The organism is Moritella sp. Urea-trap-13 (assembly GCF_002836355.1).
Classification (GTDB): Bacteria; Pseudomonadota; Gammaproteobacteria; order Enterobacterales; family Moritellaceae; genus Moritella.
Genome location: NZ_PJCA01000037.1, coordinates 1 through 228,485, shown reverse-complemented (window position 1 = coordinate 228,485; position 228,485 = coordinate 1). Strand labels below are relative to the sequence as shown.

Genomic DNA, 228,485 nt, shown 5'->3' with positions numbered 1-228,485 from the left:
ATAAAAAAAGCCTGAATCTTATGATTCAGGCTTTTTTTATGCCTGAAATTCAGAGATACAAAAATAGATTGTGCGAAGTGGTAGTTCAGTTGTTGCTGAAAATGTTCCTTACATTTCTCTACACTTCCACCATCCATGGTGGTCGTAGACTATTTATAAAAAAGCGGCCTGTCACGCTGAGAGCCGCGAGTTGTGATTTATAAAAAGTCGTTCACTTTCTCTTTGCCAACAAACAAAAAAGCCTGAATCTTATGATTCAGGCTTTTTTGTGCCTAAAATTCAGAGATGCAAGTAAAACAGATTATGCGGAGGGGTATGTCTTATAGATAGTATTCAGTAGGGGGCTGAAAATGTTCCTTACATTTTTCTGCACTTCCACTATTCATGGTGGCCGTAGGCTCTTTATAAAATCTAGTTCTTTAGACTGTCGTCATGCTAATAAGTAATAACAATTAAAATTAGTTAATGTCTTCCGCTATTTTAAGATATGAGAAGTTATTTAAAATTGGGATTACGATCTCAAATAATGAGCTAGTTAACATTTTAATTACAACTGCACTGGAATGGGGTAAATCCAAGATTTACCGCACCATGATGGTGCTCTGTAGGAGCATATAAAATAAATTTAGCACTTAAGTTATTGAATTTATATGGTTTAAAATGTTGGCACGGAGATTGGATTAAGTTTAACTATATAGATATTCCATATACTCATGCAAGGAGCTCTTTATGAAGCTAATAAGCGCAATCATTAAACCATTTAAACTCGATGATGTTCGTGAAGCTGTAGCAGATTTCGGTGTTGAAGGATTAACAGTTACCGAAGTTAAAGGCTTTGGTCGTCAAAAAGGTCATACTGAATTATATCGTGGTGCGGAATATCAAGTTGATTTCTTGCCAAAAGTTAAGTTAGAAATTGCCACGCAGAGTGAAAATGTTGATCGTCTCATTGAAGCTATTAGCAGTGCTGCTTACACCGGAAAGATTGGTGACGGTAAGATTTTTGTTTACGATTTAAAACAAGTTGTGCGTATTCGTACGGGCGAAATGGATGCAGAAGCAATTTAAAGGAATAAATTATGCAAGAATTAACAACTACAGTTACTGAGCTGCGTTTTGCACTCGATACTTTTTACTTTTTAATGTCTGGCGTACTAGTGATGTGGATGGCTGCAGGTTTTGCAATGCTAGAAGCTGGTCTGGTTCGTTCTAAGAATACCACTGAAATTTTGACTAAGAACATCGTGTTATATGCAATCGCATGCATCATGTTCCTATTAGTCGGTTATAACATCATGTATGTTGATAACGCAGAAGGCGGTATTATCCCTTCATTTGGTTCTTTAATTGGCTCGCAATCTGAAGGCGCAGATCACTCATTAGAATCAGACTTCTTCTTCCAAGTCGTATTTGTCGCAACTGCAATGTCTATTGTATCTGGTGCGGTTGCTGAACGTATGAAATTATGGGCTTTCCTTGCTTTCACAGTCGTACTAACGGGTGTTATCTATCCGATTGAAGGCTACTGGACTTGGGGTGGTGGTTTCTTGTCTGAAGCAGGCTTCTCCGATTTCGCCGGTTCAGGTATTGTTCATATGGCCGGTGCATCTGCTGCATTAGCTGCGGTACTGCTACTGGGTGCTCGTAAAGGTAAATACGGTAAGAATGGTGAAGTTTATCCAATTCCTGGTTCAAATATGCCATTAGCTACACTGGGTGCATTCATTTTATGGATGGGTTGGTTTGGCTTTAACGGTGGTTCACAGCTAATGCTTTCAGATGCTGAAAACGCAACTGCAGTTGGTAAAATATTTTTAAACACTAACGCGGCTGCGGCTGGCGGTGCTCTATTTGCATTACTTGTTACTAAGCTCATGTGGGGTAAAGCAGACTTAACTATGGTGCTTAATGGTGCATTAGCTGGTCTCGTCACTATCACCGCTGACCCACTAAGCCCATCACCAGCATTTGCCACATTACTAGGCGCTTTAGGTGGTGTATTAGTTGTATTTAGTATCGTGGCATTGGATAAAGCGAAGATTGATGATCCCGTTGGTGCTATTTCGGTTCACGGTGTGTGTGGTTTATTTGGCTTAATGGTTGTGCCATTTAGCAATGCAGATGCGACATTTGGTGCTCAACTATACGGCGCTGCAGTTATCTTCGCTTGGGTATTTACGGCAAGTATCCTCGTTTGGGCTGTTCTGAAAGCAACAATGGGTATTCGTGTTACTGAAGAAGAAGAAGTTATGGGTATGGATATGGCCGACTGTGGTATCGATGCTTACCCTGAGTTTGTCTCAGTTAAATAAAGAGAATTAATAATCATTTATTAATTAAAGAGCTCAGCATTCGCTGGGCTTTTTCGTTTGTGGCTTTAAACGTAAATAATATTTAGCGGGTATAGGTCTATTACAAATACTCATTATTAGAAACCAATTTCTAGCTATGATATTATTCGCTCAGTTTCCTCATTATAATTTTAATATTCCATGTTACTTATTATCGATAATTACGATAGTTTCACGTTTAATTTATTCCAATATTTCTCTGAACTTGGACAAGACGTTGTCGTTAAACGCAATGACGAAATATCACTAGCGCAAATAGCGGCTTTATCTCCTGATTATCTGGTCATATCTCCTGGTCCGTGTACCCCCAATGACGCTGGTATTTCATTATCAGTTATAGAGCAGTTTGCTGGTTCAATCCCCATTTTAGGTGTGTGCCTGGGTCATCAGTCTATCGCGCAAGTTTTTGGTGCAAATGTCATTAAGGCCAAACAAGTAATGCATGGAAAAACCTCAAAGATAAAGCACAAAGGTAAGGGGGTTTTTACTGGATTAAAGAATCCGTTAACAGTCACTCGTTATCACTCTTTAATTGTCGAAACACTGACGCTCAGTGACGAATTTGAAATCACCGCTTGGACTGAAGATAATAATGGTGAATTTGATGAAATAATGGCGTTTAAGCATAAATACTTGGCTTTAGAAGGCGTACAGTTTCATCCTGAAAGCATTTTGACTGAGCAGGGAAAAGAGCTATTAAATAATTTTCTCCTAAGGCATTAATTGCATCTTAAGAGATTAATCAGTTTTCTGCTGTGTTATGACTCATTGGACTTGACCTTTGATTAAATATCTATATATAGTGAATATATATTCGCCATTAACTGGCGTTTAATTATTTAGACATTGATGTTTACTAAGAGGAAAGGAATATGACCAATAACGTAACAGGTGTGACTCGGGAAGATTTTGATAATGTCATGGTCCCAAACTACGCACCGGCAGCGATGATCCCTGTACTAGGTCAAGGTTCACGTGTTTGGGATCAAGATGACAATGAGTACATTGATTTTGCTGCAGGTATTGCCGTCAGTTGTTTAGGCCATTGTTACCCTCCTTTAGTTGAAACCCTACAAAAACAAAGTCAGCAATTGTGGCATGTGAGTAATTTGTTGACGAATGAACCCGCATTAAGGCTTGCCGCTAAGCTGACAAATTTGACGTTTGCAGATAAAGTTTTCTTTGCCAATTCCGGCGCTGAAGCTAATGAAGCGGCTTTAAAATTAGCTCGTCGTTATGCGCTGGATAAATTTGGTGCAGCTAAAGATCAAATAATCTCATTTAATCAAGGGTTTCATGGCAGAACTTTCTTCACCGTGACCGTCGGTGGTCAATCGTCTTATTCTGATGGTTTTGGTCCTAAGCCTGGTGCTATAGACCATGTTGATTTTAATGATCTTGCTGCCGTAGAAGCGTTAATGAGTGATAAAACCTGCGCGGTTATGATGGAACCTTTGCAAGGTGAAGGTGGTATAAATACTGCTAATCAGCAATTTTTGATTGGTGTTCGCGCGCTGTGTGATAAATATAATGCCTTACTTATATTTGATGAAGTACAAACGGGTGTTGGCCGTACGGGAACTTTTTATGCTTATCAACATACTGACATTAAACCTGATATTTTAACCTCAGCCAAAGGGCTTGGTGCTGGTTTTCCTATTGCCGCCATGCTAACGACAGATCGTATTGCTAAGAGCCTTAGTGTGGGAACGCATGGCAGCACTTATGGCGGTAATCCACTTGCTTGCAGCGTTGCGGAAGTGGTTGTTGATACGGTTAGTAATGATGCTTTTTTAGCTCAAGTTAAGGTGAAATCAACCACCTTTAAAGACGCCTTAGCGCAGCTTAATAACCAATATGCGATTTTCTCTGACATTCGTGGTGAAGGGTTATTATTAGGTGCTGAGTTAACGGAGCAATATCAAGGTCAGGCCATCGCGATCATGAATCAAGCGGCGCAAGAAGGATTATTAATATTAGTGGCAGGGGCTAATGTGTTGCGCTTTACACCAGCCCTTAATATACCTGAACATGACATTCATGCCGGGATGAAAAAACTGAGCTTAGCTATCGAAAAGTGGTTATCAGCTTAAGCGTAAATAACATTATAAATGACGTGTCATAAGGTAGGCGAGAAAATGAAAATAGCATTTATTGGTTTGGGTGCAATGGGTTATCCAATGGCTGGTCATTTGCAAAATGCAGGGCATGATGTCGTGGTATTTAATCGCACTGAAAGTAAAGCAGCCAGTTGGGTCGAAAAATATCGTGGAGAAAGAGCTTCAACACCGCACCTCGCTGCATCTAATGCTGATTTAGTGCTCATGTGTGTTGGTAATGATGATGACGTGCGTAGCGTTGTTTATGGCGCTGATGGCGTATTGTCGGCAATGACAGCGAACACAATACTGGTCGATCATACCACTACATCGGCATTATTAGCCGAAGAGTTATCTGCTGCTTGTCTAAAATCAAATGTTCATTTTCTTGATGCGCCAGTGTCGGGTGGGCAAGCGGGGGCTGAGAATGCCCTGCTTACTATTATGACGGGCGGTGAAGCCAGCATCTATGAGCGTGCTTTGCCTGTGTTAGATATTATGGCGAAGAAAGTTACTTTGGTTGGTGGCGTGGGCGCTGGGCAAAAATGTAAAATGGTTAATCAACTTTGCATCGCGGGTCTGGTACAAGGTTTAGCTGAAGGCGTTAATTTTGCCAAAAATGCAGGATTGGATGAACATGTGGTATTGGATGTATTACGCAATGGTGCTGCACAGTCTTGGCAACTAGAGAATCGTACATTAACCATGGCAGAAGGTAAGTTTGACTTTGGTTTCGCGATTGACTGGATGCGTAAAGACCTAGCGATTTGTTTTGAAGAAGCAGAGCGTAATGGCTCTTTAGTACCGATTGCGAAATTAGTCGATGGATTTTATGCAGAATTACAAGATGCAGGTGAGCAACGTAGTGATACCTCAGTATTAATTAAACGATTAGATAAGCGATAAAATTAACTAACGTATAAATAGCAGTTAATAAAAAAGGCGTCTGACTTGTGAGTAATATGTCAGACGCCTTTTTATTATCTTAATAAAATGATTGAATTAGCGAGTGCCAAATACCACAATCGTTTTACCATGAGCTGAAATAAGCTCTTGTTCTTCAAGCATCTTCAAGATACGACCAACAGTTTCACGCGAGCAACCAACGATCTGACCGATTTCTTGACGAGTAATTTTAATTTGCATACCGTCTGGGTGAGTCATTGCGTCAGGCTGTTTTGCTAAGCTTAGTAATGTCTGTGCAATACGACCTGTCACGTCTAGGAATGCTAGATCGCCCACTTTTTGGCTTGTTGTTTGTAAACGTTCAGCCATTTGTCCTGATAGACGCATTAGAATTTCAGGGTTAACTTGGATTAACTGACGGAATTTTTTATATGAAATCTCTGCTACTTCACATGGTGATTTAGCTCGGATCCATGCACTACGTACAGGTTCTTCAGTATCTTCAAATAGGCCTAATTCACCCATGAAGTCACCTTGGTTAAGGTAAGAGAGGATCATCTCTTTACCTTCTTCATCCTTGATTAGAACGGCCACAGAACCTTTAACGATAAAATATAAAGTTTCTGCTTTTTCTCCAGCATGGATTAGCGTACTTTTTGAAGGGTACTTGTGGATATGGCAGTGAGATAAGAACCATTCTAAAGTAGGGTCGGATTGTGGCTTGCCGATAACAACCATGGGTATTCCTCTGTAAGTTATTATAATCGCAAATTATGTCCGTATTGCGATATTTTAATTTTATTATTATTAATGACTTGATAGCATAAGAGACAATAACACTAATAAGCAAGAACTGAGTTGATTTCTGTTCATATCAACGTGAATATATCATTTTTTGAATATTGACTTACTGTTTATTTGTGACTTTAAACTATATTTGGGATATGAGACGGTACTTTACCACTTTAGTGGTGGGTTGTATTGTTTAGTGCCTTTGAATTGAATATTAACGAGGGGTTTTATGAAAGCTAATGTGAAGTGGATCCAAGAAATGCAATTAATGGGCACATCAGAAACGGGTCACGGTATTCTAATGGACGGTGATCGTAGTGGTATTGCAGCAAGTCCAATGGAAGTTGTGTTGATGGGTATGGGCGCATGTAGCTCTATCGACGTTGTGGATATTTTAAAAACGGGCCGCCAAAACATCCTCGGTTGTGAGGTTAATTTAACCAGTGAACGTGCACCTGAGCCACCGCGTGTATTCACTAAGATCAACGCCCACTTTATTGTTTCTGGCAGTGAGTTGAATGAGAAAAAAGTTAAGCGGGCCGTTGAACTATCAATGGAAAAATATTGCTCTGTTGCTAAAATGCTAGAGAAGGCAGCTGAGGTTACTTCGAGCTATGAGATTGTAGCTCAATAAGCCGCTTTGATCGTTAAATATTAACGATAGGTTGTTACTGTATACTTATCGTTAATTTCCCCGCTAAATTGATCACATTATTGCAATCTAATTACACTGAAAATATAAACAATGCGCTATTAGTTAAAATTCCATTTTAGTAAATCAATAATTAATAATTATTTTTGTCATTGTTTACAGTCGTTTATGTTTTTATATGATAGCATAATGAAAGATTGTTTTGTTATCTTGTAGAGGCTGTAATGTGCCGACGTTATTCTGTTACCAACCAAATTGCCTTGTGTATCGCATTCAGTTTTATGGTTTTAGTGTTTATTGCACTCGGTTATTTATCCATATTACGCGGAGAAATGCTGGCAGAAAGAAAGTCACGTTTAGTTAATATAATTGATAAAACGGAAGCTATTTTTCAGCACTATGAGCTGTATTACCAATCGGGAGTCCTCTCGCTTGAAGATGCACAGAAACACGCCTTAAAACGCCTTTCCTTACTCGATGATAATTATATTTTTGTGTTTGATGATAACTACACCTTGCTGGCTTCTTTAGGTGGTGTGGACTATGCGCATGAAAATGTAAAAATGCAAAAAGATTCTGGTGGGGATTTTACTTATCAAGAAATCCATCAACAGGCCAAAAAATTAATGGGTGGAACCTTTATTCGTTATTGTTTCCCATTATTTATTGGTGGTGAACCAGTACGTAAAATCTCTTACAGTAAGCGTTTTCCTGCATGGGGCTGGACGTATGGTGCGGGTGTTTATATTGATGATATTGATTCGATTATCGGTCATACGTTAACTTCATTTGACGAATCCGTCGTATAATAAAATGTCATTGGCCATCGTTTAATAAAACATTATTTGGATGTACTGGCGTTATCGCGATATAATTCAGCTTAAAACACTAGAACGCGCAGGATCTCCATCTAATTAGAGTTATTTATCTATTATGATGCGTTATATTCTACGCGATATTTATTTTAGGCTTAGCTATGCACTTAATTTCAAAAAAAACCTTGTTACTGACACTGGGCTACTTCGCTCTGTGGTGTGCAGGGCCGCTGCTATTAGCAGAGCAAGGTAATTGGTGGGGACTGCCTGTTTGGTTTTGGTTTTCTTGCCTATTTGCACCTTTACTGCTTATCTTCTTCCTTATTTTAATGATTAAATCTACTTATCATGACTAATCTCATCCCTATTTTTATTTATCTTATCGCTAGTTTACTGATTACCCGTTGGTGGAGTGCTCGCCAATCAAAACAAGCAGGGGAATTATATCAAGATAAAGCTAAACGTTTCTTTATCGGTGGTCGTTTTCTCAATGGTCCTTTATTAGCCCTGACACTAGTGGCTACCTATACCAGTGCAAGTTCGTTTATTGGTGGACCCGGCGCCGCGTATAAAATTGGTTTAGGTTGGGTGTGGTTGGCATTGATCCAAGTTCCCGTTGCGATGTTAACCTTAGGGGTTTTAGGCCCGAAATTATTAGCACAACGTAAAGCCGAACACGCCACCTTGATTGAATGGTTGGATGCGCGCTATCAAAACAGCTGGTTAACTAAATTGGCCTTGGTCAGCCTCGTTGTCGGTTTCATTGCGATGATATCGGTGCAGTTCATTGGTGGTGCCCGCTTATTCTCGGGGGTGAGCGGTATCAGTTATGAGCTCGGATTGGGGTTATTTGTTATCACGGTACTGGCGTATACGCTGACTGGTGGTTTTCGCGCTGTGGTGATCACTGATGCATTCCAAGGTATCTTGATGATTATTGGTGTATTAGTCATTTTTATCACCTTACTCTCGCAAGGTGGTTTAACCGCATTAATGACCGACGTGAGTAGCCAATCGCCAACGTTATTAAGTCCACAGGGCAACAATGGCCAACTTGGCTGGCCAATGATGCTGTCATTTTGGATGTTAATTTGTTTTGGCACCTTAGGGTTACCACATACCGTGGTGCGGTTACTGGCGGTTAAAGATACCAATGCATTAAAACGCGGGATGATTTGGGGCACGATAATTAGTTTCTTAATGACCCTTATTCCGCATTTAAGTGGGGTATTAGGCAGGGCTTTATATCCTAATTTGACCGTGCCAGATGAGATTATGCCAAGGTTAATTACTGGTCTTTTTGACCCGTTCTGGGCCGGGGTATTATTAGCAGCGCCGATTGCGGCGGTAATGTCATCGGTGGATTCAATGTTGCTGCAGTCAGCGGTAAGTTTGGTGCGCGATGGCGTTGTGCGTTGTTATCCATCATTAACGGCTAACTCACAAGTAAGTTTAACGCGTGTAGCTATGGTGTTGGTGACGGTAGTCGCGACTTATTTTGCAATCGAACCGCCGGAAATGATCGTATGGCTTAATCTTGCTGCGTTTGGTGCGCTACAAGCGGTATTCTTATGGCCTGTGCTTGCTGGGTTATATTGGCCGCAGATTGCGGGTAATGCGGCATTAGCGGCGATGGTAACTGGCCTAGTAAGTTATTTAGTGTTGCTATGGTTTAAACCAGCCATGTTTGGCATTCATCCCATTGTCCCTGCATTATGTATTTCGGCGATTTGCATGCTGGCGGTGCATAGATTTATGCCAATGCTGGTCACTCAAAGAGCATAAATAAATCAGCAGTTCAATACAGGCCTTCTATCTTCGGAAGGTCTGCAGACTTGTCGCTCTTCGATACGCTTAAACTGATTTATAATAGAGCAAAATATATCACTCATATTGAAAATTATAAGATGTTGATTTTAAATGTGAGCCGTTTCATATTTCTGCGGTAAATAGTTAAAGTTAGAATATATTTTAACTAACTCCAGCCTATACTGAGCTAATGTTTGATAACAATCAAAGGGCTAAGGGGTTATAATGAGATGTCTGATTGTTGAAGACAGTAAGGTGATAATACAAATTATTACGCAGTTAGTGCGTAACGTTTCATTTGAAAATCATGCTGATTATGACAGCGTTACTCATGCTGATAATGTCCCGCAGGCGCTTAATTTATTGTCAAAAAAACAATTTGATTATATTTTTTTGGACCTTAATTTACGCGAAGAACTTGATGGTTTACAGGTACTAGAGTATGTCCGTAAACAACAAAAAAACATCCCTGTATTTATTGTCACGGGTGATAATAATATCAATACTGTCAAGCAAGTGATCAAACTCCAGCCTACCGACTACCTCGTTAAACCCGTATCGAAAATGAAGATTACCCGTTGTTTAGAGAAAGCCAAAATGACACATAAATTAAATATCACAGTGTAAACTGATTAGATAATATCGACGCTTCCATCAATTAACGCATCAATCTCCAGTGCTTCAGTCACTATGTTGTGTTCAATACCTGTGACGGGATCAGTAAATTCAAGCTGTTGCGCTAATAACTGCAATGGTTGTTCAAAATTATCATCACACCGGTCTAACAGTGTTGGATATAAGCGGTCATTTACCAATGGCATACCTAAACTATCCATGTGTAAGCGCAGCTGATGGGTCTTGCCAGTAATTGGCGACAATTTAAATAATCCAAACTCCCCTTTAACTGCAATTAATGCGATGGTTGAATGACTATTAGCTTCACCCTCTGCGATCTGCATTGTGAACGTCGGATTGCCTTTCACGATTCTATTCTTTACTGTCCAGCAATGCGGTAGTGGCAAGTTATCTTCATCGTGCAGTTGTTTTAATTGCGGTGTTAATCGAGCGATAGCTTGGTAGTGCTTAGTGATATTGCCATGTTTGAATAAGTCATGGTAGATACTGCGTTGTTCAGGGATCTTACATAGCAGCATTAACCCAGCTGTGGCGCGATCAAGACGATGCGCTGTTACCAGTGTTTCGATACCGGTTTTTATCCTTAGGCGGTTAACCAAGCATTCATTAACGAATTGACCGCTAGGGCTCACCGCTAAAAAGTGGGGTTTGTAGGCCACAATAATGTTGTCATCTTGGTAAATAATTTTTTCCGCAAAAGGCACCTTCTTCTCTACTGCCACTTCACGGTAATAATACACGCGCTCACGTGGTACAAATGCACAATCTAGGGTAATTAAGCGACCATCACGCCAATGCACTTTGCCATCAATGATCCGTTGTTGCCATATCGCCGCGTCAATCTGTTGGAAATGACTGATAAGAAAGCTGAATACGGTAGGTTTATCGGTAACGCTTTCTGGTAATACAATATGGGAAGCATGAGTGGCACGGACTGTAGACATAGGGCTAATAAACTCTGTAAAAACGGCAATTGGTCAAGAGGTGCAAGAGTGTAGCTGAAATCCTCATTTAATTCACGGCCCTAATCACTCTGCAATACTGTGTTATTTCTATTCTGCTATATTATTTGGAGTAGAGGAGCACTTTATTCGCGGCAGTCACTAATACCAGGCTATCCGTAACGGCGATATTACTGATATGAGATGCATCAATTTTAATAAAATAGGTCTGCTCACCAGCCGGATTGAAAACAGCAAGACCACCAGTAGTGGCAAGCCAAAGGTTGTTATCGGAATCAAATGCTAAACCGTCAGCCATATCGCCAGCTCGTGCAAATTTTTCCGGCTTACCCAGACCAGAGGCTGATACAGAGAATTTATATACCCAACCATCTGCCGTATCAGCAACAAATAAACTGCCATCATTGAAAGAGATACCGTTTGGTAGCGTTAGGTCACCACTCATCAAGTCAAGATCTCCGTCTTTCCAACGATAGATACCTCTGACTGGTTGTGCTTCATTGGCTTTTTCTGGTCCATATCCCTGAATACCAAAAGGTGGATCTGTAAACCAAATAGCCCCATCACTTGCAACCGTTATATCATTGGGGCTATTCAATGGCGCACCATTAAAATTAGCGGCAACTACATCTACTTTTCCTGATGGCGTCATGCGGCTTAATTTGCGGTCATGGCGAGCACTCCATATGTTGCCATTGTTATCTACGGCATTACCATTTGAATAACCTGAATTATCAGTGATTTTGCTGAGCGTACCGTCCGCAGTCACCTGCCATAATGTGTGATTAGGGATATCACTAAATACAAAGCGATGCTGTTGATTGTCCCAAGCAGGCCCTTCGGTAAAACCAAATGATTCACCAACCACCACAGGTTCCGAAACTAAACTCTCAGCTTGTGAAGCACCCACGAAGGCCAGAGCCAAAAACGGTATTAACTTTTTCATTTATTTTTTCCTAATGATTAATCTGTATTTCAACGATAGAGCTAGTCTAATAGATTAATATTTTGAGATAAATACCAATAATTGATGTAGATTGTATCCTTTAGGGTTACTAATTGGTGAGGCTATATGGATCGATTAACAGCAATGCGCAGTTTTATTGAAGTAGCGAATACGGCTAGCTTTACCAAAGCTGCAGAGAACTTAGGACTGAGTCGTTTGCAAGTTTCACGGCATGTTCAGGAGGTTGAATCATGGCTGCAACAGCGATTGTTGCATCGAACCACACGTAAGGTGAGCTTAACGGTAGCAGGTGAAGAGACGTTAAGGCGTTGTGAGTGGATATTGCACGAGACTGCCGAATTAGAAGCCAGAGCCTTGTACCAATCCCAACATTTATCGGGAACCATTCGAATCTCATCACCAGTAGGTCTAGCGCAAGGATTACTGCTTGATGTCATTAATGATTTCACTAAGGTAAACCCAGATGTCACAATTGACATTTTAGCATCAGATAGCTTTTCCCAGCTCGTTGATGAGCGTATTGATATCGCTCTGCGCTATACGAGTCAACCGGATGAAAATTTGATCGCCAGAAAATTGATGGCGATTGACTCTGTAATATGTGCTTCTCCAACTTACTTGAAATCACATTCGACACCGAATGAGCCGAATGATCTGCGCGATCACAATTGTTTCATCCATATGGGGGGAGCAACGTGGGACTTTATTCGAGACAATCATCATTACTCGGTAGTCGTTAAAGGCAATATTAAAGCGAATAACTTGGTTACGCTTTCCCGATCTGCGATCCGTGGTACCGGCATTGTGCGTTTACCTTGTGATCTAGCTAATCCTTTGATCAGCAGTGGTCAGCTTATTCCTTTGTTAACCGAATATGCAATTCCAAATAGTTCTCTGTGGGCGGTTTATTTGTCGAGGAGTTACCAGCAGCCAGTCGTTCGCCAGTTCATTGATTATGTGGCGAAGTGCTGGGATAACGATATCAAGCTGATTAATTTGTAAGGGAAAATCACCGCTAAGGGAAGGTGGGACTGTTATTTAGGGCTGACATTCGAAGAATTAGCTGAGTCTGTCATATTAGTCTGGCCTTAGGTTCCTCCCCCCCATATTTATTCAACATTCGAATTATTCTGTAATTTAGGCTTACTCTTCCTGAGTTTTACTCGCGCTATTCAATCAAGTCTATTTCAGAATGACTATTCGCTTCACCGTCTGCAATTTTCATCGTGAAACTCGGTTCGCCTTTTACAATTCTATTTTTTACAGTCCAATGCAGTGGTAACGCGAGTTCACCTTGTTGCTGCCGTTGTCGTAACTCGGGTGTTAAGCGGGCAATGGCTTGATAATGCTTGGTGATATTGCCATGTTTAAATAAGTAATGGTACAGAGAACGCTAATCTGGCAGCTTTGATAGCAACATAAGCCCCGCTGTGGCACGATCAAGTCTATGTGCTGTTACCAGTATTTCTATTCCTATTTTTATTCTTAGACGGTTAACTAAGCACTCATTAACGAATTGACCACTAGGACTGACCGCTAAAAAAGGGGTTGTAGGCAACCATAATGCAGTCATCTTGGTAAATAACGTTTTCTGCAAAAGGTACTTTCTTCTCTACCGCCACCTCGCGATAATCATTCACCCTTCTAGTCACGCTGAGATACCGCATGATTTTATTTAGGGTGGTGTCGAATACACAAAATCATAAATTTACTATATTTAAAGCTAACTCATATGGCTTGAAACATTTCTATTCTCGCTTTCTTATCTTGGTCAAAATTCAGGAGTATGTGGTGTTATTTATTATTACACTGATTTTAATTGCCTGCCTTGGTTATTTAGCGCAAACAACAGGGTTATGTATGGTCAAAGGCGTTAATCAAGCAGCTAAAGGCAAACCGATGTTTTTAGCCGCTATTCTACTCAGTGGCACATTTGCCTGGTTGCCTTTATTGATCGCTAACGTGACCTTGGATCACAGCTCGTTAGCCTCACACCAAGCTACCTGGTTTTCGGCTATTGGTGGGTTATTATTTGGTTTTGGCGCGGCAGTAAATCAGGGTTGTGGTGTATCGACCGTTAGCCGCCTGACACGTGGAGATATGGCGATGATGGTGACAATTTTTGGCTGGTTAACAGGCTGGGTTTTGCTTGCCTCATTTATTGATAAAGTTGAAAGCGATGTTTATATCCTGCCGCCAAGTATGCATTTTATGGGAATGGCGTTATTGTCGATATTGTTAGTTGTCGCCTTGTTTCGTTTCAATAACGATAATAAAAAACTGTGGTTGTCGATGTTAAGTATTGGCATGATGGCGAGCATAGTATTTTTGTATGAGCCACACTGGACGCCAAGCGGGCTACTTAAAGATATTAGTTTGTTCGTGTGGTACGGAAATGAGCAACAATGGCCGTCAGCAGAGCGATTTTTATTGATACTTAGTTTGGTCATGGGAATGCTGATTGCCGCTATTTTTACTCGCTCATTTGTTTTCAAATGGATGACGATAAGACAAGTAGTTAAACATTTATCAGCAGGAATACTGATGGGTATGGGCGCAGTTCTGGCCAATGGTGGTAACGATACGCAGTTGTTGTTAGCTTTACCGGCATTTTCACCAGCTGGGCTAGTTGCTGTGCTTTGTATGCTTCTTGGTATTTATCTCGGTGGTGTCGTGTCTAACATGACTGTGTTGAAAGTTAATTAAGGTGGTTTAGGTAGGATTTTCATGAGTTGACTCGTATTTGATTAAATCAGTCATTTTACTTTCTTACAGACATAAAAAAACACCTGATGTTGCCATCAAGTGTTCTAAAATTTGGTGGGCCCTCCCAGACTTGAACTGGGGACCTGCCGATTATGAGTCGGATGCTCTAACCAACTGAGCTAAGGGCCCTGATCTTTCAAACGTTCTTACGACGCTTTAAGATGCAGAAAGTATATAAGCATAGTTTCTGCGTGTCTAGGTCATATTCAATAACTTAGACAAGTAACCAGCTAACTGCTCAATTATTCATCGAAGGTAGTAGGTGTTCTGTTGCGGTTGATAAATGGGCTGCTAATTATGAACCTTATTTCAGACATAAAAAAACACCTGATGTTGCCATCAGGTGTTTAAGAGTATCTAACTATTCAATTACTCGTCTAAGAAGCTACGTAGCTGTTCGCTGCGGCTAGGATGACGTAATTTACGTAATGCCTTCGCTTCAATCTGACGGATACGCTCACGCGTTACATCGAACTGTTTACCCACTTCTTCAAGTGTGTGATCGGTATTCATATCGATACCAAAACGCATACGCAGTACTTTCGCTTCACGGGCTGTTAGGCCTGCTAGAACGTCGTCTGTCGCGCCTTTAAGGCTATCTTTTGTAGCAGCGTCAACTGGTAAAGAAAGCGTTGTATCTTCAATGAAATCGCCTAAGTGAGAATCTTCATCATCACCGATAGGAGTTTCCATTGAGATTGGCTCTTTAGCAATCTTCAATACTTTACGAATACGATCTTCTGGCATCATCATGCGCTCAGCCAATTCTTCTGGCGTCGCTTCACGGCCCATCTCTTGCAACATTTGACGCGAGATACGATTCAGTTTATTGATTGTTTCAATCATATGCACTGGGATACGGATTGTACGTGCTTGGTCAGCAATAGAACGCGTGATTGCCTGACGGATCCACCATGTAGCGTAAGTTGAGAATTTGTAACCACGACGGTATTCAAACTTATCTACGGCTTTCATCAGACCGATGTTACCTTCCTGGATTAAATCTAGGAACTGTAGACCACGGTTAGTGTATTTTTTGGCAATCGAAATTACGAGACGTAAATTCGCTTCAACCATTTCTTTTTTCGCTCGGCGGGCTTTCGCTTCACCAATACTCATACGACGGTTGATGTTTTTAATCTGAGATATAGTCAGACCAGTCGTATTTTCTACTAACTTTAATTTGTTAATACAGCGACGTACGTCAAAATCGATACGTTGTAATGCTTGCGCATAAGGTGCTGTTGATTGTTGTGCTTTTTCAAACCAAGTGCCGTCAGTTTCGTTACCAGCAAATGCTTCAACGAACGCTGCTTTTGGCATTTTGCATTGTTCAACACACATCTTGATTACAAGACGTTCTTGCACACGTACGTGATCCATCATGTCACGCATGTTATTTACAATGCGATCAAACTGTTTTGGGATCAGACGGAAAGTACGGAATACTTCACCTAGCATTTCAACGTGTAGGCGAGTTTTCGGGTGTTCTAAACCGTCTTCTTTAATGCCTTTTAGTAATGCTGTGTGGAGTTTACGTAGTTCGGCAAATTTTTCAGCTGCTTCTTCAGGATCGGGGCCTTTGTTAACCTCTTCCTCATCTTCGTCATCATCAGCGTCGTCAGATTCAAGCTCTTTACTTGGTAGTTCAGAACCGATATGCGTTGCTGTGGGTGCTACATCGTCCGCGTTGGGATCGATGAAACCAGTGATGATGTCGCTTAAGCGTGCTTCTTCAGCAAGGAACTTGTCGTATTGCGCTAACAACGAGTTAATTGCTTCTGGATATTCAGCTACGGCAGTTTGTACCGCGTAGATACCTTCTTCAATACGTTTAGCAATTTTGATCTCGCCTTCACGAGTCAATAGCTCAACAGTACCCATCTCACGCATGTACATGCGTACTGGATCGGTAGTACGACCGATTTCAGATTCTACAGAAGCAAGCGCTGCGGCTGCGGCTTCTGCGGCATCGTCATCAGGTGCAGTGGTATTTTCTGCCATCAATAGGTCATCTGCATCAGGTGCTGTTTCTAGCACTTGAATACCCATGTCATTGATCATTTGAATAATATCTTCAACCTGATCTGAATCCACAATATCTTGTGGTAAATGATCATTTACTTCGGCATAGGTCAGGTAACCTTGTTCTTTACCTTTAGCTACAAGAAGTTTTAATTGTGATTGAGGGGATTCCATAGAATACTTCCACTCCGGTGACGTGGTTCAAAGATACAGACGCAAAAGCACTGCGCAAACAAAGCAGTATAGTGCTAAACGGTGCTTTTTTCTACTTATTGGTATAATTATTGTGGTCAAAATGCGCATAATTATAACGCTTATCACGTTATATTAGGCGAAAACTTTCAACTCAGCGTTCTGAACCGATTTAATTCGGCTCTTTTTGTTAGATCTTAAATGGGGCTTAATGAATCATATTTCAAGCCATTATGATGATTTTAATTCATCTAAAATGCTTTTATACTCCAAACGCTCAGATTTAGTCAGACCACCTTGCGCTATTTTTAATTGTAGCTCACCGAAACGTTGTTCGATGACTTGCGTCGAAAGAACAAATAAAGTATCGAAAAACTCAGCTTCAACCGCGTCATCTGCGCCATGATCCCAAACCGCCAGTTTTATCAGTGCTTTCTGCTCTGGGGTATCACGCCAATATTCTAATAATTGTGCTGTACTTATTTGATCGCTACTGTTTGTTTGTGCTAACAATTTTAATAAAATATTGATGCCAGGTAATTTTAATTGCGGTAAATCATCGAATATTGGTAGGTTAAAACCAATGTGCGGATTTTGCAATAATAAACCAATCGCACGACGTATCGGTGTTATTTGCATCGCTTTTTTAGTTGGTTTCGTCGTTGCTACGGTTGCAAACAGTTTATTTAGCTTGGTTTCGTCCCAGCCTAAGAAACGCGCCAGTTTTTTCAATACGATGCCACGGTAGAAACCATCAGGCATTTTTTCAATCAGCGGTTTGGCTTGGCTGGCTAATTTACTGCGTCCGGCATCAGTATGAGTTTCAATATCTTGACTTAAACGCGCAAATAGAAAATCGGGTAAGGTTTGCGCATCTTTAAACAGTTGCTCAAGTGCTTCTTTACCTTGGTTGCGGACCAGTGAATCAGGGTCTTCGCCATCGGGTAAAAATACAAAGTTGAGTTCTTTACCATCACGTAATTGCGGCAAGGCATTTTCCAGTGCGCGCCAAGCTGCATCACGACCGGCTTTATCGCCGTCGTAACAACAAATTACTTGATTGGTATTGCGGAACAAAGTCTGCATCTGATCGCCAGACGTTGAAGTACCTAGTGACGCTACAGCATAATCAATGCCGAACTGCGCCAATGCCACGACGTCCATATAACCTTCAACCACGACAATTTGTGGTATTTCTTTATATGCTTGGCGTACTTCGTATAAGCCATAAAGCTCTTTACCTTTATGGAAAATCGGTGTTTCCGGCGAGTTCAGGTATTTGGGTTTTTCATCGGTAAGTACTCGACCACCATAACCAATCACCCGGCCCCGCTTATCGCGGATCGGAAACATCACGCGTTCACGAAAACGATCGTAACGACGAGATTGATTTTCGTTCTCGGTCAATACACCTGTGGTGAGCAGCTGTTCTTCGGTATGTTTGTCACGGCCAAAGCGTTTTAAGACGTTATCCCAACCTGGGGCAGCGTAACCAATGCCGTATTTAGCAATCACTTCTGCAGTCAAACCACGTTGTTTTAGATAGTCGTTAACAACTTTTTTGTTTGGATGCTCTTTTAATTGATATTGATAAAAGCGCGTGACACTTTCGAGTAGTTCATAATAATCTTTACGCTCGGGTGCTGTCGGGCCGTTATTATTGCCACCTTCTTCTCTGGGAACAGTAACACCGTAAAAGCCCGCTAGATCTTCAATCGCTTCGACAAACTCAAGGTTGTCGTATTCCATTAAAAAACCAATGGCGTTACCGTGCGCACCACAACCAAAGCAATGATAGAACTGCTTATCTTGGCTGACGGTAAAAGAAGGGCTTTTCTCATTATGGAACGGGCAGCAAGCCTGGTAGTTTTTACCTGCTTTTTTAAGCTTTACGCGTTTTTCAACGATATCAACGATATCAGCGCGACCTATCAAGCCATCGATAAAGTCGCGAGGTATTCTACCGGCCATATGTACCTAATTAATGAGTGTGAGGATGATTAACTATTAACAATAGTAAGGACAATTACAGTAAATAAATGACTCTAGTGTGGGTAAATCAGTTATGTACTGGCATCGTTATACGATTAGGATTATCAGTTTTATGAGTCCTGAAAGCAAACAAGCCGTGACTCTAGGAGTTCACGGCTTGTTCATAGGCGTTATCTTCAGTAGATTAAGTCAGCGACTTGCTCAGTGGGATAAGCCTAAATGCATACAGTAGTTATACTAATCTGGGATTAGTATAAACGTACGCGACGTGCATTTTCACGAGACAGTTTCTTAGCTAGACGCTTAGATGCTGCTGCTTTAGCACGTTTACGAACTGTAGTAGGTTTTTCGTAATGCTCACGACGACGTACTTCAGATAAGATACCTGCTTTTTCGCAAGAGCGTTTGAAACGACGTAGAGCAACGTCAAACGGTTCGTTTTCACGTACTTTAATTACTGGCATGTTTGCTTCCAACCTATAGGTTAAATGGTTCCAAGTTATCTGGAACCTAAAAATATTTTTATAGTAATACTATAAAAATGGTGTCGAATTGTACTCTAAAACCCGATTACATGTAAAGACTAATAACTTGGTGTTAGGGAAATAAGCATCATTTGGCGCTGGAGAAAAAGACGTTGCACAGGTACTATTGTCGAGTCATGTTTAAGGTGAATGAATAAAATGCGCGTAATAGGAATAGAAACATCATGTGATGAGACCGGCATTGCAATTTATTGTGATGAACAAGGGCTAATGGCTCATCAACTTTATAGCCAAGTAAAACTGCATGCCGATTATGGCGGTGTAGTACCGGAATTAGCGTCACGTGATCATGTGCGTAAAATTATTCCACTGATTAAAGCCGCATTAGTAGAAGCGGGTTGTACGAAAGATGATATTGACGGAATTGCTTATACCACGGGCCCTGGTTTAGTCGGTGCGTTAATGGTGGGAGCAACGGTTGGTCGTAGTCTCGCTTATGCATGGGATGTTCCGGCATTAGGTATTAACCATATGGAAGGTCATATGTTAGCGCCGATGTTAGAGGAGGAAACGCCAGACTTTCCTTTCTTAGCAATGTTGGTATCGGGCGGTCACACGCAAATAGTTCGTGTTGATGGTCTTGGTCAATATACTTTGTTAGGCGAGTCAGTTGATGACGCGGCTGGTGAAGCATTTGATAAAACAGCGAAACTGCTGGGTTTAGATTACCCAGGTGGACCACGCTTATCGGCATTGGCTGATAATGGTGTAGCAGGGCGTTATAAGTTCCCGCGTCCAATGACAGATCGCCCTGGTTTAGATTTTAGTTTCTCAGGCTTAAAGACATTTGCAGCGAATACTATTGCTAAAGAAAGAAAACTAGCAGAAGACGCAGGTGCAGATGGTATTGATGAGCAAACTCGTGCCGATATCGCGTTTGCATTCCAAGACGCTGTGGTTGATACCATTTCCATTAAACTAAGACGAGCAATCAAAGAAACTGGCATTCGACGTCTGGTTGTTGCTGGTGGTGTGAGCGCGAATAAATACTTGCGCATCAAATTAGCGGAAATGATGGTGAAGCAAAACGGTGAAGTTTTCTATCCGCGTATTGAGTTCTGCACCGACAATGGCGCGATGATCGCTTATGCCGGTCTGCAGCGTTTACGTCACGGTGGTGATGACAGCTTAGAGATCAACGCGCGACCACGTTGGCCATTAGATCAAATGGATGCGATATAAGTCATAACTATTTGATTTTTTAGTTGTCATATCTACCAATATGGGTAAATGTGAACAACATAAACCAGACTATCGGTAGGTAGTCTGGTTTTTTTATAACTGCGATTAGGTGGCGCGAGCATATTTAGCAATATACTATTTTGAATTATAATACGATATATTATGTTAACACTTTTTAGGGATAGATTAATTATGAGAGTTGCAGCATTAAAAATGACCGTGGCAGCGGGTATAATGGCTTTATTATCAGCATGTTCGAGTCAAACTAACATTGATAGTGATCTGGACATTAGTGGCGCACCGGATTGGGTGAATATCGGTACGCAAACCGTTGATAACGATTCTGGGCGTTTATTACACGGTGTGGGCATGTCAAATGGCATCGCTGACCAATCCTTACAAAAATCTGTCGCTGATAATCGTGCTCGTGCTGAAGTTGCGCGTATCCTCGCAATCTCTGTTGATGCGATGCAGGCCGATTATACGGCGGCAGCAAATGGCGAAGTCAGTGCCAATGTTGAACGTGAAATTAAATCAAAAACCAAACTTGCGTTGAATGGCGTCAGAATTATTGGTCGTTGGAAAAATCCAGATAATGGCGATATCTATGCCTTTGCTGAATTAGACCTGTCTGATTTGGACGCTGCAATTAAACGTGCGACGGCGTTAACACCACAGCCGTGATCTTATTGAATAAGTATTTGTTAATTGTATTAAATTTAAGAAAGGAAATTATCAATGAATAAGTTGTTAAAATTAGTATTAGGTTCGGTTTTAGTCTCGACGTTATTAGCTGGTTGTAGTACTTCTGTTGAGCGTGTTGATGCTGGTCAAACGGTAGATTTAAGCGGCGCGTGGAACGACACTGACTCACAAATGGTAGCGCAAGAAATGATCAGTGATGTGTTAGCACGTCCTTGGTATAACAAGTTCACCGCAAAAACTGGTCAATCACCGTCCGTTATCGTCGGCACCGTGCGTAACTTAAGCCATGAACACATCAATACCAAAACCTTTGTGAATGAAATGGAACGCGAGCTAATTAATAGCGGCCAAGTTGAGTTTGTCGCATCAAGTGACGAGCGTTCGGAGATCCGTGAAGAGCGTATTGACCAAGACTTAAATGCCACTGAATCAACCCGTAATGCAGCAGGCCAAGAACAAGGCGCTGACTTTATTCTGAAAGGTCAGATCAATACCATTATTGATACTGCAGATAGCGAACAAGTACGTTATTACCAAGTTGATTTAAGCCTCATTAGCCTAGCGGATAATCGCAAGGTATGGGTAGGTCAGAAGAAACTGAAGAAATTAGTGTCTAACGGTAAACTACGTTATTAATAGGTTGTGATGAAAGCTGTATTAACATTTTTACGTTCGCGTCGTTATCTCGCTGTTATTGGGTTTAGTTTATTGCAAGGTTGTTCAATGCAGCAGCATCAACTCAATGATTTGGCCCAAACATTAGATAATGGCAATGCGAGTCAAGTATTGACCGAAGTTGCGCAACGGGAGTACCCGGAGCGCGATCTTGCCCAATATAAACTCACACTCGGTTTATTGCGTGCTGTGAATGGCGATTTTGCTGGTGGCATTAATGAATTGCAGGCCGCGAAAACGGAAATTAACCAACTGCAAGCGCTCAGTGTTAGTGAAAACATTGGTGCGGTAACAGTTAATGAAACCTTACGCAGTTATACCAGTACCGCCAGTGAACGGATGTTATTACAGCAACTATTGATTTTATCTTACTTGATGGAAGATGATCTTGATGGTGCGCGGGTTGAAGTATTGCAAATGCAAGAATTAGCCAAAAGCTTACCGGAAAGTGGCCTGTCAGGACTAGTATCAAGTAGTTATTACTTGGGTGGTTTGGTGTATGAGCTCGGTGATGAAACCGATAGCGCCATGATCAGTTATCGCCAAGCTTACCAAGTAATGCAAACCAGTGAAGCCTCGATACCGCGGGTATTGCAAGACAGCTTGTTGCTCGCGTCGAAGCAGTTAGGTCTCAGATCTGAACATGATAAATATGTTCAGAAATTTGGTCATGACGTCAAGCCGCTCGCTCGTAATAAAAGCCAGTTGGTTTTGGTGTACTGGGGCGGCGTTGTGTCGGCAAAGCAACAGCAATACATGAGCGTATATGCACCAAGTTTGGGTTACAACATTTCCTTGGCGCTACCTTACTATGCCAAGAATTATGTCAAACCGGTACCTTGGCGTTTTAGCGTATTAGGAAAAACTGCTGAAACTGAAATTTTTGATGATGTAAATTTATTAGCTCGTGCTGATCTCGAGGCCGAATCGGCAGCGATTTATGCCGCGGCATTAGCACGGGTTATCATCAAACAAACGGCATTACACGAAGTGCAAAAAAAGGACGAGGACGGATTGGCGACCTTGTTATTGAATATTACCAGTATGATCAGCGAAATGGCGGATGTACGTAGTTGGAATATGTTACCGGCCAGTATTCAAGTTCAACGTTTGACACTGGATGCGGGCACTTATTATTTACAGCAACCGAGCCTAACCCAAGGTTTATCTGTTACCGATGTTGCGCCGATAATTCCAGTATTAACGACACCTGAGTTAGTCGCGCCTGTGTTGATTAATGCCACGGCGAGTATCTCTGATGATATCGCAGATAGTGCTGACGAGTCTGACAACGGCTTAAGTTTACCGCCGTCGAATACGGCGTTAGCGGATGCTGCTACCAACTCAGATGCTATTAGCTCCAATACTAATAGTTCTGATCGTATCAACTCAGATACGATTAGCCCAGAGTCAGTCGCGATGACCAATATTGGCCATCTTCCAGCTGTTACTGTGGCGGCGGCGCCTTTGTTGTTAAAACCAGGGCAAACCGTTTTACTGTTTTATTCGAGTGCGGCTAAAAAAGCATATACCCCCTTATCACCTTAGTTATTCCTAAGCTGCTTGCCCAATGATTTAAATATGGGCGGGCGCTTAAGTCTCGGTTTGTTACAGGACACGACAACATGATCAATAAATTTTTTTCGACCAGTTTAATCTCTGCCGCTGCTATCTTGATGAGTGCATGTAGCAGTACCCCAGAACGACCTACTTGGTTAGATGGGGCTGATGTTAACTATCCTGAAAACGTTTATTTAACCGCTTCAGGACAAGCGAAAACCAGCAGTGTTGCCGATAACCGCGCATTAGCTAATTTAGCCAAGATATTCGAAGTATCGATTGCCGATGACAGTATTGATTTTAGCGAAGCCAGTATTAGTCAGAGCAATGCTAGTGGTACTACGGTTCGTCAGGTTGATAACAAGCAAACCTTATCACGCTTTGTAAATACCCAAGCTCAGCAAGTGCTACAAGGCACCAGTATTGTTGAGCGTTGGCAAGATCCAGAGACGGGTCAGCAGTCGAGTCTCGCAGTGATGAAGAAGGCGCCTGCCGCGGCATTATTCATGCAATCGATACGTGCTGCAGATGAGCAAACTAGCGCTGCAGTGAAGTATGCCGAGCAACAAGCACCAAACCCACTGATTGCCCTTAGTGCATTAGAAAGTGCGCGTGAGCGTCAAATTACGCGCTTAAATGATAATAATAACCTGCGTGTAGTGACTGGCAACGATGTCAATGTGGAGTATTCGGTTGAAACCTTAACTCGGATGATTAAAACGCGTTTAGCGGCATTATCTTTTGCTACGTCAGCAACCGATGAGCAAGCGTTACTGTCCCTGCAAAGCGGCGCTGCTGAAGTGGGCGTACAGCTTAAAGATGATAGCCAATACAAATTAGTCTTAACCTTAGATAAAGGCGCGGTAGAGCAACACCAAGCGTGGTATTGGTTACGTGGCAACATTGTCTTGAATGTCATGGATGGTAGTAAGAGTATCGCTAATCAACGCTGGCCATTTAAGATCTCGGCGCAAAGCGAACAATTATTAGAACAGCGACTTGCGGTTAAACTAAGCACGGAGCTGCCGGGTTATGTTTATCAAGTATTAACTCCAGAAATGTAAGTCAGTTTTACTTCTTACCTCTACCGCTTAGTCTGACTCGTTTTTAAGATATAAAAAAGCCAGCCCTGATAAATCAGGGCTGGCTTTTTATTACGTTACGTTAAGGCAATAACGCTTAGTTCATGCCGTAACGTTTTAGTTTCTTCCGAAGAGTACCACGGTTGATGCCCATCATCACAGCTGCACGGGTTTGGTTACCGCGCGTATACTGCATAATGATATCTAGCATTGGCGCTTCAACTTCTGCTAGTACCAAGTCATAAAGGTTTTCTACGTCTTGGCCGTTTAATTGTGCAAGGTAATTTCGTAGTGCTTGTTGGACAGAATCACGTAATGGTTTCTGTACAATTTGCTCAGCTTGTTGCACGGTTGCAGAAGTTGTTAAGGCACTAGGAGCCAGATTTTGTTCAAACATATATTGCTCTTCTCGTTAGCTTAAATCATCAAAATATTTCATTAATGCAAGGTGTTGTTCCACAGAACTGTCCAATGCATTAAAGCTTTTACGAAACTCAACACCATTAGTCTGGTGTTGTATGTACCAACCGACGTGTTTGCGCGCAAATCGAACGCCTTTAAACTCACCGTAGAACTGGTGTAGGTTTTCGACATGTTGCAAAATGACTCGGCGAACTTCATCAGCAGTTGGTACGGGTAATTTTTCACCTGTTTTAAGATAGTGATTTATTTCCCGAAAAATCCAAGGATTACCTTGAGCTGGACGTCCGATCATCAGACCGTCAACACCCGTGTACTCAAGTACCTGTTTAGCTTTTTCTGGGCTATCGATATCACCATTTGCGATCACAGGTATGCTAATGCTAGCTTTAATCGCTTTTATAGTGTCGTATTCTGCCATGCCCTTGTACAGGCAAGCGCGAGTACGACCATGAACCGCGAGGGCTTGAATTCCAGCTTGCTCGGCGATTTCAGCTATCTCTACACCGTTGCGATTTTCTGGATCCCAACCGGTACGTATTTTTAGTGTTACTGGTATATCGACCGCGTTTACTACCGCGTCCAAGATCCGTTTCACTTGTTCTGGGTGTTGCATCAATGCAGAACCGGCAAATTTCTTGTTCACTTTTTTCGCCGGACAACCCATGTTGATATCAATGATCTGCGCACCATTTTTTACATTGTGCTGCGCGGCCGCGGCCATCAACTCTGGATCTGCTCCTGCTATTTGCACGGAGCGGATCCCAGTTTCGCCAGCATGATCCATGCGCTGTTGCGATTTTTCTGAAGACCAAACTCGAGGGTTACTCGATAACATCTCTGACACAGCCATACCAACACCCAAATCACGACAAAGTTGACGGAAAGGACGATCGGTTACACCAGCCATTGGAGCCAAGAATAATTGGTTATCCAGAAGATAAGGACCTATTTTCATCTGTTGCGGCTCATTTGCTCTAAGGCGGCGTATGTTACGCATTTTTCACCCGAGTTAAAAGGTTAATAATTAGACTATTGAATATTTTTTTAGTTAAAATCATTAAATAGTCTAAAAAACACCTCTAAATCAAATTATAACCACAGATAATCTAGCTAAAATGCTTATTATGCAATTTTCATTGAGGTTAAATGAGAAATTGAGATAGCGTGTATTTTAGCCTGATTAATTACCGTTCGCACGTTTTTTACGTGTTTACTGTTTAATTAATCTACACAAGCCTGATTTTTGCATTTGCTTATGTAGATTAAACAGTATGGGTAATATTATTTGATTTGGCCGTTTAATCGCGCCCACTCATCAGACAGCGTTGGTTCATCCATGATGCAGTGTTGACGATAAATTTCGTTCAATTCTGCTGCTTGATGATCCAAAATACCAGATAATGCTAGTTTGCCACCTGGTTTTAAGAAGCTAACGATAAGCCCTGATAGCTCACGTAGCGGTGCTGCAAGGATATTTGCAACCACGACATCGGCTTTGATACCTTCAGGTTGATCTGCAGGTAAGTACAATTCGATTTTATCAGCAACACCATTACGTTCAGCGTTATCACGACTTGCTAAAATAGCTTGTGGGTCGATATCAACACCAATTACACGCTTGGCGCCTAATTTAAGTGCTGCGATTGCTAAGATGCCAGAACCACAACCGAAATCGACAACTGTTTTGCCTGTTAGGTCTTGGCCATCTAACCATTTAAGGCACAATGCTGTTGTTTGGTGAGTACCTGTACCAAATGCTAAACCGGGATCAAGCATCACGTTAACCGCATTTTCATCCGGCACTGGACGCCAGCTTGGGCAGATCCATAGGCGCTCGCCAAACTGCATTGGGTGGAAGTTTTCCATCCATTCGCGTTCCCAGTCTTTGTCTTCTAGGATTTCTAATTTGTGGCGGAAATCTGGACCTAATACCTTGGTTTTTGCTAAGAAGGCTAAGATTGGCTGCATATCTTTATCAGCGTCAAATAGACCTGTTACATCTGTATCACCCCAAAGCAGTGTTTCACCCGGAAGTGGTTCAAAGATAGGCGTATCTTGTGAGTCCATAAATGTGACCGCACTTGCTCCTGCGCCAGATAGCATATTACCTATCTTCTCAGCTGTTTCTTCGTTAGCATTAATTTTTAATTGGATCCAAGGCATCTATTTTCTCTCAGTTATTTCGTGGGCATAATTGTACGCATCTAAGCTATAAGACACCATCGGTTAATGGTAATTAAATGCAAATTTACAGTTTTTATTGTCTTACCCCTGTCTCGTACAGGCGTTCAATTGACCGTTTGTTAGCAAGCTGTTATTGAAATTAGTCTAATTCTGACGTAGTTCTCGATAAATTTATGCGTTATCATTTGGTTTTTGTTATGCATTGTCGTTCTTATTAGGCTATTTTTAGAGTATAAACTCTACTATCGGCTATTCAGATATAAAAATGACGGTGTGTACAGTTATTGACAATATTATCCATCGCTGTTTAATTATTTGATATTAATAGCTTAGTTCGTTATTCAATTAATGTTGATGGACTATTCCACAACGGCGTGATCTTAGGAATAAGTAATGAAAATAGTTTTTTATGGCGTTATTACGGCTATTGCGTTGAGTTGTAATGTGCAAGCCGCCGCTATCGATTTTTCTACCGCTTGGTATCAAGTGGCGCAGAAAAATGATGCCCTACAGGCAAAAAAAGAAGAAGTGAAATATTCGCAAGCATTACAAGATGCAGCCAAGTCGCTGTATTTACCGAACGTTGATATTACCGGTTCGTATACCCATTTTGATAAGCCTATTTCGGTAGATACACCACCTGTGGGAAATTTCATCCCTTCTTTTAATGTCCCGTTAACCAATCAGAACTTTGCTCATTCGTCATTGAATGCAGTGTTACCTGTGTACACCGGTGGCCGTATTACCGCTGCGCAAGACATACGTCAAGCGCAAGTGGATGAGGCGCAAAGTAACTATAACTTAGCCACACGCGCTACCTTTACCCAGTTGGTGCAGTATTACTTTGGCGTGGTGTTAGCAGAACAAGTTTATCAAGTGCGCCTCGATGCGGTAGATGCGTTAGCCGACCACCTAAATCATGCGGTGAAGTTTGAACAACAAGGCCAGATCGCTAAAGTCGAACGGTTAATGGCGCAAGTGTCATTGGATAAAGCCCAAATTGAAGCGCAAAAATCCCTGCGTGATTATGAAATTGCCAAGCTGGCGTTAACCAAAATGCTCAAGCAGCAAGACTCGGTATTGCCGACCACGCCGTTATTTGTCAATAACAGTGTTACCTCGGTGACGCCGTATTTAACTAAAACCTTAACCGACCATCCCGGTATTGCCATCTTAAATGCCAAACGTGAGCAAGCGAAAGGCATGGTGGACATGGCATCAGCCAAGCATTTACCTGAGGTCATGCTATATGGTAATTATAATTTATATAGCGATGATTCTGCGACCGGGGAGTTATTACCGGAATGGATGGTGGGTGTTGGCGTGCGCATTCCGATTATAGAGCGCTCGGGTACTTCACAAGAAGTGGTGGCAGCAAAAAGTTCGGTACGTCAGGTGAATTTATTACAAATGCAAATGCAGCAAGACTTATCGATTCTGGTGGAAAAAACCTATGCAGAAATGAGTCAGGCATTGGAAGAATATAATTCCTTGGCATCCAGCCAAGCATTATCAGAAGAGACCGTGGTACTGCGTCAAAAAGCGTTTAGCCAAGGTTTATCAACCTCACTGGAAGTGGCTGATTCACAACTATATGCCACCAGTATTCGGGTTCAGCGTCTGTCTGCAAGCTATAACTATGTCAAATCACTGGCACAATTATTATCTGTGAGTGGCGATATCGACCACTTCATGGACTATCTACAAATCAATGGTATCGAGGTTAAATAAATGAGTAACGTTAAAAAAGGCATCATTGCGGTAGTCGTATTAGTTGTTATTGGCTGGTTAGTATTTGAATTTAATAAGGCTTATGAGCCGAAAAATATTTTGTTACAAGGCCAGATTGAAGCCGAGCAATATAATGTATCTTCTAAGATCCCGGGACGCATTGCGTCAGTGGATGTGAAGAAAGGTGAGCAAGTGAGTCAAGGGCAATTAATTTTTTCGTTAGCGAGTCCTGAATTAGATGCCAAACTGGTGCAAGCAAAAGCCGGTCGTTCAGCGGCAACGGCGATGCGCGAACAAGCTGAAACGGGTGCCCGTGAGCAACAAATTATCGCCGCTAAAGATCAGTGGAAAAAAGCCCAAGCCGCAGCGCAGTTGATGGATAAAACCTATCAGCGTGTGGATAACCTCTATAATGACGGGGTATTGCCAGAACAAAAACGCGATGAAGTCTATACCAAATGGCAGGCGTCGAAGTATACCCAAAATGCGGCTTACCAAGGTTACCAAATGGCGAGAGAAGGCGCGCGCAAAGAAACCAAGCAAGCGGCGATAGAACAAGAGCGTATGGCCCAAGGTGTGGTGACGGAAGTCGAGTCATATACCAAAGATACTAAGCAATATGCTCTGCGTGATGGTGAAGTGGTGCAGATCTTATTGAAAGAAGGTGAATTAGCGCCAACGGGTTTCCCGGTAGTGAGTATTGTCGATATCAACGATAGCTGGGCAGTATTTAATATTCGTGAAGACTTATTACCACGATTGAAAAAAGGCACGTTATTAACCGCGCGTATCCCAGCATTGGGTCACGCGATGCATCAATATCAAGTTACACACATTGCGGTGATGGGTGATTATGCGACTTGGCGTTCGACCGATAATGCTAAAGGCTTTGATTTACGCACGTTTGAGATTGAAGCAAGACCGGTTAAGCCAATTGCGGATCTGCGTGTGGGTATGAGCGTCCTTGTTGAGCTGGCGCCGTCAGCCACTGCGCAGTAAGTTGGTTGATGATGAGTTCATTTATTACTCAGATTAAAGCCGTTTGGCAGCGTGAGAACAAGTTGATATTGGCATCGAAATGGCAATTATCACTGGTGACTTGGCTGCCATTAGCTTGCATGTTATTGATCTACGCTATTTTTTCGCAAGGCATTCCACGCGATCTGGCGGTGGCGGTTGTTGATCAAGACCATAGCCGACTATCGCGTAACTTGGTGCGCTATATTGACGCCAATCCAGCACTTGCCGTAACCAGTCAGTTGACCAATCTTGCTGAAGGTAAAGCCTTGATGCAACGTGGAGAGGTATATGCAGTTGTGCACATTCCACGTGACTTTGAGAAACACATCTATCTGGCGATGACGCCGGAAGTCAGTACTTTTTACAATGCCCAGTATGTATTAATTGGTAAATTAGTTTCGTCGAATATGGCGAAAACCTTTGGCACTTTTACGGCGCAAATTGATGCAGTAAAAACCTTAGCAACAGGGGGCAATCTGGCCTTGATTAAAGGGGCTGTTGCGCCTATTTCGACTCAGGTTAATCCACTTTATAACGTTTCAACTAACTACGTACCTTTTTTGGTGACGGCGGCGGTGCCAGCGTTATGGCAGATTTTTGTGCTGGTATCGGTATTGTTAGCGTTTGGCTCGGAATATAAAAACAATAGCCAAGGGAGTTGGTTCCAACGGGCTGATGGCTCAGTGATGAGTGCCGTGGTGGGTAAATTATTACCTTACACCTTGCTGTCTACCGTGCATGGTTTGTTGTTTTTAACCTTCTTCTACGGTTACTTGAGTATGCCGATGCATGGCAACTGGGGGTACTTATTGTTAATCCTAGTGATGGCGGTATTGGCTGGGCAGGCTATCGCCCTATTTATCTTCACGTTGACGATGAATCTAACCCAAGCCATTAGTATGGGGGCGGCTTATTCTGCGCCAGCGTTTGCCTTTATCGGGGTGACATTCCCTGCTGAAAGCATGCCGCAACTCGCTCAAATATGGCGAGCTCTATTACCCATCAGCCATTATATGCAGTTACAGATAGGTCAGGTAAATTATGGCCAGAGCTTTATGGTGTTGCTGCCGCAATTAATGGCCCTAGGGTTATTTACATTAACCTTCGTGGTGGCGATAGCGCGTATTAAGCGTCATCGTGATAATGCATTGTTAACTGAGCATAGTGCGATCTCAACGGGGCATGAAGATGAATAAATTATTGGCACTTGTGGTACTGGAAATTAAAAGTATTTTCGCCGACCGCAGTATTTTATTGACCATGTTTGGCGGTATTATCATGTACTCGATCTTGTACCCGTTACCGTATTCTCAGCAGGTATCAAGAGATGCCGAAATTGTGGTGATTGATTACGATCGCAGTTCGGTGAGTCGTGAGTTGATCCGCATGGTTAACGCCACACCGGATGCACATGTTACTGGTCAGGTGGATTCGGTACGCGATGCCGAAGCGTTAATTGAGCAAGGGGAAATTAAAGGTTTTTTGATTATTCCTCAACATTTTCGTCGTGATTTACTCATGGAAAAGGCGGTAACCTTATCGCTCGGTGGTGACGCCAGCTACTTTATGACTTACTCGACGATTGCCTCGGGTATTCTTAAAGCGGGGGGCACCTTGTCAGCGAAAATTAAAGTGGCGAGGCTAACGGTCGATACAGAAAATATGCTGTTAGCTAAGCAGCAATGGCAACCCGCCTCGTTAAACCTACAGCCGGTGTTTAATCAGGTAAACGGTTATTTAGATTATGTGGTGCCAGCGGTATTTATTTTGATCTTGCAGCAAACGCTATTAATCGTCAGCGGTATTTTATCCGGCAGTCAGAATGAACGCTCACGCGCCAAAGAACAGGGTTACTGGTTAACTGCCTCGCCGACATTATTATTATTGGCGCGTTGTCTGGTGTTTTTAAGCCTGTATTTGGTGTTTAGTTTGTATTATTTTGGTTTTGCATTGGATATGTATGGGGTTAATCGACTCGCTGCTGCGTTGGATATTCTCCAGCTATTAGTGCCGTTTCTATTGGCTGTGGTTTGTCTTGGCGTAGCGTTAGGGCAATTGTATAACCAAGCGGAAACGGCGACGCAGGTGATTTTATTCAGCTCAATGCCGGTATTGTTTAGTAGTGGTTTTGTGTGGCCGGTAAGTGAGATGCCAACTTGGCTGGTGGCTATTTCACAATTATTTCCCAGCACTGCAGCGATCCAAGGCTTGTTACAGTTAAATCAGATGGGTGCTGATTTTGAGATGGTTAGTCATTTTCAAACCCAGTTATTAATCCAAGCATTTGGTTATGCTTTGTTAGCGGTTATTTTAATAGGTTACAAACAGCGAAAATATCGCTTGAGTGCGGTTTAATATTATTGATTAAATAATAACGTGATTAACTCGCGTTGTAGCGATTTAGCTTCCATACTTTACTGGTAGAACAGCGTATTTCATGGAGGCTGAAATGAGTATGGCAACCAAAGTTGGCCAGTTCTTAGCTAGTCACAACATCGATTTTAGTTTAGTTAAACATCGTCACACCGCCAGTTCATTTAATTCTGCGCTATCGGCGCACGTCCCCAGTTCACAAGTCGCCAAAGCGGTGATTTTACGTGATATTGGTGGCGATTATTTAATGGCGGTGGTGCCGGCAAATAAGCATGTATTAATTGGTGAAATTAATCGGCAAACTGGTAAGCAATATTATTTACTGGCAGAGCATGAATTAGCGACACTGTTTCAAGATTGTGAACCAGGGGCAATACCCTCACTCGGGCAGATCTACGGTATGGATATGTTGGTGGACGATATGTTGTTCGAGCAAGAGCAGCTATTTATGGAATCGGGCGATCACATGAATCTGATTAATTTAGATAAACGCCAGTTTGGTAAAGCGATGGGCAGTTTACCACATAGTCATATAAGCGGTTATAGCTTTAAAGAAGGCCCTTTGTTCGAACGTCGTGATATTTAAATACTGTCGGGGATAGCAAAGTAGAACGTAATAAAAATGGGAGCCACATTCGGCTCCCATTTTTGCTTTATCACTTGTTCTTTATTATTAACAGTTAGCTTGCTGCTGGTGTTGGATTACCTTGTACATGCAAGTCTAATTGTGGATAAGGGATGGCGATGCCAGCTGCATCTAGCGCCAGTTTAAGCTCTTCTTGCATGCTGAAATAAGCACCCCAGTAATCGGCCGTTTTCACCCAAGGACGCACGGCGAAGTTAACTGATGAATCAGCCAACTCTAAAATACCCACTGTGTGTGCAGGATCTTCTAGGGTAAATTCATTGTTGTTGATTACTGCAGTTAAGATTGCTTTAGTCTGTTTAATGTCCGCGTCATACGATACGCCAACCACAAGATCTAAACGACGTTTACCCAATGCCGAATAGTTAGTAATTGTGCCATCCATGATTGCTGCATTGGGTGCAATAATCACTTTATTATCGGGTGTGATCAAACGTGTTGAGAAGATAGTGATTTCGTCAACTGTACCTGATACTCCAGCTGCTTCGATGTAATCACCGATACGACAAGGGCGGAAGATAACGATGAGTACACCAGCGGCAAAGTTTGATAATGAACCTTGTAAGGCTAAACCAATGGCTAAACCGGCGGCACCCACAACAGCAACCAGAGATGCAGTTTGCACACCGAACTGACTTAGTGTGGCGATGACCGTGAAGGCAAATACCACACCCCAGGCCATATTACTGATAAACGATGCGACGGTTTTATCAATATTACGTTTTATTAATAAGCTCGCAGTGATTTTTTTCATTACATTGGCAAGGTATTTACCAACCGTAAAGATAACCAATGCAAGCAATATTTTGGTACCGTAAATCGCAGCAAGCTCAGGCGCTTGCTCGAGTAGTTTTTGAAGATATTCCATGGATAAATTCCTATCATTTAGAGTGTTAAATATGCGTGAACTTGCATAGGGTCTTCTAGACCATATTAGTTGGTCTTTTTTGATATGTTACATTATTTCTAATGCATGACAAAGTGCAGCCTATTTAATGCGTTAAAGTCGTAATTTTGGTGCTTATATACACGATCATAATGACGTGACTGTTTATTCTCTACGCTTATCCCTGGTTACTGTGGACGCCTATAGTTAGTCCTTATGAGTGTTTATTGTTGGCGTGTTGCTTGCGCTTCAATCGTCACCGCATCATGGCGCCAATATTCCAGATCGCAATCCAATAATTGACCATGTTGATCATAGTTAACCCGTTCTATATACATGGCGACGCAGCCCGACGTCGCGCGTAATGGCGCCGCGGTATCAGCCACTAATGACGAAGAACGAATACGATAATGGGTCTGTTGATAAAGGGTGTCGTAATGTTGCTGGTAGATATCGGTTAACGATTTAGACAGATCGTGACTGAGTAAGTTAGGAAATCGATTTGGTAATACGTAATTGGTCACCAATACCACCGGCCGTTCATCTAAATAACGAATACGATGAATACGCAGTACGTCGGTTTGTGGTTCGACTTGCAATAGCTGTGCAATATGGTTATCGGCCGGTACTAGCGTGGCACTGATTAATTCTGTTTTCGGTGTGCGCTGCTGACTCAGTGCGAGATTATGAAAGTTAATGGTATTGGTCGGATCATAGCGTAGCGGTTCTGGAGAAATAAACCAGCCGCGGCGATCTTCTCGATAGATTTTACCTTCAGACTCTAATAAAGATAAAGCCTCGCGCAGGGTCACGCGGGTGGTATTGAAATCTTCTGCAAGTTTACGCTCTGACGTTAACTTCTGTCCTGAGGTAAGCTTTTGTCCTGAGGAAAATAGTGAACCCAATTCGATCTGCAGTAAAATTTCTTGTTTAATTTTTAAGTATTGCACTGTTGCCTCTGCTATTAGGAGATTAACCTGCTACTGGGTATGCCTTCTACTGTAGCTGGTCGATGCTTAATTTGAGGTATTACGCGATTATTTTTGGCGCCAAGCTTGGGTTCTTTTATTAATAAATGACGCGACAATTAAATGCGTTATTTTAGCTAATGCGGCGGTGACTAAGATCATCACGGCCATCGCTGCAGCGGCACCTGTTTGTCCAGCATCATCCATATTTAACACTGACACCGAGGCGGGAATGGTATCGGTTGCATATAAAAATACCACGGCAGAGGTGGTGGTTAAGGCATTAATAAACAAATAAGCCGCGATATCCATGATTGCTGGGGCGCAAATCGGCAGGGTAATGACAAAAAATGACTTGTACTGCGGCATTTTAATCGACGCGGAAATGGCTTCAATCTCGGCCGGTAATTGTTTTAATGCCGTTAATGCGGTCATGTGACCGACGGTGTAGTAATGCACCACAGTATTCACTACCAATAAAATCATGGTGGCATATAGGCCATTCAGCGGGTTGTTTATATCGTTGAAAAAGAAGATATAACCTAGACCTAAGACAATACCCGGTACGGCCATCGGAATAATGGTGATCATTTGTAGTAATTGGCGAATAGGGCCAAAGCCACGGCCTTTTTCGATAACGTAAGCACCAATAAAAATGATCACTGTACCGAATACCGCTACCCAGCTGGCTAAGGTCAGCGAATTAAAGTACGGCGTCCAGCCATAGGTACTTACTTCACTAAAGTTATAATTATTAAAGCTTAAAGTTAAATTCCATGGCCAGAATGTGACGAATGACGCGTATATGGCCATGCCAATAATAGTGATGATCGCAACCGCAATGACACTGCAAAATAACAAACAAAGGCCATCGCGTAATTTATGTGGCATTGGTATGTAAGCCACAGAGCGTGAATCAAACAGGTTTTGTTGTTTACGCTGCACATGGCGGTCAATGATAAAGGCCAATACCGCTGGTAATAGTAGTAATACACTGGTCACGGCGCCCATGGCGAAGTTTTGCTGGCCAACCACTTGTTTGAAGATGTCGGTGGCTAATACGTTATAGCTACCGCCGATAACCTTAGGCACACCAAAGTCACACACCACCAGGGTAAATATTAAAATTAAGGTACTAATGATGCCGTATTTTGCACCCGGTAAGGTCACCATGAAAAATGTTTTAACGGGATGATTTTTTAATACGGTAGCGGCTTCATATAAGCGCGCATCGGAGGTACGTAATGAGGTGGTTAAGATCATTAAGGCATGGGGGAAAGTCCAAAATGTCAGGCCAATAGTAATACCGACGATACCGTAAATAGAGGCGCCACCGAGTAATTCTTTGGCAATGCCTTGATTGCCAAATAAGTAAATTAAACTTAAGGCTGGTAGTAGTGATGGCGCTAAGATCGGCGCGGAACCAATAATCTGAAATAAAGTTTTAAATGGCATGCAACTGCGGGTAAGCGCATAGGCATAACTAAATGCCATCACGCCTACGATGACAGTGGTAATGAATCCTACTGTGGCGGTATTCGCGATCGACGCGATCATGGCGCTAGAAGCAAAGTACTCGGTGAAATTAGTTAAACCGATAAAATGACCATCAACGTCTTGGACACTTTTCGCCAGCATGGTGAACATCGGCGCCACAATGAAAAAGCCCATTAACACGGTTAGAATAATTAATATGCTGGCCAAGATCGCGCTATCGCGACTAAAGGAAAGCGTTAATCTTTGCAGGTAATTGGGTGTCGTTAAGTTTTTATTGATGCTTGTGTCCATGTCCATGTCCATGTTAACCCCCTACCGCGGGTGTATTTACTGCTATTGCTGCTGTACTGCCTTTACGTGGGAAGATGTGAGTGAAATCGTCGCTATAACTAATACGGCGGAACTCACCATTGGTTAAGCCTAATTTTCTGACTTCACGGATCGGCACGTCGACCTTGATCATAGGGGCATCCATATTGCCGGTTAATTGGCATTCGGTGCGTACGTAAGTGCCTTGGAATTCCATGGCTTTGATCTGTACTGGCAGGTCTTGGTGGTTATCGCTAAATTGGATATCTTCAGGACGCACGGCTAAATCAAACATGTCACCGCGGTTTAGCGCTTTTTTCGGTTTTGCTAGCAAGGTTTCGGCGATGCGAATTTGCTTATCGCAGATCACTGAACTGGCAATGAAATTCATGTTGCCAACAAACTCGGCAACAAAGCGCGATGCTGGTTTATCGTAAATTTCTTGTGGCGTGCCCACTTGTTCAATCACCCCGTGATTCATCACCACGATACGGTCGGCCATTGCCAATGCTTCTTCTTGGTCATGAGTCACCATAATGGTTGTAATACCCAGCTTACGCTGCAGGGTGCGGATCTCTTCTCTTAAGTGAGTACGTACTTGCGCATCTAGCGCTGATAGTGGTTCATCGAGTAATAATAATCCCGGTGATAACGCTAACGCTCTGGCCAGTGCCACACGTTGCTGCTGACCGCCAGAGAGTTGATTGGGGTATTTAGGCGCAGAGTCTGTTAAACCAATAATGCCTAACCAGTGATTAACTATATCAACAGTTTCTGCGACTGATTTACCTTGGTTGTGTAACCCGACACTAATATTTTCAGCCACGGTTAAGTTGGGAAACAAGGCATAAGATTGAAATACAATGCCGAAATCACGTTTCTCTGGTGGTAAGAAAGTGGTGTCTTTACCGTCTTGTAAAATAACGCCTGATGTGGCTAAGTCGAGACCCGCGATAGCGCGCAGCAGGGTGGTTTTACCACAGCCAGATGGGCCTAAAAAGCAGATGAACTCACCTTGATTGATCTGCAACGAAATATCATTTAATGCAGTGAAACTACCGAATTTTTTAACAAGATTATTGATGTTGAGATACGTGTTCATCTGACTACTCATAAGTTATTTGGACTATACCAGCATGGTAGGCAGGCTAAGTGACAGTTTGATGACAAGTGGTTATTTTTAAATGGGATTTACACTTGTCATGGCTAATTTAATCGTGTGTAGATAGGGGGGAGACTGATTAGTAATATGTTAGAAACGACTAAGCTAGGGGTTATTAATAACCCCTAGCTTAGTGAAATCTGGATGCTTAAATTGCGTGGTTAGCGCTTATTTCACTTCAGATTTTGAATCAAATTTTTCTGACCACGTATGTAATACTGCTTTACGGTCATCGGCCATTTTACTAAAGTCCATTGCGACCATCGCTTCTTGGACATTCGGATAGTTCGTCACTGCTTTACTTACGTCTTTATGACCAACAAGAGCATATGACTCATTATATAATTCGTTGGCTTGTTTTGAGATTGACCAATCAACAACGCGCTTAGCTGCTGCCGATGGTTTTACTAGCCCCACCGCTTCTGACTCCCAACCGATACCGCCGTCTGGCAAGATCACATCCAGTGGTGCGCCTTGGGTTTTTAATTTCGCCCCACGTAAGGCCATAGATACACCAATCGCCACTTCACCCATGCCTGCTTGTACGCAAGGCTTAGAACCTGAATGGGTGTAATGCGCAATGTTATTATTCAGCTTGGTCATATAGCTCCAGCCTTTATCTTCACCCATGGTTTGTAACCAGGCTGATACTTGCATATAACCCGTGCCTGATGAAGCTGGGTTCGGCATGGCGATGTGACCTTTGTAAATCGGTTTAAGCAGGTCATCCCACGATGTTGGCTTGGGTAAATTATATTGTTTAGCGACGTATTCGTTAAAGCAGATGGCATTGAACCAGGCGTCATTGCCATACCATGCTTTGTTTGCTTCAGGGTCGATCATGCTAGTGCGCAGATTCTCGACCCCTTTTGGTGAGTAAGGTTTTAAGATGCCAGCGTTTTTAAGTAATGCCATTGATGAACCAGCTAAACCCCAAACCACTTCTGCACGTGGGTTATTTTTTTCGGCTAATAATTTTGCTGTCATGATACCGGTGGAATCACGTACCCATTTGATATCAATATCAGGGTTTTCTTTTTCAAAGGCAACTTTGTATTTCGCTAATACATCTGTTTCAAAGGCGGTGTAAACCACCACAGCTTCTGCGGCAAATACTGGTGCAGTAAACAAAGCGCCTAGGGCTGCGATAGAACCTATCATCCAACGTTGTTTCATTCGTGTTACTCCAAAAATTATTAACGGTTGATACTGGTCTGTACCAGATTTGTTGGGAATGATAATAGAGTTGTTTTATGACAATAATATGACTGCTTAATGGCAGTTTTATTAATTAAATTATTTGATTTATTTTCATGAGTTAGATTTTTGCTCGAGGTGTTTTTCTTGCATGTTGGCGAATATGAAGCTTTTGTGAATTCTGCTGTGGACCTATTTACCAACCTAGCAATGCACTGCTAGAGTTCTCATCAACTGGTATAGTCCAAATGGAAGCAGAGATGAAAAACGAATATTTATTACTTACACCGGGTCCACTTTCTACTACAACAAGTGTACGAGAAGCCATGCTAAAGGATTGGTGTACTTGGGATGATGAATATAACAAAGACATTGTTGAAGTTATCCGCGCTAAGTTAGTTCAATTAGCAACCCCACAAGCGGGTTATACCAGTGTATTGATGCAAGGTAGCGGTACCGCATCAGTGGAAGCAACAATCGGTAGTGTTATTCCTGCTGATGGTAAACTACTGGTGGTTGATAACGGTGCATACGGTGCCCGTATTGCGCAAATCGCTGATTACTTAAATATTGCTTGTGACGTTATTGCCCCAGGTGAAACGGCGCAACCAAGTATTGCTGAAGTCGAAGCGAAATTAAGCGCCGATGACAGCATTACCCATGTCGCGATTGTGCATTGTGAAACCACAACGGGCATGTTAAATCCGATTGATGAGGTTATTCAGCTAGCGAAGCAACACGGTAAGATCGTTATTTTAGATGCGATGTCGAGTTTTGGTGGCATCCCGCTGGATGTGGCTGAATTAGGCGTTGATTTCTTGATCAGTTCAGCCAATAAATGCATTCAAGGTGTCCCCGGTTTTGGCTTTGTCATTGCCCGTCAAAGTGAACTGGAAAAATGTAAAGGGCTAGCGCGTTCATTAACGCTTGATCTGTATGACCAGTGGCATTGCATGGAAACCAATGGCGGCAAGTGGCGCTTTACTTCTCCTACTCACACAGTGCGTGCATTCTATCAAGCGTTATTAGAACTTGAAGAAGAAGGTGGCATTGCCGCTCGTCATCAACGCTATCAAGAAAATCAAACCACGTTAGTTGCTGGTATGGCGAAACTGGGTTTTGCTACGCTGCTTGATGCGTCATTACATTCACCAATCATCACCTCGTTCTACTCTCCGACACACAGTGATTATCAATTCAAAGAATTTTACGACCGCCTTAAAGAACAAGGCTTTGTTATCTACCCAGGTAAGGTCTCTAACGCTGATTGTTTCCGTATTGGTAATATCGGCGATGTGTATCCAAGCGATATCCAACGCCTGTTAGTAGCGATGGAAACAGCCAAGTATTGGCAAGTTAAATGTTAACTCAATTTTAAATTAATCTTTATATTTGGAAATATTATTATGTCTAACATCGCACCACATCAGTCAGTAAAATTGAATCATGTTCAGTCGGTTATTTTTGACTGGGCGGGCACCATAGTTGATTTCGGTTCATTTGCACCGACGACTATTTTTATTGCGGCTTTTAAGGCGCAATATGATTTTGATATTAGTTTAGCGGAAGCGCGTGTGCCTATGGGGCTGGGAAAATGGGATCACATTAAAGCGGTATCGGAATTACCGGCAGTCGCATCACGCTGGCAGGCACAGTTTGGCACAAGGATCAGCAAGGCTGATATTGATGCAATTTACGAAACATTCATGCCGCTACAAATAGCTAAAGTAGGTGAGCACGCAGACCCAATCCCTCATGCCCTCGATGTGGTGAATGGGCTAAAACAGCAAGGTGTTAAAATCGGTTCATGTTCTGGTTATCCACGCGTGGTAATGGACAAGCTAATCCCGATTGCGGCAGAAAAAGGCTATGTGCCAGATTGTGTGGTGGCGACTGATGATTTAGCTGCTGGTGGCCGTCCTGCACCATATATGGTACTTAAAAACGTCATTGATATGGCTGTCACGGATGTTGGCACTTGTATCAAGGTTGATGATTCCGTACCGGGTATTGAAGAAGGTCACAATGCTGGTATGTGGACTGTGGGTTTATTGTTATCGGGTAATGAAGCGGGTCTAACGCTAGCTGAATACCTAGCTGCAGACGAAGCCACATTACATCAAGCGCGTGAAAAAGCGCGCGACCGTTTTACGCCGTTTAATGCCCATTACCTGATTGATACTATCGCTGATCTACCACAAGTTGTTGCTTATATTGATGCCCGTTTAGCCGCTGGCGAACGTCCATAATAGTGCTGCGCTGACGTCCCTCGTTAGCGCATTTTTTATTTCTAGCGTATGTATCCTTGTTAACCCCCTCAATTTAAATAGAGTGCAGTCATGACGCAACAGCCCAAGTTCCAACCTTTTTGGTTTCAACAAGCGATGGATCTCGAAACTGACTACCGTAATAATGTACCGCCCCAATCACTAATGGCAGATACCGTCGCCGATGTGTGTATTGTCGGTGGTGGTTATACCGGATTATGGACGGCTATTCAGCTCAAGCAGCAGCAACCTAGCCTCGATGTGATGATCATAGAGAAAAGTCTCTGTGGTAGTGGCGCATCAGGGCGTAATGGAGGATGCATGTTAACGTGGTCGACGAAATACTTGTCGATGCAACGTTTATATGGCGAAGCGCAGGCGGTTGAATTAGTCAAAGCATCAGAGCAAGCGGTGGCTGAAATTGAAGCCTTTTGTTTACAGCATAATATTGATGCTGAACTACGTCGTGATGGCACCTTGTTTACCGCCACGAACGCCGCACAAACTGGTGGGTTAGACGCGACATTAGCGGCATTAGATAAACATGAATTAAACAGTTGGCAGGCGTGGCAAGCGCAGAAAGTACAGCGCCATGCTGGTTCTGAATTGCATCAAACAGGACATTTTTCGCCAGTTGCAGCGAGTGTGCAACCAGGTAAATTGGCTCGTGGTTTGAAGCGTGTTGCCGAGCAATTCGGGGTGCGGATTTATGAAAACACGCCGATGTTAGCTATTAAGGATAATTCGCTTAACTCGCTTAGCTTAAGAAATAGCACTAAGGACACCAAGCATAAGGTTGTGATTAATACCCCGCAAGGCACTATCTATGCGACTAAAGCGGTGATGGCATTGAATGCCTGGATGTTAGAGCAATTCCCAAAATTTAAAAATAAAATTGTGGTGGTATCGTCAGATATGGCGATCACTAAACCGATACCCGAAAAGTTAAAAAAGATGGGATTAGTTGATGGTAAAACGGTGCTCGATTCCCGCACCTTTGTACATTACTATCGCAGTACTCCGGATGGTCGCTTGATGTTAGGTAAGGGCGGTAATCACTTCTCTTATGCTAATGCCGTCAGACCTTTATTCAATCAACCAACACGTTATGGCAAGTTACTGCGTCAGTCTTTTGATAAATTATTTCCGACGCTAGTGGATGAAGAATTTGCGGTGACGTGGACTGGGCCTTCTGATCGCTCGGCGACGGGACTGCCATTTTTCGGTAAGATTGAAGAAACAGGTAATATTTATTATGGTTTTGGTTATTCCGGTAGTGGCGTTGGCCAAACTTGGATTGGCGGTAAGATCTTAGCCTCTATGCTACTGGGTAATAATGATAAGTGGAGTCATAACGGTTTAACCAAAGGGCCAAAAGGCAGCTTTCCACCTGAGCCAATTCGTTGGCTAGGCACTATGTTGGTACGTAATGCCATTCGTCGTAAAGAACGCTGTGAAGATAATGCCACGAGACCTTTTTGGTTAGACAAGCAGTTGGCTAAATTTGCCAATGCAGCCGGTAAAGCAGATAAATAATACGGTTATTTACATACAATAAAAATCCAGTCGGCCTATTAAGCGAATACTGGATTTTTATTTTAAGCGATTTATTTAGTTAATATGGCTTAGTTAGCCCGTTATTAACGCCAAACACCCCATTCGCCAGTAGTCCCAGGTTCTTCACCTTTAGTCCACCATTGCGCGGTCCAAGTTGTACCGTTATGAGTGACTTTATCATATTTGACATAGGTACTACCAACTTGCCAATCATCATCACTCACTGCATCACTGACAACAGTAATGGTGCGTTTATTGGTGATGGTTTGCTGATTATCTTGGCCGTAAGATAGGGTGTAAGTTAGCTCATATTCACCAACAACATTGTTATCTACTTCTCCTGTTACAGTGATATTCGCAGTAAGATCGCCTTGCGTTGGATGGCTGGCACTGACGCCTTGCATTGGATCAAACGGACTACCAATAACAATGCTAGTATCGGTGATACCAGCAAAGCTCGGTAATAGCTGGTATACCGTGACCTTACGCCCTTGATTTGCGGTTTCATCATCACTGCTGACGCTATAAGTTAATAAGTAGTCACCGACTTGATTGGTATTAACACTTCCCGAGACCGTGAGATCTGCTGTTATATCGTTACCTTGATAATCTTTGGCTGTGATCCCGATTAATGGATCAAAACTGTTGTTGAGCTCGACACGAGTATCGACAATCCCCGCCAAGGTTGGCGTCATATCTGTCACAGGTGGTAATTGATTATGAATATAATTGCCATAATCTTTAATGAATTGTTGATTGTAGCTGTTGTTGGCCGCGTCCGTCCCCATATCCCAGTTTACTGACCAAGTCATGACACCACGGAGTGGCTGGCCTTGGGCTTTTAAACGCTCAAAAGCGTTATATAAATCCTGTGGTTCTTTAATGTAGCCGGTCGCCGCCGCATCGATACTCGAAGGCAGGCCAAAGACTAATTTATCATGTGGGATCTTATGGTAGTTACGCGTGCCGTTAATCAGCGAGTCGGCAATGTAGTAAATAAACTCTTCTTTTAATTCGTCATTATCTTGTGCGATCCAGCCGAGCCCTTCAATCCACAGGCCATCGCCACCTTGGTTATAGAACTGCGGATTAATAAAATCATAATAACCATCAAGCTCAGTTAGGTATGGAGTGTAAGCACCATTGGCGGTTAAGTAAGGAAATTCCGGTGCCATGGTGATCATAAAATTATCACCGGTTTTACGGTAATGATCTTTCACCATTTTTAATGCTGCCGGAATAACAAACTGATTATCTTTCGCTGTGATGGCGGCTTGCTCTAAGTCGATATCGAGACCATCAAATCCATATAGGTCGGTCAGTCTAATAATTTCTGTTGCCAAGGCATCTTCATCACCACGGGTTAATTCGATATGAGCATCAGCGCCACCAAGGGCGATTAATACACTGCGACCTTGACTATTAAGGGTATTAATTTGGGCGATAAACTCTGCTTCACTGAGACCGATAGTTGGATCGAGTTTAAAGGTTGGAATGCTGCCGTCGGCAGTATCGTAAACTTTCATGAATGAAATATTGACGACGTTGTATTGCGGGTTTACTGCTTCAAGTTCAACGCAAGGGGCGTTGCCTCCTTGATAACCACGACCGTCACACCAGTTGTGCCAGTAACCAACTACCACGTTATTATCCTGTGAAGTGATTGTTCCTGCAACCGCTGCTGTTGAACATAAACCAGTAAGAATGGCTGCTGAAAGTATTGATTTTAGCTTCATAAATATCCCCTAAATTAAAGGTGTGACCCAATGACACATCCTATCTCATTGTTAATAATGCGATTAAACTACAATAAAATTTATAGTGATTAGGGGGTTGTTGTACATAGTACATTTTTTTATGTTCTAAAGAATAATGCCTACTGTAATATTATGAGCAGGATCCGGATAAATGGTCTAAGCAAAAGTAAGTTAAATCAATGGCGTTTATAAGTGTTTGTTTTTATATTGATTTTGTTTTTTTTATGGTTTTTTTTGATGATCTGCATTGGTAGTATTGGAGCATTTAAAAGCAGTAACGGTAATTTGGAATAGAGAATACAGAGAAATAGCATGGCGATTGCAGAGGTAATACCAGATATGATTATGGAGATAATAAAAAGAATTGGGCTAATGACAAGGATTGGCATAATAAAAAACCCAAGACGAGTAACTCGCTTGGGTTTTTTGCTATGCAATGAGCTTAATTCTTCTCTAGAACTGATTTAGTGCCTATTTCGAATTTTGCGCTTTCAGTGCTAATTTCTTCTCTAGATAATGGATGTTAGTGCCACCATTCTGGAAGTTTTCATCTTTCAAAATTTCAAGATGTAGTGGGATATTGGTTTTAATACCGTCAATTACCATTTCTTGTAATGCGTTACGCATTCTAGCAATTGCTACATCACGATTTTCACCGTAAGTGATTAACTTACCGATCATTGAATCGTAGTGTGGTGGTACTTTATAACCCGCATAGACATGCGATTCCCAACGTACACCAAAACCGCCAGCGGCATGGAAACGTTTGATCTGACCAGGACTTGGAATAAATGTCTCTGGATCTTCGGCATTAATACGGCACTCAATTGAATGACCAGTTAAGCGCACTTCATCTTGAGAAATCGTTAATGGCATGCCCGCAGCAACACGTAGTTGTGCTTTGATTAAATCAATGCCTGTAACCATTTCTGTGATGGTGTGTTCAACTTGAATACGGGTATTCATTTCGATGAAATAGAATTCGCCATTTTCATAAAGAAATTCGAACGTACCAGCGCCACGGTAGTTGATATCAACACAGGCACGGCTACAACGTTCACCAATGTGGCGACGTAGATCAGCGGTGATACCCGGTGCTGGAGCTTCTTCAACTACTTTTTGGTGACGACGTTGTAGTGAACAATCACGTTCGCCAAGGTGGATCGCGCTACCTTGACCATCAGCCAGTATTTGCACTTCGATGTGACGTGGGTTTTCTAGGAATTTCTCCATGTAAACCATGTCATTACCAAAGAATGAACCGGCTTCATTACGTGTTAACGCAATTGAATCAAGTAGGTCTGCTTCTTCATGAACCACACGCATACCACGACCACCACCACCACCGGCAGCTTTAATAATGATCGGGTAACCGATGCGCTTAGCAATTTTCTTATTACGTTGTGCGTCAGTATCAAGTGGACCATCAGAACCTGGTACACAAGGTACACCGGCTTTTTTCATTGCCGCAATCGCAGATACTTTATCGCCCATTAGACGAATAGTTTCAGCTTTAGGACCGATGAAAATAAAACCTGAGTGTTCAACCTGTTCAGCAAAATCAGCGTTTTCAGCTAAGAAACCATAACCCGGGTGAACGGCAACCGCGCCCGTGATCTCTGCTGCGCTTAAGATTGCTGGTACATTTAAATAACTGTCTACAGCCGCTGGTTTACCAATACAAACTGTCTCATCAGCTAACAATACGTGTTTTAATTCACGATCTGCTGTTGAGTGTACTGCAACCGTCTTAATGCCTAATTCTTTACAAGCACGAAGAATACGTAATGCAATTTCGCCGCGATTGGCGATAACAACTTTATCCAACATTGGAAACTCCGTAGTTATTCAATGATGAAAAGAGGTTCATCAAACTCAATAGCTTGACCGTCTGTTGCTAGGATAGCTTTCACTACACCGGCTTTATCTGATTCAATTTGGTTCATCATTTTCATTGCTTCTAAGATACATAGAGTATCGCCAACATTAACTGTTTGGCCGATTGCAACAAAAGGTGCAGCGCCTGGAGATACTGCATTATAGAATGTGCCAACCATAGGAGAACGAACTTGATGGCCCGCTACTTCTGCTGGTGCAGCTTCAACGGCAGCAACTGGTGCCGCTGCGATAGGTGCTGCAGCAACTGGTGCTGGTGCATACTGCATTTGAGCTGGTGCAGTGCTGCTAAAACGATTGATTCGTACTGACTCTTCGCCTTCTGAAATTTCTAATTCTGCAATGCCAGATTCTTCAACTAGTTCAATCAGTTTTTTAATTTTACGGATGTCCATAATGATCTCTTTTATTTGTTGTTAGTTTGCTTAAGCTGTTTGACAGCAGAAAGCAGTGCAAATTCATAACCATCAGCACCTAATCCACAAATAACGCCTTTGGCGACATCTGATAGATAAGAATGATGACGAAATTGTTCTCGTGCGTGTACATTAGAGAGATGTACTTCGATAAATGGGATTGAAACCCCTAATAATGCATCTCTAATCGCCACGCTGGTATGCGTATAGGCTGCTGGGTTGATAATGATAAAATCAGTATTACCCATAGCCGCATGAATATGATCAATGAGCTCGTGTTCTGCGTTAGATTGTTCATGGCGCAAATCAATAGCGTGCTCAGTTGCAACATCGGTTAAATGTTCTACAATGTCGCTAAGTGTTTGATAGCCGTAAGTCTCAGGTTCTCTTTTACCTAAAAGATTTAGATTCGGTCCGTTGAGTAACAATATTCTTGATTTGTTCGACATATTGCTTCCATTGTCTGGTAAAATGACACTAACTTCGTAAATAAAGCCTACATCGTTAGATTTTCTGAAGACTCCAATTATAGTTGTTTATAAAATACAATTGTTGCTAATTCTCTACACATTATATGATTTTCGGAGAATATAACAGCATTTGACTGGTCTTATCTGATATTTTATTAAAGTTTAGACTCTAAGTGAAACCTAGCGCACATTACCAGTTGACTGAATGTCGGCGAGTTTGTTGGAGGGATTTAAAACGAAAAAATCGATGTAACTAAGGCGAAAGTTACACCGATAAAAGGTTAATCAAACGATAGCGGACAATCGCCCACTAGCGTGTTTTATTTCAAGCTTCTTGCTTCTCGGCGATTAAGGTATCAACCACACTTGGGTCTGCCAGTGTTGAGGTATCACCTAACGAATCTGTGTCATCGGTAGCGACCTTACGTAGGATACGACGCATGATCTTACCTGAACGGGTTTTTGGTAACGCTTGGGTCCAGTGCAAGGTATCTGGTGTCGCAATCGCGCCAATCTCACTACGAACCCATTGTTTCACTTCTGCAAGTAGCGCTTCATCTGGTTCTTCACCGGCATTCAAGGTCACGTAGGCATAAATACCTTGGCCTTTAATATCGTGGGGAACGCCGACAACGGCTGCTTCGGCAATTTTACTGTGGGATACTAAGGCACTTTCAATCTCAGCTGTCCCCATACGGTGACCTGATACATTCAGTACATCATCGACACGCCCGGTGATCCAGTAATAACCGTCGGCATCACGTTTGGCGCCATCGCCAGTACAGTACATGTTCGGGAATGTTGAGAAATAGGCTTCTTCGAAACGGCTTTCATCACCGTAAATACCACGCATTTGTCCAGGCCAAGAATCTAGAATAACTAAGTTACCTTCATTCTCGCCATCTAATATTTTACCTTCATTATCAACCAGCGCCGGACTCACACCAAAGAATGGACGTGTTGCAGAGCCGGGTTTAAGGCTGGTCGCGCCAGGTAATGGGGTAATTAAGATGCCACCTGTTTCTGTCTGCCACCAAGTATCGACAATCGGTGTTGATGCATTGCCGATGGTATTGTAATACCACTGCCATGCTTCAGGGTTAATTGGTTCGCCCACTGAGCCCATTAAGCGCAATGAGGTACGTTTAGTACCTTTAATAGCATCGTCACCTTTGGCCATTAATGCGCGAATAGCTGTTGGTGCGGTATAGAGTGTTGTCACTTGATGCTTATCTACCACTTGGCTCATACGGGCAGTATCAGGGTAATTTGGCACACCTTCGAACAATACCGTTGTTGCGGCGTTGGCCAGTGGTCCATAAACTAAATAGCTGTGACCTGTGATCCAACCAACATCGGCAGTACACCAGAATACGTCAGTGTCTTGATGATCAAAGACATATTTAAAGGTCATCGTGGCATACACAAGGTAACCACCTGTAGTGTGTAATACACCTTTGGGTTTACCCGTTGAGCCTGAAGTATAGAGGATGAATAATGGGTCTTCGGCATTCATTGCTTCAGGAGCACATTCACGCGGTTGGTCTTTAACGACATCATGCCACCAAAGGTCACGGCCTTCATGCCAAGCGATGTCTGCTTTAGTACGGGCAAAGACAATGACATTGTTAACGCTGGTCACTTGTGGTTTAGCTAACGCGGTATCAACGCAATCTTTAAGACGGGTAATTCGGCCAGCACGTACACCTTCATCGGCAGTGATGACTAATTTAGCGCCACAGTTATCAATACGGTCAGCCAGTGCTTCAGCGGAGAAACCGGCAAATACAATTGTGTGAACTGCACCAATACGCGTACAAGCAAGCATAGCGATAGCCGCTTCTGGCACCATAGGCATATATAAGCAAACTACGTCGCCTTTTTTAATGCCTTGAGCTTTTAAAGCATTGGAAAATTGGCAGACTTGTTCATAAACGTCTTGATAAGTTAACTTTTCAGAATCTTCAGGGTTATCGCCTTCCCAAATAATAGCGGTTTTGTTGGCGTTATCTTTTAAGTGACGGTCAAGACAGTTGGCTGACACATTGAGTTTACCGTCTTGGAACCATTTAATGTCGACACTACCAGGTTGGAAACTGGTGCTTTTAACTTGGCTATAAGGTTTTATCCAATCAACGATGTGGCCTTGTTCACCCCAAAATGCTTCCGGATTGGAAATTGAATGCTTGTACATTGCTTGATAAGCACTGTCATTTAATAAACTGTTTTGCGCAAATTCTGCAGGTACCGGATATAGTTTAGTGTCGCTCATTATTCTTCCTTAATAGTATTTAATTCCTTGTCCACATCTGGATGTAAGCATGTTTAATCGAGAGTTATGTTTACATCTGCTGTGAATAAAAATGCCATGGTCGCTAATATCTAGCAATACGACTTTAGTATTAATGATAGTTTTTTGTGACGGTTTTGCTTTAATACGCAGTTTATTTTGATGAAACAGCGGCTAGGTCATCATAATATTTTATGGATAAATAGCGCATGTCTATTACTAAGTGCGTAGAATGTCGCTCATTATTGGACTGATATTTCATTATTTAGGGATTAAATATGGGCTTTGCACTGCCATCATCAATATGGATGGGATTTTATTATATTGGCTTCTTTGGTGTTTATGGGGTTTTGCTGCCGTTTTGGGCGCTATGGTTAAAAGGCGAGGGTACATCGACTGAAATGATCGGTACTATGCTGGCATTTGCTTTAGTTGCTCGTTCTGCTGGGGCGTTATTGTTAACCCGTAATTTGACCACCACAGTGTCATTATTACAGGCGATGCGACGTTTAACATTAACCAGTATGATCACCTTTGCCGGATTCTACTTGACCAGTAATGTGTATGTGGTTTTTTTACTGGTGGTGCTGACTAACTTTGTATTTTCACCGCTAATGGCGCTTGGTGAAGCGATGGCGGCTAAGCTGGTTCGTTATAATAATATGGACTACGGTAAGACCCGATTATGGGGATCGATCGGATTCATGTTAGCCAGTGCCGCGACTGGGCTATTAGTTGAATCGTTTGATCATAAAGTCATTTTATTAGCGATTATTATCGGCTTAGCGGGACTGCTGTTATTAACGGTGACCCCAGCGCGTAATATGCCGCAAGATACGATGGCAAGCAGTAAAATCAGTAGCGGATTTCTGACTATTTTAAGTCGCCCAAGCTTTTGGCCATTTTTGTTAATTACTGCGTTATTGCAAGGTGCCCATGCTGCTTATTATGGTTTTGGCGCTGTGTATTGGCAGGACATTGGTATTAGTGAAACCTATATCGGTTACTTCTGGAGTGTGGGGGTTGTCGGTGAGATTTTCTTTTTGGCAATTGGCCGACGATTATTTGCCAATACTAGCATGGCAACCATGTTTGTTATTGCTGCATTAGGCAGTATTTTACGTTGGTTAACGTTAAGTTATGCGACGGATGTGAGTGTGATTATGTTGTCGCAATTATTACACGGTGTGACGTTTGGTATCGCTCACTTAGCGGCAATGCGTTATATCGCCGAAAATGTAGCAGATGAAGATACCATGACGGTACAAGCAATTTATGCGGCGATCCCGTTTAGTTTAGCGATTGCGTTGCTGACATTTCTATCGGGGTTATTTTATCCTGAGCTAAAAGAAAATATTTTTATCTTGATGGCGATTGCGGTGGTACCGGTATTCGTGTTGGTGCGTAGTAAACATATCTAGGTTCTGCAACCCTGTATGAATGTCTCATTGATACAGGGTTGTGTTTGAGTAAATTAACTATTGGCTAATAAATGTTTTTGTCATTGGTGGATAACATAATCCTGCCACCGCGCAACCTTGATAATGAATAGTGACTTCACTCTTAGGTGCCAAATCTGCAATGGGTACTGACAACTGCAACTCGTACTGAAATATTTCGACATCGCCAAAATACTCATCATGATAGTCTTTACCTTTAGGCAAGCCTTGGATAGTGTATTCATTACCATTGATAGTGACACGCAATTTATTCTTATATAAATAATAACCATCGCTAATTTGCCAGAACACATTAAGCTGCTGGCCTTGCTGTAGTTGCGAAAATACAAACGCTGCTTCGACAGGCAAGAATGCTGGTGCGCTTTGTTGTTTATTGGCGAATAGACTAAAATTATTATTGGCTAATACGGGTATTGTGCTTTGCAGTACCAGGCTACTGGCTAATAATAGAATCGATTTTAGTTTCATTTTTTCCAACTTTATGGTGTTTTAGTTGTCTTAATTACACTGTCTGCCAGTTAGTATTATGGACTATTTATAAGGCGAGAGCTTGAAAATGGGGCTAATGCCCTTATGTTACTTTATATCATAACCGTTTTTTACGGATTTTTTTGACAATATTTTGAGAGGTTAATGTGTTAGGTCGTTTATTTTTCCTGTTTACTGCGATGACATTAATTGAAGTGTATGTACTAATGTCGATAGGCTCGTTATTAGGTGCAGAACTGACTATTGGTATTATTATTTTAACCGCGTTTGCTGGTTCGTATTTGGTGCGTAGCCAGGGCGTACAAACGGTGCAAAAATTACAAGCACGCTTAGCCGCAGGCGAAGCGCCGGGACAAGAAATTGTTGAAGGTATTATGCTACTTGTGTGTGGTGTATTACTGGTTACCCCTGGTTTTGTCACTGATGCGTTAGGTTTGTTAGTATTAACACCACAAATTCGTGGTCGTTTAGCTAAAGCGATTATCGCCCAATATAAAGATCGTATTATTCCACAGTCGACATTTACTGGTGGCGCGCAAGGCTTTAGCTATTCATCACAATCATCGACCCATACTTCACAGTCGTCACCATTTCAGCAACAGCCTGGTGCTGATAGTAAAGCTAAAAATGACGGTGCTATCGAAGGTGATTTTGTTGAAGTAAACCGAGATGATAACAAGCTTAATTAATAATCGATAAACAAATAACTACCAAAAGGCGCGGTCGAAAGATCGCGCCTTTTTTGATCTTGCTTCGCTTGGTATAACTTATACTACTCCGCTATTGGTAAGCTTTACCTAGCTATGGTATTTATTAGATATATAAAGCAGTGAGCAAAAGCACTATAAATAGTTGCTAGTCGTGATGGCTGGCGTAGTAGCTAAGGATATAGAATGACCGGACAAACAATACCAACAGCAGTAAATGAGCTACAGGCCGTAAGTCATACAGGGAAAGTGATTTTGGTAGGTTCGGGCCCTGGTGACCCAGACTTATTAACCGTTAAAGCATTACGCTTATTGCAGCAAGCTGAAGTGGTTGTACACGACCGCTTGGTGTCAGATGAGATTATCGCGTTAATCCATCCCGATGCGGAATGTTTTTTTGTCGGCAAGCAAGCGGGTTACCATTGTGTCCCACAAAGTGGGATTAACGATCTGCTGGTAAAATTAGCCTTGCAAGGTAAACAAGTGATCCGGCTTAAAGGCGGTGATCCATTTATCTTTGGTCGTGGTGGTGAAGAACTCGAAGCCTTATTACCGTTTAACATTCCTTTTGAAGTAGTACCGGGTATCACGGCCGCGTCAGGCTGTGCTGCATACGCAGGGATCCCGCTGACACATAGAGATTATACTCAAGGTGTGCAGTTTATTACCGGACATTTAAAAGATGATGCCCATCAGCTAGATTGGCCATTACTTGGTAAAGCCACGCATACACTGGTGTTTTATATGGGCTTAACCCAAAGCAGTGGTATTGCGAGCAATCTTATCGAACACGGTATGGATGCTGATATGCCAGTGGCCATTGTCGAGAAAGGCACCAGTAAACAGCAACGTACATTGCGAGGATCATTAAAAGATCTTAGCGATCTTGCCGCCCAAGCTGAAAGCCCGTCATTGATTATTATTGGTGGGGTAACGCAGTTGGCCAGTAAACTGGATTGGTTTAGTGCCACGCTTAATACGAGTGAATAGCGCTATATAAAGCTAGTAATCAGGGTTATGTTCAGCATAACCCTGATTACTTTGCTTTTTACTAAAAGTTTAAATTTAAACTTTAACCTTTAACCTTTAACCTAAACTTTGATAGCCACGTACAAATAGGCGCACAGAACGTTGTAAATAATGGTTAATTTCCTGCTCTGTTAACGACTCTTCAATATTAAATTCTAATCGTGTCCACTGCTCACCTTTGATGATCGCCAGTAATTGAATTGCCGCTTCACGGCAGTCTTCGATATCCAGTTCGCCGCGGCGATGATACTCGGCCAAACAATGGGCTAATTTGTCGATCACAAACAGCGGACCCGCTTCAAAAAATAACCGTGATAAATGCGGATGGGCAAGACATTCTGCAGCGCAAGTGCGATGTACCGCCATGGAATCTGTTGATGTGATCATGGTAAAAAAGCGCTGTGCGAATAACGTCAAGGTCGATTCAACCGGGCCTAAATTCTCGGGTAACAGTTCTGTTACGCCCAATTGTTCACACTTATAGCTGATCGCGGTAATAAATAATTCATCTTTATTACCAAAGTGGCTGTACACGGTTTGCTTAGAAACCCCAGCTAATTTAGCAATCAATTCCATGCTCGTTGCTGCGTACCCATGCTGAGTAAACTGCAGTGTTGCCGCATCCAGTATTTGATTACGCTTTACTTCACTCTTTGCTCTTGGTTTGTTCATATCACTTATACCGCTGGTAGTTTGAACATACAGCCTTGCTAATAAATGTTATATATGTGTTAATACAACTAAAGTAGACTGTACGGTCTAGTTTGATTTAACTGTTTTTGTAGCTAGACTAGTGAGTCTAGTTTATAAAAGGTCGAAACGGAAGGGTTGCGTTGGATAGCACGCAAGAAAGGAATATTCACTATGATTATAAAGAGTTACCTAATAGGTTCGTATGCTAAAGCAGCACAATGGTCAAGTGTAGTGCTAATGATGATCGGATTGCAAGCATGCAGTAAGGTTGTTGCGGATGAAACGCCGCAACCATCACATTATTTACAAGCAAGTAGTGAGCAATTAACTCAGCAAGATAGCTATCAGGTTGAAAATAAGTTTGTCGGCAAGGTGATTGCTCAACAAGATGCCAACTTGGGTTTTGAATTTGCGGGCATTATTAAAACCCTGCATGTGATTGAAGGCCAACAAGTTGAGAAAGGGCAATTACTGGCAGAGCTTAATACCCAGTTGTTATTAATCGAACGTAACCAGTTGGAAGCGCAATTACAGCAAGGCCAAGCCGAGTTTGATTTGATCCAAGCAAATTTAACCCGTTTAAGTTCGTTGAGTGAGCGTGGTTTTACCTCAGAACAAAAAATTGATGAGTTGTCGTCGCAAAAACGTGTTATTGCGGCCAATATTCGCAGTACCTTGTCGGCATTAGAAGCCAGTCAGTACCGTATTGATAAATCAAAACTATTAGCGCCGTTTGCTGGTATTGTTAGTAGTCGTCAAATTGCTCAAGGTGAAGTGATTGCCGCGGGTACTACGGCTTTTCGATTATTACAAACGGGCACATCAGAGGTTATCGTTGGTGTCCCTGCTAGTTTCATCAAACAGTTAAAGGGTAAGGCACATCAACTTCAGATCGCTGGTATTAACTATAACGCGACATTGCTGAGCATGGGTAATGAGGTTAACAGCGTTACACGTACCATTAGTTTACGTTTTTCAATCGCGGATAACAGCCCGGTTTATAATGGCCAATTGGCTTACCTTACCTTGTCTCAAGCGTATCAGCAGTCGGGTTATTGGGTACCGTTAAGCGCGATCACCGATGGTGTGCGCGGTATGTGGAATATCTATACCTTAGATCAAGACGTCGCCCAACGCGATCTTGATCCTCAACAATCCCCAGCGTTATTCCAACTGAAAAGCACCACGGTGACGGTATTGCATGCCACTGAGACTGCGGCATATGTACAAGGTGATCTGAAAAACAATCAAGCCTATGTCAATGCGGGCATTCATCGTTTTGTTCCGGGGCAGGTCGTCACTCTGAGTCATCAGCAAGCCTTTGCTAATAAAGCTGTGGATACAGCGACTGCGGAGCATAAAATATGATCAAGGCGTTTACAGAAAATAACCGGCTAATGGCACTGCTGATTATCCTGTTAATTGTGGCTGGTCTTGGTTCGTTGGCGACATTGCCACGCACGGAAGATCCAAGGATCACTAATCGGATCGCCAGCGTGTTAACGGTCTTGCCGGGCGCCAGTGCGGAACGTGTCGAAGCTTTAGTTACCGAGAAAATAGAACAGAAGTTACGTAAACTAGCTGATATTAAACGTATTACCTCTACGTCAAGACCGGGTATCTCCATCGTACAATTGAAGTTACACGATACTATTACAGATACTGTACCTGTGTGGTCACGGGTACGAGATCTACTTAATGATGTGACCAGCGAATTACCGCCAGCGGCTGTTGCACCGCGATTAGAGGATGACCGTGGTTATGCTTATACCCAGTTGATTGCAGTTAAATGGCAGGGTGATAGCAAGGTTGATTTAACCACGCTGGGTCGTTATGGCAAAGAATTACAAAACCAATTAAAGGTGATCGCCGGTACCGACATTGTCAGTTTATTTGGTCGTGGTGAAGAACAAATATTGGTGGAAATAGATAAACATTTAGCGGCGAATTTGTCGTTATCTACTCAAGCTATTTCCAACATTATTTTAGCCGCGGATGCCAAAGTGTCTGCAGGTAATATCATTAATGATTATAACCAAATGCAGATCGAAGTGGCTGGATCGTTTAACTCGGTAGATAGGATCCGTCAGATCCCGTTACTTAATGACAGTAACGGTGGTGTGGTGCGCTTAGGTGATATTGCCCAGATAAGTAAAAAACTACAGTGGCCAGCGCAAGAGATAGCGTTAGTTGATGGCCAATATGCAGTCGTGGTATCCACGCGTATGTTGCCTAATTTACGGATTGATAAGTGGAGTGCTGAAGTGGATGAAGTAGTTGCTGGCTTTAACCTGCAATTGCCTGCGTCATTAACCACCGAAGTATTGTTTGACCAATCTCAGTACACCGAAGACCGGCTGCAAGGATTGGTGGAAAACATCTTGATTGGCTTCTCGTTGATCGCAGTGGTGTTATTCGTGACCTTAGGTTGGCGCGCAGCATTAATCGTCACCTTATCCTTACCATTAACGGTATTGTTTACCTTAACCGTGATGAACTATTACGGCTTACCAATTCATCAAATGTCGGTAACGGGATTAGTGGTGGCATTGGGGATCATGGTGGATAACGCCATTGTGATGGCGGATACCATCCAAAAACGTCGCCAACAGGGATTCACTGCCAGCGTTGCGGTGCAAGGTGCGATCAAGCATTTATGGCTGCCGTTATTAGGCTCGACGCTAACCACTATATTGGCCTTTATGCCTATTGTGATGATGCCGGGTCCATCGGGTGAATTTGTTAGTGGTATTGCCTTAAGCGTTATCTTTGCATTAATTGGCTCATATTTAGTGTCGCATACTATCGTTGCCGGTCTGTCGGGACAATTTCTGACTGGTCATGCGGAAGGTGAATCAGCACGACCAATGACTTGGTATAACAATGGTATTGAATTAGCGGGTTTAGCCAAGGCTTTTCGCCAATCCTTGGTATTGGTATTAGCTAGACCTAAATTGAGTATTGCCTTGGTATTTATCTTACCTTTAAGCGGGTTTATGTTAGCCAAGCATTTGGATGAACAGTTCTTTCCGGCCTCGGATCGCGACATGTTTCATATCGAGTTATTCATGCCAGTGCAAACCAGTATTATCGCTACCGAAGCCATGACGAAAACCATCAGTGATTTACTGGCGCAGCAACAAGGGATCAGTAAAGTACGTTGGTTTATTGGTAACAATGCCCCGTCTTTTTACTATAACTTGATGCCGAGTAAAGATGGCGCCCAGTATTACGCCCAAGCTATGGTCACCGGTGATAGCTTTCAGCAAGTTAATGCGTTAGTTCCGTCATTACAAATCTTACTCGATAATGCGATCCCTGAAGCGCAGATATTAGTGCGTAAATTAGAGCAGGGACCTCCGTTTCGAGCACCTATTGAATTGCGTTTGTTTGGTCCTAATCTCGATACCTTGAAAACCTTAGGTGACGAGGCTAGGCGCATCTTAATTGGCACCGAAAATGTCATTCATACACGGGCTACTATCCAACCTGGGTTACCGAAAATATGGCTGAAGATTAACGAAGATGTCAGTCAATTGGCCGGTCTAACCCTGACGGATGTGGCGACTCAATTACAATCTACCTTACACGGTACGGTGAATGGTTCGATTATCGAAGCCACGGAATCAATTCCGGTTCGGGTACGTATTGCCAATGAACAGCGCAGTAGTTTGTCTGACTTAGCCGATATCAGCCTGAGTTCACCACAGTCACAAGGTAATATTCCGCTGGTGGCATTAACAGAGTTAGCTTTAAGCCCAAGTCGTGGTGCTATTCCGCATTGGAATGGGGTGCGGGTTAACACGGTTGAAGGTTATTTAGTCGCAGGGGTATTACCCTCTACGGTGTTGAATGATTTTTCTGCGCGCTTAGCCAGTGAAAACTTTGTATTGCCACCGGGTTATCGAATGGAATTTGGTGGTGAATCGGCGAAGCGTAATGACGCTGTGGGCAACTTGTTAGCCAGTGTTGGCGTGATCGTGATGTTATTGATTATTATCGTGGTGCTGTCATTCAATTCGTTCCGCTTGGGTGGGGTGATTGTATTATCAGCTATCCAATCTGTGGGTTTAGGATTACTTAGCGTTTACGTATTTAATTATCCATTTGGCTTTACCGTGATCATTGGCTTGTTAGGGCTGATGGGGTTAGCGATTAATGCCGCGATTGTTATTTTGGCTGAGTTAAAATCAGATCCAAAAGCCGTTGCCGGTGATAGCGATGCGATCATCAATGCCATTACCAGTTGTACACGGCATATCTCGTCAACGACTATTACTACGGTTGGTGGTTTCTTACCGTTAATCTTAGCGGGTGGTGGTTTCTGGCCGCCATTTGCCATTGCTATCGCTGGTGGCACGGTATTAACGACGTTATTATCGTTTTACTTTGTACCAGCAATTTTTGTGTTGATGAGTCGTAAAAGGGCATTTGCAGTGACGACTGTCGTGGCTTAGCTATAAAGCCGTTGAAGGCATAAAAAAATCCCCGTTACTGTTTATAGCAGTAACAGGGATTTTGTTTAAGCAGTTAACTTATGTCTTAACTTATGCCTTAGATATAAAAATATTAATTCGCTTTAATTAAACTGCTTTAGCGAAACGTTGTGCTGTGTATTTTGGATTCATTAAGTTTTCGATAGAGAAGATCTCGTCTAACTCTTCCGCAGACAATAAACCACGCTCTAGCACCACTTCACGTACATTCTTACCTGTTTCAGCACAGATTTTACCGATAACATCACCTTCATGATGACCAATAAATGGATTTAGATAAGTGATAATACCGATCGAGTTTAAGACAAAATCTTGGCATACCTTGCGATTAGCCGTAATGCCTTTAACACATTTATCTTGTAGCGTGAAACACGCATTTTCTAATAACGATAATGATTCAAATAGGCATTGACCAATCACAGGCTCCATTACATTCAATTGTAATTGTCCTGCTTCAGCAGCCATGGTGATGGTTAAATCGTTACCACATACTTTAAATGCCACTTGGTTCACTACTTCTGGGATCACCGGGTTCACTTTTGCTGGCATAATTGATGAACCAGCTTGCATTTCTGGTAGGTTAATTTCATTTAAACCAGTACGAGGACCAGAAGAAAGTAGGCGTAAATCGTTACAAATTTTAGATAGTTTTACTGCTAAGCGTTTTAATCCACTCGACAACATCACATAAGCACCACAGTCAGAGGTTGCTTCGACTAAATCTTCAGCAGGTACAAATGCATGACCAGTAATCTCAGCTAGCTTAGCAATCGCCAGTTCTGAATAACCGATAGGGGTATTTAAACCTGTGCCAATAGCGGTTGCGCCTAAGTTAACCTCAAGCAGTAATTCTTGGCAACGCTTGATGCTTTTTATTTCTTCTCTTAAGGTAATACCAAAAGCACGGAATTCTTGACCAAGAGTCATCGGTACCGCGTCTTGTAACTGGGTACGGCCCATTTTTAATACGTCGTTAAACTCGAGTGATTTAGTTAAGAACGTTTCGCTTAATGAGGTTAATGCTGTTAATACCGCATTGCTGCGTTCAAACAAAGCCACACGGAACCCGGTTGGGTAAGCATCGTTGGTACTTTGGCTTTTATTGACGTGATCATTGGGGTTGATGTGGCTATAAGCACCTTTAGCATGGCCCATTTTCTCTAAGGCGATATTGGCGATCACTTCATTAGTATTCATGTTTACCGATGTACCGGCACCACCTTGGAATGCATCAACCGGAAATTGATTGTAGAAATGGTCGGTAGCTAGCAGCGTGTCACAAGCGTTAACGATCGCGTCACTAATGTCTTCTGGAATAGTGCCTAAAATACCATTGGCTAATGCTGCTGCTTTTTTGGTTTTTACCATGCCACGTACAAATTCAGGACAGTCGCCGATCTTTTCATTACTGATGCGGAAGTTTTCCATCGCTCTTAATGTATGAATGCCGTAATACGCTTGTGTAGGAATTTTTTTAACACCTAATAAGTCAGTTTCTAAACGGGTTTCTTGAATGAAGTCGGTTGCTAATACAGTCATGAATACGCTCTGTTATTTGATCTATGCGAAAGGGGAAATACAAAATTTATGAGCGGATAATACGTGGTATTTTAGTGGATAAAACGTGCTTGGATCACCTTTGTAAACAAAGTTTTAAAAATACTAAATATATTTTTATTTGCCCTAAGAAACAGCAGGTTTGATGGATTATTAGTGCATATTAGTAGTGTAAATTTGGTATTTAGGGGGAGATCCATTAACACTGATGAATTGGCTGAATATGTAGACTGTTAGGCAGGCTTTTCGTTGGGAAATTGATTCTGCAGTTCGAGCTGTCATGGTTGGCAATAATGAATAACGATTAGAGCAACATAAGTCGTAAATGGGTAAGTTGGGCAAAAGAATTAAATAGCTTGGTGGCGTAATTTAATTGTTGAAAATAGGCCAATCACTGGACTGGTTTTATTTAAGCTTTTGATTTTAAGGTTTTTATTTATTTTTGGTGATTTTAAAGAAAGTTGTATTTGAGGTTGTTCTTATTCGTGAGTATAAATTACGCAGGTTGTGAATGAGTCATGATCTATGTCAATGTTTGTGATCGACTTAACATAAAATTATTATACCAAGATTGTTTTTATGTTAATTTCCACCTGACAGTTATTGACACTTGCTTACGATAATTGACGTTGAAATTACGCTAGTTTTTGGAGAAATGAACCCCTAATGAAAATGACTATTAAGATTAAATTAATCGCAACCGTGTGTGTTGCATTACTGGCGGTGAGCAGCTTCTTTATTATCAGTATGTTGAATATTGAAAAGTCAGTGCTTGCAGCAGAAAAGCAAAATGTCAGCACTCAAGTTGAAAGTGTAATCAAAAACAATCTGCGGGGGCAAGTTGACACCATCACATTATCGCTTGCCGACCTTTACGAGCAGTCTAAAGTTGAGAATATAAAAGCGGAGTTACGCACTGAGATCACGACGTTTAAGCAGACCATTACTAAGATGTATGAGGCGAGTAATTCACAGGAAGAAGCCAAGTTGGCTATTTTTGCCTTTATCAATAATTACCAATGGGGTAATGGTCGGTATATCTTTGCCTATGATGCCGATACCGTTATTAATATGGCTAACGGGGAAGACCGTAATATCATCGGTCGCAGCAGTTATGATGCCACTGATAATAAAGGTGTTTTCTACGCTAGACATATCGTGGAATCAGCAAGAAAAGGTGAAGTTGGTTTTAGCAGTTATTATTTTTCAAACCCAGTTACACGATCGGTGGAAGAGAAATTATCAGTATCATTTTACTTTAAACCGCTAAATATAGTAGTCGCCACCGGTGAATATATCAGTACCTTAAAACAGGATAATATTGATACAGCGCTTAAAAATATTGTTGCGGCTAAGTATGGTAAAAACGGATATTTTTGGATCCAAGATACTAAAGGTAAGATCCTTGCGCATACTAACAGCGCGCTAGTTGGTCAAACTGTGAAAAATACCCGAGATGCAATATCTGCTCTGTCCGGTAATTCAGACGCATTCTTTTTAGTGGAATTCGAAAATCCAGCAACCAATAAAACGGAGAATAAGATCACCTACGTACGCAAAATCATGCCTGAGTGGCGCTGGATTATTGGTACTGGGGCTTACGAAAGTGATGTTACTTCGATACAAGAAAGTTTAACTGATGCAACTAAAGCGATATTTGGTGCCGAAGTTTCTCGCAGTCTCGGCTTTGCAGCCGTGTTATTTGTGCTGTCGGTGTTGGCATCTATTTGGGTGGTGAACAAGATAGTTAAAGAATTAGTCGTGCTAAAAACACGTATCGATACCCTGTCTACTGGCGAAGCTGATTTAACTTCGCGCCTTGTGATCACGTCTGATGACGAAGTGGCTGATATCAGCCATTCGGTCAACACCTTTATCGGTTATTTGCAGTCTATGATGTTGGAAATTTCACAGGCTTCGGGACATATTACCGACGGTATTAAGCAGATTCATACACAATCAGAACGTAATAGTCTGGCACTAAACAACCATACCGCAGAAACCGAACTTGCTGTTACTGCCATTACAGAAATGAGTACGACGGCTGATATCGTGGCGCAAAATGCGGTACAGACAGCAGCGAATACTCAGAGTGCGACAGATGAGGGTATGGCCTCTAAGATAACCGTGACAGAAGCATCCAACAGCGTAATGGCACTGGTTACTGAGATGGAAACGGCCTCAGACAGTATTCACACTATGAATAATAATACTCAGCAAATCGCTACTGTGCTAGAAGTTATCGGCGGCATTGCCGATCAAACCAATCTGCTTGCGCTTAATGCGGCTATTGAAGCAGCGCGTGCTGGTGAGCAGGGACGTGGTTTTGCGGTCGTGGCGGATGAAGTGCGCTCCCTTGCCGCTCGTACGCAAGACAGCACTGCTCAAATTAATGACATGTTGACTACACTGCGTCGTGATGCTTCTATTGCTGTTGATGTGATGGACGAGACTAAGCAGAGCTGTGAGCAGGTTGCCGACAATGCCTCACGAGTTGCAGAGAGCTTAGATATTATGACCGAGTCAATTGTGGTTATTAATGATCTGAGTGTGCAAATTGCGACTGCATCAGAAGAGCAAAGCTCGGTCACCGAAGAGATCACTCGTAACATGCATACCATTCAGGGGATGGTGCAGGAGTTGACAGCAAATGGACAGGAAACTACAGAAAGTACCCAAAACTTGGCTGCGGCAAATGAACAGTTGGCTGCACTGGTCAATAAATTCAAACTGTCTTAATGGTTAACTTAGCCCTCTTTCGAGGGGGCTATTTAGTTAATTGTGTTTATTGGTCTTGAATCGTCATCTAGAGAGTAGATTATTTCCCTGTTGTCGGCACAGCCTTAGGATGTAAGTCATTACGCAATTCCTGTTGTAATTGCTGGGCGTAGTACAAGGCTAATAAACCAACTAATACGTTGGCACTGGCGATACCAAAGAAGATGCCTCTCTCACCATCATAATAACCGCCAATACTCGACAAGCTAATGATTAACAGTGAACGCAGCACGCTAAGACTCAGTGCTGACATAGGTCGATTAAAGCCGTTTAGGCTCGACGCGACGGCCATCATAATACCTTGCATCGCAAATGATGCTGGGATGATATATAGGTATAACGATAGGTGGCTGATCACAGCCACATCATCACTGAATAAAGTAGCGATATACGGGGCGGTTAAAGCAATCAGCAGATAAATAGCCAGTTGTGATATTAATGCATAACGGATCGCCAGCTTGATGGCTGTTAAACAACGTTGTGGCTTATTCGCTGACGAGTTTTGAGCAATAAAAGGCGAGAGCATCGAACTCACGGCGATCATGCCTATTAATAAAATCGCTTCTAGGCGAGTACCTGCACCATAAGCTGCCACTGCTGTGGTGCTAAATGCCGCCAATTGCCACATTACAAACGCATTGTTTACTGGGCTAAGCATATTGGTTAACGAGGCTGGCATACCGATCGCGGCAATCTTACGCCAATTTTTAAGCATGCTAGTCAGATTTGGTTTAGTTAATAGCAGCAGTTGTTCACGATAGCGTAATAAATAGATCGCCACCGCAAAGGTTATTAACCACGACAGACCAGACGCAATAGCAGCACCTTTGACGCCGAGTTCAGGGAACGGACCAAGTCCAAAAATTAATAACGGGTCGAGCAGGCCATTCATAAAACCAGCTATTATCATGACTCTGCTGGGAGTTTTGGTGTCACCGGTGGCGCGGATGGCGGCATTGCCTACCATAGGAATGACTAAAAAGGGGATCGCGAGGTACCAGTAGAACATATAATCTTGGATATAAACCATCAAGGTATCGCTGGCACCGAGCAGTCTAAATAACGGTTCTATGCTGTTAATGCCAATGAACGCGACCGTTAGTACTGTAGTGAGTGCTAACAATAAACCATCAGAGGTTAACCGCGCGGCATCTTGGTGCTGGCCTTGACCTAATAAACGCGCTAAACAAGCGGATAAACCTGTGCCTAAGCCCATGGCTAATGCTGAGACAAAGAAGGTAACCGGGAAGGTAAAACTGATCGCGGCTAATGCCTGTGTACCCAGTAAGCTGACAAAGTAAGTATCCACTAAGCTAAAGCCAAGCACGGCTAATAAACCGTAACCCATAGGCACGGCCATTTTTGTCATTACTTGAGAAACGGGAGCGGAGAGCAGGCCGTGTTTATCTTTCAATACTATTACCTAAAATTGCGTTTGTATTTGATGCAGCGTTCTGTACTTCATGTACTGTACTTTATTGTTTGCTGTATTCTATTATTTGCTAAATATAGCAAAATTTTATTCGGGCTATCTTACCCTTTTCTTCGTCAACCAAAAGCATTGAGCTGTACTTTTACCTGACATTTACACTTCTATTTACAGAAACAATCTAAAAACGCTAACTAAGACGTGAATTTCGGAACTATTTTTCAATTTTCCCTTGAGTTGGAAAGCACTTGCCCCGATATATTATCCCATAGTCATGGTGTCGGTAAATAATCGACCATTGATATTCGTAACACTATTCTTTAGGAGATCTTCAAATGACAATTCGTCCACTACACGATCGTGTGATCGTTCGTCGCCAAGAGCAAGAAACTAAATCAGCAGGCGGTATCGTACTTACTGGTGCATCAGCGTCATTATCTACTCGCGGTGAAGTTATTGCCGTTGGTAACGGTCGTTTAATTGATAGCGGTGAAGTACGTCCTTTAGCAGTTAGCGTTGGCGATACAGTTATTTTTAATGAAGGTTATGGCGTTAAAGCTGAAAAGATTGATGGCAAAGAAGTTTTAATCATGAGCGAAGCCGATATTTTAGCAGTAGTTGAATAAATCTTAGTATTTATAACTTATAGAGCTAACCAACAAATTAATAGATTTTAAAAAGGACAATTTAAGATGGCTAAAGACGTAAAATTCGGCTTAGACGCACGTGATAAAATGCTTAACGGCGTAAACATCCTAGCGAACGCAGTAAAAGTAACATTGGGTCCTAAAGGCCGTAACGTTGTTATCGATAAAAGCTTCGGCGCACCACTTATCACTAAAGATGGTGTTACTGTTGCGAAAGAAATCCAACTAGAAGACAAATTCGAAAACATGGGCGCACAAATGCTGAAGGAAGTTGCTTCTCAAGCAAATGACGCAGCTGGTGACGGTACAACAACTGCAACAGTACTTGCACAAGCAATTGTGAACGAAGGCCTGAAAGCGGTTGCTGCGGGCATGAACCCGATGGATCTGAAACGTGGTATTGACCAAGCGGTTAAAGCAGCTGTTGTAGAACTAAAAAAATTATCAGTACCTTGTTTAGATACCAAAGCGGTTGAACAAGTTGGTACTATCTCGGCAAACTCTGATGCAAGCGTAGGTAAAATCATTGCTGAAGCAATGGATCGCGTTGGTAAAGAAGGTGTTATTACGGTTGAAGATGGCCAAGCACTAGAAGACGAACTAGACGTTGTTGAAGGTATGCAGTTTGACCGTGGTTACCTATCTCCTTACTTCATCACTAACCAAGAAACGGGCAGTGTTGAATTAGAATCACCGTTTATCTTATTAGTAGATAAAAAAGTATCTAGCATCCGTGAATTATTGCCAGTACTTGAAGGCGTAGCGAAAGCATCTAAGCCACTATTAATCATTGCTGAAGATCTTGAAGGCGAAGCGCTAGCAACATTAGTTGTGAACAACATGCGTGGTATCGTTAAAGTTGCTGCTGTTAAAGCACCTGGTTTCGGTGACCGTCGTAAAGCAATGTTACAAGATATTGCGGTATTAACGGCTGGTACAGTTATCTCTGAAGAGATTGGTATGGAACTAGAGAAAGCAACAACTGCTGAACTAGGCCAAGCTAAACGTATCATCATTACTAAAGATGAAACGACTATCATTGACGGTATCGGTGACGATGCGACGATCAAAGGTCGTGTAGCGCAAATCCGTAAGCAAATCGAAGATTCATCTTCAGATTACGATAAAGAAAAACTACAAGAACGTGTAGCTAAACTTTCTGGTGGTGTTGCGGTAATTAAAGTTGGCGCAGCAACTGAAATCGAAATGAAAGAGAAAAAAGCCCGCGTTGATGATGCTCTGCACGCAACGCGCGCAGCAGTTGAAGAAGGCGTTGTTGCTGGTGGTGGTGTTGCACTTGTTCGTGCTGCTGCTGCAGTTCAAGGTCTTGAAGGCGCAAATCAAGATCAAACAGTCGGTATTAAAGTTGCACTAAAAGCAATGGAAGCACCACTTCGTCAAATCGTGCAAAATGCCGGTGATGAAGCATCTGTTGTTGCTAACAATGTACGTGCAGGCGAAGGTAGCTACGGTTACAACGCAGGTACTGGCGAATACGGCGACATGATTGAGATGGGTATTCTTGACCCAACTAAAGTAACACGTTCTGCACTACAATTTGCAGCATCGGTTGCTGGTCTTATGATCACAACTGAAGCGATGATTGCAGACGCACCTGTTGAAGGCGGCTCATCAGCTATGCCTGATATGGGCGGTATGGGTGGAATGGGCGGCATGATGTAAATTTAAATCCTCGTCTTAACTTAGGTTAAGCGTTGATTTAATTAGCATTTAAAGTTGACCATAAAACCTTCGAAGCATACTATGTATATTTTATGTTTTGAGGGTTTTTTTATGTCTACTGAAAATTCAGAAAAACTGCGTAATTATATAAAAACCATATCTAATGATACTAGCCTCTTAGACCCCTTTCTAAAGCTGATGAATAAGCAGTATAAAGAGAAGCCTATAACCTTATTTGATGGGCTTTCAGTATATAGACAGAGCAATACCAACAACTATTCATATCGAATTAATAATCCATTATGGGGAGTTATTAATGAACGCAAGAGTTGTAAAACACCTGATATTGAACAAGCTAAAATAATAGCGCTAGAAGCTTGGAGTCGTTACAAGGTGATGAATGAGTTCGATTTAATCTCTAAACAAGGTGAAACATTTATTCAGTTTGCTGAACGGATAGTAATACCACCACTCATCATTCATAAAGACCATTTAGATAAACAACATTCTCAAGAGGTAACATCTCAGATTAAGAAACAGATTAAACAGAAATTTAATGCTGTAAATAAACGTATTAACCATTTGAGAAAAAATTGTCATTTCCTACATAACAAACTAATAACAGAACTAAGGTTGAAAGACTTTGAAGATTTTGCAATTTTTACATTAAACAATGTGAATGCGTTATCAAAAGATACGTTTGATAACTACATGACGGTTGTTAGGGATGTTTTAAATGCAGCTGTATCTGAGGGTGTAATAACATCTAAACCAGACACCACACTTAATAAACGTGTGAAAGATATGTTTAATAAAAAGTCTGCAAGATTGGACTTATCATCACAAGACATAAACCTAATTTTCACTGAGCTAAAACAAGCTATACAACTCAATAAAGATAACCTTAGCGATTCTGCAACGTCTAAGTTTTCATTAGGTAAGCTCAAAAAACTAGAAAATTATCTATATTACTTAGAGTTTATACTAGCTACAGGTACACGAGCTGGTGACGAGTGTTTTACGATCAAATGGTGTGATTTCGATATTGTAGAAATGGATGTTAATAGCAAGTCGGTATTTGATTACTACTGCAATATAACAAGCGGGAAAATTGAGAATAAAAGTGGAGGGGGTAGAAAGATACTAATTTCTAAGGGTTCTGAAAAATCAAACATTTTTCAAGATTGTTTGTCACCATTAGCCAAGTTACACGGTTTTGATGGCATTAAATCAGCTATTCAATCTAAGTCAAATGGTTACATTTTTTCGGCAGATCTGAAAGACGTCCAAAGATACTTAAAAAAATGGAAAATATTCAGTGTTGAGTTTACCCCTTACCAATTTAGGCACACCTATATCACTAAGAAAATAATTGAAACCTCTGAACCTTTAGATCGCATAAGCAAGCAGTGTGGGAATTCAGTAAACGAGATTCAAAAGTCGTATAACCATGCAACTACGTTGCGATACAGAGCAGAAGAATTGTCTAAATAGATTTTTGGGTTCACTGTCGCTTTGCTTTGAGTTCACCCGTATTGTCTCAACTTTGTGCCTTGCACGTTTCAAGTGGGCGGTTTCCGCTGTTCCCACTTGAAATATATAAACTATAAGCAATCTGTTAAAACATAGTTATTGATTGATTAATTAATTGAATAAAATAAGTTACTTTCTTTATATAGAAGAAGTTATATTTTTATTTAATTAAACATTTAATTTAGTTGGTTTGTATTTGGGTTAGCATTGGCATTTTCCTCATTCTCAGCTATCATTTTTTTTGCTCTGATACTCATTATTACAGCATTTTTAACAAAACGAGAAAAGGACTCATTTCCTCTATATTGATCGATTAAATCCATTAGCCCTATTTTGAATCGAATATTCTTCTTTATTGATATAGCTATCATGATTTATTGTTCCTTGATTAAATTGTACATACAAAACGTAAAATATTAAATTGTACGTACAAAACGTATATGGTGACTTAACAAACCGATCATTTTAATAATGTAATTGCAAGCAATCACATTTTAAATCAGCTCTTTAGTCTTGTTTTAGTTATTAAAAATTACATTATTCTATATAAAAGAACATAGTTTAATTAGTCATTAAACTAATTTTGATAATGCGTCATCCACCTCTTTAGAGTCATGCATCCATTCTTTAATTGCCGCCCTTTCATAACGCTCACTATCAGTTACTACTTTCTCTTTTTTAACTTCCTTGTAAATTGAGATAACTAGATTGACTGGAATCCCTTCCTCAATAAAATCCTGTTTTAAATCTTTTATTCTTAAGTTTATATCTTTCTTTTCTAATTCAAGATCAGAAAATTTAGAAATGAATTCGTTAATGATGCCTTTAGTTTCTAGATTAGAGTCCATCGGTGCTGCATTGTTTTCTAAGTCTTCGCGTTCTTTATAATCTGTCATAATAATCATCCTAGTTTGTTTTATTTTTAGATTTATGTAATTGCATATGTTTTTGTATTGCATTTTATTTATAAAAGTTAGGAAAAATAGTTGATGCTAATTGAGGGATAATGGGTGGTTTTTTATAATAAAAGGTAATAAAGAATTTTGGTTTATAGCCTTTTGTTATATTGATTGGTTTGATGCTAATTGAGGGATAATGGTGGTTTTGAAAGTGGGGAGGGTGCTAATCCATTTAACACCATTAAAATTTAAGGATTAATGAAATTACTAATTAAGATGACAGGTTTAACTTAGCTTGTTTTTTCTGAATTTTAATTAATTTCTTTTTGTTTTTTGCTTCTTCATTTAAAAGAAACTTTTCTCTCTGTTTAGCACGTTTGTGTTCTTGCATCATTTCATCAACATTATAATTGTCATCTTTCAACAACTTCTCTTTTGCTGCTTCTTGAATCCAATCTGTGAACGATAGTGAATCATTCAATTGTTCTTCAACACCCTCAATAATTAAGTGTGGAAAACGAACCGATTTAAGTTGTGTTTTTTTAGTAATTGTTTTGCTCATGTTTACCACCTTTGGTATGTTGAATTGGTTGTATTACATATTTATACCAAAGGTGATTTAATGATAAAATATCATGTTTCTTATATAGAAGAATGTAAGTTTTTTAATCATAAAATCGATTTTTATCGTCTAAATCTAAAATTAGAAGAATAGAAGCATTCTCATTTAGAGGTCAGATTTGAGGCTGGTGGATTAACCTTCATTAAAAAAGAGTCCATTAACGTACATCCGACATTCCGCCCCCCTAAATAGAAATTATCACTGTTGATATAGAGAAAAATTAGTAAGATTACGTGTTAATAAATTGAGTATTATCAAGTCACTATGCTATAATAAGGTATTATATTTCATTGAACGTGTAGTAATCCTCTCGAGGGAATTACCAAGATCACCTTCTGGAATCTGTTAAACTGAATTTGACCACAGATATTATCTTTCATTGAACGTGTAGCAATCCTCTCGAAGGAATTGCCAAGATCACCTTCTGGAATCGGTTAGACTGAATTTGACCACAGATATTATTTTTCGATTTAAATTTTTCGATTTAAATTTTTCGATTTTTTTAATTTTAAATCGAAAAATAGAATGTAAAATGAAAGATTAGACCGAATAAGGTCGGTTAGACTGAATTTGACCACAGATATTGTTTTTCAAATAATTTCAGAAATTTTATTTTTTTAATTAATTAATTTTCAAATAATTTCAGAAATTTTATTTATTTATTTATTTAATTAATTAATTTTTCATGTGAAATTAGAAACCCTCCTCTAATAACAGAGTGTGTAATCACACCCAATATCCAATTATAGACATTCCATCAATATGATCATGTGGATGTATGATTAAAATCATAATAATAAAAATTATCATGTTTCTTATATAGAAGAATGTAAGTTTTTTAATCATAAAATCGATTTTTATCGTCTATTCATATCAATTTTTCATTCAAAAAGTGATTATTAACGTACATCAGTAAACGTCATTTATTCCAATGTCTCTTTATCGTAGCAATACCAATACTAAGTTTTTCAGCACTTTGTGATTGGGATAACCCTTCAAGTTTGCAGGCTTGAACATTTGTTGTAGTTGCTAATGAACCTTTAGGTCTACCGAGTTTTGTTCCTTCACTTTTAGCACGTTCCAAACCGTCTTTTGTCCTTTCTCTAATTCGGTTGCGTTCGAACTCGGCAAAAGCTGAGAACATTTGTAACATCAATTTACCCTCTGAACTTGATAGGTCTTTGATTGGTAGATCTAAACTTATAACCTTTATTCCTCGCTTTGTTAGCTTTTCGATAGTTTGCTGAACATCAATGTTGTCACGACCTAATCGATCTAATTTTAAAACGATAAGTTGATCATTAGCTTCTAATTTATGTTCCACTAACAACTTGAACTGTTCACGTTTAAAAGCTTGGATTGAGCCACTAATCGTTTCACTAATCACCCTGTCATCTGAGATTTCATATCCAGCATTTCTAATTGCTAGAATTTGATTAGCTGTAGTTTGCTCTGAAGTTGAGATCCTGCAATATGCAAATATGCGACCTGTCATTATTAATCCCTAACTAGTATCACTTAATGAGGTATCATTATATTATTGGTATCATTAATAGTAAAGCTATATTTTTGATACCAATAAGGGCGTGTTATTTTAGTATCAAAAATCGTTCGTTATTTGATACTACTATTAAAGGTGAATTATTCGCTAAGTGATTAAACAACCAGTTACTCACATCTTCATGATTAAAATAAAAAAGTTACATTCCTCTATATAGAAGAACATCACTTTTTTAACCTTATAATTTAGGGGTAAACCAAACTGACACACCAAATTTAAGAGTAAAGCTTTACCTCAATGTTGATTAGCTGACCATACTCATAAAATGATGATATATCTTAATCAGGTCTATTATTATCAGCGTCTTCATGAACGATTTTTCAGTTAGAGCAGTTAGAGCAGTTAGAGCAGTTAGAGCAGTTAGAGCAGTTAGAGCAGTATCAATAACGCCCTTTAAAGGGTAATTGTCAATTTTATTAACCTAAAACTATTCAGTTAGTGCCTATCCTTACATAACTTCAACATATGCATATACATTGGTTATAGAGTGCTGATATAAATCATACTCATATATAGCTAGGTTTTATTTCATATGAAAAATCAACATAACCATTGGTTTTTACTTTATTGTAAAGGCAGAGAAGAATTGAGAGCCGTGCACAATTTAGAAAATCAATATGTTGAAAGTTTTTTTGTTTCAGTTCCTGTAGAAAAAATAATTCGTGGTAAAAAAATTATAAAAGAAGAACCATTATTCCCTAATTATGTTTTTGTTAAGCTCGATACAGAAAAAAATAATTTTAATAGTATCAGGTCAACTCGAGGTGTAATTGATTTTGTGAAATGTGGTATCGAATATGTAAAAGTTCCCATTTCATTAATTGATAAATTAAAAATATATCACAAAGAAGAAAGTGAACTAGTATTTAAGAAGAATGATAAGTTATTCATAAATAGTGGCCCTTTTAAAGGGTTGAATGCTATATACAGATGCCCTGATGGGCTTAGCCGTTCTATTGTTCTAGTCAATATTTTACAAGGTCAGAGTCGAGTTAAAATACCAAATGAAAATATCAAGGTAATTAAACATGATGTGTTGTAAAAATAAAGAAATTGAAAAAATAAAAAGAAATTGGTTTCAAAAGTTTTTTTATAGCAGTATCTACAAATGTAAGAAGTGTAACCACGTTGTTAAGATAAAGCATGGTTAGCTTTTTGTGATAACAATGTAATTAGTTATTATATTAATTACATTGTTATCACGAATTACTCTAGAACCCCAAAAAATTTAAATTCCTATTATTAATTTGAAATTAAAATATGATCATAAAAAAATTAATTGAGAAGTCGCTACAGATATTTGAATCTAAAACAGAGGCTGTAATCGCGCTACAAGAGGATAATAAGTTTTTTTTAATCAAACATCACGATGATCTTGACTCTAAATGCTATTTTTCAAAACCATTTTTCTGTTTAATTCTGCAAGGCGTCAGAGAAGTAATTATGGGAGGGCGAATGTTTGAAGTGAGGAAGGGACAATCTTTCATTGGCACTCATAACTCCCCTATGATGTCGAGTATTACTAAAGCAAGTAGCGAGAAACCTTATATAGCTCTAGTTCTAAATATAGACTTTAACATCATTAGATCTCTTTATGAAAAACTTGAAGAGTTTTCTTTTACAATGATAGAAGAAACGTCAGGAGAGGTTAAAGATACTAACGAGGAGTTATTAGATTCATTATTCAGATTAATGCTCGTATCACAAAATAAAATTGATTCTTTGGTATTATGTCCTCAAATTTATAGAGAGGTCCATTACAGACTTCTGCAAGCACCTTATGGGCAAAAGATTAGAACTTTATTGAGAGTGGATAGCCATGCACGTCATATATCAAAGGCTATAGTAATTATACGAACAAAATATAATGAAACATTAATTATTGCTAATCTAGCAAAATCAGTTGGTATGAGTTCTTCATCCTTTCATAATCACTTTAAATCTATTACTAAATTGACACCATTACAGTATCAGAAAAACTTGAGACTGTTAAAAGCAAAAATGCTTATTAAAACAAAAGGCATAAGTGTAACAGCAGCAGCTTTTGAAGTTGGCTATAAAAGCAAAAATCAATTTAGCAGAGAGTACACTAGAAAGTTTAACGTAAGTCCCAGTTCAGATAGGTCATTATAAATAACCATAATACTATTAATTATAAGCTATTTTTAGAAAAAATATTTTTACATTACCCATGGAATTAGGGTCAAGGATGAAAAATGGAATGCTCAAGTGTAAATATTTCAGATGAATTATTACTAATTAAAGCAGCGAAGAACGGAAGTATTAATGCTGAAAATATGTTGTATTCCCTTCATAAAAAAAATCTAGAACGAGCACTATGTAAATATAAATTTTTACATATGATTTTGGATGACCTGCCCGACCATATCGAATTCGACTACCGAATTGCAATTCATAAGTACAGGATAGAATCAAATATAAGATTTATTAATTTTGCATCTTGGTTTATTAAGAATAACTTAGAACGTAGGTGCGCGAATATTATATAGGTAAGAGGTATACATGATTTTTTTAAAAGTTATATTTATTATATTTTTCTTGATTGTTATTTTTATGCTATGCAATAAAATTTTACGTGTCGATCCTGAAGGTGATTAATAATAATTCTAATACCATTAATGTTCCGGGACGATTTTATCTTCATTAGAATCCTATTTCTGTGTTTTTATACAGTATTATTCACTTTGACTTAAATTTAATAGTTTATTGATGATTAGCAGCTCAATTATAATGAGGTACATGTGCACTAAGATAATAAAAAATATTATAAACGGCTCTCTCCGCATCTTAAAACAGGATGTTTTAGTAAGTTTTCAATTCGAGAATAAATATGCGACACAGAAGTAATGGTTTTACACTAATCGAACTCGTTATCGTTATAGTAATATTGGGAATTCTTGCAGCTACTGCATCTTCAAAGATTTTTAACCTCAGTGCAGACGCTCGCATAGCAACCCTCGAATCTTTAGAGGGAGCAATCCTAAGTGCATCAAGCATGGTCAATTATAAAGCAGTTATTGAAAAAAAAACTGACTGTTCAACCGACCCTACGATTGAAATGCAAGGTGAAACCATTACTCTTCGCTGCGGCTACCCTTGTCCTCACCCTAATGGTATCGGTCATACGGTTGAAACTGGAGATGCCTTTTCTTGGGTAGGGGGGAATTGTGGAGGTGTTCTGGGTTATGTAGAGGTACAAGTCAAGGATGCTCCGACCCCAAGTACATGTAAAATCCGTTATTCCGCATCTGACGGTAGTCGCCCACCTATTATTTCACTCACTGATAGTGGTTGTTAATCGTTTTATGATTAGTTAATTGTTGGTGTTAAATAATCATAAAACAAGGAGTTTAAATTGAGCTAAAACAGTTGGTTCAGTTTCGCCATACTTTCAGTAAAACGAATAATGCCCTTTAAAGCTCAAGGATTAAGCCACTTTTGTCCATAAACAATTTAGAGATGCATGACAAACATCTCTGATTAGTTGACGAATACACAATTCATTGCTCAGCAACATAAACTGATTAGCCGATAAGTCATTCACTCACTAGCTATTGATGTATTGATTATTTAAAATAAAAACACTACTTCTTCTATATAAAGAAACATAACTTTTTTTATTAATTAAACTTAAAAGTTAATGACATTTGAGAGTGAAAATGAACATTCCCAAGTTGGTATAAACACCCCGTATGGAAATGTAATCGTACCAAGTGATTTTTATGGTAATGATTTAGTAAAATCCATAATGATCTAATTTAAAGACTTTTTGGATTAAGCTATCTAAGTGTAAATTCACGTATATCTTTGATTTTTTATGCAATCTGAAAAATTCAACGGTAAGGCTGTTTTATGTATTTGTATGTACGAGTTGAAGTTGGTTAAGCTACTGATTACAAATGTATTTGATAAGCGGTATGGGTGGAATGGGCGGCATGATGTAAGAATAGGGTTTAAACTCTATTTTTACACAGTTCTAATCATTTAAAATAAAGCCCGAATAGAAATATTCGGGCTTTTTTATTGATGGTGAATTAATATGTTAACAATATTTTCCTGTCTTAGTTATGCACTTTTACCTGAGTTAAACGCATAAGTCTGTCAATATTTAGGAAACTTGTTACAATGCTATTTTTTGATTTTAGGTAGACTATGAATAATAGTAATGATCCGCTACAAGGCGTTAAACTTGAACAGATTCTAACCGAGCTAGAGAAGAAAATTGGTTGGGAGAAGATGGGTGAGTTGCTTAATATTCGTTGTTTTACCAATAAAGCGCGTCTTAAATCAAGTTTGAAATTTCTGCGTACAACCCCTTGGGCACGCAGTAGAGTTGAAATTTTATACCTAAAAACATTTTGTAGTAAGCATAAAGAAACGGGGAAATTAATCAGGGCGATACTCGCTCAGAATACAGCAGTAGCAGAAACGACTTCCACCAAGCCCGCTCCCTTTGTTTGGCCAACATTGAAATAAAAATAGACTTATGTGACACTTAATACATAAATATTTCAAAATCTTGTATGCTTTTATCTACAGGCGGCATGATGTAATTCGCAAATTTTCGATTATATCTCTGCTGTTAGCGGTTAAACGCTAAACCCCAGACACAAAAAAGCCTTAATCTGATATTTTTTATCGTGATTAAGGCTTTTTTTGTGCCTATATTTTGTGGTTTTAGTTATATCAGTGTAATTCTGTGCAGCTTAGTCGTATCTGCCAGTCTACATATTGCGTGATATTTTATTATTGGTATAGTGCGGTTAACTTAGTTGGTGTTAGTTTTCATCACTTGAAGAATTTAATCTTAGTCTCTGACCGTAAAGGAATATCATGACGTTTTCAAAACCACTTACCGCACGCTTAACCGCTGTTTCAGTTGCGTTATTACTCGCGGGTTGCGCGCAAACTTCACAACAAGATGAAGTTTTTAACCTGACTGTTGCGCATATCAATGATACCCATTCTAACTTCGATCCGGTTAAATCTAGCTTCACTGCCAACGGCGATACTGTGTATAACGAATTCGGTGGTCATCCGCGGTTAAAAACTATGTCGGATGATTACAAGCAGCAAGCACTAGAAAATGATGACAGCTTTTTATTCTTACACGGTGGTGATGCGTGGCAGGGCAGTGCGTACTTTAAGTTGAACGAAGGTGCGATGAATGCAGATATCTTAAGCATGTTCGGTATCGATGCGATGGCATTGGGTAATCACGAATTTGATTTGAACAATACCAAGCTTAATCAATTTATTGGTGATGTTAACTTCCCGGTATTGGCAGCAAACATCGATGCCAGTGAAGATGCGGATTTAAAAGACCAAACCAATTTACGTCCTTTCATGGTTTACGCATTTGATGGTAATAACAAAACGGCTATTAGCGACTTAGATAACCTACCAACAGATAAAGACTTGGTAGCCGTATTTGGTTTAGCGTTGGATAACATGCCTAATATCGCGCCAAATACCGGTGATATCAAATTCTTAAACATGGTGACATCTGCGCAAGCAACGGTTGATATGTTGAAAGTCAAAGGTGTGAACAACATTATCGCATTAACGCATATCGGTAATGCTGTCGACGTTGATGTAGCCAGTAAAGTGAATGGTATTGACTTGATAGTTGGTGGTCACTCACATACGCTACTAGGTGACTTCACTAACCTTGGTTTACACAATAACGGCACGTATGCACAGATAGTGAAAAACCCAGATAACATGGGGCAAACTTGTGTTGTACAAGCTGGTGAGTACGCACAAGCTATCGGTCGTTTAGAAGTAAGCTTTAACCAACAAGGCGACATTGTTAACTGTAATGGACACAATGTATTACTGAGCAATGATGAGTTCTATTCACAGCCATCACGTCAAGACGATGAGAAGTTTGATAGCGCAGCTACGCAAGGCGTGGTTGAGTTTATTGACCAAGCAGAAAACATCACAATTACTGCTGAAGAAGCGGCAATGCGTCAACGTATTGATGTGAACTACAAGCCTGCTGTTGACCAAGCGTACGGTAAAACCATTGCCCAAGTGCCAGTAGAAATTAAACATGAACGTCGCCCTGGCGATCGCGGTAGTGACAAACACGGTTCTGATGTAGCGCCTATTTTAGCGGAAGGCCAATACTTCTGGGCTAATACAGCGGAAGTACAGAAAGTCACTGGTATGAATGTTGATTTTGCCTTAATCGGTGCTGGTGGCATTCGTACTAACATTGACGCGGGTGAATATCGCCAAGGTAACGTGTCGTTAGAAATGTTGCCATTTGCTAACTTTATGTCTGTTTTACCTGTTTCGGGTAAAGTGATTAAAACACTGATTAACGATACGGTAAGTGCAACATTAGCTGTAGGTTCACACGCAGGTAAATTCCCGTATGGTGGTCATATTCGTTATAGCTACACAGAAACAGTGGCGAACACAGCCGGTAAGGTTGATTTTGTGGAAGTGATGACGGGCACTGAAGATGCGCCTTCATGGACTGCGATTGAAGAGAGCAAAACTTACAACGTCGCGTTAAGCAATTACAATGCGACGGGTAATGATGGTTGGACGCCGTTGTATGAAGCACAAAAGAACAGCTCTGAACGTGTTGATTTAGCATTTGTGGATGGCAAGTTAACAGGCTTTAAAGTAAAGAATATTGCTAAAGTTGGCAAAAAGTACCAAGTAAATTACCAAGGCGATGCGCCAAACTGTAAAGCGGATAACACAGTATGTAATACCGATGCGCAAGCAGTGATGAATTACATTGATAGTGAACGTAATACGTTAACGCCATTAGGCTATGAAGTGGTGACGTTTAATCGCGCGCAGTAATTATTTTAGTTAATAGTTAATAGTTAATAGTTAATAGTTAATAGCTAGATGGTAATAGAAGCACTGAATGTTAAAATGTTCAGTGCTTTTTTTGTATCAAATTTTCAGTCTCTTTGCATATAAGAGCCACTTTATAACAGCAGGAAGATTTAAACCTCAAAAACAAAGAAGTAAGCATATGCGCTAATGATAGCTGGAATGGATGAATAAAGCGTGGCGGTTAACGCGGCTTTAGGAGCCATCGCAATCGCTGGGAATAGTGCATCACCATCATTACTTATGGCATTACCTAATTGTGTTGATAGCGGCACTGCACCTGATAGGTACAAGCTGGTGACTAATATCTGCGGCCCACAACCCGGAAATAAACCAATGATTACGCCCATGAGAGGTAACAACAGCAACCAATTTTGGAACAAGGACTCAAGGTTAATTCCCGTCCAGTGCATGGTTAATTCAAACAATAAAAAAGCGCCAATAACCCAACTGGTCACAAAGTTAGTATCTTGTCCTACGCGTTGCAGTAAATCACTGGCCTGGCTCTTTGGATCTTCTGATACCGCAGACTCATAGTTTGTTATTTCACGGCTCGTCGCCCATAACAACATGGAGAATGTCACGAGTATTGCACCGATGATATTTATGCTGTTCGGGGGTAAGAAAAAGACTGAATCAATATCAATTTGCAGTGACCCCATGATGGCAATGATACTGGCTGGCAAGAGCAACCATTGCCAAAAAATACCTTGTAATTTGAGCATTGGCTTGAGCTCTTCACTGGGTGACCGCCTTGGTGTTGTGACTGTCGGTCGTAGAAAGTCTACGCCGTGCAACGCATCAACAATGAGACCTGAAATAACCCCGATCACGGCTCCTACTGCGAGTAATAATAATCCGGTCGAAGGCTCTGCTGCGAGCAGTAAAAATGCAGCATCTCCCATGGTCGCGGTGAGCACCGCCACGACAGCACCGAAGCTTAATCTGCCGTTAACATATTGGGTGATAACCACAATCGCTCCGCCACAACCAGGCAATGCCCCCATCAATGCGGCGAATAGCACTTGTAACTGCCGATTGCGTTGTAGTAATTGACTAAACTGACCGTGTTTATTTAAGCGCGCAGAGATCAGGTGGTACAAGGTTAAAGTTGCAGCTACATAAGCCGCGACTTGCCAGAACGCATCTGCAAGCACATTAATCGTTAATGCACGGGTATCTGGAAGTAGTAGTAATACCAATAATGTCACAGGAAGCAATAAGCGTTTATTGTGAAGCTGCCAGCTATTTGAATTAGCGTGTTTTTTTAGTTGGGTTGATATTGCTTGTACCATAGCGTTTATTCCGTGTGTGAATGAATAAAATCGAATAGGGCAATATTAGCACATTAAATGCAATTGAGAATTATTATCATTTGGTTTTTTGATGTTGTAATCATAAGAGAGGGGGGAAGCAAAGTCAGTGGTAGAATATAGCCCGAATTAAGGTTGTAACTAATCCGGGCTATATTGTTTTCATTTAGTTTATTTTTGTAGATTAACCAGTACACGTCCGCGCACTTTACCAGCCATTAGATCATGCGCTGCTGCTACCGCGTCTTCTAAGCCGATCTCCGTGCCGATAGAATTAAAGTCATCAGCGGTTAGGATCTCTGCTAAACGAGCCCACGCCTCTTCTCTGTCTGCGATAGGACGCATTACACTGTCGATACCTGCTAAGGTAATACCACGTAAGATAAACGGCGCAACACTTGCTGGGAAATCCATACCTTGTGCTAGACCACAAGCAGTTACAACACCACCGTATTTAAGACCCGCACATACATTTGTTAGTGTGTGGCTACCCACAGAATCAATCGCTGCAGCCCAACGTTCTTTAACCATAGGACGACCTGGTTCAGATAAGGTATTACGATCAATGATCTCTGACGCGCCTAATGCTTTTAGATAATCAGCTTCTTCAGGACGACCTGTTGATGCGATAACGTTATAACCCAGTTTAGATAATAGTGTGATAGCAAAACTACCCACACCACCGTTAGCGCCTGTTACTAATACATCGCCTTTTTCAGGAGTGATGCCGTGACGTTCTAATGCAATAACCGATAACATCGCAGTGTAACCGGCAGTACCGATTGCCATTGCTTGTTTTGCTGTTAAACCAGTCGGTAGTTTGATTAACCAGTCACTGTTTAGGCGGGCTTTTTCTGCAAGGCCACCCCAATGCTTTTCACCCACACCGAAACCGTTTAATAATACTTGGTCGCCAGCTTGAAATTTATCGCTGTCGCTTTGTGTCACAGTACCAACTAAGTCAATACCTGGAACCATAGGGAAGCTGCGCACAACAGGGCCTTTACCTGTGATTGCTAAACCGTCTTTAAAGTTAAGCGTGCTGTAAGCAACATCAATGCTGACATCACCTGCAGGCAGTTGTGATTCATCAATTGATTGTACTGACGCTGTGTATTGATCGTCATTTTTTTCGATTAAAATACCTTTAAACATGCTTAACTCCAAATATAGACTGGTCGTCTATTAAAATGTAAAAAATTTTTAAATAATGCCTGCTCGTTATTTCTAGTTAGAAATCTAAAGAACAAGGCACCTATGATTATTTTAGCTGGTGGTGATACTGGCGATAAACATCGCGATATATAAATCCAGCGGTTGTACGGACTGAACGAGTCGCGCACGCATTACTGCACCTTCCCAACCGATCCAAAAGTATTCTGCTTGCTGTGCACAGTTGATATCCTGCTTGATAGCGCCTTGTTGCTGGGCAGTCTCTAAACAGACTTGCATCTTGCTTTGCCACACTGCAAAGATGTTTTGCAGAACTAGGCGGTAACTGTCGGGTAAAATAGCCACTTCTTGACCTAAATTACCGACTAAGCAACCGCGCTTAAACTCAAATCGCACTATGCCTTGCTTAGCGCCATCAGCGAATTTAACAATACGCTGTAGTGGTGCGATTGATTCATCCAGTAAGCATTTATCAAGCTTAGCAGCGAAATAGCTAGCGTAGTTATCAATGACCGCCTGACCAAAATCTTCCTTACTTTTAAAGTAATGATAGAAAGATCCTTTCGGTACACCGACCTTTTTCAAGATACCGTCGATACCAGCAGCGGCAAAGCCACTCTCTGTTAATACTTCCACACCACTGCGAATTAATAATGCGCGGGTATCGGTATTTTCACGGGCTACTTTTGGTGGCCTACCTCGGCGAGGTTTAGCTTTAATGTCTGTCATATTTTCCATAGTGCTGATTATAGACCGACCGTCTAATTAATTGCAATGCGTAGATGCAAGAAAGATCCTTAAACAGGATCTTTGTTGATTTGGATCAGAAAACAAAAAAGACAGCCGAGGCTGTCTTTTTAATGCAGAGATGAATTAAGCTTGAATTAGAAGCTGTAGTTCATTTGTGCTGAGTAGATGTACGCATCGCCACTTGAAGTGAATGTTCCTGTTGTTCCTGTAACAGGGATTGCTTCATCAAATGTGATTTCTTTACCCGCAACTAAGGCTGCAGCGAAATCAAATGATAGTGCAGGTGATGCTTTGTAAGTCATACCCGCTGTATACCAGTTACGATCTGTATCTGGTATGCTTAGCGTTGATTTACCCGCTTGTTCATCGAATGCATAACCAGCACGTATTGTTACCGCTTCAGAAAGGTAGTATTCACCACCTATAGCGTAACGACTTGAGTCGCTATAATCTTCTTCTTTTAATAAGCATTGGCCTTGGGCAATACCGTCATTACAATCTGCTGAATCTACACTTGTTGCGACAATATCGCCAAAATCAGACCAAGTGCTGTACTGCCAGCTATATGACACTGCAAATTTATCGCTTAGTTTGTGGTAACCAGAAACTTCTAAAATTGAAGGCAAGTTAACATCTAGTTCTCCATCCACAGTTTTAGTCACGCCAGCTAAGTGAAGTCGCGATGATGAAGTACCTGTATACTCACCTTCTAATTCTGTTTTAACTTTTGATTTGTAGCTAATACCGAAGCGGTTATTCTCATTAACTTCGTATAATGCGCCAAGGTTCCAACCGAAACCATAACCATCGCCTTCCATACTCGCAACGCTTGTAGTTGGTGTAACCGGACCCTTTGAAATGCCGGCGTTTCTATCTAATTCCGCTGAAGCATAGACAAGGCTTACACCTGCACCTAAGCTTAGTTGCTCATTGATACGGTAAGAGACATTCGGGTTGAAGTTAACACTCATAATACTTGTTGTGCCGGCTGCAGAACCTGCTATATAGTCATTCGAATATTCTGTACCAACACCATAATTAGAATAAATCGCTAAACCAGCAGCCCATTGATCGTTAATCGGTTGGATGTAATACATAGCAGGTACAACTTGAGCTGGAGCGACATCATCCGCATTACCCATTGTGCTTGTAACATCAATATCAGGCGATACATAAGAACCCACAACTGAAAGTTGCGCTTTATCAAAAGTTGCCATTAATGCAGGGTTACGTGCAAGTGATGCGGCGTTGTCGCCGATTGCTGCTTCACCAGCGAATGCGCGGCCTAGGCCTGACGCTGAGTGTTCACTAACTTGGAAACCAGCGGCCTGAACTTGGCTTGCTGCAAGTAATGCTGTAACTGCTAGAGCAACTTTATTAATTCTCATGTAAACCACCATATAAAATTTGAAATTATGAATGAATATGTCAGTTCAAATAAAATGAACTTTTTAAATATCCTTAAAACTTGTATTGAAATCTAAGCCTTTCGTATTAGATCGTAAAGGTATTTTTATCGTTATCTATGACACACTGTTGTTTTATCTAACACTTTGTACTATTAACAATAATTTAACTTAGCTTTATTTTTATTTACAGTTGTTATGTAAGTGTATGTTATTTATGATTAAAAATATTTAAAATCAAGATTAATAAATAACCAAATAAATCTCATCTGATCTGTTTGCAAATATGAAAAATATTACTATGGGAATGTGCAATTTGTAGAGCTAAGACTCTATAAAATAGCGCTTTTTTTACTCTTTATAACAAAAAGGTATATATTTAGAGGTATCTATAATGTTTTTTATGATTATTTTGAACTATATATTTTAATCATTGTATTTTTATTTGAGGGAATTATTAGCGAGCGATAGGATTTTGTTGGGCTGGGGGGAAAATGAATATGCCACTCAATAAGATAAGTGGCATTAAAATAGGATGTGGCTATTTAGCCATTCTATTTATCGGTACTCTTCATCGAGACTATTCACTACATTATTCACAACATTACTCACCGATATTGCTTGGGGTATTTCTCTTCTCTTTCAATTCCTCAGAGAATTGACCTAGTACTGTGTGCATTTGTTTTAATTTACCTAGGAATGCTGCGATCGCAACATCAAATCCGTCTTCATCTGTTTTTGGTAATGCTTGCTGATCTTCAACTAACTCTTCCATATAAGGTAGGAAGCGATTTGAATTTGCTTTAAAGCCACTGTCTTCTGCAAAGATCGCACTAAATTTACCTATTTTACGTTTGCTTAGTAACGTTAAAAAATCATCAGCTTCGATCGCTGGGTGGTAAAAGCCTTTTAGCTGTGCAGTTAACTGTTCATGAAGTTGTTGATTTGTCATAGCGCCGGTATTTTTATCGATAAATGGGTCGGTATTATAAGCATCTTGAAGTCGATTGGGTATTATATTTTTTGTTACGGGCCATCATTTCTGTTGTTTTAGGTTTAACCCAAAATGTGATCTAGCGCAATATAGCTAGATTTCCACCTAAAAATTATGCTTTAATGTTCGGTCAATGGAATGAATGACAAGATAAGCATCGCTTAGTTGTATCAGTTAACCGTAGTTGGAAATAACCAGTGTTATAGGGTTGCCCGAATACCGTTAACTGATATATCTATGAGGACTTAATAAGATGAAAAAAATTCTTGTGATCGGAGGCGGTGCTGGTGGCCTTGAGCTTGCTACGCAACTGGGTCGTAAATTGGGTAAAAAAGACAAAGCACGCATTACGTTGGTTGATCGTAACAAAACCCACCTGTGGAAACCGTTATTACATGAAGTAGCAACTGGTTCACTTGATACCGGCATTGACGCGTTAAGTTATGCGGCACATGCGAAGAATCAAGGGTTTGATTTTCAGCTCGGCAGTTTCTCTGGTTTAGACCGTGAAACAAAGACCGTGACTATTGCGCCTTTATATAATGACTGTGATGAATTACTGATTGCTGAGCGTACTTTACAATACGATTACTTGGTATTAGCGATTGGCAGTATGTGTAATGACTTTAATACTAAAGGTGTTAAAGACAACTGCATTTTCTTAGACAGCCCAGATCAAGCACATCGTTTCCACAAAGAATTGTTGAATGCATTCTTGTTGCATGGTGCTAACAAAGATAAAGATGCCAAAGTAAACATCGCTATCGTTGGTGCAGGTGCGACAGGTGTAGAGCTTTCTGCTGAATTACACAATACCGCATCACAGTTATCGGCTTACGGCTTTACTAATGTAAGCCAAGAGTCGTTAAACGTAACATTAGTGGAAGCCGGTAAGAGTATTTTACCGGCATTACCAGCGCGTATTTCTGCTGCGGCGCACCACGAGTTAACTAAAATTGGTGTTGATGTGCGTACCGAAACTATGGTGACGGAAGCGAATAGCCAAGGTCTAGTAACCAAAGATGGTGACGAAATTCCAGCATCGTTAATGGTATGGGCGGCGGGTATTAAAGCGCCTGATTTCATGAAAGACATTGCCGGACTAGAAACCAATCGTATTAACCAGATCGTGGTTAAAGACAGTTTACAAGCTAGCCGTGATGACAGTATCTTTGTGATTGGTGATTTAGCATCGTGTACTCAAGCCGATGGTTCATTTGTACCACCGCGTGCTCAAGCTGCACACCAAATGGCGACAGTGGCATTTAAAAATATCATGACGCTGATGCAAGGCGGCGCAACGCTAAAATCATTTGTTTATCATGACCACGGTTCATTGGTATCACTAAGTAGCTTTAGCACTGTTGGTAGCCTGATGGGTAACCTGACTAAAGGCAGCATGATGGTAGAAGGTCGTATTGCTAGAATGGTGTATATTTCATTGTACCGTATGCATCAAATTGCCTTGCACGGTTATGTTAAAACTGGTTTGATGATGTTGGTTGGTAGTTTAAACCGCGTATTACGCCCAACGCTTAAACTGCATTAATAACGGTTTGACTTGATTGAATGAAGCTAGTTTAATCGAGTTATAGCAACTTTATAGAAAGATAAAAGGAATGGCCTGGTGGTCATTCCTTTTTTATTGGCTGGCTTTTATCGGGTAAGCTGTTGTAGTTAAATTGTATTGGTCTAAATCGCAATAGGCGTTTTACTTTTCTCACCACCAATCTCTCGTACTAACTTCGGCACTAAAAAGCCCGGTAAACGTAATAATAATTCATTCATCAATGCCACGGCTTTTTCTTCTGGTACTTCAAAATGACTAGCGCCTTCGACCCTATCTAATACATGCAAATAATAAGGTTGAATACGATTATCAAACAGGCGCTCATGTAATGCCACTAAATCATCGGCATTATCATTAATGTCAGCTAATAATACGGCTTGGTTATATAAGTCGATCCCTGCTGCGGTGAGCTTCGCTAATGCAACGGGTAATTCTGCGGCTAACTCATTAGGATGATTAATATGTAATACCACGCTGCAACGCAAACTCGACTGTTTTAGCAGGGTCACGAATTCATCGGTCACCCGGCTCGGCATCACCACGGGTAAACGCGTATGGATGCGTAGACGCTTAAGGTGCGGGATCTGTTCTAGTTGTTCTACTAACCAGCCAAGTTGTTCGTCGTTGGCCATGAGTGGATCGCCACCACTAAATATAACCTCGATGACCTCGGGTTTAGAGCGAATATAGTCGATTGCTTGTTGCCATTCGTGCTTGTTATTACTATTTTCTTGATAAGGGAAATGACGGCGGAAACAATAACGACAGTTGATCGCACAACCACCACGGACAATAAATAATACCCGATTGGTGTATTTGTGTAATAACCCTGGCACCACAGATTCGTGTTCATCAAGCGGATCTTTAATGAATCCGGCCTTTTGGATGAACTCTTGCTGCTTGGGCATGACTTGCAGAAATAGTGGGTCTTTAGGGTTGCCTTTTTCCATACGGTCCACAAACGATTGCGGTACGCGCATAGGGAATAACTGCCTTGCCGCAAAATCGGATTGGAAAGTTGTCTCGGGAAGTTCTAGTATAAAAAGTAGCTTTCTAGGATCTGAAATGGCACTTGCTAAGTCTTTTTTCCAATTTTCCTGCATCTTTGCTCCATTTCGGGTTATCATTTGCGGCATTATTGAACTCTAATTATTGAAATCTATTTTTTCATGAGGATAACATGGCAACATACAAAACCAGTGATTTTAAAGGCGGTTTAAAATTCATGCTTGATAATGAGCCTTGCTCTATCATCGAACATGATCATGTAAAACCAGGTAAAGGCCAAGCATTTCATCGCGTTAAAGTTCGTCGTTTAGTTTCTGGTAAAATTCTAGAAAAAACATTTAAGTCTGGCGAAACTGTTGAAGCAGCAGACGTAATGGAAGTAGAATTAGCGTATCTATATAACGATGGCGAACACTTCCATTTTATGAACAATGACTCGTTTGAGCAAGTTGAAGCTGACGTAAAAGCGGTTGGCGATACGGCTAAATGGCTTGTTGAACAAGATATCTGCGTTATTACTACGTGGAACGATAACCCAATTGCTGTTACACCACCAAACTTTGTTGAATTGGAAGTAACAGAAACAGATCCTGGCCTAAAAGGCGATACGCAGGGTACGGGTGGTAAACCTGCAACATTAACTACAGGTGCCGTTGTGCGTGTACCTCTATTCATCCAAATCGGTGAAGTAGTGAAAGTTGATACACGTACTGGCGAATACGTTGGCCGTGTAAAATAAATTGATTATACGCTAACTTAATTAGCGTTAATGAATGATAAAATGCCAGTCTTTTGACTGGCATTTTAGTTTTTGAGAAACTGGTAAATAATTGTTCAAATAAACAGGCTTTATAGCATTAATTAAAGTAAGTCGGTGAGCCGGACGTCTTTAATTAATGCTATGTAGATTATGCATAGCGTTAACGTTTTAAGTTATGGCAACCGGAGTGGATATGAGTGAATTGAATTGGCAACCTAGTGCAAGTTTTACTGCGCTACGTGCTCGGGCTGAAGTATTAAATACTATTCGTGAGTTTTTTGCGAGGCGTGAGGTATTAGAAGTTGATACGCCAGCGCTGAGTCAAGCCGCTGTTACCGATGTACATTTAGATGCATTTAGCACGGTATTTGTTGGCCCTGGTTACAGCCAAGGTCTGTCCTTATATCTGCAAACCTCACCTGAATTCCACATGAAAAGGTTGCTAGCAGCAGGCAGTGGTTGCATTTATCAGATGAGTAAATCGTTTCGTAATGAAGAAGCGGGACGTCATCATAACCCTGAATTCACTATGCTGGAATGGTATCGGATTGGCTTTGATCATTTCCAATTGATGGATGAAATGTCTGAGCTACTCACCCTAGTATTAGGTTCTGGTAAAGAGCAGCGCTTCACTTATCAAAATGCATTTAAACAATTTTTACAGCTAGACCCTTTAACCGCAACGATGGATGAATTACGTCAAGCGGCAAAACCGTACGGGGTCTATGACGTATTAGAGAATGAACCTGATCGTGACACTATTTTACAGCTATTATTTTACGTTGGTGTCGAAAGTCAAATTGGCCAAGACGCACCCTGTTTTATTTATGATTTCCCCGCATCGCAAGCGGCATTAGCGCGCATTAGCCAGCAAGATACACGCGTGGCAGAGCGCTTTGAAGTGTATTTTAAAGGTATTGAATTAGCTAATGGCTTTCATGAGTTAGCTGATGCGAAAGAGCAGTTAAGACGGTTTAAAGCCGATAATGCTAAGCGTAAGACCATGGATTTATCCGAGCAACCTATCGATTATCATTTGATTGATGCGCTTACTGCTGGCTTTCCTGATTGCGCTGGCGTGGCGTTAGGTATTGATCGATTAGTGATGCTGACGGTGGGTGCAAATAGCCTTGATGAGGTTATTGCTTTTCCGACTCCTAGAGCCTAAAAGCAGTCAAAAAATAAAGGACGAGTAGGCTTAGTTATTGAAGCTAAGTCGTATTCATCCTTTCTATCTCTCTTTTTATTCCTATTGCTAGTTCTAGCTCAAGAGCAGCTTATCTTAAGCTGCCTTTCTTCATACTCATGATATGACTGCTATCACTGACTTTAAAACCATCTTTTACGCGTAGGTCGAGTTGCGGTAAGGCAATGCGGATATTATGCTCTTTAAAGACGTGGGTAATACGCGTATTAAGCTCATGGGTCATGGTTAAACGATGACCCATTTCTGATACGTAGCAACGTACTTCAAAGCGTAGTGCATGTGGGGCAAACTCAATAAAGAATACTTCCGGTCCCGGGTTATCAAGGCTTAAACTATTTTCTTCGGCACTTTCTAATAGCAGTTTTGTCACTAGCTCGATATCAGAATCAAATTCAACGCCAATATTAATGATCACACGGGTAATGGAATCGGACAGTGACCAGTTAATAAATTGCTCGGTAATAAATGCTTTATTCGGCACAATGATTTCTTTTCTATCCCAATCGACAATGGTCGTAGCACGGGTTTGAATTTTACTGATGCTGCCGGTTAAATCACGAATGGTCACGGTATCGCCAATACGGATCGGTTTTTCAAATAAGATAATTAAACCAGATACAAAATTCGCAAAAATCTCTTGTAAGCCGAAACCTAGACCGACGGTTAACGCGGCCACTAGCCACTGGGTTTTCGCCCAATCAACCCCTAAGAAGTTAAAGCCGATGACAAAGCCAATCGAGATTGTCATGTATTTGGCTAAGGTGGTGATCGCAAAGCCTGTACCCGGAGAGAGATCTAGATGTTGTAAAATCAACAGTTCGAGCGCACCGGATAAATTACGTATTAATACCAAGGTCAGCACAAAAATAGTGAGGGCTAACAGACAGCTTTTTAACGTGATAGGGTCGATATACTCAACCCCATTTAAGGTGCTGGAAGCATCCCACAAGGTGATGGTATCCAAGAAGATAAACGCACTTTGAATTTCTGACCAGAACAGCGCGTTTAAGGCCATAAATAATAGCGTTAACAAGGTACGCAGCAGACCGAGTGATTGCGCACTAATTTGATCTAAATCGATTTCAGGCTCTTCGATATCAAAATGACTTTCTTGACTCGAATTTTGCCCGCCTTTTTCAACTTCTTTAACACGTTGGGCGATAATGTCGATACGTTTCGCTTTGGCACGCTCAAAGGCAAGGCGACGTTTTTGTAAATGCATGCCACGACGGATCAAGTAATAACTTAATAAAAAGAACAGTCCCATTAACAGTGACGATTCCATCTGTTTTAACAACACTTGGGCGGTATACAAGTAACCCATGATCGCCATGATCGCAGACGCTATTGGTGCGAGAATAAATGCAGACCAAATGGTGTGATGGACAATGTGTGGCTTGTCATTATTCTTTTTCTGATAGGTTAACGGCAGCTTTTCACGATACAAACGGTAATAGAATTGCACCAATGCGCCACAGGTAATGACAAATGCCAGACGGCCGAGCGAACCGTCATAGGCTTGTTCTGGATATTGGTAACAAAGCACTTGGATGATGTATGACGGCCAAGAGATAAAAAACAGCACTTGGTAATAGCCCCAAATCTTAGCAATACGCTCTTTACTAATTTTCAAATGGATCTGTAGTAGGCCTTTATGGCGAGTCAGGTTGTGCATGAACAAATAGATAATTAATAAAAATAGCGAGTCTTGTAAAGCGTGGCCAATATTGACGGCAAACGGGTACTGCCATGCATTTATCAGTAACTCGGTAATGATAAATAGCGTGATAGGTAAGATCAGCGCATCAGCCAGTGAATAAGCTAGATTGCGTAGCGTATAAGCGAACTTATCTTGGGTGACCTTACCTACTTTTGGTGATGTTTCGGCAATATGCTTGGTGAAGTATTTGTTTAAGGGGGCGCGTAAATAAGTCAGTCCTAAAATTAATAATGTCGCTAAGCTTAGTGTTGCTAATGGTGTCGAGAATAAGGCCTGTGGAATGGTAATGCTGTTATCAATTGAGGTGAACCAAAGCATACTCGAAAAGAGCTCGGTAATACTTTGCGTGCCCAGTGAGGGAATACTCGGTACCCAAAATAAATGTTCATCCGCTTGCTGCTTAATTTGTACTAGCGTGTTATTCATCTTGCTATAGCTGACTTTTAGTTTTGCTTGTTCGTAGATATGGTTATCTAAGCTCGAGATCAGCTTGCTGAGTAGCAGGCGACGTAACTTAATAAAGCGTAACAAACTGGCTTGTTCTTCAGCCGTTAGCGCCTTTGTTGTTAATGGTAAACTGTCTAATTGAGTGAGCATTTTTTGATAGCGAAAACGCGCTAAGCGACTTTCGACAATGGCATTTTCTAGTTTTTCTAGTGGCGGTTCACTCGGTAAACTACTTACCTGTGCGCGTAAATTTTCACCAAACGCAGAACTGATTTTAAGCCATTCAACTTGCTCATTAAAGTTAATCAAGGTGTTGGTGAGTGCATCGACTTGTTGGCTAACAGCTTGCTGCTTGTCTTGCATCGTTTCGTTTTTGGCCGAGACAATTTCCAGTGCATTAGACAGTTCTTGGTTGATTTCCAGCTGTAACTGTAAAAAGGGTGAACTAATCAGTGATGAATCATTGATTTGTTTGCTACGGGCAATGGCATCTTCGGTTTCTTTACGTAATATGCTGTTTCGTAACTCGGTCAAAGTGGTGAGATAGAGGCTGACGTCTTTTTGTTCTAATAAGTTTAAACGACGATTGAGCTGGGCTAATTCGCTGCGGTTGCTGGCACTGAGCTGTTCAAGTTCCAGCATTTGGATCTGGTTTGATAGTGATGACTGTTTTATTTGCAGCGAAACCCGTAAGGCTTCTTGCGCATCGGTTAAGCTGATTTCATCGTTACTGTTAGCAACTAATTTATCGTGCTCTTTTTGGATGTTGGTTAATTGACCGCGTAAGTGTTCGATATCAGTCTGAAATGAACTGATCCGAATGCCTATCATGGTGAGTTCGCTACTGCGTGCTTGTTGTTGTTTTTTTAATGCCGTTTGACTGGAATTTTGTCTGGCTATCTCTTGCTCGACTTTATTGACTGGCCAGTTACTGGCGTCAGCAAAGGAGGCTGGTTTGTAGTTGTCTATCTGGGTTTTTAAAGTTTGCGATGTAACAGGATAGTCATCAATAATATTTTGATAATTTTCGGCTGTTTGGCGCGCATGGGTATCTTCGCTTAAATCTTTTAAGGCTTGTTGATAGTACTTGAGCTGTAATTTAATTGAGGGCGTTGGCTCGAGCTCTTCCAGCTGAAAAATGGTGTTATTAAGCTGGGCTTCACCATAACTAAGCTGTGCCTGAACTGGCGTAATAAATAATGAAAATAGAATAAGTAAAATTACATAATTTTTAGTCATCATAATATTTCATAAGTACGGCGCATAATGTCATTGATATTAGAGTCTGTATTATCAATTTACGTTATGGGTACTATTTTTTTCCTGCATGCCAAGTTTCAAAGAGGGCGGCTGAAACAACTAATACGCCTCCAGTGATGGTTGCGGCATTGGGAATTTCACCTAAAAAGGGGATCGCTAGCAAACTACCATAAAGCGGTTGTAAGCAGGCTATAAGCCCCACTGTTTTCGCTTTTAGGTGACGTAATGCTGTAACTAGCAGTGTGTGCGGCATTGCGGTAAAGCAAATTCCTAACACAACTAATAACGTCCAGTTGTCATTATTTATAGCGGCTAAGTTTACACTCAAAAATGGGGAAAGCATACACGCGGTTAATAAAGTTTGATAAAACATTGTGTGGGGGCCGCTGTATTGTGAGAGCTTACGCTTGTAGAGAATGTTTCTTAAGGTAAACAGAAATGCAGAGCTAATACCGCTGATAATACCCAGCGTCACCTCATTTTCTAAAGACAGTTCTGGTACTAATAAACTGATGCCGATTAATACTACAGTGGCCGAGATGATATCCTGACCTTGAATTTTTTCTCGATTAAACAGTGGCTCTAAAAATACCGTCATCACAGGATAAGTGTAGAAGGCAATAAGTCCAATCGCAATGGTCGACAATTGCATGCCTAAGAAAAATGTCACCCAATGCGCGCCCACCAATGCGGCTAATAAGACTGCCCAACCATAGTCACTTAACTTGTTTAATCGCAGCGGCTGTTTGGTTACTTTTAATAATAAACATAAGACGGTCGCGGCTATTACACAACGGATAATGGTGATATCAAGTGCACTTAGTGGAATGAGTTTGGAAAATAATGTGGTGCCACCCAGTAATAGCGTTGCCGAGTGAAGAGCCCATAGGCCTTGTTTACGTTGTTCCATTAATTGCTTACATCCTTGCAACTGCTAGCCAGATCAATTGGCATTATGAGTAATGGTTTTATAGTCGATATTGGTGTTTTGGTTATAGGAGAATTAATTGTCGAATGTTAGCGTGGTGTGGTGAATATAACCCGTTATAGCATGATGTATAACGGGTTAATCGAGCGAACTGACGCGCTTATTTAGCTTTGATTCGAGCGAATGCTTCACCCATCATCGTTGGTGCAGTTGGCTGTAGTTCATCAACAAATTCAATCGCGTCTTTAGCAAACACGGCAACGATAGTTGAACCAAGTTTAAAGCGGCCCATTTCAGCGCCTTTTTCGATAACGATTGGTGCTTGGTTTTCATACGTCCAACGCACGATCTCTTTATTTTTCGATGGTGCAACTGTGCCGTGCCAGATTGTTTCAATGGAAGCAACGATTGTTGCGCCAACTAAGACCATGGCAAACGGACCCACTTCGGTATCAAAGATAGCGATAGCACGTTCGTTACGAGCAAATAAATTCGGTACATTTTGCGCGGTCAGTGGGTTTACTGAAAACAGATCACCCGGCGCAAAAATCATTTCTTTTAACGTACCCGTAATTGGCATGTGAATACGGTGATAATCACGTGGCGATAGATATACCGTGGCAAAGTCACCATCTTCAAATTTGTTGGCTAGTTGACGATCGCCACCTAATAACTCGCAAACACTGTAGTCATGACCTTTAGCTTGGACAATACGACCTTGCGTAATTGGACCCGCTTGGCTTACTGCGCCGTCTACTGGTTGACATAACATGTTGTCGTCAGCATTGATTGGACGTACGCCTTCTTTTAATTCACGGGTAAAGAAGTCGTTAAATGTTTGGAAGTGTGCAGGGTCTGAATGTTTTGCTTCATCCATATTTACATTGTAACGCTTGATGAACCAAGTGATTACATTTGTTGTTACTTTACCGTGCGCGCCGGCTGCGAATAAACCAATAAGACGAGATAAACCGTGTTGAGGAAAGCAGTATTGGGCAATAACTTTAAGCTTGTCTAGCACCTGAGAGCCTCTTAAATAGTTGAATAAGGTAGAATTAACGCCATTGTAACAAGTTTGACTATTGTTGTCAGAATTAGCTGTTGTCAGAATTTACGTAATGAGTTTGAGCAGATAATCGTTACCTTGCTATTTGTAGCAGCAAGATAACCTTGATTATATTTTTTATTACGTCATGAGCGCGTGTTATTTACGCACTGGAACATGACGCGTTGGGCGATTATCTAACATGGTTTCTAATATACGCAGGTAGTTATCAAAGCGTACTTTTTTGATCTTACCTTGTTTTATCGCATCTTGTAGTGCACAACCTGGGTCGTTTTTATGCTTACAATCGCGGAAACGACATTCACCTAAGAAATCGCGGAACTCGATAAAGCCGTTCGCGATCTCTTCTGGTTTCATGTGCCACAACGAGAATTCACGTACCCCTGGTGAATCAATTAAATCACCACCTGATGGAAAGTGATATAAACGCGCAGTCGTTGTTGTGTGGGTACCCAGACCGGATTTTTCTGATACATCACCCACCTCGACATCTAGTTCAGGCATTAATGCATTCACTAGTGATGATTTACCTACGCCTGATTGACCAACAAAGATAGTGGTATTATCTTTTAATAGGTGTTGCAACTCAGATAAGCCTTTACCTTCGAGAGATGATACTTGCCATACTTCATAGCCGATATCACGGTAAGTTTGTAGTTGTCTGTTAATGGTAAATAATTCATCAGTGGTTAATAAATCAATTTTGTTTAATAAGATCACTGGACGAATTTTTACATCTTCAGCAGCAACGATATAGCGGTCGATAATATTAGTTGAGAATTCTGGCACTACAGAGGATACGATCACAATTTGATCAATATTGGCAGCGATAGGTTTAATACCATCGTAGAAATCAGGACGTGTTAACACGGTTCTGCGTTCGTGTACTGCTTCGATAATACCAGAAATTCCTTGCAGCTGTTCATTACCTAAGCGCCAAACAACACGGTCACCCGTTACTAAGCTCGCAATAGAACGACGTAGATTACAACGGTGAATGATACCATCCTCAGCTTCTACATCCGCATGTTGACCAAAGCGGCTAATGACCACACCTTCTTGCTTTTTGCCGAGAAGAGAGTCATCCCATTCTTTTGTATCTGGCTTTTCTAGACGTTTAGTCTGGTTGCTACGTACACGACGTATTTGACCTTGGGTTAGATGTTTCTTTTTAGCCACGGGTAATTTAATTCCTGAGTTGTAACAACACGTATTGTAGTACAGCTGTTGCTGAACATCGCATTTCGAGGTCGATAAGGTATAATAACCTTAAACATACGATTACACGACAACTATTAGGATTTCCTCTATGCAACTTGCCGACAATACCGCGCAATTTAATGAAAATAATTTAGTTTGGATTGACTTAGAAATGACAGGTCTTGATCCAGAAAAATGTCTGATCATTGAAATTGCCACTATCGTTACCGATAGTGAATTAAATATTCTTGCAGAAGGACCTGTATTAGCGATTCATCAAGATAAAACAGAACTTGATAAGATGGATGACTGGTGTACAACCCACCATACCAATTCAGGTCTGGTTAAACGCGTATTAGCGAGTGAAGTGACTGAAAAAGAGGCGGTTGCACAAACGCTAGCGTTCTTACATAAATGGGTACCTGCAGGTAAATCACCATTATGTGGTAATAGTATTGGTCAGGATCGACGCTTTTTGGTTAAGTACATGACGGATTTAGATGATTATTTCCATTACCGAAATGTTGATGTAAGCACGATTAAAGAATTAGGCCGTCGTTGGTGCCCTGAGGTTGTAGCGAGTTTTCACAAGCAAGGTTTGCATTTAGCATTGGATGATATTCGTGAATCAATCGGCGAATTACAGCATTATCGTCAACATATGTTTAAAATTTAAGCGCTGACACGACTGGTTAGATAATTTTACGACCTTATAGTTGAAACATTCGGCGATATAAGGCTTTTTTATAATAAAGCCTTGGTCTAGGCTTGCAAAAACCAGTCGGATCTATATAATTCGGCACCTAAGATACGAAGCGGTACTAGCTCAGTTGGTAGAGCGCAACCTTGCCAAGGTTGAGGTCAAGAGTTCGAGCCTCTTGTACCGCTCCAATCTTTTCTTAGAATAAAAAGTAGAATACCAAAGCGGTACTAGCTCAGTTGGTAGAGCGCAACCTTGCCAAGGTTGAGGTCAAGAGTTCGAGCCTCTTGTACCGCTCCAAATTCAGATTTGTTTGAATGTTAATTCACTCGAATGAATCGAATAGTTACTGAAACTTTAAATCAGACAGATGCGGTACTAGCTCAGTTGGTAGAGCGCAACCTTGCCAAGGTTGAGGTCAAGAGTTCGAGCCTCTTGTACCGCTCCAATCTTCTGATCACACCAATGATTAGGAGATAAGTTGAGAAACTATAAATCACAATGAAGCGGTACTAGCTCAGTTGGTAGAGCGCAACCTTGCCAAGGTTGAGGTCAAGAGTTCGAGCCTCTTGTACCGCTCCAATCTTCTTATCACACCAATGATTAGAAGATAAGTTGAGAAACTATAAATCACAATGAAGCGGTACTAGCTCAGTTGGTAGAGCGCAACCTTGCCAAGGTTGAGGTCAAGAGTTCGAGCCTCTTGTACCGCTCCAATTTCTTTCTTCATACCATGACGAAAGAGATACAGTTCCTGAAACTTTAAATCAGACAGAAGCGGTACTAGCTCAGTTGGTAGAGCGCAACCTTGCCAAGGTTGAGGTCAAGAGTTCGAGCCTCTTGTACCGCTCCAAATTCAGATTTGTTTGAATGTTAATTCATTCGAGTGAGTCGAATAGTTGCGAAACTTTAAATCAAAATGAAGCGGTACTAGCTCAGTTGGTAGAGCGCAACCTTGCCAAGGTTGAGGTCAAGAGTTCGAGCCTCTTGTACCGCTCCAAATTTATTAGTATTTGAAAATAAAATGTCTTTCTTCAGACCATGACGAAAGAGATACAGTTCCTGAAACTTTAAATCAGACAGAAGCGGTACTAGCTCAGTTGGTAGAGCGCAACCTTGCCAAGGTTGAGGTCAAGAGTTCGAGCCTCTTGTACCGCTCCAATTTTTCCCCTTATAATTTCTTCGTGTATAACATTTTTTACTATCTCTCCTTATTACCTTCATTATTATAAAATCCAAAATCCAAAATCCAAAATCCAAAATCCAAAATCCAAAATCCAAAATCCAAAATCCAAAATCCAAAACTTTATAGCCACTAATTTTTATCCTATGTCATTTAGACCAATTTCACTTATTTATTAAATGCTATAGTGCTTAGTCACTTACGGCTTTGATAAGCTAAGTATTTGTTTTGGAACCTACTATAATCTCAAGGATTGACATGAAAGCGGATAATAAACTCAGTAAAATCGTTAAGAAAGTAACGCTACTGCCAAAAGGTTGCCATGCACCGGCATTGTCTTTGGTGTTTGGTAAGGTGATTAAATTTGCCGGTACCTCAAAAGTACGTGTCGAAAAGTTAGATTTTTCCGGCTCTAAACTGAGCTTAAAAAATCGTAAACGCGTACAGAATCACATTGGTGGCGTGCATGCTGCGGCGATGGCATTATTGGGTGAGTCGGCAACTGGTTTTCTAATCGGTATGCATGTACCTGATAACCGTATTCCATTATTAAAAAATATGAATATTGATTATGTTCGCCGTGCTGCAGGTGATTTAACGGCGGTAGCGTCATTAACCGATGAGCAGATCAATCATATTCGTAATACCGAGAAAGGTGATATCTCTGTACCGGTTGTTATCACCGATAGTGAAGGCAATGAACCGATTAAAGCCGAATTTATTTGGGCTTGGGTACCGAAAAAACGTTAATTTACCATTTTTGTATACCGAAACGACTGTGACGTAAGCCTTGCGGTAACGCGCGAAAGATGACGTAAAATAAGTGGTTTCGGTATCACTCTATCATCACATTTCTTTGCTATCCTTATTTATTACCACGTCTTTTTTCCTGCCTGTCTTCAGCAAATGTAGTTACTTTTATAAAATTAAACGGTCGACATAAACGCTAATTTTTATATTAAATTGTGGTTATCAATTAAATTACGACGTTTTAATAAAAACCTTGTGACTACGGTTAACTATATAATAGTAGGTATGTTTTTAGATGTTGTTTGGATTAAATACTCTATTCATTGTTAGTTGCTAACCATATTACTGAAAGAACTTGATTTTTATAGTTAACAAGAACATTGTGTAGCTCGTAAAAATAATCTTCAATTAATCTAATCAAATTTACTTCAATCAGGGGTGTGGCATGTCGGTATACAGTACCTTATGTTTTCTCGCTGCAGTTGCCATTTTCATTGCGTTTATTAATAGCAAAATTGGCAAGATGCAAACAACAATTGCGATAACCGCGGGATCAATAATACTGTCTTTAGGTATTGTGATTGCAGGTCAAAGCGGTTGGTTTCATTTAGAAGCAATCGCCACAGAGCAATTAAATAGTATCAACTTTGAAAGCTTTTTATTAAAAGGCATCTTAGGCTTCTTATTATTTGCTGGCGGTTTAGGTATCAAGTTAGCGCACATGCGAGACCAGAAATGGGAAATCACTGTGTTAGCGCTGGTTGCGACGTTATTCTCAACCGCCTTTATCGGTGGGGTGTTATGGGGATTCTGTCAACTTGTTGGTATTCCCTTAGACTTCATTTATTGCCTACTGTTTGGTGCGCTTATTTCACCGACGGATCCGATCGCGGTACTGGCTATTGTCAAGAACCTCGATGCTCCACAGCGAATTTCAACGCAAATCGAAGGTGAATCATTGTTCAATGATGGCTTTGGTTTAGTGATTTTTATGACGCTGTTTACCGTCGCCTTTGGTAGTGAAGCGCCGACTGTTAGCAGTGTGACCCAGTTATTCTTGCATGAAGCGATTGGTGGCATCATCTATGGCCTTGCGCTTGGTTTAGTATTCCATTATTTAATCAGTTCGACTAACGATCACTCGATGGAGCTGTTGTTGACGATTGCTATTCCAACCGCGGGTTATGTATTTGCTGACGTGATCCATGTGTCTGGTCCATTAGCTATGGTTGTTGCCGGTATCATGATTGGTAACTGGACGCGTCAAAAAGGTTTTTCACCAGAAAGTGAGTACCACTTGGATCACTTCTGGGAACTGGTCGATGAATTCCTCAATGGTATTCTATTCTTACTGATTGGTATGGCGATGTTGTTATTTAGCTTCCATGAAGAAGATTGGATCTTGATGGTCTTTGCGATCCCTCTGGTATTAGTAGCGCGTTATTTAAGTGTCAGATTCTCTTATTTATTCTTTAACCGCTTTCGCAGTTACAACCCATTTGCAGTGCGGATCCTGACGTGGGGTGGTTTACGTGGCGGTTTAGCGCTGGCGATGGCGTTGGCTATTCCAGCTGGGGTATTTATTATTCCAGAGAAGAATATCGATGTACGAGAAATTATTCTGGTGATGACGTATTCGGTTGTGGTGTTCTCTATTTTGGTGCAAGGCTCAAGTATTACTGGCTTGATCCATAAAGCAAAAGCATGGGAAGCACAGCAGCTGGTTAATGCGACTACGGAAAGCAATGCTACTGTGGAAACTGTGGAAACTGCGGTTACTGAGAAAAGCCATGCTGTAGTGGAAAGTGCTGTAGCGGAAAGTACAGTGGTAGAAAAAACGGCTAGCGGTGCTGACGACAGTATTGATACTGGGGTTGATAAAACCGACAAGTAAGCGACAAAGCTATAAACGCTAAAGCGCGTAGGGGACTGTCCTCTACGCGCTTTTTGTTATCGTCTCATTAATGTTTATGCATCGCGTGGTAGGGCTTTTTCCACCATGCGAATTAATTTATCTTTGGTCTTATCTATTTGTAATACCGGAATAATACTACCTGCCTTGGTTTGCTGTTGTTGCAGTGCCCAAGTGATATGCTCTTGGACCATGGCGGTTGTTTCCCCAAACTTGGCTTCTAAAGCGGCGACGATCTCTGCTGAATAGGCCGCGTTACCCAAAGCCACAGAAATATTACGTAACCAACGCTCGTGGCCAATACGACGGATCGGCGAGCCTTCTGTTTGTTTTAAGAAGTAAGTTTCATTCCACGCATATAGGGTTAATAATGCTGGTGAGTGTAAGTTAGATCTAGGGTGAAAGTCTTTTTCGCCAGTAATCGCGGCAAATCGATTCCATGGGCAGATCAACTGACAATCATCACAACCATAGATTCGATTACCAATTAACGCTCTATATTGTTCCGGTATCGGGCCGAACAGTTCAATCGTAAGGTAAGAAATACAGCGATTTGCATCAACGCTATAAGGTGCGACAATCGCTTGGGTTGGACAAATCTGTAAACATGCGGTGCATTTACCACATTGATTTTCAATTGGTTTATCAACGGGTAATGGCAGGTTTATTAATATTTCACCAAGGAAAAACCACGAGCCAGCTTCTTTATTTAAAATTAATGAATGTTTACCTGTCCAACCTAAGCCGGCTTTTTCAGCTAAAGGACGTTCTAATAATGGTCCGGTATCGACAAAAGGTCTAGCATCAAGGGTTTCACAATGCTCGCTGATCTTGTCGCCTAAATGTTTCAGACGTTTACGCACAATTTTATGGTAATCACGACCAAGCGCGTAACGGCTAATGTAACCTTTATCTTTTTGCTTTAAGGTTGTCGCCATCAGTGCATCGGGTGGCAGGTAATCCATGCGCACAGAGATAACACGAATAGTGCCGGGATAAAGTTCTTCTGGATGTGTTCGCATGCTACCGTAACGTGACATATAATCCATGTCGGCGTGATAACCGTTATCCAACCAGGTTTGAAAATGGGGTTCGTAGGTGGATAAATCAGTATCAGCAATACCGACTTGTTGAAAACCAAGTTCTGCCCCCCAGGCTTTAATTTGCTGCGTAAGTTGTTGATAGTCTATAGGAGGCATGGTTTATTATCTGTCTATTAGTAAATTGAGGTAAAGTTTATCATATTGTGGTTTTCTTTGGGCTCGACAATTTGTAGAATCTACATACCCGTCCAGTTTTACAAGTGAATGTCTTCACGCTGAGATATTTGCTGTGCGGGGATGAGTGAGTGGTTAGCATAACTCGATATAGCGTTTTATTTTAATGTTTAAGGTAGTTAAATTAGATGACAAATACAGTAAAAGTTTTCCTAGCAGACGAATCTGAAACCGTTGCTTTTGGTGCGAGCCTTGCGCGTTTATGCGATAGTGCCACGACCATTTTTTTACACGGTGATTTAGGCGCGGGTAAAACGACACTCAGCCGTGGTTTTGTACAAGCACTGGGTCATCAAGGTAATGTGAAAAGCCCTACTTATACATTGGTTGAACCGTATGAATTAGCTGATTGGAATGTTTATCACTTTGACCTTTATCGTCTAGCTGATCCCGAAGAATTAGAATTCATGGGTATTCGTGACTATTTTACCGATAATTGCCTGTGTTTAGTTGAATGGCCACAACGTGGTGAAGGTTTCTTACCTGTCGAAGATTTGAAAATTACGCTTACTTATGTTGATGAACAACGCGAAGTCGTTGTTGAAGGCGTTAGTGAATTAGGTGCAACGCTGGTTAATAAACTCGCCAATATAAATGTAGGATAAGATGTTTAAACGGATTTTATTATTGAGCATGGTATTTCTGTGCTTTATGCCATTAAGTTATGCTGCCAATTCGGTTACGGCTATTCGGATTGTTGAGCATGCGGACAAAACACGGATTGTTTTTGATCTGGCCAAAAAACCGTTATTTAATCTTTATGACCGCCATAAAAAAACACAAATCGTGGTAGATTTAGCCGGTACGCGTAACCTTGCTAATATTAGTCGATTAGCTAAATTAAGCAGTAATATCACTCGAGTTGAGCAGGCTAAGTCGGCTAAATCCAGTGATTTACGGATTATTTTCCACTTGGCTAAACCGATTCATTACCGCTTTTTTGAATTAGCGGGCAGCAAAACGGCTAAAAACAGGATCGTGATTGACCTACCGGTTAAACCGACGAAATCAGCCAAACCAGTGGTAAAGCAAAGCAATCCTATCATCGTAAAAAAAACCATTAAAAAAGCCGTGGTTAAACACCCGCGCAGGGATGTGATTATTGCCATTGATGCCGGCCACGGGGGGAAAGACCCTGGTTCGATAGGGTTTAAAAAGTTTGTTGAAAAAGACATTAACTTGGCGATTGCTAAGAAGACCGTGGCGATTTTAAATAAGAAAAAAGGCATTAAAGCGGTATTGATCCGTAAAGATGACCGCTACATATCGCTGAATGAACGTTCGGCCATTGCGCGTAAGTACAAAGCTGAATTGTTAGTATCTGTGCATGCTGATGGTTTTACCTCATCACAACCATCAGGTGCGTCAACGCTGATCTTGTCGCAAGGTCGGGCGAATTATGAGTTTAAGAAAAATCTGCGTAATGATAATGTCGATGGTTTGTTAGGCGGCGTAGGTGATGCCATTAAAAATAGCGATGATGATGATGATTTGCAGTACATGTTCCTTGATCTTGGCCAGCAATATTCCCAAGGTGCAGGGTATAACGTCGCCTCATTGATCCATCATGAACTCGCTAAAGTGACGGGCATGCATAAATCTAAACCGTACGAGCAAAGTTTGGCGGTATTAAAATCGCTGGATATACCTTCACTCTTGGTGGAAGCAGGTTTTGTCACCAACTATCGAGAAGGTAAGAAGTTAACCACGAGCAGCCATCAGTATAAAATTGCTAACGCCATTGCTCAAGGGAGCTATTTGCATTTTCGTAATGCACCGCCAAAAGATACTTACTTAGCGTACATGAGAAATAGCACGCATATTGTGACCAAAGGCGAATCACTTTCTGTTATTGCTAGCAGTTATGGAACATCGGTGACACGTATTAAACAGTTAAATAATTTAACCAAGAATACCGTGTTTATTGGCCAGAAATTGAAAATACCAACGAGTTAGGTGTGTCATGAAAATTCAAATTTTACCGCCCCGATTAGCCAACCAAATCGCGGCTGGTGAGGTGGTAGAACGCCCTTCATCGGTCGTTAAAGAGCTTGTTGAGAACAGTATTGATGCTGGCGCAACGCGTATCGACATTAATATTGAAAAGGGGGGCGCCAAGCTGATCCGTATTCGTGATAATGGTTCAGGGGTAGATAAAGACCAACTGGGTTTGGCATTGAGTCGTCATGCCACCAGTAAGCTTGCAACCTTGGATGATCTTGAAGCGATTGATAGTCTTGGTTTTCGTGGTGAAGCGTTAGCGAGTATCAGTTCTGTTTCTCGGCTTACCTTTACCTCGCGCACTAAAGCCCAAACCGAAGCATGGCAAGCCTATGCTGAAGGCCGTGATATGCAAGTACAGGTGAAACCTGCTGCGCATCCGATTGGTACTACGGTTGAAGTGATTGATTTATTTTTTAATACGCCAGCCCGCCGTAAGTTTTTACGTACGGATAAGACCGAATTCAATCATATTGATGAATTGGTTAAACGAATTGCATTAAGCCGCTTTGACTTACAGGTCACCTTGAAGCACAACGGTAAAGTTATCCGCAGTTATCGACCTGCGAGTACTATCGAGCAACAAGAGCGCCGTGTCGCCAGTATTACCAGCAACAACTTCATGGCTAATTGCATGGCGTTGAATTGTGAGCACGATGATATTAAATTATGGGGCTGGGTAGGTTTACCCCATGATAATGCGCCGATGGATGTGCAATACAGCTATGTGAATGGCCGTATGATGCGCGATAAGCTGATTAACCATGCATTGCGTCAGGCTTATGAAGAAGCCACTGGTATCGCCGCGCCACCGGCTTATGTGTTGTTTATTGAAGTATCGGTGCGCGAAGTGGATGTTAATGTCCATCCGGCTAAACATGAAGTCCGTTTTCACCAAGCACGTTTGGTGCATGACTTTATTTTCCAAGGTGTGTTTAAAGCTATCTCAGAAGGCATTAGTCCATCAATGCCTGCGGCGGCGTTACCGGTTCAGGAAATGATAAGTTACCCTGGACAAGCTGAACCATCTGCCAATGCTCACGTTGTTGAGGATTCGGCTCAAATGGAGATTACTGACAGTGCGGACTATGGTGCTAATGCTAATGTAAGCACAAGTGCCTATGTCGGTACACCTGTTAGTGTTCCTGCTAGTACTATGCCGATGCAAAAACAGCATGGTTACGGTGTCACTGATGCTGGCAGTAGTAATGCCAAGTCATCGGGTTACGCACCGCCGCGCTATATGCATGATGGGCCTTCAGCAGGTGCTATCAAGCAATACAATCACTTGTTACAGCCGACTAAGGCCGAAGTTGCCCAATTGCAGCAAGCGTCTAGAAACAGCGCTGCAGAAAACAGTCATCAAGGGCGTCAAACGCGTGCGAATAGGCCATCGATTGAGCAGCCCGTTGCACGGGTGAAATTACTGAGCTTACTCAGCGATAATTACTTATTAGTGCAAGATGATGAAGCCTTGTTGCTGGCTGATGTACAGGCAATGTGGCAAGTAAACTGCAAAATGCAATTGCTAGCGACGTGGGAACAAGGGGTTATATCGCAACCACTGTTATTGCCCATATCGATTAAATTAGACAAAAACTTTGTTGAAACCGCAAAAAAGCAGCAAAATTTGCTTAATCGGCTAGGGTTGGAGTTGAATTATAGCAATTCCGCCACCATTATCGTTAGAAAGGTACCAGCACAATTACGCCAAGCGAACTTATCTGCTGTGTTACCTGAGTTATTGCAACAGATAGTCCATCTATCCGAACAGGCTACCGCCTCGGATGTTGCGCCCTTGTGTCATTGGCTTGCAATACAAGGTAGTCACGGATTGACCAAATTTAGTTGGGAACAAGCGACTCAAATATATAGCCAATTTATCGAACAGGATAACTGTGTACAACAGCAATATCGTTCTAAACTATTTGAGAAAATTGACTATATGTCGGTAATAGAGAGATTTAACCGTGACTCAACAGCAAACTAAACCATTACCAAAAGCAATTTTTTTAATGGGGCCAACAGCGTCAGGTAAAACTGATCTTGCTATTGAGTTAACAAAAAACCTGCCATGTGAAATTATCAGCGTAGATTCAGCGTTAATTTATAAAGGTATGGATATTGGTAGTGCGAAACCTACCGCGGCAGAACTTGCCGAGGCGCCGCATCACTTAATTGATATTATTGATCCTGTAATGAGTTATTCGGCAGCTGATTTTCGTGAAGATGCATTAAAACATATGCAAGCGATCACAGATGCAGGAAAAATACCGCTACTTGTTGGCGGCACTATGCTTTATTTTAAAGTACTGCTTGAAGGTTTATCTCCGGTACCAACATCTGTGCCAGAGATTAGACAGGCCATTGAAGCGGAAGCAAAATTACGTGGCTGGGAATCATTACATCAAGAATTAGCTTTGTATGATCCAGAATCAGCAGCACGTTTACATCATAATGATGCACAACGTGTTTGCCGTGCGGTTGAAGTTTATCGTTTAACGGGTAAGTCATTAACAGAGCTTACCCAACAAAAAGGCGAGTCATTGCCTTATGATGTCACTCAGTTTGCTATTGCACCAACTGACAAAGCTGTGCTGCATGAACGTATCGAACGTCGTTTTAAATTGATGATCGCAGCAGGTTTTGAAGACGAAGTTAAAGGCTTACATCAACGCGATGATTTACATCTTGATTTACCCTCAATGCGTTGTGTAGGTTATCGTCAGATGTGGGAATACCTTGATGGCAACATGGACCATGATGAAATGGTGTTCCGTGGCGTTGTGGCAACAAGACAACTGGCAAAGCGTCAAATGACGTGGTTAAAAAGTTGGAACGATCTAACCTGGTTAGACTCCAAAGCAGATGACAATTTAGAAAAAGTTTTATTATCAGTTGGCTAGAGCCTATTTTTAAGCTGTATACTGGTAATTATTGGTTATATTTTCATTATAATAAAAATCTAATTTTAAAAGGAAACTATTGATGGCTAAGGGACAATCATTACAGGACCCGTTTTTGAATGCATTACGTCGCGAACGGATTCCTGTGGCAATTTATTTAGTTAACGGTATTAAGTTGCAAGGGCAAATCGAGTCATTTGACCAATTTGTTATTTTGTTAAAAAATACAGTCAGTCAAATGGTATATAAACATGCCATTTCAACTGTTGTACCGGCGCGTCCACTGCAACACGGTCTCCAACCTGAAAGTGAAAGTGATAAATAAATTTTTGAAATTTAAACTAAAAAATCTTGTGGGTCATATACTCATAGGGAGTCGTGAAGTTGTTTGATCGCCATGAAGCTGGTGAACGTGCCATATTAGTACACGTTAACTTTAATGATGAAGATAACCGAGAAGATCTGCATGAATTAGAAATGCTGGTTTCTTCTGCTGGTGTTAATTCGTTATCTGTCGTAACTGGTGCACGTTCAAGACCACACCCTAAATATTTTGTTGGTTCAGGTAAAGCAGAAGAAATTGCAGAAGCTGTAAAGCTTTATAATGCAGATATTGTTATCTTTAATCACGCCTTAGCACCACGTCAAGAACGTAACTTAGAAGCGTTAATTGAATGTCGTGTGGTTGACCGTACTGGTTTGATTTTAGATATATTTTCTCAACGTGCCCGAACCCATGAAGGTAAATTACAAGTTGAATTAGCGCAACTGCGCCACATGTCGACCCGATTAATTCGTGGTTGGACGCATTTAGAACGCCAAAAAGGCGGTATCGGTATGCGTGGTCCTGGTGAAACTCAGCTGGAAACAGATCGCCGTTTATTACGCGTTCGTATGGACAGTATTTTACGTCGTTTAGGTAAAGTTGTAACCAAGCGTGACCAAGGCCGTCGTATGCGTAAGCGTCGTGAAATACCGACAATTTCGTTAGTGGGTTATACTAATGCTGGTAAATCAACGCTGTTTAATCGTTTAACTAATTCTGAAGTGTATGCGGCAGACCAATTGTTTGCGACGTTAGATCCAACACTACGCCGTATTGCGGTTGCTGATGTTGGTGAAGTGGTGTTAGCGGATACGGTTGGTTTTATTCGTCATCTACCGCATGATTTAGTTGCGGCTTTTAAGGCGACTTTAACGGAAACTCGAGAAGCAGATCTACTTTTACATGTAATTGATTGTGCAGATGAAAGTATGCGCGGTAATATCATTGAAGTAAATTCGGTATTAACAGAGATCGATGCGGGTGAAGTACCTGTATTGATGGTATATAACAAAGTTGATAAGCTTGACGATGGTCGTTGTCGTATTGATTATGATGATGAAGGTAAGCCTGTTAACGTATGGTTATCGGCAATGTCAGGCGAAGGTACTGAGTATTTATATCAAGCATTGTCGGAATTACTGGCGAGTACCATGAAAGTGGTTAAGTTACAGTTACCCGCAATGCAGGGTAATATTGTAAGTCATCTATATAATCTCGATTGTATTGAACATGAAGCGTTTGCTGAAAATGGTGACTGGCTACTCGACATTAGAATGACTATGATTGACTGGCAGCGTTTGAAAAAGCACAAATGTAATAACATTGAAGATTTCATCCTTCAGCATTAGGCTGATATAATTAATATTTTCCCGAAACTATCTGGTAATGGAGATGCAAATGGCTTGGAATGAGCCCGGAAATGGCGGTAATAAAGATCGCGACCCTTGGGGACAAAAAGGGAAAGAGCAGGGACCCCCTGATCTTGACGAAGTATTTAAAAAGCTAACCAGCAAGTTTGGTGGCGGCAAAGGCGGTAAGTTTTCAGGAGGTGCTAACTTTAATAAAGTAGGTGTTTCTCTAGTACTTGGTGTACTTGCGGTTATCTGGGTGGTCAGTGGTTTCTATACGATCAAAGAAGCTGAACGTGGCGTGGTATTACGTTTCGGTCAGTATTCTCAAACGGTTGAACCGGGTTTATCTTGGTTACCAACGTTTGTTGATCGCGTAATCCCTGTTGACATAAAGAGTATTCGCTCTATGCCTGCATCTGGTTCAATGTTAACTAAAGATGAAAACGTTGTTGATGTAAAAATGGATATTCAATATCTGGTTATCAACCCACGTAATTATTTATTTAGTGTAACAAATCCGGATGATAGCTTACATCAAGCTATCGATAGTGCATTACGTTTTGTTGTCGGTCATACGACAATGGATGACGTGATCACTACGGGTCGTGAAGTGGTACGCCAAAGTACTCGTGAAAACATTGAAACGATTATTGATGCTTACGACATGGGTATTCAGCTTGTTGACGTCAACTTCTTGTCTGCACGTCCACCGGAAGCAGTTAAAGATGCATTCGATGATGCGATTGCGGCACAAGAAGATGAACAACGTTATATTCGTGAAGCTGAAGCGTATGCACGTGCCATTGAACCATCAGCACGTGGTCAAGTGAAACGTATTGAGCAAGAAGCTGAAGCTTATCAACAACAAGTTTCGCTAAAAGCACAAGGTGAAGTGGCACGTTTCGAAAGTCTATTGCCACAGTATAACCTTGCGCCTGAAGTAACGCGTCAACGTTTATATCTAGAAACAATGGAAGAGGTTTATTCAAATACAACGAAAGTTGTGGTTGATACTAAAGGTACTGGCAACATGCTTTATCTACCATTAGATAAGATCATGAGTGCTAACGCTACTGAGACTAAACCGGTACGTTCGGAAAACTCAGTATCAGCACCGCAACAACCAGCGAAATCTAATAACCGTTATCAGTATCCAGATACGAATAATACTAATGTTCGTCCTGATCGTTATAACACAGGGAGAAACTAAGCTATGAATCAATTAAAAGCAGTTATTTTAGTACTTGTGCTATTACTTGGTTTTTCGTCTTTCTTTGTGGTGAACGAAGGTGAACGTGCGTTAGTTGTACGTTTTGGTAAAGTACTTAAAACGGGTGATACAGCGAAGGTTTACCTTCCAGGTCTAAACTTTAAAGTACCATTTATCGATTCAATTCGAGTGTTAAGCTCACGCTTACAAACGCTTGATGGCCTTGCTGACCGTTTCGTTACGTCTGAAAAGAAAGATTTAATTATCGATTCTTACGTGAAATGGCGTATTGGAGACTTTGAGAAGTTTTACCTTGCAACCAATGGCGGTAATTTCTTACAAGCTGAGTCTTTATTATCACGTAAAATTACCAATGGTCTACGTAATGAGATTGGTAATCGCACCATTAAAGATATCGTTTCTGGTGAACGTGGCGAAGTGATGGAAGATGCACTAAAACGTATGGCTCGTTCATCTGAGCTAGGTATTTTGGTTGAAGATGTACGTATCAAGCAGATCAATTTACCTGAGGAAGTAAGCAACAGTATCTTCCAACGTATGAGTGCAGAGCGTCATGCTGTAGCGAAAGAACACCGTGCGCAAGGTTATGAGCAAGCTGAAATCATCAAAGCATCTGTTGACGCTAAAGTAACAGTAATGCTAGCTGATGCTAACCGTCAAGCACGTCAACTACGTGGTGAAGGTGATGCACGCGCAGCGAAGATTTATGCTGATTCATATAACAAAGATGTTGAATTTTATAATTTCTTACGTAGCTTACAAGCTTACACTAAGAGTTTTAGTAACAAATCTGATGTATTAGTTATCTCTCCTGAGAGCGATTTCTTCGATTACATGAAAGGCGTTTCTTTAAAATAAGCATTACTTGTTAATGAATAACAAAAAGCCGCTGTAATCTTAGATTGCAGCGGCTTTTTTTACTTTTTATTTTATCTGCTTGTTGTGATGGGACACATTACGACGTTGGGTGTTATGCCTGCACATCACATATAATGTCCATCACTTATATTCGTTGTTATGAGTCGCGATGAGTTTTTATGGGTGTTATCAATAGTGCGCTGCAATTTCTTCCAGTACTTGTAATGTCCAAGTCGCGATGCGTTCATCAGTCTGGTCATACTGGCTGTCTTCATCTAGCGCGAGCCCGAAAAATTGGCTTTCATCTTCGGTTAATGCTTTTGAAGCGACAAATTCGTAACCTTGGTTGGGCCATTGACCAATAAAGTGAATGCCCTTGCCTTGCAGCTCGTCAAACAACATGCCCATCGCATCCAGATACCATTCGCTGTAGTTAACTTGGTCACCAAGACCAAATAGCGCCACCGTTTTACCTGCTAGGTTAATGCCTGCAATGTCAGACCAAAGATCACCCCAGTCTTCTTGAAGTTCACCGTAATCCCAAGTAGAGATACCAAATAGCACCACATCATAGGTTTCTATATCGGTAAAACCTGTGTCTTTTATGTCATGTAAGTCGACAAGTTCTGCACCGATCTCTGCTTGGATCTTTTCCGCAGCTATGGTGGTATAAAAAGTAGTGGAGCCGTAATATAAACCGATTTTCATTATCTACATCCAAAGACAGAGTTGCTAATTACACTATGTGTTAATCGTGGTTTGAGCGTCAGTTGCACATTTCTCGTGCATCATTTTTATATAGTAACATGAGATAATTGTACTATAATCCATGTTTATTTATACAGTGTTGTTATACTGATGAAATAGCACTGGCAATTGTCATTGCTATCGTAATAGTTATCGCAATAGTTATAGTAATAGCAGCATAGGGCAGAAGCTTGGAAAAGATTGAAATAATAGAACAGTTTTTAGATGTTATGTGGCATGAGCGCGGATTGTCAGACAATACCTTGATGTCTTACCGCAATGACTTAAACCAATATCACCACTGGCTAGAGCAACATAAGCAGCAATTATTAACTGTCGATCGTCTTGAGATCCAAGCGTTCATGGCCAGCCGTTTTGATTTAGGCTACAAAGCGACGAGTACAGCGCGTCAATTGAGTGCTATTCGTCGCCTCTATCAATATTTCTATCGTGAACAGTTACGTGATGATGACCCCACCGCATTGCTCATCAGTCCGAAATTGCCACAGCGCTTACCGGGTAATTTATCGGAAGCTGAAGTCGAGGCATTGCTCGCTGCTCCGGATTTAGCTGACCCTATCCAATTACGCGATAAAGCCATGATGGAACTTTTGTATGCCACTGGATTACGGGTATCTGAGTTAGTGGGTTTGAGCATGGAGTCGATGAGTTTACGCCAAGGCTTAGTTCGGGTAACGGGTAAAGGCGGTAAAGAGCGTTTGGTACCTATGGGTGAAGAAGCTGTTTATTGGACTGAGCGCTTTATTGATGAATCGCGTGCGACGTTACTGAAGGGGCTAACATCTGATGTGGTATTTCCATCACGACGTGGCAACTTTATGACTAGGCAAACCTTCTGGCATCGTCTTAAGCATTATTCACAAGTAGCAGGGATCACCACGCATTTATCCCCTCATACCTTACGTCATGCCTTTGCCACTCACTTGTTGAACTACGGCGCGGACTTACGCGTGGTACAGATGTTATTGGGCCACAGCGATTTATCCACTACACAAATTTATACTCATGTCGCCACGGCGCGATTAGAGCAACTGCATAGTGAGCATCATCCTCGCGCGTAACAGCGCTGATGACCAGCTATTAGCAAGGGTAAAGCAAGGATTAAGGCTAGTGATAAATAACGAATTCTGTTAATTTATCGACTATAGATATCCATTAAGGATAACAGCGGAGACAAATCACATGTTAAAGAAAGTATTAATTACAGCAATCGCTGCAGGCTTAGTAGGCAGTTTTGTATTGGGAATAAACAGTGCGCCGGAGCAAACTGCACCGACACCAGATGTCGCGCTGCAGACTGTTGCAGCTAAAGCTGTAGCCGAAAGTACCAGTACTGAATTATTATCTGCACTAGCACCTGAAGACCAAGATATTTCACGCTTACTCGCTGAAAAACTTAACTTTAAAGTATCGAGTGTTAGTGATAGTGCGATCCCGGGCTTATTTGAAGTGGTCACAGACCAAGGCATCTTCTATGTGAATGCCGATGCTTCTAATCTTATTCAAGGCACGCTTTACCAAGTGGGTGATGCTGGTGTTACCGATCTAACGGAACAGGCAATGGGTAAAGTTCGCCAACAAGCAATACAAGCACTTGCGGGTGAAACGATCGATTACCCTGCAGAAAACGAAAAATATAGCATTACTGTGTTTACCGATATTAACTGCGGTTATTGCCGTAAGTTACATAATGAAGTCGCGCAGCTTAATGAACTGGGAATTAGCGTTAAATATCTAGCCTTCCCACGTGGTGGCCTGAATTCACCGACGTATCAAGACATGGCCTCAATTTGGTGTGCTGAAGATAAAGCCCAAGCAATGAACAATGCTAAACGTGGCGGTAAAGTTGTGCCTGAAATGTGTACCAATACCGTGGCCCAGCAATATGAACTTGGCCGTCGCTTAGGCGTGACAGGAACGCCGGCGATTGTGTTTGATAATGGTCAAATGCAACCGGGTTATGTGCCAGCTGCGCAGCTATTAAATCTGCTAGAAAGTATGGATAAATCTTGAATAAGCACATTAAGCGTCGCGATAATTTAGATTGCGACGGTATATCAGCAGCAGTTCCGGCATTGCTACGTCAGATTTATGCAAGTCGTGGCGTTACCTCTGACCAAGAGCTGGATAAAGGCGCTAAAAACTTATTACGCCCTAATCAGCTTCAAGGTATTACTGCTGCGTGTGAACTATTGGTCGCGGCGTTAGAGCAAAATCAGCGCATCATAGTGGTGGGTGATTTTGATGCTGATGGCGCTACAAGTACCGCATTATCGATACTGGCATTTAAGATGCTGGGTTATCGTAATGTCGATTTCTTAGTACCTAACCGCTTTGAATTTGGTTATGGCCTGAGTCCTGAAATTGTCGATCTTGCTGCCGCTCATGGCGCGCAAGTGATCATGACCGTGGATAACGGTATTTCCAGTATCGCTGGGGTTGCCGCGGCGAAAGCGCTGGGCATTAAAGTGCTAGTGACCGATCACCATCTACCGGGTAATGAAATACCAGCTGCAGATGCTATTGTTAATCCCAATCAACATGGTTGTACTTTCCCGAGTAAAAATTTAGCCGGTGTTGGTGTGGCTTTCTATGTGATGTTAGCATTACGCAGTGCGCTGCGTGAACAGAATTGGTTTGCCAAGCAAGGTTTAGTTGAGCCTAATCTAGCCTGCTTGTTAGATATCGTGGCACTGGGTACCGTTGCTGACGTGGTGCCATTAGATGCCAATAACCGTATTTTGGTCCATCAAGGTTTACAACGTATACGCGCGGACAAATGTCGTCCGGGGATTAAAGCCTTAATCGAAATTGCTAATCGTAATCAAGCGCAGCTTTGCGCCAGTGATCTGGGATTTGCATTAGGCCCAAGGTTGAATGCAGCGGGGCGCTTAGATGACATGTCAGTCGGTGTAGCTACGTTATTGTGTGAAGATCTCAATAATGCCCGTCGCTTTGCCGGTGAACTTGATAGTCTCAATGAAGAACGTAAAGAAATTGAAAGCTCGATGCAGCAAGAAGCATTAGCGATCTTAAGCAGTGTTGATTTTGCTGCAGGACAAGTGCCTTACGGTATTTGTCTATTCCAAGATGATTGGCATCAAGGTGTCGTGGGTTTAGTCGCCTCGCGTATCAAAGAGCGCTTTCACCGTCCTGTTATTGCATTTGCTGATGCGGGTGAAGGTGAAATTAAAGGTTCTGCACGTTCAATACCGGGTTTACATTTACGCGATGTTTTAGAATTACTCGATACCCGAAATCCGGGGATGATTTTGAAATATGGTGGTCATGCTATGGCTGCGGGTTTGTCGTTACGTCTTGATTGCTATGACGAGTTTTCGAAACAGTTTAACGGCCTAGTACAGGAACTGTTAACTGAAGAACAGTTAACAGGCGTGGTATTAAGTGATGGTGAATTACCGAGTGAGCAACTTTCATTGCCAACTGCTGAGTTAATTAAAGAAGCGGCGCCCTGGGGACAAATGTTCCCTGAACCGATCTTTGACGGCATCTTTAAACTACGCGAACAACGCCTTGTGGGTAAAAAGCATTTAAAAATGATGCTAGAGCCTGAACTTGGTGGACCGCTGGTCGATGCGATTGCCTTTAATGTTGATTTGGATATATGGCCTGATGCCTCAGTGCAGAAGATCGAGCTAGCCTATAAACTCGATGTGAATGAGTTTCGTGGCAAGCGTAGCCTGCAGTTTATGGTTGAGCACTTACTGCCGTTACGTTCGTAGTTTTAGACTATTCATATATAGAATAGATATCGATAGTTAATGCCGATTAAACACTTAGTTTTAATCGTCTTTAGCTACCAAACGTTTGCCGTTATAGTTATTACCTCTTCTACAGCAATCCTGCTTTAAGATAAGGATATAGACCATGACTATGCAACGCGTAATGAATGAAATGAAAATTAATGCCCCAAGTATTCCATGTGGCATGTCACTGGTGGCTGTAGTTGAACTGTTTGCTAAACATCAGATTAACGCGGTACCTGTTGTTAACCCTGCAAATGAAGTGATTGGTTTCGTATCTGAATCTGATTGTATGCAAGCATTGATTAGCGGTAGTTACCATTGCGACAAACCGGCAATCGTTAATGACGTGATGAGTAAAAACGTCGTGAGTGTTTCACCACAAGACAGTATTGTTGATATAGCTATTCGCATGACTAAAGATAACTTTAGTGTCTACCCGGTTGTTGAAGCGAGCAAGTTGGTGGGTATTATTAGTCGCAGAGATATTCTGCAAGTGTTGGCTGAAAATAATAATCAGTGTAATAAACTGAGCTAGATTTTCACCACGGCTATTTCAAAACCATGCTGCCCTAGCATGGTTTTTTGTTATTTTATTTCTGCGTTTTAACCGACTTTCCGTTCAATTTTTATTTATCTGCATTTTTTTGCTCATATTATCGATTAATTTGCTATTTTCTTAATCTTCCCCTGTTTATCCGTTAGTGAATTCGGTAAAATTTGCTGTTGTGTAAAATCCCATAGTTAGAGCAATATACTTAGTTGCGTGTTGAATTCGATATTCATCACATAATGCTAGGTACACTATATTTAGCACCATGCTGAATACAACCAAAATAGAGCAAAATCATGTTTGAAGTAAATCCAGTATTGAATAAATTAAAGGAGCTAGGCGAACGCGCTGAGCTGCTTCGGGGGTATCTTTGACTATGATGCTAGTAAAGAGCGTCTAGAAGAGGTATCTGCGGAATTAGAGTCATCAGAAGTATGGAGTGACCCTAAAAGAGCACAAGAATTAGGTAAAGAACGCGCATCATTAGAATTGATCGTAAAAACGATTGATGATCTCGGTACGGGTTGTGATGATGTTGAAGGCTTAGTTGAACTGGCAGTTGAAGCTGAAGACGAAGAAACATTTGCAGAAGCAGAGCATGAAATTATCGGTTTAGAAGCACAGCTAGCTAAACTTGAGTTTCGTCGCATGTTCTCTGGCAAGCAAGACTCTAATGACTGTTATCTTGATATCCAATCTGGCTCAGGCGGTACTGAAGCGCAAGATTGGGCAAACATGTTATTACGTATGTTCTTACGATGGGGTGAGGCACACAAATTTAAAGTTGAGTTGATCGAAGTATCAGCTGGCGATGTAGCCGGAATCAAAGGCGCTACTATCCGTTTGGGTGGTGAGTATGCTTTTGGTTGGTTACGTACAGAAACCGGTGTACACCGTTTAGTGCGTAAATCACCATTTGATTCAAGTGGCCGTCGCCATACCTCATTTGCATCGGTATTTGTTTATCCTGAAATTGATGACAGTATCGAAATTGACTTAAATCCATCGGACTTACGTATCGATGTATACCGTGCTTCTGGCGCGGGTGGTCAGCACGTAAATACAACAGAATCAGCGGTACGTATTACTCACTTACCGACCAATCTTGTTGTACAATGCCAGAACGATCGCTCTCAGCATAAGAATAAAGATGCAGCGATGAAGCAAATGCGAGCGAAGTTGTTTGAGCATGAAATGCAAAAACAAAACGCTGAAAAACAAATCGCAGAAGACGCTAAATCAGATATCGGTTGGGGCAGCCAGATCCGTTCATACGTACTGGATGACTCACGCGTAAAAGATTTACGTACTGGTGTTGAAACACGCAACACACAATCCGTTTTAGACGGTGATTTAGACAAATTTATTGAAGCCAGCCTGAAATCAGGCCTGTAAAAAATAGGGTTAAAAAATGACTGAACAGTTACAAGATGAAAACAAACTGATTGCAGAACGTCGCGCGAAATTAGAACATATCCGCAAGAACTGTAAAGCAAATGGCCACCCTAACGACTTTCGTGTAAAAGATAAGTCAGCAGATTTACAGGCAGCATTTGGCGAGAAATCAAAAGAAGAATTAGTGGAAATGCAGCACGTGGTAAGCATCGCGGGTCGTATCATGGCTAAACGTGGTCCTTTCCTTGCTATCCAAGATACATCTGGTCGCATTCAAGCATACGCATCGAAAGATGTGCAAAAAGCACAAAAAGCGGATCTTGGTGGTCTAGACATCGGTGATATCGTTGGTATTACTGGCGCACTAAACAAATCAGGTAAAGGCGATCTTTACGTTGAAATGACAGAGTACGTGCTACTAACTAAAGCACTACGCCCGTTACCAGAAAAATTTCATGGTCTAACTGACCAAGAAATGCGTTACCGTCAGCGTTACGTTGACCTTATCGTAAATGCTGAATCGCGTAATGCATTCATCGTACGTTCTAAGTTAGTAACAGCTATCCGTAACTTCATGGTATCAAAAGATTACATGGAAGTTGAAACGCCGATGATGCACGTGATCCCTGGTGGCGCAACAGCGCGTCCATTTGTTACTCATCATAACGCGCTTGATCAAGCAATGTATCTGCGTGTAGCGCCGGAACTATACCTTAAGCGTTTAGTTGTTGGTGGTTTTGATCGTGTATTTGAAATCAACCGTAACTTCCGTAACGAAGGTCTATCTCCTCGTCACAACCCTGAATTCACTATGATGGAATTCTACCAAGCTTATGCTGACTACAACGATCTTATGGATTTCACTGAAGAAATGCTAAGCACGGTAGCGGTTGAAGTACTTGGTGCTACGTCTATGCCTTACGGTAATGAGACTGTTGAATTTGGTGGCAAATACACACGTATTAGCATGCTAGATGCAATCATACAGTACAACCCTGAGCACGAAGTTATTCAAGCACTGACTAATGAAGGTGTTCAAGATCGTGAGTTAATGGTTTCTATCGCGAAATCACTACACATGAATGTTGAGAAATTCTGGACTTGTGGTCAATTACTAGAAGAGATCTTTGGTGAAACAGCTGAACCACAACTGATTCAACCAACGTTCATCACTGGCTACCCAGCGGATATCTCGCCACTAGCACGTCGTAGCGATGACAATCCATTTTTCACTGACCGTTTCGAGTTCTTCATCGGTGGCCGTGAAGTTGCAAATGGTTTCTCTGAGCTTAACGATGCACAAGACCAAGACGAACGTTTCAAAGCGCAAGTTAACGCAAAAGATGCGGGTGATGATGAAGCGATGTACTACGATGCAGATTATATCACTGCACTAGAGCACGGTTTACCACCAACTGCTGGTCAAGGTATTGGTATCGACCGTTTAGCTATGTTGTTCACTAACACACATACTATCCGTGACGTGATCTTATTCCCAGCAATGCGTCCGCAAGCAAATAGCTAATTAGTTATTTAACTTAACGATAGTAAAAAGCCAGTCACGTTATGTGACTGGCTTTTTTATTTTCTGCATTTTATTTTATATGCTTGGGCACTGTGGTGCACAGAAATTAAGTGTTAATTAGTCTACTTCTACCAATGAATACGGTAATGGCATGAAGGCCAATGTTGATTCGTTATCAGTGATTTTAAACACGCTATCGGTTTCAAGGTTGTTTGGCAATACGCTCGAAATCAATTGCACGCCATCGCTATAACGGTAGCTTAAGTTCACCTTACCACTACTGCGCCAGTTTTCACCCAGTTGTAATTCAATGCTATCACCACTGTTAACTTCAGATGCAGTCACACCGCTTAAGATCGCCATTGCTCGTTTATTAGTACCGCGGTATTTCGCGCGGGCAACGGTTTCTTGGCCTGTGTAACAACCTTTGGTAAAGCTAACGCCATCATAGGCTTGTAAATTAAATGCTTGTGGGATCTGGACGCTGCTCATCGCTGCGCTAACAATCGGCGCTGCCGCGAGGATATCAAGCGCATCCCAGAATGAACCGTCATCGGTTGCTGCTTCGGCTAAGTGTTGGCTAATCTGTTGCAGTGATGCATCACTTTTTTGTAATAACACCAAGAAACGTGGTGTTTCGCCAATCAAGCGCATGACAAAACCATTTGGTAAATGAGTCACCGCTTCTTCACCTAGCGTAATGGCAAATGTCTTATTCAACCATTGTTCTGCTTGCTCGCCCGCGATACCGTAAAGGTTACAAAATGCGGAAGCATCGGTGAGTTCTACTTTTGAGAATACCGCGTATTTTTTGAGTTCAGGCAGGGTAACTGCCAATGCGTCTTTGCGCATGATGAAATAAAATGAACTGCCTTTTTTCGCGACTTGGAAGGTTGACCACAGTTTGCCTTTGGGATCGCAATGACCACCCCATGTCGTTTGTTGATCTTCTAAACCCACCAGATCACAAGTCAATTGACCTTGTAAATAACTTAAACGCTGCTCGCCTGTTGCAGTCATTAATCCCCAGTGTGATAGCTCGCTTACGATCACATTTGGTAATGCGTCTGTTGATGCTAGGGTCAGTTTATTAAATTGCGTCATTGTTTACTCTTCTCTGGCTGGTTTTCTCTATGGTAGAGTGAACGCAAGCATTTGTCTTTAGAAGATCTTGTTTATTTTTATGGTAGAATTAGGGCATGGACAATTAGATAAGGGAAAAAGATGACTAAGTTAGATTCGAAGGCACGTTTACGCTGGGCTTGTCGCCGTGGCATGCTGGAATTAGATGTATTATTTCGTCCGTTTGTGGATGAAGCTTATGATGATTTGTCAGATGAAGATAAATTACTTTTCCAACGCTTGTTAACAGGCGAAGATCCAGAGCTATTTGCTTGGGCAATGGGTCATGAAAAATGCGCTGATCCAGAGTTAGCCTATATGATGAATAAAATTGTCTCAAGAGTTAAAGTGTAACCTCAGGTTACGCCCGTCTAAATACTGGTTGTTGTTGTGTATTACGATACATAGCACGGTACTCGGTTTGTTATTAAGCTGGCTGACCCTTATCTCATTGCAACTGGTTTATAGCGTAGTCATTATTGCTTTGTGCTGTTATCAGTGCAGGCAGCATTGGCTACGTCGTCCCTCGTTGACGTATTTTACCAATGGCTATTTGCAGTTTGATACCGACAGCGAATTATGGCTGATAGACAAACGCTCTCGCAGCGCGGATCTGTTTATTCATTTAAGCTATACCCGTCTGGACCATACCCACCGAAAATCCTTGTATATAATGCGTGATGCCATCGACGATAATGATTATCGCCGTTTAGTGCGCACCATTAAAATATTAAGCTAATGCTAACGATATTAACGTCAATGCCTACACTTATACTTACGGTTTGGTTCACTCTTTGAATTTGAAAGCGTGTAAAGAATTGTTTAACTACTGGTAACTCTCTCCCTAGGCTGTCAATTTAATGGTGTTAGTTTAGTCTGCAACAACCTCATTTTGATTAAGAGCGAACAATGTCAATTTCTACAACCACCTCATTTTGATTAAGAGCGAACAATGTCAATTTCTACAACCACCACAACCAATACTGAATCATTACCCGTTGTTATTGCTGGGCCTATGCTACGTCATTGTGATGAACAGCATTTCACGTTGTGGTTTGTGAGTGCTAAGCCATTATCCGATTTGAGCTTAATCTTGCTGGGCGCTGATCTATCTCGAGCTTTAAACCACGATGAAGTGAATTGTATTAAGTTGGGCAGTCATGCTTATCAATATTTAATTAACGTGACTGCCGAAGCGTTATTACCCGCCGAAACGACGATTCATTATCAACTATATGATGCTGAGTTCGGCGACCTATTTACGACCGTGTCAGCGCTTGGCTATGGTGAATGCAATACACCTAATTTTATTATTAAACCGAATATCACTGATATTTTACATGGCTCTTGTCGTCAACCACATCATCACAGCGATGATGCGCTCGTCGCGGCCGATACTCGGTTACAAGGTTTCAATTCTGCAAGCGAACGCCCCTCATTATTGATGTTAAGCGGTGACCAAGTGTATGTGGATGATGTTGCTGGCCCCATGCTCTATGCGATTGGTCAGGTTATCCGTTTATTAGGTTTACCGAATGAAGTGTTTCGCGGGGCAAGTATGACCGCGAGTGAGGATATTAGCTATCAACCTGCAGACTTGTATCAGCGCCATCGTCAGCTATTACCTAAAACGCAATACCCAGCCAAAACAGCCTTGCATGATTGGTATGTGAATCACGCGATATTTACCTCATCATCGGCAGGCAACCACTTAGTCAGTGTCAGTGAAGTGCTTGCCTTGTATCTACTGACGTGGTCTCCAGAGTTGTGGCTGCAGATCACGATCCCGCGTGAAGTTGAAGGTTTAAGCGCTGAACATTTAATCCGCTGGCAACAAGAGTGGGATAGCTTATTGGTTTTCAAAGCGGGGTTAACGAAAGTCCGCCGTCTGATGGCGCATTTACCGACTTATATGATTTTTGACGACCATGATGTTACTGATGATTGGAACTTGACGGCAAAGTGGGAAGCCGTAGCTTATGGTAATGCATTTTCGAAACGTATTATTGGTAATGCGTTAATCGGTTATACCTTGTTCCAAGGACTGGGTAATGACCCGCAGCGTATGCTCGCTCATTTAGCGACTCCGTTGGCTAATTATTTCGAGCAACTATCAGCCAAGACTCAGGATGCGTTAATTGATACTTTGTTGAAATATGAACAATGGCATTATACCTTAGCGACATCCCCTAAATTAGTGGTATTAGATACCCGTACAAGGCGCTGGCGCAGTGAGTCTAATTTGGCTAAACCGTCAGGGTTAATGGATTGGGAAGCCATGATGGAATTTCAACATGAGCTAGTAGGACAAGATAAAGTCATTATCGTTTCGCCAGCCCCTATGTATGGCGTTAAGGTGATTGAAACCGTGCAACGTATCGCTACTATGTGTGGGGCCTCGTTATTGGTCGATGCAGAAAACTGGATGGCGCATCCAGGTACGGCTAATACCTTGCTGAGTATTTTTATGCATCGTAAAACCCCGCAGCAGTTTGTGATCTTATCGGGTGATGTGCATTACTCATTTGCCTATGAAATCGGTATTCGTTTTCGTCATGGTGGGCCGCAGATATATCAAATTACCTGTAGTGGTCTTAAAAATCAGTTTCCCGAAAAGTTGCTTTCTTACTTTGATAAACTTAATGCTTGGTTATACGGTTATTATTCACCACTGAATTTTTTCACTAAGCGTAAACGCATGACGGTCAGAGGGTGTAAACCCAATGGCGCCAAAGATAAACGTTTAATCAATCACAGTGGTATCGGCATGGTGAGTTTTGCTGATAACGGTGCTCCGAGTAAGATAGCTGTATTACACAGTGATATGACCGAAACCCTGTTTATCCCACCTAAGCATGATAAATTCATACTTAGCTAAAATAGCTAAAATAGCTAAAAAGGTCATTAGTTACCTACTTTACTGGTTGATACATGTTGTCAAAATGCGGAATGTTATTTTCCCATATTGGCACATCTTCACCGATGATAGATTTGAGCGTATCTATGAATAATTTCGTTTTGATTGGCGCGTCGCGATGCGGGTATACGGCATAGAAAGTACCGAAATCATCTAAATGAAGCTGGGTCATGATCGGGATGAGTTTACCTTCAAATATTTCATTCTCAATCATCTGTGCGGTGATGACCGCCAGCATCTGTCCTGCCATCGCAGTTTGAGTGATCATCTCGACCTCGTTGACTTTATAAGCGACATTTAATTGCAGTTGCTTACTCTCCTGGTTGCCATCGACGTAACTGAATTTATCGATTAATAATCCCGGAGCACAGTAAACTGCAGCGGGTAACGCTTCTAACTGTGCAACCGTGTTGATTTCGCCGTGTGTGCTGATGAACGCGGGGGATGCCACAATCAATAACCTATCGCGCGCAATTTTTCTGGTGATTAAGCTCGAATTTTTTGGCTTACCGATACGAAAGCCAATATCAAAGCCTTCACTGACGATATCTACAAATCTGTCGTCTAAGCGTAATTCAACCGAGACATCTGGATACTTCTGTTGAAATGCTAATACAGCTTGTTGAACATATTGGCGACCAAACAAGGCTGAACTGGTGATCCGTAATATACCGCGGGGTTCGGAATGATAATTTTGTGCCATCCTATGAGTATCATTTAAAAGTGTTCGCAATAGTTTGGCTTGGCTCACCATTTCATTACCAGCGGCAGTTAAAGAGAGCGAACGTGTTGTTCGATTGAGTAAACGGACACTTAATTCACTTTCTAATTTGTTTATGTGTTTTGAGATCACTGAGCGATCTACATTTCGTTGTTCGGACACCTTCGTAAATGACCCAAGTTCAGCCACTTCAAGTAGCACTAATAACCGACTCGCAAAATCCATATTTACCTTTGTTGCTTTTTTGGCACCAATAATATGTAAATTTAAGTATTTTTCTTATCTTATGTCAAGTCTATAGTTATACACATTGAAGGGCAGAGCTGATATCGCCCAGTTAAATAAACAGGAAAATACTATGAACAAGTTATCGATTACCCATAACGACGGTATTGCGACGGTGATGATTAACAACCCGCCAGTAAACGTGTTAACGATTGACCTTATAAACGAAGTGAATGCGTTGGTGTTATCCCTAAAGGATGACCGTGATACTAAGGTTGTGGTATTTAAGTCGTGTCATGAAGCCTTCTTTTTAGCCCATTTAGATCTGAATGTCATTAATGGTACGCAGGGCGGGCAGGCGGCATCGATTGAGTTTAATCATATGATCGCCAATATTAAAGCGATGAAGCAAATATCGGTTGCCGTTGTCGATGGTGTGGCACGTGGCGGCGGTAATGAATTTGTGATGGCTTGTGATTTAGCTTATGCCACTGAAAACGCAGCATTTGCACAGCCAGAAATACACGTGAATATTCCAACTGGTGGTCAAGGTGCGGTGCAATTTGCGAGAAGAATGGGTAAAAAAAAAGCGCTACAAGCATTATTGCTTGGCAATGATTTTACTGCTCAGCAAGCTGAAACGTTAAATATTATCACTCAGTTTGTACCTAAAGCAGAAATGGAGTCTTTTTTAACGCAAGTACTTGGCGTCATTAGCCAGTTAGAAATTCGCGATATCGTGATGTATAAAGAAATCATTGCTGCGTCAATCACAGATGAGCAAGCTGGTGCAGAATTGGAATTACGTTATTTCTTAGAAAGAGCGAAAGAAAATAAGACGCAAGCGATCATCGGGGCATTTTTAAAGCATGGTGGACAAACTGAGCGTGAAGCAAAAGATATGCCGGGTATCTTTGCTGATACCGCCACTGAACTTGGAAAATAATAGTCGGTTAAAATATAAAGCCGCAATCAGTTCATACTGATTGCGGCTTTATAGCAACTAAACCTTAGGTTGTAAGATGGTTGGTTCTGGTTCGTCAAACTGCTCTGGGTAATCGAGCGTGTAGTGCAAGCCGCGACTCTCTTTACGGTCGAGAGCACTGCGAATGATCAAGTCTGCGACTGTCACTAGGTTTCTCAATTCCAGCAAATTATTACTGACGCGGAAGTTACTGTAGTACTCATCAATTTCTTGTTGTAATAAATTTACTCGGCGTAGGGCGCGCTCTAGACGTTTAGTAGTGCGAACAATACCGACATAATCCCACATGAATAATCGTAGCTCGTGCCAGTTATGTTGGATAATCACTTCTTCATCTGAGTTCGTCACTTTACTCTCATCCCACGCTGGAATGCGGTAATCTTTACGCGTTTTATGTAATTTCGATAAAATATCGTCGGCCGCGGCATGGGCAAACACAATACATTCTAACAATGAATTACTGGCTAAACGATTGGCGCCGTGTAGACCGGTATAAGCCACTTCACCAATCGCGTATAAACCACGCATATCTGTTTGGCCAGTTAAGTCAGTCATTACCCCACCACAAGTATAATGTGCAGCTGGTACTGCTGGGATTGGATCTGTGGTGATATCGATGCCTAATTTTAAGCAACGTTCATAAATAGTTGGGAAGTGGCTAATAATAAATTCAGCCGGTTTATGGCTGATATCTAAATACACACAGTCACTGCCGAGACGCTTCATTTCAAAATCGATAGCGCGGGCGACGATATCACGCGGTGCTAATTCGGCGCGTTCATCGAAGTTGGGCATAAAGCGCGTACCGTCAGCGTGACGTAAATAAGCACCTTCACCGCGTAATGCTTCTGTTAGTAAGAAATTCTTGGCATCGGGGTGGAACAAACACGTTGGATGAAATTGATTAAACTCCATATTTGCTACACGACAACCTGCGCGCCATGCCATGGCAATACCATCACCACTCGATACATCGGGATTACTGGTATATTGATAAACTTTGCTGGCACCACCTGTGGCTAAAATAACGAAGCGCGCTTTAATGACTTCGACTTTTTCGGCTTCGCGGTTCCACACGTAAGCTCCGACAATGCGATTAGTTGCTTGATTCAGCTGCTTAGTAGAGATCAGATCAACTGCGTTAAAGCGTTCCATGAGGGTGATGTTTGGGTGTTGAGAGACATTATCGATTAATGTGGTTTGGACTACTTTACCTGTGGCGTCAGCTGCATGCAGGATACGACGATGGCTATGACCGCCTTCTTTGGTGAGATGGTAGTGTTGTTCACCATTATCATCAGCGACTTGATCAAACGGTGCGCCTTTATCTATTAACCAGTTCAAGCTGGTAGCTGCACTGCTGGCGGTAAAATTAACCGTATCTTCATCACATAAGCCAGCTCCTGCAACCAGGGTATCGGCTACATGGCCTTCAATACTGTCCGCTTCATCAAACACGGCGGCGATACCACCTTGTGCGTAAAGGGTTGAACCTTCGGTTAAGCCGCTTTTACTTAACACCGTCACTTTAGCGTGATCGGCGAGTTTTAGCGCCAGTGAGAGTCCTGCGGCACCACTGCCGATAATCAGTACATCGCTTTGGTATTCCGCATTTGTTCTCATAGTTTCCACTCGATTTGTAGTATGCTGTTAGGACTAACTCTAAGTAGGGCATTATAGGCTTTAAATCTCAGGCAATAAAAAGGTATTTTGATTTATTTAGTCTTATTTTGATTTAATTAGCCCAATGGGTCACTTTATTTGGTGTTAAAACGAACTTTTTTTATATAACGTAGTCTGAAAATTACGCATTAGTAATACTAGTGTCATCAGAATAATAAGAGGTTATGAGTTACTAATGAGTGCAAAAGAGACGGACTTGCAATTAGTTGAGCGGGTTCAAGGCGGTGACAAGGCCGCATTTAATTTATTGGTGACGAAATACCAACAAAAAGTGGCGAACCTGATCTCACGCTATGTGTCTGCTAGTGGTGACGTTGCCGATGTGACTCAGGAAGTATTTATTAAAGCCTACCGTGCCTTACCTAACTTTAGAGGTGATAGTGCGTTTTATACTTGGTTGTATCGTATTGCCAGTAATACCGCAAAAAACTATTTAATTGCACAAAGTAGACGACCACCTGCCAATGATATTGATGCCGCAGATGCGGAGTTCTACGACGGCAACGATGGCATGCGCGAGTCGTCAACACCAGAACGTATAATTCTAGCTGAAGAAATGAAAGCGGTTATTTTTTCAGTTATTGATGGGTTACCAGATGAATTACGTACCGCGATAACACTGCGTGAAATGGAAGGCATGAGTTATGACGATATCAGTATTGTCATGAGCTGCCCAGTGGGTACTGTTCGCTCACGTATTTTTAGAGCGCGTGAAGCGATTGAAGTGAAATTGAAACCCTTACTTCAACAGTAAATTAAACACAGATTACGGACGAGTAAATTTAGGTATTAATTATGATAGAAAAAGAACGTTTATCCTCCATTGTAGACAATGAACATATTGATGCAGCATTACTTGATGAGTTAGGTCAAGATGAAGCATTATCGTCAAGTTGGCAGCATTACCATTTGATTGGTGATGTGATGCGTGGTGAGACACCTACAGCGGTTAATTTAGATCTTACCCGTGCAATCTCCGCCGCTATTGCTGAAGAACCAGCACTGATAATGCCAAAAGAAAGTGCCAACGATAGCTCTTTCTATCAAAAAGTGATCCAGCCTTGGCTAAAAACGGGTGGCCAATTTGCTATTGCGGCGTCGGTTACATTAATGGTTATTACGGGGGTGCAATACAGTAATACTGAAGCACCGATAACAGGGCTTGAACCAGCGCTAAATGTCATGCCATTCGCCGGTATCGCATCACCTGTGAGCTTGAGTATTGAATCGCCTGATTCACGTCAAGTACAGCCTGAATTTACCGATGAAGAGAAGGTCGAGCAAGTACGTCGCATCAATGCATTTGTACTTGATCATCAATTACAAAAACGCATCCAGCAATAATAGTGAGCCAGTAATGTTCAAGAAAAGTGTTGGTTTGTGGATCTTATTGTCTTCACTCTTGACCCCTGTAGTGTGGAGTGAAGAGGCGTCAGTTAAGGTTGATAAGCGTGTTGCTGTTCAGCCACAATTATCTGCAGATGCCCTGTTAGACAATATGAAAACGGCATTTAAACAGCTTAATTATGATCTGTCTTATGTCGAGGTCGAGCGCGGCAGAATTACCCCTATGCGTTATAGCCACGGGGTTATTGATGGTGTGTCTGTCGGCCATTTATTGTCGTTAAATGGCAATCCTCGCGAATACTTACGTCGTGGTGAGATCACCAGTTTTTTTGAAGCGGAGCAACCCGGTTATTCATTAGCATCAACGGCTATACCGGGGTTATTATTCAATTTAATGGCGACGGAACTCACACTTGATGAGAGCTTATACCAAGCTGTTTATGTCGGTGGTAAATCTCGTGTTACAGGACGTTTAAGTCAAGTTGTGCGTGTAGTCCCGAATGATAAATACCGCTTTGGTTATTTGATTTGGGTTGATATCACCACTAATTTACCGTTGCGCATTGATATGATCAAAGACAGTGGCGAAGTGGTATTCCAAGTGATGGCTATTTCCTTGTATCAGTTTCCTGATGTGACGCCTTGGTTAGAACAGCTGAACTCAGTTAAACTACCACCGGTGTTATCCGCTGTACAAACACAAACCTTAATGCCGAAGCCGACTGAATCAGAATGGAAAGCAGCTTGGATGCCTGATGGATTTAAACTGATTGTGAGTAATAAACATCAGATTGTTGGCATAGGTCAAACAATTGATTACATGCAGTTTTCAGATGGCTTAGTCGATATCTCTATCTACATCAATTCCAATGCCAAAGCGGGTAGTTTAAGTCAAGGATTAGGTGTATCGGGACAAATTAGTTTACAATCTAAGATCACAGATGATATTGAGATTGTGGTGGTGGGTGAAGTGCCAAGCGCTACCGCTAAGAAAATTGCCGACTCTGTTGTGCGCAATCTTGATAACTAATTTATTCTAACAAGCGTGACTGAACTCAACGATATAGTACTTAACTATATAACACTCGCGTCGTTTGAGTCAGTCACGATTGCTTTAAGCTAAGGTATCCATCAGTATGATTATTGAAACAGCTGTCGTTAAAAGTGTAACGGGTGATCAAGTGTCGGTACAGTGCGAGAGCCAATCAGCTTGTAACCATTGTCATGCCAGTGATAACTGCGGTACCGGAACGGTTGCTAAAGCATTCCCACATCGAATCCACAATTTTACCGTCACTAAAACTGCAGATGTTGTTGCTGGAGATAAGATCGAAATTGGTTTACGTGAAAAGAATTTAGTCACCAGCGCCATGCTAGTTTATTTATTACCATTAGCCGCAATTTTACTGTCACTTGGTCTTGGCCAGTATTTATCACAAGTTTTCCAATTTGAAGGTGAAGGCTTGGTTATTCTCGCGGCTTTTGTTGGTGGTTATATTGGTTTCAGTGGCACTCTAAAATTAAGTGTTAAGTTTGACCAACACTTTGATTTAAAACCTAAAATGCTAGGTGTTGTGGCTCAATCGGAAGTGATAGGGCAATGGCGCGCTGATTAAAAGTAATTGAAAGATAGCAGTCATCCCTTAAATCCGTTAAAATCCGCCTCATTAAGTGTCATATCTACTAAGTATTGGATATTATCTAACTCATGAAACACATTCGTAATTTTTCAATTATTGCCCATATCGATCACGGTAAATCAACTTTATCAGATCGTTTAATTTCACATTGCGGTGGTTTATCTGACCGTGAAATGGAAGCTCAGGTTCTTGACTCAATGGATATTGAGCGCGAGCGTGGCATTACAATTAAAGCGCAAAGCGTAACGCTGGATTATAAAGCCAAAGATGGTGAAACATACCAACTTAACTTTATTGATACGCCAGGGCACGTGGACTTCAGCTATGAGGTTTCTCGCTCATTAGCAGCCTGTGAGGGTGCTTTACTTGTTGTCGACGCTGGTCAAGGCGTAGAAGCACAAACACTAGCGAACTGTTATACCGCGATGGAAATGGATCTGGAAGTTGTGCCAATCCTGAATAAAATCGATTTACCAGCTGCCGATCCTGATCGTGTTGCGGAAGAAATCGAAGACATCATCGGTATTGATGCAATGGAAGCGACACGTTGCTCTGCAAAAACTGGTTTAGGTATCGAAGACGTACTTGAAACAATTGTTAGAGAAATTCCGTGCCCATCAAAAGGTTCTGCAGAGGCGCCATTACAAGCGCTAATCATCGATTCATGGTTTGATAACTACCAAGGTGTTGTATCACTGGTACGTATTACCAACGGTGTATTAAACAAAGGTGACAAGATCACTGTGATGTCGACAGGTGAATCTCACCTTGTTGATAAAGTGGGTATCTTCACACCAAAACAAACGGATACTGGCCACTTAGGTTGTGGTGAAGTTGGTTTTGTTATTTGCGGTATTAAAGATATTTTAGGCGCACCAGTAGGTGATACGCTAACGAATACGCGTCGACCTGCTGATGCACCTGTACCTGGTTTTAGTAAAGTGAAGCCTCAGGTTTATGCGGGTCTGTTCCCAATTAGCTCTGATGATTATGAAGCGTTCCGTGATGCACTTGGTAAGCTAAGTCTAAACGATGCGTCTTTATTCTACGAACCAGAAAGTTCTTCGGCACTTGGTTTTGGTTTCCGTTGTGGTTTCTTAGGTTTACTCCACATGGAAATTATTCAAGAGCGTTTAGAACGTGAATACGATCTTGATTTGATCACCACTGCACCAACGGTTGTCTACGAAGTAGAAACTAAAAAAGGTGAAGTGATATACGTTGATAGCCCTGCTAAATTACCAGCATTGAATGATATCGAAGAGATTCGTGAACCAATCGCTGAATGTAATATTTTAGTACCACAAGAATACCTAGGTAACGTAATTACCTTGTGTATTGATAAGCGTGGTGTTCAAACTAAGATGGATTATCACGGCAAGCAAGTGGCATTGACTTACGAGATCCCAATGGGTGAAGTAGTAATGGACTTCTTTGACCGTTTGAAATCAACCAGCCGTGGTTATGCGTCTCTAGATTACTCTTTCATCCGCTTCACTGTTGCCGACATGGTACGTGTTGATGTATTAATTAATACTGACCGTGTTGATGCGTTAGCGATGATTACTCACCGTGACAACTCACTTAACCGTGGTCGTCTATTGGTTGAGAAAATGAAAGAACTGATCCCGCGTCAAATGTTCAACATTGCGATTCAAGCTGTAATCGGCTCGCAAGTGATTGCCCGTAGTACCGTTAAGCAAATGCGTAAAAACGTAATTGCAAAATGTTATGGTGGCGATATCAGTCGTAAGAAAAAACTGCTACAGAAGCAGAAAGACGGTAAGAAACGCATGAAGCAAGTTGGTAATGTTGAGGTCCCTCAAGAAGCCTTCTTAGCTGTGTTACATATCGGAAAGGACTAAATAAATGGCAACCTATTTTTCACTGATATTGGTATTGGTTACGTTTGTTAGCGGTATTATTTGGGCGTTAGATAAACTGATTTGGGAAAAAGCCCGTGCGGAAAAAGTCGCATTTGCTCAATCTCAAGCAGAATTACCAGCTGAAGCTATTGCAAAACTAGGACAAGAATCGTTTATTGTGGAAAACGCAAAATCGATGTTCCCGGTGATTGCAGCTGTGATGATACTACGTTCATTTTTATACGAACCATTTCAAATTCCATCAGGCTCGATGATGCCAACGTTATTAGTTGGTGACTTCATTCTGGTAGAGAAATTCAGTTATGGCGTTAAAGATCCAGTATTACGTTCTACACTTATCGAAACCGGTAAGCCTGAGCGTGGCGATGTGGCGGTATTTAAATATCCACCACAGCCGACAGTTGATTACATTAAACGTGTAGTCGGCTTGCCGGGTGATCGTATCGCTTATCGTGGAAAGCAGGTTTTCATTCAAAAATCATGCAGCGGAACAGACTGCAGTGGCTTTAAAAAGCTCGATCTAAGCTTAGTCGAAATCGGCAAGTTTAAAGATCAAATGGTTGAATTGCAGGAATATACAGAGCAACTAGGCGATGTAGCACATAACATCTTAATTAACCCTAGCCGCCCTGATTTAGCCAGTGATTTTTATCAGCAAGATAATCCGCCAACCCGACAGTACGAATGGGTTGTTCCGGACGGTCATTACTTTATGATGGGTGATAACCGTGATAATAGTGCTGATAGCCGTTTTTGGGGTTTTGTTCCCGAAGCAAATTTAGTTGGCAAGGCTGTGTTCATTTGGACTAGTTTCGAATTTGAACGTGACCAAGATTCTTTGTTACCTGGTTGGATCCCAACAGGTATACGCTTTAGTCGTATTGGCAAATTAAAATAATTATGACAATTTTATTAGAAAGATTACAAACTGTATTAGGTTACCAGTATCAAGATGCCGGTCTATTACAACAAGCGCTGACGCACCGTAGCGCTTATTTCAAGCATAACGAACGCCTTGAATTCCTTGGTGATTCAGTGCTTGGTTTTATTATTTCAGATGCATTGTTTTGCAAATTCCCTGAAGTACCAGAAGGTGATTTAAGCCGCATGCGTGCGACCTTAGTCAAAGGCTTAACGCTCGCTGAAATCGCCCGAGAGTTTGAACTAAGTGACTGTTTGATCTTAGGCCCTGGTGAATTAAAAAGCGGTGGTTTCCGTCGCGAATCTATCTTAGCAGATACTGTTGAAGCCCTTATTGGTGCTATGTATCTGGATAGTGATATCGAGAAAACACGTGAACGTGTATTGGCTTGGTATGCATCGCGTTTAGCTGCGATCAAACCAGGTATCGATCAGAAAGACGCAAAAACACAGTTACAAGAATGGTTGCAAGGACGTAAGCAAGCTCTTCCACTGTATCAAGTAGAAGAAGTTAAAGGTGAAGCTCATAATCAAGAGTTCACTATTCATTGCGTTATTGAAGGCCTAGAGCAACCTGTTACAGGTAAAGGTACTAGTCGTCGTAAAGCAGAACAAGAAGCAGCCCAAAAAGCATTGGAGCAATTACAATGAGTGATATGACTTATAGCGGCTTTGTTGCTATCGTTGGTCGTCCTAACGTTGGTAAATCAACGTTATTAAACCGCATCCTGGGACAAAAGGTAAGTATTACCTCGCGTAAGCCACAAACGACTCGTCACCGTATTCTAGGTATTGATACTGAAGAAAATCGTCAAACGGTATATGTAGATACTCCGGGTCTACATATCGATGAAAAACGTGCCATTAACCGTCTAATGAACCGTGCAGCAAGTAGCTCACTAAAAGACATTGATGTTGATGCCGTGATTTTTGTTGTTGATGGTACTCGTTGGACTGACGATGACGAAATGGTCTTAAACAAATTACGTGATATTAAATGCCCAATTTATTTGGCGATTAATAAAACTGATGCGATTAAAGACAAAGCTGAAGAATTAATGCCGCATCTGCAGGTATTAGCTGCGAAGTTTGATTTCGCGGAAATTATCCCTATTTCGGCAACGAAAGGTACCAATGTAGAAATGCTACGTGGTATTTGTTCTCAGCAGTTACAAGAAGGTGATTTTTACTTCCCTGAAGATTATGTAACCGATCGTTCTTCACGTTTCATGGCATCAGAAATCATTCGTGAAAAACTAATGCGTTTCACTGGTCAAGAATTGCCTTACTCAACTACGGTTGAAATCGAGCAGTTTAAAGTCAGTGAAAATGGTACGTTCCATATCAATGCGTTAATTTTAGTTGAGCGTGATACCCAAAAACGTATGGTTATTGGTAATAAAGGCTCGAAATTAAAGACCATTGGTTCTGAAGCTCGACGTGATATGGAAACTTTGTTTGATAATAAAGTTTTCCTAGAATGTTGGGTGAAAGTGAAGTCTGGTTGGGCTGATGATGAACGTGCACTTCGTAGCTTAGGTTACGGAGACGAAGTGTAAGTAGCTTTATTGCATGGACTTACAAAACGCCTTTGTACTGCACCGCCGTCCATTTAAGGAGTCGAGTTTATTAATCGACTTCTTTACCATTAACGATGGCAAAATTTCGTTAGTGGGACGTGCAGGGCGAGGGCGTAAAAACAGTCAAAGTGCAATTTTACAGCCATTTACCTTACTTAATATCGCCTATGCCGGCAAAGGTGGACTCAAGTCCATGCGTCAGGTCGAGGCGGTATCTAATTCATTACCGCTTGCCGGTAAGCACCTCTACGCTAGTTTTTACCTCAACGAATTACTCTATCGTTTACTCGCCAGTGAACAAGCTAATCCCGAACTATTCTCTCATTACCAAAATGCCTTATTAGCATTAGCTAAAAGTGAACCCCTTGAACCTTTATTGCGTGAATTCGAATTAAATTTAATGCAATGTTTAGGTAACATTGGTGCGTTAAGCTATTGCGCTGATACTATGGATACGGTATTTCCGGAGCGTATGTATAAATACGTCGCTCATGTTGGGGTAGTGCCATCTATTTATAAAGTCGCTGTGGGTAGCTCATTTTTAGGTAAAGATTTACTGGCATTTGAGCAACGACAATTTAATCCAGACAATTTAGCGGCTGCAAAGCGTTTTTGTCGGCAAATTTTGTTACCCTATCTGGGCAATAAGCCGCTGAAAAGCAGAGAACTGTTTATTAATAAACCGCTGAAAAATAGATAAAAGGGAATTAAACGTGAATAAGATCTTTTTAGGTGTCAACATTGACCACATCGCTACTTTACGCCAAGCACGCGGCACGACTTACCCTGATCCTGTACATGCTGCTGCCGTTGCGGAATTAAACGGCGCAGACGGTATTACGGTGCATCTACGTGAAGATCGCCGTCACATTGTCGATCGTGATGTTCGTGTATTGAAAGAAACGATTCAAACACGGATGAATCTGGAAATGGCTGTGACAGCTGAGATGCTGGATATTGCTTGTGAGATCAAACCTGAGTTTGTTTGCTTAGTACCAGAAAAGCGTGAAGAGCTGACGACTGAAGGTGGCTTGGATGTCCTTGGTCAGCAAGACAAGATCACCAAGGCTGTGACGCGTTTAAGCGCAGCGGGTATTCTTGTATCGTTATTTATTGATGCCGACAAAGAACAGATCGATGCCGCAGTTGCCAGTGGTGCGCCGTACATTGAAGTGCACACCGGTGCTTATGCCGATGCTGAGTCTGAGTCTGAACAACAAGCGGAATTGAAGAAGATTTCTGCAGGCGTAAGTTATGCACATAACGCCGGCTTGAAAGTAAATGCAGGTCACGGCTTACATTACCATAACGTCCAGCCTATCGCGGCTATCCCTGAAATTTATGAATTGAATATCGGCCATGCCATCATCGCCCGCGCGGCATTTGATGGTCTAGGTAAAGCAGTAAAAGACATGCAAGCTATCATGCAAGAAGCCCGTAATAACAGCTAGGTTATAACCGTCGCTATGCATGTGAAAAGACCAACGCTAAGGCGTTGGTCTAGATTTTAAAACTACTTATTTTGGTATTGTGCATGTTCCTGTACTACTGCTTTTTGAATTGGTAATAACTCAATATTGAAAGCAGGGTAAAGAATACTGGATCACTCCAACCGAAACCAACAAACAGTCCTTTTGCTCCCGCATACAAGGTGATCAAAACACCTAATAGATTGCTAATCAGCAGTGCCTGAAACAATTTTTTAGCGATGTGCCCAGGTTCGATCTCTCTCAGTAACAAACTGACCGCAGCTATCCCGCCTAAGAAAATACTGGTGTGTTGAGATAAGAAGTAAGCATATTTGTCGTTCAGCTCTATCCCGTACATGGGCCATATAACAGCAGGGATGAAAAACAAGGCTAAAGCAAAGATGCTATAAATAATGCCATGTGTAGTTAAAAAGGTTTTATTGTTCATTATTCTAGTACTCCTGTCATCGGCGCGTTATTAATACTTGATAGCGGTATGTTGATATCGAAAATATGCCCTCTGATCTCTGTTACTCCCATCGCTTTTAAGCGGGCTGAATGCATCTTCAAATAAGCCTGTGCATAGGCTTCATTCTCAAACAGATAAATACCACCACCTAATTGCGCGGTTTTATTTTCAGTCCAAATCTTCCACATCATACCCGGTTCGTGGTTTATCGATTCGGCTAGTCCAACCAACATCGCTGACATTTCATCACCAAATGGGCCGGTAAAATCGAAATCTACTTGTAATAATTTTTGCATTTTGTATATCCAGTTGTGTATTGATGCGCAGAGTAAAATAAAGAGTAAGCGGGATACTTTGCTTGTTCTTTGTTATAGGCACTATAATATCAATAAAAATTGAACGTTAAAGTTCATAAAACTGCGTATAACTGTGGAATAAATAGACCGATGAGATTGAAGACAACATTAGATCAGTGGCTGACCTTATCTGAAGTTGATAAGGCGGGAAGCATTCAAGCCGCCGCGACAGTATTGAATAAGAGCCATACCACCTTGATTTATGCAATTAAAAAGCTTGAAGACCAACTTGGCGTATCGGTTGTTCAAATTAAAGGACGGCGTGCGGTGTTGACTGATGATGGCAAGTCGTTATTACGCAGAGCCCAGTCGATGATTGAGCAAGCGCAAGCATTAGAGGAAATAAGTACCCAGCTGACCCAAGGTGTGGAATCTGAGATTGTGATTGCCATTGATCATCTTTGCGACCGACAATGGTTGTATGGGCCGTTGGCCACTTTCCTTGCGCAAAATAGTACGACGTCTATTCAAATCGTTGAAACGTCGTTATCAAAGACCACTAGTATGGTTGAAGAGCAACAAGCTGATATCTCTATTATTAACTTCCCAATCACTAACTATCCCTGTGAGTCATTTGGCACTGTGAGTATGTTGCCAGTGGTCATGAAGGGGCATCCATTAGCACATAAGGCTGAACTTTGTCTGGCTGATTTAACGGTTAATAGACAAATTGTCATTCGTGATTTAGGCGTGGTAGATAATATCGATGTCGGTTGGTTAAAGTCGAGTCAGCGTATTACGGTCGATAACTTCGATCACGCTTGGCAGGCGGTTAAGCAAGGTTTGGGTTATTGTCGTTTGCCGCAGCATATTGTTGAGCAGCATAAGGATACCAATGTGGTTGTGCTTAACGTCGAGTATTCAAATCGTTACCATGTGCCTTTACATCTCACCTTGCCAAAAGGGGCAAAGGCCGGACCTGCGGCGAAGGGGTTGTATCAGCTGTTATTAGCATCGGTAGATGAAAGATAACAACAGTACCCAGTATGCTTTTTTGTAGTCAGTAATAACCTCACGACCGTGTTGTACAACACTGTTGTGCAATACAGCCGTGAGTTTATAAGCCTAATTTGGTAAGTAAGGCTGGGCTTCTTTAATCACGGTTTCAATGGCTTCCTGTAATTCAAAAATCTCTGGCTCGACATCTTCAATTTCAGCACCTTTGCGTAATCCGCGTTCAATCTGATCGGCTAAATTCTGAATTGGTAATACCCCACAACAAGCTGCACCACCATGGAATTTATGAATGATCTTCTTAAATTCTGAGCGTGACAAGCTGCGTGCGAGTGCTTGTTCAAGGTGTTCGCTGATCTCTGGCAGGCTATTGATAAACATTTCTAACATGTCTACCGCAAGGTCCTCTTTACCCATTGAACGTTGCAAGGTCAGTGGCCAATTTAGAATATGATTCTTCACTGTGGTGTTATCGTGTGATGAACTGCTCCATTGTTGTAGCGTGCGCTTGAGAATTGACTCATCAATGGGTTTGGTGAGGTAGTCGTCCATGCCTTTACTCAGCAAGCGATCGCGTTCACCACTCATGGCCTGTGCGGTGACAGCAATGATGGGTGTTGACTGATTACGTGTGCCAGAGCGGATCGCTTTACAGGCGCTAATACCGTCCATGATTGGCATTTGAATATCCATAAAGATGATATCAAAGTCCATTTGATTGGCTTTCGCCACTGCTTCAGCACCATTGGAACAGGTTTCAATGGTGGTCACCGAATCGGCTAGCATAGCGCTAATTAATTTCAGATTCGCAGGATTATCGTCGACGGCCAAAATAGACAGGTCAATCTTGGCTTTGGGTTTCTCAATCTTCAGCTGTGCTATTGGCTGTTCATTAGGTTTATCTAAGTAAGCCAATGCATTAACTAATTTACGGTGGTTACACGGTTTAGTCAGGCAATGTTTTGCGCCCACTCGAATGATCTCTTCTTGTAAGCAAGGGTCAGAAGAATTAATTAATACCACGACCGCGGCATTAAGCTCATGGCATTGACTCATCTTGTCATACATAGGCGTTAACTTGCTTTCATCATTTTGGGCAATAACAACACAATAGTAAGGTTGATTAATATAGTGTTGCCATTCAGCATCATTGGCACAATGTAATACGTCTAGTTCCCAGCTATTAAGCAGCGATATTAACGAGCGCGCAGAATAGTTATCGACTTCATACAATAAGACCTGTTTACCTTTAAAATCATTCACCGGTAGCGGCTCTGATAATGAATTTGAGGTGACATTGAATTTCAGTGAGAATTTAAAATTAGAGCCTTGACCTAAGTCAGAGTCGAGCGAGATTTCACCACCCATAAATTCAACTAAGCGTTGGGTAATAACCAATCCTAAACCGGTACCGCCATAACGACGGGAAATACTGGTGTCAGCTTGATTAAAGGCTTGAAATAGTTGTGCTTGTTGTTGTTCTGAAATACCAATACCGGTATCGCGGATATTAGTTTGAATGGTGACACTATTACCGGTCCATTCCAGTAATTCGATATGGATATCAATATTACCGTTTTCAGTGAATTTGATCGCATTACCGAGTAAATTGGTGATCACTTGTTGGAAACGGAATGGGTCACCAATAATACCATCAGGTACATTCTTATCGACATGCAGTGATAATTCGAGACCTTTATCATGCACGGTTGGCGCTAATAATATCGCTGCTTCTTCAATGGTGTCACGCAGGTTAAAGGGTATCTGTTCTAACGTTAGCTTACCGGCTTCAAGCTTAGAGAAATCGAGAATATCATTAATAATATTGAGTAAGTTCTTGGCGGACTTTTCAATGGTCTGCAAGTAATCGGTTTGATTCGGGCTCAGTGATGTTTTTAATAACTGACGAGAGAAACCAATCACCCCGTTAAGCGGCGTCCTCAACTCATGACTCATGTTCGCCAAGAATTCAGATTTAACCCGTGCAGCAGCTTGCGCCCGTTTTTTTGCCATATCCAATTCAATGTTTTGGATCTCAATCTGCTCTAAGGTTTCCCTTAAATCTGAGGTTGCTTGATCAATATTTTGCTGCATCTCCTCATGATAAGCCGATAGTGATTTGGCCATCGAGTTAATACCATTCTTGAGCAGGGCTAACTCACCAGTGTGATCTCCGGTGACTCGGGCATCGAGTCGACCCTCTCTGATCCTATCGACCACAGTCACCATGTCAGTAATGGGTTGGGTGACGTTTTTAACTAATCGCCAAGAGAAGATAAGCGCAGTAAAGAAACCCAGTAACACAATAAACACCGAGACCGTGGTATCACGGTATTGCAGCAATATCGCTTTGTCACGGATCAGTTGGATGGATAAATAACCGAGGATCTGTTCCGGATTTTCTAAGCTTAGTGGGAAGTTATCATTGTCAATTTCGGCAATAATAGGAGAGCGCAAAATAATGTAATCATCGAGTACTTCGACTTGTGTTGTTTCTGGCAGTTTGCTGTTGTCGGGGTTCTTCAGCACAGAAAAATTACGGTGATAATTACTGGTTACAAAGAGTTTATTATTGGTATCAAAAATGGCGATACTTTTAATTGTGGGGGCAAACTTGCGATGGGTTAAACCGAGCAGCTTTTTCAGTGATTCACGGCTGTTTTGCAACATACCGTACTCACTTGCAATCGCCAGTGGTTCAATAATATTAACACCTTGCTCAATAAGCACCGTTTCTAATTGCTGATAACGGTTAAAGGTGAAATAGCTGGCTAATAACGTACCGATTAAAACAGTCGGTAAAATCGTCAGCGACATTACTTTGGCACGAAGCCCGTATTTAGTCATAAAGTCATCTTATTGGTGTCGGGTTTAATGCCATCTACGAAGTTATTTAAAGTATAAAGCGGGAAAGCAGGTTAGAATAATACCCTAATGATGACATAGGCAATAGTTGTATATCAATATGGCGCAAATTTATAAAGCAAAAAAAGTACAGAAAATTCCGAGTAAAGCGGTTGAGATCACTATTGAGAAGCTAGATCACCAAGGTCTAGGTTTGGGTCGTCTTGATGGCAAAGCAGTATTTGTTGCTGGTGGACTACCAGGTGAGCAAGTATCAGTAAATATTATTGAGCAAAAAAAGCAATATGCCAAAGCGACATTAAGAAAAGTATTGTCCCCATCTGCGCAAAGAATTGCACCTGCTTGCCCGCATTATGCAACGTGCGGTGGTTGTAGTTTACAAATACTCGATAGCCACGATCAGGCTGATTATAAGCAGACCGCCCTGTTTAGTTTGTTACAAAAATTCAGTAAGAGTGATGATATTGAATTTGCCGAACCGATTTTATCCCAGCCATGGGAATATCGCCGTACTGCCCGTTTAAGTGTGATGTTTGATCGTAAAGCCAAGCAATTGGTATTTGGCTTTCGTGAACGTAACAGTAAATCACTGGTGGCGATTGAGCAGTGTCCGGTATTAGTACCTGCTTTGTCTGCATTGATCCAACCACTGCGTAAATTACTTGCTACGCTTACAGTACGTCGTGATTTAGGTCATATCGAGTTGTTTGCGGTTGATTCAGGTATTATTTGTTTGCTGCGTATCTTGAAACCGTTAAATGATAAAGACCAAGGTTTACTGCAAGCTTTTGCCAGTGAACAGCAATTGAGTATTTATCTGCAACCTGAGACAGATTCAGTGGTTAAATTAACCCCTGATACGCCTGCTGCATGGTATCAATTGGCCGATGGTGAATTTAAGTTAAGCTTTACCCCTGGCAACTTTATTCAAGTGAATCCTGTGGTTAATAACCAAATGGTAGCGCAAGCACTCGATTGGCTCGATTTAAACCCTGAAGACAAGGTGTTAGATTTGTTCTGCGGTGGTGGTAACTTTAGTTTGCCCGTTGCGCGTTTATGTCATTCCGTTGTCGGTGTTGAAGGTATTGATGAGATGGTGCGTCAAGCACAAGTCAATGCGATCGCCAACAACGTCGATAATGCACAATTCTTTAAAGCGGACTTATCGGCTGATTTTTCTAAATTAGCCTGGGCAAGAAACAGTTTCGATAAAGTATTATTAGATCCTGCCCGCGCAGGTGCTGCTGAAACAGTGCAATATTTACATAAACTAAAAGCGCAGAAAATTGTCTATGTATCTTGCAATCCAGCAACATTAGCGCGAGACTCGAAGTTGTTGATGGCAAAGCATTATAAATTAACACGCCTTGGTATGATTGATATGTTCCCACAAACGGGGCATGTCGAGTCAATGGCGTTATTTGAACGCGTTTAACGCGTATTTTTAAATTTTATCTTGTTAGGAATTAAGACATGGTTGCGGTACGTGATTCTCATTTGACCAACCCGGAAGACTTTGATGCGAAGACTTGGACGTCTTCGTTAGCACTCACCTCGACAGAGCAAGATGAATTATTTGAGTTATATTCTCAATTAGCATTAAAAGAAGCAGCTGAATCCCTCGATGATGAAGCTGATTTCCGTTTCCCGTTGCTTGCTTACGGGGTGGAAATGATCGAGATATTAATGACGATGGATATGGACATGGAGACCTTAAAGGTCGCTTTGTTGTATCCATTTTTTAATGCCAAATTATATGATAATGAGCAAATTGAAAGCTTATTTGGTAGCAAATTATTACCGCTATTAGTGGCTGTTGTTGAAATGGATGCGATCCGCACCCTACAAGCAAAATCACAAAAACCATCAGAAACGCAAGTTGATAACCTGCGCCGTATGTTGATGGCGATTGTTGATGATGTGCGTGCCATTGTGATCAAGTTAGCGGAACGTATTTGTCATCTTCGCCAAGTTAAGAATGCTTCTGAAGAAGAACGCGTTCTGGCAGCAAAAGAAATTGCGGATATCTATTCCCCATTAGCCAACCGTTTAGGTATTGGTCAGTTGAAATGGGAACTGGAAGATCTTTCGTTCCGCTATTCTCATCCTGATACGTATAAGCAAATAGCTAAGTTGTTACTTGAACGTCGTATCGACCGTGAAGAGTTTATCGACAGCTTTGTATCACAAGTTAAAGAGGGTGTAGAAGCAGCTGGCGGCCGTGTTGAAGTGTATGGTCGTCCTAAGCATATCTATAGTATCTGGAAAAAGATGCAGAAGAAAAACTTGGATTTCACCGGCCTTTATGACGTGCGTGCGGTACGAGTGATCGCTGCTGAGTTACAAGATTGCTATGCGGCATTAGGTGTTATCCATAACTTATTCCGTCCTATTCCCAGTGAATTTGATGATTACGTGGCGAATCCGAAAGCCAATGGTTACCAGTCGATCCATACAGTTGTTACTGTTGGCGACGAGAATAAAGCGGTTGAAGTGCAGATCCGTACCAAACAAATGCATGATGATGCCGAGTTAGGTGTTGCTGCCCATTGGCGCTACAAAGAAGGCGCTGATACGACCAAAAAAGGCAGCTACGAAGAGAAGATTGCTTGGCTACGTAAGTTACTCGCATGGCAAGATGATATGGCTGAAAGCGGTAGCTTAGTTGATGAGTTACGCAGTCAGGTATTTGATGATCGTGTCTATGTGTTCACCCCAAAAGGCGATGTGGTTGATATGCCGCAAGGCTCAACACCGTTAGATTTTGCTTACTATGTACATAGTATGGTGGGTCATCGCTGTATTGGTGCCAAGATCAGTGGCCGTATTGTGCCGTTTACTTACGAGCTGCAAACTGGCGATCAGATTGACATTATCACGCAGAAAAATCCCAATCCCAGTCGCGATTGGTTATTACCAAACTTAGGGTATGTAAAGTCTGCGCGTGCTCGCGCTAAGATTAACACTTACTTTAAGCGTATGGACCGTGATAAGAATGTAGCCTCGGGTAAAGACATGCTAGAAGGCGAGTTACACAAACTTGGCTTGCAGTTGTCTGATGCGAACTGTGCGTTTGAACGTTTTAACTCCAACACTTTAGAAGATTTATTAGCCCAGGTCGGTAGTGGTGATGCACGCCTTAACCAAGTTATTAATCACATTAAAGTATTGTTGTTACAACCGAGCGCCGAGGAAGAAGATAAACTGGCGTTAGAGCTAGTTGATCAACAAGTACTAAAATCGCAAAATCAGCCGAAAAAGAAACGCAGCAAAGATCATATCGTTGTTGAAGGCATGGGTAATTTGATGACCCATATTGCCAATTGTTGTCAGCCGATCCCGGGCGATGACATTGTTGGGTATATCACCCAAGGTCGTGGTATTTCTATCCATCGCAATGGCTGCTTACAATATGCTGATTTAAGTAATCGCCAGCCAGAACGTATTATTGATGCGGTTTGGGGCGGTGACTTTAGTGGTGGTTACGGTGTGACCTTGGTGGTGCATGCTAGTGATCGCAGTGGATTATTGCGTGACTTAACCACTATTTTTGCCAACGACCGCATTCATGTTGTTGGTATGAACACCCGTACCGATGCCAAGCTGCAAACGGCGACACTGGAAATCAATATCGAGCTATTTAATATTGATACGCTCAGTCATTTGACTAACCGCATGAGTCAAGTGAAAGGGGTTATTTACGCTAAACGCTTAAAATAGTCGTTAGTGTAATAACCTCATGTAATGATAGTAAAAGCCAGTATTGTTAGCGCAATACTGGCTTTTTTACATTCTCATTTTAATGACTCGATAGTAAAGGTAGTATCGTTACGCCAGATTTTTATTTCTTTAAAATTCAATTATTTACTTCTATAAATAGAATTGTTGATAGATATAATTTCAACTATATTTAGTTTAGATAAACTATTTTAATAGTTTAATGTATTTTATAAAAGTATCAGTAATTGTATTTAGGGATGAACTACAATGAAACAGACTAAGTTTTCACTTCGCTTTACCGTGGGTGGGATGTTTTTACTTGCGACAATATTAACCACGATAGTTGCGGTATCGCTGCAGTATCATTTTAGTAAAAAAATCGCGACAGAACAGACCTTATCCATGCTTTCGATGTCCTCTGCAGAGCTAAGTGAGTATGTTCAAGACTTAGAGTCTGATGCGATGAATACTGCTAAGCTGCTAGCTTCTGTTAGCCGTACTGTTGATATGGCCACCGGTGAGATTGATATCCGTAATATATTAGCGGAATCAATGGTAGATAATCCGTTGTTTTATAGTATTTATATTGGTTCTGCTGATAATAATTTTTATCAAGTAATTAACTTAAATTCTTCCCCTTTAGTGCGAAAGAAACTGCTCACGGAAAAAAGTGACCGTTGGGTGGTTATTAAAATTACCGGCAGTAAAGAACAACGTATTCGTGAAACTTATTATTATGATGACGCATTTTTATTACGTGAGTTAAAGGCGACTAAAAGTAACTACTTCCCCACCGAAAGACCTTGGTATATAACATCAAACCTTGATGTGGTATCAAAAACTAAACCCTATTTATTTCAACATTTAAAGATCACTGGGCAAACTTACTCTTTGGCGTTTACATCGAAACAGGGGAATAAAGAAACCCATGTTCTGGGTATTGATATCGTCCTTTCATCTCTTGCAAAAAAGCTTTCTGTTAGTGCGCTTAACCTTGGCGAAAATAGTGATGTTGAATCATTTATTTACCTTAAGTCTGGTGATGTTATTGCCTCGAATCGTAAAAATAATGATGAGATAAAAATACCAGTCGCTAAGCCACTTGATTTAAGTCCAGCGCAAGAACGTATCTTGAGCTCGACCATGCCCATCAAAATGTCGAATCAAAATGATTGGGCTCCGATTGATTTTACCGCGTCTGGACAGCCCAAGGGCTATGCCATTGACGTCATGATGCTGATTGCAGATATGACCGGAATTGATTTTGAGTTTATTAATGGTTTTTCGTGGGCGGAGCTCGTTAATAAATATAAAGATGGTTCACTCGATGGCTTACATTCATTACAACATTCGAATGCAAGTAACATTGTTGGTATCTATTCTGAGCCTTTGTACGACTTACCCTTTTCATTCGTCACCAAAGACAATAGGTCAGACATACGTAGCTATGCCGAGCTGAAAGGGAAGAAAGTTGCGATATCATCAGGTTGGTCTATTGTGCCATTACTAAGACGTGACTTTCCTAGCGTTGAATTGATTGAATACCCAACGCTAAAAGCGGGCTTTGAATCTGTTGCTTTAGGCGAGACATATGCGTTACTTGATAGTCGAGCGGTACTCAATGCTGGGTTAACGCAGTACTTCTATCAAGATCTGCAATTACATCAAGAGGTAAAAACGTTAAATGCAGGTTACTCTTCAACGTTTCACATTGTGTTGAATCCTAAATACGATGCATTAATTCCTATTATTAACTTAGCAATCCGTAATATTAGCCAAGCGCAGCGTCAAGCGTTGAAAAGTAAATGGATGGATAATCTAGGTTTAATGACCGGGGATATTATGATCCCTTATCCTGAGTTATTAATATTGGCCAAGCAAAAAAATCTATATGGCAAGATTATCGAAAGACAGATTGATGGCCAAGCTCGATTTGTCTATATTAGCCCGATCGATGTTGATGCCAGCGAATTTTTCACCGTCATTATCCCCAAAGAAGTTATCTACAGTGACGTCACCAAGCGGGTAGCGGTATCGATTGGTATCACGATTAGTATTATGTTGTTGATATTGCCACTGGCATGGATATTTGGTGGGCCGATTGTTCGCCCTATCTATCAGTTACGTTTACAAGCTCAGAAAATAAAAAATCGCGAATATGATTCAGTCGAAATTGTCGATACTCGTATTAAAGAAATTTGGGAACTATCGAAGTCGTTCACTGAGATGTCATTGGTATTGAAAAAACATGAAGAAGCACAAGAAGAATTTTTAGAAGCCTTTATTAAGCTTATTGCTCAAGCCATTGATGATAAATCTCCGTATACCGCAGGCCATTGTAATCGCGTGCCTGAGCTTGGCATGATGCTGGCAGAAGCTGCTGAACAGTCTAATTCAAGGTTATTTAAAGACTTTAAATTTACCAATGTAGACGAGAAACGTGAGTTTAGGATCGCCGCTTGGTTACACGATTGTGGCAAGATCACCACACCTGAGTACATTGTTGATAAAGGCAGTAAATTAGAGACTAACTACAATCGTATTCACGAGATCAGAGCTCGATTTGAAATTTTGTGGCGTGATGCTGAAATAACAGCATTAAAACAGCAATTGACGACACCGGCAGATAAAGTGACGATAGATGCTGAACTGGTGTCAAAACAGCAGCAACTAACCGATGACTTTGAATTTATTGCCACTTCAAATGTTGGTGGTGAGTTCATGAGTAATGACAAGATCGCGCGCGTTAAAGCATTATCATCGCAAACTTGGTTACGTCATTTTGATGATCGTCTCGGACTCTCTCCAGTTGAAGAGTTAGCTAAGGTATCGGCCTCATCAATATTACCTGCTGTTGAACAGTTACTGTCTGATAAACCTGAGCATATTATCAAGCGTGAGCGTAACGTTGAGTTCGATCCTAAGCACGGCATTAAAATGGATGTACCTGAGCATCAATATAATTTGGGCGAGATTTATAATTTAACGATTAGTCGGGGTACATTAACACCGGAAGATAGATACAAGATTAACGAGCATATGATCAGCACAATCAAAATGTTAGAGAATCTACCGTTTCCACCAGAATTAAGTCGCGTCCCACGTTATGCGTCAACGCATCATGAAACGCTGAAAGGTACTGGCTATCCCCGTAAGCTAGCAGCAGAGGATCTTTCTATTCCAGAACGTATCTTGGTGATTGCGGATATTTTTGAAGCGTTAACGGCTTCAGACCGCCCTTATAAGAAAGCCAAACCTGTGAGCGTTGCCGTGGACATCATGTACAAAATGGCCTTAGATCAACATTTGGATATCGAGTTATTCAAGCTATTTCTACAAAGTGGTACACACGTTAAGTATGCACAAGAATACCTGAAACCTGAGCAATTAGATGAGGTCGATATAAATAAGTATCTGCAACCACAACAAATTGATGAAACTGATTTGAATAAAAAATTGACCGCTTAATTGCCACTCTCCCACGCGATAAGTCACCTGTAGGTAGCTTGTCGCGCGTTATATACCTCGCCTCGAAGATTTAATTACACCACTGCAAATATACGAATATCATTATATACTCCCTCATAAATCGTTTAGTCTCAGTTTATGACTTTATTTAAGCTAATGAGCCAAGCTCTCGAGATGTTACTGAAAAATTGCATTAATAGGATTTATTTTGAAAGAAAAGTACACGATCAATGATTTACGTAAAATGGTTGAGCAATTACGTAACCCAGATACAGGTTGCCCTTGGCATTTACAGCAGAATTTTGCTTCGATCACTAAGTTTACCCTCGAGGAAGCCTATGAAGTGGTTGATAGTATAGAAAATGATGATCTAAAAGGACTCGAAGGAGAGTTGGGTGATTTACTCTATCATGTGCTTTATTACGCTAAACTTGGTCAGGAACAAGCCTTATTTAACTTTGATGATGTTATTCAGCAGCTCGCTGCGAAATTAATACAGCGTCATCCACATGTTTTTGGTGAAATAAAACTACAGTCCGAATCTGAAATAGTTGCCGCATGGCAAAAACAGAAGTCTAAAGAACGTTTAGAAAGTCATAAAAATACCGTGCAGCACAGTGCATTAGACAATATACCGAACGCATTACCAGCCTTGGTCAGAGCAGCTAAAATACAGCAGCGAGCGGCCGACGTTAAGTTTGATTTTGAACATTATAAACAAGCATTATCAAAGGTTTACGAGGAGGTTGATGAGGTTGTTGAAGAAGCCGATGCCGCGGTCATTGATACTGATAAACTAGAAGAAGAATTAGGCGATCTGTTGTTCTCTGTAGTGAATGTCACTCGTCACTTAAAGCAAGACCCTGAGCAAGCACTCAGGAAGGCGAATGAAAAGTTTGAAAAAAGATTTAGACAGGTAGAAGTACTTGCATTACAGAATGGTAAGTCATTAAGTGACTGTTCTATAAGAGAAATGGAGTCATTTTGGCAGAAGGTGAAATAAAATTACAACATATGATCTACCGCACAGTTATGGAAAAACGGCAATGCTATACTTGTCAACATTGTGGGATGAGGGGGATTTGTTTATAATGTCGTCCCTTCTGGTATATATTCAATAATACTTATTTAATCCCTAACAACTTCAGGTTATGTATGACAACTAAGTACGTTTTTGTTACTGGTGGGGTAGTATCCTCATTAGGTAAAGGTATTGCGGCAGCATCATTAGCAGCTATTTTAGAAGCACGTGGCTTAAACGTCACAATGATGAAACTAGACCCTTACATTAACATTGACCCGGGCACAATGAGCCCGATTCAACATGGTGAAGTATTCGTAACGGACGATGGCGCTGAGACCGATCTAGATCTAGGTCACTATGAGCGTTTTATTCGTACTCACATGACTAAACGTAATAACTTTACAACAGGTAAAGTGTATTCATCAGTGCTTGCTAAAGAGCGTCGTGGTGATTACTTAGGTGCAACGATTCAGGTTATTCCACATATTACAAACGAGATCAAAGAACGCGTAATCGCGGGCAGTGAAGGCTTTGATATTGCAGTAGTAGAAGTGGGTGGCACGGTAGGTGATATCGAATCACAACCTTTCCTAGAAGCATTACGTCAAATGGGCGTGCAACTGGGTCGTGACAACACCATGTTTATGCATTTAACATTAGTACCTTATTTAGGTGCTGCTGGTGAAGTTAAAACAAAACCAACACAACACTCAGTGAAAGAGTTACGTTCAATTGGTATTCAGCCTGACATTCTAATTTGTCGTTCTGATCGTAATGTACCAGCGAACGAACGCGCTAAGATCTCGTTATTCTGTAACGTAGAAGAAAAAGCCGTTATCTCACTGAAAGATGTGGACAGTATTTATAAAATTCCTGCGCTATTAAAAGCACAAGGTTTAGATGAGCTCGTTGTTAAGCGTTTCGGTATAACAGCACCAGAAGCCGATCTAGCTGAGTGGGAGCAGGTAATTTTTGAAGAAGCTAACCCAACTGATGAACTTGTTATCGGTATGGTTGGTAAGTACATCGAACTACCAGATGCTTACAAATCAGTAAATGAAGCACTTAAACATGGTGGTTTGAAAAACCGTTTCAGCGTGAAAATCAAATATATTGATTCACAAGATCTTGAAGCGAAAGGTACAGACATACTTAAAACTGTTGATGGTATCTTGGTACCCGGTGGTTTCGGTGAACGTGGCGTTGAAGGTAAAATTCTTGCGGCAAAATTTGCACGTGAAAACAAGGTTCCTTACTTTGGTATCTGTTTAGGTATGCAAGTAGCGTTAATCGAATTCGCACGTAATGTTGCTGGCCTAGAAGGCGCTCATTCAACAGAATTTAACCCAGAAACTAAGTTCCCTGTAGTTGGCTTAATTACAGAGTGGATTGACGAATCAGGTAACGTTGAAGAACGTACTGGTAAATCTGATCTGGGTGGTACTATGCGTTTAGGTGCACAACTATGTCATCTTAAAGCGGGTAGTAAAGTAAGAGAAATGTACGGTAGTGCGACGATTAAAGAACGTCATCGTCACCGTTATGAAGTTAACAACAATCTTCTTCCTCAAATCGAGAAAGCAGGCCTAAAAGTAACAGGTTTATCTGCGGATAAGAAATTGGTAGAGATTGTTGAGAATCCGAATCATCCTTGGTTCGTTGCTGCGCAATTCCACCCGGAATTCACATCAACACCACGCGATGGTCATGCATTATTTGAAGGATTCATTAATGCTGCTGGTGAACATAAAAAATCATCAACTAGCTAATCAGAGATTTTAATATTAGTGTCGCGGTAACGCGGCATACTTAAATTTTTAATAGTTAAGGAAATCAAAATGTCTAAGATCGTTAAAGTTCTAGGTCGTGAAATCATGGATTCACGCGGTAACCCAACTGTAGAAGCTGAAGTTCATCTTGCTGACGGTTCTATCGGTATGGCTGCTGCTCCATCTGGCGCATCAACTGGTTCTCGTGAAGCACTTGAATTACGTGATGGCGATAAAGCGCGTTACTTAGGTAAAGGCGTACTTAAAGCTGTTGCTGCTGTAAATGGTCCAATCGCTGAAGCGCTAGCTGGTAAAGATGCACTAGCACAAGCTGAGCTTGATCAAATCATGATCGACCTAGATGGCACTGAAAACAAAGCTTTATTTGGCGCAAACGCGATCTTAGCTGTTTCTTTAGCTGCAGCTAAAGCTGCTGCAATCTCTAAGAAAGTACCTCTTTATGCTCACATTGCTGATCTAAACGGTACTCCAGGTGTTTACTCTATGCCTCTTCCAATGATGAACATCATCAACGGTGGCGAGCATGCTGATAACTCTGTAGATATCCAAGAATTCATGATCCAACCTGTTGGCGCTGCAAACTTCCGCGAAGGTCTACGTATGGGTGCAGAAGTATTCCATAGCCTTGCTAAAGTACTTAAAGCTGACGGTCACTCAACGGCTGTTGGTGATGAAGGTGGTTTTGCTCCTAACCTAGCTTCAAACGAAGCTGCACTTGCTGCAATTAAAGTTGCTGTTGCAAACGCTGGTTATGAACTAGGTAAAGACATCACTCTAGCGATGGATTGTGCTGCTTCTGAGTTCTACAACAAAGAAACTGGTAACTACGAGCTTACTGGTGAAGGTAAAACTTTCACTGCTGAAGAGTTCAACTTCTTCTTACAAGATCTTACTAAAAAATATCCAATCGTTTCTATCGAAGATGGTCTTGACGAGTCTGATTGGGTTGGTTTCAAACACCAAACTGAACTTCTTGGTGATAAAATCCAATTAGTTGGTGACGATTTATTCGTAACTAACACTAAGATCCTTAAGCGTGGTATTGATGAAGGTATTACTAACTCTATCTTAATCAAGTTTAACCAAATCGGTTCTTTAACTGAAACTTTAGCTGCAATCAAAATGGCTAAAGACGCTGGTTTCACAGTTGTTATCTCTCACCGTTCAGGTGAAACTGAAGATTCAACAATTGCTGACCTAGCTGTTGGTACTGCTGCAGGCCAAATCAAAACTGGTTCACTGAGCCGTTCTGATCGTGTTGCTAAGTACAACCAACTTCTACGTATCGAAGAAGCGCTAGGTTCAAAAGCACCATACAACGGTCTTAAAGAGGTTAAGGGTCAAGCTTAATTTGCTTAACTGTTAATTCTGAATGATTAAAAAACCCGCTTCTTAGCGGGTTTTTTTTATCTATACGCTAACCAATCTCTGCATTATATGTGACAATAACTGATTCATTTACGGGATGATTGTCATGCGCCTGCTTTATTTTGTATTAATCTTAATTCTCAGCTTATTGCTCTATCATTTTATTGCCGGTAATAACGGCGCGATGGACTACAAGCGAATCGAACGTGAAGTCGATATCCAGCACACCAATAATCAAGTTTTGATTGAACGTAATACCGCACTCAAAAACGAAATCTTAGATCTACGTAATGGCAACGATGCTATTGAAGAACGTACCCGTAATGAATTGGGTATGATTAAAGAAGGGGAAACCTTCTACCGCATTATTAATGACGATGATAAGAACTAGGCGATAGAGATGACTGAACTATTTATTGCGGTTGTCCCAGCCGCGGGTGTTGGCGCACGTATGGGCGCGAATATTCCCAAGCAATACTTAATGCTAGAAAATAAAACCGTTATTGAACATACGTTAACAGCGCTATTAAGCCACCCTAGTATTACTCAAGTTGTTGTCGCATTGGGGCCTGAAGATGGCTGGTTTGCCGATTTAGATATCGCCAACAACCCAGCCATTGTCCGTGTTGATGGTGGTAAAGAACGTGCTGATTCGGTATTAGCGGGATTACAGGCCTGTCAGTCCTATAATTGGGTACTGGTGCATGATGCCGCACGACCTTGTCTTACTCACGCTGATATTGATAATTTAATTATTGCTGCACTGGCATCCGATCACGGTGCTATTCTTGGTAGCCAGGTTCGCGATACGATGAAACGTACTGATACCCAAGGTAATATTATTGCCACCGTGGACAGAGAGCTATTATGGCATGCGTTAACGCCACAGATGTTTCCGGTTAAATTACTGACCGATGCGCTAACCACTGGTTTAGCAGGTCAGAGCAATATTACCGATGAAGCATCCGCGATTGAGTTATTAGGCTTAATGCCAAAAATGGTGATTGGTCGCGCAGATAATATTAAAATAACCCGCCCAGAAGACATGCCGTTAGCAACACTGTTTTTACAGCAACTAACGCAGAGTTAATAACTAAAAACAATCATTAAGAGTAATAACTAAAAACACGCGTGAAGCGTAAATAGGGAAGAGATACAATGTTTAGAATTGGCCATGGTTTTGACGTACATAAATTTGGTAATACAGGCCCGGTGATGATTAACGGTGTCGCCATTCCTTATGAACAAGGTTTTCTGGCCCATTCTGATGGTGATGTCGCTTTACATGCGATATGTGATGCCTTACTTGGCGCGCTCGCGCTTGGTGATATTGGCCATCATTTCCCTGATACATCGGCAGAATTTGAAAATATCGACAGCCGTATTTTATTACGCGATGTGTTTAGTAAAGTGAAGGAATTGGGTTATCGAATTGGCAACTTAGATGTCACTATTATTGCCCAAGCCCCGAAGATCGCCCCGCATATTCAAGCTATGCGCGCAGTATTAAGTGCTGATCTTGAAACCGACATATCAACAGTGAATGTGAAAGCTACTACCACCGAAAAACTCGGGTTCACTGGCCGTAAAGAAGGCGTGGCCTGCGAAGCTGTCGTGCTATTAATGAAAAACTCATAAACAATAAATGAAGAATATATAGACACTAAATGAAACATACATAAGCTATTAATGATAAAAAAATAGCATAATAAAAAATACATAATAAGTGAAAATCAATTAATGCAAACTGATCCTAATACGGAGATATCTATGCTTCCTGAATTTGAATATTTATACGGTAAACCTACCATCACGGGTTTTATTAAGCAGGAAGCTGCCGATTTTGTGGTTATTGAAGACCTCGGCTTTGAGTTAACTGGTGAAGGTGAACACATCTTTATCTCTATTCGTAAAGAGGGTGAAAACACCCAATATGTCGCGCGTGCATTAGCAAAAGCAGCGGGTGTTGCCGATAAGCATGTGAGTTATGCCGGGCTTAAAGATCGCCATGCCATTACCGAACAATGGTTTGGTATTCACATGCCGGGTAAAGAAACACCGGATTTTTCAGTTGTTGAAACTGACCAGATTAAAGTATTAAAAATTGTCCGTCATAACAAAAAGCTGCGCACTGGTGCACTTAAAGGTAACCAGTTCACCTTGAAATTGACTGATTTGAGCAGTACTGACGGTCTTGCGGAACGTTTAGAAAACATCAAAACAACCGGTGTGCCAAATTATTTTGGTGAGCAACGCTTTGGCCGTAATGGTAGTAATATCGTCTGTGCACAAGAGATGTTTGCAGGCAAAAAAATTAGAGACCGTAATAAGCGTAGTTTTTATATTTCTGCTGCACGTAGTTTGATCTTCAACAAAGTAGTGAGTGAACGCATTAGCCAAGCAAAATGGCAAACGCCAATGCCGGGTGATTGTTTAATTTTACAAGGCTCAAATTCATTCTTTACTGAAGAAACGCTAACTGACGATATCATTGAGCGTGTTGCCCAAGGTGCTTTACAATTGTCAGCACCGTTAGTCGGTAAGGGCAATAGCAGCGCCATGAATGAGGCGCTAGCATTTGAAGACGCTATCATCGCGCAATATCCAGAATTGCTTGAAGGTCTTGTTGCAGCGGGTCTGCGTCAAGAACGTAAAGCGTTAATATTACGCCCACAAAACTTTAACTATGAGTTAGCAGAAAATAGCTTAACCGTGAGTTTCTATCTACCATCGGGTTGTTTTGCGACCAGCGTAGTACGCGAGCTTATTGAAGAAAAATTCGTTGTTCGTCATTTTGACCAAGAAGTTAAATCAGGAACCGCATGATCCAACTGGGTAATACAGGCGTAGCGGGGCAGCGTATAAAATCGCTGCTTGAACAACAAGGGATCCGAGCCCAAAGTGTATTAACTGCAATACAGGATACGCCACGTGACTATTTTGTGGAAGAGGCGTTTGCCTTGCAGGCATGGGGCAATCAAGCACTGCCAATCGGGGCGGGGCAAACTATTTCTCAGCCTTATATCGTCGCGAGAATGACGGAACTGTTGATGCAAAGCAGTCCACAACGGGTGCTGGAGATTGGCACTGGTTCGGGTTACCAAACCGCTATTCTAGCGCAAGTGTTTCCACGGGTTTATTCGGTCGAACGGATCCAAGCATTACAATGGCAAGCTAAACGGCGGCTAAAGAATCTGGATCTGCACAACGTGATGATGAAATACGGCGATGGCTGGCAAGGTTGGCAAAGTAAAGCGCCGTTTGATGCGATAATAGTTACCGCTGCTCCAGCTGCCGTACCACAAGCGTTATTAACGCAGTTAGCTGATGGTGGGCAACTTATTTTGCCATTAGGTGTCGAATCTCAAGTATTACAAGTTATCACTCGTAATGGCGATAGCTATACTAGTCAGAATGTTGAAAATGTACGCTTTGTGCCTTTAGTGCAAGGTGAGCTCGCGTGAATGTACTGTCGGCATTAAATGCGAAGGAGATCGAATCAGGGAATCAGGTGCAGTGATGGTCAGCAACAGTCTATTAAGTAATGTACGCAGGTGCAACCAATGGCATCGTATCGCGTTTTATTTACTGTTAGTACAGTTAGTCGGTTGCGCTAGTGGCAACCATAGCCCTGCGCCTGTCACCAGTGTTCAAGGTTATAAAGTAGAGCTCAGATCGCATATTAAGACGCCGACTTATCGTGTTAACAAAGGTGAAACGCTGTACGCTATTGCATGGCGAAGTAATCAAGATTTTAAATTTTTAGCCGCCTTAAATCAGATCCCTGATCCTTATCAAATTTACCCTGGCCAAGTATTAAAACTGCAAGGGAAAATACCCGCGCCAGTTTATAAAAAACCGACACCGGTGAAAGTAGCTAAAACAACGAATAGTAATTCCAATAAAAATACGGCTAAAACCAGTATTAAAGCACCGTCAAAGCAACTCGTTACACCGGCGAAAACCAAAACGGTTATCGCGAAAGCCAGCCCTCCTGTGCAGCATAAAGCGCCGACTAAATATAAAGCGCCCGTGAAAGCTAAACCAGCTGTGAGGGTCGTGAAGCCAAAAGTAGTGGTCAGTAATAACAAGCTAAAATGGAGTTGGCCTGCGTCAGGCAAATTAATTAGTACTTATTCGACGAGTAAGTCTGGTAACCAAGGGGTCAACATTGCGGGTTCATTGGGACGCAATATCATTGCCGCTGAAAATGGTCGAGTGGTTTATTCTGGCAATGGTTTACGTGGTTACGGTAACCTTATTATTATTAAACATAACGATGATTACTTAAGCGCATATGCCTACAACCAGAAGCTATTAGTGAAAGAGCAACAATGGGTTAAGGCTGGTCAGAAGATCGCAACTATGGGTAACAATGGACCTAATTCAGGTGCCGAGTTGTATTTTGAGATCCGTTATCGTGGTAAACCGGTTAACCCAATGCGCTACTTGCCTAAGCGTTAAGCCCGGCTGAAAGTAGTTTATTAGACTAATCTTAATAAACTATTTACGGCAGTCAGGAGGCAATTCTTAATGAGCAAGATAACTGATGCAAATAAGTCAACCGTTGCGGATAATGAAGTATCTGATAACGCTAAAAAAGTACGACCAGGGATGGAAAAATTTGACGAAGAACACCTCATTCCTAACGATGCTAAAAGCTTAGATGCCACACAGCTTTATCTTGGGGAGATCGGTTTTTCACCGTTGCTAACCGCAGAAGAAGAAGTATTTTATGCGCGCCGTTCATTACGCGGCGATGCCAGTGCCAGAAAACGTATGATTGAAAGTAATTTGCGTTTAGTGGTTAAAATAGCCAGACGTTATAATAACCGTGGACTGGCCTTGTTAGACTTGATTGAAGAAGGTAATTTGGGTCTGATCCGGGCGGTAGAGAAGTTCGATCCCGAGCGTGGTTTTCGCTTTTCCACTTATGCGACATGGTGGATACGACAAACCATTGAACGCGCTATCATGAATCAAACTCGCACTATACGTTTACCCATCCATGTGGTTAAAGAGCTTAATGTTTACCTGCGCGCTGCGCGTGAACTATCCCACGAATTAGATCATGAACCTACCGCCGAAGACATTGCTGATAAATTAGATAAACCGGTAGCTGATGTCAGTAAAATGCTACGTTTGAATGAACGAATAAGTTCGGTTGATACCCCGATCGGTGGCGATTCTGAAAAAGCGTTATTAGACATTATATCGGATGATAAAGGTGATGGTCCGGAAAGCTGCACTCAAAATGATGATATTAAATTTAGTATTGTGCGCTGGCTTGAAGAGTTGAACCCGAAACAGCGAGAAGTGCTGGCAAGGCGTTTTGGGCTGTTAGGTTATGATGCTTCAACGCTTGAGGATGTAGGACGTGAAATTGGCTTAACCCGTGAGCGTGTCCGACAGATTCAAGTTGAAGCGTTACGACGATTACGAGAAGTGCTTGCCCAGCAAGGTTTATCGGTCGAAGCTTTATTTAGAATTTAGAATTTAGAATTTAGAATTTAGAATGATAGTAAGTATGGTTATTGAGTAGTTAGTCATTAAAATTAAGCTAGTCTTAATACTTAGTACTTCATTCAGTCTTTATACTGATTTTATTAAAACCAGTCATACTACTCATCCATTTCTAGTATTTTAGTAACCCTCTGCAAACATGGATTGTTTAAGGAAGGTTATGTTATTGACTCGTTATCTCATTAAGCTATTACTTACACTTAGCGTGACATTATTTATTACTGCATGCTCAACCCCCAGATTATTTATCAATAACGGCCTGCCGATTATTGCCAGTGACGCTAAATTTGTTCTATTACCTACAGATATACATGGTTTATCGGGTGTAAAAGTACAACGAGAAACGGTTTTTTATACATCCTTTAAAGTAGCCTTCGGTAAGCAAATAATTAATACGCCGCAACTATCATCACGTCTTAAGGACAATGGTTTTGCCGATGTATCCTGGCAAATGAGTCATGCCATGCATCGCCTTGTGACCGATAACGGCCGTTTTAGTTATAGCCAAGGGTATCAATTAGCTCTAGCTAATGGTGACGTGAACAGCAAGTTTAGAGCGCTAGACAGAGATGTTTATCAATTAAGCTATTGGCTACAACAAGCTTATCAACTGCCTGTGTTACCCGATTATATTGTTACTGCACACATAGATAGTATGGGGGTATCTCAAGCGGGGAGGTTGTTAAAATATCGGGTGATTGCGGGGATCTATTCTACCGAAAAAAAAGCGCTGGAGCGGGTTGTCAGTTATGTAGCAGAAAGCCCAAATCAACATAAAGCCATTTTACATGACTTGGATAATTTGGGCTTTTTAATTTACCGTGAACTGTTTGAGTTACATTAAATATAAGTAATTACATTGAATATAAATAGTTAGATTTAAAACCCCTACTTAAAGTTGTTCTTTTAAACGGTATAGCATCTCTAATGCTTCACGCGGTGTTAAGTTATCAACGTTTAACGCACTCAAGTCATCAATGACAGGATGAGTAACCGGCTGCGCTTCAACTTGTGGACGTTCGCCTGCCGCTACGGGATGTTGTGCATTTAGTTCTAGCTCATGTAGCTTGATTTTAGCCGCGTGGATAACCGTTTTTGGCACGCCAGCGAGAGCCGCCACTTGTAAGCCATAACTGCGATCTGCAGCCCCATCTTGTACGGCATGCATAAACACAATCGAGTCACCGTGTTCAACCGCATCTAAATGCACATTGACTAGGCTTGGATGCTGCTCTGCTAACGTGGTTAATTCAAAATAATGGGTCGCGAATAACGTATAGGCTTGGATCTTATTCGTGAGGTATTCTGCACAAGCCCAAGCAAGTGATAAACCATCATAGGTACTCGTACCGCGACCAATTTCATCCATCAATACTAAGCTGTTAGCCGTGGCATTATGCAAGATGTTCGCGGTTTCCGTCATTTCTACCATGAAGGTTGAACGACCGGATGCCAAATCATCGGATGCACCAATACGGGTAAAGATACGGTCGATTAACGATGTTGTTACTTGCTCTGCAGGTACAAAACTACCTATGTGTGCCATCAAGGTGATTAACGCTGTTTGACGCATGTATGTCGATTTACCACCCATGTTCGGACCGGTAATGATTAACATACGACGTTCAGGGTTAAGTTGCACAGGATTAGCAATGAAGGGTTCTGTCATTACTTGCTCAACCACAGGGTGACGACCATTGGTAATGTCGATACCGGGTTTTACGCTAATGGTTGGACGACAATAGTTTAAGGTTTCTGCGCGCTCGGCAAAGTTACACAGTACATCGAGTTCAGATAATGCCGCTGCACTGTCTTGTAATGCTGGAATGTAAGGTAATAACTTATCTAATAGTTGTTCGTATAGCTGTTTTTCTAGAGCCAGTGATTTGCCTTGGCTGCTCAGCACTTTATCTTCGTGTTCTTTCAGCTCAGGGATAATATAACGTTCAGTATTTTTCAGCGTTTGACGGCGAATATAATGTACTGGCACTTGGTCTGACTGCAGGCGACTGACTTCGATGAAATAGCCGTGTACGCGGTTATAACCGACTTTTAAGGTTGCAATACCGGTCTGTTGTTTTTCACGTTCTTCTAAAGCGTGTAAGTAATCAGTCGCACCGCGACTCAGTTCGCGCCATTCATCGAGTTCTTTATTATAACCAGGGGCTATCACGCCACCATCACGAATTAATACCGGAGGATTGTCGATAACTGCAAAACTTAATAACGTTTCCAGTTCACTGAATTCGCCAGCCAGTTGTTGTAATGAACTTAGGTGATCGGCATTGTGCTCTGTAAGTAACGTTTGCAGTTCTGGTAGTTGTTGGAATGCATTACGTAAACGTACCAAATCGCGTGGACGAGCAGAGCGCAGTGATAAACGCGCAATGATACGTTCGATATCACCAATAGTACGCAGTACCGGTTGAATGCTGTTTAGTGCACCCACATCCAATAACGATTGAATGCTTGATTGGCGTTGGTCTAATACCAAACTATCGCGAACCGGTTGATGTAACCAGCGTTTTAATAGACGGCTGCCCATCGGCGTCGAAGTATGATCGAGTATTTCTGCTAGGGTATTATCAGTGCCGCCAGACAAGTTCTGGGTCAGCTCTAAATTACGGCGTGTAGCTGCATCCATCACCACCATTTGTTCGGTTTGTTCAAGCTTAATTGCACGAATATGTGGTAGGGCAGTACGCTGGGTTTCTTTGACATATTGCATTAAGCAGCCTGCTGCACATAATGCGACAGGTGAGTTTTCTACACCAAAACCAACCAGATCCTTAGTACCAAACTGTTGGCATAAAACGGTGCGGCCAGTTTGTAAATCAAACTCCCACTCTGGGCGACGACGTAGGCCTTTAAGGTGTTTGATGTGCTGCATCGATTCAAACGATTCACAATACAATAACTCTGCGGGGTCGGTACGTTGCAGTTCGGCAAGTAAGGTTTCTTCAGTGTTGAATTGATTAATCAGAAAGCGACCACTTCCCATATCCAAAGTGGCATAACCAAAAGTACTACCATCATGAAATAAGGCGGCGAGTAGGTTGTCATTACGCTCGGTTAGTAAAGCTTCGTCACTGACTGTCCCTGGTGTAACAATACGGACTACTTTACGTTCAACTGGACCTTTTGAGGTCGCAGGATCGCCAATTTGTTCACAGATAGCCACCGATTCGCCACTACGTACTAGCTTTGCTAGGTAGCCTTCCAATGAATGATAAGGAATCCCCGCCATTGGAATAGGGTTACCATTTGACTTACCACGCTTGGTTAAAGATATTCCTAAAAGCTGTGACGCTTTTTTAGCATCATCATAAAATAACTCGTAAAAGTCACCCATACGATAAAACAGTAAGATATCGGGTTGTTCAGCTTTTAACTTAAAAAATTGCTGCATCATAGGCGTGTGATTAGGTAAGTCTTTAGGTGCAAGAAAGTCAGGTTGCATAGCGGCTCGGTTCTGAAAAAATAATTGCCGCTATAATAACAATGCTAAAGCATGGTGGCGACTGTATTTTTTTGTAGATAAATATGCGCTATGAATTATTTTTTAAAAAATATTATTTTATTGCTTGATACTGTATGAACGAACAGTATACTTAGGCTATAAAATTAAATACTCGATTATGCCTCAGGGGAATAAAATGGACGCGAATAAAGAAAAAGCCTTAGCTGCTGCACTTGGACAAATTGAAAAGCAATTTGGTAAAGGTTCTATTATGAAGCTAGGTGATAACCGTACCATGGACGTAGAAACAGTTTCTACTGGTTCACTTTCTCTTGATATCGCATTGGGTGCTGGTGGTTTACCTATGGGGCGTATTGTTGAAATTTACGGTCCTGAATCAAGTGGTAAAACAACCTTAACATTAGAAGTTATCGCATCTGCCCAACGTGAAGGTAAAATCTGTGCCTTTATCGATGCTGAGCATGCGCTTGATCCAATTTATGCAGGTAAACTGGGTTGTAATATTAATGAACTATTAGTCTCGCAACCAGATACCGGTGAGCAAGCATTAGAAATTTGTGACATGCTAGCACGCTCTGGTGCTGTTGATATTATCGTAATCGATTCTGTAGCGGCACTAACACCAAAAGCTGAAATTGAAGGCGACATGGGCGATAGCCACATGGGTCTGCAAGCTCGTATGTTATCGCAAGCAATGCGTAAGCTAACGGGTAACTTAAAAACGACGAACACTATGTGTATCTTCATTAACCAAATTCGTATGAAAATTGGTGTAATGTTTGGTTCACCTGAAACAACGACAGGTGGTAATGCACTTAAATTCTACGCGTCAGTACGTTTAGATATTCGTCGTATTGGTTCAGTGAAAGATGGCGACGAGATCACGGGTAATGAAACACGTGTTAAAGTTGTGAAAAACAAAATTGCTGCACCATTTAGACAAGCTGAATTCCAAATCCTATATGGTAAAGGTTTTAACCGTAACGGTGAATTAATTGACCTAGGTGTTAAAGAGAAGCTAATTGAAAAAGCTGGCGCTTGGTATTCATACAAGGGTGAGAAAATCGGTCAAGGTAAAGCGAAATCAACGCAATTCCTTATCGACAACCCTGCGATTGCTAGTGAGATTGATGGTTTGATCCGCGCTAATCTATTGGGTAAAAAAGACGAAGAAGTAGTAGCAGCTGTTAATACACCTGAAACTGAAAACGAATTTTAATTTTGTGTCAATTTACACCGCGCTATAACAGTAATCGTTGACGTTAATGGTTAGTTTTAATCGGCGAGTGTGAATGACAAAAATATGATTCATGAAAAAGGCTAGTATGCGAATACTAGCCTTTTTGCTATTTCTTGTTTAGGTTTAGGTCTATTTACTATTTAGGTCATAGCTTAGGTTACCGTTTGGGCTATTGCTTAGGGGCTTTTGCATTGATTTTATTCACCGACTTTCTGCATCGACTTTCTGACCATGACCACACCCGTTAATGCCATTAGTACCAATAATCCCAAACCGATATAGCCAAACCACTGATCAAATACCTTGTTGCCCGTCCAGCGTAGATAGTGAATATCATACATGGTGTTGAAGAATCGACTGTCTGCACCTTGTTGACGTAGGCTTAACCGAGACCAGTCAAACATCAGCTTTACCTTGGTATCGGTAAACGCGATCCCGTCTTGATAATTTAATACTGAGCCATAACGGTCAGGGTTATGCTTTACCGCATCTTGTAATAAGTTGATGATGCGTTTGTTATCTGGTTCAGGCTGAGTTTGGTTATCTAAAGGGTTAATATGCTGCCATTTTTGATCTATTTTGACGCGATAATGGCTGCCTAAAATGCTGCGGTTTATTGCAATTGCTTGCCACTCAGGCTGAGGCGTCAGCGGTAATGTTGAAGAGAGTGGATAGCTGATTACTTGTAATTGCTCGTAAGCATTTTTGTAACCGGGTTTGATCAAAAAGAATGCACCAGTAAGCGCCCAGAGAGTCACTGGTAATATTAAGGCATAACCAAGGTAGCGGTGGAGTTTGTAGGTGTTCATGAGCGTCTATCAAAGGAAATGTTGTAGGTATTTTACGACTTAATGCTGAAAAAATCAGTTTCAATAGTAATTAAGCTGTGAAGGTGAAAACTCATTATATGTTTATTGCCATGAGAACACTCAAGAGGCAGCTTCTAGGGGACCTCTTGAGTGCTTAAATCACTCGGTATAAGTAAATACGAAACTAAAACTTAGCCGATACTTGTAATACAAACCCGTCGATACCATAGGCAGCATCGTCTCCAGTGGTGCTTGCTGAGTTAAGACCGCCATCGTTTAATTCACCGTTTTGATAGACACTGTAAGCACCGTTTTTACTGACTGTTGCAGCAAGATCTATGTGAACTAAGTTCATTGGTGAAATACCAAAACCTAAGGTGTATAAATCTTTGCGGATATCATTTAAATCATGACGAACACCAGCGCGTAATTGTAATAAATCAAATAGGTTTGCTTCAATACCAGCGCGAGCATAACGAGACTCGCTGTTACTTTCAAAACCAATGGCATCGTTTAAATCCATTTCTGCAGTCAGTGTTGCGTAATTATGATGCAGTGCAAAACCTGCTGTGACTAATGGTGCGAGAGTAAATACCATTTTCTCGTCGGCTTGATTAATGCCTTTATACGCTGTTGTTTCGACTTCTAGATCCTTTTTCAGCATGTTGCGACCGCTTACTGCAACTCGGAAAGTATCATAAAAATCAATTGCCACACCTGCATCAAGGTTGAAATGACTTTGTTTATCTAACCCATCGAGGAAGCCATCTTCAAACTCAGAAAGACCATCGTCATTGATTGAAATATCATAACTGTAAGTATCGATGCGTTGATATTTTGGTGATACGCCAATAGAAACTGTGGCGATATCGGCATCCCAATTCATGGATAGCGCGAGGCCAAGGTCAGAGATGGATACGCCTGCCAAGTTAACTTTACTATCAAGATCATCCAAATTTTGGCTATTGGCTAAATCAATATCATTTTGACTGACTTTCGCTGTTGCGATGCTTGTCATGTAAGAGTTACCGAAGAAGGCCACTGATAAAGCCTTACTTGGTAATGCGATAGCAAAGCTGGTGCCTGCATTGACGCCCATGCGCTGGCCATCAAATTCACCCAGTGCATTCGCATAAGCTACTGCAGTAGATGCGTTAGTATTATTGTCATAGGCGTCTTGCGCTGTTTTGACATTGTCTAACGCCCCTAAAAATGCACTAGATGTGTCAGTTTGGATACCAAAAGAGGTCGGCGCATAACGTGCATGACCACCATCACTATATGGAACAGCAGGTAAGATCACACCAATGTAGTCCGTTTTTCCTTGGCCTAATAATGCAGGGTTGACAAACGCTGCAGTGACAAAATCGGAAGATGCAACACCGGTACCGCCCATTGCATCGTTACGTGCATCAAAATACAACTGTGCAGCAAAAGTGGTTGGTGCAATTGCACATGCGAGTGCTGAAATAATCACTATACGTTTCATATCAATCCCTGATTTTTATCATGTGCCGATTAATCCGTTAATCAACAGCGTTATCTTGTGGTAATAAACATAAGTGATGTTTATTACTTGATGAACCAATATTAGCATTGGATGAGGTGAACTTAAGTTTGATGTTAAGTACTAGTTTATGGGATGGAATTTGTGATCTTGATCTTTTCGTTTGAATTAACGTCGATTTCGTCAGATTGGTTTGGTCAGTCTTGTATCTCTTTAATATAGCGAGTATAAATAGCTGAACTCATCGTGAGATACTAAAATTTTTAATCCGAACATTGTATCCAGGCATGTATTGGACCGAGTTGAAGTAGCAAAGTATGAGGTAATGATTTCATACTTTCTTGTCCTTTTGTCGATATAGATGATAATCGAACTCGAGTAGGCATTCTCACTGCGACCTGTAAATAAATAGCTTAAGTTAATCGCTTTAAGTAAATGTCGCATTAAATTGAGAATGTTTAACTATTATTGAAAGAATGAAAACAATAAATTAAGAGGTTATTTCTGTGCTAGAAGCAAACTATGAACAGCAATTATTGAAATTATTACCTTGGCAGAAAGTGAGCTTTATTACGGCACTTGCTGAACGTAGCTTTCCAAACTACAAACTATTTTCTGAAGCCTGTGAAACTGGCGATGCACAGCAATTCCGTTCATCATTAGATTTGTTTTGGGAATCATTAACGGTTAAAAGTAGTAAAATTAATTTTGCTATTCAATTAGACCGATTCGAACCAATCATTCCAAATGTAGATAAATTTGATGTTTATGGTGTTTATCCGGCGCTTGATGCCTGCGTGATATTGAACAGTGCATTTAATAGTTTAGTCGGACCAGATCCAGATGTGAACGAAGCGATTAATGCTTCACGCGTGTCTATTGGTACTGTCGCGAGTTATTTGGAAGCGTTAGCAGGCGAAGAACTTGATGAAGACGACATGTTTGCTGATGAACTGATGAAAGAAGAGTTCCAATTTCAACAAGCAATTTTAGATCTATTAACCGTACAGAAATCACCTGATAGCATCAAAGCAGTACGTCAATTTGCCAAAAATGATGGTATTTCTAATATTGGTATTACCTTAGATTAATTGATTGAAATATCATTAAACAGCCGCCAGCACTGGTATTCAGGGCTGCCGTGGCAAATTGTCACTATAATTATAATGGCTTTTTTATGATGTTTTTTTGTACATAGAGTGGGATTAGTGTGAGCGTCACCTCATTTGTTGATTATTCTCTCAGCAATTGACCGAAATAAGGCGATAAATCCTTTGCGGTCAACGCTCTTTTTGCATAGAGTGTTTAACAGTTTAACGTTATTGAATAGTGGAAAGGACATTCTTATGAACAAAACTCAATTAATCGATGCAGTTGCAGCGAAAGCAGATCTAACTAAAGTACAAGCTAAAGCAGCACTAGAAGAGATCCTAAGTGCGATCACTGATAGCCTTAAAGAAAAAGAAGCTGTACAGCTAATTGGTTTCGGTACTTTTAAAGTAAGCGAACGTTCTGCACGTACTGGCCGTAACCCACAAACGGGTGAAGAAATTCAAATTTCTGCTGCTACAATTCCTGCATTCGTTGCTGGTAAAGCACTGAAAGACGCAGTTAAAAACGCAAACAAATAAATATTAACTTTTATTCATTTAAACGTTAATAAAAAAAAGCACCTAATTAGGTGCTTTTTTATTATCTACGATTTAGCTAATCGTGGTAATAACGCCTGTTAAGGCGCGGTGTTAGATTTACTTTTTTCGGCTGATTGCACTCGAACACGCTGGATAACATTATTTTCGATTGCTAAGACTTCCAATGGATGGCCTGCAATCTTGAGGCTGATATTCGATACTGGGATCTCTTCCAGGTATTCTAAAATCAACCCGTTTAAGGTTTTTGGACCGTCGGTAGGGAAGTGCCAGTTCATTTCTTTATTAATGTCACGTACGTTGGCTGTACCATCAATAATATAGCTGCCGTCAGGCTGCGCCTCAATCTCTTCGCTTGCAGAAGGAGCCATTGTGGTAGTGAAGTCACCGACAATCTCTTCTAAGATGTCTTCTAGCGTTACTAGGCCTTGAATATCGCCATACTCGTCGACGATTAAGCCTATACGTTCTTTTTTACGCTGGAATTTTAACAGCTGCACATTAAGTGGTGTTGATTCCGGAATGAAATACAGCTCTTTTACTGCCCGTAATAGCGTGGTTTTATCAAATTGTTCTTTTAATAGTAGGCGTAATGCGTCACGAGTATGGACAAAACCAACCGCATCATCGATGGTGTCACGGTATAGCAATACTTTGGTGTGGGAAATATTACGCAATTGACGTAACAGGATTTCCCAATCATCGTTAATATCAATGGCAATGATTTCGTTACGTGGCACCATGATGTCATCAACGGTTACTTTTTCAAGATCCAGAATACTGATAAGCATGTCTTGGTGGCGTTGTGGGATCATCGCACCGGCTTCATGTACTACTGTACGCAGCTCTTCGGAGCTTAAAGCGCCATTATCATCATGATCCACATTGACACGAAAAAGACGTAGCAGACCATTAGAAATGATATTCACCAGCCATACCAGCGGGTAAAATAGTGTTAATAACGGACGTAAGATAAATGAACTTGGGAATGCGACTTTTTCAGGATGCAGTGCTGCGAGTGTCTTCGGTGTAACTTCAGCAAAAATCAGGATAACAATCGTTAATAGACCGGTAGAAACAGCTAAACCTAGGGCTTCATTTTCGGCAAATAAACGCATGCCGATGATCGTTGCTATAGATGAGGCCAAGATGTTGACCAGGTTGTTACCAATTAGAATAAGACCAATCAAGCGATCAGGTCTGTTGAGGAGTTTTTCTACACGTTTCGCACCCGTATGGTTATTTTTAACCAGGTGCTTAAGCCTGTAACGATTGAGAGACATCATGCCGGTTTCTGAGCTAGAGAAATAAGCAGATATGATAATTAAGATTGTCAGGAGACCAAACAAGGTCCCCGTTGATATGTCGTCCAAGTGTTATCCTTTGATTACGCGAGTGTATGTAGAGTAATGAATGTATGACAGTTATTTAATAGGGTGAGTTATCAATTCAGCAGAACCTCTTTTACAAAACGAGATCCGAAATAAGCTAATGATAATAGTATAGAGCCGAACAAGGTACCAAATGCAATTTTATTGCTACGCCATCCTTGCTTAAAGTGTCCCCAGAGTAATACTGAATAGAACAGCCAAGCTAAGATTGATAATATGGTTTTATGTGCTTGTGTATGGGTAAATGCATCTTCAAAGAATATAAAGCTGGTCAGTATCGCTACCGATAATAATGCTAAGCCTATACTTAATAATCTAATTAACTGTTTTTCTATGGTCATTAGTGATGGCAGTGCAGGGTGCATTGCGATTGGACGCTTGTGTTTGAGTTGATAATCTAAATAAGCCATTTGCAGCGCCAGTAAGCTAGCCACAATGAAAGCAGCATAAGCAAATAAGATCACCACAATATGCACCACAAGTGGGGTATTATCACTTAAGTTGGAAATGTAAATCGTCGGGAGTAGGTAGCTTATCGCAATGACAATGATCGAAAAGCCATAGACAATAGGTAATAAAGGTAATATTTTAAATTTATTGATCGACAGTGTCATGATGATCGAAATCAGCAAGCTGATAAGCGCCGCTACATTAACAATGCTCAGATTAATCCCAGCTGTCGTGACAATATCAAACCCCATCCAGAATAGATGGCAAAGTGTTGCGGCTGCGCCTAAGGTGAAAATAGTACGTATACTCGTCTTTTGCTTTACAGTTAAGACTGTAATGCAATTATAAATAGCAGCTATATAAAAAATAATAGCGCCGAGAGCAAACAGTTCCATAGGGCTCACTTTAATGTTGATTTATATGTAATTATGTAGTCCAGTATACGCTTGCTCTACCTATAGAGCTATATTCAAATGCATTATTTGGAAAGGAAAATATTATTTTTTTATAAAACAATACCTAGGGATGCCTTGAGTGTGTGATTTTTGCCCTCAAATAAGGTTATAATCATCAGTAATTATTGCATTTAATCTAATTTATAACGGATAACGTCATGTTTGAGAATTTAACAGATCGCTTATCGGCAACACTGAAAAACGTCAGTGGCCGTGGTCGTTTGACTGAAGATAATGTCAAGGACACACTACGTGAAGTACGCATGGCGTTACTCGAAGCGGATGTTGCTTTACCTGTCGTGCGCGCATTTATTAAAAATGTGAAAGAAAAAGCTCTGGGCCAAGATGTTTCTAAGAGTCTTAATCCTGGTCAAGCCTTCATCAAGATCGTACAAAGCGAACTTGAATCGGCAATGGGTGAAGCCAACGAAACATTAAATCTTGCTGCGCAACCGCCAGCAGTATTAATGATGGCTGGTTTACAAGGTGCGGGTAAAACCACCTCGGTAGCCAAATTAGCGCTGTTTTTAAAGCAACGCGAGAAAAAATCAGTATTGGTTGTAAGTGCTGACGTTTACCGTCCAGCGGCAATCAAGCAGTTAGAAATGTTAGCAGTAGAAGTTGATGTTGAGTTCTTCCCAAGTAATATCGATCAGAAACCGGTTGATATTGCTAACGCGGCAATCGAGTACGCACGTAAGTCATTTATTGATGTCGTAATCGTCGATACCGCGGGTCGTTTACATGTTGATACTGACATGATGAACGAGATCCAAGAGCTACACGCTGCGATTAACCCAATTGAAACCTTATTCGTAGTTGATGCGATGACAGGTCAAGATGCGGCAAATACCGCGGCGGCATTTAATGAAAGCCTACCATTAACCGGTATCATCTTAACCAAAGCTGACGGTGATGCGCGTGGTGGTGCAGCATTATCTATTCGTCATATTACTGGTAAACCAATTAAGTTTATCGGTATGGGCGAAAAAATTGATGCGTTAGAACCTTTCCATCCTGAACGTATTGCGTCGCGTATTTTAGGTATGGGTGATGTTTTATCCCTTATCGAAGAAGTTGAACGTAACGTCGATAAAGATAAAGCTGAAAAACTGGCGAAAAAAGTTCAGAAAGGTAAAGGCTTTGATTTAGAAGATTTCCGTGATCAGCTAGTGCAAATGAAAAGCATGGGCGGCATGATGGGCATGATGGATAAGTTACCGGGCATGAACCAGGTACCTGATGCTGTTAAAGACCAAATGGATGACAAATTAACCAACCGTATGGAAGCGATCATTAATTCAATGACCCCAGCAGAGCGTCAACGTCCAGAAATTATCAAAGGCTCGCGTAAGCGCCGTATTGCGATGGGTTCTGGTGCGCAGATCCAAGATGTGAATAAACTACTTAAACAGTTTACTCAGATGCAAAAAATGATGAAAAAAATGTCGGGTAAAGGCGGCATGAAAAAAATGATGGGTAAAATGAAAGGTATGATGCCACCAGGAATGGGCGGTGGCATGGGTGGTATGGGCGGTGGTAAAGGACCGTTTGGTTAATACCCCGTTGTTAGAGTCCTTCTTTATATAGTGATTTTATCTAAAGCCTTGCTAATTGTAGCAGGGCTTTTTTATTTCAGCTTATTCTAGCTAACTTGTATTTGAACGACGTAATTACAACATAATGATTGTTTATAGTATAAATAGCGCTAACTAAAGTGTTCGTGTCACACAATAAGGTTGCTTTTAATTAAAATTAGAGTAAAATTGCGCGACTTCGAATCGTCTCATTCGTGAGTACTATTTGAACTAAATGGGACCTTGTCAGTGCAAGGTCGGAATACACACTTAATTTATAAAGAGGACGATATGGTAACTATTCGTTTATCTCGTGGTGGTTCTAAGAAATCACCTTTTTACACAGTTGTTGTTACAGACAGCCGTAACGCTCGTGATGGTAAATTCATCGAGAAGCTAGGTTTCTTTAACCCAATGGCTGCTGGTCAAGAAGAACGTGTTCGTCTTGACAACGTGAAAATTGAAGCTTGGGTTGCTAAAGGCGCTACAGTTTCTAACACAGTTTCTAAGTTAATCAAAGACGCTGCTAAAGCTGCTTAATTATCTTAAGGTAAGGAGATCTTGTGAGTTCAACTGACAAACCTATGGTAGTTGGCCGTCTTGGTGCTGTTTACGGCATTAAGGGCTGGATGAAAATCAACTCCTTTACCGATATTCCAGAAGGAATCTTTGACTATTCACCTTGGCTCATCGAGCAAAAAGGCGAATGGGTTGAAGTGGCGATTGAAGATTGCAAACGCCATGGCAAAGGTTTAGTTGCTAAGTTAGTTGGTGTTGATGTTCGTGAAGAAGCGCAGGCCCTTACGGGAACTGAAATTGCTATTAACGCTGATCAACTTCCAAAATTAGACGATGATTTTTACTGGCGTGATCTTATTGGCTGCTCTGTTGAGACAGACAAGGGTTATACGTTAGGCAAAGTTACGGATATGATGGAAACCGGTTCTAACGACGTATTAGTGATTAAAGCGAATGCAACAGATGCCTTCGGAAAAAAAGAGCGGTTAGTGCCGTTTCTTGATGGGACAGTGATTATCAGTGTTGATATTACTGCTCAAAAAATTATTGTTAATTGGGACCCGAGTTTTTAAGACTCATTGTCAGCGGAGGCTAGTATGTGGTTAGGGGTTATAAGCCTTTTTCCAGAGATGTTTAATGCCATCACTGAACAAGGAGTCATCGGTCGAGCAATAAAACGCGATCTGCTTAAGTTCCAAACTTGGAACCCAAGAGATTTTGCCCACGATAAACATAAGACGGTCGATGACCGACCTTATGGTGGTGGCCCTGGCATGTTGATGATGGTTCAACCATTACGAGATGCTATCCATGCAGCAAAACAGGCAGCAGGTGGTGAGGCGAAAGTTATTTATCTTTCACCGCAAGGACGTAAATTGGATCAAGCTGGCGTACTGGACTTGGCAACAAATGAAAAGATGATTTTTATTTGCGGTCGTTATGAAGGTATCGATGAACGTATCATCCAATCGGAAGTTGATGAAGAGTGGTCTATCGGTGACTTTGTGTTAACCGGTGGTGAACTTGCCGCAATGACGATGATTGATGCTGTTTCACGCATGATACCGGGTGTTTTAGGCACTCAGGCATCCGCGGAGCAAGATTCATTTGCAGATGGTCTTTTAGATTGTCCGCATTATACGCGTCCGGAAGTGTTAGATGGTATGGCTGTTCCTAAGGTTCTCCTTAGTGGCAACCATAATAAAATTAGCCAATATAGACAGAAACAGTCTTTAGCTCGAACGTTAGAACGACGACCTGATTTATTAAGTAACCTAGCTCTGACTGATCTGCAAGAAAAAATTCTTGTTGAGATCGTTCGCGAAAGTCGCGAGTTAAAGTAGAGTTTTTCAGTTTATTCTAGGGTATAGAAAATGAGCAACATTATTGCACAGATCGAACAAGATCAAATGAAAACAGATCTACCAGCTTTTGGCCCAGGTGCTACAGTTGTAGTTCAAGTTAAAGTTGTTGAAGGTGATAAATCACGTCTACAGGCTTTTGAAGGCGTAGTTATCGCTAAACGTAACCGTGGTCTGCATTCTGCATTCACAGTTCGTAAAATCACTTCAAACGGTGAAGGTGTGGAACGTGTATTCCAAACACATTCTCCAGTGGTAGCAAGCATCACTGTTAAGCGTCACGGCGATGTTCGTCAAGCTAAGCTATACTACCTACGTGGTCTTACTGGTAAAGCTGCACGTATTAAAGAAAAATTGGGCAAGCGTAAAAGCAAATAGTCCATTTTTCATGCAGTTAAGGTCCGTCATATGACGGACCTTTTTTTTGCCTAATTTTTAGAGAGGTATTAAATAACGACCTGTTTAATATTTTTAGATCAGATATTGAAGTGTTTTTTGAGTAACTGATGGGTAAATGCCTTTTTTAAATAAAACCCCCGTGGTCGCACTTGAATGATCTCTCCCTCGCTGCCATACGCCTTGGTCCGAACTTTATTGTTTGCTGCCTTAGGGCGCAGCTGTAAATACTTACCGTGACGTGCGGTGATCTGTTCTACCTGTCCAAGCGCTATCATATCCATTAACTCTTCCCAGTCTTCTTGCAATTGTGCATTTTCACGCTCGTCAGGTTGCCAGAGTAGTGGTGATCCGACAATACGCTCAGCCACAGGAATATCACGCTCACCAAGTACCGGTATCCACAATACTTGTTTTATTTTATTGGCAACGCTGCAGGTTTGCCAAGTAACACCGTGGTTGCCAGTTAATGGCGCGACACAAACAAAGGTTGTTTCCAGTGGTTTACCCTGTGTGTTGATCGGTATGGTTTTTAATTCAACCCCTAACGCTGGAAAGTCCTGAATCGGTTTACTACCGGCCGTAGCGCCAAGGTGCAACTCTAAAAGTTGACCAATCCAGCCTTTCTGTTTACGCAGATCATCAGGCACGTTAAGTTGGTGCAATGCCGCTATTTGTTGTAGGTTAAATCCGGCAATAGCCTGGGCACGAGTCATCAGCTCATTGATATCTTGGGGTTCATTTATAATTGCAGGCATTTCAAATAAGTCTTCTATTTCAAGGTTTCATTTAGCAGAATAACACTTTTAAATCTAGCTGTTAACGGTCGTTTTCCATACAAAGTGAGATGTTGATCTCACTTTTATGTTACATGAATGTACCTCATCGTAACCTGCCTTTAAGGTACTGTTTTTAATCATTTTTTATATGTTGTAAAGAAGGTGTGAATAATTCCATGCTAATTTTATTATGTTAAATTCCAATAATGTAAACGCTGCACAAGGTTACCCACAGAAAATGTGGATAACTTCCTGTTTGCAGCCCGATTTTTGTTAATAAATATCGACAGTAGCACTTGGTAGTACTATTTAACGCAGTTTTAATTACTTTTCCACACTCGTTATGTGTATAACTGTGATTATTGTGGATGAGCAGGGTAATTATTGAAAAACTGCTGTTTTATTGAGCGATGCACAAGATGTTAAAGGCAGCGTTATCGGCTTTATAATAAGAGATGTATTCGCGTAAGGTATAAAAACCAAGGTGAAACACCTTGGTTTTTGATGGTTTATAGGCGATATTAAAAACGACTTATTTAGATAACCTCTTCACCATTTTCGATGACAGTCTGACGTACTTTTTTGGTGAACTCGATTGCTTCAGTAATAATTTGTTTTTCATCAACGGTGAGCATATTACGATCTTGCATGATCACCTTACCGGCGACGATAGAGTGACGAACATTGCCTGCGTTAGCAGAGTACACAAGGACTGAGTATGGGTTGTACATAGGTACCATGTTTGGCGCTTTGGTATCAATAACGATAATGTCAGCCAATTTACCTACTTCTAAAGAACCAATTTTGTCTTCCATGTGCAATGCTCTTGCCGCACCCATGGTAGCCATGTCGATAACTTTAAGCGGTGGCATAGCGCCACGATCTTGGTTTACTAGTTTGTGAACTTTAGCTACTTGGTTAAATTCATCAATGGTGCTGAGTGTATTCCCTGACATTGGACCATCGGTACCTAAACCAATACGCACATCTTCGTCATACATCTTAAGTGCAGGTGATACCCCTTTAGCTGATTTGATATTGGCACTCATGTTATGTGCCACACCGGTACCGGCTTTTTTCACTAGCTCGATATCTGATTCGCTGACATTAATCATGTGCGCAGCCACTAAACGTTCGTCCAGTGAACCTATGCTATGCATATATTCTACCGGTGATTTACCATCTGCACGTGCTGCAATCTGTTCGTTTTCGCGTTCTGATTCAGCTAAGTGAATTAATACCGGTACGTTATGTTCTTTTGCTAACTTAGTGATCTGCTGTAGTACTTCAGTGGTATTGGTGTAAGGTGCATGGGGAGCAAATGCCGGGGTAATACGTGGGTGATCTTTGTATTCTTCGATAAAGTTAAGGGCGTACTGGATACCTTCTTGGGCATTCTGGGCATCGGCAACAGGGAACTTAATTACTGTTTCACCTAAGATTGCACGCATACCAATTGTATCAACGGTTTTTGCTACTTCATCTTCAAAGTAATACATGTCGCTGTAAGTTGTCACACCGCCTTTCACCATTTCGAGGTTACCTAGGTTAGCGCCAATACGCACCATGTCACGGCTGACTAGTTTCTTCTCTAGTGGGAAGATATAACGGTGTAAACGTCCTGGAACATCATCTGCTAATGAGCGAAATACCGTCATTGATGCATGAGTATGGGTATTGATTAAACCTGGCATCACGATGTCACCATCAACATCCATGATTTTATTTGCTTGGTATTGCTGTGCAAGTTTAGCATCACCAACCGCAATGATTTTGTTGCCTTTAATCACTACTGTACCGTTTTCGTAAATGGTTTTAGCACTGTTCATGGTTAATACAGTGGCATCCGTGATCATCAAATCTACTTTTTCTGCAGCATGCACAGATGTCGCGAAAATGATTGCAGTGGCAAGCAATGTTTTGTTTAAAAATTTATTACTAGCAAACATGTTTAAATCTCAATTTTAGATGAATAGGACAGCAAACACTCTGGAAAGTCGAATTAGACGATTTTCCAGAGCTTTATAAACGTATTCACCAGCAATGGCAATCAAATAGCTGCAAATGATCCCGTTAGGAGTAGCTGATTTCGATTTATGTATTATCAACCCGATTTTCTTAGTGATAGCTTATAACCTAGATTATTTTTTAGTGTTAACCATTTTCGAAAAATGACCCTGCACAAGGCATATTAACCTGTTAGTTTGTTGGAAATGACCGGTAATTTGTCTTTGTAAATGGATCTTTAACAAAACTGTTAGTGTAAGTTTGCCGCACATTGATTTATATGAAACAATCAAGTTAACTAAGTTCTACCCTTAAGGTGCTAATGTGATTGATAGCGATGGCTATCGTCTTAATGTAGGCATCCTAATTTGTAATCGTGAAGGTCAAGTTTTATGGGCTAAACGTTGTGGGCAACATTCTTGGCAATTTCCGCAAGGTGGTGTAGATGATGGAGAGTCTGCAGAGCAAGCAATGTATCGAGAACTATATGAAGAAGTTGGGCTAAAAGCGAAACATGTTTCGATTTTAGCAACCTCTAAAACATGGTTGAAATATAAATTACCAAAACGATTAGTCAGATGGGATAGTAAACCGGTCTGCATTGGACAAAAGCAAAAATGGTTTTTACTGTGTCTGGAAGCGGATGACAGTCAAATCGACTTTAAATGCACAGGACATCCTGAGTTTGATGATTGGCGTTGGGTCAGTTATTGGTATCCAGTACGTCAGGTGGTATCGTTTAAAAAAGACGTTTATCGTCGTGTAATGAAAGAGTTTGCCCCCGTGGCATTGCCTTTTTTACGCAAAGACATCAAACGTAAACGACGTTAATGCTAAATAATGCCTGCGTATTGAATTGGCTATTAGATTCAATACAAAGGCATTACTTATTCAGGCTTCCACAGAATTATTTTACGCCGCTATTTTAGAACCTCATTACCGACCTAATACTTTGGTTTTATTTACCTTATTTTACCGATTCTATTACGGCTGTTTCTTTGTTGTGACTAGTATTTGGTGTAAGGTGTGTTTTAACTTTATTGCCTTCGCCTAGGCGAGCACTTATTTTTATTCAGGAACTCAATGATGTCGCAGACATATCTACAATATCCAGAGATTGATCCTATTGCGATCAGCCTCGGTCCTATCAATGTTTATTGGTATGGATTGATGTATTTACTTGGTTTTTTATTTGCTAATTGGATGGGCAATCGTCAAGCAGCTAAACCGGGAAGTAATTGGAATAAAGAAGAAGTCGGTGATTTATTATTTTATGGTTTCCTAGGTGTGATCTTAGGTGGTCGTATCGGTTACGTGCTGTTTTATAATTTTGGTTTATTCCTTGATGATCCAATGTACTTATTCCGCATCACCGACGGTGGTATGTCATTCCACGGCGGTCTGATTGGTGTATTGCTCGCGTTTGCTTATTTTGGTCGTAAAACCCAGCGTTCATTTTTTGTTATTGCCGACTTTATCGCGCCTATGGTGCCATTTGGTCTAGCTGCTGGACGTATTGGTAACTTTATTAATGGCGAGCTGTGGGGACGTGTGACAGATGTGCCTTGGGCGATGATTTTCCCAACCGGTGGTGATTTACCGCGTCATCCAAGTCAGCTTTATCAGTTTGCAATGGAAGGTGTGCTGCTGTTCATCATCTTACAAGTATTTGCGCGTAAACCACGTCCTGTTGGTGCCATCTCAGGTCTGTTCTTGTTCGGTTACGGTATTTTCCGTTTTGTAGCAGAGTACTTCCGCCAACCAGATTCACAGCTAGGACTGTATTTTGATTTGATTAGTATGGGACAAATTTTATCAACACCGATGATCTTCCTTGGCGCGCTAATTATGTTTGTTGCTTATAAAAAACCAACTTTATTCACGGGTAAAACCAATAAATAATCGTGCTTGAAACAAACCAAGACACCAGTGCTATGCTAGTATTGGTTTCTTGGTGATATAATGAGCATCAGCGCACTCACATTGTTGGTTATAATTTAAGCAGTGGAATAAATTACTATGATAAACAACTAAGTACTATTGGGTTTGTTTCTAAAGCCTGATTTTATGTTGACTCTGTTACTTTCCTATCTAATGATACGCAATTAATAATAACCAGCGCATTCCACGGACGACATGCTGCTCGCTTAGCCATGGTAATACTGCAGTATGAATATTCTCTCTATTTGTTTAGTCGCGTTCGGGTTGATTTTTTTATCGGTCAGCTTAAAACCGGCAATTAAAATTTATAAACAAGAGCGCAGTGTAGGCTGGAAGTCGCTGTTATTACTTATTATTTTCTTCTTTTTTGGTTATTGTGCTTTTCTTTACTACCTCGCCCACATCCCTAACGTTTCTATTATCGAAATTTGCCTATCGAGTATTTTATTTGGTGGTAGTATCTTTGTCTTTATGGTGATTAATTTCAGCCTTCGTAGTATCGAGGAACTGCATCGTATTGCCCAACAAGAACGCCACAATGCCCTGCATGATTCATTAACAGGTTTACCTAACCGCTTACATTTTACGGAAACAGTGTCAGCGAAAGTGATTGCAGCCGCGCCTTTTTCTGTCTTTGTATTAGATTTAAATGATTTTAAGCAAATTAATGATGTGGTAGGGCATTATTATGGTGACCAACTGCTGATTAAGTTATCAAAAAGACTGTCAAGGGTGTTGCCCGAGGATTGTTTCTTTTCGCGTGTTGGTGGTGATGAGTTTGTCTTGCTGTTTGATGCGATTGAGCACGTAGAAATTGACGCGTTAATGGCAATTATCGATAAAGCATTAATTAAACCATTCAATATTAATAGCTATAATTTTAACGTGCGTATCAGTACTGGCGTCAGCTTGTTCCCCTATCATAGTAGTACGATTGCGCCGCTATTACAGAAAGCCGATACGGCAATGTATGAATCTAAAAAGCAGCAGGTACCTTATCGATTATACAGCCATATATTAGATCATGATGCTAAAGCCCGTCTGGCTATATCGAGTAAGTTACACCTTGCATTAGCTGAAAATCAATTTCAGCTGTATTACCAACCGTTAATAAAATTACAAAAGACCAAGGTGCATCATTTCGAAGCCTTGTTACGTTGGCCACAAGCGGATGGCAGTTTTATTCCACCGGATAAGTTTATCCCATTGGCGGAACAAAATGGTACGATCCGGCAAGTGACGCTGTGGGTTTTAGATAATATCACCCAGCACTTAGCGCACTTTGCTGAACAAGATATTGATGCGTGTGTCCACATTAATTTATCTGCACGTGATCTACAAGATGATGGTTTTTCAACGCGACTCGCAGGTTTGGTTCGCGAAGGGCTATTATCCCCAGCGCAATTGGTTTTAGAAGTCACTGAAACGGCCATCATGGCTGATGTAGCGAAAACCCGCGATATTCTTTCTCTGCTCTCTCGTCAGGGGTTTAAAATTAGTCTTGATGACTTTGGGACCGGCTTTTCGTCATTGTCTATTTTAAGAGAGTTGCCGATTAATCAAATTAAGATTGATCGTTCATTTGTGATGGCGATGCATAACGGTAATACCAATAATGCCATTGTCCGTTCAATCGTATTTTTAGCTCAAAATCTTGGCTGTAGTGTGGTTGCTGAAGGGGTCGAAAGCAAAGCTATCGCGGCAGAACTGGCGCTGCTGAGGTGCGATTATTTACAAGGTTATTATTACTGTAAACCGTTACCACTTGCGTTAGTGTTCCCTTATTGTGAACAGCAAGGCTGGAAAGTGGCATTGCAGTAACAAGCATCATGCTGTTATTAAAAACCGCTATTAAAAATGCAAAAGGGCGTTAACCGATAAAGTTAACGCCCTTTTTCTATTTGGGTCGAACTATACTACCGCAAACATTAAAGCTGATTTCAGGGAGAAATAGTCTCCATTTTAATTCATTCTTAGTTACTGAACACTCAAGTGGCAAATTGAGGTTAAATGATGAGCTGAGGTAGCAATTGTTTGTAACAAGCTCCATTACTGAATAATTTTTTGATAAGTATCAACTAACCCTAAAGGGGTGGGTGCGATACTTGCGCAATCATATAAAATCAATAATGAGCAATGTGACATGAACAATAAAATAAAAGCAATGTTAACGTCCACGCTGACACGGAGGGGGTTTATTAAATCTACCTCTGTAGCAGCCGGTCTCGCTGCTACTACAAGTGCAATTACTCTCCCATTCAAATCTAGTAACGTTCAGGCAAACGATACTATTCCCGCTGATGAAAAAGTGGTTTGGAGTGCTTGTACCGTAAATTGTGGTAGTCGCTGCCCGCTACGTATGCATGTGTCAGATGGCGAAATCAAGTGGGTTGATACGGATAATACCGGTACGGATAATTACGAGAACAAAGACGTTCAAGTCCGTGCCTGTTTACGTGGCCGTTCGATGCGACGTCGTGTCTACAATCCTGATCGGCTGAAATATCCAATGAAGCGCGTTGGTAAGCGTGGTGAAGGTAAATTTAAACGTATTTCTTGGGATGAAGCACTCGGGGAAATCGCGACAAGCTTAACCGATATTCGTAAAGAATACGGTGGCGAAGCTATCTACCTAAACTATGGTACAGGTACGCTTGGTGGCACGGTAACTCGTTCATGGCCTCCAGGTAAAACCTTGATTGCTCGTTTGATGAATCTAACGGGTGGTTACCTGAACCAGTATGGGGATTACTCAACAGCACAGATCTCTGAAGGTTTAAGCTATACCTATGGTGGTTGGGCGTACGGTAACTCTTTCTCAGATGTTGAGAACAGTAAGCTGATTGTTCAATTTGGTAATAATCCTGCTGAAACTCGGATGTCAGGCGGCGGTCTGATTCACCATCTGATTGAAAGTAAAGAGAAATCTAACGCGAAGATGATTGTTATCGATCCGCGTTACACCGATACTGCAGCGGGTCGTGAAGATCAGTGGGTGCCGATTAAGCCTGGTACTGATGCTGCGTTTGTTTCAGCAATGGCTTATGTGATGATTAACGAAAATTTGGTCGATCAACCATTCCTAGACACATACTGTGTTGGTTACGATGCAAAAACGTTGCCAATTTCCGCTCCTGCCAATAGCGATTACAAATCTCATATCTTAGGTAAAGGCGAAGATAAAACGCCAAAAACACCAGAGTGGGCATCAACTATTACTGGCATTCCTGTTGATATCATCGTCAAGATGGCACGCGAAATAGGGTCAACAAAACCTTGTGCGATTTATCAAGGTTGGGGTTTACAACGTTCAGAGAATGGTGAGCTAGCGTGTCGTGCTATCGCGATGTTATCTTTACTTACTGGTAACCTTGGTATTCATGGTGGTGGTTCTGGTGCGCGTGAATCAGACTACAGCATTCCGTTTGTTCGTTTCCCAACGCTAGAAAATCCAATCAAAACCGCTATTTCTATGTTCCTATGGACTGATGCTATTGTTCGTGGCCCTGAGATGACGGCAACACGCGATGGTGTTCGTGGGAAAGACAAGTTAGATGTGCCAATTAAGTTCATCTGGAACTATGCGGGTAATTGCTTAGTTAATCAACACTCCAACATCAACCGTACCCATGACATCCTTCAAGATGACACCGCGTGCGAAATGATCGTTGTGATTGATAATCATATGACCTCGTCCGCAAAATACGCGGATATCGTCCTTCCGGATTTAACTACCTCTGAGCAAGCTGATTTCTGTATGGATGGTAAAGCGGCAAATATGCCTTACTTTATTTTTGCTGATAAAGCGATTGAACCGCAATTTGAATCACGCAGTATCTATGATATTTGTTCAGGCCTTGCAAAACGTTTAGGTGTTGAAGCTGAATTTACCGAAGGACGCGATCAGGACGGGTGGTTGCGTCACCTATATGCACAAACGCGTGAACTGGATCCAACGTTACCGGATTTCGAGACCGTTCGTCAGCAAGGTATCGTTAAGCGCACAGATCCGAATGGCCATTACGTGGCTTACCAAGCGTTCCGTAAAGATCCTGTTAACAACCCATTAAGCACGCCATCAGGCAAGGTTGAGATTTACTCTGAAGCTTTAGCTACGATCGCCAAAGAATGGGAACTGCCGGAAGGAGATGTGATCCACCCACTACCGATCTATGCCGCTACGCATGAAGGCTGGGATTCGCCACTGCGTGCTACGTACTCACTTCAGTTGACGGGTTTCCACCATAAAGCACGTTGCCACTCTACCTACGGCAACGTTGATGTGCTTAAGCAAGCTGCCCAACAAGAAATGTGGATGAACCCAATAGATGCCGGTCAGCGCGATATTAAGAACGGCGATCGCATTCGTATTTTCAATGACCGTGGTGAAGTTCGTGTTAATGCCAAAGTGACACCAAGAATGATGCCCGGGGTTGTCGCTATGGGTGAAGGTGCTTGGTATGCACCGGACGGAAATAAAGTCGATCACAATGGCTCGATCAACGTGCTAACGACTCAAAGACCAAGCCCATTGGCAAAAGGTAATCCACAACACACAAACTTAGTTGAAGTTCAACTGGCAACAAAAGCATAAGGTCTAATTCATGAAACAATACGGTTTTTATATTGATTCGAGTAAGTGTACAGGTTGTAAAACGTGCCAGTTATCTTGCAAAGATTTTAAAGATTTGGGTGTCGATCGTAACTTTCGACGTGTCTATGAATACGCTGGTGGTAACTGGCTAGAAGAAAACGGTACCTATCGACAAGACGTTTTTGCTTACTATACCTCTATCGCGTGTAACCATTGTGATGAACCGGCATGTGCAAAAGTGTGTCCATCAGGTGCAATGCATAAACGTGAAGATGGGTTTGTTGTTGTCGATGAAGATGTTTGCATTGGCTGTAAACATTGTGCGAATGCTTGTCCGTACGGCGCTCCACAATACAACGAAGAAAAAGGTCACATGACCAAGTGTGATGGCTGTTATGAACGTGTAGCGGAAGGTTTACAGCCTATCTGTGTTGGTTCGTGTCCATTGCGTGCACTTGAATTTGGTCCAATTGCTGATCTGCGTGAAAAATACGGCACGAATGCCGATGTAGCGCCGTTGCCGTCGTCACTGATCACTAAACCAAACATTGTGATCAAGCCTAACCGTCATGCGCGACCAACTAATGACATTACTGGTCACCTAGCAAATCCTAAGGAGGTCTAATATGGCTTTTCATGAATGGCCTTTGGTCTTATTTACGGTCTTTGCTCAAACTGCGGTAGGCGCATTTTTAATCATGAGTCTAACAAACCTTGTGATCGATTCGCGAGTGGGGGTTAAGGACAAAATCACGCGTAATATGTTTTTTGTGTGGGTTTTGATGGGGCTTGGCTTCATGGCGTCGACGGCTCACCTTGGTAGCCCGATGCGTGCAATGAATGCGCTCAATCAAGTCGGTAGCAGTTGGCTTTCTAATGAAATCCTAACGGGATCATTGTTCTTCGCATTTGGTGGTTTCTACTGGCTACTTGATGTGTTGAAAAAAGGCCCCGAAGGACTACGCAAAGTATTGATGGTGTTGGGGATGATAGCAGGCGTTGCTTTCATGTATTCAATGGTCAATGTGTACTTAATTAATACGGTTCCTACATGGGATACGCCGTACACTTGGTGGTCATTCTTATTGACTATGTTGGTATCGGGTTCGTTGTTCGCGCTTATTCTGATTCACTCTGCTCAGTTTGATAATGCGAAATACAGCCGTGCTATTCAAGCCGTTGTTGTTGTGGGTGTGATTGCCATGATTGTGATGACGCTTGGTCAAATGGCTGCGCTAGCAGATATTAACTCTTCTGTGGTTGCTGCCAGTGATTTGGTTGTAAATATGGGTTGCCTACAAGGCATCCGTATCGTATTGATTATAGCTGGCTCCGCTATTGCATTGGCGTGCTTTAGACGTGAAAAATCAAACCTAGCAATCGCCCTAGTTGGCTTCGCTATGGTGTTCTTTGCAGAACTGCTTGGCCGTACGATTTTCTTCAACCTGCATATGACGGTTGGCATGTAATACTGCGCGGCTACACGGTGTCAGTTTAATGAGGGGAAGTACTTCCCCTCTGTTTTTTATCATTTTGAGTTTTCTTCTTTATGCAAAAATCTAATGTAAATCATCAAGGTCACAATGAAACATCGAATGAATTTCTGATTGATGACCTTAATACCATGAGTAAGATCTTTGGTTCATTGTTTTATTTTCCGCTGACACATGAAAATAATCGTGCGATCATTGATGCGATAAAAGGCAATGAGGATCTGACTGAAAATGGATTTGGCGACATAGTGAATGCGATTGAATCCGAAAATAGCGACGTAATTAACGATGACTTTTTCTTGCTGTTCGAAGGCGGCGAGATCATGGTTGCGCCCCCTTGGGGATCGGTTTATCTCGATAGAGAGCAGGTTATCTTTGGCGATTCCACACTTCGCTATCGTCGATTCTTGAAACAACATGATATCGAGCTCAATACTGGTATGCGAGAACCTGAGGACCAGTTTGGCCTGATGCTGTTTGCGGTTAGCCAAATCATAGAACAACATCAAGATCAGGCATTAGTGGAACAGCTATTTTCGCAGCATCTTTTACCTTGGTGTTTACACTACTTAGCGCTGGTTGCAAAGCACGCTAAAACGAGTAGTTATCGTAGTTTAGCCAATCTTGCCAAAGCGTTTTGCATGGACGTTCAAGAAGCGTGGCAGCTTACACCTGCAGAGTTGAAGGTGTACCGTTAAAATGAGAGCAAAGGACGAACGTTACTACAAAGCCTATTTGGAAAATAAAACCATTAGTCGCCGTGGTTTATTTCGTGCTTTTGTCTCGGGAACTAAAAATGAAGGTGGCAGACGTGCTGACACCACAAGCTCTGGCTGCACTGCATCGAACAATGCAGTGCAAGACACCAGTTTTGTGGCTGAATTACTTAGAGACAGTCAGGTCATCAAACAGGTTGCTCGCCCTCCTGGTGCAATTAACGAGAGTTTGTTTCAAAATATTTGCACCGGGTGTGGCGAATGTGAGTCTGCTTGTCCTGAGAAAGTCATCATCCTAAATGGAGCATTACCCGAACTGATACTCGATTATGGATATTGTAGCCAGTGTGGTGAGTGTCAACAATCGTGTCCTACGGGGGCGCTGCACGGTACTGAAAAGGATATTCAACTCAGACCTCAATTTGCTAAAAACTGTCAAAATAGCTTATTTGGTGAATGTGAACTTTGCGCTATTCAATGTCCACATCAAGCGATTTCGATAACTTCATTCAAGCAACCGCAACTTGATGTTCAATCGTGTGATGGATGCTCAAGGTGCAAGCAAGCTTGTCCATTTTCAGTTATTACCATGCAGTTAGATGTTTAGCTATTTCAACTAACCTTCAGCTCTGTCGAGTTATCTAGACTGAAATTCTATTCTTTATGACAGCTACAACGCTGAGTGTTGCCTGCTGGACCATAAAATGGCCAATGTACGTTATACACTGGCCTTAAATTTAAACTGAAAATGGATATTTAATCGCATCATGATGCTGGTAATCTGACACTTCAAAATCAGCCATAGTTACCCAGGTTTCTAAATCTTCCAATGTCTTAATTTTCGGATTGATGTGTAGCTTAGGCAGTGGTAATGGCTCACGTTTTAATTGCACGTCACGCATCAATTCCAGCTGATCTTCATAAATATGCGCATTGACAATCTTGTGGTATGCCTGACCGGCTTTATGGCCAGTAATCTGAGCGACAAGCGCCAGTAATACATGAACTTGCACCATATTGAAGTTTAGACCTAAAGGGACGTCACACGAACGTTGAGTGCTGTTTAGGTATAGCGTATCACCCAGCAATGAGAAGTGATGGCTGTACATGCATGGGCGTAAACAACCCAGTTCAAATGCGCCCGGATTGAAGAAGGTTAAGATCTCGCCACGGTTATCAATACCGTTCGTTAAGTCATCAATGATTTGACGTAGTAAATCGACAGTACCACCTTGTGGTTTCACCCAATTACGCGCACAGGCGCCATAGACATAACCCATGTCATCTTCACCTTTACGGTGTGGGCTTGCTAACCAAACAGGGTTGTCATTGGCATTAGCATCCCAGGTTTTGGTGCCTAATGCGCGAAAATCAGCGGCATTATCATAACCACGGATGTAACCAATAATCTCGGCAATGGCTGATTTCCAAAAGCTTTTACGGGTCGTCACTAACGGAAACTCATTGTTTGCTACGTCATAAGTGAGATCAGCATTGATTACGGTTAAACAGCGTTTTCCGGTACGTTCATTTTCAACCCAAACACCTTGTTCCACTATTCGTGTACATAAATCAAGATACTGCTTCATCGATTACTCACTTTTATTGTTATACATTAATTATTGTGCATTATTTGCATGGGCAGGATCTTTACATAGATCAGTAGATGTTACAAATAAGAATGTAGTAAATAGCAGCTATTATCGCTGAGTTACTCGCAGCGATAATAGTGTGTTAGCAGTGGCGACTAAGCGTGTTCGAGTTGCAGCGCTTGCGCGTTAAAACGCTTTTTATTCTTATCGGTAAATTGGCTCAGGTCTAATACGATCAAACCATCGATGCAATGATTGAAGCTTGGGTCAATATTGAAATCAAAAATCTGCACGCCACCGGGTTTACATAACTTGGTATATTGCTTAAACAAGGTCGGCACACTAAAACCCATATGATTAAGCTGGGCCTTTAAAATGACCATGCCTGATTCGGTGTCGGTATTAGCGAATAAGTCAGTCAAACGTAAGCAGGCTTGTTCTGATAAGCGAAATGGCATGGTCGCCGTGGCAACATTACTCGGATTACCGTAGAAGTGCTGATAGTAATATACCAGCAGCTCTTTTGCAGGTTGCGAATAGCTGTTACTGATACTCACCGTACCAAACAGGTAGCGACAACCACTGTGCTGAATAATATATTCCATGATCCCTTGCCACAAGTATTCCAGACAGCGCGTGCCCCAATATTTTGGCTGAATAAAACTACGGCCGAGTTCGATACCAGAGCTGAGATAAGGACTCATTGCTGCATGATAATCAAACAGGGTCGCGCTGTAGAGTTGTTGCTGTACGTTGGCCAAACCCACTTTGTTGGTTTCTAATAACCGATAAGCGCCGATTAATTCCAGTTCTTTATCATCCCACAATAAGATATGCACATAAGAGTTATCGTAGATATCCACGTCGCGGCGTTCGCCCGTGCCTTCACCGACTAAGCGGAATGACTCTTCTCGCAAACGACCTATTTCACGCATGATGGTGGAGTTGGCTTGATGGCGGTAGCAGTAAATTTGTTTGCCATCGCGGCTTTCACTTATCTTCTGGCAAGCGTGTATCTCACCGCGCAATAAGGCTTTGTTTTCAGGGTGAGCAATGGCTGACTGGGTGCTGAAAATAGACGGTTTATCTTTGGTTAATCGGTAGAGATGCTTACGAAATAGCCCGGTTTTGGTATTAATCGGTAAATCTAATGCTTGATAAGTATCGTAGTTAATTTGTTCACCAATGCGAATCGATACCGAGTTATGCGCGTGTTTAAACATTTCACGGATCAGCCACAAGGTTGATATGGGCTTAGATAACATCGATAAGCTGTAGAAAAAAAGTGAATTTTTAGCATTGATATAAATGGGAATAATCGGCGCTTGGATACTGCTGGCGATACGTAAAAAACCATTGCGCCATTTACCGTCTTTCACGCCTTGCGGGCTAATACGCGATACTTCACCCGCCGGAAACATGATTACCACACCTTCGTCCTTGAGGTGCGATTTGATTGCTTGTAAGCGTTCGCCTGCAGTACCGCCATTCATATTATCTACCGGTAATAAATAATCGCGCACCGGTTTGATGATCATGAGCATATCATTAGCGACTACCTTCACGTCTGGGCGTACCTTACTTACCATTTTAAGCAGCGCCATCCCATCAAGTGTGCCGATGGGATGGTTAGCGATTATCACGGCTTTACCGGTTGCTGGAATGCGTTCGATCTCATTCGGGCGTACTGAATAACTAAAACTAAAATGCTCGAATACTTGTTCGATAAACTCGATACCGGTGAGGTGAGCATAGGTTTCACCAAACTGGCGTAATTCGCGTTCATGAAACAGCAATCTGAGTGTCGCCAACATAGGTTTGGCGATAAGGCGGGTGGTTTTTTTATGCAAAAAATCGGGATAACGTTGGTTTATTTCCGCTTCTACGTTGAGCATAATCTTCATCCTTTAGATTATTGATGGCTTTATCATAGAAGTCGAAGATGACATTTTTAGTGGTTTTTTATGGCAATTGAATGACCTGTGACAGTCCTATTCTGTGAGCCAGTCTGCGATCTTCTGACAAACCCAGTTACCGTCATCGAGTGGTAAATCATGACCTGCGGTGGGATGATAATGGATTGGGCACTGCCATTTTTTGGCAATAGCGGTGCTGCAACGGACATCAACGAGCTGGTCTCGTGTGCTCGCCAGTAACAAAATAGACTCAATGGGAGCGTTTACGGGTTGACTAAAGCGGCTGGCCGCATACAGTTGGCGTAGGGCATTATTCCGGCTAACAGGTTGTTGCTGAGCATATTCACACCAACGCTGCGCTAACATTTGATGACTGTGTAATTGTCTGTGTTGGGTATGACTGGTCATGGTTAAAATGGCTTGTTCTTGTGCTAATGGCGAACTGCATAATATCTTGATAAGCGTAGTGATGTTATACGGTTTTAAACGCTGATAAAGAGGACTGAATTGTTTGAAACTGGTATTAATAAACACCATCCGCTGGATCTCATTGGGAAAATGTTTGGCCCATTCACTACAGATCATGCCTCCCATCGAAATACCCAATAATCGAATCGGATAACTCACGTGAGGATGTTGCTGTCTAAACGCATTCCGCAGTCGTCGCATGATGCCTGTGATTGAGATTGGTGTTGTCGCTTGCCATTGCAGGCCTGTACCAGCGATATCACAGCATAAAACTTGACTATTGAGTTGTAGGGCTAGTTGGGACGGAAACGCCTCCCAGTGTCGCTGTTGTCGATATAAGCCGCGGACTAATAACCACGTTGATTCTGTATTTATCGTTGTTGACGGATTATTCAGTGTACCAGAGCGAGGTTGCATCAGCATGGCTACGTTCCTTGTTGAGTTGTGGTAGCCAGTGGGTATAAGAGCTGGTTACCTTGATTAAAAATTCCATGAGAACATGGTGCTGCCGTAATACCCGTTTAATACGATGGGGCTCAATAGGGTGGAAAATACCACTGGATTGGAATACCTGCAGTGGGTTCTTTTTGATCCAAGTCCAAGACCCCATTTCTAATGTCAGTGGCAGAAACGTGGTATTGAGATTCAGTGATTTGTCGTATAAATAATCCCATAGGTCGCCGTGCGTCATGTAATTTCTAGCCTGTGGTTCGAACACATAATCTTGATGTGGATAGGTTTCGATAAGCATCTTGCGTAATTTAAATATCTCGGCAAGGTGCGGGATAGGTTGCTTAGATTTTGCATAAGGGAACCAGAGCTGATTATTAAAGCCAAAACCAGAGTGACAGTCGAGTGCAATACTAAATGGCGCGGTTAATAGCTGTTGGCTAATATGTTCAACCAATACCCGTGATTCATGTTCCATCACCTTACCTTTTTTACCCCGATACCAAGGTAAAATAGGGCTAATACGCTGTCCGCCGACTAGCCAAGGCACTCTGCCAACTGCATCAATAGGGGCGTTACGCATCAAGTCGATGCCATTACCATTGGCTCGACTATTGTTAAGCATACCGATGGGATTCATTAATGGCAGGAAGACTAATCGGACTTGGTTGAGTTCTTGGTGCAGGGATTGATCCCAGTTTAATCGTCGAATCAGGCTTTCAAATAAGGCCAAGATAACTTGAGTACCGATACGTTCTACACCGTGTATACCACCAATGAAAGCGACGACTGGGACATTCGGATCTTGTGATCCCATGCTGACAGAATAAAGCGGGTAGCTCGACTCCTGGTGAGATACGTGGGCTAAAATTTCGCTGTGCAGATGTTTACCACCTAATGCAATTAACCTTTCTAGTTGCACAAGTTCGGGCAATGTTTGCTGTTGTTGGGGTTTCAATGGCATTAATAATTACCTAAATAGGATGAGCAAAACAATTAATGCATACCAATATAGCGAATTTAATAAATTTAAAGGTTAAATCTTTGTGAACTTTCTATACTAAATTTATGTGGTTGATGCTTTTGATTATTTATTCAGTACAACTACCCAATAATAAGCAAGGAGGCTGAAGTGTATAAATCTTTAACACAATTCTTACGAACTGAGTCATCGGGAGGGGTACTCCTTATCATTGCAGCTATATTAGCGATGATCGTGGCTAACTCGCCATTTTCTGAATTATATTTGAATTTCTTACACACCGAGATCCAAGTGCGTGTGGCCAATATTGATATCAATAAATCATTCAGCCATTGGATTAATGACGGTCTGATGGCGGTATTTTTTTTGTTGATTGGTTTAGAAGTAAAACAAGAATTGGTTGAAGGTGCGCTCGCGAGTCGTAAAAAATCACTGTTTCCTATCATTGCAGCTGCTGGTGGTATGTTTGCACCAGCACTGGTGTATTTAAGTTTTAATGGCGTTAATCCCGAAGCCGTTAAAGGCTGGGCTATTCCTGCTGCAACAGATATCGCGTTTGCATTGGGGGTATTGTCATTGCTGGGTAAGCGCGTGCCGCTGAATCTGAAAGTATTTTTATTAGCGCTGGCGATTATCGATGATTTGGGGGTTATTATTATCATCGCCTTGTTTTATACCGCCGAAATGTCAGTATTATCTTTGAGTTTAGCGTGTGCCTGTATCAGCGTATTGTGGTTAATGCATCGTTACAATATCATGAGCTTAACGCCTTATTTAATTGTTGGCGCACTGCTCTGGGTGGCGGTATTAAAATCAGGTGTGCATGCGACACTGGCTGGCGTGGTGATTGGTTTTGCCATCCCTATGTACCGTCAAGATAATAAAGATGATGTCGAAAATCCTCATTCGCCAGCGAAAACACTGGCTCGTTGGTTACACCCTTGGACCAAATATTACATCTTACCGCTGTTCGCATTTGCCAATGCCGGCGTCTCGTTAACGAATATTCAATTCAGCGATATGACGTCAGCACTACCTATCGGTGTGGCATTAGGGTTATTCATTGGTAAACCCTTGGGGATCTTTAGCATCAGTTGGTTAGCGGTGAAGTTTAAAATCGCGACATTACCTGAAGGCATTAACTTTAAACAAATTTTTGCGGTATCTGTGCTGTGTGGTATTGGTTTTACGATGTCGATGTTTATTACGTCATTAGCCTTTACCGACCCGGTGATGGCTGATCTGGCTCGGTTGGGGATATTGATGGGGTCTACTTTGGCTGCGGTACTGGGATATTATCTACTTGCTTGTGCGACGACAACAAATGAGGTGGAAATTGAAGGCAAAGCGTCTGGATAGGGGAAGATTATAACTGATTACCGTGAAATATTATTTTTTAGATATAAAAAAACCAGCCAAAGCTGGTTTTTCATTATCGTATTAAAGCAATAATTAAAGTGCTTTGATCTTAGCAGAAAGACGGCTCTTAACACGAGCAGCTTTGTTTGCGTGGATCAGGCCTTTAGTAGCCATACGATCAAGAATCGGTTGTGCAGCAATAAATGCAGCAGTCGCTTCTTCTTTATTACCAGCAGCGATAGCTACGATAATTTTCTTAGTTAGTGTACGCATCATTGAACGGCGTGAAGTGTTGTGCTTACGGCGTTTTTCAGATTGAATTGCGCGTTTCTTAGCAGACTTGATATTAGCCAAGGTCCTACTCCTAAATGTCTAAAGACGTTAATTTTATAAAGGCGAGGAATATGCCCTGCCTAACGATATTTGTCAATATTTTTGTGTAAATAACAGGCAAAATATTGGCAACTAACTGCAATGACAGTTAAGATGTGGGACATATTTTAGCAGCAAATGCGGCCCACGAATAGGGCTTGATTGACATAAAAGGTATTTCTTGAGTAATAAATTAATAAAATCTGGTCTTATCGTCAGTTCGATGACCATGATCTCGCGTATTTTAGGACTGGTTCGAGATGTTATTGTTGCAAACTTGATGGGAGCGGGTGCCGCCGCCGATGTTTTCTTCTTCGCTAATAAAATCCCTAATTTTTTACGCCGACTATTTGCTGAAGGTGCATTTGCACAGGCTTTCGTGCCAGTTCTTACTGAATATCAACAAACTGGCGATAAACAAAAAGTGCAACAACTTATTGCCTCGGTATCTGGTACCTTAGGGGTATTAGTGACGATTGTTACCTTATTTGGGGTGATCGGCTCGCCATTAATCACTATTTTGTTTGGTGCTGGCTGGTTTGTCGATTGGCTGAATGATGGACCGGATGCACATAAATTTGAACTCGCTTCATTTATGTTAAAAATTACTTTCCCTTATTTATGGTTTATTACTTTTACAGCACTTTCTGGTGCAATTTTGAACACCTTGGGTAAGTTTGCTGTTGCGGCCTTTACGCCGGTATTTTTAAATATCGCCATTATTGGCGCTGCATTGTTCATTTCACCTCATTTAGAACAGCCTGAAATTGGTCTGGCTATTGGGGTATTTATCGGTGGCGCAATTCAGTTTTTATTCCAGATCCCATTTTTAGCAAAACAAAAGATGTTAGTGAAACCACGCTGGGGTTGGCGTGATCCTGGCGTGACTAAAATTAGAAAATTAATGATACCGGCGATGTTTGGGGTATCAGTAAGCCAAATTAATTTATTGTTTGATACATTCATCGCCTCATTTTTAATGACAGGTTCGATTAGTTGGCTGTACTACTCTGACCGTTTACTCGAATTTCCGCTTGGTTTGTTTGGTATTGCGATTGCGACGGTGATTTTACCGGCGCTGTCTCGAACCCATTCGGCACGGTCTGACACGCTGTTTAAGCAAACCATGGATTGGGGTGTGAGAGTGGTGCTATTACTCGGTACTCCGGCAATGATGGGAATGATAGTGCTCGCCGGTCCAATGCTTAAAGTATTGTTTATGCGTGGCGAATTTGGTGCGGATGATGTATCGATGGCGTCGATGAGCTTAATGGCTTATGGTTCTGGACTGCTTAGCTTCATGCTAATTAAAGTGCTTGCGCCGGGTTACTATGCGCGCCAAGACACCCGTACTCCAGTTAAGTTTGGCATCATCGCCATGGTCTGTAATATGGGCTTTAACATCATTTTAGCGATCCCTTTTGGTTATGTTGGTTTGGCACTGGCGACGGCGGGTTCAGCGACATTAAATGCCGGCTTACTCTATTGGGGACTGCATAAAGAGGGTGTGTATAAGGTCAATGCTGATACTGGTAAAGTGATTGCCAAGCTCTTCTTATCTGCTGGTTTCATGGCTGGCTTAATTCAATATGCCAACCCCGATATGCAGCAATGGTATGCCTGGGGATTATTAGATAGCAGTTTATGCTTGTTAGGCTTAATTGGATTGGCCGTAATAAGCTATTTTATGGCGTTATTACTGCTTGGTTTACGCCCGCGACATTTTAAAATTATTGACTGAGTACAAATTGTTGCTGACCCTGTGCGTTGACTAAGTTATAATTTGTCGTTTTAGTGGAATAGTTGGCAAAGACATGGAGCTGATTCGAGGCATTCACAATTTAAAACCACACCATCAAGGGTGTGTTTTAACTATCGGTAACTTTGATGGCGTTCATCTCGGGCACCAATCGGTATTGCGACAGTTAATCGAAAAAGCGCAGCAATTGAATTTGCCAGCAACGGTAATGACATTTGAACCGCAGCCACTAGAGATGATCATTGGCGATAAAGCGCCTGCGCGATTAACACGGTTACGTGACAAGTACGCAGCGCTAAAAGATCAAAATATTGACCAGTTATTATGTGTGAATTTTAATAAAAAATTCGCTGCACTGTCGGCGGATGAATTTATCACTCAGTTGTTAGTGAATAAATTAGGCGTTAAATATTTAGTCGTTGGTGATGATTTCCGTTTCGGCCATAAGCGTACGGGTGACTTTGCTATGTTGCAAGCTGCCGGTGCTAAACATGGCTTTGACGTGGTGAGCATGGATACGTTTAGCGTCGACCAAGCTCGCGTGAGCAGTACTATGATCCGCGACGCGTTAGCACTCGACAATCTTGATTTAGCCGCCGAATTATTAGGCCGACCATTCAGTATTTTTGGCAAGGTATCGCACGGCGCTAAATTAGGGCGAACTATCGGCTTTCCGACCGCTAATATACCGTTAAAACGCTGTGTAGACCCAATAAATGGCGTGTATGTAGTTGAAGTGTTAGGTATCAGTGATGATGCGATACAGGGCGTTGCCAATATTGGCAAACGTCCTACAGTTGGCGGCGTACGTACCCAACTGGAAGTGAATTTATTTAACTTTGATGACGACCTTTACGGCAAACAGCTCGAGGTTGTTCTGAAGAAGAGATTACGCGGCGAACAGAAATTTGCATCTTTTGATGTACTTCGTCAGCAAATAGAACGAGATGTCATTGCAGCCAAAACTTTTTTTGGCCTGTCAGTTTAATTTTTAATAATACCAATAACGGAAATTAGGATACATGAGCGAATATAAAAAAACGCTGAACCTGCCAAAAACTGGCTTCGCAATGCGCGCTAACTTAGCGAACCGTGAACCAAACATGTTGAAGCAGTGGACGACTGATGATTTATACGGAAAAATCCGTGCCGCTAAAGAAGGTAAAAAAACCTTTATTTTGCACGATGGACCTCCTTATGCGAATGGTAAAATTCACATTGGTCACTCAGTTAATAAGATCCTGAAAGACGTTATTATTAAAGCCAAAGGCTTGTCTGGATTTGATGCACCTTACATTCCAGGTTGGGATTGTCACGGTCTACCAATTGAATTAATGGTAGAAAAGAAAGTGGGCAAACCAGGCCGTAAAGTAACGGCTGCACAGTTCCGCGAAGAATGTCGTAAATATGCGACGAAACAAGTTAACGGTCAACGTGAAGACTTTATCCGTCTTGGCGTATTAGGCGATTGGCAGAATCCGTACTTAACAATGGATTTCAGCACTGAAGCAAACATTATCCGCGCTTTAGGTAAAGTCGTTGAAAACGGTCACTTACAAAAAGGTTCTAAACCTGTTCATTGGTGTACAGATTGTGGTTCAGCATTAGCTGAAGCAGAAGTTGAATACGAAGATAAAAAATCACCAGCTATCTACGTACGTTTCACCGCGCAAGATCAAGCGGCTGTGAAAGCGGTATTTAGCAGCGATGTTGAAGGCTTAGTATCAACGGTTATCTGGACTACAACGCCTTGGACATTGCCGGCTAACCGCGCAGTTGCATTAGCTGCACGTGTGGAATACTCGCTCGTTAACATGGTGACGGAATCAGGTTCACAACAGTTAATTTTAGCAACTGATTTAGTTGAATCTTGCATGGCTGTATTCGCACCAGAAAGCTTCACTACGTTAGGTACTTGTACTGGTGCTGCACTAGAGAACTTACGCTTTAATCACCCGTTTTATGATTTCGACGTACCAGCTATTTTAGCTGACCACGTAACGACTGAAGCGGGTACTGGTGTTGTTCATACTGCACCTGGCCACGGTCAAGAAGATTACGTAGCAGGTCAAAATTACGATCTTGAAGTAGCAAACCCAGTTGGTAACAACGGTGTTTACCTTGAAGATACGCCATTATTTGCTGGTCAACATGTGTTTAAAGCAAACGATAGCGTGATTGAAGTACTTAACGAAAAAGGTGCGTTACTAAACCACCAAGTAATTAAACACAGCTACCCACATTGCTGGCGCCATAAAACGCCAATCATTTTCCGTGCGACACCACAATGGTTTATCAGCATGGAACAAAATGGTTTGCGTAATGCGGCAATGAAAGAAATTAAAGACGTTAACTGGGTACCTGCTTGGGGTCGTGAGCGTATTGAAAGCATGGTAACAAACCGTCCTGACTGGTGTATTTCTCGTCAGCGTACTTGGGGTGTACCAATCTCTTTATTCGTGCATAACGAAACACAAGAACCACATCCGCGTTCTGCAGCATTGATGGAAGACGTTGCTAAGTTAGTTGAGCAAAAAGGCATTCAAGCTTGGTGGGATCTAGATCCGACAGACTTGTTGGGTGATGATGCGGTTAACTACACGAAAGCACCTGATACCGTTGACGTATGGTTCGATTCGGGCTCAACACACTTCGCTGTTGTTGATGCTCGTAAAGAATACGCTGGCGCAGAGATTGACCTTTATCTTGAAGGTTCTGATCAACATCGTGGTTGGTTCCAATCATCGTTAATGATTTCGACTGCGATTAAAGGTAAAGCACCTTACAAAGACGTATTAACACACGGTTTCGTGGTTGATGCCAAAGGCCGTAAGATGTCTAAATCTATCGGTAACGTAATGGCACCACAAGACGTAATGAGCCGTCTTGGCGGCGACGTATTGCGCTGGTGGGTTGCAAGTACTGATTACACCGGTGAAATGACAGTATCTGACGAGATCTTAGATCGCAGTGCTGACGCTTACCGCCGTATTCGTAATACAGCGCGTTTCCTACTGTCTAACCTTGAAGGTTTCAACCCAGAAACGGATATCGTTGCAGCAGAAGACATGGTGGCACTTGATCGTTGGGCTGTTGGTCGTGCACACGCACTACAAACTGAAATCCTAGCTGATTATGAAAATTATCAAATGCAGAATGTAACGCAAAAGCTAATGACATTCTGTTCAATTGAATTAGGTAGTTTCTACTTAGATATCATCAAAGATCGCCAGTACACGGCAAAATCTGACGGTATTGCGCGTCGTAGCTGTCAAACTGCGATGTTCCATATCTTAGAAGCGATGGTTCGTTGGACTGCGCCTATCTTAAGCTTTACATCGTTTGAAATCTGGAATGCAATGCCAGGTGAACGTGCTGAATATGTGTTTACTGAAGAATGGTACACAGGACTAGCACCACTTGCAGACGATGCTGAGCTAAACAACGCTTACTGGAGCAAGCTACAAGCTGTGCGTAGTGAAGTGAACAAAACTGTTGAAATGGCGCGTAACAATGCTGTTATTGGTGGTTCATTACAAGCTGACGTAACACTTTATGCAAACGCAGAATTAGCGGCTGACCTTGATAAGTTAGGTAACGAATTACGTTTCCTACTATTAACGTCAAATACTAACGTTGTGGCTGTAACTGAAGCACCTGCTGACGTTGAAGCAAGCGCTATCGATGGTTTATGGATTAGCGTTGCTAAGAGTGAAGCAGAGAAGTGTGAGCGTTGCTGGCACCATAACGAGACTGTTGGTCAGTCTGAAGTACATCCAACATTATGTGCGCGTTGTGAAGACAATATCGATGGTGAAGGCGAACAACGTCAATTTGCTTAATCGCTAGTGTGTTTATCACCTTTAGTGAGTAAAGAAAGGTAATAGCAATTAAGTTGTTATTATCGTTCACATAGAATGCCTACTGTGTATTGGTTATCTTAATCAGTGCAAATACAGTAGGCATTTTTTTATGGATTAATGCTTAACTCATGGCATTAAATGATATGATTGTTAACAATCTATTTCAAAATGCTGGATTGTTAGTGATAACAATTTAGCTGTAGCATGCTATTTATCGTCATCAGGTTGACGTATCAGAGGATAATAATGACCGTAGGTACAACAAAGAGAACGGGACTAATTTGGCTGTGGTTAGCCGTTATTGCATTTATTATTGATTTGGGCACCAAATCTTTTGTTGTTAGTCATTTTCAATTAGGCGAATCGGTAAATATATTACCTGTTTTCAACTTCACCTATGCACGCAACTATGGTGCCGCATTTAGTATGCTTGCTGATGCCGGAGGCTGGCAGCGTTGGTTCTTTGGATTGATTGCGGTATCAGTTTCTGGTCTATTGATTTACTGGTTAAAGCAGCAAGCAGCCAATAAATATTGGAGCAATATTGCTTATGCACTTATTTTAGGTGGTGCGTTAGGCAATCTATACGACCGTATTATGCATGGTTATGTAATTGACTTCTTACATGTATATTGGGAAAAAAGTCATTTCCCAATCTTTAATTTAGCAGACACTTGGATCTGTATTGGCGCCGCGATGTTAATCTTGGAAGCCATTATGGAAAGCAAGAATGACAAGGAATCATCAAATGACAGTTAACGTAGCAACAATCGGTAATGATAGCCAAGTACTGATGCATTTTACTATTACTTTAGCAGATGACTCTGTTGCCGATAGTACCGAGTTACAAGGTAAACCAGCTAAGTTAGTGATTGGCGATGGTAGCTTAACGCCTAATTTTGAACGTTGTTTATTAGGTTTAACTGTTGGTGATAAGAGTAAGTTTGAGCTGCAACCTGAAGATGCATTTGGCAAGTCGAACCCTGATAATATTTACTATTTAGACCGCGCTAAATTTACCGAAGTGAAAGCGGAGGTCGGTCTAATTGTTGGTTTTACCCAACCTGATGGCGCTGAATTACCGGGTATGATCCGTGAAGTGGTTGGCGACTCGGTTACTGTCGATTTTAATCATCCGTTGGCGGGACAAATCGTGACGTTTGAAGTTGAAATTTTAGAAATTAATGCAGAATAAATAAGGTTTATGATGGAAATTTTACTCGCTAATCCTCGAGGGTTCTGCGCTGGTGTTGACCGTGCAATTAGCATTGTTGAACGTGCGCTGGAATTATTTGAAACCCCTGTCTATGTACGCCATGAAGTTGTACATAACCGTTATGTGGTTGATAGCCTAAAAGAGAACGGTGCTGTTTTTGTCGAAGAACTTGATGAAGTGCCAGACGGTCGCGTGGTTATTTTTAGTGCCCACGGTGTATCAAAAGCCGTACAAGCGGAAGCTAAACGTCGTGATTTAAAAGTCTTTGATGCTACCTGCCCATTAGTAACAAAAGTGCATATGGAAGTAACACGTGCCAGTCGCCGTGGTATTGAATGTGTATTGATTGGTCATAAAGGCCACCCAGAAGTCGAAGGTACTATGGGTCAGTATGATAATGCTGACGGTGGTATGTATTTGGTCGAATCGATTGCTGATGTTGCCGCGCTCGAAGTTAAAGATGTAACGAATTTGACTTACAGTTCGCAAACTACCTTATCGGTTGATGATTGTGCTGAGATCATTGACGCATTACGTGAACGCTTCCCTGAGATCAATGGCCCACGTAAAGATGATATTTGTTATGCCACCCAGAATCGTCAAGACGCAGTCTCTAAACTGGCGAACATGGTTGATATTATGTATGTGGTTGGCTCGAAGAATTCATCGAACTCAAATCGTTTACGTGAAAAATCAGAGAACATCGGTGTTCCGTCTTACTTGATTGATAACGCTGATGATATTGATCCTGCACTATTAGCTGGTAAGTTGAAAGTTGGTGTGACTGCTGGCGCGTCGGCACCTAAGATATTAATTGATCAAGTTGTTGATAAACTACAAGAATATGGCGGTGAACTGGTGACTGAAGTTGAAGGTCGCGCAGAGAATACTATCTTTGAAGTACCTGCCGAGTTACGTATTAAGCAAGTAAACTAGATCTTTCGACCATTAAGCTCGTTTAGTCTTCGACTTGACGAGCTTTGCCCCTCAGATATCCCCAGATCCTATTCTAATGCCGTGCGTAACTTAGTTTATACATAATAATCTCTTGGTTTCTTTAGTATATTTAATTATCGACCAGATATAATCTTCGCCTTCATAGAATTAAGATTTATATTGTTTACATAAAACAAACGCTTGTGTAACATGTTTTGGTATAAATTATTAAAGTGAGTTAAGTATGCAATCTAGAAAGGATTCTGGATTCAGTCTCATTGAAGTGATGATCACATCATTGATATTTGCCGTTGGCCTACTTGGCATAGTGGCATTGCAAGGGATTGCGAAGAAATCATTAACAGATACAGATAAGCAAGTTCAAGCTTCTTTTCTGGCGCGCACTGCGTTGGAAGAATTACGCGCGGATACTTCTTGGATCAACCCCTCTTCAAGTTTTTCAGATACCCAAGACGAGATTATCACTGATATTCTCGCTAATGCAGTGCGTTCAGCTTCAATCAATAACATGGCATTATGCCGTAATATCACAGGCACAGGCTCAAAAATAGTCACCTTCGCAGTAAGTTGGCAGATTCAAAATACAGCAAACTCATCTGGAGTTGCTAATGGCGCAGCCTGCGGTATTAGAATCGATCCGGCAGTCAGTAACCGTCGGCAAGTGGTATTAACCAGCTTGATCTCGGAGGCGATATGACAATCAAACAAGCAGGTTTTAATTTAGTTGAACTCATGATAGCCCTCGTGGTTGGTATTGTGTTAATGACATCAATAACGACTATGTTTGTGGATACCAAGGTATCTGCAAACCGTTCTTCGACGATATCGAGTTTGCAGCAGCAGGCGCAATTAGCATTGCAGGTATTAGTGGATGATGTACGGAGTATTGGCAGTTGGGCTGAGTTTTCAGGAGAACTTTTGACTGACATTAAGACCCCTGAAACACTGACGTTGACCCCAGGTAGTTGTTCATTGTTTGTTAAGGCCACGAGCAGTACGACAGGCATATTTAGTTTACCTGAATGGGCTAATTGGGTTGAAATGGCGTCAGCTGGTACTTTTACCGAAGCCGATTGTATCAATGATGGTGATGATGCAGGCTACAGCATGGCTGCAAACAGTGATGTGCTGTCTTTAGCGCGTATACAGGGTAATACAGTCACTGTCGCTGGAATGAAGATAACTGATTATTATGTAGCTGTATCACCGCAACAAACTCAATTATTTAAAGCGTCTGCGCCCAACGGGGCAACGAATATCGATAATGCTGAATTCTATCCCTATTTACATCATACTTATTTTGTTGAAACCCATGCGACTGCAGGCCCGCGGTTAACGCGTTTTGCGCGTCAGGGCGATGAACTGACTAATGATTTGATCGTCGGTAATATTGAAGCGTTCCGCGTCGAATTCGGTGTGGATACAAGTACTCCTCACGATGGTAGCGCTGATATTTATTACCTCAGTACAGACCATGATTTCACTGCTGATATGTGGAGTAATAATCAATTAGTATCAGCACGTATCTACGTATTAGCCAGAGCAACCAGTCCTGACCTGACATTCAATAATGATGCAAATTATAATCTCAGGTTTACTCCTTTTACTCCCACGGCTAATGACAATTACAGGCGTTTCTTGCTCTCAACTACAGTCGTTATCCGTAATAACATAATGGCGGTGACACGATGAAAACCCAGCAAGGTATTACTCTTTTTATTGTCATTATTATTCTCGTTGTCGTGACGTCACTGGCTGCAGCGGTGATTACTGAAACACGGTTAGGGAAAAATGCGATTGGTTTAACGCAGGAGCGATTAGCCAATGAACAGGAGTTATTAGCGGGTGTCGAGCAGATCATTAATGATGCTGAACTGATCAATAACATAATGGCGATGACCGAAGAACAAGGTGTGAATATGAATGCTGGAGAGTTTAATACCAGCGCAAATATTCACTTACGTGGCGAGGCTTATTGTAAGCGCACTGCTAACGCGTCTAGTATTAATTTAATTAATTGTCGGTACGCAAGGATCGACTTTACTCAGGTAAACGCTCAACGTCGTGTGCAGGGAGGCAGTATGACCTCTGGGATAGAGCAACCATTTTTAGCTGCACAGAATAAATAAGGATAGGGCAATGAAAAGGATTTTCAAACAAGCCAGTGTCGCATTACTCGGATTAACAGTCTTTACTACAGGAGCCGATGAGGGTGAAATTTATGCGGTTAATCTGGAAGGGAAACCTCAGGTATTGATTATTCTCGATACATCAGCACATATGCGCGAAGAGGCTGATTATCCTTATCCTAAATACTATGATCCGCATATTGAGTATCCGCCGACACCAGATACAAATGCTGAGGATATTGTTTATCGGTGGTTCTATGGCGGTGAACAATTTTATTATAATAACAGCGCTACGGCCCAAGGACTTGAGCATAGTGAACTACGTAATATCGCCGCTAAAGCGGTTGATACTTTTACTGGTGGTACGGCATTAACGACTTCAGAACAAGAGACGTATGATGCTTTTGTTGCCACTATTCCGGCTCGAAATAGTAGTAATAAAATCGATTTTTCTAAAATGAATTGTTATTCAGCCGTTGAAGATTTTGAAGGTGATCTCGGGGCGTTTCAAGATTATGTCGCTCAATGGTTACCAGGTCCGGTGAAGTTATTAGATGGCGTAGTAGGGATACCTTATGAGTGGCGTACCATTGGCAGTAAAACGAGTATAGGTAGAAAATTTGTTGATTGTGACCAAGATATGGCCACGAATGAGAAACGTAACCCTGGTTATGAGCATAGCGGTTTAATTAAGCCTGAAGAGGTTGATGGGGAAGGTGAATCAGATGATGGCTCAGCTGATGGTTATGTCGAAAATCCAGACCGAGAAGGATTTCCATCTAGTGGTCCTGAATATTATTGGAACCCTTACAAAGATTCAGTGCAAGGGCGGTTTAATGGTAGTAGCAATAATAAAGCGTATTTATATTCGGATAACTTAGTTAAGTGGGCGGCATTAAAACCGAGTACTGGTGATAATATTAAATTATCGAATTTGCAGATAGCTAAAAAAGTGGTGTTAGACATGATGCTCGATACCACAGCGCTTAATACTGGCTTAGAAATTTTCAACCCGAATAATGCTATCACTAAACTGAATATTTTAGATAATAATGGTGGTCGGGTTATTTCTAAGATCAGCTCTTATGATCCTACGACCAATGATTATAAAAACAAAACAAGTCTGCTGAAAAGCCAAGTAGAAGATATCTTTACCACCAGTATGTCTAAATCCGCACTATGTGAAAGTTTGTACGAAGGTTATCGTTATCTTTATGGTGACAGTGTTTACTTTGGCGATGATGTACATAAAGCCGATCCCGCTAGAGATCTAACTGCAGAAAGCGGCGGTGTATATAACAGCCCAATGGATTGGGTTAATAGTTGTCAAACCGAAGCTTATATCATTATGGTGACAGCAGGTTACCATGACGTTAGCCCACGGGTTGGCGATATTGTACCTTGTGGTGGTATTTTTAATGATTTAATTCGTGTTGATGCTTTTGATCATGACAGTGATGCAAACTTGCTAATTGAACGGTTATCGGGGATGTCGGCACAGGATATCAAAGACAAATCGGTGCAGGTTAATCCTGCGGAGACCACTTGTGATAAAAATTTGTTGCCGGTACTGTCTGATTGGTTAGCTAACGCTGATATGAATAGCAGCACGAAGGATGTTAAAGAGCGGATCGTTACTTATACTGTTGGCATTGGCGAGTTGCCAGCCGGTAATCGTACGTTATTAGAAAAAACGGCGGAATACGGCGATGGTAAATTCTATAACGCCCTGAATGCCAATGAATTACGGAAAAAACTGGAGATGGCTTTTGCTGATATTATCGCTAGGCAAAAAGGCGTGGCAGCGGCTGTAGGCACCTCAATTAATAGCAGTAACTCAACCAAGAGTAATGAGTTTGTTTATTACACTATGTTTCAACCGAATCAGACCAGTAAATGGCAGGGGAATATCCGTAAGTTAAAAGTCAGTGATGATGGTCAGCTTAGTGCCTGGAGCCAATCTGCCAGCGCAGCCAGCTCTCTTACGTCGGTAACTTCTGCAGCGTTATCAACAAGTGATACAAGTTTTTTCAATGATAGTTTGTATTCAGCATGGAGTTCTGAAAAAGGGCTGAATGATGTTGAGTTAGGAGGTGTGGCTGAGGCGTTAAGAAACCGTAAGCTTGCCCGTAATATTTACATCACCAACGCCGATGACAGCGCTTTACTCCTTCTGACTAAAGACAATTTACTAAGGGCATTCGCAGTAGTAACTGATGCTGATCTTGCTAGTGCACTAGGTGTATCGGAAGATACCTTAACAGCAGCAATTGACTGGTTACAAGGCAAAGATGAAGCGGGCAATTTCCGTGATGATATCTTTGGCGACCCTATGCATGCGCAGCCGTTGGTAGTGGAATACCGAGATGATGAAACTAAAGGTATTGAAACCAAAGCGCGTATCTTTATCGGTACCAATGCCGGTTTCTTCCACGCCTTTAAAGACAACGGCCGCCAAGTGGAAGAAGAATGGGCATTTATTCCCAAAGAAAATCTAGCAACAGCGTTAAAGCTTAACTTACAGGTTACCAGAGCCGAAGAACGTATTTACGGTATTGATAGCAGTGCTGTTGATGCTGAATATCAGGGAGAAGACGATAACATCGAGCATATCATTACCTTTGGCTTACGGCGCGGTGGCAGTAAATATTTCTCGCTAAATGTGAATTTAGACCCACTGAAGGCGAATACCACTGAGCCGAAATTAAATTGGATTATTGATTCAGAAAAAACAGATTTCTCTGAACTTGCACAAACTTGGTCAACACCAGTTGTGAGTAAGGTATTCAGGGGAGATAGCAGCACCAATGATAAACCGGTATTAATATTTGGTGCTGGTTATGATGAGAAGAAAGATGATTGTGGTAGTAATAGTGCTGCAGTACCAGTTGAGCTTTGTGCTGATACTAGTGGACAGGCCGTTTATATTGTCGATGCAGATAGCGGCAGTTTAATAGCATCATTTGACACTGGTATTAGCGACAGTATTGCCAGTGAATTGGCGGTGATGGATAGCTACGGAGACGGTTATGCTGATCGTATCTATGCGGCTGATACCGGTGGAAATATTTATCGTGTGGATATGCCGAAAGTATTTGATGTTAAAACAAGCAAATTTACGATGGATACCAGTAAATGGCGTATATTCAAGTTGGCTAGTTTAGGTGGTACTGCTGCTGATGACAGACGTTTCTTTAGCGCGCCATCAATTGTTAGAGCACGAGAAGGTGTTAGCTCTTATGATGGTTTGTTAGTGGGCAGTGGTGATATCACCAGCCCTAATTCGAATATTATCGCGCAGAACTATTTCTTTAATATTAAAGATACCAATATTTACCCGCAAGTTTGGGGGAGTGCTAAGGGTGAACGTGAAGTACCTGCGACAATTGTGCTGAGTGACCTAGATAAAATAACCTATAGTAGTTCAACTGACAAAGATAAGTTGAAACCGAATCGTGACTCTGACGCCCTGTATGGCTGGCATTATACCCTTAATGAAGCAACGGTCATAAATGATAACGTAACAACTCTCGGTGGGGAAAAATCATTGGGTAACGCTGTGGTGATTAACGGTATTGTGCACTTTAATAGCTACTCACCCTTTGCCATTGACTATGTAATCAAAGACGGTCAATGTGTGGTGAATCAATCAGGTAATAGTCACTATTATCAGCTTAACTTGAATACTGGCGCTACAAAATATTACCAAAAACTACCTAATGTGATTGCCAAAGATCTTGCTGTGCACGCAGCCTCTAGTGGTAATGGATCGGTATTACGCTTGCTTGGTGCTGGTAAAGGCGATACCACGGATGGCAAAGGCAACCCAATAACACCAACGGGCACTATCGATACTGAAGTAACGCTGAGTCCACGCCCTATCTACCGTTACTTCAATGAGACGGTGCAATAATGACTAAGCAACAAACCGGTTTTACTCTAGTTGAGCTGATGATCGTGGTCGCAATTGTCGGTATTTTAACGGGTATTGGTTATCCTTCTTACAGTGCTTATATTATCGATAATAACCGTAATGATGCAAAAAAAATTTTGTATAAAGCACTGTTATTACAAGAACAATATTATGTAGATAATGGCCACTATGCGACGTCATTAGCCAGTGGCGCTGCAGATACGTTATCAGGCTGGAGTGATAACAGTGACTATTATACCTTTGCATTAGATCCGAGTAGCAGTACTAGCAGCTATACGGTCATCGCGACAGTCGCGGCGTCAAGTACTCAAGCCACAGATTCCGATTGTGCTTCATTCACCATAGATCATTTTGGTATGACAACCTCGCTGAATAGTGCTGATATCGTGACAGAAGATTGCTGGTAAAATGAAATAACATAATAAGTTTAGCTGTTTCATCGATTTAATTGCTCGTCTGATTGGCAATTGGGGTTTGCTTCGGTATGCTAATAACTATATTTAAGGGCTAACAGGGACTGAACATGAAAAAAATTGAAGCTATTATTAAACCGTTTAAACTCGATGATGTACGTGAAGCTCTTGCTGAGATCGGTATTACCGGTATGACAGTATCTGAAGTAAAAGGGTTTGGCCGTCAAAAAGGTCACACAGAACTTTACCGTGGCGCTGAGTACATGGTTGATTTCTTACCGAAAGTAAAACTCGATCTTATCGTTCAAGATGATGATGTTGACGCATGTATCGAGTCGATCGTGGAAACGGCGCACACAGGTAAAATCGGTGATGGTAAAATTTTCGTGACTGCTGTTGAACGTGTAGTCCGTATTCGTACCGGTGAAGAAAACGAAGACGCAATTTGATCACTATCAGCGAAATTAATCGCTAATATAGTCACTATTTCTAAAAGACACCGAGCATGTATGTTCGGTGTCTTTTTTTTAACTGCTCGGCGTTGATTATCGCGTTATAACCGTACATAAATAGTGCTTTAAGGCCTTCGCTGAATTAGCATTTTGACGCAGTTTGGGTATAATCACCTCATTAACAGATCCGTTTATATAATTTAATCTAAACAATCGCTCATAATTCAAGCACCCAGGACAATCCCATGACTATGTCTACAGCTGAGATCCGCAACGCGTTTCTTGATTATTTTGCCGAAAAAGGGCACAACAAAGGTACAAGTAGTTCACTTGTTCCTGCTAATGATCCAACTTTGTTATTTACAAATGCGGGCATGAACCAATTTAAAGATGTATTCCTTGGTGCAGAACAACGTTCATACACACGTGCGACTACGTCACAACGCTGTGTACGTGCTGGTGGTAAACACAATGACTTAGATAATGTAGGTTATACAGCGCGTCACCATACATTTTTTGAAATGTTAGGTAACTTCAGCTTCGGTGATTACTTTAAGCAAGATGCGATCTTATTTGCATGGGAATTCTTAACGGTTGTTCTGAAACTACCAAAAGAAAAATTACTGGTTACTGTTTACGAAAGCGATGATGAAGCATTTTCATTCTGGGCTGATAAAGTCGGCGTACCAGAAGACAAAATCATCCGCATTGGTGACAAATCACCAGAGAAGAAATTTGAATCAGACAACTTCTGGTCAATGGGTGATACGGGTCCATGTGGTCCATGTTCTGAAATCTTCTACGATCACGGCGAAGATATTTGGGGTGGTGTACCGGGCTCTCCAGAAGAAGATGGCGATCGTTTCATCGAGATCTGGAACTTAGTATTCATGCAGTTTAACCGTCAGTCTGACGGTACTATGCTGGAATTACCAAAACCATCAGTTGATACCGGTATGGGTCTTGAGCGTATTTCTGCAATTATGCAAAACGTGCATTCAAACTACGAAATCGATATCTTCCAAAGCTTAATCAAGCACGTTGCTGAGCTTATCGGTACGACAGATTTAGAAAACAAATCATTACGCGTAATTGCCGATCATATTCGTGCATGTAGCTTCCTGATCTCTGACGGTGTTATGCCATCAAATGAAGGTCGTGGTTATGTACTACGTCGTATTATTCGTCGTGCTGTACGTCACGGTAATAAATTAGGCGCTAAAGGCCCATTCTTCAACAAACTTGTTGCTAAAATGGTTGAGTTGATGGGCGATATTTCTGAAGATCTAGTAAAACAGCAAGCAATTGTTGAAAAAATCTTACTTATCGAAGAAGAACAATTTGGTAAAACGCTAGAACGTGGTCTGAACATTCTAGACAACGAACTGTCACAACTAGAAGGGACTGTTGTTCCTGGTGATGTGGTATTTAAACTGTATGACACTTACGGTTTCCCATCAGATTTAACGGCTGACATCGCGCGTGAACGTGAGTTAACGATTGATGAAGACGGCTTTAAAGTCGCGATGGAAGCGCAGCGTAATCGTGCTCGTCAAGGTTCAAACTTTGGCACAGATTACAACGACATGCTAAAAATTGATGCAAACACTGAATTCTTAGGTTATCAAACGCTGACATCTGATGCACAAATTGTAGCGTTAATCAGAGACAATGCTGAAGTTGAAATCTTAAATGACGGTCAAGCAGGCGCGATTGTTTTAAATAAAACGCCATTTTACGCAGAAGCGGGTGGCCAATCAGGTGACCAAGGTGTAATTAAACTGGGCGATGCTGTATTTACCGTAACCGATACTAAGAAAGCCGGTAACGCCGTTGTTCACTTTGGTACTGTTTCAGGTGTTATCGAAGTAAATAGCCAAGTTATTGCCGATGTTGATGTTAATCGCCGTAAAGCGATTGGCCTTAACCACTCTGTTACTCATCTCGCACACGCAGCACTACGTAAAGTTGTTGGTGAAAATGTCCAACAGAAAGGTTCACTAGTATTACCTGAACGTTTACGTTTCGATTTCTCACACTTTGAAGGCGTAACTGCAGCGCAACTGCTTGAAGTTGAACGTCTGGTGAATGCACAAATTCGAGCCAACCACGAAGTAGTGACTGAAGTGATGGACATTGACGCTGCGCGTGAAGCCGGTGCAATGGCATTATTTGGTGAGAAATACGATGACGAAGTACGCGTAGTACGCATGGGTGACTTCTCTATCGAATTATGTGGTGGTACGCATGTTAAACGTACCGGTGACATTGGTTTCTTCAAAATCCTATCTGAGAGCGGCATTGCAGCAGGCGTACGCCGTGTTGAAGCGGTAACTGGTGATTCTGCATTAGCGTATGTGCACGACCTTGTAGCTAAAATGCAAGAAACTGCAGGTTTAGTGAAAGCGGATCCAAATACATTGGCGGCGAAAGTTGGCCAAGTATTAGAGCGTAATCGTAGCCTAGAAAAAGAAGTTGAAAAGTTAAACGTACAAGTAGCCAGTGCTGCTAATGCTAACTTGATCGACCAGGTACAAATGATTAATGGTGTTAAAGTACTTGTAGCGAACCTAAAAGGTGCGGATCCTAAGTCATTACGTAGCTCGATGGATGAACTGAAGAACAAACTGCAAAGCGGTATCATTGTGCTTGGTATTCCAGGTGAGGGTAAAGTTAACTTGATTACCGGTGTTACTAAAGATTTAATCGGTAAAGTGAAAGCGGGTGAGCTAGTAAGCTTCCTTGCTCTTCAAGTTGGCGGTAAAGGCGGTGGTCGTCCAGATATGGCTCAGGCTGGTGGTTCAAACCCTGAAGCGCTTGCAGCTGCTCTTGAGTCTGTGACGCCTTGGTTAACTGAAAAACTATAAGTCAGTACTATTAATTAGTTAACAATGATTAGCGAGTCGTTAGTTAGTCATGGTTGTTAGCTAAGTTTAAATAAACAGTGTAATGGCAACGAGTAGGCAGTCCTGCTCGTTGTTGTGAGCACAGGCGGTGATAATTTAAAGGTTATTAAAGGAAGTTAGTTGTGGCGTTGTATGTACAAAAATATGGGGGTACTTCAGTTGGTTCAATCGAACGAATTGAAGCTGTTGCCCAGCGAGTGAAAAAATCTCGTGCACAGGGAAATCAAATAGTTGTGGTCGTGTCGGCAATGTCTGGTGAAACTAACCGTTTGCTGGGTATGGCGAAAGCGCTCGATGAGCACGCAGATCGCAGAGAAATGGATGTATTAGTTTCAACGGGTGAACAAGTGACTATCGCATTGTTAACCATCGCCTTGCAAAAAGCAGGTGTCGATGCAATTTCAATGACTGGTGATCAAGTTCAAATGAAAACCGATAGCAGCCATGGTAAGGCGCGTATCAAAACCGTTGAAACGGACAACTTACAACGTTATCTAGATGAAGGTAAGGTCGTCGTAGTTGCTGGTTTCCAAGGCCGTGATGAAGATAATAATATCACGACATTGGGCCGTGGCGGCTCAGACACCACCGCAGTAGCAATTGCTGCTGTATTGAAAGCTGATGAATGTCAGATTTATACTGACGTTAATGGCGTCTATACTACCGACCCTCGGGTTGAACCGCGCGCACGGAAATTGGATTGCATCACTTTTGAAGAGATGCTTGAAATGGCGAGCTTAGGTGCCAAAGTATTACAAATTCGTTCAGTCGAGTTTGCAGGGAAATACAATGTACCTTTACGTGTACTATCTTCATTTGAAGATGGTGAAGGGACCTTGATTACTTACGAGGACGTAAAAAAAATGGAATCAGCAATCATATCTGGCATTGCGTTTAATCGCGATGAAGCAAGTTTAACTATATCAGGAATTCCTGATGAACCTTTAGTCGCAGCAAGTATTTTAACGCCAATTGGCGATGCCGATATTGATGTCGATGTTATCGTCCAAAATCCACATGGTAAAGACGGCCTCGTTGATTTTACTTTCACTGTCCATCGCGATGATTATCACGCTGCGAAAGTGTTATTGGAAAAGACTTGTGAAGAATTATGTGGAAAAGATGTGCAAGGTAACGATCGTATTGCTAAAATTTCAATTGTAGGTGTCGGTATGTGGAATCATCCCGGCGTCGCTAAAACAATGTTTGAAGTGTTAGGGAACGAAGGGATCAACATGCAGTTAATTTCGACTTCTGAAATTAAGATATCTGTAATAGTTGACGAAAAATATTTAGAACTTGGTGTACGTGCATTGCACGCTGCATTCAACTTGGATGTCGCTTAAACTGAGTGAATAAACAACAAATTAAGGCTTATTTATTCTTTTCTTGTTTTATATTGAAGCTTTTAATAGAATAATAAGCGGCTATCAAAAATTTAATGAATTAGTTAAGGAATATATTAATGCTAATATTGACGCGCCGAGTTGGCGAAACACTTATGATTGGTGATGAAGTTACAGTTACCGTTCTAGGTGTTAAAGGAAATCAAGTTCGTATCGGTGTTAATGCGCCTAAAGAAGTATCTGTTCATCGTGAAGAGATCTACATGCGAATTCAAGCAGAAAAAGGCGAAAGCCCTGAAGGCAACTTCTAAATTAGAATAATGAATATTATTGCAGATTGGGTTTAGCGACGGCTAAGCCCTTTTTTTTATCTGTTTTTTGACTGTTTTGGGGTTTTCATCTCATTTTTGCTGCAATAGTAGTATTGTTGTTTGAAACTTAAACAGTTATTAAGGCGCCGATAATTAACGTTTGACTTATTTTCCAGTATCCGTATTATGAGCGCCAACAACACGGAGAGGTGGCCGAGTGGCCGAAGGCGCTCCCCTGCTAAGGGAGTATGGGCTTTAAATCCCATCGAGGGTTCGAATCCCTCCCTCTCCGCCATTGTTGTCCTGCTCCTATCACATATTGGAAAATGTGTTATAGTGTTTGGGTCGGCTTTTTGGACGTTGTAAGAAATAATTGTTATGCGGATGTAGCTCAGCTGGATAGAGTACCTGGCTACGAACCAGGCGGTCGGAGGTTCGAATCCTCCCATCCGCACCATTATTTCGATTAGAATTAATTCTAAGTAATTAGTAGAAGTTGAAAATACTTAATCTAGTTATAAAAAATTATAGGTTAGACCAAATATGTGCGGATGTAGCTCAGCTGGATAGAGTACCTGGCTACGAACCAGGCGGTCGGAGGTTCGAATCCTCCCATCCGCACCATTGGTTTTAATTGAAGAATAAGTAAGACAGAATAAATTATGTGCGGACGTAGCTCAGCTGGATAGAGTACCTGGCTACGAACCAGGCGGTCGAAGGTTCGACTCCTTCCGTCCGCACCATTTATTCAAATCACCTAGAGATTTCAAACTAGACGTTGTAGAACGATAAACTAATAGAACAAATTATGTGCGGATGTAGCTCAGCTGGATAGAGTACCTGGCTACGAACCAGGCGGTCGGAGGTTCGAATCCTCCCATCCGCACCATTTGTTCAAACCACAATTTGATTTTTATGGTTTAATTCGTTAAACGGTAAAATAAAACAAGTTCTTAAAATAGAATATGTGCGGATGTAGCTCAGCTGGATAGAGTACCTGGCTACGAACCAGGCGGTCGGAGGTTCGAATCCTCCCATCCGCACCATCTATTTTAAATATAGTTTTTTGTGCGGACGTAGCTCAGCTGGATAGAGTACTTGGCTACGAACCAGGCGGTCGAAGGTTCGAATCCTTCCGTCCGCACCATTTATTATATTATTACGAATTTTCCAATGTAAGTCTTTACATTGTCGAGGTTATTCGTAATAATAGGGTTTGTGTGGAGAGGTGGCCGAGTGGCCGAAGGCGCTCCCCTGCTAAGGGAGTATGGGCTTTAAATCCCATCGAGAGTTCGAATCTCTCCCTCTCCGCCATTAATTAAAGAAACCGCTTAATAGCGGTTTTTTTATGCCTGAAATTTAGTGAACCCTAATCTTCTATCACCTAAGCTATTTTCTTATGCCATCTTATTCTATTCTCTATTCTCTATTCTCTAGCATCTGCACTGCTTTACAGCGCCTGTGTAGTATCAATTACACTAACTCGTCAGATACATCATCAAGCTTAAAAAAGCGATGGTCACGCTGGTGCCACAGATAATGTAAATAAAACCTTTCTTACCTTGCTGTATTGTCCAGTTGTTGTATTGCAAAAAGCCAAACCACAAGATGCTAAGTATCAAAGGTAATAAAAAAAATTTAAACATAAACTCCCCAACGTAGCGATTAATCACTATTTATTGAATTATATAGTGGCTAAACTGTCCTACCACTTTAATTATACTCTGCATATTTATCATTTTGATAAATATGCTAATGTGTCGATAAGTACATTAAGCAATAATATTAGCATGCCTAACTTTGATTATACGTCTAACTTCAATATATAGTGTGACTTAATTCTCTTGCTAGACATACTGTGAGTAAATGAAATTAGAGGGTTAAATGGGTCTTTGGTTATTATTTTTAAGTAGTTTTACGTCTGCGACCATTTTACCTGGTAGTTCGGAAATATTATTAACCGCGATGCTGCTTGAAGGAGTGTGGTCACACTGGCAACTTTTCATCATGGCCACCAGTGGTAATGTATTAGGGTCTATCCTTACTTTCTACATGGGGTATTTCATCTATGCGAAGAAACCCATCGATTTTTCAGCTAATAAGCATTACCGCCGCGTACATGATGTGATCCAACGGTGGGGGTGGAGTAGCTTGTTATTGAGTTGGTTGCCTATTTTTGGTGATGTTTTTTGTTTATTAGCTGGTTGGTTACGTTTAAATCCGGTGCTTTCTTTTATCGCTATCATGCTTGGTAAATCAATGCGTTATGCAGTTTTAATCTGGTTTATGAGTTCAGTTGGCTGATGATTTTTATATTTAACTTTCATGTTTAAGAGCATGGACAAGGAATTTTTGATGCGTTTTAATGCTTTTTATAGTGCGGTAGTACTAGGCTCTTCAATGATATTACTGGGAGGCTGCTCATTATTAGATAAAAACAATGATGTTGTGGCATTGCCTGCAGGAATGACCCTAGTTGATAAACAACTGAAAGCCCCTGATAGCTTGTTAATCCCTTATGAAAAATATCAGTTAAGCAACGGCCTTACGGTGATCTTACATGAAGACGATTCCGATCCCTTGACCTATGTTGATATGACTTACCATGTTGGCTCTGCACGTGAAGAGCTGGGTAAATCAGGTTTCGCGCATTTCTTTGAACATATGATGTTCCAAGGCAGTAAACATGTCGGTGATCAGCAGCATTTTAAAATTGTGAATGAAGCTGGCGGATCAATGAATGGTAGTACCAATCAAGATAGAACCAACTATTATCAAACCGTACCGGCTAATCAATTAGAGAAAATGCTGTGGCTAGAAGCCGATCGCATGGGTTTTTTATTAGATGCAGTCGATCAGCGTAAGTTTGAGATCCAACGTGCGACGGTCAAAAATGAACGTTCACAGCGTGTCGACAACCGTCCTTATGGCTTACTTGGTGAACGTATTGGTGAAGCTTTATATCCACGAGACCATCCTTATTCTTGGCAGCCTATTGGTTATGTTGAAGATTTAGACCGTGTTGATGTAAATGATTTAAAACAGTTTTTCTTACGCTGGTATGGACCAAACAACGCAACATTAACGATTGCTGGTAAATTTGATAAAGCCGATACGTTAGCTTGGGTGAATCAGTATTTTGCTACTATCCCTAAAGGTCCTGAAGTAAAAGACGTCGAGCCTGCACCTGTGAGTCTGGATAAAGATCGTTATATTACCTTAGAAGACAATGTGCCTCAGCCAATGCTGTATATCAGCTATCCAACAGTGTACATGGGCCATAAAGACGAAGCGCCATTGGATTTGTTTGCCTATGCCTTGGGTGGTGGTAAGAACTCAGTGCTGTATAAAGATCTGGTAGAGACGGGTTATGCCACCAATGTTGCGGCTTATCATAGTTGCAGTGAACTCAGTTGTACCTTTGATATCTACACTCAACCGAATCCACAAAAAGGTATGGAGCTTGCTCCGCTACTGGATAAAATAAATGCGTCGATTAAAAAATTAGCAGCACAAGGTATCGCGGATTCTGAAGTGACACGTTTGCGCTCGATTATTGAAAGTTCAACGGTATTTGGTATGCAGAGCGTCGCAGGCAAAGCCAAAGAGCTGGCATTAGGGGAAACTTTAATGAATGATCCTAATTATATAACTAAAGGATTGTCTGTCTTTAATAATATTAGTGCAGAAGAAGGCATCGCGAGTTATACAAAGTACCTCGAAAACAAGCCTAAAGTGATCATGAGTGTGGTACCAAAAGGGAAATTACAATATATAGCCCACCAACCGACATTCAGCCCAGCACCACGTGGTATTGATAAACTCGATACGCCGCCAGCTAAAACACTTGCTGTGCGTACAACGCAAGACAGCTTTGATCGTTCAGTAATGCCAAGCGCGGGCAGTAACCCACAGCAAACATTACCGACATTGTGGCGCCAGTCATTAGCCAATGATATTCAAGTATTGGGTACTGTGTATGATGAAACGCCGACGGTCAGTATTCAAATTAATTTGAAAGGTGGGCGACGTGTTGAAAGTCTTAATAATCAAGGTGTAGCGAATTTAACTGCAGCGATGATGAATCAATCGACAACGCTACATAGTTCGGCACAACTCAATGATCAGCTACAATCATTAGGCAGTAGCATTCATTTCTCTGCGGGCCTATATGGGACTAGCATCAGTGTAAATAGCTTATCTAAAAACTTACCCGCAACACTGGCTATATTAGAAGAAAAATTATTTAAACCCGGTTTCGTTGATGCTGATTTCACTCGTATTAAAGCCCAATCAAGACAGGCTTCATTACAAAATCAACAACGTGTTGGTTGGTTGGGGCAATTAGCCACGCAACGTATTTTATATGGTGAAGACCGCGTCACTGGCAACCCCTCTTCTGGTACCTTAAAAAACCAAGCGAGCTTAACTGCTGACGATGTGCTTGGTTATTATCAGCAGTATTACAATGTGGCCGAAGCTAAAATTGTGGTGGTAGGGGATGTCAGTGAAGCGGCGATAACGAAATCGTTAGGTTTCTTACAACAAGGTGCGCGTTTACCAGCGGTGACTTATCCTACCCTGGCAAAAGCCCCATTATGGCAACCAAATACCTTATATATCGTCGATAAACCCGATGCGGTTCAATCTGTGGTTAAAGTGGTCTCGCCCGCAATCCCTTATGATGTGACGGGTGATTTCTTTAAAGCCAATCTGATGAACTTTAATTTAGGCGGTAACTTTAACAGCCGTTTAAATCAGAACTTGCGTGAAAACAAGGGTTATACCTATGGCGCGACTACAGGATTTTATGCGGATCGTGAATACGGCTACTTCTCTGCCTCTGCGGATGTGCGTGCTGAAGTCACTGGCGATGCAATAAAAGAAACATTAACAGAATTAAAAGGTTATGTTAAAGGTGGTATTACTGATTCTGAATTGGACTACATGAAGAGTGCGGTATCACAGCAAGAAGCACTGTCTTATGAAACACCAGCACAGAAGTCTAATTTCTTAATGCAGTTGCTGTTATTAGATTTATCACCTGACTTTGTCGATCAGCAAGCTAAAATTATCCAAGCGATGAATAAGTCTGAAATTCAAGCATTGGCAAAGACTTACTTATCGAGCGATCAATTTTCTGTTATTGTGGTGGGTGATCGTCATTTGATTGAAAAACAGGTACAGGATTTTGGCTTAGATATTCAAGTCTTTAACCTGTTAGATAAATAATAGACTTAAAATTAACTTTGAAGGTTGGCACATTGATAGTGCAACCTTTAAGGTGCTACTTTTATATAGTTCATTGGTGGATTTAATTTGAACGTAACATTTGAATCTCTGATTTCAAAATTATCAGAGCCAAGCAACATACAGTCCCTAAACGGTATTACTCGCGGCATTGAACGTGAGTGTTTACGCGTAAATGCAGCAGGGGATCTATCTAAAAACGACCATCCTGTAGCGTTTGGCTCGGCATTAACTCATCAGCACATTACCACAGACTATTCTGAAAGCTTACTCGAATTTATTACCCCTGTGAGTGACAGTGCTGCGATGGCACAACAGCAGTTGAGCGACATCCATCGTCAAGTAGCAAACAAACTCGATGGTGAATTATTCTGGCCTTCAAGTATGCCTTGTCAGGTTAATGATGAAAATGATATTCCATTAGCAAAATATGGTACGTCGAATACTGGGAAAATGAAGCACACATACCGTATAGGTCTAAAGCACCGTTATGGCAGTAGCATGCAAATTATTTCAGGGTTACATTATAACGTGTCATTGCCGGTTACATTCTGGCAAACGCTTTATGATTTAAAAGGTGAAACTGGCGAACTGCAAGATTTCATTTCTCACAGTTACATGGGACTGATCCGTAACTTTTACCGCTTTGGTTGGTTAGTACCGTATTTATTTGGTGCATCGCCAGCATTAAACCGTTCATTTTTACCCGCTGAAAAACATACGCCGTTTTCAACCTTGGGTGAAAATACCTTATACATGCCGTATGCAACGTCATTACGTATGAGTGATTTGGGTTATACCAATAATGCTCAAGATGATTTAGTTATTTGTCATAATACCCTAGATAACTATACTGATAGCTTGAAAAAAGCGATTAAAACTAAAGCGCCAGAATTTGCCAATATAGGTATTAAAGTCGATGGTGAATATCGTCAGCTTAATGACAACGTATTGCAAATTGAAAACGAGTTGTATGCACCAATTCGACCTAAGCGTGTTGCCAATTCAAATGAAAAACCATCTGAAGCATTGGCGGCGCGTGGTATCGAGTACATTGAGATCCGTTCTCTGGATGTGAATCCCTTTGTTGCGACTGGTATTACAACGGCACAAATGTCGGTATTAGACAGTCTGTTAGTGTGGATGGCTTTGCAACCTTCAGCACCGATGACGGCTGATGAAATGGGCGTATGTCGTGATAACAGTACCAAAGTGGTCATGGAAGGGCGTAAACCAGGTTTAAAATTAGAATTAGATGGTAAACCACAAATGCTTACTGACGTAGCGAGCAATATCCTTGCGGAAGTGCAGCAAGTTGCTCAGCTATTAGATGGCGCGCAATTAGCAACAAACACTGCAGCGAGCAACTTTGCTCAAGCGGTCGCTCAGCAGCAGGCATTACTGAGTGATCCTCAAGCGTTACTATCAGGGCAAGTACTGGCAGCAATGCAAGAGCAAGGTCTAGAGCACAATGATTTTATTTTAAACTTAGCCAATAAGTATAAAGCAGAATTGTTAGCCGCGGATTATGGCCATTGGGATGAGACTTACTTTGCCCAAATGCAGCAGCAGTCCGTTGCTCTGCAGCAGCAGATTGAAGCCGCTGATACGCTTGGTTTTGATGCGTTTTTAACTGAATATTTTGATGAAGCTAAAAAATAGCTAAAAAAAAGAGCCTTAATAAGGCTCCAAAAAATGAAAAAACAACTCTTGCACTTAATCTGACTACAGGATGTAGTTATGGTTCATAAATAATTGTAAAAGTTGAAAAATAGATAAAAAAAAGGAGCCTTAATAGGGCTCCCAAAAAATGAAAAAACAACTCTTGCACTTAATCTGACTACAGCATTAGGCAATGGTTCATAAAATTATTATTTGTTTATTAAATTATTTCAAAGGAGTGTTAATAATGCCATTACTAGATAGTTTTACGGTCGACCATACCATCATGAATGCCCCAGCAGTGCGTATTGCCAAAACGATGGCCACACCAAGCAAGGATACTATTACTGTCTTTGACCTGCGTTTCTGCGTACCAAATAAAGAAATCTTAAGTGAAAAAGGCATTCATACTTTAGAACATCTTTATGCTGGTTTTATGCGAGACCACCTTAATTCAGCAACGGTAGAGATTATTGACCTTTCACCAATGGGTTGTCGTACTGGTTTCTACATGAGCCTGATTGGCGCTCCGACTGAGCAACAAGTTGCGGATGCTTGGTTAGCGGCAATGAAAGATGTATTGACGGTTAAAGATCAGAATGCCATTCCTGAATTAAACGAATATCAATGCGGTACTTACCAGATGCATTCGTTAGACGAGGCCAAACAAATTGCGCAGGCGATTGTGACAGCAGGTATTGGCGTGAATAAAAATGATGATTTGCTGTTAGCAGATGAAATTCTAAATAAACTGTAATGATTAAGGCGACAATTGAGTCGCCTTTTTTATAATCGCAAGTATTGCATAACAAGGAGCACGTATGAAAGCACGACTGCAGGTTAACAAAAAAGCTTATTTGGTGGCACTGTTTAGTTTAGTTTTAACGGCATGCTCAACAGTAACAGTCAGTACCGATTACGATCAAAGCGCAGATTTTAGCGCACTGAAAGGTTTTGCTTGGTTACCTGAATCGGCAAAAGTTGAAAAAGAAAGCGCCTATTTGAATAATCGGATTATGGATGTACGTATTACCAAGGTGGTGAACCAACAACTTATCGCTCAAGGTTTTTCATTTTCCAGTGCGCCTGATTTTTATGTGAATTACAGTATTACCTCGGAAAAGAAAACCGATATTCGTAGCTATGATAATTATTCTGGCTACGGGCCAAGTTGGGGCTGGGGAGTCGGTTATGGACACCGTGGGATGTCACTGAATGCGCATACCGAAACACGTGTTGATGAGTATCAGCAAGGCAGCTTAATTATTGATGTGATTGATCCGAAGAGCTTAGAGTTAGTTTGGCGCGGTATTGGTAGTAAACGACTACCGGAATCGACAGATGCAGCTGAGATGGACAAGTTAGTGGCTAATATCGTTAAGAGTATCCTAGTAAAATTTCCGCCTAAAGCCGGAAAATAATATTAAGTAGTAATCACAATACTAGCCTGTCATTGCAGTCGTTCGTTTTTTATTGCACAAACAAAAATGAGCAACCTAGGTTGCTCATTTTTTATAACATCAATCGGCGTTATTAAAAGCTGTTATTAATGGCTTTTATTGACCGTTCTGCTCAATGTCTTATTTCTGGTTTTCACGGGCAATTGCACGATAGCCAATATCGGTACGGTAGAAAGCACCTTGCCAATTGATTTGCGCCGCTAGCTTGTAAGCATTTTCTTGCGCTTCAGTGACTGTGTTTCCTAGTGCTGTAGCACAAAGTACACGGCCGCCGTTCGTCACAATGTTATCACCTTGCAATGCAGTACCGGCGTGGAAAACTTTACTTTCTGTTGAGTCAGCTTTTGGTAGACCAGTAATGATATCGCCTTTAGCGTAATCAGCAGGGTAACCGCCAGCCGCAATAACCACACCAACCGCAGCACGTTCGTCATAATCAGCCGTTACTGTATCTAGTTTTCCGGCTACAGCAGCAAGACAAAGTTCAACAAGGTCTGATTTTAAACGCATCATGATAGGTTGTGTTTCTGGGTCACCAAAACGGCAGTTATATTCAAGTACTTTTGCAGTGCCATCAGGTGCAACCATCAGACCCGCATAAAGAAAACCTGTATAAGTATTGCCTTCTGCTTTCATACCATCAACAGTTGGGCGAATAACTTCATTCATTGCAAAGTCATGGACAGCTTGTGTCACTACAGGTGCTGGTGAGTAAGCACCCATACCACCGGTGTTTGGACCTTTATCACCATTATCACGGGCTTTGTGATCTTGGCTTGTCGCTAGTGCAAGAATATTTTCGCCATCAACCATGACAATGAAACTAGCTTCTTCACCAACTAAAAATTCTTCGACAACAACACGTGCACCAGCATCGCCAAATTTGTTACCTTCAAGCATGTCGTCAATTGCAGCAAATGCTTGTGCTTCAGTGTCAGCGATAATAACGCCTTTACCTGCCGCTAGGCCATCTGCTTTGATTACAATCGGGCAACCCATTTCGCTGATGTAAGCTTTTGCTGGTGCGACTTCAGTGAAATTTTGGTATGCCGCAGTTGGGATGTTATGACGGGCAAAGAAATCTTTCGAGAATGCTTTAGAGCCTTCTAATTGCGCTGCACCTTGGGTTGGACCAAAGATAGCTAAACCTTCAGCTTGGAATGCATCAACAACACCAAGTACTAATGGTACTTCAGGACCAACTATCGTTAGTTCAATCTTGTTCTCTTGTGCAAATGCAACGAGCGCTGGAATATCTTCAACTTGAATAGGTACATTTTTACATTTGTTTTCTAGTGAAGAACCAATATTACCGGGTGCGATAAATACTGTTTCAACATGTTTAGACTGAGCCGCTTTCCAACCTAGGGCGTGTTCACGACCACCGCCACCAATAATTAATACGTTCATAATGATGTTATTCCTTTTACTTTATGCGCTAATCTTGGCGGTACTCTACGATACTTAGCAAGATTTATAATTGAGTGAGAGCAGTACGATAAAGACGGAGTGTGTCGCCGTCCTTATCGTATTCTTAAGCTATGTGCTTTTTACTACAAGCTTAGTGACGGAAGTGACGCATGCCTGTAAAGATCATGGTCATACCGTGTTCGTTAGCCGCATCGATAATTTCATTATCACGGATTGAACCACCTGGTTGGATCACACATTTAATACCCGCAGCCGCTGCAGCATCAATGCCGTCACGGAATGGGAAGAATGCATCAGATGCCATTACAGAACCTTCAACAACGAGGCCTTCGTCAGCGGCTTTAATACCAGCAACTTTAGCACTGTAAACACGGCTCATTTGGCCTGCACCAACCCCAATCGTTACGCCATTTTTTGCGTAAACAATGGCATTTGATTTAACAAATTTAGCCACTTTCCAGCAGAATAATAGGTCAGTCAGTTCTTTTTCACTTGGTTGACGCTCTGATACTACCGTTAGGTCATCTAGGCCTACCATGCCACGATCACGATCTTGTACTAAGATACCGCCGTTAACACGTTTGATATCGAACTCACCGTTTTTAGCTGTCCATTCACCACATTCAAGTAAACGTACATTTTTCTTGCTGGCAACGATAGCGCTCGCTTCTGCACTTACTGATGGGGCAATGATCACTTCGGTGAATTGACGGTCAACGATTGCTTGTGCTGTTACTGCGTCAAGTTCACGGTTGAATGCAATTATGCCACCGAATGCTGATGTTGGGTCGGTTTTAAATGCGCTGTCGTAAGCGCTTAAAATGTCTTCACCAATCGCCACACCACATGGATTTGCGTGTTTAACAATAACGCATGCAGGTGCATCGAATTCTTTCACACATTCTAGTGCTGAGTCAGTATCTGCGATGTTGTTATAAGATAATGCTTTACCTTGCAGCTGTGTTGCTGTTGCAACAGAAGCTTCAGTCGTATGTTTTTCAACATAGAATGCGGCATCTTGGTGGCTGTTTTCACCGTAACGCATATCTTGTTTTTTGATGAACTGGCTGTTGAATGTGCGAGGGAATTTAGATGCTTCATCACCTTCAGTGTTGTCGCCATAGCTCGGAACCATAGTACCGAAATAGTTTGCGATCATACCGTCATAAGCAGCTGTATGTTCAAATGCTGCAATAGCAAGGTCGAAACGGGTTTTATGAGTCATTGAAGTATTGTTTGCAGCCATTTCACTTAATACGCGGTCATAATCGCTAGCATTAACGACGATAGTTACGTCTTTGTGGTTTTTAGCTGCAGAACGAACCATTGTTGGACCACCGATGTCGATATTCTCAACGGCGTCAGCAAGGCTGCAATCTGGATTGGCAACAGTGTTGGCAAATGGGTAAAGGTTAACAACTACAATATCAATCGGGTTGATACCGTGTTCTGACATTACATCAACATCAATATCACGACGGCCAAGAATGCCACCATGTACTTTTGGATGCAGTGTTTTAACACGACCATCCATCATTTCTGGATGACCTGTATAGTCAGAAACTTCTATTACTGGGATGTTATTTTCAGCTAATAACTTAGCTGTACCACCCGTAGATAATAATTCGACACCTTGTTCTACTAGGCCACGAGAAAATTCTACAATACCAGTTTTATCAGACACACTGATAAGTGCACGGCGAATAGGTCGAGCGTTGTCCATTTTACGATTACCTCAAAGTACATTTTATAGAAGGATGTTTTCGGAAAAGGTCGGTTTGACCTTTTACGGAAACATCCTGCACTATGTCCCTTTATACCGATTAACTTTACGCCGCAATTGGCTTACTAAAGTTTTTTAGGTATATAACGTACCGCTGATGGGGGGCATTCTAACTGAAAATTAATTAATTGTGTCGATTTTTTCATAAAAAATTAACGAACAGTATTTTTATACTTTGAATTTAACTACGTCAGTACAATCACGATATATTGTCAGTACAATCGAGGGATATTTATGAGTTATAATTTTATTATTATGATTTTTCACGCATTGATTACGGTGTTGTTATCTAGCGTTTTTTCTTTTTCTTCCAGATCTTCTCTTCCTCACCCCGGAATAGGCGCATGATATTGTCGTAGTGACGTAAAATAATAAGACAAGATAACATGGCGACGGGCAAGGTATATTGGGCTTTGAATATTAAGGTGTAAATAGGCGCGAAGAGGGCGGTGAAAATAGCTGCGGCGGAAGAATAACCGGTTACCGCTAAGGATAATAACCAGCTAGCGACAATGGACGCGCCTAAATCAAAGCCGATAGTTAAGAGCGCGCCAAATGCAGTTGCGACGCCTTTACCACCTTGAAAGTGAAAGAAAATGGGATAAATATGACCAAGACAAGCTGCGATGGCTGTAAGCCCAAGAAAAAATGGTGTGAGGTTTAAGTACCACGCTAGCCAAACTGGTAATGCGCCTTTGAGCATATCAAAAAACAATACTAAACCAGCTGCAAACTTATTGCCTGAACGTAATACGTTAGTCGCACCAGGATTTTGTGAACCGTATTTCCGTGGATCAGGTAGGCGAAATAGGCGGCAAATTAGAATTGCTGAAGAGATGGAACCTAGCAGATAGGCGAAAATGATAAAGATTAAGCTCAATAGGGTCATTACTGATTAATTCTTCTCTAGGTTTGCTGTATTATTACATTATTATATAGATTAATAAATTGCGTGTTGCCACAAGGCTGATAATTACGCTGTTTATTATGGATATAAATAATAATTGAGAAACCTATCATACGCGTTTTCTATTCGCGAGGGTATCCGACCTCTATCAAGTTTATTACGGACGAGCTCATGGACATTGTATTTATTGAAAAATTGGAAGTTTTTACCACGATCGGTGTATACGATTGGGAGAAGGAGATAATTCAGCGCTTAGTCTTTGATTTGCAGATGGCACATGATAACCGCCCTTCAGCATTGACCGATGATATAACCAAAGCATTGGATTATTCAGCAGTCGCGAAAGTAGTGACTGATTTTGCGCAAGGTAATATATTTGAATTGGTTGAAACAATGGCTGAGCAAGTGGCTGAACTATTAATGACAACCTTTGGTATTCCTTGGATCAGTTTAAAATTAAGCAAACCAGGTGCAGTTGCGAATGCAGCAACCGTTGGTGTTTATATTGAACGTGGTCAACGTGATGGATCGTTAGCGTAATGGCTTTAGTGCATATCGGCATCGGTAGTAACATTGATAAAGAAATCAATGTAGCGAACGCACTGCGAGATCTCGATAACATGTTTGATAATTGTCGTGTGTCACCTATTTTCGAAAGTGCAGCGGTTAATTGCACGGGTGATAACTATTATAATTTAGTGGTGGAATTTACCACATCGTTATCGATTACTGCCTTAATGCAGTGTTTAAAAGATCTTGAGATGACACATGGACGTAAAGCGACAGATCGTCGTTATGCACCTCGAACCTTAGATCTGGATTTATTGTTATTTGATAACGTTATCCAATCTGAATCCCCTGTTTTACCTCGGCCTGAAATTGTTTATCACGCGTTTGTGTTATGGCCGCTTGCTGAATTGGCACCGGATTTATGTCATCCGGTATCAGGTATTTCCATGGCTGAGTTATGGCGTGATTTTGATAAATCAACACAGGAATTGATGCTAGCACAGTGGCAATGGCCGAAAATAGCTGAGTTAGTTTAAACGATACAATAGCAACAGCAGTAAGGTTAATCTGACCTAGCGTTAGCATTAACCTTACTGCTGTTCGCATTATTTATTTTTAACGATGACAATCATATAACAATAAAGGAAACATGAATGAGTACTTTGGAAGTGATCGTACTGGCGTTGATTCAGGGATTAACTGAATTCTTACCGGTATCAAGTTCTGCCCACCTTATCTTACCGTCACAATTATTAGGCTGGGAAGACCAAGGTCTTGCTTTTGATGTTGCTGTACATATAGGTACATTATTAGCGGTACTTATTTATTTCCGTGAAGAAGTTGGCACCATGGCAGTTGCTTGGGTACGTTCTCTATTTAAACAACAACACAGTAAAGACAGTCAGTTGGCGTGGTGTATTTTATTGGCGACGATACCAGCTGCCTTGTTTGGTTTCTTTGGTAAAGACTTAATTGAGTTATACCTGCGCAGTACCACTGTGATTGCCACAACGACCATTATTTTTGGTTTGTTATTATGGTGGGCGGATGCCAATGCGACACAAATTAAAGACGAGTACAAAACCGGTTGGAAAGGTGCATTAATCATTGGCTTTGCCCAAATGCTGGCGCTAATTCCGGGTACATCGCGTTCCGGCGTGACCATTACGGCTGGTTTAATGTTAGGACTGAGCCGCAGTGCCGCAGCACGTTTCTCATTCTTAATGTCAATTCCGATTATTGCCATGGCGGGTGGTTATTTAACGCTTAAATTAGTGTTACATGGCGATGTGGTTGAAGCTCTGCAAGCGGGTGAAATTATTACCTTGGTGCGTCCGGTTGATTGGTTTGCGATGGGGCTAGGCGTGATCGTGTCTTTCTTCAGTGCTGTTGCTTGTATTCATGTATTTTTACAAGTACTAGAAAAACTAGGCATGTTTCCGTTTGTTATTTACCGTCTATTGTTAGGCGCGGGTCTGTTCTATTTAATCTATACCCAAGCACTTTAATCTAGCCTTAACGCTAGCTATGCTCGTGAATGCCAAATGAACTTGAATGGGCGCTAAGTGTAAGAATCAATAAAAAGGCTGTTACCCGTGGTAACAGCCTTTTTTGATCTAGCCATTAATTGCGATAATTTATTGAGCGCGTAATGCCGTTAATGCCGTAATACGTTGCGCTGTTAATTGTTGTTTGATCTCGGGTCCACGAAAACCTGCTGCGATAATCGGTTGCACGGCGATGTCACACGCCACACTTAGCATCTTGGTTAGATACTCGGTTGGTGGATATTCGTCGACCAACAACTTGGCTTGACTGCTCGAACAGGTCAGTAATATCTGCTGAAAACGTTCGGGTTTACGCCATGCATCGGTCTGATCGAAGATCGCGATAATATCAGCTGGCGTTAAAGAAATAGCGTTGTGAATATTGCTTTGTTGTGCGCTAACTTGCAGGGCTAAATCACGGTGTTCGTTCGGCACTTTACAGCGTTTAGCGAGGGCTTTAATACTGACTTGGTGATTATTCAGCTGCTGCATTAATGCTGCAAAACGAATGGCTAAGTCAGGCGATAACGAGGCTGAACGCTTTAATTGTATGAGCGCTTGTTGGCCGAGACTGTTTTTTTCAGGCGTAGACTCTGGTTCAAGATCAGTTTCATTTCCGCTATTAATATTTTTGTTTAGGTTAAAGAGGCTGTCGAGTTCAGGCAGGATAATCGCCAATGCGCCAATCTCTTTCAGCACGTTAAAAAATACCTCAGGGTTAGCAGCAGATAAAGTTTTTTCTACTTCTTGCCACACTCGCTCTGGGGTTAATTCGGCAAGATCACCAGCTTGGGTCATTGCCTGCATCAACATCAGTGTTTCATCGGCAATAGTAAAACCAAGCTGATGAAAACGCGCAGCAAAACGAGCTACACGTAATACGCGCAGCGGATCTTCACTGAAGCTAGCCGATATATGACGGAGTAGTCGATTATCTAAATCTGCCCGGGCATTGAGCGGATCAATCACTTGGCCACTCTGGTCTTCAACTATGGCATTTATGGTTAGGTCTCGACGTACAAGGTCTTGTTCAAGAGTGACATCGGGCGCGGCATAGCAGGTGAAACCAGTATAACCTGAGCCACTCTTACGTTCAGTGCGTGCTAGGGCGTATTCTTGTTTAGTGCGCGGATGTAAGAATACCGGAAAATCTTTACCCACTTGCTGGTAACCTTGCGCGAGCATTTCTGCCGGCGTGGCACCGACAACAACAAAATCTTTGTCTTTTACTGGTAGAGATAATAGCTTGTCACGCACCGCGCCGCCGACTAAATATATTTGCACTAAACAACCCCTGTTACTTTACTTTAATAATGGCTTCAAGATAATTACATGATATTGGTTAATTATACCCTAACGGCTTAGAAACTCGATCTTTGCTGTCGATAGTGATGGTTAACTTACTCTGATTCAGCATAAGTTGATGATTAATCACCATCTAACGACTTATTCATGAATAAAACTGTATTTTTATCGTCTATTTTTGACATTTTGTTGTCTAGCTATTAACGTGAAGGATCAATCATAGGATGATAATCATAGATGTATACTGAGTTTTTTCATTTAAAAGAAGTGCCTTTCTCTATCGCGCCAGATCCTCGATTCTTTTTTTTGAGTGATAGGCATAAAGAAGCACTGACGCACCTAACTTATGGTTTGCAAGGTGCTGGCGGTTTTGTCATGTTGACGGGGGAAGTTGGTACCGGTAAAACCACTGTGTCGCGAGCCTTAATACAAAAGTTGAGCAAAACGACGGTGGTGGGTTATATCCATAATCCTGCGGTCAGTGAATTAGAGTTGTTAGCGACCTTATGTGATGAATTTAAACTTGATTATGATAAGCATAACTTGAGTTTAAAAATGCTGTTTGACCTCTTACATCATTACTTATTGGCGAATTGTCAGCAAGGTAAAGCCTGTGTGGTTATCATTGATGAGGCGCAGTTACTATCAACGGCGGCCTTAGAGCAATTACGCTTGTTAACCAATCTCGATGTTGACCATAAAAAGCTATTACATATCGTCCTTATTGGTCAGCCTGAATTACAGCAAAAATTAAAACAACCTGAGTTACGTCAACTCGCGCAGCGTATTACCGCGCGTTATCATTTATTGCCGCTGACTGAAATCGAATTGGCGAGTTACGTCGCTTACCGTCTGAGTATTGCATCGGGCAATCCGGGGTTATTTAGTCGTAAGATATTAAAACGTATTCACCAACATACTTTAGGTGTACCCCGTTTAGTGAACCTTATTTGTGATAAATCGCTCTATTATGCGTTCAAAAATAGGGATGATAAAATTACTCTACAGCATATTAAAGCTGCGGTAATCGCCGTTGCTATCGACACCCCTGTCACATCAAAAAAAGCCGCGCCGAGTTTAGCTGGGTTAACCGTCATATTATGCCTAGGATTGGTGTTCACAGCTTTTCAGTTCGGGGTGTTTAATCTTGCTGACGATAACGCTACTGTAACCCGCTCTAATGAAACTGTTATTGCGACGATTAATAGCGATAGCGCCGCAACGTATTTAGATGACGAAAGCAGCGGGCTAAATGTGGATACTGTGGCTAAACCTGCGTTGGTTAGCAGTGAAGTAATGTCTGAAAAAGCCTTATTCTCCGAGGTTAAATCAGCACGAGATAGCAACAGCGCCACCCAATTCTTATATAAAGAATGGGGTTATGATATCGCCTTGCAGGATGCAACCTGTCGTAATGCACAACATGCTAACTTACGTTGTCTGCAGCGCCAAGGTAACTATGCCCAGTTAGTGCAGTATAATTTACCTGTAGTCGCACGACTGTTAGATAATTTAGGTGAAGAGTATTACGCAACAGTATTAAGTATTACGGCATTAGGTGTGGAACTGCAATTAAGTAATAGTCACCTACTCGTGAGCCAAGCTTGGTTTGAAAAAAACTGGAGTGGTGATTTTACATTATTCTGGACCGCTCCAAGTCGGTTTAAAAATAGCTTAAAGAAAAACGATAAAGGTCAATTGGTTAGTTGGCTAGATCGAAATGTCAGTGCCGCATTGGGTGAGGACGCGGTATCTGGAACGCGGTTTGATTGGCCATTAATGCAAAAAGTAATGCGCTTTCAACAGCAATCGGGCTTAACGGCAGATGGTATTGTTGGTCCTCAGACTATGATGACGGTAGTGCATTATGCTGATAGCACTGTGCCTAAATTGAATGTGGCAACACATCTTGCGGAGAAAAAATGAATCTTTTAGTCGGTAAAGTATTAACTGTATTCAGTACTAGCTTAGTCGTGAGTGTATTATTGAGTCCGAACTTACTCGCAAATACCAATATATCAATGGGCGTTGAGCAAACCGACCCTCTGACTATGCTAAAGTTAGCTGATATTGAGTTTGAGCATCCTCTGTCTGTGGTTGATATACCGGAACCCGTGACATCGATCACCGCTCCTGCCTATTCGGCAAATAATACCGCTGCCGTGATTCCAATGACTAAGCCAGAAATACCGCTTGATAGTGGTTCTGAGCAACTAAGTATGAATGATGAATTATCCAATGAGCATGTCTCAGCGGATCTACTGGCCAAATTTAATCGTGCACTCACAGCGACAAGTGATGCGGATAGCATACCAGTTAAGGAAGTCGCAGAAAGTTATAACGCTGTGCCTATTGCCGATTTACCACAGCACTTACGCGAACAAATACCAGACATCAGTTATAGCTCGCATATATATTCGTCTAAAATTAACAACCGCAGTGTACGTCTTAACAATCGCGATCTACGCGAGGGTAGTTGGTTAACAGATAATATTGAAGTACTCGAGATATTACAAAATGAAGTGATTATGCGTGTCGGTGCACAGAGCTTTAGTTTGAATGCATTATCTGACTGGTCGGCGTAAAAAAAATAGCGCCAAGGGATGTCCCTTCGCGCTATATATCAGGGCGTTCTGCTCTTACTGTTTTGCTAATCTAGTTATCACTGCATCGGCTTCAACCATAATACGGTCGACAATCACTGCCACACTCGGTACATCGTTGATCAAACCTTGCGATTGACCAATAAATTGCACGCCTGTTGTCAGATCACCTGCAATCGTAGCCGCTTCTAGTTTCTCTGTCGCCGCGCCAAAATAAGACAATTGCTTGATCTTGTCGAATTGCACAAACACACCAGCAACCAATTTCCAAAATGGTAAATCAACCATTTTAGCTGCCTTCAGCGATTTAAATAATGCCAGTGCGAAATTCATTGGCTTTTTCGTTGCTTTAATAGAGGCGGGCGTTTTTAGGACGCGGGCATAAAGACCATCAAAGTTTTTCGAATAGATAGTATCGTTTTCTGATTTTCCAGTGATCACGTGTTTAACGTCATTATGCAGTGCGCTTTCTTGGCTGGTGGCAAAGCGAGAACCCATTGCCACGCCTTCAGCGCCAAGCGCTAAGGCTGCAGCTAGGCCGCGACCATCGGCAAAACCACCGGTTGCGATCACGGGAATATCAACAGCACTGGCAATCGCAGGTACAAGTACTAATGACGTTACGTCACCACCGTGTGCCGCGGCTTCATGGCCTGTGACCATCAAAGCATCTGCCCCAATCGACTGTGCTGACTTAGCGTGTTTTTCATTTACCACGGTGGCGATGACTTTACCGCCATATGCGTGTACCTGCTCGACAATCCAAGCACCTTTGCCTAATGAAAAGTTAATCACTGGGACTTGCTCTTCAATACCGACTTTGGCATTTTCTTTGGCACCTGGCATTAGCAGCGTCGCGCCAATCCCAAAGGGTTTATCGGTGAGTTCACGGATCTTTCTAATTGCAGCGCGGGTTTCTTCTTGGCTCAATGGCCCTGTCGCAAGAATACCGAGTCCGCCAGCATTGGAAACCGCTGCTACAAGCTCTGGTTTTGAGATCCAACTCATTCCAGGCAAGACGATAGGGTGCTCAATGCCTAATAATTCTGTAATCCGTGTTTTCATCACTTTATCCCAAAGATGCAAAAGGTTAGAAAAATAAACTAGCATAAATACACTAATACATACAGATGTTAATGGTATGTTTATTTTTAACAAAATTATTTATCGTAAAATTTTAACTATTACAACTTTAGTTTGGGTATGTTCTGTGTATTTTCTATCTACCATATTATCTACTGTACATGCCTATTTGGGCATGTAAGACATTGACTATGTAAGTGTCGGGATATAGTCGTTAGATCACTGTGTTTATCTCGATGTCGAACCTAGTCTTACACTCTTTAAACACATGTATACTGTTAAATATCAATTGGTTATATTTTAATAGGGTTTATCTCTTGTAAATAAATGTAATTTAATCGTTTTACTGTGGTTGTTGCAGGGCGTTAATCACGTATATTTATAGGCACAAGGACGAGACGGGAACATCTTCAGGACGAAGAGAAAGGATTAAGTTGCAGGATGCGACACAAGGAACATCTTCAGGAAGAAGACAAAGGATTAAGTTGCAGGATGCGACACAAGGAACATCTTCAGGAAGAAGACAAAGGATTAAGTTGCAGGATGCGACACAAGGAACATCTTCAGGACGAAGACTAAAGGATTAAGT

The 228,485-nt window shown here is 41.5% G+C and carries 194 protein-coding genes, 17 tRNA genes and 1 pseudogene; 147 read left to right on the top strand and 65 right to left on the bottom strand.

Annotated features, from left to right (window positions below):
- The 6 genes from CXF93_RS22320 to CXF93_RS17945 all read left to right on the top strand — a co-directional run.
- Positions 1-203 (top strand): hypothetical protein (locus tag CXF93_RS22320; RefSeq protein ID WP_232784252.1); only part of this gene is annotated, 203 nt, incomplete at its 5' end.
- A 526-nt stretch (positions 204-729) separates the two neighbouring features.
- The gene (locus CXF93_RS17965; protein WP_101063892.1) at positions 730-1,068 is read left to right on the top strand and encodes a P-II family nitrogen regulator; all 339 of its coding nucleotides are present in this window, start codon (positions 730-732) and stop codon (positions 1,066-1,068) included.
- Positions 1,069-1,079: 11 nt separating this feature from the next.
- Positions 1,080-2,312 carry an ammonium transporter gene (locus tag CXF93_RS17960; RefSeq protein WP_101063891.1) on the top strand — a complete coding sequence of 411 codons (1,233 nt, stop codon included), beginning with the start codon at positions 1,080-1,082 and terminating at the stop codon, positions 2,310-2,312.
- 180 nt (positions 2,313-2,492) lie between these two features.
- Positions 2,493-3,074, top strand: a complete 582-nt coding sequence (locus CXF93_RS17955; RefSeq protein WP_101063890.1) for an aminodeoxychorismate/anthranilate synthase component II — start codon at positions 2,493-2,495, stop codon at positions 3,072-3,074.
- Between the two features lie 149 nt (positions 3,075-3,223).
- Positions 3,224-4,444, top strand: coding sequence for an aspartate aminotransferase family protein (locus CXF93_RS17950; protein ID WP_101063889.1), 1,221 nt, complete (start codon positions 3,224-3,226; stop codon positions 4,442-4,444).
- A 45-nt stretch (positions 4,445-4,489) separates the two neighbouring features.
- Positions 4,490-5,356, top strand: coding sequence for an NAD(P)-dependent oxidoreductase (locus CXF93_RS17945; protein WP_101063888.1), 867 nt, complete (start codon positions 4,490-4,492; stop codon positions 5,354-5,356).
- A gap of 96 nt (positions 5,357-5,452) precedes the next feature.
- Here CXF93_RS17945 and crp read toward each other — a convergent pair whose 3' ends face one another.
- Complete coding sequence (gene crp / locus CXF93_RS17940) at positions 5,453-6,094, bottom strand: cAMP-activated global transcriptional regulator CRP (RefSeq protein ID WP_017223190.1); 642 nt, start codon at positions 6,092-6,094, stop codon at positions 5,453-5,455.
- 283 nt (positions 6,095-6,377) lie between these two features.
- On the opposite strand from crp, the gene CXF93_RS17935 reads away from it, so the two are divergent.
- From CXF93_RS17935 to CXF93_RS17915, 5 genes are all read left to right on the top strand, one after another.
- Entirely contained in the window at positions 6,378-6,782 is a 405-nt protein-coding gene (locus CXF93_RS17935) for an OsmC family protein (protein ID WP_101063887.1), read from the top strand.
- 242 nt (positions 6,783-7,024) lie between these two features.
- Positions 7,025-7,609 (top strand): cache domain-containing protein, encoded by a 585-nt coding sequence (locus CXF93_RS17930; RefSeq protein ID WP_101063886.1) that lies wholly within the window; start codon positions 7,025-7,027, stop codon positions 7,607-7,609.
- A gap of 167 nt (positions 7,610-7,776) precedes the next feature.
- Positions 7,777-7,971, top strand: a complete 195-nt coding sequence (locus CXF93_RS17925) for a DUF997 family protein (RefSeq protein WP_101063885.1) — start codon at positions 7,777-7,779, stop codon at positions 7,969-7,971.
- The gene (gene panF / locus CXF93_RS17920; RefSeq protein ID WP_101063884.1) at positions 7,964-9,400 is read left to right on the top strand and encodes a sodium/pantothenate symporter; all 1,437 of its coding nucleotides are present in this window, start codon (positions 7,964-7,966) and stop codon (positions 9,398-9,400) included. Before CXF93_RS17925 ends, panF begins: the two co-directional genes overlap by 8 nt.
- A 249-nt stretch (positions 9,401-9,649) precedes the next feature.
- Positions 9,650-10,051 (top strand): response regulator, encoded by a 402-nt coding sequence (locus tag CXF93_RS17915; RefSeq protein ID WP_101063883.1) that lies wholly within the window; start codon positions 9,650-9,652, stop codon positions 10,049-10,051.
- A 5-nt stretch (positions 10,052-10,056) separates the two neighbouring features.
- Here the strand turns inward: CXF93_RS17915 and CXF93_RS17910 are convergent, their stop codons facing one another.
- Positions 10,057-11,004: a pseudouridine synthase gene (locus tag CXF93_RS17910; protein WP_101063882.1), complete on the bottom strand. Its 948-nt coding sequence runs from the start codon at positions 11,002-11,004 to the stop codon at positions 10,057-10,059.
- A gap of 121 nt (positions 11,005-11,125) precedes the next feature.
- Positions 11,126-11,968: an SMP-30/gluconolactonase/LRE family protein gene (locus CXF93_RS17905; RefSeq protein ID WP_101063881.1), complete on the bottom strand. Its 843-nt coding sequence runs from the start codon at positions 11,966-11,968 to the stop codon at positions 11,126-11,128.
- A 126-nt stretch (positions 11,969-12,094) separates the two neighbouring features.
- On the opposite strand from CXF93_RS17905, the gene CXF93_RS17900 reads away from it, so the two are divergent.
- Positions 12,095-12,991, top strand: a complete 897-nt coding sequence (locus CXF93_RS17900; protein ID WP_101063880.1) for a LysR family transcriptional regulator — start codon at positions 12,095-12,097, stop codon at positions 12,989-12,991.
- 169 nt (positions 12,992-13,160) lie between these two features.
- Here the strand turns inward: CXF93_RS17900 and CXF93_RS22315 are convergent.
- Positions 13,161-13,632 (bottom strand): annotated as a pseudogene (locus CXF93_RS22315) (pseudouridine synthase); the annotation flags it as partial.
- A 148-nt stretch (positions 13,633-13,780) separates the two neighbouring features.
- Here CXF93_RS22315 and CXF93_RS17890 point away from each other — a divergent pair.
- A complete protein-coding gene (locus CXF93_RS17890; protein ID WP_101063879.1) occupies positions 13,781-14,695 on the top strand; it encodes a YeeE/YedE thiosulfate transporter family protein in 915 nt (304 codons plus the stop codon).
- Positions 14,696-14,807: 112 nt separating this feature from the next.
- Here CXF93_RS17890 and CXF93_RS17885 read toward each other — a convergent pair.
- The 4 genes from CXF93_RS17885 to rpsU form a co-directional block, all read right to left on the bottom strand.
- Positions 14,808-14,884: transfer RNA gene (locus CXF93_RS17885), tRNA-Ile, on the bottom strand.
- Positions 14,885-15,124: 240 nt separating this feature from the next.
- Complete coding sequence (rpoD, locus tag CXF93_RS17880; RefSeq protein ID WP_101063878.1) at positions 15,125-16,954, bottom strand: RNA polymerase sigma factor RpoD; 1,830 nt, start codon at positions 16,952-16,954, stop codon at positions 15,125-15,127.
- A gap of 249 nt (positions 16,955-17,203) precedes the next feature.
- The gene (gene dnaG, locus CXF93_RS17875) at positions 17,204-18,943 is read right to left on the bottom strand and encodes a DNA primase (RefSeq protein ID WP_101063877.1); all 1,740 of its coding nucleotides are present in this window, start codon (positions 18,941-18,943) and stop codon (positions 17,204-17,206) included.
- A gap of 269 nt (positions 18,944-19,212) precedes the next feature.
- Positions 19,213-19,428 (bottom strand): 30S ribosomal protein S21, encoded by a 216-nt coding sequence (gene rpsU, locus CXF93_RS17870; RefSeq protein ID WP_006032380.1) that lies wholly within the window; start codon positions 19,426-19,428, stop codon positions 19,213-19,215.
- Between the two features lie 219 nt (positions 19,429-19,647).
- Here rpsU and tsaD point away from each other — a divergent pair, with 219 nt between their 5' ends.
- The 5 genes from tsaD to CXF93_RS17845 all read left to right on the top strand — a co-directional run bounded on the left by tsaD (position 19,648) and on the right by CXF93_RS17845 (position 24,695).
- Positions 19,648-20,691, top strand: coding sequence for a tRNA (adenosine(37)-N6)-threonylcarbamoyltransferase complex transferase subunit TsaD (gene tsaD, locus CXF93_RS17865; protein WP_101063876.1), 1,044 nt, complete (start codon positions 19,648-19,650; stop codon positions 20,689-20,691).
- A 192-nt stretch (positions 20,692-20,883) separates the two neighbouring features.
- Positions 20,884-21,375, top strand: a complete 492-nt coding sequence (locus CXF93_RS17860; protein WP_101063875.1) for an LPP20 family lipoprotein — start codon at positions 20,884-20,886, stop codon at positions 21,373-21,375.
- A gap of 54 nt (positions 21,376-21,429) precedes the next feature.
- Entirely contained in the window at positions 21,430-22,032 is a 603-nt protein-coding gene (locus tag CXF93_RS17855; RefSeq protein WP_101063874.1) for a penicillin-binding protein activator LpoB, read from the top strand.
- Between the two features lie 9 nt (positions 22,033-22,041).
- Positions 22,042-23,619 (top strand): hypothetical protein, encoded by a 1,578-nt coding sequence (locus CXF93_RS17850; protein WP_101063873.1) that lies wholly within the window; start codon positions 22,042-22,044, stop codon positions 23,617-23,619.
- A gap of 77 nt (positions 23,620-23,696) precedes the next feature.
- Positions 23,697-24,695 (top strand): LPP20 family lipoprotein, encoded by a 999-nt coding sequence (locus CXF93_RS17845; RefSeq protein WP_101063872.1) that lies wholly within the window; start codon positions 23,697-23,699, stop codon positions 24,693-24,695.
- A gap of 115 nt (positions 24,696-24,810) precedes the next feature.
- Here CXF93_RS17845 and fis read toward each other — a convergent pair whose 3' ends face one another.
- The 3 genes from fis to prmA form a co-directional block, all read right to left on the bottom strand.
- Entirely contained in the window at positions 24,811-25,110 is a 300-nt protein-coding gene (fis, locus tag CXF93_RS17840) for a DNA-binding transcriptional regulator Fis (RefSeq protein ID WP_006032374.1), read from the bottom strand.
- Between the two features lie 15 nt (positions 25,111-25,125).
- A complete protein-coding gene (gene dusB / locus CXF93_RS17835) occupies positions 25,126-26,091 on the bottom strand; it encodes a tRNA dihydrouridine synthase DusB (protein WP_157824465.1) in 966 nt (321 codons plus the stop codon).
- A gap of 326 nt (positions 26,092-26,417) precedes the next feature.
- Entirely contained in the window at positions 26,418-27,299 is an 882-nt protein-coding gene (gene prmA, locus CXF93_RS17830; RefSeq protein WP_101063870.1) for a 50S ribosomal protein L11 methyltransferase, read from the bottom strand.
- Between the two features lie 414 nt (positions 27,300-27,713).
- Between prmA and CXF93_RS17825 the strand changes: the two genes are divergently transcribed.
- From CXF93_RS17825 to CXF93_RS17805, 5 genes are all read left to right on the top strand, one after another.
- Positions 27,714-29,051, top strand: coding sequence for a TolC family protein (locus tag CXF93_RS17825; protein WP_101063869.1), 1,338 nt, complete (start codon positions 27,714-27,716; stop codon positions 29,049-29,051).
- Positions 29,052-30,050 carry an HlyD family secretion protein gene (locus tag CXF93_RS17820; RefSeq protein WP_101063868.1) on the top strand — a complete coding sequence of 333 codons (999 nt, stop codon included), beginning with the start codon at positions 29,052-29,054 and terminating at the stop codon, positions 30,048-30,050. It abuts the gene before it with no gap.
- An 8-nt stretch (positions 30,051-30,058) separates the two neighbouring features.
- On the top strand, positions 30,059-31,267 hold the full coding sequence (locus tag CXF93_RS17815; RefSeq protein WP_232784251.1) for an ABC transporter permease: 1,209 nt from the start codon (positions 30,059-30,061) through the stop codon (positions 31,265-31,267).
- A complete protein-coding gene (locus tag CXF93_RS17810; RefSeq protein ID WP_101063866.1) occupies positions 31,260-32,426 on the top strand; it encodes an ABC transporter permease in 1,167 nt (388 codons plus the stop codon). The genes CXF93_RS17815 and CXF93_RS17810 overlap by 8 nt, the downstream gene beginning before the upstream one ends.
- A 94-nt stretch (positions 32,427-32,520) precedes the next feature.
- A complete protein-coding gene (locus CXF93_RS17805; RefSeq protein WP_101063865.1) occupies positions 32,521-33,030 on the top strand; it encodes an aminoacyl-tRNA deacylase in 510 nt (169 codons plus the stop codon).
- Positions 33,031-33,124: 94 nt separating this feature from the next.
- On the opposite strand, the gene CXF93_RS17800 is transcribed toward CXF93_RS17805, so the two are convergent.
- The 5 genes from CXF93_RS17800 to CXF93_RS17780 form a co-directional block, all read right to left on the bottom strand.
- Entirely contained in the window at positions 33,125-33,958 is an 834-nt protein-coding gene (locus CXF93_RS17800) for a mechanosensitive ion channel family protein (RefSeq protein ID WP_101063864.1), read from the bottom strand.
- A gap of 242 nt (positions 33,959-34,200) precedes the next feature.
- Positions 34,201-34,926, bottom strand: a complete 726-nt coding sequence (gene phnR, locus CXF93_RS17795) for a phosphonate utilization transcriptional regulator PhnR (protein WP_101063863.1) — start codon at positions 34,924-34,926, stop codon at positions 34,201-34,203.
- Between the two features lie 87 nt (positions 34,927-35,013).
- Complete coding sequence (locus CXF93_RS17790; RefSeq protein ID WP_101063895.1) at positions 35,014-36,732, bottom strand: putative 2-aminoethylphosphonate ABC transporter permease subunit; 1,719 nt, start codon at positions 36,730-36,732, stop codon at positions 35,014-35,016.
- Between the two features lie 13 nt (positions 36,733-36,745).
- Complete coding sequence (locus CXF93_RS17785; protein ID WP_101063862.1) at positions 36,746-37,852, bottom strand: putative 2-aminoethylphosphonate ABC transporter ATP-binding protein; 1,107 nt, start codon at positions 37,850-37,852, stop codon at positions 36,746-36,748.
- A gap of 228 nt (positions 37,853-38,080) precedes the next feature.
- Positions 38,081-39,088 carry a putative 2-aminoethylphosphonate ABC transporter substrate-binding protein gene (locus CXF93_RS17780; RefSeq protein WP_101063861.1) on the bottom strand — a complete coding sequence of 336 codons (1,008 nt, stop codon included), beginning with the start codon at positions 39,086-39,088 and terminating at the stop codon, positions 38,081-38,083.
- Positions 39,089-39,369: 281 nt separating this feature from the next.
- Here CXF93_RS17780 and phnW point away from each other — a divergent pair, with 281 nt between their 5' ends.
- From phnW to CXF93_RS17765, 3 genes are all read left to right on the top strand, one after another.
- Positions 39,370-40,476, top strand: a complete 1,107-nt coding sequence (gene phnW / locus CXF93_RS17775) for a 2-aminoethylphosphonate--pyruvate transaminase (RefSeq protein WP_157824464.1) — start codon at positions 39,370-39,372, stop codon at positions 40,474-40,476.
- A gap of 39 nt (positions 40,477-40,515) precedes the next feature.
- Complete coding sequence (gene phnX / locus CXF93_RS17770) at positions 40,516-41,358, top strand: phosphonoacetaldehyde hydrolase (RefSeq protein ID WP_101063859.1); 843 nt, start codon at positions 40,516-40,518, stop codon at positions 41,356-41,358.
- A 90-nt stretch (positions 41,359-41,448) separates the two neighbouring features.
- Positions 41,449-42,912 carry an FAD-dependent oxidoreductase gene (locus CXF93_RS17765; RefSeq protein WP_101063858.1) on the top strand — a complete coding sequence of 488 codons (1,464 nt, stop codon included), beginning with the start codon at positions 41,449-41,451 and terminating at the stop codon, positions 42,910-42,912.
- A gap of 104 nt (positions 42,913-43,016) precedes the next feature.
- Here the strand turns inward: CXF93_RS17765 and CXF93_RS22435 are convergent, their stop codons facing one another.
- The 5 genes from CXF93_RS22435 to acs all read right to left on the bottom strand — a co-directional run bounded on the left by CXF93_RS22435 (position 43,017) and on the right by acs (position 49,744).
- Positions 43,017-44,669, bottom strand: a complete 1,653-nt coding sequence (locus tag CXF93_RS22435; protein WP_101063857.1) for an immunoglobulin-like domain-containing protein — start codon at positions 44,667-44,669, stop codon at positions 43,017-43,019.
- Between the two features lie 492 nt (positions 44,670-45,161).
- Positions 45,162-46,520 (bottom strand): acetyl-CoA carboxylase biotin carboxylase subunit, encoded by a 1,359-nt coding sequence (accC, locus tag CXF93_RS17755; RefSeq protein ID WP_101063856.1) that lies wholly within the window; start codon positions 46,518-46,520, stop codon positions 45,162-45,164.
- Positions 46,521-46,534: 14 nt separating this feature from the next.
- Positions 46,535-46,981, bottom strand: a complete 447-nt coding sequence (gene accB / locus CXF93_RS17750; protein ID WP_017223158.1) for an acetyl-CoA carboxylase biotin carboxyl carrier protein — start codon at positions 46,979-46,981, stop codon at positions 46,535-46,537.
- 11 nt (positions 46,982-46,992) lie between these two features.
- On the bottom strand, positions 46,993-47,451 hold the full coding sequence (gene aroQ, locus CXF93_RS17745; RefSeq protein WP_101063855.1) for a type II 3-dehydroquinate dehydratase: 459 nt from the start codon (positions 47,449-47,451) through the stop codon (positions 46,993-46,995).
- A gap of 346 nt (positions 47,452-47,797) precedes the next feature.
- Positions 47,798-49,744: an acetate--CoA ligase gene (gene acs / locus CXF93_RS17740; protein WP_101063854.1), complete on the bottom strand. Its 1,947-nt coding sequence runs from the start codon at positions 49,742-49,744 to the stop codon at positions 47,798-47,800.
- 296 nt (positions 49,745-50,040) lie between these two features.
- Between acs and CXF93_RS17735 the strand changes: the two genes are divergently transcribed.
- A complete protein-coding gene (locus CXF93_RS17735; RefSeq protein ID WP_101063853.1) occupies positions 50,041-51,183 on the top strand; it encodes a 3-phenylpropionate MFS transporter in 1,143 nt (380 codons plus the stop codon).
- 57 nt (positions 51,184-51,240) lie between these two features.
- On the opposite strand, the gene CXF93_RS17730 is transcribed toward CXF93_RS17735, so the two are convergent.
- Positions 51,241-51,690 carry a protein-disulfide reductase DsbD domain-containing protein gene (locus tag CXF93_RS17730; RefSeq protein ID WP_101063852.1) on the bottom strand — a complete coding sequence of 150 codons (450 nt, stop codon included), beginning with the start codon at positions 51,688-51,690 and terminating at the stop codon, positions 51,241-51,243.
- A gap of 167 nt (positions 51,691-51,857) precedes the next feature.
- On the opposite strand from CXF93_RS17730, the gene CXF93_RS17725 reads away from it, so the two are divergent.
- Complete coding sequence (locus CXF93_RS17725; protein ID WP_101063851.1) at positions 51,858-52,400, top strand: FxsA family protein; 543 nt, start codon at positions 51,858-51,860, stop codon at positions 52,398-52,400.
- Between the two features lie 204 nt (positions 52,401-52,604).
- Entirely contained in the window at positions 52,605-53,408 is an 804-nt protein-coding gene (gene cobA / locus CXF93_RS17720) for a uroporphyrinogen-III C-methyltransferase (protein ID WP_101063850.1), read from the top strand.
- A gap of 96 nt (positions 53,409-53,504) precedes the next feature.
- On the opposite strand, the gene CXF93_RS17715 is transcribed toward cobA, so the two are convergent.
- Entirely contained in the window at positions 53,505-54,119 is a 615-nt protein-coding gene (locus CXF93_RS17715; RefSeq protein ID WP_101063849.1) for a TetR/AcrR family transcriptional regulator, read from the bottom strand.
- 192 nt (positions 54,120-54,311) lie between these two features.
- Here CXF93_RS17715 and CXF93_RS17710 point away from each other — a divergent pair, with 192 nt between their 5' ends.
- Together CXF93_RS17710 and CXF93_RS17705 are read left to right on the top strand one after the other, a co-directional pair.
- Positions 54,312-55,508, top strand: a complete 1,197-nt coding sequence (locus CXF93_RS17710) for an efflux RND transporter periplasmic adaptor subunit (RefSeq protein WP_101063848.1) — start codon at positions 54,312-54,314, stop codon at positions 55,506-55,508.
- The gene (locus CXF93_RS17705) at positions 55,505-58,597 is read left to right on the top strand and encodes an efflux RND transporter permease subunit (RefSeq protein WP_101063847.1); all 3,093 of its coding nucleotides are present in this window, start codon (positions 55,505-55,507) and stop codon (positions 58,595-58,597) included. Before CXF93_RS17710 ends, CXF93_RS17705 begins: the two co-directional genes overlap by 4 nt.
- Positions 58,598-58,723: 126 nt before the next feature.
- Here CXF93_RS17705 and aspA read toward each other — a convergent pair whose 3' ends face one another.
- Complete coding sequence (gene aspA / locus CXF93_RS17700; protein ID WP_101063846.1) at positions 58,724-60,175, bottom strand: aspartate ammonia-lyase; 1,452 nt, start codon at positions 60,173-60,175, stop codon at positions 58,724-58,726.
- 684 nt (positions 60,176-60,859) lie between these two features.
- Here aspA and CXF93_RS17695 point away from each other — a divergent pair.
- Entirely contained in the window at positions 60,860-62,932 is a 2,073-nt protein-coding gene (locus CXF93_RS17695; RefSeq protein WP_101063845.1) for a methyl-accepting chemotaxis protein, read from the top strand.
- A 79-nt stretch (positions 62,933-63,011) separates the two neighbouring features.
- Here CXF93_RS17695 and CXF93_RS17690 read toward each other — a convergent pair whose 3' ends face one another.
- On the bottom strand, positions 63,012-64,385 hold the full coding sequence (locus CXF93_RS17690; protein WP_232784250.1) for an MATE family efflux transporter: 1,374 nt from the start codon (positions 64,383-64,385) through the stop codon (positions 63,012-63,014).
- Positions 64,386-64,735: 350 nt separating this feature from the next.
- On the opposite strand from CXF93_RS17690, the gene CXF93_RS17685 reads away from it, so the two are divergent.
- From CXF93_RS17685 to CXF93_RS17675, 3 genes are all read left to right on the top strand, one after another.
- A complete protein-coding gene (locus tag CXF93_RS17685; protein ID WP_101063843.1) occupies positions 64,736-65,026 on the top strand; it encodes a co-chaperone GroES in 291 nt (96 codons plus the stop codon).
- 66 nt (positions 65,027-65,092) lie between these two features.
- The gene (gene groL / locus CXF93_RS17680; RefSeq protein WP_101063842.1) at positions 65,093-66,730 is read left to right on the top strand and encodes a chaperonin GroEL; all 1,638 of its coding nucleotides are present in this window, start codon (positions 65,093-65,095) and stop codon (positions 66,728-66,730) included.
- Positions 66,731-66,841: 111 nt separating this feature from the next.
- Positions 66,842-68,224 (top strand): phage integrase SAM-like domain-containing protein, encoded by a 1,383-nt coding sequence (locus CXF93_RS17675; RefSeq protein WP_101063841.1) that lies wholly within the window; start codon positions 66,842-66,844, stop codon positions 68,222-68,224.
- A gap of 215 nt (positions 68,225-68,439) precedes the next feature.
- On the opposite strand, the gene CXF93_RS17670 is transcribed toward CXF93_RS17675, so the two are convergent.
- The 4 genes from CXF93_RS17670 to CXF93_RS17655 all read right to left on the bottom strand — a co-directional run bounded on the left by CXF93_RS17670 (position 68,440) and on the right by CXF93_RS17655 (position 71,279).
- Positions 68,440-68,634: a hypothetical protein gene (locus CXF93_RS17670; protein ID WP_101063840.1), complete on the bottom strand. Its 195-nt coding sequence runs from the start codon at positions 68,632-68,634 to the stop codon at positions 68,440-68,442.
- A gap of 201 nt (positions 68,635-68,835) precedes the next feature.
- The gene (locus CXF93_RS17665) at positions 68,836-69,159 is read right to left on the bottom strand and encodes a hypothetical protein (protein WP_101063839.1); all 324 of its coding nucleotides are present in this window, start codon (positions 69,157-69,159) and stop codon (positions 68,836-68,838) included.
- Between the two features lie 274 nt (positions 69,160-69,433).
- Positions 69,434-69,724 carry a hypothetical protein gene (locus CXF93_RS17660; protein WP_101063838.1) on the bottom strand — a complete coding sequence of 97 codons (291 nt, stop codon included), beginning with the start codon at positions 69,722-69,724 and terminating at the stop codon, positions 69,434-69,436.
- Between the two features lie 979 nt (positions 69,725-70,703).
- Positions 70,704-71,279, bottom strand: coding sequence for a recombinase family protein (locus CXF93_RS17655; protein ID WP_101063837.1), 576 nt, complete (start codon positions 71,277-71,279; stop codon positions 70,704-70,706).
- 598 nt (positions 71,280-71,877) lie between these two features.
- On the opposite strand from CXF93_RS17655, the gene rfaH reads away from it, so the two are divergent.
- The 5 genes from rfaH (at position 71,878) to CXF93_RS17625 (ending at position 78,194) form a co-directional block, all read left to right on the top strand.
- On the top strand, positions 71,878-72,387 hold the full coding sequence (gene rfaH / locus CXF93_RS17650) for a transcription/translation regulatory transformer protein RfaH (protein ID WP_101063836.1): 510 nt from the start codon (positions 71,878-71,880) through the stop codon (positions 72,385-72,387).
- Positions 72,388-72,605: 218 nt separating this feature from the next.
- On the top strand, positions 72,606-73,478 hold the full coding sequence (locus CXF93_RS17645; protein ID WP_101063835.1) for an AraC family transcriptional regulator: 873 nt from the start codon (positions 72,606-72,608) through the stop codon (positions 73,476-73,478).
- A gap of 718 nt (positions 73,479-74,196) precedes the next feature.
- Positions 74,197-74,664, top strand: a complete 468-nt coding sequence (locus CXF93_RS22385; protein WP_101063833.1) for a type II secretion system protein — start codon at positions 74,197-74,199, stop codon at positions 74,662-74,664.
- Positions 74,665-75,518: 854 nt separating this feature from the next.
- Positions 75,519-75,842, top strand: a complete 324-nt coding sequence (locus CXF93_RS17630; protein ID WP_101063832.1) for a VF530 family DNA-binding protein — start codon at positions 75,519-75,521, stop codon at positions 75,840-75,842.
- Between the two features lie 357 nt (positions 75,843-76,199).
- Entirely contained in the window at positions 76,200-78,194 is a 1,995-nt protein-coding gene (locus CXF93_RS17625; protein WP_101063831.1) for a bifunctional UDP-sugar hydrolase/5'-nucleotidase, read from the top strand.
- A gap of 149 nt (positions 78,195-78,343) precedes the next feature.
- On the opposite strand, the gene CXF93_RS17620 is transcribed toward CXF93_RS17625, so the two are convergent.
- The 5 genes from CXF93_RS17620 to CXF93_RS17600 all read right to left on the bottom strand — a co-directional run bounded on the left by CXF93_RS17620 (position 78,344) and on the right by CXF93_RS17600 (position 83,824).
- A complete protein-coding gene (locus tag CXF93_RS17620) occupies positions 78,344-79,525 on the bottom strand; it encodes a putative manganese transporter (protein ID WP_101063830.1) in 1,182 nt (393 codons plus the stop codon).
- Positions 79,526-79,714: 189 nt separating this feature from the next.
- Positions 79,715-80,698, bottom strand: coding sequence for an MDR family oxidoreductase (locus CXF93_RS17615; RefSeq protein WP_101063829.1), 984 nt, complete (start codon positions 80,696-80,698; stop codon positions 79,715-79,717).
- 111 nt (positions 80,699-80,809) lie between these two features.
- The gene (locus tag CXF93_RS17610) at positions 80,810-81,445 is read right to left on the bottom strand and encodes a TetR/AcrR family transcriptional regulator (RefSeq protein WP_101063828.1); all 636 of its coding nucleotides are present in this window, start codon (positions 81,443-81,445) and stop codon (positions 80,810-80,812) included.
- A gap of 155 nt (positions 81,446-81,600) precedes the next feature.
- Positions 81,601-82,854, bottom strand: a complete 1,254-nt coding sequence (locus CXF93_RS17605) for an OmpP1/FadL family transporter (RefSeq protein ID WP_101063827.1) — start codon at positions 82,852-82,854, stop codon at positions 81,601-81,603.
- Positions 82,855-83,476: 622 nt separating this feature from the next.
- Positions 83,477-83,824, bottom strand: coding sequence for a hypothetical protein (locus CXF93_RS17600; RefSeq protein WP_101063826.1), 348 nt, complete (start codon positions 83,822-83,824; stop codon positions 83,477-83,479).
- A gap of 295 nt (positions 83,825-84,119) precedes the next feature.
- On the opposite strand from CXF93_RS17600, the gene CXF93_RS17595 reads away from it, so the two are divergent.
- The gene (locus CXF93_RS17595) at positions 84,120-85,415 is read left to right on the top strand and encodes an NAD(P)/FAD-dependent oxidoreductase (protein ID WP_101063825.1); all 1,296 of its coding nucleotides are present in this window, start codon (positions 84,120-84,122) and stop codon (positions 85,413-85,415) included.
- Between the two features lie 143 nt (positions 85,416-85,558).
- Here CXF93_RS17595 and epmB read toward each other — a convergent pair whose 3' ends face one another.
- Positions 85,559-86,539 (bottom strand): EF-P beta-lysylation protein EpmB, encoded by a 981-nt coding sequence (gene epmB, locus CXF93_RS17590; protein ID WP_101063824.1) that lies wholly within the window; start codon positions 86,537-86,539, stop codon positions 85,559-85,561.
- A gap of 77 nt (positions 86,540-86,616) precedes the next feature.
- Between epmB and efp the strand changes: the two genes are divergently transcribed.
- Positions 86,617-87,183, top strand: a complete 567-nt coding sequence (efp, locus tag CXF93_RS17585; RefSeq protein ID WP_101063823.1) for an elongation factor P — start codon at positions 86,617-86,619, stop codon at positions 87,181-87,183.
- A 214-nt stretch (positions 87,184-87,397) separates the two neighbouring features.
- A complete protein-coding gene (gene epmA / locus CXF93_RS17580) occupies positions 87,398-88,372 on the top strand; it encodes an elongation factor P--(R)-beta-lysine ligase (protein ID WP_101063822.1) in 975 nt (324 codons plus the stop codon).
- Positions 88,373-88,481: 109 nt separating this feature from the next.
- On the opposite strand, the gene mscM is transcribed toward epmA, so the two are convergent.
- The 4 genes from mscM to rsgA all read right to left on the bottom strand — a co-directional run bounded on the left by mscM (position 88,482) and on the right by rsgA (position 95,011).
- Positions 88,482-91,820, bottom strand: a complete 3,339-nt coding sequence (gene mscM, locus CXF93_RS17575) for a miniconductance mechanosensitive channel MscM (protein WP_101063821.1) — start codon at positions 91,818-91,820, stop codon at positions 88,482-88,484.
- Between the two features lie 70 nt (positions 91,821-91,890).
- Positions 91,891-92,748: a DMT family transporter gene (locus CXF93_RS17570; RefSeq protein WP_101063820.1), complete on the bottom strand. Its 858-nt coding sequence runs from the start codon at positions 92,746-92,748 to the stop codon at positions 91,891-91,893.
- 178 nt (positions 92,749-92,926) lie between these two features.
- The gene (gene asd, locus CXF93_RS17565) at positions 92,927-93,787 is read right to left on the bottom strand and encodes an archaetidylserine decarboxylase (protein ID WP_101063819.1); all 861 of its coding nucleotides are present in this window, start codon (positions 93,785-93,787) and stop codon (positions 92,927-92,929) included.
- 183 nt (positions 93,788-93,970) lie between these two features.
- Complete coding sequence (gene rsgA / locus CXF93_RS17560; RefSeq protein WP_017221834.1) at positions 93,971-95,011, bottom strand: small ribosomal subunit biogenesis GTPase RsgA; 1,041 nt, start codon at positions 95,009-95,011, stop codon at positions 93,971-93,973.
- Between the two features lie 130 nt (positions 95,012-95,141).
- On the opposite strand from rsgA, the gene orn reads away from it, so the two are divergent.
- The 11 genes from orn (at position 95,142) to CXF93_RS17500 (ending at position 99,559) form a co-directional block, all read left to right on the top strand.
- Complete coding sequence (gene orn / locus CXF93_RS17555) at positions 95,142-95,708, top strand: oligoribonuclease (RefSeq protein ID WP_101063818.1); 567 nt, start codon at positions 95,142-95,144, stop codon at positions 95,706-95,708.
- A 139-nt stretch (positions 95,709-95,847) separates the two neighbouring features.
- Positions 95,848-95,923, top strand: a tRNA-Gly gene (locus CXF93_RS17550).
- A 33-nt stretch (positions 95,924-95,956) separates the two neighbouring features.
- A tRNA-Gly gene (locus tag CXF93_RS17545) sits at positions 95,957-96,032 on the top strand.
- Positions 96,033-96,104: 72 nt separating this feature from the next.
- A tRNA-Gly gene (locus CXF93_RS17540) sits at positions 96,105-96,180 on the top strand.
- Positions 96,181-96,238: 58 nt separating this feature from the next.
- A tRNA-Gly gene (locus CXF93_RS17535) sits at positions 96,239-96,314 on the top strand.
- Between the two features lie 58 nt (positions 96,315-96,372).
- Positions 96,373-96,448, top strand: a tRNA-Gly gene (locus CXF93_RS17530).
- 61 nt (positions 96,449-96,509) lie between these two features.
- Positions 96,510-96,585, top strand: a tRNA-Gly gene (locus CXF93_RS17525).
- Positions 96,586-96,656: 71 nt separating this feature from the next.
- Positions 96,657-96,732: transfer RNA gene (locus CXF93_RS17520), tRNA-Gly, on the top strand.
- A gap of 85 nt (positions 96,733-96,817) precedes the next feature.
- A tRNA-Gly gene (locus tag CXF93_RS17515) sits at positions 96,818-96,893 on the top strand.
- 280 nt (positions 96,894-97,173) lie between these two features.
- Complete coding sequence (locus CXF93_RS17505) at positions 97,174-97,665, top strand: DUF4442 domain-containing protein (RefSeq protein ID WP_101063816.1); 492 nt, start codon at positions 97,174-97,176, stop codon at positions 97,663-97,665.
- Between the two features lie 445 nt (positions 97,666-98,110).
- A complete protein-coding gene (locus CXF93_RS17500) occupies positions 98,111-99,559 on the top strand; it encodes a sodium:proton antiporter (protein WP_232784249.1) in 1,449 nt (482 codons plus the stop codon).
- Positions 99,560-99,633: 74 nt separating this feature from the next.
- On the opposite strand, the gene queG is transcribed toward CXF93_RS17500, so the two are convergent.
- Entirely contained in the window at positions 99,634-100,776 is a 1,143-nt protein-coding gene (gene queG / locus CXF93_RS17495) for a tRNA epoxyqueuosine(34) reductase QueG (RefSeq protein ID WP_101063815.1), read from the bottom strand.
- 206 nt (positions 100,777-100,982) lie between these two features.
- Between queG and tsaE the strand changes: the two genes are divergently transcribed.
- The 8 genes from tsaE to hflC all read left to right on the top strand — a co-directional run bounded on the left by tsaE (position 100,983) and on the right by hflC (position 109,527).
- The gene (gene tsaE / locus CXF93_RS17490) at positions 100,983-101,459 is read left to right on the top strand and encodes a tRNA (adenosine(37)-N6)-threonylcarbamoyltransferase complex ATPase subunit type 1 TsaE (RefSeq protein ID WP_101063814.1); all 477 of its coding nucleotides are present in this window, start codon (positions 100,983-100,985) and stop codon (positions 101,457-101,459) included.
- Between the two features lies 1 nt (position 101,460).
- Positions 101,461-102,810: an N-acetylmuramoyl-L-alanine amidase gene (locus CXF93_RS17485; protein ID WP_101063813.1), complete on the top strand. Its 1,350-nt coding sequence runs from the start codon at positions 101,461-101,463 to the stop codon at positions 102,808-102,810.
- Between the two features lie 7 nt (positions 102,811-102,817).
- Positions 102,818-104,845 carry a DNA mismatch repair endonuclease MutL gene (mutL, locus tag CXF93_RS17480; RefSeq protein ID WP_101063812.1) on the top strand — a complete coding sequence of 676 codons (2,028 nt, stop codon included), beginning with the start codon at positions 102,818-102,820 and terminating at the stop codon, positions 104,843-104,845.
- 25 nt (positions 104,846-104,870) lie between these two features.
- Positions 104,871-105,761 (top strand): tRNA (adenosine(37)-N6)-dimethylallyltransferase MiaA, encoded by an 891-nt coding sequence (miaA, locus tag CXF93_RS17475; RefSeq protein ID WP_232784253.1) that lies wholly within the window; start codon positions 104,871-104,873, stop codon positions 105,759-105,761.
- A gap of 82 nt (positions 105,762-105,843) precedes the next feature.
- Positions 105,844-106,086, top strand: a complete 243-nt coding sequence (hfq, locus tag CXF93_RS17470) for an RNA chaperone Hfq (protein ID WP_017221843.1) — start codon at positions 105,844-105,846, stop codon at positions 106,084-106,086.
- Between the two features lie 59 nt (positions 106,087-106,145).
- Positions 106,146-107,435, top strand: coding sequence for a ribosome rescue GTPase HflX (gene hflX / locus CXF93_RS17465; RefSeq protein WP_101063894.1), 1,290 nt, complete (start codon positions 106,146-106,148; stop codon positions 107,433-107,435).
- A 49-nt stretch (positions 107,436-107,484) separates the two neighbouring features.
- The gene (hflK, locus tag CXF93_RS17460) at positions 107,485-108,648 is read left to right on the top strand and encodes an FtsH protease activity modulator HflK (RefSeq protein ID WP_101063810.1); all 1,164 of its coding nucleotides are present in this window, start codon (positions 107,485-107,487) and stop codon (positions 108,646-108,648) included.
- Between the two features lie 3 nt (positions 108,649-108,651).
- Entirely contained in the window at positions 108,652-109,527 is an 876-nt protein-coding gene (gene hflC / locus CXF93_RS17455; RefSeq protein ID WP_101063809.1) for a protease modulator HflC, read from the top strand.
- 189 nt (positions 109,528-109,716) lie between these two features.
- On the opposite strand, the gene fldB is transcribed toward hflC, so the two are convergent.
- Positions 109,717-110,235 carry a flavodoxin FldB gene (gene fldB / locus CXF93_RS17450; RefSeq protein WP_101063808.1) on the bottom strand — a complete coding sequence of 173 codons (519 nt, stop codon included), beginning with the start codon at positions 110,233-110,235 and terminating at the stop codon, positions 109,717-109,719.
- A 230-nt stretch (positions 110,236-110,465) separates the two neighbouring features.
- Between fldB and xerD the strand changes: the two genes are divergently transcribed.
- From xerD to lysS, 6 genes are all read left to right on the top strand, one after another.
- On the top strand, positions 110,466-111,356 hold the full coding sequence (gene xerD, locus CXF93_RS17445) for a site-specific tyrosine recombinase XerD (RefSeq protein WP_101063807.1): 891 nt from the start codon (positions 110,466-110,468) through the stop codon (positions 111,354-111,356).
- A gap of 121 nt (positions 111,357-111,477) precedes the next feature.
- Positions 111,478-112,308, top strand: coding sequence for a bifunctional protein-disulfide isomerase/oxidoreductase DsbC (dsbC, locus tag CXF93_RS17440; RefSeq protein WP_101063806.1), 831 nt, complete (start codon positions 111,478-111,480; stop codon positions 112,306-112,308).
- The gene (gene recJ / locus CXF93_RS17435; RefSeq protein ID WP_101063804.1) at positions 112,305-114,038 is read left to right on the top strand and encodes a single-stranded-DNA-specific exonuclease RecJ; all 1,734 of its coding nucleotides are present in this window, start codon (positions 112,305-112,307) and stop codon (positions 114,036-114,038) included. Before dsbC ends, recJ begins: the two co-directional genes overlap by 4 nt.
- A gap of 145 nt (positions 114,039-114,183) precedes the next feature.
- Complete coding sequence (locus CXF93_RS17430; RefSeq protein WP_101063802.1) at positions 114,184-114,597, top strand: CBS domain-containing protein; 414 nt, start codon at positions 114,184-114,186, stop codon at positions 114,595-114,597.
- Between the two features lie 311 nt (positions 114,598-114,908).
- Positions 114,909-116,007, top strand: a protein-coding gene (gene prfB / locus CXF93_RS17425; protein ID WP_198551702.1) for a peptide chain release factor 2 whose coding sequence is annotated in 2 segments (ribosomal slippage) — positions 114,909-114,983 and positions 114,985-116,007 — 1,098 coding nt in all. Because the reading frame shifts where the segments join, the coding sequence is not laid out codon by codon here.
- A gap of 16 nt (positions 116,008-116,023) precedes the next feature.
- Positions 116,024-117,532, top strand: a complete 1,509-nt coding sequence (gene lysS / locus CXF93_RS17420) for a lysine--tRNA ligase (RefSeq protein WP_101063798.1) — start codon at positions 116,024-116,026, stop codon at positions 117,530-117,532.
- Between the two features lie 117 nt (positions 117,533-117,649).
- On the opposite strand, the gene ygfZ is transcribed toward lysS, so the two are convergent.
- Entirely contained in the window at positions 117,650-118,636 is a 987-nt protein-coding gene (gene ygfZ, locus CXF93_RS17415; RefSeq protein ID WP_101063796.1) for a tRNA-modifying protein YgfZ, read from the bottom strand.
- Between the two features lie 120 nt (positions 118,637-118,756).
- On the opposite strand from ygfZ, the gene CXF93_RS17410 reads away from it, so the two are divergent.
- The 3 genes from CXF93_RS17410 to CXF93_RS17400 all read left to right on the top strand — a co-directional run bounded on the left by CXF93_RS17410 (position 118,757) and on the right by CXF93_RS17400 (position 121,532).
- A complete protein-coding gene (locus tag CXF93_RS17410; RefSeq protein ID WP_017221855.1) occupies positions 118,757-119,008 on the top strand; it encodes a succinate dehydrogenase assembly factor 2 in 252 nt (83 codons plus the stop codon).
- Positions 118,986-119,393 carry a protein YgfX gene (locus tag CXF93_RS17405; protein WP_101063795.1) on the top strand — a complete coding sequence of 136 codons (408 nt, stop codon included), beginning with the start codon at positions 118,986-118,988 and terminating at the stop codon, positions 119,391-119,393. The genes CXF93_RS17410 and CXF93_RS17405 overlap by 23 nt, the downstream gene beginning before the upstream one ends.
- Before the next feature lie 213 nt (positions 119,394-119,606).
- On the top strand, positions 119,607-121,532 hold the full coding sequence (locus tag CXF93_RS17400; RefSeq protein WP_101063793.1) for an alkaline phosphatase D family protein: 1,926 nt from the start codon (positions 119,607-119,609) through the stop codon (positions 121,530-121,532).
- A gap of 34 nt (positions 121,533-121,566) precedes the next feature.
- On the opposite strand, the gene CXF93_RS17395 is transcribed toward CXF93_RS17400, so the two are convergent.
- Positions 121,567-122,517, bottom strand: coding sequence for a LysR family transcriptional regulator (locus CXF93_RS17395; protein ID WP_101063792.1), 951 nt, complete (start codon positions 122,515-122,517; stop codon positions 121,567-121,569).
- Positions 122,518-122,650: 133 nt separating this feature from the next.
- On the opposite strand from CXF93_RS17395, the gene CXF93_RS17390 reads away from it, so the two are divergent.
- Positions 122,651-123,463 carry an enoyl-CoA hydratase/isomerase family protein gene (locus CXF93_RS17390; RefSeq protein ID WP_101063790.1) on the top strand — a complete coding sequence of 271 codons (813 nt, stop codon included), beginning with the start codon at positions 122,651-122,653 and terminating at the stop codon, positions 123,461-123,463.
- Positions 123,464-123,520: 57 nt separating this feature from the next.
- On the opposite strand, the gene nadB is transcribed toward CXF93_RS17390, so the two are convergent.
- Entirely contained in the window at positions 123,521-125,125 is a 1,605-nt protein-coding gene (nadB, locus tag CXF93_RS17385) for an L-aspartate oxidase (RefSeq protein ID WP_101063788.1), read from the bottom strand.
- A gap of 235 nt (positions 125,126-125,360) precedes the next feature.
- On the opposite strand from nadB, the gene rpoE reads away from it, so the two are divergent.
- The 10 genes from rpoE to pdxJ all read left to right on the top strand — a co-directional run bounded on the left by rpoE (position 125,361) and on the right by pdxJ (position 134,010).
- Positions 125,361-125,939, top strand: coding sequence for an RNA polymerase sigma factor RpoE (gene rpoE, locus CXF93_RS17380; protein ID WP_006032498.1), 579 nt, complete (start codon positions 125,361-125,363; stop codon positions 125,937-125,939).
- Between the two features lie 41 nt (positions 125,940-125,980).
- Entirely contained in the window at positions 125,981-126,529 is a 549-nt protein-coding gene (locus CXF93_RS17375) for a sigma-E factor negative regulatory protein (protein WP_101063787.1), read from the top strand.
- Between the two features lie 13 nt (positions 126,530-126,542).
- Positions 126,543-127,562, top strand: a complete 1,020-nt coding sequence (locus tag CXF93_RS17370; protein ID WP_101063786.1) for a MucB/RseB C-terminal domain-containing protein — start codon at positions 126,543-126,545, stop codon at positions 127,560-127,562.
- A 106-nt stretch (positions 127,563-127,668) separates the two neighbouring features.
- On the top strand, positions 127,669-128,148 hold the full coding sequence (locus CXF93_RS17365; RefSeq protein ID WP_101063784.1) for a SoxR reducing system RseC family protein: 480 nt from the start codon (positions 127,669-127,671) through the stop codon (positions 128,146-128,148).
- A 92-nt stretch (positions 128,149-128,240) separates the two neighbouring features.
- Positions 128,241-130,037 carry a translation elongation factor 4 gene (gene lepA / locus CXF93_RS17360; RefSeq protein WP_101063782.1) on the top strand — a complete coding sequence of 599 codons (1,797 nt, stop codon included), beginning with the start codon at positions 128,241-128,243 and terminating at the stop codon, positions 130,035-130,037.
- A 4-nt stretch (positions 130,038-130,041) separates the two neighbouring features.
- Positions 130,042-130,956, top strand: a complete 915-nt coding sequence (lepB, locus tag CXF93_RS17355; protein ID WP_101063781.1) for a signal peptidase I — start codon at positions 130,042-130,044, stop codon at positions 130,954-130,956.
- Positions 130,957-130,958: 2 nt separating this feature from the next.
- On the top strand, positions 130,959-131,630 hold the full coding sequence (gene rnc, locus CXF93_RS17350) for a ribonuclease III (RefSeq protein ID WP_101063779.1): 672 nt from the start codon (positions 130,959-130,961) through the stop codon (positions 131,628-131,630).
- On the top strand, positions 131,627-132,538 hold the full coding sequence (gene era, locus CXF93_RS17345) for a GTPase Era (RefSeq protein ID WP_101063778.1): 912 nt from the start codon (positions 131,627-131,629) through the stop codon (positions 132,536-132,538). Before rnc ends, era begins: the two co-directional genes overlap by 4 nt.
- Positions 132,539-132,551: 13 nt before the next feature.
- Entirely contained in the window at positions 132,552-133,259 is a 708-nt protein-coding gene (gene recO / locus CXF93_RS17340) for a DNA repair protein RecO (RefSeq protein WP_101063777.1), read from the top strand.
- A 13-nt stretch (positions 133,260-133,272) separates the two neighbouring features.
- The gene (gene pdxJ / locus CXF93_RS17335; protein ID WP_101063776.1) at positions 133,273-134,010 is read left to right on the top strand and encodes a pyridoxine 5'-phosphate synthase; all 738 of its coding nucleotides are present in this window, start codon (positions 133,273-133,275) and stop codon (positions 134,008-134,010) included.
- A 94-nt stretch (positions 134,011-134,104) separates the two neighbouring features.
- On the opposite strand, the gene CXF93_RS17330 is transcribed toward pdxJ, so the two are convergent.
- Positions 134,105-134,476, bottom strand: coding sequence for a hypothetical protein (locus tag CXF93_RS17330; protein ID WP_101063775.1), 372 nt, complete (start codon positions 134,474-134,476; stop codon positions 134,105-134,107).
- The gene (locus CXF93_RS17325) at positions 134,476-134,793 is read right to left on the bottom strand and encodes a monooxygenase (protein WP_101063774.1); all 318 of its coding nucleotides are present in this window, start codon (positions 134,791-134,793) and stop codon (positions 134,476-134,478) included. Before CXF93_RS17325 ends, CXF93_RS17330 begins: the two co-directional genes overlap by 1 nt.
- A gap of 150 nt (positions 134,794-134,943) precedes the next feature.
- Between CXF93_RS17325 and CXF93_RS17320 the strand changes: the two genes are divergently transcribed.
- Positions 134,944-135,825, top strand: coding sequence for a LysR family transcriptional regulator (locus CXF93_RS17320; RefSeq protein WP_101063773.1), 882 nt, complete (start codon positions 134,944-134,946; stop codon positions 135,823-135,825).
- A gap of 93 nt (positions 135,826-135,918) precedes the next feature.
- On the opposite strand, the gene barA is transcribed toward CXF93_RS17320, so the two are convergent.
- Entirely contained in the window at positions 135,919-138,654 is a 2,736-nt protein-coding gene (gene barA, locus CXF93_RS17315) for a two-component sensor histidine kinase BarA (protein ID WP_101063772.1), read from the bottom strand.
- 118 nt (positions 138,655-138,772) lie between these two features.
- Here barA and rlmD point away from each other — a divergent pair, with 118 nt between their 5' ends.
- From rlmD to CXF93_RS17245, 14 genes are all read left to right on the top strand, one after another.
- Positions 138,773-140,107, top strand: a complete 1,335-nt coding sequence (rlmD, locus tag CXF93_RS17310) for a 23S rRNA (uracil(1939)-C(5))-methyltransferase RlmD (protein WP_101063771.1) — start codon at positions 138,773-138,775, stop codon at positions 140,105-140,107.
- A gap of 38 nt (positions 140,108-140,145) precedes the next feature.
- Positions 140,146-142,392, top strand: a complete 2,247-nt coding sequence (gene relA, locus CXF93_RS17305) for a GTP diphosphokinase (RefSeq protein WP_101063770.1) — start codon at positions 140,146-140,148, stop codon at positions 142,390-142,392.
- A gap of 267 nt (positions 142,393-142,659) precedes the next feature.
- Entirely contained in the window at positions 142,660-145,860 is a 3,201-nt protein-coding gene (locus CXF93_RS17300; RefSeq protein WP_101063769.1) for an HD domain-containing phosphohydrolase, read from the top strand.
- 208 nt (positions 145,861-146,068) lie between these two features.
- Positions 146,069-146,863 carry a nucleoside triphosphate pyrophosphohydrolase gene (mazG, locus tag CXF93_RS17295; RefSeq protein WP_101063768.1) on the top strand — a complete coding sequence of 265 codons (795 nt, stop codon included), beginning with the start codon at positions 146,069-146,071 and terminating at the stop codon, positions 146,861-146,863.
- Positions 146,864-147,015: 152 nt separating this feature from the next.
- Positions 147,016-148,653: a CTP synthase gene (locus CXF93_RS17290; protein WP_101063767.1), complete on the top strand. Its 1,638-nt coding sequence runs from the start codon at positions 147,016-147,018 to the stop codon at positions 148,651-148,653.
- Positions 148,654-148,722: 69 nt separating this feature from the next.
- A complete protein-coding gene (gene eno / locus CXF93_RS17285) occupies positions 148,723-150,024 on the top strand; it encodes a phosphopyruvate hydratase (protein ID WP_101063766.1) in 1,302 nt (433 codons plus the stop codon).
- Positions 150,025-150,148: 124 nt separating this feature from the next.
- Positions 150,149-150,433, top strand: coding sequence for a cell division protein FtsB (gene ftsB, locus CXF93_RS17280; RefSeq protein WP_101063765.1), 285 nt, complete (start codon positions 150,149-150,151; stop codon positions 150,431-150,433).
- 9 nt (positions 150,434-150,442) lie between these two features.
- Positions 150,443-151,132 (top strand): 2-C-methyl-D-erythritol 4-phosphate cytidylyltransferase, encoded by a 690-nt coding sequence (gene ispD, locus CXF93_RS17275; protein WP_101063764.1) that lies wholly within the window; start codon positions 150,443-150,445, stop codon positions 151,130-151,132.
- Positions 151,133-151,200: 68 nt separating this feature from the next.
- Entirely contained in the window at positions 151,201-151,680 is a 480-nt protein-coding gene (ispF, locus tag CXF93_RS17270) for a 2-C-methyl-D-erythritol 2,4-cyclodiphosphate synthase (RefSeq protein ID WP_101063763.1), read from the top strand.
- Positions 151,681-151,812: 132 nt separating this feature from the next.
- Positions 151,813-152,868, top strand: a complete 1,056-nt coding sequence (gene truD, locus CXF93_RS17265; RefSeq protein ID WP_101063762.1) for a tRNA pseudouridine(13) synthase TruD — start codon at positions 151,813-151,815, stop codon at positions 152,866-152,868.
- Positions 152,865-153,506, top strand: a complete 642-nt coding sequence (locus CXF93_RS17260) for a protein-L-isoaspartate(D-aspartate) O-methyltransferase (RefSeq protein ID WP_101063761.1) — start codon at positions 152,865-152,867, stop codon at positions 153,504-153,506. Before truD ends, CXF93_RS17260 begins: the two co-directional genes overlap by 4 nt.
- 55 nt (positions 153,507-153,561) lie before the next feature.
- Positions 153,562-154,506 carry a peptidoglycan DD-metalloendopeptidase family protein gene (locus CXF93_RS17255; RefSeq protein WP_101063760.1) on the top strand — a complete coding sequence of 315 codons (945 nt, stop codon included), beginning with the start codon at positions 153,562-153,564 and terminating at the stop codon, positions 154,504-154,506.
- Between the two features lie 69 nt (positions 154,507-154,575).
- The gene (gene rpoS / locus CXF93_RS17250) at positions 154,576-155,535 is read left to right on the top strand and encodes an RNA polymerase sigma factor RpoS (protein ID WP_101063759.1); all 960 of its coding nucleotides are present in this window, start codon (positions 154,576-154,578) and stop codon (positions 155,533-155,535) included.
- 190 nt (positions 155,536-155,725) lie between these two features.
- Positions 155,726-156,409, top strand: a complete 684-nt coding sequence (locus CXF93_RS17245; RefSeq protein ID WP_101063758.1) for an RNA polymerase subunit sigma — start codon at positions 155,726-155,728, stop codon at positions 156,407-156,409.
- A 48-nt stretch (positions 156,410-156,457) separates the two neighbouring features.
- On the opposite strand, the gene mutS is transcribed toward CXF93_RS17245, so the two are convergent.
- Positions 156,458-159,025 (bottom strand): DNA mismatch repair protein MutS, encoded by a 2,568-nt coding sequence (gene mutS / locus CXF93_RS17240; RefSeq protein WP_101063757.1) that lies wholly within the window; start codon positions 159,023-159,025, stop codon positions 156,458-156,460.
- Positions 159,026-159,203: 178 nt separating this feature from the next.
- Here mutS and recA point away from each other — a divergent pair, with 178 nt between their 5' ends.
- Complete coding sequence (gene recA, locus CXF93_RS17235; RefSeq protein ID WP_198551701.1) at positions 159,204-160,265, top strand: recombinase RecA; 1,062 nt, start codon at positions 159,204-159,206, stop codon at positions 160,263-160,265.
- A 218-nt stretch (positions 160,266-160,483) separates the two neighbouring features.
- Here recA and CXF93_RS17230 read toward each other — a convergent pair whose 3' ends face one another.
- Together CXF93_RS17230 and traF are read right to left on the bottom strand one after the other, a co-directional pair.
- A complete protein-coding gene (locus CXF93_RS17230; RefSeq protein ID WP_101063755.1) occupies positions 160,484-161,095 on the bottom strand; it encodes a PepSY domain-containing protein in 612 nt (203 codons plus the stop codon).
- Positions 161,096-161,279: 184 nt separating this feature from the next.
- Positions 161,280-162,584, bottom strand: coding sequence for a conjugal transfer protein TraF (gene traF / locus CXF93_RS17225; protein WP_101063754.1), 1,305 nt, complete (start codon positions 162,582-162,584; stop codon positions 161,280-161,282).
- Positions 162,585-163,108: 524 nt separating this feature from the next.
- On the opposite strand from traF, the gene CXF93_RS17220 reads away from it, so the two are divergent.
- A complete protein-coding gene (locus CXF93_RS17220; protein ID WP_101063753.1) occupies positions 163,109-163,693 on the top strand; it encodes a YjaG family protein in 585 nt (194 codons plus the stop codon).
- A gap of 255 nt (positions 163,694-163,948) precedes the next feature.
- Positions 163,949-164,233: an HU family DNA-binding protein gene (locus tag CXF93_RS17215; protein WP_017221893.1), complete on the top strand. Its 285-nt coding sequence runs from the start codon at positions 163,949-163,951 to the stop codon at positions 164,231-164,233.
- A 98-nt stretch (positions 164,234-164,331) separates the two neighbouring features.
- Here the strand turns inward: CXF93_RS17215 and CXF93_RS17210 are convergent, their stop codons facing one another.
- Positions 164,332-165,624 (bottom strand): HlyC/CorC family transporter, encoded by a 1,293-nt coding sequence (locus CXF93_RS17210; protein ID WP_101063752.1) that lies wholly within the window; start codon positions 165,622-165,624, stop codon positions 164,332-164,334.
- Positions 165,625-165,695: 71 nt separating this feature from the next.
- Entirely contained in the window at positions 165,696-166,487 is a 792-nt protein-coding gene (locus CXF93_RS17205) for an inner membrane protein YpjD (protein WP_101063751.1), read from the bottom strand.
- A gap of 218 nt (positions 166,488-166,705) precedes the next feature.
- Here CXF93_RS17205 and ffh point away from each other — a divergent pair, with 218 nt between their 5' ends.
- From ffh to rplS, 5 genes are all read left to right on the top strand, one after another.
- Positions 166,706-168,106, top strand: a complete 1,401-nt coding sequence (gene ffh, locus CXF93_RS17200) for a signal recognition particle protein (RefSeq protein WP_101063750.1) — start codon at positions 166,706-166,708, stop codon at positions 168,104-168,106.
- A 309-nt stretch (positions 168,107-168,415) separates the two neighbouring features.
- Positions 168,416-168,664 (top strand): 30S ribosomal protein S16, encoded by a 249-nt coding sequence (gene rpsP, locus CXF93_RS17195; protein WP_101063749.1) that lies wholly within the window; start codon positions 168,416-168,418, stop codon positions 168,662-168,664.
- A gap of 23 nt (positions 168,665-168,687) precedes the next feature.
- The gene (rimM, locus tag CXF93_RS17190; protein WP_101063748.1) at positions 168,688-169,215 is read left to right on the top strand and encodes a ribosome maturation factor RimM; all 528 of its coding nucleotides are present in this window, start codon (positions 168,688-168,690) and stop codon (positions 169,213-169,215) included.
- A gap of 24 nt (positions 169,216-169,239) precedes the next feature.
- Positions 169,240-169,986, top strand: coding sequence for a tRNA (guanosine(37)-N1)-methyltransferase TrmD (trmD, locus tag CXF93_RS17185; RefSeq protein WP_101063747.1), 747 nt, complete (start codon positions 169,240-169,242; stop codon positions 169,984-169,986).
- 30 nt (positions 169,987-170,016) lie between these two features.
- A complete protein-coding gene (rplS, locus tag CXF93_RS17180) occupies positions 170,017-170,382 on the top strand; it encodes a 50S ribosomal protein L19 (protein WP_101063746.1) in 366 nt (121 codons plus the stop codon).
- A gap of 98 nt (positions 170,383-170,480) precedes the next feature.
- On the opposite strand, the gene mutH is transcribed toward rplS, so the two are convergent.
- Together mutH and CXF93_RS17170 are read right to left on the bottom strand one after the other, a co-directional pair.
- Positions 170,481-171,158, bottom strand: coding sequence for a DNA mismatch repair endonuclease MutH (gene mutH, locus CXF93_RS17175; RefSeq protein ID WP_101063745.1), 678 nt, complete (start codon positions 171,156-171,158; stop codon positions 170,481-170,483).
- A 557-nt stretch (positions 171,159-171,715) separates the two neighbouring features.
- Complete coding sequence (locus tag CXF93_RS17170) at positions 171,716-173,128, bottom strand: amidohydrolase (RefSeq protein ID WP_101063744.1); 1,413 nt, start codon at positions 173,126-173,128, stop codon at positions 171,716-171,718.
- A gap of 382 nt (positions 173,129-173,510) precedes the next feature.
- On the opposite strand from CXF93_RS17170, the gene rppH reads away from it, so the two are divergent.
- The 8 genes from rppH to CXF93_RS17130 all read left to right on the top strand — a co-directional run bounded on the left by rppH (position 173,511) and on the right by CXF93_RS17130 (position 182,537).
- A complete protein-coding gene (gene rppH, locus CXF93_RS17165; RefSeq protein ID WP_101063743.1) occupies positions 173,511-174,017 on the top strand; it encodes an RNA pyrophosphohydrolase in 507 nt (168 codons plus the stop codon).
- A gap of 255 nt (positions 174,018-174,272) precedes the next feature.
- Positions 174,273-175,088, top strand: coding sequence for a prolipoprotein diacylglyceryl transferase (gene lgt / locus CXF93_RS17160; RefSeq protein WP_101063742.1), 816 nt, complete (start codon positions 174,273-174,275; stop codon positions 175,086-175,088).
- Positions 175,089-175,355: 267 nt separating this feature from the next.
- On the top strand, positions 175,356-176,948 hold the full coding sequence (locus tag CXF93_RS17155) for a bifunctional diguanylate cyclase/phosphodiesterase (protein ID WP_101063741.1): 1,593 nt from the start codon (positions 175,356-175,358) through the stop codon (positions 176,946-176,948).
- 322 nt (positions 176,949-177,270) lie between these two features.
- On the top strand, positions 177,271-179,721 hold the full coding sequence (locus CXF93_RS17150; RefSeq protein ID WP_101063740.1) for a DmsA/YnfE/YnfF family dimethyl sulfoxide reductase: 2,451 nt from the start codon (positions 177,271-177,273) through the stop codon (positions 179,719-179,721).
- A gap of 10 nt (positions 179,722-179,731) precedes the next feature.
- On the top strand, positions 179,732-180,346 hold the full coding sequence (locus tag CXF93_RS17145) for a DMSO/selenate family reductase complex B subunit (protein ID WP_101063739.1): 615 nt from the start codon (positions 179,732-179,734) through the stop codon (positions 180,344-180,346).
- A 1-nt stretch (position 180,347) separates the two neighbouring features.
- Positions 180,348-181,190, top strand: a complete 843-nt coding sequence (locus CXF93_RS17140; RefSeq protein ID WP_101063738.1) for a dimethyl sulfoxide reductase anchor subunit family protein — start codon at positions 180,348-180,350, stop codon at positions 181,188-181,190.
- 80 nt (positions 181,191-181,270) lie between these two features.
- Positions 181,271-181,912 carry a molecular chaperone TorD family protein gene (locus CXF93_RS17135; protein WP_198551700.1) on the top strand — a complete coding sequence of 214 codons (642 nt, stop codon included), beginning with the start codon at positions 181,271-181,273 and terminating at the stop codon, positions 181,910-181,912.
- 1 nt (position 181,913) lies between these two features.
- On the top strand, positions 181,914-182,537 hold the full coding sequence (locus CXF93_RS17130; protein WP_101063737.1) for a ferredoxin-type protein NapF: 624 nt from the start codon (positions 181,914-181,916) through the stop codon (positions 182,535-182,537).
- 130 nt (positions 182,538-182,667) lie between these two features.
- Here CXF93_RS17130 and CXF93_RS17125 read toward each other — a convergent pair whose 3' ends face one another.
- The 4 genes from CXF93_RS17125 to CXF93_RS17110 form a co-directional block, all read right to left on the bottom strand.
- The gene (locus tag CXF93_RS17125; protein WP_101063736.1) at positions 182,668-183,519 is read right to left on the bottom strand and encodes a thymidylate synthase; all 852 of its coding nucleotides are present in this window, start codon (positions 183,517-183,519) and stop codon (positions 182,668-182,670) included.
- A 158-nt stretch (positions 183,520-183,677) separates the two neighbouring features.
- Positions 183,678-185,417, bottom strand: coding sequence for a GNAT family N-acyltransferase (locus tag CXF93_RS17120; RefSeq protein WP_101063735.1), 1,740 nt, complete (start codon positions 185,415-185,417; stop codon positions 183,678-183,680).
- Positions 185,418-185,513: 96 nt separating this feature from the next.
- A complete protein-coding gene (locus CXF93_RS17115) occupies positions 185,514-186,329 on the bottom strand; it encodes an alpha/beta fold hydrolase (RefSeq protein ID WP_101063734.1) in 816 nt (271 codons plus the stop codon).
- Positions 186,295-187,320 carry a M14 family zinc carboxypeptidase gene (locus CXF93_RS17110; protein ID WP_101063733.1) on the bottom strand — a complete coding sequence of 342 codons (1,026 nt, stop codon included), beginning with the start codon at positions 187,318-187,320 and terminating at the stop codon, positions 186,295-186,297. Before CXF93_RS17110 ends, CXF93_RS17115 begins: the two co-directional genes overlap by 35 nt.
- Before the next feature lie 168 nt (positions 187,321-187,488).
- On the opposite strand from CXF93_RS17110, the gene nhaA reads away from it, so the two are divergent.
- Complete coding sequence (nhaA, locus tag CXF93_RS17105; protein WP_101063732.1) at positions 187,489-188,697, top strand: Na+/H+ antiporter NhaA; 1,209 nt, start codon at positions 187,489-187,491, stop codon at positions 188,695-188,697.
- A gap of 93 nt (positions 188,698-188,790) precedes the next feature.
- Here the strand turns inward: nhaA and rpsT are convergent, their stop codons facing one another.
- On the bottom strand, positions 188,791-189,051 hold the full coding sequence (gene rpsT / locus CXF93_RS17100) for a 30S ribosomal protein S20 (RefSeq protein WP_101063731.1): 261 nt from the start codon (positions 189,049-189,051) through the stop codon (positions 188,791-188,793).
- Positions 189,052-189,250: 199 nt separating this feature from the next.
- Here rpsT and murJ point away from each other — a divergent pair, with 199 nt between their 5' ends.
- The 23 genes from murJ (at position 189,251) to CXF93_RS16985 (ending at position 209,669) form a co-directional block, all read left to right on the top strand.
- Positions 189,251-190,810: a murein biosynthesis integral membrane protein MurJ gene (gene murJ / locus CXF93_RS17095; RefSeq protein ID WP_101063730.1), complete on the top strand. Its 1,560-nt coding sequence runs from the start codon at positions 189,251-189,253 to the stop codon at positions 190,808-190,810.
- Positions 190,811-190,883: 73 nt separating this feature from the next.
- Complete coding sequence (gene ribF / locus CXF93_RS17090) at positions 190,884-191,816, top strand: bifunctional riboflavin kinase/FAD synthetase (protein WP_101063729.1); 933 nt, start codon at positions 190,884-190,886, stop codon at positions 191,814-191,816.
- Between the two features lie 34 nt (positions 191,817-191,850).
- Positions 191,851-194,670, top strand: coding sequence for an isoleucine--tRNA ligase (gene ileS, locus CXF93_RS17085; RefSeq protein WP_101063728.1), 2,820 nt, complete (start codon positions 191,851-191,853; stop codon positions 194,668-194,670).
- Between the two features lie 267 nt (positions 194,671-194,937).
- A complete protein-coding gene (gene lspA, locus CXF93_RS17080) occupies positions 194,938-195,450 on the top strand; it encodes a signal peptidase II (protein WP_101063727.1) in 513 nt (170 codons plus the stop codon).
- Positions 195,440-195,886, top strand: coding sequence for an FKBP-type peptidyl-prolyl cis-trans isomerase (gene fkpB / locus CXF93_RS17075; RefSeq protein WP_101063726.1), 447 nt, complete (start codon positions 195,440-195,442; stop codon positions 195,884-195,886). Before lspA ends, fkpB begins: the two co-directional genes overlap by 11 nt.
- Positions 195,887-195,898: 12 nt before the next feature.
- Positions 195,899-196,843, top strand: coding sequence for a 4-hydroxy-3-methylbut-2-enyl diphosphate reductase (ispH, locus tag CXF93_RS17070; RefSeq protein WP_101063725.1), 945 nt, complete (start codon positions 195,899-195,901; stop codon positions 196,841-196,843).
- Between the two features lie 244 nt (positions 196,844-197,087).
- Positions 197,088-197,561: a prepilin-type N-terminal cleavage/methylation domain-containing protein gene (locus CXF93_RS17065; protein ID WP_101063724.1), complete on the top strand. Its 474-nt coding sequence runs from the start codon at positions 197,088-197,090 to the stop codon at positions 197,559-197,561.
- Entirely contained in the window at positions 197,558-198,556 is a 999-nt protein-coding gene (locus CXF93_RS17060) for a PilW family protein (protein WP_101063723.1), read from the top strand. Before CXF93_RS17065 ends, CXF93_RS17060 begins: the two co-directional genes overlap by 4 nt.
- Positions 198,553-198,993, top strand: a complete 441-nt coding sequence (locus CXF93_RS17055; protein WP_101063722.1) for a hypothetical protein — start codon at positions 198,553-198,555, stop codon at positions 198,991-198,993. The genes CXF93_RS17060 and CXF93_RS17055 overlap by 4 nt, the downstream gene beginning before the upstream one ends.
- Positions 198,994-199,003: 10 nt before the next feature.
- Positions 199,004-202,906, top strand: coding sequence for a pilus assembly protein (locus tag CXF93_RS17050; RefSeq protein WP_101063721.1), 3,903 nt, complete (start codon positions 199,004-199,006; stop codon positions 202,904-202,906).
- A complete protein-coding gene (locus CXF93_RS17045) occupies positions 202,906-203,334 on the top strand; it encodes a type IV pilin protein (RefSeq protein ID WP_101063720.1) in 429 nt (142 codons plus the stop codon). The genes CXF93_RS17050 and CXF93_RS17045 overlap by 1 nt, the downstream gene beginning before the upstream one ends.
- Before the next feature lie 116 nt (positions 203,335-203,450).
- Positions 203,451-203,789: a nitrogen regulatory protein P-II gene (gene glnB / locus CXF93_RS17040; protein WP_101063719.1), complete on the top strand. Its 339-nt coding sequence runs from the start codon at positions 203,451-203,453 to the stop codon at positions 203,787-203,789.
- A gap of 248 nt (positions 203,790-204,037) precedes the next feature.
- Positions 204,038-206,659, top strand: coding sequence for an alanine--tRNA ligase (gene alaS / locus CXF93_RS17035; protein ID WP_101063718.1), 2,622 nt, complete (start codon positions 204,038-204,040; stop codon positions 206,657-206,659).
- A gap of 161 nt (positions 206,660-206,820) precedes the next feature.
- Positions 206,821-208,044, top strand: coding sequence for an aspartate kinase (locus CXF93_RS17030; protein ID WP_101063717.1), 1,224 nt, complete (start codon positions 206,821-206,823; stop codon positions 208,042-208,044).
- Between the two features lie 119 nt (positions 208,045-208,163).
- Positions 208,164-208,355, top strand: a complete 192-nt coding sequence (gene csrA, locus CXF93_RS17025) for a carbon storage regulator CsrA (RefSeq protein ID WP_006033372.1) — start codon at positions 208,164-208,166, stop codon at positions 208,353-208,355.
- Between the two features lie 203 nt (positions 208,356-208,558).
- Positions 208,559-208,650 (top strand) — tRNA-Ser (locus CXF93_RS17020).
- Positions 208,651-208,735: 85 nt separating this feature from the next.
- Positions 208,736-208,812 (top strand) — tRNA-Arg (locus tag CXF93_RS17015).
- A 90-nt stretch (positions 208,813-208,902) separates the two neighbouring features.
- Positions 208,903-208,979, top strand: a tRNA-Arg gene (locus tag CXF93_RS17010).
- A 42-nt stretch (positions 208,980-209,021) separates the two neighbouring features.
- Positions 209,022-209,098: transfer RNA gene (locus tag CXF93_RS17005), tRNA-Arg, on the top strand.
- Positions 209,099-209,167: 69 nt separating this feature from the next.
- Positions 209,168-209,244: transfer RNA gene (locus CXF93_RS17000), tRNA-Arg, on the top strand.
- 80 nt (positions 209,245-209,324) lie between these two features.
- A tRNA-Arg gene (locus CXF93_RS16995) sits at positions 209,325-209,401 on the top strand.
- 24 nt (positions 209,402-209,425) lie between these two features.
- Positions 209,426-209,502 (top strand) — tRNA-Arg (locus CXF93_RS16990).
- A 75-nt stretch (positions 209,503-209,577) separates the two neighbouring features.
- Positions 209,578-209,669, top strand: a tRNA-Ser gene (locus CXF93_RS16985).
- A 164-nt stretch (positions 209,670-209,833) separates the two neighbouring features.
- Here the strand turns inward: CXF93_RS16985 and CXF93_RS22145 are convergent.
- On the bottom strand, positions 209,834-210,001 hold the full coding sequence (locus tag CXF93_RS22145; RefSeq protein WP_198551699.1) for a hypothetical protein: 168 nt from the start codon (positions 209,999-210,001) through the stop codon (positions 209,834-209,836).
- Positions 210,002-210,239: 238 nt separating this feature from the next.
- Here CXF93_RS22145 and CXF93_RS16980 point away from each other — a divergent pair, with 238 nt between their 5' ends.
- The 5 genes from CXF93_RS16980 to CXF93_RS16960 all read left to right on the top strand — a co-directional run bounded on the left by CXF93_RS16980 (position 210,240) and on the right by CXF93_RS16960 (position 216,688).
- Positions 210,240-210,659 (top strand): YqaA family protein, encoded by a 420-nt coding sequence (locus CXF93_RS16980; RefSeq protein ID WP_101063716.1) that lies wholly within the window; start codon positions 210,240-210,242, stop codon positions 210,657-210,659.
- A gap of 51 nt (positions 210,660-210,710) precedes the next feature.
- A complete protein-coding gene (locus tag CXF93_RS16975) occupies positions 210,711-213,587 on the top strand; it encodes a pitrilysin family protein (protein ID WP_101063715.1) in 2,877 nt (958 codons plus the stop codon).
- An 87-nt stretch (positions 213,588-213,674) separates the two neighbouring features.
- Positions 213,675-215,267 (top strand): glutamate--cysteine ligase, encoded by a 1,593-nt coding sequence (gene gshA, locus CXF93_RS16970; protein ID WP_101063714.1) that lies wholly within the window; start codon positions 213,675-213,677, stop codon positions 215,265-215,267.
- 247 nt (positions 215,268-215,514) lie between these two features.
- The gene (luxS, locus tag CXF93_RS16965; protein ID WP_101063713.1) at positions 215,515-216,024 is read left to right on the top strand and encodes an S-ribosylhomocysteine lyase; all 510 of its coding nucleotides are present in this window, start codon (positions 215,515-215,517) and stop codon (positions 216,022-216,024) included.
- Between the two features lie 64 nt (positions 216,025-216,088).
- Positions 216,089-216,688, top strand: a complete 600-nt coding sequence (locus CXF93_RS16960; RefSeq protein WP_101063712.1) for a DUF4136 domain-containing protein — start codon at positions 216,089-216,091, stop codon at positions 216,686-216,688.
- Between the two features lie 159 nt (positions 216,689-216,847).
- Here CXF93_RS16960 and purD read toward each other — a convergent pair whose 3' ends face one another.
- The 3 genes from purD to plsY form a co-directional block, all read right to left on the bottom strand.
- Positions 216,848-218,137, bottom strand: a complete 1,290-nt coding sequence (gene purD, locus CXF93_RS16955; protein ID WP_101063711.1) for a phosphoribosylamine--glycine ligase — start codon at positions 218,135-218,137, stop codon at positions 216,848-216,850.
- A 151-nt stretch (positions 218,138-218,288) separates the two neighbouring features.
- The gene (purH, locus tag CXF93_RS16950; RefSeq protein ID WP_101063710.1) at positions 218,289-219,881 is read right to left on the bottom strand and encodes a bifunctional phosphoribosylaminoimidazolecarboxamide formyltransferase/IMP cyclohydrolase; all 1,593 of its coding nucleotides are present in this window, start codon (positions 219,879-219,881) and stop codon (positions 218,289-218,291) included.
- Positions 219,882-220,230: 349 nt separating this feature from the next.
- A complete protein-coding gene (gene plsY / locus CXF93_RS16945) occupies positions 220,231-220,830 on the bottom strand; it encodes a glycerol-3-phosphate 1-O-acyltransferase PlsY (RefSeq protein ID WP_101063709.1) in 600 nt (199 codons plus the stop codon).
- Positions 220,831-221,019: 189 nt separating this feature from the next.
- Between plsY and folB the strand changes: the two genes are divergently transcribed.
- From folB to CXF93_RS16930, 3 genes are all read left to right on the top strand, one after another.
- Complete coding sequence (folB, locus tag CXF93_RS16940) at positions 221,020-221,388, top strand: dihydroneopterin aldolase (protein WP_101063708.1); 369 nt, start codon at positions 221,020-221,022, stop codon at positions 221,386-221,388.
- The gene (gene folK / locus CXF93_RS16935; protein ID WP_101063707.1) at positions 221,388-221,894 is read left to right on the top strand and encodes a 2-amino-4-hydroxy-6-hydroxymethyldihydropteridine diphosphokinase; all 507 of its coding nucleotides are present in this window, start codon (positions 221,388-221,390) and stop codon (positions 221,892-221,894) included. The genes folB and folK overlap by 1 nt, the downstream gene beginning before the upstream one ends.
- A 117-nt stretch (positions 221,895-222,011) precedes the next feature.
- A complete protein-coding gene (locus tag CXF93_RS16930; RefSeq protein ID WP_101063706.1) occupies positions 222,012-222,866 on the top strand; it encodes an undecaprenyl-diphosphate phosphatase in 855 nt (284 codons plus the stop codon).
- Between the two features lie 129 nt (positions 222,867-222,995).
- On the opposite strand, the gene CXF93_RS16925 is transcribed toward CXF93_RS16930, so the two are convergent.
- On the bottom strand, positions 222,996-224,189 hold the full coding sequence (locus CXF93_RS16925; protein WP_101063705.1) for a multifunctional CCA addition/repair protein: 1,194 nt from the start codon (positions 224,187-224,189) through the stop codon (positions 222,996-222,998).
- Positions 224,190-224,447: 258 nt separating this feature from the next.
- Here CXF93_RS16925 and CXF93_RS16920 point away from each other — a divergent pair, with 258 nt between their 5' ends.
- Both CXF93_RS16920 and CXF93_RS16915 read left to right on the top strand, forming a co-directional pair.
- Positions 224,448-226,136, top strand: coding sequence for an ExeA family protein (locus CXF93_RS16920; protein ID WP_101063704.1), 1,689 nt, complete (start codon positions 224,448-224,450; stop codon positions 226,134-226,136).
- Positions 226,133-226,795 carry a general secretion pathway protein GspB gene (locus CXF93_RS16915; protein ID WP_101063703.1) on the top strand — a complete coding sequence of 221 codons (663 nt, stop codon included), beginning with the start codon at positions 226,133-226,135 and terminating at the stop codon, positions 226,793-226,795. The genes CXF93_RS16920 and CXF93_RS16915 overlap by 4 nt, the downstream gene beginning before the upstream one ends.
- 54 nt (positions 226,796-226,849) lie before the next feature.
- Here the strand turns inward: CXF93_RS16915 and CXF93_RS16910 are convergent, their stop codons facing one another.
- Positions 226,850-227,878 carry a nitronate monooxygenase family protein gene (locus tag CXF93_RS16910; protein WP_101063702.1) on the bottom strand — a complete coding sequence of 343 codons (1,029 nt, stop codon included), beginning with the start codon at positions 227,876-227,878 and terminating at the stop codon, positions 226,850-226,852.
- Positions 227,879-228,485: the final 607 nt, after the last annotated feature.

Coding starts and splice junctions, on each gene's coding strand:
- CXF93_RS17965 (WP_101063892.1), top strand. CDS start 730: ATGAAGCTAATAAGCGCAATCATTAAACCATTTAAACTCGATGATGTT.
- CXF93_RS17960 (WP_101063891.1), top strand. CDS start 1,080: ATGCAAGAATTAACAACTACAGTTACTGAGCTGCGTTTTGCACTCGAT.
- CXF93_RS17955 (WP_101063890.1), top strand. CDS start 2,493: ATGTTACTTATTATCGATAATTACGATAGTTTCACGTTTAATTTATTC.
- CXF93_RS17950 (WP_101063889.1), top strand. CDS start 3,224: ATGACCAATAACGTAACAGGTGTGACTCGGGAAGATTTTGATAATGTC.
- CXF93_RS17945 (WP_101063888.1), top strand. CDS start 4,490: ATGAAAATAGCATTTATTGGTTTGGGTGCAATGGGTTATCCAATGGCT.
- crp (WP_017223190.1), bottom strand. CDS start 6,094: ATGGTTGTTATCGGCAAGCCACAATCCGACCCTACTTTAGAATGGTTC.
- CXF93_RS17935 (WP_101063887.1), top strand. CDS start 6,378: ATGAAAGCTAATGTGAAGTGGATCCAAGAAATGCAATTAATGGGCACA.
- CXF93_RS17930 (WP_101063886.1), top strand. CDS start 7,025: ATGTGCCGACGTTATTCTGTTACCAACCAAATTGCCTTGTGTATCGCA.
- CXF93_RS17925 (WP_101063885.1), top strand. CDS start 7,777: ATGCACTTAATTTCAAAAAAAACCTTGTTACTGACACTGGGCTACTTC.
- panF (WP_101063884.1), top strand. CDS start 7,964: ATGACTAATCTCATCCCTATTTTTATTTATCTTATCGCTAGTTTACTG.
- CXF93_RS17915 (WP_101063883.1), top strand. CDS start 9,650: ATGAGATGTCTGATTGTTGAAGACAGTAAGGTGATAATACAAATTATT.
- CXF93_RS17910 (WP_101063882.1), bottom strand. CDS start 11,004: ATGTCTACAGTCCGTGCCACTCATGCTTCCCATATTGTATTACCAGAA.
- CXF93_RS17905 (WP_101063881.1), bottom strand. CDS start 11,968: ATGAAAAAGTTAATACCGTTTTTGGCTCTGGCCTTCGTGGGTGCTTCA.
- CXF93_RS17900 (WP_101063880.1), top strand. CDS start 12,095: ATGGATCGATTAACAGCAATGCGCAGTTTTATTGAAGTAGCGAATACG.
- rpoD (WP_101063878.1), bottom strand. CDS start 16,954: ATGGAATCCCCTCAATCACAATTAAAACTTCTTGTAGCTAAAGGTAAA.
- dnaG (WP_101063877.1), bottom strand. CDS start 18,943: ATGGCCGGTAGAATACCTCGCGACTTTATCGATGGCTTGATAGGTCGC.
- rpsU (WP_006032380.1), bottom strand. CDS start 19,428: ATGCCAGTAATTAAAGTACGTGAAAACGAACCGTTTGACGTTGCTCTA.
- tsaD (WP_101063876.1), top strand. CDS start 19,648: ATGCGCGTAATAGGAATAGAAACATCATGTGATGAGACCGGCATTGCA.
- CXF93_RS17860 (WP_101063875.1), top strand. CDS start 20,884: ATGAGAGTTGCAGCATTAAAAATGACCGTGGCAGCGGGTATAATGGCT.
- CXF93_RS17855 (WP_101063874.1), top strand. CDS start 21,430: ATGAATAAGTTGTTAAAATTAGTATTAGGTTCGGTTTTAGTCTCGACG.
- CXF93_RS17850 (WP_101063873.1), top strand. CDS start 22,042: ATGAAAGCTGTATTAACATTTTTACGTTCGCGTCGTTATCTCGCTGTT.
- CXF93_RS17845 (WP_101063872.1), top strand. CDS start 23,697: ATGATCAATAAATTTTTTTCGACCAGTTTAATCTCTGCCGCTGCTATC.
- fis (WP_006032374.1), bottom strand. CDS start 25,110: ATGTTTGAACAAAATCTGGCTCCTAGTGCCTTAACAACTTCTGCAACC.
- dusB (WP_157824465.1), bottom strand. CDS start 26,091: ATGAAAATAGGTCCTTATCTTCTGGATAACCAATTATTCTTGGCTCCA.
- prmA (WP_101063870.1), bottom strand. CDS start 27,299: ATGCCTTGGATCCAATTAAAAATTAATGCTAACGAAGAAACAGCTGAG.
- CXF93_RS17825 (WP_101063869.1), top strand. CDS start 27,714: ATGAAAATAGTTTTTTATGGCGTTATTACGGCTATTGCGTTGAGTTGT.
- CXF93_RS17820 (WP_101063868.1), top strand. CDS start 29,052: ATGAGTAACGTTAAAAAAGGCATCATTGCGGTAGTCGTATTAGTTGTT.
- CXF93_RS17815 (WP_232784251.1), top strand. CDS start 30,059: ATGATGAGTTCATTTATTACTCAGATTAAAGCCGTTTGGCAGCGTGAG.
- CXF93_RS17810 (WP_101063866.1), top strand. CDS start 31,260: ATGAATAAATTATTGGCACTTGTGGTACTGGAAATTAAAAGTATTTTC.
- CXF93_RS17805 (WP_101063865.1), top strand. CDS start 32,521: ATGAGTATGGCAACCAAAGTTGGCCAGTTCTTAGCTAGTCACAACATC.
- CXF93_RS17800 (WP_101063864.1), bottom strand. CDS start 33,958: ATGGAATATCTTCAAAAACTACTCGAGCAAGCGCCTGAGCTTGCTGCG.
- CXF93_RS17790 (WP_101063895.1), bottom strand. CDS start 36,732: ATGGACACAAGCATCAATAAAAACTTAACGACACCCAATTACCTGCAA.
- CXF93_RS17785 (WP_101063862.1), bottom strand. CDS start 37,852: ATGAACACGTATCTCAACATCAATAATCTTGTTAAAAAATTCGGTAGT.
- CXF93_RS17780 (WP_101063861.1), bottom strand. CDS start 39,088: ATGAAACAACGTTGGATGATAGGTTCTATCGCAGCCCTAGGCGCTTTG.
- phnW (WP_157824464.1), top strand. CDS start 39,370: ATGAAAAACGAATATTTATTACTTACACCGGGTCCACTTTCTACTACA.
- phnX (WP_101063859.1), top strand. CDS start 40,516: ATGTCTAACATCGCACCACATCAGTCAGTAAAATTGAATCATGTTCAG.
- CXF93_RS17765 (WP_101063858.1), top strand. CDS start 41,449: ATGACGCAACAGCCCAAGTTCCAACCTTTTTGGTTTCAACAAGCGATG.
- CXF93_RS22435 (WP_101063857.1), bottom strand. CDS start 44,669: ATGAAGCTAAAATCAATACTTTCAGCAGCCATTCTTACTGGTTTATGT.
- accC (WP_101063856.1), bottom strand. CDS start 46,520: ATGTTGGATAAAGTTGTTATCGCCAATCGCGGCGAAATTGCATTACGT.
- accB (WP_017223158.1), bottom strand. CDS start 46,981: ATGGACATCCGTAAAATTAAAAAACTGATTGAACTAGTTGAAGAATCT.
- aroQ (WP_101063855.1), bottom strand. CDS start 47,451: ATGTCGAACAAATCAAGAATATTGTTACTCAACGGACCGAATCTAAAT.
- acs (WP_101063854.1), bottom strand. CDS start 49,744: ATGAGCGACACTAAACTATATCCGGTACCTGCAGAATTTGCGCAAAAC.
- CXF93_RS17735 (WP_101063853.1), top strand. CDS start 50,041: ATGGGCTTTGCACTGCCATCATCAATATGGATGGGATTTTATTATATT.
- CXF93_RS17730 (WP_101063852.1), bottom strand. CDS start 51,690: ATGAAACTAAAATCGATTCTATTATTAGCCAGTAGCCTGGTACTGCAA.
- cobA (WP_101063850.1), top strand. CDS start 52,605: ATGACCGGACAAACAATACCAACAGCAGTAAATGAGCTACAGGCCGTA.
- CXF93_RS17715 (WP_101063849.1), bottom strand. CDS start 54,119: ATGAACAAACCAAGAGCAAAGAGTGAAGTAAAGCGTAATCAAATACTG.
- CXF93_RS17710 (WP_101063848.1), top strand. CDS start 54,312: ATGATTATAAAGAGTTACCTAATAGGTTCGTATGCTAAAGCAGCACAA.
- CXF93_RS17705 (WP_101063847.1), top strand. CDS start 55,505: ATGATCAAGGCGTTTACAGAAAATAACCGGCTAATGGCACTGCTGATT.
- aspA (WP_101063846.1), bottom strand. CDS start 60,175: ATGACTGTATTAGCAACCGACTTCATTCAAGAAACCCGTTTAGAAACT.
- CXF93_RS17695 (WP_101063845.1), top strand. CDS start 60,860: ATGAAAATGACTATTAAGATTAAATTAATCGCAACCGTGTGTGTTGCA.
- CXF93_RS17685 (WP_101063843.1), top strand. CDS start 64,736: ATGACAATTCGTCCACTACACGATCGTGTGATCGTTCGTCGCCAAGAG.
- groL (WP_101063842.1), top strand. CDS start 65,093: ATGGCTAAAGACGTAAAATTCGGCTTAGACGCACGTGATAAAATGCTT.
- CXF93_RS17675 (WP_101063841.1), top strand. CDS start 66,842: ATGTCTACTGAAAATTCAGAAAAACTGCGTAATTATATAAAAACCATA.
- CXF93_RS17670 (WP_101063840.1), bottom strand. CDS start 68,634: ATGATAGCTATATCAATAAAGAAGAATATTCGATTCAAAATAGGGCTA.
- CXF93_RS17665 (WP_101063839.1), bottom strand. CDS start 69,159: ATGACAGATTATAAAGAACGCGAAGACTTAGAAAACAATGCAGCACCG.
- CXF93_RS17660 (WP_101063838.1), bottom strand. CDS start 69,724: ATGAGCAAAACAATTACTAAAAAAACACAACTTAAATCGGTTCGTTTT.
- CXF93_RS17655 (WP_101063837.1), bottom strand. CDS start 71,279: ATGACAGGTCGCATATTTGCATATTGCAGGATCTCAACTTCAGAGCAA.
- rfaH (WP_101063836.1), top strand. CDS start 71,878: ATGAAAAATCAACATAACCATTGGTTTTTACTTTATTGTAAAGGCAGA.
- CXF93_RS17645 (WP_101063835.1), top strand. CDS start 72,606: ATGATCATAAAAAAATTAATTGAGAAGTCGCTACAGATATTTGAATCT.
- CXF93_RS22385 (WP_101063833.1), top strand. CDS start 74,197: ATGCGACACAGAAGTAATGGTTTTACACTAATCGAACTCGTTATCGTT.
- CXF93_RS17630 (WP_101063832.1), top strand. CDS start 75,519: ATGAATAATAGTAATGATCCGCTACAAGGCGTTAAACTTGAACAGATT.
- CXF93_RS17625 (WP_101063831.1), top strand. CDS start 76,200: ATGACGTTTTCAAAACCACTTACCGCACGCTTAACCGCTGTTTCAGTT.
- CXF93_RS17620 (WP_101063830.1), bottom strand. CDS start 79,525: ATGGTACAAGCAATATCAACCCAACTAAAAAAACACGCTAATTCAAAT.
- CXF93_RS17615 (WP_101063829.1), bottom strand. CDS start 80,698: ATGTTTAAAGGTATTTTAATCGAAAAAAATGACGATCAATACACAGCG.
- CXF93_RS17610 (WP_101063828.1), bottom strand. CDS start 81,445: ATGACAGACATTAAAGCTAAACCTCGCCGAGGTAGGCCACCAAAAGTA.
- CXF93_RS17605 (WP_101063827.1), bottom strand. CDS start 82,854: ATGAGAATTAATAAAGTTGCTCTAGCAGTTACAGCATTACTTGCAGCA.
- CXF93_RS17600 (WP_101063826.1), bottom strand. CDS start 83,824: ATGACAAATCAACAACTTCATGAACAGTTAACTGCACAGCTAAAAGGC.
- CXF93_RS17595 (WP_101063825.1), top strand. CDS start 84,120: ATGAAAAAAATTCTTGTGATCGGAGGCGGTGCTGGTGGCCTTGAGCTT.
- epmB (WP_101063824.1), bottom strand. CDS start 86,539: ATGCAGGAAAATTGGAAAAAAGACTTAGCAAGTGCCATTTCAGATCCT.
- efp (WP_101063823.1), top strand. CDS start 86,617: ATGGCAACATACAAAACCAGTGATTTTAAAGGCGGTTTAAAATTCATG.
- epmA (WP_101063822.1), top strand. CDS start 87,398: ATGAGTGAATTGAATTGGCAACCTAGTGCAAGTTTTACTGCGCTACGT.
- mscM (WP_101063821.1), bottom strand. CDS start 91,820: ATGATGACTAAAAATTATGTAATTTTACTTATTCTATTTTCATTATTT.
- CXF93_RS17570 (WP_101063820.1), bottom strand. CDS start 92,748: ATGGAACAACGTAAACAAGGCCTATGGGCTCTTCACTCGGCAACGCTA.
- orn (WP_101063818.1), top strand. CDS start 95,142: ATGCAACTTGCCGACAATACCGCGCAATTTAATGAAAATAATTTAGTT.
- CXF93_RS17505 (WP_101063816.1), top strand. CDS start 97,174: ATGAAAGCGGATAATAAACTCAGTAAAATCGTTAAGAAAGTAACGCTA.
- CXF93_RS17500 (WP_232784249.1), top strand. CDS start 98,111: ATGTCGGTATACAGTACCTTATGTTTTCTCGCTGCAGTTGCCATTTTC.
- queG (WP_101063815.1), bottom strand. CDS start 100,776: ATGCCTCCTATAGACTATCAACAACTTACGCAGCAAATTAAAGCCTGG.
- tsaE (WP_101063814.1), top strand. CDS start 100,983: ATGACAAATACAGTAAAAGTTTTCCTAGCAGACGAATCTGAAACCGTT.
- CXF93_RS17485 (WP_101063813.1), top strand. CDS start 101,461: ATGTTTAAACGGATTTTATTATTGAGCATGGTATTTCTGTGCTTTATG.
- mutL (WP_101063812.1), top strand. CDS start 102,818: ATGAAAATTCAAATTTTACCGCCCCGATTAGCCAACCAAATCGCGGCT.
- miaA (WP_232784253.1), top strand. CDS start 104,871: ATGGGGCCAACAGCGTCAGGTAAAACTGATCTTGCTATTGAGTTAACA.
- hfq (WP_017221843.1), top strand. CDS start 105,844: ATGGCTAAGGGACAATCATTACAGGACCCGTTTTTGAATGCATTACGT.
- hflK (WP_101063810.1), top strand. CDS start 107,485: ATGGCTTGGAATGAGCCCGGAAATGGCGGTAATAAAGATCGCGACCCT.
- hflC (WP_101063809.1), top strand. CDS start 108,652: ATGAATCAATTAAAAGCAGTTATTTTAGTACTTGTGCTATTACTTGGT.
- fldB (WP_101063808.1), bottom strand. CDS start 110,235: ATGAAAATCGGTTTATATTACGGCTCCACTACTTTTTATACCACCATA.
- dsbC (WP_101063806.1), top strand. CDS start 111,478: ATGTTAAAGAAAGTATTAATTACAGCAATCGCTGCAGGCTTAGTAGGC.
- CXF93_RS17430 (WP_101063802.1), top strand. CDS start 114,184: ATGACTATGCAACGCGTAATGAATGAAATGAAAATTAATGCCCCAAGT.
- lysS (WP_101063798.1), top strand. CDS start 116,024: ATGACTGAACAGTTACAAGATGAAAACAAACTGATTGCAGAACGTCGC.
- ygfZ (WP_101063796.1), bottom strand. CDS start 118,636: ATGACGCAATTTAATAAACTGACCCTAGCATCAACAGACGCATTACCA.
- CXF93_RS17410 (WP_017221855.1), top strand. CDS start 118,757: ATGACTAAGTTAGATTCGAAGGCACGTTTACGCTGGGCTTGTCGCCGT.
- CXF93_RS17400 (WP_101063793.1), top strand. CDS start 119,607: ATGTCAATTTCTACAACCACCACAACCAATACTGAATCATTACCCGTT.
- CXF93_RS17395 (WP_101063792.1), bottom strand. CDS start 122,517: ATGGATTTTGCGAGTCGGTTATTAGTGCTACTTGAAGTGGCTGAACTT.
- CXF93_RS17390 (WP_101063790.1), top strand. CDS start 122,651: ATGAACAAGTTATCGATTACCCATAACGACGGTATTGCGACGGTGATG.
- nadB (WP_101063788.1), bottom strand. CDS start 125,125: ATGAGAACAAATGCGGAATACCAAAGCGATGTACTGATTATCGGCAGT.
- rpoE (WP_006032498.1), top strand. CDS start 125,361: ATGAGTGCAAAAGAGACGGACTTGCAATTAGTTGAGCGGGTTCAAGGC.
- CXF93_RS17375 (WP_101063787.1), top strand. CDS start 125,981: ATGATAGAAAAAGAACGTTTATCCTCCATTGTAGACAATGAACATATT.
- CXF93_RS17370 (WP_101063786.1), top strand. CDS start 126,543: ATGTTCAAGAAAAGTGTTGGTTTGTGGATCTTATTGTCTTCACTCTTG.
- CXF93_RS17365 (WP_101063784.1), top strand. CDS start 127,669: ATGATTATTGAAACAGCTGTCGTTAAAAGTGTAACGGGTGATCAAGTG.
- lepA (WP_101063782.1), top strand. CDS start 128,241: ATGAAACACATTCGTAATTTTTCAATTATTGCCCATATCGATCACGGT.
- lepB (WP_101063781.1), top strand. CDS start 130,042: ATGGCAACCTATTTTTCACTGATATTGGTATTGGTTACGTTTGTTAGC.
- rnc (WP_101063779.1), top strand. CDS start 130,959: ATGACAATTTTATTAGAAAGATTACAAACTGTATTAGGTTACCAGTAT.
- era (WP_101063778.1), top strand. CDS start 131,627: ATGAGTGATATGACTTATAGCGGCTTTGTTGCTATCGTTGGTCGTCCT.
- recO (WP_101063777.1), top strand. CDS start 132,552: ATGGACTTACAAAACGCCTTTGTACTGCACCGCCGTCCATTTAAGGAG.
- CXF93_RS17330 (WP_101063775.1), bottom strand. CDS start 134,476: ATGAACAATAAAACCTTTTTAACTACACATGGCATTATTTATAGCATC.
- CXF93_RS17325 (WP_101063774.1), bottom strand. CDS start 134,793: ATGCAAAAATTATTACAAGTAGATTTCGATTTTACCGGCCCATTTGGT.
- CXF93_RS17320 (WP_101063773.1), top strand. CDS start 134,944: ATGAGATTGAAGACAACATTAGATCAGTGGCTGACCTTATCTGAAGTT.
- barA (WP_101063772.1), bottom strand. CDS start 138,654: ATGACTAAATACGGGCTTCGTGCCAAAGTAATGTCGCTGACGATTTTA.
- rlmD (WP_101063771.1), top strand. CDS start 138,773: ATGGCGCAAATTTATAAAGCAAAAAAAGTACAGAAAATTCCGAGTAAA.
- relA (WP_101063770.1), top strand. CDS start 140,146: ATGGTTGCGGTACGTGATTCTCATTTGACCAACCCGGAAGACTTTGAT.
- CXF93_RS17300 (WP_101063769.1), top strand. CDS start 142,660: ATGAAACAGACTAAGTTTTCACTTCGCTTTACCGTGGGTGGGATGTTT.
- CXF93_RS17290 (WP_101063767.1), top strand. CDS start 147,016: ATGACAACTAAGTACGTTTTTGTTACTGGTGGGGTAGTATCCTCATTA.
- eno (WP_101063766.1), top strand. CDS start 148,723: ATGTCTAAGATCGTTAAAGTTCTAGGTCGTGAAATCATGGATTCACGC.
- ftsB (WP_101063765.1), top strand. CDS start 150,149: ATGCGCCTGCTTTATTTTGTATTAATCTTAATTCTCAGCTTATTGCTC.
- ispD (WP_101063764.1), top strand. CDS start 150,443: ATGACTGAACTATTTATTGCGGTTGTCCCAGCCGCGGGTGTTGGCGCA.
- ispF (WP_101063763.1), top strand. CDS start 151,201: ATGTTTAGAATTGGCCATGGTTTTGACGTACATAAATTTGGTAATACA.
- truD (WP_101063762.1), top strand. CDS start 151,813: ATGCTTCCTGAATTTGAATATTTATACGGTAAACCTACCATCACGGGT.
- CXF93_RS17260 (WP_101063761.1), top strand. CDS start 152,865: ATGATCCAACTGGGTAATACAGGCGTAGCGGGGCAGCGTATAAAATCG.
- CXF93_RS17255 (WP_101063760.1), top strand. CDS start 153,562: ATGGTCAGCAACAGTCTATTAAGTAATGTACGCAGGTGCAACCAATGG.
- rpoS (WP_101063759.1), top strand. CDS start 154,576: ATGAGCAAGATAACTGATGCAAATAAGTCAACCGTTGCGGATAATGAA.
- CXF93_RS17245 (WP_101063758.1), top strand. CDS start 155,726: ATGTTATTGACTCGTTATCTCATTAAGCTATTACTTACACTTAGCGTG.
- mutS (WP_101063757.1), bottom strand. CDS start 159,025: ATGCAACCTGACTTTCTTGCACCTAAAGACTTACCTAATCACACGCCT.
- recA (WP_198551701.1), top strand. CDS start 159,204: ATGCCTCAGGGGAATAAAATGGACGCGAATAAAGAAAAAGCCTTAGCT.
- CXF93_RS17230 (WP_101063755.1), bottom strand. CDS start 161,095: ATGAACACCTACAAACTCCACCGCTACCTTGGTTATGCCTTAATATTA.
- traF (WP_101063754.1), bottom strand. CDS start 162,584: ATGAAACGTATAGTGATTATTTCAGCACTCGCATGTGCAATTGCACCA.
- CXF93_RS17215 (WP_017221893.1), top strand. CDS start 163,949: ATGAACAAAACTCAATTAATCGATGCAGTTGCAGCGAAAGCAGATCTA.
- CXF93_RS17205 (WP_101063751.1), bottom strand. CDS start 166,487: ATGGAACTGTTTGCTCTCGGCGCTATTATTTTTTATATAGCTGCTATT.
- ffh (WP_101063750.1), top strand. CDS start 166,706: ATGTTTGAGAATTTAACAGATCGCTTATCGGCAACACTGAAAAACGTC.
- rpsP (WP_101063749.1), top strand. CDS start 168,416: ATGGTAACTATTCGTTTATCTCGTGGTGGTTCTAAGAAATCACCTTTT.
- trmD (WP_101063747.1), top strand. CDS start 169,240: ATGTGGTTAGGGGTTATAAGCCTTTTTCCAGAGATGTTTAATGCCATC.
- rplS (WP_101063746.1), top strand. CDS start 170,017: ATGAGCAACATTATTGCACAGATCGAACAAGATCAAATGAAAACAGAT.
- mutH (WP_101063745.1), bottom strand. CDS start 171,158: ATGCCTGCAATTATAAATGAACCCCAAGATATCAATGAGCTGATGACT.
- CXF93_RS17170 (WP_101063744.1), bottom strand. CDS start 173,128: ATGTTTGCTAGTAATAAATTTTTAAACAAAACATTGCTTGCCACTGCA.
- lgt (WP_101063742.1), top strand. CDS start 174,273: ATGTCGCAGACATATCTACAATATCCAGAGATTGATCCTATTGCGATC.
- CXF93_RS17155 (WP_101063741.1), top strand. CDS start 175,356: ATGAATATTCTCTCTATTTGTTTAGTCGCGTTCGGGTTGATTTTTTTA.
- CXF93_RS17150 (WP_101063740.1), top strand. CDS start 177,271: ATGAACAATAAAATAAAAGCAATGTTAACGTCCACGCTGACACGGAGG.
- CXF93_RS17145 (WP_101063739.1), top strand. CDS start 179,732: ATGAAACAATACGGTTTTTATATTGATTCGAGTAAGTGTACAGGTTGT.
- CXF93_RS17140 (WP_101063738.1), top strand. CDS start 180,348: ATGGCTTTTCATGAATGGCCTTTGGTCTTATTTACGGTCTTTGCTCAA.
- CXF93_RS17135 (WP_198551700.1), top strand. CDS start 181,271: ATGCAAAAATCTAATGTAAATCATCAAGGTCACAATGAAACATCGAAT.
- CXF93_RS17130 (WP_101063737.1), top strand. CDS start 181,914: ATGAGAGCAAAGGACGAACGTTACTACAAAGCCTATTTGGAAAATAAA.
- CXF93_RS17125 (WP_101063736.1), bottom strand. CDS start 183,519: ATGAAGCAGTATCTTGATTTATGTACACGAATAGTGGAACAAGGTGTT.
- CXF93_RS17120 (WP_101063735.1), bottom strand. CDS start 185,417: ATGCTCAACGTAGAAGCGGAAATAAACCAACGTTATCCCGATTTTTTG.
- CXF93_RS17115 (WP_101063734.1), bottom strand. CDS start 186,329: ATGCTGATGCAACCTCGCTCTGGTACACTGAATAATCCGTCAACAACG.
- CXF93_RS17110 (WP_101063733.1), bottom strand. CDS start 187,320: ATGCCATTGAAACCCCAACAACAGCAAACATTGCCCGAACTTGTGCAA.
- ribF (WP_101063729.1), top strand. CDS start 190,884: ATGGAGCTGATTCGAGGCATTCACAATTTAAAACCACACCATCAAGGG.
- ileS (WP_101063728.1), top strand. CDS start 191,851: ATGAGCGAATATAAAAAAACGCTGAACCTGCCAAAAACTGGCTTCGCA.
- lspA (WP_101063727.1), top strand. CDS start 194,938: ATGACCGTAGGTACAACAAAGAGAACGGGACTAATTTGGCTGTGGTTA.
- fkpB (WP_101063726.1), top strand. CDS start 195,440: ATGACAGTTAACGTAGCAACAATCGGTAATGATAGCCAAGTACTGATG.
- ispH (WP_101063725.1), top strand. CDS start 195,899: ATGGAAATTTTACTCGCTAATCCTCGAGGGTTCTGCGCTGGTGTTGAC.
- CXF93_RS17065 (WP_101063724.1), top strand. CDS start 197,088: ATGCAATCTAGAAAGGATTCTGGATTCAGTCTCATTGAAGTGATGATC.
- CXF93_RS17060 (WP_101063723.1), top strand. CDS start 197,558: ATGACAATCAAACAAGCAGGTTTTAATTTAGTTGAACTCATGATAGCC.
- CXF93_RS17055 (WP_101063722.1), top strand. CDS start 198,553: ATGAAAACCCAGCAAGGTATTACTCTTTTTATTGTCATTATTATTCTC.
- CXF93_RS17050 (WP_101063721.1), top strand. CDS start 199,004: ATGAAAAGGATTTTCAAACAAGCCAGTGTCGCATTACTCGGATTAACA.
- CXF93_RS17045 (WP_101063720.1), top strand. CDS start 202,906: ATGACTAAGCAACAAACCGGTTTTACTCTAGTTGAGCTGATGATCGTG.
- glnB (WP_101063719.1), top strand. CDS start 203,451: ATGAAAAAAATTGAAGCTATTATTAAACCGTTTAAACTCGATGATGTA.
- alaS (WP_101063718.1), top strand. CDS start 204,038: ATGACTATGTCTACAGCTGAGATCCGCAACGCGTTTCTTGATTATTTT.
- csrA (WP_006033372.1), top strand. CDS start 208,164: ATGCTAATATTGACGCGCCGAGTTGGCGAAACACTTATGATTGGTGAT.
- CXF93_RS22145 (WP_198551699.1), bottom strand. CDS start 210,001: ATGTTTAAATTTTTTTTATTACCTTTGATACTTAGCATCTTGTGGTTT.
- CXF93_RS16980 (WP_101063716.1), top strand. CDS start 210,240: ATGGGTCTTTGGTTATTATTTTTAAGTAGTTTTACGTCTGCGACCATT.
- CXF93_RS16975 (WP_101063715.1), top strand. CDS start 210,711: ATGCGTTTTAATGCTTTTTATAGTGCGGTAGTACTAGGCTCTTCAATG.
- luxS (WP_101063713.1), top strand. CDS start 215,515: ATGCCATTACTAGATAGTTTTACGGTCGACCATACCATCATGAATGCC.
- CXF93_RS16960 (WP_101063712.1), top strand. CDS start 216,089: ATGAAAGCACGACTGCAGGTTAACAAAAAAGCTTATTTGGTGGCACTG.
- purD (WP_101063711.1), bottom strand. CDS start 218,137: ATGAACGTATTAATTATTGGTGGCGGTGGTCGTGAACACGCCCTAGGT.
- purH (WP_101063710.1), bottom strand. CDS start 219,881: ATGGACAACGCTCGACCTATTCGCCGTGCACTTATCAGTGTGTCTGAT.
- plsY (WP_101063709.1), bottom strand. CDS start 220,830: ATGACCCTATTGAGCTTAATCTTTATCATTTTCGCCTATCTGCTAGGT.
- folB (WP_101063708.1), top strand. CDS start 221,020: ATGGACATTGTATTTATTGAAAAATTGGAAGTTTTTACCACGATCGGT.
- folK (WP_101063707.1), top strand. CDS start 221,388: ATGGCTTTAGTGCATATCGGCATCGGTAGTAACATTGATAAAGAAATC.
- CXF93_RS16930 (WP_101063706.1), top strand. CDS start 222,012: ATGAGTACTTTGGAAGTGATCGTACTGGCGTTGATTCAGGGATTAACT.
- CXF93_RS16920 (WP_101063704.1), top strand. CDS start 224,448: ATGTATACTGAGTTTTTTCATTTAAAAGAAGTGCCTTTCTCTATCGCG.
- CXF93_RS16915 (WP_101063703.1), top strand. CDS start 226,133: ATGAATCTTTTAGTCGGTAAAGTATTAACTGTATTCAGTACTAGCTTA.
- CXF93_RS16910 (WP_101063702.1), bottom strand. CDS start 227,878: ATGAAAACACGGATTACAGAATTATTAGGCATTGAGCACCCTATCGTC.